General features: G+C 72.0%; 143 protein-coding genes and 2 pseudogenes. 87 read left to right on the forward strand and 58 right to left on the reverse strand.

Features of this window, described 5'->3' with window-relative positions:
- Window positions 1-145 precede the first annotated feature (145 nt).
- Genes IE318_RS17990 through IE318_RS18000 form a run of 3 tightly spaced genes read right to left on the reverse strand, consistent with a single transcriptional unit; the run spans window position 146 to window position 2,903 of the window.
- Complete coding sequence (locus IE318_RS17990) at window positions 146-700, reverse strand: GerMN domain-containing protein (RefSeq protein WP_189901550.1); 555 nt, start codon at window positions 698-700, stop codon at window positions 146-148.
- Window positions 697-2,217: a sensor histidine kinase gene (locus IE318_RS17995; protein ID WP_229903575.1), complete on the reverse strand. Its 1,521-nt coding sequence runs from the start codon at window positions 2,215-2,217 to the stop codon at window positions 697-699. The genes IE318_RS17990 and IE318_RS17995 overlap by 4 nt, the downstream gene beginning before the upstream one ends.
- Entirely contained in the window at window positions 2,214-2,903 is a 690-nt protein-coding gene (locus tag IE318_RS18000; RefSeq protein WP_189901552.1) for a response regulator transcription factor, read from the reverse strand. Before IE318_RS18000 ends, IE318_RS17995 begins: the two co-directional genes overlap by 4 nt.
- A 174-nt stretch (window positions 2,904-3,077) precedes the next feature.
- On the opposite strand from IE318_RS18000, the gene IE318_RS18005 reads away from it, so the two are divergent.
- The 12 genes from IE318_RS18005 (at window position 3,078) to IE318_RS18060 (ending at window position 17,608) form a co-directional block, all read left to right on the forward strand.
- The gene (locus tag IE318_RS18005; protein WP_189901554.1) at window positions 3,078-3,980 is read left to right on the forward strand and encodes a DUF3152 domain-containing protein; all 903 of its coding nucleotides are present in this window, start codon (window positions 3,078-3,080) and stop codon (window positions 3,978-3,980) included.
- Between the two features lie 277 nt (window positions 3,981-4,257).
- Window positions 4,258-4,647, forward strand: coding sequence for a cell division protein SepF (locus IE318_RS18010; RefSeq protein WP_030177795.1), 390 nt, complete (start codon window positions 4,258-4,260; stop codon window positions 4,645-4,647).
- A 96-nt stretch (window positions 4,648-4,743) separates the two neighbouring features.
- A complete protein-coding gene (locus IE318_RS18015) occupies window positions 4,744-6,033 on the forward strand; it encodes an AAA family ATPase (protein WP_189901556.1) in 1,290 nt (429 codons plus the stop codon).
- 50 nt (window positions 6,034-6,083) lie between these two features.
- Complete coding sequence (locus IE318_RS18020) at window positions 6,084-6,458, forward strand: nucleotide pyrophosphohydrolase (protein WP_229903587.1); 375 nt, start codon at window positions 6,084-6,086, stop codon at window positions 6,456-6,458.
- 244 nt (window positions 6,459-6,702) lie between these two features.
- The gene (locus IE318_RS18025) at window positions 6,703-7,176 is read left to right on the forward strand and encodes a DUF6099 family protein (RefSeq protein WP_189901560.1); all 474 of its coding nucleotides are present in this window, start codon (window positions 6,703-6,705) and stop codon (window positions 7,174-7,176) included.
- Between the two features lie 68 nt (window positions 7,177-7,244).
- The gene (locus IE318_RS18030; RefSeq protein WP_189901562.1) at window positions 7,245-8,168 is read left to right on the forward strand and encodes an LLM class F420-dependent oxidoreductase; all 924 of its coding nucleotides are present in this window, start codon (window positions 7,245-7,247) and stop codon (window positions 8,166-8,168) included.
- Between the two features lie 184 nt (window positions 8,169-8,352).
- On the forward strand, window positions 8,353-9,303 hold the full coding sequence (locus tag IE318_RS18035; RefSeq protein WP_189901564.1) for a DUF4232 domain-containing protein: 951 nt from the start codon (window positions 8,353-8,355) through the stop codon (window positions 9,301-9,303).
- A gap of 108 nt (window positions 9,304-9,411) precedes the next feature.
- Entirely contained in the window at window positions 9,412-11,010 is a 1,599-nt protein-coding gene (locus IE318_RS18040; protein ID WP_189901566.1) for a 3' terminal RNA ribose 2'-O-methyltransferase Hen1, read from the forward strand.
- Complete coding sequence (locus IE318_RS18045; protein WP_189901568.1) at window positions 11,007-13,574, forward strand: polynucleotide kinase-phosphatase; 2,568 nt, start codon at window positions 11,007-11,009, stop codon at window positions 13,572-13,574. The genes IE318_RS18040 and IE318_RS18045 overlap by 4 nt, the downstream gene beginning before the upstream one ends.
- A 142-nt stretch (window positions 13,575-13,716) precedes the next feature.
- Window positions 13,717-14,943 (forward strand): arginine deiminase, encoded by a 1,227-nt coding sequence (locus IE318_RS18050; RefSeq protein ID WP_189901570.1) that lies wholly within the window; start codon window positions 13,717-13,719, stop codon window positions 14,941-14,943.
- An 81-nt stretch (window positions 14,944-15,024) separates the two neighbouring features.
- Complete coding sequence (argF, locus tag IE318_RS18055; RefSeq protein WP_189901572.1) at window positions 15,025-16,032, forward strand: ornithine carbamoyltransferase; 1,008 nt, start codon at window positions 15,025-15,027, stop codon at window positions 16,030-16,032.
- Between the two features lie 127 nt (window positions 16,033-16,159).
- Window positions 16,160-17,608, forward strand: coding sequence for an amino acid permease (locus IE318_RS18060; protein ID WP_189901574.1), 1,449 nt, complete (start codon window positions 16,160-16,162; stop codon window positions 17,606-17,608).
- Here the strand turns inward: IE318_RS18060 and IE318_RS18065 are convergent.
- The gene (locus tag IE318_RS18065; RefSeq protein WP_189901576.1) at window positions 17,565-18,023 is read right to left on the reverse strand and encodes an ATP-binding protein; all 459 of its coding nucleotides are present in this window, start codon (window positions 18,021-18,023) and stop codon (window positions 17,565-17,567) included. The two genes, IE318_RS18060 and IE318_RS18065, sit on opposite strands and share 44 nt — an antisense overlap.
- 366 nt (window positions 18,024-18,389) lie before the next feature.
- Here IE318_RS18065 and IE318_RS18070 point away from each other — a divergent pair, with 366 nt between their 5' ends.
- Together IE318_RS18070 and IE318_RS18075 are read left to right on the forward strand one after the other, a co-directional pair.
- Window positions 18,390-19,217 (forward strand): enoyl-CoA hydratase family protein, encoded by an 828-nt coding sequence (locus IE318_RS18070; protein ID WP_189901578.1) that lies wholly within the window; start codon window positions 18,390-18,392, stop codon window positions 19,215-19,217.
- Between the two features lie 7 nt (window positions 19,218-19,224).
- Window positions 19,225-21,534: a bifunctional salicylyl-CoA 5-hydroxylase/oxidoreductase gene (locus IE318_RS18075; RefSeq protein ID WP_189901581.1), complete on the forward strand. Its 2,310-nt coding sequence runs from the start codon at window positions 19,225-19,227 to the stop codon at window positions 21,532-21,534.
- Window positions 21,535-21,610: 76 nt separating this feature from the next.
- Here the strand turns inward: IE318_RS18075 and IE318_RS18080 are convergent, their stop codons facing one another.
- Window positions 21,611-22,441, reverse strand: coding sequence for a PaaX family transcriptional regulator (locus tag IE318_RS18080; protein WP_189901584.1), 831 nt, complete (start codon window positions 22,439-22,441; stop codon window positions 21,611-21,613).
- Between the two features lie 43 nt (window positions 22,442-22,484).
- Complete coding sequence (locus tag IE318_RS18085; protein ID WP_373311219.1) at window positions 22,485-24,197, reverse strand: AMP-binding protein; 1,713 nt, start codon at window positions 24,195-24,197, stop codon at window positions 22,485-22,487.
- A 163-nt stretch (window positions 24,198-24,360) separates the two neighbouring features.
- Here IE318_RS18085 and IE318_RS46520 point away from each other — a divergent pair.
- The 4 genes and pseudogenes from IE318_RS46520 to IE318_RS18105 form a co-directional block, all read left to right on the forward strand.
- A pseudogene (locus IE318_RS46520) lies at window positions 24,361-24,627 on the forward strand (acyl-CoA dehydrogenase); the annotation flags it as partial.
- A 51-nt stretch (window positions 24,628-24,678) separates the two neighbouring features.
- Window positions 24,679-25,875: an acyl-CoA dehydrogenase family protein gene (locus IE318_RS44960; protein WP_373311220.1), complete on the forward strand. Its 1,197-nt coding sequence runs from the start codon at window positions 24,679-24,681 to the stop codon at window positions 25,873-25,875.
- Window positions 25,872-26,270 (forward strand): RidA family protein, encoded by a 399-nt coding sequence (locus IE318_RS18100; RefSeq protein ID WP_189901586.1) that lies wholly within the window; start codon window positions 25,872-25,874, stop codon window positions 26,268-26,270. The genes IE318_RS44960 and IE318_RS18100 overlap by 4 nt, the downstream gene beginning before the upstream one ends.
- Before the next feature lie 146 nt (window positions 26,271-26,416).
- Entirely contained in the window at window positions 26,417-26,884 is a 468-nt protein-coding gene (locus tag IE318_RS18105; RefSeq protein WP_373311216.1) for a DUF6299 family protein, read from the forward strand.
- Window positions 26,885-26,914: 30 nt separating this feature from the next.
- Here the strand turns inward: IE318_RS18105 and IE318_RS44965 are convergent, their stop codons facing one another.
- The 3 genes from IE318_RS44965 to IE318_RS18115 form a co-directional block, all read right to left on the reverse strand.
- A complete protein-coding gene (locus IE318_RS44965) occupies window positions 26,915-27,397 on the reverse strand; it encodes an MFS transporter (RefSeq protein ID WP_229903577.1) in 483 nt (160 codons plus the stop codon).
- A complete protein-coding gene (locus IE318_RS44970) occupies window positions 27,391-28,242 on the reverse strand; it encodes an MFS transporter (RefSeq protein WP_229903578.1) in 852 nt (283 codons plus the stop codon). The genes IE318_RS44965 and IE318_RS44970 overlap by 7 nt, the downstream gene beginning before the upstream one ends.
- A gap of 301 nt (window positions 28,243-28,543) precedes the next feature.
- The gene (locus IE318_RS18115; protein ID WP_189901588.1) at window positions 28,544-30,160 is read right to left on the reverse strand and encodes a right-handed parallel beta-helix repeat-containing protein; all 1,617 of its coding nucleotides are present in this window, start codon (window positions 30,158-30,160) and stop codon (window positions 28,544-28,546) included.
- Between the two features lie 424 nt (window positions 30,161-30,584).
- Between IE318_RS18115 and IE318_RS18120 the strand changes: the two genes are divergently transcribed.
- Window positions 30,585-31,892: a hypothetical protein gene (locus IE318_RS18120; protein WP_189901590.1), complete on the forward strand. Its 1,308-nt coding sequence runs from the start codon at window positions 30,585-30,587 to the stop codon at window positions 31,890-31,892.
- A 508-nt stretch (window positions 31,893-32,400) separates the two neighbouring features.
- Here IE318_RS18120 and IE318_RS18125 read toward each other — a convergent pair.
- Window positions 32,401-33,930 carry a helix-turn-helix domain-containing protein gene (locus IE318_RS18125; protein ID WP_030177825.1) on the reverse strand — a complete coding sequence of 510 codons (1,530 nt, stop codon included), beginning with the start codon at window positions 33,928-33,930 and terminating at the stop codon, window positions 32,401-32,403.
- Window positions 33,931-33,995: 65 nt separating this feature from the next.
- Window positions 33,996-34,193, reverse strand: a complete 198-nt coding sequence (locus IE318_RS18130) for a DUF4236 domain-containing protein (RefSeq protein ID WP_189901592.1) — start codon at window positions 34,191-34,193, stop codon at window positions 33,996-33,998.
- A 302-nt stretch (window positions 34,194-34,495) separates the two neighbouring features.
- Between IE318_RS18130 and IE318_RS18135 the strand changes: the two genes are divergently transcribed.
- Both IE318_RS18135 and acnA read left to right on the forward strand, forming a co-directional pair.
- Window positions 34,496-36,568, forward strand: a complete 2,073-nt coding sequence (locus IE318_RS18135; protein WP_189901594.1) for a PIG-L family deacetylase — start codon at window positions 34,496-34,498, stop codon at window positions 36,566-36,568.
- A gap of 388 nt (window positions 36,569-36,956) precedes the next feature.
- Window positions 36,957-39,674, forward strand: coding sequence for an aconitate hydratase AcnA (acnA, locus tag IE318_RS18140; protein ID WP_030177831.1), 2,718 nt, complete (start codon window positions 36,957-36,959; stop codon window positions 39,672-39,674).
- Between the two features lie 86 nt (window positions 39,675-39,760).
- Here acnA and IE318_RS18145 read toward each other — a convergent pair whose 3' ends face one another.
- The gene (locus tag IE318_RS18145) at window positions 39,761-40,363 is read right to left on the reverse strand and encodes a Uma2 family endonuclease (RefSeq protein WP_229903579.1); all 603 of its coding nucleotides are present in this window, start codon (window positions 40,361-40,363) and stop codon (window positions 39,761-39,763) included.
- Window positions 40,364-40,654: 291 nt separating this feature from the next.
- Entirely contained in the window at window positions 40,655-44,458 is a 3,804-nt protein-coding gene (locus tag IE318_RS18150; protein ID WP_189901601.1) for a GH92 family glycosyl hydrolase, read from the reverse strand.
- A gap of 461 nt (window positions 44,459-44,919) precedes the next feature.
- On the opposite strand from IE318_RS18150, the gene ngcE reads away from it, so the two are divergent.
- The 10 genes and pseudogenes from ngcE to dxs all read left to right on the forward strand — a co-directional run bounded on the left by ngcE (window position 44,920) and on the right by dxs (window position 57,272).
- Window positions 44,920-46,365: an N-acetylglucosamine/diacetylchitobiose ABC transporter substrate-binding protein gene (gene ngcE, locus IE318_RS18155; protein WP_030177835.1), complete on the forward strand. Its 1,446-nt coding sequence runs from the start codon at window positions 44,920-44,922 to the stop codon at window positions 46,363-46,365.
- 91 nt (window positions 46,366-46,456) lie between these two features.
- Complete coding sequence (locus IE318_RS18160; RefSeq protein WP_030177837.1) at window positions 46,457-47,383, forward strand: carbohydrate ABC transporter permease; 927 nt, start codon at window positions 46,457-46,459, stop codon at window positions 47,381-47,383.
- Window positions 47,384-47,385: 2 nt separating this feature from the next.
- Window positions 47,386-48,309, forward strand: a complete 924-nt coding sequence (locus IE318_RS18165; RefSeq protein WP_030177838.1) for a carbohydrate ABC transporter permease — start codon at window positions 47,386-47,388, stop codon at window positions 48,307-48,309.
- A gap of 292 nt (window positions 48,310-48,601) precedes the next feature.
- A complete protein-coding gene (locus IE318_RS18170) occupies window positions 48,602-49,813 on the forward strand; it encodes an ROK family transcriptional regulator (protein WP_189901603.1) in 1,212 nt (403 codons plus the stop codon).
- A 154-nt stretch (window positions 49,814-49,967) separates the two neighbouring features.
- On the forward strand, window positions 49,968-51,056 hold the full coding sequence (locus IE318_RS18175) for a sugar ABC transporter substrate-binding protein (protein ID WP_189901605.1): 1,089 nt from the start codon (window positions 49,968-49,970) through the stop codon (window positions 51,054-51,056).
- Window positions 51,057-51,305: 249 nt separating this feature from the next.
- Entirely contained in the window at window positions 51,306-52,097 is a 792-nt protein-coding gene (locus IE318_RS18180; RefSeq protein ID WP_030177843.1) for an ATP-binding cassette domain-containing protein, read from the forward strand.
- Window positions 52,094-53,443 carry a sugar ABC transporter permease gene (locus IE318_RS18185; RefSeq protein WP_078917337.1) on the forward strand — a complete coding sequence of 450 codons (1,350 nt, stop codon included), beginning with the start codon at window positions 52,094-52,096 and terminating at the stop codon, window positions 53,441-53,443. Before IE318_RS18180 ends, IE318_RS18185 begins: the two co-directional genes overlap by 4 nt.
- Before the next feature lie 183 nt (window positions 53,444-53,626).
- Window positions 53,627-53,941: pseudogene (locus IE318_RS18190) on the forward strand (selenide, water dikinase SelD); the annotation flags it as partial.
- 294 nt (window positions 53,942-54,235) lie between these two features.
- The gene (locus IE318_RS18195) at window positions 54,236-55,156 is read left to right on the forward strand and encodes a SelB domain-containing protein (RefSeq protein ID WP_189901607.1); all 921 of its coding nucleotides are present in this window, start codon (window positions 54,236-54,238) and stop codon (window positions 55,154-55,156) included.
- 184 nt (window positions 55,157-55,340) lie between these two features.
- Window positions 55,341-57,272 carry a 1-deoxy-D-xylulose-5-phosphate synthase gene (gene dxs, locus IE318_RS18200; protein ID WP_189901609.1) on the forward strand — a complete coding sequence of 644 codons (1,932 nt, stop codon included), beginning with the start codon at window positions 55,341-55,343 and terminating at the stop codon, window positions 57,270-57,272.
- 487 nt (window positions 57,273-57,759) lie between these two features.
- Here dxs and IE318_RS18205 read toward each other — a convergent pair whose 3' ends face one another.
- Window positions 57,760-58,497 carry a TetR/AcrR family transcriptional regulator gene (locus IE318_RS18205; RefSeq protein ID WP_189901611.1) on the reverse strand — a complete coding sequence of 246 codons (738 nt, stop codon included), beginning with the start codon at window positions 58,495-58,497 and terminating at the stop codon, window positions 57,760-57,762.
- A gap of 144 nt (window positions 58,498-58,641) precedes the next feature.
- Between IE318_RS18205 and IE318_RS18210 the strand changes: the two genes are divergently transcribed.
- The 3 genes from IE318_RS18210 (at window position 58,642) to IE318_RS18220 (ending at window position 63,567) form a co-directional block, all read left to right on the forward strand.
- On the forward strand, window positions 58,642-60,144 hold the full coding sequence (locus IE318_RS18210) for an APC family permease (RefSeq protein ID WP_189901614.1): 1,503 nt from the start codon (window positions 58,642-58,644) through the stop codon (window positions 60,142-60,144).
- A 29-nt stretch (window positions 60,145-60,173) separates the two neighbouring features.
- Window positions 60,174-61,802, forward strand: a complete 1,629-nt coding sequence (locus IE318_RS18215; protein WP_189901616.1) for an amidohydrolase — start codon at window positions 60,174-60,176, stop codon at window positions 61,800-61,802.
- A gap of 241 nt (window positions 61,803-62,043) precedes the next feature.
- Window positions 62,044-63,567, forward strand: a complete 1,524-nt coding sequence (locus IE318_RS18220; protein WP_189901618.1) for an amino acid permease — start codon at window positions 62,044-62,046, stop codon at window positions 63,565-63,567.
- 29 nt (window positions 63,568-63,596) lie between these two features.
- On the opposite strand, the gene IE318_RS18225 is transcribed toward IE318_RS18220, so the two are convergent.
- Both IE318_RS18225 and IE318_RS18230 read right to left on the reverse strand, forming a co-directional pair.
- Window positions 63,597-63,968, reverse strand: coding sequence for a PIN domain-containing protein (locus IE318_RS18225; RefSeq protein ID WP_030184160.1), 372 nt, complete (start codon window positions 63,966-63,968; stop codon window positions 63,597-63,599).
- A 91-nt stretch (window positions 63,969-64,059) separates the two neighbouring features.
- A complete protein-coding gene (locus IE318_RS18230; RefSeq protein ID WP_189901620.1) occupies window positions 64,060-65,148 on the reverse strand; it encodes an LCP family protein in 1,089 nt (362 codons plus the stop codon).
- A 286-nt stretch (window positions 65,149-65,434) separates the two neighbouring features.
- Here IE318_RS18230 and IE318_RS18235 point away from each other — a divergent pair, with 286 nt between their 5' ends.
- From IE318_RS18235 to IE318_RS18255, 5 genes are all read left to right on the forward strand, one after another.
- Entirely contained in the window at window positions 65,435-66,532 is a 1,098-nt protein-coding gene (locus IE318_RS18235; protein WP_189901622.1) for a PLL family lectin, read from the forward strand.
- Window positions 66,533-66,940: 408 nt separating this feature from the next.
- Window positions 66,941-68,734: a stealth family protein gene (locus IE318_RS18240; protein WP_189901624.1), complete on the forward strand. Its 1,794-nt coding sequence runs from the start codon at window positions 66,941-66,943 to the stop codon at window positions 68,732-68,734.
- Between the two features lie 53 nt (window positions 68,735-68,787).
- Window positions 68,788-69,675, forward strand: coding sequence for a hypothetical protein (locus IE318_RS18245; protein ID WP_229903580.1), 888 nt, complete (start codon window positions 68,788-68,790; stop codon window positions 69,673-69,675).
- A gap of 7 nt (window positions 69,676-69,682) precedes the next feature.
- Complete coding sequence (locus tag IE318_RS18250; protein ID WP_189901627.1) at window positions 69,683-72,544, forward strand: stealth family protein; 2,862 nt, start codon at window positions 69,683-69,685, stop codon at window positions 72,542-72,544.
- Window positions 72,545-72,561: 17 nt separating this feature from the next.
- Window positions 72,562-73,953: a hypothetical protein gene (locus IE318_RS18255; protein ID WP_189901628.1), complete on the forward strand. Its 1,392-nt coding sequence runs from the start codon at window positions 72,562-72,564 to the stop codon at window positions 73,951-73,953.
- On the opposite strand, the gene IE318_RS18260 is transcribed toward IE318_RS18255, so the two are convergent.
- The 6 genes from IE318_RS18260 to IE318_RS18285 all read right to left on the reverse strand — a co-directional run bounded on the left by IE318_RS18260 (window position 73,880) and on the right by IE318_RS18285 (window position 81,967).
- On the reverse strand, window positions 73,880-74,947 hold the full coding sequence (locus tag IE318_RS18260; RefSeq protein ID WP_189901629.1) for an endonuclease/exonuclease/phosphatase family protein: 1,068 nt from the start codon (window positions 74,945-74,947) through the stop codon (window positions 73,880-73,882). The two genes, IE318_RS18255 and IE318_RS18260, sit on opposite strands and share 74 nt — an antisense overlap.
- Before the next feature lie 132 nt (window positions 74,948-75,079).
- The gene (locus tag IE318_RS18265) at window positions 75,080-77,209 is read right to left on the reverse strand and encodes a 3-hydroxyacyl-CoA dehydrogenase NAD-binding domain-containing protein (RefSeq protein WP_030184140.1); all 2,130 of its coding nucleotides are present in this window, start codon (window positions 77,207-77,209) and stop codon (window positions 75,080-75,082) included.
- Entirely contained in the window at window positions 77,206-78,426 is a 1,221-nt protein-coding gene (locus tag IE318_RS18270) for a thiolase family protein (protein ID WP_189901630.1), read from the reverse strand. The genes IE318_RS18265 and IE318_RS18270 overlap by 4 nt, the downstream gene beginning before the upstream one ends.
- Before the next feature lie 188 nt (window positions 78,427-78,614).
- Window positions 78,615-79,910 carry a ribonuclease D gene (locus tag IE318_RS18275; RefSeq protein ID WP_078917560.1) on the reverse strand — a complete coding sequence of 432 codons (1,296 nt, stop codon included), beginning with the start codon at window positions 79,908-79,910 and terminating at the stop codon, window positions 78,615-78,617.
- Window positions 79,911-80,295: 385 nt separating this feature from the next.
- Window positions 80,296-80,952, reverse strand: a complete 657-nt coding sequence (locus tag IE318_RS18280; RefSeq protein ID WP_030179617.1) for a response regulator transcription factor — start codon at window positions 80,950-80,952, stop codon at window positions 80,296-80,298.
- A 340-nt stretch (window positions 80,953-81,292) separates the two neighbouring features.
- On the reverse strand, window positions 81,293-81,967 hold the full coding sequence (locus tag IE318_RS18285) for a DUF3000 domain-containing protein (RefSeq protein WP_063766912.1): 675 nt from the start codon (window positions 81,965-81,967) through the stop codon (window positions 81,293-81,295).
- Between the two features lie 118 nt (window positions 81,968-82,085).
- Between IE318_RS18285 and hemE the strand changes: the two genes are divergently transcribed.
- The 4 genes from hemE to IE318_RS18305 all read left to right on the forward strand — a co-directional run bounded on the left by hemE (window position 82,086) and on the right by IE318_RS18305 (window position 88,819).
- Window positions 82,086-83,156 (forward strand): uroporphyrinogen decarboxylase, encoded by a 1,071-nt coding sequence (hemE, locus tag IE318_RS18290; RefSeq protein WP_189901631.1) that lies wholly within the window; start codon window positions 82,086-82,088, stop codon window positions 83,154-83,156.
- 359 nt (window positions 83,157-83,515) lie between these two features.
- Complete coding sequence (gene asnB / locus IE318_RS18295; protein WP_189901632.1) at window positions 83,516-85,363, forward strand: asparagine synthase (glutamine-hydrolyzing); 1,848 nt, start codon at window positions 83,516-83,518, stop codon at window positions 85,361-85,363.
- Entirely contained in the window at window positions 85,363-86,883 is a 1,521-nt protein-coding gene (locus IE318_RS18300) for an AMP-binding protein (RefSeq protein ID WP_189901633.1), read from the forward strand. Before asnB ends, IE318_RS18300 begins: the two co-directional genes overlap by 1 nt.
- A complete protein-coding gene (locus IE318_RS18305; protein WP_189901634.1) occupies window positions 86,849-88,819 on the forward strand; it encodes a condensation domain-containing protein in 1,971 nt (656 codons plus the stop codon). Before IE318_RS18300 ends, IE318_RS18305 begins: the two co-directional genes overlap by 35 nt.
- Window positions 88,820-88,828: 9 nt before the next feature.
- On the opposite strand, the gene IE318_RS18310 is transcribed toward IE318_RS18305, so the two are convergent.
- The 11 genes from IE318_RS18310 to IE318_RS18360 form a co-directional block, all read right to left on the reverse strand.
- Window positions 88,829-89,752 (reverse strand): diiron oxygenase, encoded by a 924-nt coding sequence (locus IE318_RS18310; RefSeq protein ID WP_189901635.1) that lies wholly within the window; start codon window positions 89,750-89,752, stop codon window positions 88,829-88,831.
- Window positions 89,749-92,556: a condensation domain-containing protein gene (locus IE318_RS18315; protein WP_189901636.1), complete on the reverse strand. Its 2,808-nt coding sequence runs from the start codon at window positions 92,554-92,556 to the stop codon at window positions 89,749-89,751. The genes IE318_RS18310 and IE318_RS18315 overlap by 4 nt, the downstream gene beginning before the upstream one ends.
- Entirely contained in the window at window positions 92,553-93,809 is a 1,257-nt protein-coding gene (locus IE318_RS18320; RefSeq protein WP_189901637.1) for an MFS transporter, read from the reverse strand. The genes IE318_RS18315 and IE318_RS18320 overlap by 4 nt, the downstream gene beginning before the upstream one ends.
- Window positions 93,793-94,041, reverse strand: a complete 249-nt coding sequence (locus IE318_RS18325; RefSeq protein ID WP_189901638.1) for a phosphopantetheine-binding protein — start codon at window positions 94,039-94,041, stop codon at window positions 93,793-93,795. The genes IE318_RS18320 and IE318_RS18325 overlap by 17 nt, the downstream gene beginning before the upstream one ends.
- Complete coding sequence (locus IE318_RS18330) at window positions 94,034-95,554, reverse strand: amino acid adenylation domain-containing protein (RefSeq protein ID WP_189901639.1); 1,521 nt, start codon at window positions 95,552-95,554, stop codon at window positions 94,034-94,036. Before IE318_RS18330 ends, IE318_RS18325 begins: the two co-directional genes overlap by 8 nt.
- A complete protein-coding gene (gene ccrA / locus IE318_RS18335; RefSeq protein WP_030179639.1) occupies window positions 95,551-96,897 on the reverse strand; it encodes a crotonyl-CoA carboxylase/reductase in 1,347 nt (448 codons plus the stop codon). The genes IE318_RS18330 and ccrA overlap by 4 nt, the downstream gene beginning before the upstream one ends.
- Entirely contained in the window at window positions 96,897-98,339 is a 1,443-nt protein-coding gene (locus IE318_RS18340) for a methylmalonyl-CoA mutase family protein (protein WP_189901640.1), read from the reverse strand. The genes ccrA and IE318_RS18340 overlap by 1 nt, the downstream gene beginning before the upstream one ends.
- Before the next feature lie 4 nt (window positions 98,340-98,343).
- Window positions 98,344-98,625, reverse strand: a complete 282-nt coding sequence (locus IE318_RS18345) for a phosphopantetheine-binding protein (protein ID WP_189901642.1) — start codon at window positions 98,623-98,625, stop codon at window positions 98,344-98,346.
- 76 nt (window positions 98,626-98,701) lie between these two features.
- On the reverse strand, window positions 98,702-100,045 hold the full coding sequence (locus tag IE318_RS18350; protein WP_189901645.1) for an aldehyde dehydrogenase family protein: 1,344 nt from the start codon (window positions 100,043-100,045) through the stop codon (window positions 98,702-98,704).
- 1 nt (window position 100,046) lies between these two features.
- A complete protein-coding gene (locus tag IE318_RS18355) occupies window positions 100,047-101,270 on the reverse strand; it encodes a DUF362 domain-containing protein (protein ID WP_229903581.1) in 1,224 nt (407 codons plus the stop codon).
- 37 nt (window positions 101,271-101,307) lie between these two features.
- Window positions 101,308-101,979 (reverse strand): cyclase family protein, encoded by a 672-nt coding sequence (locus tag IE318_RS18360; RefSeq protein WP_030179649.1) that lies wholly within the window; start codon window positions 101,977-101,979, stop codon window positions 101,308-101,310.
- Between the two features lie 280 nt (window positions 101,980-102,259).
- On the opposite strand from IE318_RS18360, the gene aroF reads away from it, so the two are divergent.
- The 12 genes from aroF to hisC all read left to right on the forward strand — a co-directional run bounded on the left by aroF (window position 102,260) and on the right by hisC (window position 116,605).
- The gene (gene aroF, locus IE318_RS18365) at window positions 102,260-103,315 is read left to right on the forward strand and encodes a 3-deoxy-7-phosphoheptulonate synthase (protein ID WP_189901646.1); all 1,056 of its coding nucleotides are present in this window, start codon (window positions 102,260-102,262) and stop codon (window positions 103,313-103,315) included.
- Window positions 103,316-103,338: 23 nt separating this feature from the next.
- Window positions 103,339-104,436 (forward strand): acyl-CoA synthetase family protein, encoded by a 1,098-nt coding sequence (locus IE318_RS18370; protein ID WP_189901648.1) that lies wholly within the window; start codon window positions 103,339-103,341, stop codon window positions 104,434-104,436.
- A 2-nt stretch (window positions 104,437-104,438) separates the two neighbouring features.
- A complete protein-coding gene (locus tag IE318_RS18375) occupies window positions 104,439-105,938 on the forward strand; it encodes an isochorismate synthase (RefSeq protein WP_229903582.1) in 1,500 nt (499 codons plus the stop codon).
- A 5-nt stretch (window positions 105,939-105,943) separates the two neighbouring features.
- A complete protein-coding gene (larE, locus tag IE318_RS18380) occupies window positions 105,944-106,813 on the forward strand; it encodes an ATP-dependent sacrificial sulfur transferase LarE (protein ID WP_189901649.1) in 870 nt (289 codons plus the stop codon).
- A 3-nt stretch (window positions 106,814-106,816) separates the two neighbouring features.
- Window positions 106,817-107,671, forward strand: coding sequence for a nickel pincer cofactor biosynthesis protein LarB (gene larB / locus IE318_RS18385; protein WP_189901651.1), 855 nt, complete (start codon window positions 106,817-106,819; stop codon window positions 107,669-107,671).
- Window positions 107,668-108,888, forward strand: a complete 1,221-nt coding sequence (gene larC, locus IE318_RS18390; protein ID WP_189901658.1) for a nickel pincer cofactor biosynthesis protein LarC — start codon at window positions 107,668-107,670, stop codon at window positions 108,886-108,888. The genes larB and larC overlap by 4 nt, the downstream gene beginning before the upstream one ends.
- The gene (locus IE318_RS18395) at window positions 108,876-110,084 is read left to right on the forward strand and encodes an NAD(P)/FAD-dependent oxidoreductase (RefSeq protein ID WP_189901660.1); all 1,209 of its coding nucleotides are present in this window, start codon (window positions 108,876-108,878) and stop codon (window positions 110,082-110,084) included. Before larC ends, IE318_RS18395 begins: the two co-directional genes overlap by 13 nt.
- 87 nt (window positions 110,085-110,171) lie before the next feature.
- Window positions 110,172-111,272 carry a 3-methyl-L-tyrosine peroxygenase-related protein gene (locus tag IE318_RS18400; protein ID WP_189901662.1) on the forward strand — a complete coding sequence of 367 codons (1,101 nt, stop codon included), beginning with the start codon at window positions 110,172-110,174 and terminating at the stop codon, window positions 111,270-111,272.
- Window positions 111,273-111,333: 61 nt separating this feature from the next.
- A complete protein-coding gene (locus IE318_RS18405; RefSeq protein ID WP_189901664.1) occupies window positions 111,334-112,590 on the forward strand; it encodes an ATP-grasp domain-containing protein in 1,257 nt (418 codons plus the stop codon).
- A gap of 48 nt (window positions 112,591-112,638) precedes the next feature.
- Entirely contained in the window at window positions 112,639-113,910 is a 1,272-nt protein-coding gene (locus IE318_RS18410) for an MFS transporter (RefSeq protein WP_189901666.1), read from the forward strand.
- A gap of 79 nt (window positions 113,911-113,989) precedes the next feature.
- On the forward strand, window positions 113,990-115,393 hold the full coding sequence (locus tag IE318_RS18415) for a hypothetical protein (RefSeq protein WP_189901667.1): 1,404 nt from the start codon (window positions 113,990-113,992) through the stop codon (window positions 115,391-115,393).
- Between the two features lie 54 nt (window positions 115,394-115,447).
- Entirely contained in the window at window positions 115,448-116,605 is a 1,158-nt protein-coding gene (gene hisC / locus IE318_RS18420; protein ID WP_189901669.1) for a histidinol-phosphate transaminase, read from the forward strand.
- Window positions 116,606-116,736: 131 nt separating this feature from the next.
- Here hisC and IE318_RS18425 read toward each other — a convergent pair whose 3' ends face one another.
- Window positions 116,737-117,093 (reverse strand): helix-turn-helix domain-containing protein, encoded by a 357-nt coding sequence (locus tag IE318_RS18425; protein ID WP_308438579.1) that lies wholly within the window; start codon window positions 117,091-117,093, stop codon window positions 116,737-116,739.
- A gap of 243 nt (window positions 117,094-117,336) precedes the next feature.
- Between IE318_RS18425 and IE318_RS18430 the strand changes: the two genes are divergently transcribed.
- Window positions 117,337-120,363: an AfsR/SARP family transcriptional regulator gene (locus tag IE318_RS18430; RefSeq protein ID WP_189901674.1), complete on the forward strand. Its 3,027-nt coding sequence runs from the start codon at window positions 117,337-117,339 to the stop codon at window positions 120,361-120,363.
- Window positions 120,364-120,386: 23 nt separating this feature from the next.
- Here IE318_RS18430 and IE318_RS18435 read toward each other — a convergent pair whose 3' ends face one another.
- The gene (locus tag IE318_RS18435) at window positions 120,387-120,548 is read right to left on the reverse strand and encodes a hypothetical protein (protein WP_159007141.1); all 162 of its coding nucleotides are present in this window, start codon (window positions 120,546-120,548) and stop codon (window positions 120,387-120,389) included.
- A 331-nt stretch (window positions 120,549-120,879) separates the two neighbouring features.
- Window positions 120,880-121,698, reverse strand: coding sequence for a rhomboid family intramembrane serine protease (locus tag IE318_RS18440; RefSeq protein WP_030179687.1), 819 nt, complete (start codon window positions 121,696-121,698; stop codon window positions 120,880-120,882).
- A 136-nt stretch (window positions 121,699-121,834) separates the two neighbouring features.
- Between IE318_RS18440 and IE318_RS18445 the strand changes: the two genes are divergently transcribed.
- Window positions 121,835-122,125: a hypothetical protein gene (locus IE318_RS18445; RefSeq protein ID WP_189901675.1), complete on the forward strand. Its 291-nt coding sequence runs from the start codon at window positions 121,835-121,837 to the stop codon at window positions 122,123-122,125.
- Window positions 122,126-122,207: 82 nt separating this feature from the next.
- Here IE318_RS18445 and IE318_RS18450 read toward each other — a convergent pair whose 3' ends face one another.
- Window positions 122,208-123,635 (reverse strand): FAD-dependent oxidoreductase, encoded by a 1,428-nt coding sequence (locus IE318_RS18450; RefSeq protein WP_189901676.1) that lies wholly within the window; start codon window positions 123,633-123,635, stop codon window positions 122,208-122,210.
- A 27-nt stretch (window positions 123,636-123,662) separates the two neighbouring features.
- Entirely contained in the window at window positions 123,663-124,742 is a 1,080-nt protein-coding gene (locus tag IE318_RS18455) for a DUF4349 domain-containing protein (protein WP_189901677.1), read from the reverse strand.
- A gap of 237 nt (window positions 124,743-124,979) precedes the next feature.
- Here IE318_RS18455 and hemG point away from each other — a divergent pair, with 237 nt between their 5' ends.
- Together hemG and hemQ are read left to right on the forward strand one after the other, a co-directional pair.
- Complete coding sequence (gene hemG / locus IE318_RS18460) at window positions 124,980-126,455, forward strand: protoporphyrinogen oxidase (protein WP_189901678.1); 1,476 nt, start codon at window positions 124,980-124,982, stop codon at window positions 126,453-126,455.
- Between the two features lie 5 nt (window positions 126,456-126,460).
- The gene (hemQ, locus tag IE318_RS18465; protein ID WP_030184925.1) at window positions 126,461-127,192 is read left to right on the forward strand and encodes a hydrogen peroxide-dependent heme synthase; all 732 of its coding nucleotides are present in this window, start codon (window positions 126,461-126,463) and stop codon (window positions 127,190-127,192) included.
- A 99-nt stretch (window positions 127,193-127,291) separates the two neighbouring features.
- Here hemQ and IE318_RS18470 read toward each other — a convergent pair whose 3' ends face one another.
- The 5 genes from IE318_RS18470 to IE318_RS18490 all read right to left on the reverse strand — a co-directional run bounded on the left by IE318_RS18470 (window position 127,292) and on the right by IE318_RS18490 (window position 131,855).
- A complete protein-coding gene (locus IE318_RS18470; RefSeq protein WP_030184922.1) occupies window positions 127,292-128,077 on the reverse strand; it encodes a TIGR04222 domain-containing membrane protein in 786 nt (261 codons plus the stop codon).
- 97 nt (window positions 128,078-128,174) lie between these two features.
- Window positions 128,175-128,975 (reverse strand): DUF4142 domain-containing protein, encoded by an 801-nt coding sequence (locus IE318_RS18475; protein WP_189901680.1) that lies wholly within the window; start codon window positions 128,973-128,975, stop codon window positions 128,175-128,177.
- 302 nt (window positions 128,976-129,277) lie between these two features.
- Window positions 129,278-130,624 (reverse strand): MbnB/TglH/ChrH family RiPP precursor modification enzyme, encoded by a 1,347-nt coding sequence (locus IE318_RS18480; RefSeq protein ID WP_189901682.1) that lies wholly within the window; start codon window positions 130,622-130,624, stop codon window positions 129,278-129,280.
- A gap of 160 nt (window positions 130,625-130,784) precedes the next feature.
- The gene (locus IE318_RS18485) at window positions 130,785-131,081 is read right to left on the reverse strand and encodes a hypothetical protein (RefSeq protein ID WP_189901684.1); all 297 of its coding nucleotides are present in this window, start codon (window positions 131,079-131,081) and stop codon (window positions 130,785-130,787) included.
- 51 nt (window positions 131,082-131,132) lie between these two features.
- Entirely contained in the window at window positions 131,133-131,855 is a 723-nt protein-coding gene (locus IE318_RS18490; RefSeq protein WP_189901686.1) for a peptidyl-tRNA hydrolase, read from the reverse strand.
- 45 nt (window positions 131,856-131,900) lie between these two features.
- On the opposite strand from IE318_RS18490, the gene IE318_RS18495 reads away from it, so the two are divergent.
- The gene (locus tag IE318_RS18495) at window positions 131,901-132,824 is read left to right on the forward strand and encodes an ABC transporter ATP-binding protein (protein ID WP_189901689.1); all 924 of its coding nucleotides are present in this window, start codon (window positions 131,901-131,903) and stop codon (window positions 132,822-132,824) included.
- Window positions 132,821-133,492 carry an ABC transporter gene (locus tag IE318_RS18500; RefSeq protein ID WP_189901691.1) on the forward strand — a complete coding sequence of 224 codons (672 nt, stop codon included), beginning with the start codon at window positions 132,821-132,823 and terminating at the stop codon, window positions 133,490-133,492. Before IE318_RS18495 ends, IE318_RS18500 begins: the two co-directional genes overlap by 4 nt.
- On the opposite strand, the gene IE318_RS18505 is transcribed toward IE318_RS18500, so the two are convergent.
- The 5 genes from IE318_RS18505 to zapE all read right to left on the reverse strand — a co-directional run bounded on the left by IE318_RS18505 (window position 133,484) and on the right by zapE (window position 138,863).
- Window positions 133,484-133,702, reverse strand: coding sequence for a hypothetical protein (locus IE318_RS18505; protein ID WP_189901693.1), 219 nt, complete (start codon window positions 133,700-133,702; stop codon window positions 133,484-133,486). The two genes, IE318_RS18500 and IE318_RS18505, sit on opposite strands and share 9 nt — an antisense overlap.
- Window positions 133,703-133,769: 67 nt before the next feature.
- Window positions 133,770-134,675, reverse strand: a complete 906-nt coding sequence (locus tag IE318_RS18510) for a polysaccharide deacetylase family protein (protein ID WP_189901695.1) — start codon at window positions 134,673-134,675, stop codon at window positions 133,770-133,772.
- 93 nt (window positions 134,676-134,768) lie between these two features.
- Complete coding sequence (locus tag IE318_RS18515) at window positions 134,769-136,382, reverse strand: FAD-dependent oxidoreductase (RefSeq protein WP_189901697.1); 1,614 nt, start codon at window positions 136,380-136,382, stop codon at window positions 134,769-134,771.
- 173 nt (window positions 136,383-136,555) lie between these two features.
- Window positions 136,556-137,572, reverse strand: coding sequence for a slipin family protein (locus IE318_RS18520; protein WP_189901699.1), 1,017 nt, complete (start codon window positions 137,570-137,572; stop codon window positions 136,556-136,558).
- Between the two features lie 178 nt (window positions 137,573-137,750).
- Window positions 137,751-138,863 (reverse strand): cell division protein ZapE, encoded by a 1,113-nt coding sequence (gene zapE / locus IE318_RS18525; RefSeq protein ID WP_189901701.1) that lies wholly within the window; start codon window positions 138,861-138,863, stop codon window positions 137,751-137,753.
- A gap of 37 nt (window positions 138,864-138,900) precedes the next feature.
- On the opposite strand from zapE, the gene IE318_RS18530 reads away from it, so the two are divergent.
- From IE318_RS18530 to IE318_RS18570, 9 genes are all read left to right on the forward strand, one after another.
- The gene (locus IE318_RS18530) at window positions 138,901-139,728 is read left to right on the forward strand and encodes a pyrimidine reductase family protein (RefSeq protein ID WP_189901703.1); all 828 of its coding nucleotides are present in this window, start codon (window positions 138,901-138,903) and stop codon (window positions 139,726-139,728) included.
- A 257-nt stretch (window positions 139,729-139,985) separates the two neighbouring features.
- Window positions 139,986-140,441 carry a hypothetical protein gene (locus IE318_RS18535; protein WP_030184887.1) on the forward strand — a complete coding sequence of 152 codons (456 nt, stop codon included), beginning with the start codon at window positions 139,986-139,988 and terminating at the stop codon, window positions 140,439-140,441.
- Window positions 140,442-140,514: 73 nt separating this feature from the next.
- The gene (gene murC, locus IE318_RS18540; RefSeq protein WP_189901707.1) at window positions 140,515-141,909 is read left to right on the forward strand and encodes a UDP-N-acetylmuramate--L-alanine ligase; all 1,395 of its coding nucleotides are present in this window, start codon (window positions 140,515-140,517) and stop codon (window positions 141,907-141,909) included.
- Between the two features lie 18 nt (window positions 141,910-141,927).
- Window positions 141,928-142,335, forward strand: a complete 408-nt coding sequence (msrB, locus tag IE318_RS18545) for a peptide-methionine (R)-S-oxide reductase MsrB (protein ID WP_189901710.1) — start codon at window positions 141,928-141,930, stop codon at window positions 142,333-142,335.
- 128 nt (window positions 142,336-142,463) lie between these two features.
- Window positions 142,464-142,829, forward strand: a complete 366-nt coding sequence (locus IE318_RS18550) for a DUF6479 family protein (RefSeq protein ID WP_189901712.1) — start codon at window positions 142,464-142,466, stop codon at window positions 142,827-142,829.
- Between the two features lie 210 nt (window positions 142,830-143,039).
- Window positions 143,040-144,239, forward strand: coding sequence for an ABC transporter ATP-binding protein (locus tag IE318_RS18555; protein ID WP_189901714.1), 1,200 nt, complete (start codon window positions 143,040-143,042; stop codon window positions 144,237-144,239).
- A complete protein-coding gene (locus tag IE318_RS18560) occupies window positions 144,236-144,964 on the forward strand; it encodes an ABC transporter permease (protein WP_189901716.1) in 729 nt (242 codons plus the stop codon). Before IE318_RS18555 ends, IE318_RS18560 begins: the two co-directional genes overlap by 4 nt.
- On the forward strand, window positions 144,961-145,629 hold the full coding sequence (locus IE318_RS18565) for an ABC transporter permease (RefSeq protein ID WP_189901719.1): 669 nt from the start codon (window positions 144,961-144,963) through the stop codon (window positions 145,627-145,629). Before IE318_RS18560 ends, IE318_RS18565 begins: the two co-directional genes overlap by 4 nt.
- A 121-nt stretch (window positions 145,630-145,750) precedes the next feature.
- Window positions 145,751-146,713, forward strand: coding sequence for an ABC transporter substrate-binding protein (locus IE318_RS18570; RefSeq protein WP_189901721.1), 963 nt, complete (start codon window positions 145,751-145,753; stop codon window positions 146,711-146,713).
- A 6-nt stretch (window positions 146,714-146,719) separates the two neighbouring features.
- Here IE318_RS18570 and IE318_RS18575 read toward each other — a convergent pair whose 3' ends face one another.
- The gene (locus IE318_RS18575; RefSeq protein ID WP_189901723.1) at window positions 146,720-147,142 is read right to left on the reverse strand and encodes a DUF6114 domain-containing protein; all 423 of its coding nucleotides are present in this window, start codon (window positions 147,140-147,142) and stop codon (window positions 146,720-146,722) included.
- Window positions 147,143-147,185: 43 nt separating this feature from the next.
- Entirely contained in the window at window positions 147,186-147,848 is a 663-nt protein-coding gene (locus IE318_RS18580; RefSeq protein ID WP_189901725.1) for a DUF6230 family protein, read from the reverse strand.
- Window positions 147,849-148,368: 520 nt separating this feature from the next.
- On the opposite strand from IE318_RS18580, the gene IE318_RS18585 reads away from it, so the two are divergent.
- From IE318_RS18585 to IE318_RS18610, 6 genes are all read left to right on the forward strand, one after another.
- A complete protein-coding gene (locus IE318_RS18585) occupies window positions 148,369-149,022 on the forward strand; it encodes a Tat pathway signal sequence domain protein (RefSeq protein ID WP_189901727.1) in 654 nt (217 codons plus the stop codon).
- Window positions 149,023-149,101: 79 nt separating this feature from the next.
- Window positions 149,102-150,304, forward strand: a complete 1,203-nt coding sequence (locus tag IE318_RS18590; RefSeq protein WP_189901729.1) for a damage-control phosphatase ARMT1 family protein — start codon at window positions 149,102-149,104, stop codon at window positions 150,302-150,304.
- Window positions 150,305-150,437: 133 nt separating this feature from the next.
- A complete protein-coding gene (gene cyc2 / locus IE318_RS18595) occupies window positions 150,438-152,600 on the forward strand; it encodes a germacradienol/geosmin synthase Cyc2 (protein WP_189901731.1) in 2,163 nt (720 codons plus the stop codon).
- Between the two features lie 36 nt (window positions 152,601-152,636).
- Complete coding sequence (locus tag IE318_RS18600) at window positions 152,637-153,215, forward strand: PDZ domain-containing protein (protein ID WP_189901733.1); 579 nt, start codon at window positions 152,637-152,639, stop codon at window positions 153,213-153,215.
- 230 nt (window positions 153,216-153,445) lie between these two features.
- Entirely contained in the window at window positions 153,446-154,573 is a 1,128-nt protein-coding gene (locus IE318_RS18605) for an aminopeptidase P family protein (RefSeq protein WP_189901735.1), read from the forward strand.
- Between the two features lie 46 nt (window positions 154,574-154,619).
- On the forward strand, window positions 154,620-155,594 hold the full coding sequence (locus tag IE318_RS18610) for a phosphotransferase family protein (RefSeq protein WP_189901737.1): 975 nt from the start codon (window positions 154,620-154,622) through the stop codon (window positions 155,592-155,594).
- 68 nt (window positions 155,595-155,662) lie between these two features.
- On the opposite strand, the gene treZ is transcribed toward IE318_RS18610, so the two are convergent.
- Window positions 155,663-157,417, reverse strand: coding sequence for a malto-oligosyltrehalose trehalohydrolase (gene treZ / locus IE318_RS18615; RefSeq protein WP_189901739.1), 1,755 nt, complete (start codon window positions 157,415-157,417; stop codon window positions 155,663-155,665).
- Window positions 157,418-157,733: 316 nt separating this feature from the next.
- On the opposite strand from treZ, the gene IE318_RS18620 reads away from it, so the two are divergent.
- Both IE318_RS18620 and IE318_RS18625 read left to right on the forward strand, forming a co-directional pair.
- On the forward strand, window positions 157,734-159,059 hold the full coding sequence (locus tag IE318_RS18620; RefSeq protein ID WP_229903584.1) for a M14 family zinc carboxypeptidase: 1,326 nt from the start codon (window positions 157,734-157,736) through the stop codon (window positions 159,057-159,059).
- Entirely contained in the window at window positions 159,056-159,499 is a 444-nt protein-coding gene (locus tag IE318_RS18625; RefSeq protein WP_189901743.1) for an SSI family serine proteinase inhibitor, read from the forward strand. The genes IE318_RS18620 and IE318_RS18625 overlap by 4 nt, the downstream gene beginning before the upstream one ends.
- A gap of 49 nt (window positions 159,500-159,548) precedes the next feature.
- Here the strand turns inward: IE318_RS18625 and IE318_RS18630 are convergent, their stop codons facing one another.
- Window positions 159,549-160,799, reverse strand: a complete 1,251-nt coding sequence (locus IE318_RS18630) for a M14 family zinc carboxypeptidase (RefSeq protein ID WP_189901745.1) — start codon at window positions 160,797-160,799, stop codon at window positions 159,549-159,551.
- A 79-nt stretch (window positions 160,800-160,878) separates the two neighbouring features.
- Entirely contained in the window at window positions 160,879-163,245 is a 2,367-nt protein-coding gene (gene treY, locus IE318_RS18635; RefSeq protein ID WP_189901747.1) for a malto-oligosyltrehalose synthase, read from the reverse strand.
- 81 nt (window positions 163,246-163,326) lie between these two features.
- Here treY and IE318_RS18640 point away from each other — a divergent pair, with 81 nt between their 5' ends.
- From IE318_RS18640 to IE318_RS18650, 3 genes are read left to right on the forward strand one after another with little or no spacing between them, the layout of a single operon-like run.
- Window positions 163,327-164,208: a hypothetical protein gene (locus IE318_RS18640; protein ID WP_189901749.1), complete on the forward strand. Its 882-nt coding sequence runs from the start codon at window positions 163,327-163,329 to the stop codon at window positions 164,206-164,208.
- On the forward strand, window positions 164,208-164,411 hold the full coding sequence (locus IE318_RS18645) for a hypothetical protein (protein ID WP_189901752.1): 204 nt from the start codon (window positions 164,208-164,210) through the stop codon (window positions 164,409-164,411). The genes IE318_RS18640 and IE318_RS18645 overlap by 1 nt, the downstream gene beginning before the upstream one ends.
- Window positions 164,412-164,417: 6 nt before the next feature.
- A complete protein-coding gene (locus IE318_RS18650) occupies window positions 164,418-164,669 on the forward strand; it encodes a hypothetical protein (protein ID WP_189901754.1) in 252 nt (83 codons plus the stop codon).
- Here the strand turns inward: IE318_RS18650 and glgX are convergent.
- Window positions 164,629-166,746 carry a glycogen debranching protein GlgX gene (gene glgX, locus IE318_RS18655; protein ID WP_189901756.1) on the reverse strand — a complete coding sequence of 706 codons (2,118 nt, stop codon included), beginning with the start codon at window positions 166,744-166,746 and terminating at the stop codon, window positions 164,629-164,631. The two genes, IE318_RS18650 and glgX, sit on opposite strands and share 41 nt — an antisense overlap.
- 333 nt (window positions 166,747-167,079) lie before the next feature.
- Here glgX and IE318_RS18660 point away from each other — a divergent pair, with 333 nt between their 5' ends.
- Together IE318_RS18660 and IE318_RS18665 are read left to right on the forward strand one after the other, a co-directional pair.
- Complete coding sequence (locus tag IE318_RS18660) at window positions 167,080-168,318, forward strand: DUF5919 domain-containing protein (protein ID WP_229903585.1); 1,239 nt, start codon at window positions 167,080-167,082, stop codon at window positions 168,316-168,318.
- A 111-nt stretch (window positions 168,319-168,429) separates the two neighbouring features.
- The gene (locus IE318_RS18665) at window positions 168,430-169,152 is read left to right on the forward strand and encodes a 3'-5' exonuclease (RefSeq protein WP_189901758.1); all 723 of its coding nucleotides are present in this window, start codon (window positions 168,430-168,432) and stop codon (window positions 169,150-169,152) included.
- A 37-nt stretch (window positions 169,153-169,189) separates the two neighbouring features.
- Here IE318_RS18665 and IE318_RS18670 read toward each other — a convergent pair whose 3' ends face one another.
- A complete protein-coding gene (locus IE318_RS18670) occupies window positions 169,190-170,053 on the reverse strand; it encodes a phosphotransferase enzyme family protein (RefSeq protein ID WP_189901760.1) in 864 nt (287 codons plus the stop codon).
- A 254-nt stretch (window positions 170,054-170,307) separates the two neighbouring features.
- Here IE318_RS18670 and mgt point away from each other — a divergent pair, with 254 nt between their 5' ends.
- A complete protein-coding gene (gene mgt, locus IE318_RS18675; RefSeq protein ID WP_189901762.1) occupies window positions 170,308-171,510 on the forward strand; it encodes a macrolide-inactivating glycosyltransferase in 1,203 nt (400 codons plus the stop codon).
- A gap of 91 nt (window positions 171,511-171,601) precedes the next feature.
- Here the strand turns inward: mgt and IE318_RS18680 are convergent, their stop codons facing one another.
- The gene (locus tag IE318_RS18680) at window positions 171,602-173,848 is read right to left on the reverse strand and encodes an MMPL family transporter (protein ID WP_189901764.1); all 2,247 of its coding nucleotides are present in this window, start codon (window positions 173,846-173,848) and stop codon (window positions 171,602-171,604) included.
- 279 nt (window positions 173,849-174,127) lie between these two features.
- On the opposite strand from IE318_RS18680, the gene IE318_RS18685 reads away from it, so the two are divergent.
- Window positions 174,128-174,673, forward strand: coding sequence for a DUF1697 domain-containing protein (locus IE318_RS18685; protein ID WP_189901766.1), 546 nt, complete (start codon window positions 174,128-174,130; stop codon window positions 174,671-174,673).
- Window positions 174,674-174,716: 43 nt separating this feature from the next.
- Here the strand turns inward: IE318_RS18685 and IE318_RS18690 are convergent, their stop codons facing one another.
- The gene (locus IE318_RS18690) at window positions 174,717-175,574 is read right to left on the reverse strand and encodes an aldo/keto reductase (RefSeq protein WP_229903586.1); all 858 of its coding nucleotides are present in this window, start codon (window positions 175,572-175,574) and stop codon (window positions 174,717-174,719) included.
- A gap of 56 nt (window positions 175,575-175,630) precedes the next feature.
- Between IE318_RS18690 and IE318_RS18695 the strand changes: the two genes are divergently transcribed.
- Window positions 175,631-176,650, forward strand: a complete 1,020-nt coding sequence (locus IE318_RS18695; RefSeq protein WP_189901768.1) for a ketopantoate reductase family protein — start codon at window positions 175,631-175,633, stop codon at window positions 176,648-176,650.
- Between the two features lie 43 nt (window positions 176,651-176,693).
- Window positions 176,694-177,329, forward strand: a complete 636-nt coding sequence (locus IE318_RS18700; protein WP_189901770.1) for a mycothiol-dependent nitroreductase Rv2466c family protein — start codon at window positions 176,694-176,696, stop codon at window positions 177,327-177,329.
- 28 nt (window positions 177,330-177,357) lie between these two features.
- On the opposite strand, the gene IE318_RS18705 is transcribed toward IE318_RS18700, so the two are convergent.
- Complete coding sequence (locus tag IE318_RS18705) at window positions 177,358-178,098, reverse strand: sirohydrochlorin chelatase (protein ID WP_189901772.1); 741 nt, start codon at window positions 178,096-178,098, stop codon at window positions 177,358-177,360.
- Between the last annotated feature and the right edge of the window lie 98 nt (window positions 178,099-178,196).

Raw genomic sequence — 178,196 nt, forward strand, 5'->3', positions numbered from 1 at the left:
AGCCCAACGGCAGCGGCAACAACTGGGGCGTGACCATCCAGAAGAACGGCAGCACCACCTGGCCCACGGTCACCTGCACCGCGAGCTGACACCCTGGTAGGTCCGGCGCGGCGGCCCATGACCGCCGCGCCACGGCCGTCTCCGTTCAGCCGGCCGGGCAGGCGACGTCCGTCCCGAGCGTCTTCCAGGTGGTGCCCACGGCCCGGACCTCGACGTGCCCCGGCACCGCGCCCACGGTCCCCCGCGGGAACGGTGGCGTACCGGACCGTCGGGCCGCCGAGGGAAGGGCCGAGCTCCTGCCGAGGACTCCTGAGACGGTGCAGGTGAGCTGTGCCATCGCCCGTGCGTCCAGGCGACCGACCCCGGCGGGGAAGCGGACGGTGACGACGTCCCCGTCCGTGCTGACGTCGACGCGGCCCGGCACCGCGGGCAAAGCCGTGGCCAGGGTCCTGGCCTCGGCCGGGGTCGGCCCGGCGAGGAGCAGCCGCACGGCTGCCGCGACCGGGCTCTCGTCGCCGGGGGTCCGGCGCGGTACGGGGCGCAGGCCCGAGTCGGCCAGGAAGTAGACCGTGGTCCGCGCCGGGACACCGGTGGCCGGCGGTCCGGCGCCGATGACGCCGGACGTGGGCACCCCGCAGCCCGCCACCGAGACAAGGGCGACGGCGACTCCGGCCCGGGCGGCCCTGAGGACGGCTGTCACGCTCCGTTTCCCCCTTCTCGCCGGTCGTGGGTGGTGCCGGCAGTGGAGCCGCGGCGCCGCGGCAGTTCGACGGTGAAGACGGCGCCGCCGCCGGGACGGTCGGCCGCCCGGATGCGCCCGCCGTGCAGGCGTATGTTCTCGGCGGTGATGGCCAGCCCCAGGCCGCTGCTCTCACTGCGGGTCCGGGCCGCGCTCGCCTTGTAGAAGCGCTCGAAGATGTGCGGCAGGGCGGCCTGCGGGACACCGGGGCCCCGGTCGGTCACCGTGATGACGACCCACTCGTCCTCCGGCAGCTGCGCGCTGCCGGCCGTCAGGCGCAGTGTCACCGGCGGTGCGCCGTGCCGCAGCGCGTTGCCGACCAGATTCGCCACCACCACGTCCAGCCGGCGCGGGTCGACCCGGGCGCGCAGCGGGCCGTCCGGCAGCTCCGTCGTCACCTGGTCCGGCCAGCCGCGTGAGGCGAGGGTGCGTCGTACCGACTCGGCCACGTCGATGTCGTCGAGGGCCAGTTCGGCGGCGCCGGCGTCGAACCGGGAGATCTCCATGAGGTCGTCGACCAGCCGGGCCAGCCGTGACGTCTCCTCGCTGACGAGCCGTACCGCCTCGCCGGTGACGTCGTCCAGACGGGACGACCGCTCGTCGAGCACGTCGGTGACCGCCGTCATCGCGGCCAGGGGGGTGCGCAGTTCGTGGGAGACGTCCGCGGCGAAGCGGCGGGCCTGCGCCTCCATGCGGCGCAGCTCCGCCACCGACTGCTCCAGCGCGGCGGCGGTGTCGTTGAACGTTCTGGACAGCCCGGCCAGTTCGTCGGAGCCGCTGACCGCCAGCCGGGTGTCAAGGTGTCCCGCGGCCATCCTCCGGGCGGCCCGCCCCAGAGCGCGCACGGGGCGCAGCACGCCGCGTGCGACCAGGAGCGCGAGGAGCACGGCGAGGCCCAGCGCCGGCAGCATGGCCCGCTCGATCGCGGTGACCAGGGCGTTGACATAGAGCTGCTCGCTCTTCTGGGGGACCACGAGGTACAGCACGAGTCCCGACGGCGTGGGGGCCGTGGCGGCAGAGGTGCCGTAGCAGACGGGCAGCCCGACGACGAGGTACGCCCGCCCGTCCCGGCGCACCCGCTGGAAGACGGCGGCCGGCCGGGTGCGCACGGACCGCTGGAGTTCGGGGGACACCGCGTCGAAGCTGTCCTGCGGCCCGTAGACGGCGCGCAGATCGCCGTAGGTGGCCAGGAAACGCCACTGCTGTGAGCGGTGGGTCCAGGCCAGCTCTCTCACCATGGAGTCCAGCTCCGACTGGCCGGGCCGGTCGGCGTACCCGGGCGCACGGGCGTCGACGCTGTCCCGGAACTCCCTGACCACCGCGTCCTGGCTCTGCTGGAGCACCCCGGTGCGCGCCTCGCGGAACGTCAGTGCGCCGGTGGTCAGGGCGCTGACCACGGCGACGACCGCGAACCCCACCACGAGGCGCAGCCGCAGGCCGCCGCGGAGGCCGGCACGTGCCTTTCCGGGGAACGTCACGACGACCGGAAGCAGTAGCCGAAGCCGCGCACGGTGTGGATGTAGCGTGGGGCGCCGCCCAGCTCGCCGAGCTTGCCGCGCAGCCGTTTGACGCAGGCGTCCACCAGGCGTATGTCCCCGTGGTAGCTGTGCTCCCAGACCGCTTCGAGCAGCTGCTGACGGCTCAGCACCTGACCCGGTGCCGCGGACAGCGCGAGCAGCAGCCGCAGTTCGGACGGGGCCAGGCCGACCGGTCGCCCCCGGTGCGTCACCAGCATTCCGGCCCGGTCGATGGTCAGGTCCCCGTGCGACTCGGTCCTGGGCCGCGCGACGCCGGAGGCCGGTGCGTCCAGCCTGCGCAGCAGCGCGCGCACCCGGGCCTCCAGAACGCGGGACTGGACCGGCTTGACCACGTAGTCGTCCGCCCCCGCCTCCAGGCCGACGATCATGTCGATGCTGTCCCCCTTGGCGGTCATCATGATGACGCCGACCTGCTCGCGCTCCCTGATCCGCCGGCAGACGTCGAGGCCGGGCATGCCGGGCAGCATGAGATCCAGTACGACCACGTCCGGGCGGAAGGAAACGAGGTGCTGCAGGCCCTCCTCGCCCGTCGAGGCGGCGACGACGTCGTGCCCGTGGTGACGCAGGGCGAGCTGAACACCCCGTCGCACCGCGGCGTCGTCTTCGATGAGCAGGATCCGGGGCATGTCGATCAGTATGTGCGGGCCATGGACGGCCGTGGCTGCCAGGTGCCCCCAGGCGGGAGAACTGTTACGAAAGGATCATATGAGGTGCCGTGCCCCACGACCGGAGCACCCCCGTTATGATCTCGTGATCTTTCGGTCCAGGAGCCATCACATGCGGTCCTCAGCCTGGGCGCCATGCCAGGAACCACCCTTCCTTCGTCCGGCGTTCCCGGATCGACCGGCGCGCGCGGCCGCCGCACCGCCCGCCGTGCCGCACGCCGCCGCGCCCACCGCCGTCGCCGTGGCTACGTCCTGTTCGCACTGGCCACGGCCTGCACGCTGGGCGTGGCGGCACTGAACGCGGGCGGGCGGGGCGGAGACGGCCCGCAGGCGGGGGCGGCCGCGACGAAGGGGCAGGAGCCCACGCCGTCCCCCCGGCGAACGGAGGGCCGCTCCACACCGACGCAGGAGGAGTCGGGAAGTCCGGAGACGGGGAACGTCTCGCCGAAGCCCTCGGGGACGCCGAAGGTCCTCCAGCACGGGAACGGGCAGTTCGAGACCGCCCAGGCGTCCGGAAAGGTGTACGGCAAGGGCACCCGGGTCCGGCGGTACATGGTCAAGGTCGAGCAGGGAACGGGCATCGCGGCCGACGAGGCGGCCCGGGAGATCGAGCGGATCCTCGCCGACGAACGAGGCTGGACCGCCGACGGGCGCGACGCGTTCCAGCTCGTCTCCCGGCAGCCGTACGACTTCTTGATCGACATCGTCAGCCCCGACACCACGGACCGGATCTGCGCCGAGGGCGGACTGGACACCCACGGCGAGGTCAATTGCGACGTCGGCCCCAAGGTGGTCGTCAACCTCAAACGCTGGCTCACGGGTTCACCCGAGTTCACGGGACCCGTCTCCGAGTACCGCGCGCTGATCATCAACCACGAGGTCGGACACCGCATAGGCCACGGCCACGAGACATGCCCCGGACCGGGCAGGCCCGCGCCGGCGATGATGCAGCAGATATACGGCCTCAAGGGCTGCAAGCCGAACGCCTGGCCCTACGACTCCGAAGGGCACTACCTCGGAGGACCGCAGGTGCCGTGAGTTGAGCCAGTCGTGCGGCGGGCTCAGCGCGCCGGTCCCGTCGGCCACTCCGCGCGGTGTCTTCAGCGAGGTCAGGAAGACGACGACGAGCGGGGCGGCACCATGAGCCGATAAACCGGTTTGTACGACGTGGTCCCTGTTCGACCGAGCGTGGAGGCGACGGTGCCGAGGGGCGGGAATGTCGTCGCGCACCGTGTCGCTGTTGGGCCGAACAGGTGACATGGCGTAAGAATTGGCTGATGCAAGCGGTCAGTGCGAGTCAGGTCAGGGGGAGCCGGTGAACAGTCACGACGTCACCGATGAACAGTGGGAGGGGCTCGCCCAGGTCGTCCCGTTGCGGGGCCGCGACGCCTGGCCCTCCGCGGTGAGCCACCGGGCGCTCCCGGAGGCGGAGACGGAGACGCGGCGCCGGTTCGTCGTGCTCAGGGTGAACGTGTTCGCGGACGCCCGTGATGTCGCCGAGACGCTGATGGCGGGCGTCCCGGTGCTCCTGGACCTCACCGGTGCCGAGACCGAGGTCGCCAAGCGGGTGCTGGACTTCAGCACCGGTGTCGTCTTCGGCCTGGCGAGCGGAATGCACCGGGTCGACCGGAACGTGTTCCTGCTGACGCCGGCCGGCACCGAGGTGAGCGGGCTGATGGAGGGGGCGGCGGCTCCCGGGGCGTGAGCGGGGGCGGCGGGCTGCCGGGGGCCGTCCCCCGATCGTAGGAAGGAAGGCCGGGCGGAACGGTTCGCCCGTGCGGCCGGGTCCTACCGTCCGGGCATGTCCGTGTTCTCGGCGTCCGCCATGTCCTTGTCCGAGCCGTCCTTGTCCGAGCCCCTGTCCGAGCGGTCCTCGCCTTCCCCTTCGCCCTCGCCCTCTCCCACGCCTTCCGCCGCGCCCCCGTCCGCGTCCCCGTCCCCGTCGCCCTCCCGTACGTCCCCGAGCCGGCCGGAGCGGCCGTGTGTCACCGAGCTGCGGCTGTCCGCCTTCGCCGCGCACCGCGGCGCCCGCTTCCCGCTCGGGCCGCTCACGCTTCTGGCCGGGCCCAGTGGCTGCGGCAAGACCAGTGCGCTCAGGGCGTACGAGGCGCTCGCCCGGCTCGGCGGTGGTGCGGCCCTCGACGAGGTGTTCCCCGATCCGGGCGCCTGCGTTCCCGAACGCGCGCGGCCGGACGCCCAGCACCGCCGCGGATTCCGGATCGGCTGTACGGCGGACGGTCCCCACGGGCCGGTGCGGCTGGACCTGGCCGTGCAGGCGGAGCCCGGACTGCGCGTCGTGGGGGAGAGGCTGACGGTCGGCGGGCGCGTCCTGCTGGAGACGGCGCTGCGCGATCCGAGGCGCCGGGCGGTCCAGGCCACCTGGTACACGGCAGGCTCGACGGTCGTGACCAGGGAGGCGCTGCCCGACGACCGGCTCGGCACCGCGCTGTTGCCGTTGCGGGTCGCCGGGAAGACCGACGGGCAGCGGCAGGTGCTCGCCGCCGCCGAGCAGATGGTGGTCGCCCTGAGGTCGGTGTTCGTGTGCGAGCCGCGGCCCGCACGGATGCGGGGCCCGGCACCGGTCGGTACGGGACGTCTGATGCGCGGCTGCGACAACCTGGCCGCCGTGCTGCGGCGCACCCGGACCGAGTGCGGGCGGCGGCACGGACTGCTGGTGGAGGCGGTGCGCGCCGGATGCGCGGGGCCGGTGGTCGATGTGCTCGCCGAGCCGGTGGGCGACGGACGGGTGCGGGCGGTGCTGGACCGGGGGGACGGGGTGCGCACCGGGTTCGAGCGGCTGGGCGACGGCGAACTGCGGTACGCGGCACTGGCGTTGGTGCTGCTGACCGGCCCGGGGGTGCTGGACGTCGACCCGGTGGGCGAGGTGCCGGCGGCCCTGCAGACGCTGACGGTGCTCTGCGACGACTTCGGCACGGGGCTGGACCCCCGGCAGCGTGACGAGTTGCTGCGGCTGGCGGCGCGGATGTGCGAACGCGGGCACATCCGCCTCACCGGCGCGGTGAGCGACGGGGCGTGGGCCGGTGAGGTGGGGGAGGCGGGGCAGGGGCGAGTGGTAGACCTGGTGCGGTGACCGATCATCATGAGGAGCGTGGGGAGTCCGCGGGCCCCCGGAACACCGGCCTGGCCGGACTGCAGCGCCGGCTCGCGGAGTTCGCCGCCGCGCGCGACTGGCAGCCGTACCACACCCCGAAGAACCTGGTCGCCGCGCTCAGCGTGGAGGCGTCCGAACTGGTCGAGATCTTCCAGTGGCTGACTCCGGAGGAGTCGACGCGGGTCATGGCCGACCCGGAGACCGCCCACCGCGTGCGCGACGAGGTGGCGGACGTCCTCGCGTATCTGCTGCAACTGTGCGAGGTGCTCGACGTGGATCCCCTGGCGGCGCTCTCGGCGAAGATCGACCGCAACGAGAGCAGATTCCCGGCCCCCGGCCGCACGACGAGGACGGCGGAGGGCCGGGCGGACTCGGGAGGATCGGGAGACCCGAGCACCTCGTAGGCCGCTGAGGCGCACCACGCCCGTCAGGTCGTCCGATCGCATCGCCCGCACTCGCGATCTCGGTGGAATGGAACCCTCCGATATCACTCTCCGAAGTTGTCGCTCGGTCGAAATCGATTCGTTGTCCAGAGATTTCCGTCTTCCTCTGGCTTTTCATCACGTTCGGAGTCACTCTGGGTAGTGAACAACGGAGTTCGGGCAGGCGTGCGAGAAGCGCGCACGTGGGGAGAGACGGGGGCAGCGCATGGATGCGGTGCGGCTCATCCTGGCGAGCAGACGTGCCCTGGCGGGGAGTGGCGAGGCCCCCGTCATGCTGACCGAGGTGTGGCAGGCGCAGGCCCTGGCACAGGCGATAGGCAGCCGCCTCGCGGTCTCCGGACCGCCCGAGCTGCGGGGCGAGGCACTGGGACTGACCGAGTTGGCGGGCCGGGGCTGCGGGGTGCTGGACGCCCCCGAACTCGATCCCGGGGACCTACGGGCGGCCCAGCTCACCGAACTCGCCGACGCGCACGAGGTGTTGGTGGGCCTGGGCGGCCTGCTCGGCGAGGTCGGCATCGCCCTGGTCGGCATCGCCAGTTCCGCCGCCGACGAACGCACCTACTGGCAGTGCATGGAGGCGATCGACGCGGCCGACGAGTCCAGAGACCGGGTCCGCGAGATGCTGCGGAAGCTGGCCGCCCGGGAGGCGGCGGCGCTGCCGGAGCGGGAAGCGGGCTGACGAGGTTCACCCGGCGGGGCGGGCCGGGTGGCGCGGTGGGCGTGTCCGCCGGCGTGCAGGATGGAAGCATGGATCTTCGCATCTTCACCGAGCCCCAGCAGGGGGCCACCTACGACACTCTGCTCGCCGTGGCCAAGGCCACCGAGGACCTCGGGTTCGACGCCTTCTTCCGGTCGGACCACTACCTGCACATGGGCGACGTGGACGGACTGCCCGGCCCCACCGACGCCTGGATCACCCTCGCCGGGCTCGCCCGCGAGACCAGGCGCATCCGGCTCGGCACCCTGATGACCGCCGCCACCTTCCGGCTGCCCGGTGTGCTCGCCGTCCAGGTCGCGCAGGTCGACCGGATGTCCGGCGGCCGGGTCGAACTGGGCCTGGGCGCCGGCTGGTTCGAGGCGGAGCACAGGGCGTACGGCATTCCGTTCCCGCAGGACAAGTTCGACCGTCTCGAGGAGCAGTTGGCGATCGTCACCGGCCTGTGGGCGACGGAGGCCGGCAAGACCTTCGACTTCCACGGAAGGCACTACGAGCTCGTCGACTCGCCCGCGCTGCCCAAGCCCGCCCAGGCGAAGATCCCGGTGCTCGTCGGCGGGCACGGCCCCACCCGCACCCCGCGGCTCGCCGCCCAGTACGCCGACGAGTTCAACATCCCGTTCGCCTCCGTCGAGGACAGCGAGCGGCAGTTCGGCCGGGTGCGGGCCGCCGCCGAGGCCGCCGGCCGCGGCGCCGACGACCTCATCTGCTCCAACGCGCTCGTCGTCTGCGTCGGCCGGGACGACGCGGAGGTCGCGCGCCGGGCCGCCGCGATCGGCCGCGAGGTGGACGAGCTGAAGGCCAACGGCCTGGCCGGCTCCCCGGCCGAGGTCGTCGACAAGATCGGCCGCTACGCCGGGATCGGTTCCCGGCGGATCTACCTCCAGATCCTCGACCTGACCGACCTGGACCACCTGGAGCTGATCTCCTCCCAGGTGCAGTCGCAGCTGTCGTAGCGCGACACCGGTGGCACGGCGCCGGTTGTACGGCACCGGTTGCCCCTCTCGGCCCGGAACAACTGTGTCCGGGCCGAGAGGCACGCCCCCTGCAGTGGCCGACCCCCCGACCTGTGACAGGCCTGTGACCGGAACTATGGCTTCCGCCACAGTGGGGGACACGGCGCCCTGATGAGGTGACCGGATGCGCAGATCAGCCACCCTCCTCCCGGTCCTCGCCGCGATCCTGCTCCTCCCGGCGTGCGGAGCGGAGCACGCAGGCACCCGGAGCGCCGGCTCGGGCGCAGCCGCTTCGCCGCAGCGCACCCAGGTCGACGATCCGGGAACCGACGGCGTCCGGATCACCGCGGTGACCATCCCGTCCGCGGCGCCCTCCCCCTCCCGAGACCACTCGGTCCAGGCCGACAGGCTGCCCGCGGACCCGGGCCTCTTCGCCGAGTACGAGGTGACCAACGACGGCACGGAGGCGCTGACGTACACCGTCCTCTTCGACTTCACGACCAGCACCGGCGAGGTCATGAGCAACAAGCGGGAGACGGTGCGCGACGTCGGCCCCGGCAGGACGGTGCGCGGCACGGTCCGCATGGGGGTTCTGCCGCCCGGCGCGTCCCCGGTGGCGCGGGTCGAGGTCGCCGAGGTCACCAAGGTTGCCGCGGACGAGGCGCCGCCCGCCGCGGGTGTCTGCCCGTCCTCCGGGATCCGAGTCACGGCCGACCGGGGCGACGCCGCCATGGGGTTGCGCGTGGTGGGCCTGCACCTGGAGAACTGCGGAACGCGCGACTACACCGTGGACGGCTACCCGCAGTTGGAGCTGCTGGACGAGAGCCGTGAGCCGATCGAGGGGGTCGGGATCCTGCGGGGCAGCGGCGGCATCACCGCCCTGCCCGAATGGGACGAGCAGCCGCGGCCCGTCACACTGAAGCCCGGCGAGAGAGCCGTCTCCGGACTGGTGTGGCGCAACACCACGGAATCCGGCACACCCGTCGAGGTGCCGTACGTCCGGGTCCGCGCGAAGGCCGGTGCCGACCCGGTGACCGTGACGCCCCACCTCGACCTCGGAACCACCGGCAAGCTCGGCGTCCGGCCGTGGCAGCGCGAGCAGCGGGAACAGAGCGGGCGGCCGGAGCAGCCGTAGCCCGGAGAAAACCCCGGGTGCCCGGGCGCCGTTGTCTGTACGTTGGTGAGGCGCACAAGCGTACGACCAGCGCTTTCGCTTCTTCCCGACCCTTCGAGGCAGTCCACCGTGTTCCTGACGATCACCACCACCGGTACCCCCGAACGCCCCGCCACCGACATGGGCTTCCTGCTCCACAAGCACCCCGGCAGGGCGCAGGCGTTCTCCACCTCCCACGGCACGGCGCACGTCTTCTACCCCGAGGCGGACGACCGGCGCTGCACGGCGGCGCTGCTGCTGGAGGTCGATCCGGTGGCCCTGGTCCGGCGCGGCAGGGGCAAGGGGCGCGGCGGAGCGCCCGACGCGGCGCTCGCCCAGTACGTCAACGACCGCCCGTACGCTGCCTCCTCGCTGCTCGCGGTGGCCCTGAGCGGCGTCTTCTCCAGCGCGATGCGGGGTGTGTGCAACGCCAGGCCGGAGCGCGCCGGTCAGCCGCTGCCGCTGTGCATCGAGGTGCCCGTGCTCCCCGCCCGCGGCGGAGCCGAAGGGGCGCGCCGGTGTCGAGAGGACGAGCGCGCGGAGGCCCGAAGGGCTGAGCACGGTCGGCCTCTCGACACCGGCTGTAGCGCCCCGGAGGCGGAGCCGATCAAGCACAGCGGAGTCGAACTGGTACGGCGCCTCTTCGAGCCGCTCGGCTGGGCCGTGACCGCCGAGCCCGTGGCGCTGGACGCCGAGTTCCCGGAGTGGGGCGACTCGCGGTACGTACGCCTCGTCCTGGAATCCGACACGCTGACCCTCGCCGAGGCCCTGCGCCACCTGTACGTCCTGCTCCCCGTCCTCGACGACGCCAAGCACTACTGGGTCTCCTCCGACGAGGTCGACAAGCTGCTGCGGGCCGGCGAGGGCTGGCTGCCCGAGCACCCGGAGCAGAAGCTGATCACCAGCCGCTACCTGTCCCGCCGCTGGTCGCTGACCCGGCAGGCGATGGAGCGGCTGGAGCTGGTGCGGCTCGCGGAGGCCGACGACAGCGAGGTCGAGGACATCGACAACGCCGTGGAGGCGGAGACCGAGACCGAGGAGAAGCCGACCCCGCTCGCCGTTCAGCGCCGGGAGGCGATCCTCGACGCCCTGCGCGAGTCCGGTGCCGCCCGTGTCCTCGACCTCGGCTGCGGACAGGGCCAGTTGGTGCAGGCGCTGCTGAAGGACCCTCGGTTCACCGAGATCGTGGGCCTCGACGTGTCGATGCGGGCGCTGACCATCGCCGGCCGGCGGCTGAAGCTGGACCGCATGGGCGAGCGGCAGGCCTCGCGCGTCAGGCTTCTCCAGGGGTCGCTTGCCTACACCGACAACCGTCTCAAGGGCTACGACGCCGCCGTGCTCAGCGAGGTGATCGAGCACCTCGACCTGCCGCGGCTGCCCGCCCTGGAGTACGCGGTGTTCGGCTCGGCCCGCCCGCGCACGGTCCTCGTGACCACCCCGAACGTCGAGTACAACGTCCGCTGGGAGTCCCTCCCGGCCGGACACGCCCGCCACGGCGACCACCGCTTCGAGTGGACCCGTGACGAGTTCCGCGCGTGGGCGACCGCCGTCGCCGAACGGCACGGCTACGACGTCGCCTTCCGGCCCGTCGGGCCCGAGGACCCCGAGGTGGGCCCGCCCACCCAGCTGGCCATGTTTGTAATGAACACAGCCGTGATCAACGCAGTGAAGGAGGCGAAGGCGTCATGACCGAGACACAGACCAGGGGACGGGTCCTTCCCGTCACCGACCTCTCCCTCGTCGTCCTCGTCGGCGCCTCCGGTTCGGGCAAGTCCACCTTCGCCCGCCGGCACTTCAAGTCCACCGAGGTCATCTCCTCGGACTTCTGCCGGGGCCTGGTCAGCGACGACGAGAACGACCAGGGCGCCACCCGGGACGCCTTCGACGTGCTCCACTACATCGCGGGCAAGCGCCTGGCCGCCGGCCGCCGCACCGTCGTCGACGCCACCAGCGTGCAGCAGGACGCCCGCCGGCAGCTGGTCGACCTGGCCAAGCAGTACGACGTGCTGCCCATCGCCATCGTCCTGGACGTGCCCGAGGAGGTGTGTGCCGAGCGCAACGCGGCCCGCACCGACCGCGCCGACATGCCCCGCCGGGTCATCCAGCGGCACATCCGCGAACTGCGCCGTTCGCTGCGGCACCTGGAGCGCGAGGGCTTCCGCAAGGTGCACGTCCTGCGGGGTGTGGAGGACGTGGAGAACGCCACCGTCGTCACCGAGAAGCGCTTCAACGACCTGACCCACCTCACCGGCCCCTTCGACATCGTCGGCGACATCCACGGGTGCGCGTCCGAACTGGAGGCGCTGCTCGCCGAGTTGGGCTACGTCGACGGTGTGCACGCCGAGGGCCGTACGGCCGTCTTCGTCGGCGACCTCGTCGACCGCGGCCCGGACAGCCCCGGCGTACTGCGCCGCGTGATGTCGATGGTGAAGTCGGGCAACGCCCTGTGCGTCCCCGGCAACCACGAGAACAAGTACGGCCGCCACCTCAAGGGCCGCAAGGTCCAGCACACGCACGGACTCGCCGAGACCATCGAGCAGATGGAGGGCGAGAGCGAGGAGTTCCGGCAGGAGGTACGGGAGTTCATCGAGGGACTGGTCAGCCACTACGTCCTGGACGGCGGCAGGCTGGTCGTCTGCCACGCCGGTCTGCCCGAGAAGTACCACGGACGCACCTCGGGCCGGGTGCGCTCGCACGCGCTGTACGGCGAGACCACCGGGGAGACCGACGAGTTCGGGCTGCCGGTGCGCTACCCGTGGGCGGAGGACTACCGGGGCCGGGCGGCCGTGGTCTACGGTCACACGCCCGTCCCCGAGGCCACCTGGCTCAACAACACCATCTGCCTGGACACCGGCGCCGTCTTCGGCGGCAGGCTCACCGCGCTGCGCTGGCCGGAGCGGGAACTGGTCGACGTACCGGCCGAGCGGGTCTGGTACGAGCCGGTCAAGCCGCTGCGCTCCGAGGCGCCCGGCGGGCACGACGGCCGGCCGCTCGACCTGAAGGACGTGCACGGCCGCCGGGTCGTCGAGACCCGCCACGCGGGCCGGGTCTCCGTCCGCGAGGAGAACGCGGCGGCGGCCCTGGAGGTCATGAGCCGCTTCGCGATCGACCCCCGGCTGCTGCCGTACCTGCCGCCCACCATGGCGCCGACGGCGACCTCGAAGGTGGACGCCCGCGGCGGAGCCGCTGATGAGCACTTCCTGGAGCACCCGGAGGAGGCGTTCGCGCAGTACCGCCAGGACGGGGTCGAGCGGGTGGTGTGCGAGGAGAAGCACATGGGCTCGCGGGCGGTGGCCCTGGTCTGCCGCGACGCGGAGTCGGCGCGCAAGCGGTTCGGCGTGGAGGGCCCCACCGGGGCGCTGTACACCCGTACCGGCCGCCCCTTCTTCGACGACCCTTCGGTCACCGAGCAGATCCTCGACCGCCTGCGCACGGCGGCGGGCGAGGCGGGTCTGTGGTCCGAGCTGGACACGGACTGGCTGCTGCTGGACGCCGAGCTGATGCCGTGGTCGCTGAAGGCGTCGGGGCTGCTGCGGACGCAGTACGCGGCGGTGGGCGCGGCCTCCGGTGCCGCGTTCCCCGGCGTATTGGCCGCGCTGGAGGGCGCCGGGGCCCGCGGCGTCGACGTCACCGGCCTGCTGGACCGCCAGCGCGAGCGCGCGAGCGCCGCCGCCGCCTTCACCGCCGCCTACCGCCGCTACTGCTGGACCACCGACGGGCTGGACGGCGTCCGCCTGGCGCCGTTCCAGATCCTGGCGGTCCAGGGCCGCAGCCTGGCCGCGCTGCCCCACGACCGGCAGCTCGCGCTGATCGACCGTCTCGTGGAGCACGACGGCTCCGGCCTGCTCCGGACCACCCGGCGCCTGTACGTCGACACCGGCGACGCGGAGTCGGTGCGGGCCGGCGTCGACTGGTGGCTGGAGATGACCGGCCGTGGCGGCGAGGGGATGGTCGTCAAGCCGCTGGGCGCCCTGGTGCGCACCCCGGAGGGGCGCCTGGTCCAGCCCGGCATCAAGTGCCGTGGGCGGGAGTACCTGCGGATCATCTACGGCCCCGAGTACACCCGCCCGGACCACCTGGACCGGCTGCGGCAGCGCTTCCTGAACCACAAGCGGTCGCTGGCGATCCGCGAGTACGCCCTCGGCCTGGAGGCCCTGGACCGGCTGGCCGACGGCGAGCCGCTGTGGCGGGTGCACGAGGCGGTGTTCGGGGTGCTGGCCCTGGAGTCGGAGCCGGTGGACCCCCGGCTGTGACCCGGTGGCCCCCGCCGTGGCCACCCGTGGCCCTCGCCCGAACCGAGGGCCACGACGGGGGCCACGACCGGGGTCATAACAACAAGGCGCAGAAACGGACGAGGAGCGGGTGAATCCGGTCGCCGATGGTCAGGATGGAGTCATGGGATTCCATGTCGACTCCGAGGCCGGGCGGCTGCGCCGCGTCATCCTGCACCGGCCCGATCTCGAGCTCAAAAGGCTCACCCCCAGCAACAAGGACGCCCTGCTCTTCGACGACGTGCTGTGGGTGCGCCGGGCGCGCGCCGAGCACGACGGGTTCGCGGACGTGCTGCGCGACCGCGGGGTCGCCGTGCACCTCTTCGGGGACCTGCTGACCGAGACGATGGAGATCCCGTCGGCCCGGTCGCTGGTCCTCGACCGCGTCTTCGACGAGAAGGAGTACGGGCCGCTGGCCACCGACCACCTCCGGGACGCGTTCGAGTCGCTGCCCGCGCCGGAGCTGGCGGAGGCCCTGGTCGGCGGCATGACCAAGCGCGAGTTCCTCCAGGGATACGCGGAACCGACCTCCGTGCGCTTCCATGTGATGGACCTGGACGACTTCCTGCTCGGCCCGCTCCCCAACCACCTGTTCACCCGGGACACCTCCGCCTGGATCTACGACGGCGTCTCCATCAACGCGATGCGCTGGCCCGCCCGGCAGCGCGAGACCGTGCACTTCGAGGCGATCTACCGCTACCACCCGCTGTTCCGCGGCGAGACGTTCCATGTGTGGTCCGAGGGGCAGGCCGACTACCCGTCCACCATCGAGGGCGGGGACGTGCTGGTCATCGGCAACGGCGCGGTGCTGATCGGGATGAGCGAGCGGACCACCCCGCAGGCCGTGGAGATGCTCGCGCACAAGCTGTTCGCCGCCGGGTCGGCCCGTACGATCGTCGCCCTCGACATGCCCAAGCGGCGCGCCCTGATGCACCTCGACACGGTGATGACGATGGTCGACGCCGACGTCTTCACCCAGTACGCCGGGCTCGGGATGCTCCGCTCGTACACCATCGAGCCGGGCGCCGGGGACAAGGAGCTGAAGGTCACCGACCATCCGCCGGAGCACATGCACCGTGCGATCGCCGCCGCGCTGGGCCTGAGCGAGATCCGGGTGCTGACCGCCACCCAGGACGTGCACGCCGCCGAGCGCGAGCAGTGGGACGACGGCTGCAACGTCCTCGCCGTCGAGCCGGGCGTCGTCGTCGCCTACGAGCGCAACTCCACCACCAACACACATCTGCGCAAGCAGGGCGTCGAGGTGATCGAGATCCCCGGCAGCGAGCTGGGGCGGGGCAGGGGCGGTCCGCGCTGCATGAGCTGCCCCGTGCAGCGGGACGCGGCCGCATAGAAATCCGACGGGGGCGCATAGAAATTCTGAGAGTCGTATAGAATTCCAACAGTTCTGTCCCCCATCCGTTGGAGCGCCCCCATGGCGACAGTCCCGACCGCCCTCGCCGGCCGCCACTTCCTCAAGGAGCTGGACTTCACCGAGGAGGAGTTCCGCGGCCTGGTCGAGCTGGCCGCCGAGCTGAAGGCCGCCAAGAAGGCCGGGACCGAGACGCGGTACCTGAGCGGCAAAAACATCGCCCTGATCTTCGAGAAGACCTCGACGCGCACGCGCTGCGCGTTCGAGGTCGCCGCCGCCGACCAGGGCGCCTCCACGACCTATCTGGACCCCTCCGGCTCCCAGATCGGGCACAAGGAGTCCGTGCGGGACACCGCCCGCGTGCTCGGCCGGATGTTCGACGCCATCGAGTTCCGGGGCGACAGCCAGGCCGCCGTCGAGGAGCTCGCCGCCCATGCCGGCGTGCCCGTCTACAACGGCCTCACCGACGACTGGCACCCCACCCAGATGCTCGCCGACGTGCTCACCATGACCGAGCACAGCGACAAGCCCCTGAGGGAGATCGCCTTCGCCTACCTGGGCGACGCCCGCTTCAACATGGGCAACTCCTACCTGGTCACCGGCGCCCTGCTCGGCATGGACGTACGCCTGGTCGCGCCCAAGGCCTACTGGCCCGCCCAGGAGATCGTCGACCGGGCGCAGGAGCTCGCCCGGGTCAGTGGCGCGCGCGTCACCCTCACCGAGTCCGTTGCGGAGGGCGTGCTCGGCGCCGACTTCGTCGCCACCGACGTCTGGGTCTCCATGGGTGAGCCCAAGGAGGTCTGGGACGAGCGCATCGAGGCCCTCGCCCCGTACGCCGTGACCATGGACGTGCTGCGCGCCACCGGCAATCCGGACGTGAAGTTCCTGCACTGCCTGCCGGCGTTCCACGACCTGGGGACCAAGGTCGGCCGCGAGATCCACGAGCGGCACGGCCTGACCTCCCTGGAGGTGACCGACGAGGTGTTCGAGTCACCCCACTCCGTCGTCTTCGACGAGGCCGAGAACCGTCTGCACACCATCAAGGCGATCATGGTCGCCACCCTCGCCTGACGGCGCGGCCCGACCGAGCTCCCGACCACCCCGTATCCTGACCGACGGCCCGGAACCACCCATTCCACGGCGCCGCCGCGCGACCCACCAGGTCGCCCCGCACCACCAGAAACGAGCACCACCCCCCATGCCCGCTCCCCGCATCAAGTCCCCGGCCCTCCTCGTCGCCGAATCCGGCGCCGACCGCGAGGGCCACGGCCTGAAGCGCACGATGGGACTGTTCCAGCTCATCTGCTTCGGCGTCGGCGCCATCGTCGGCACCGGCATCTTCGTCGGTCTCTCCGACTCCGTCGCCCAGGCCGGCCCGGCCGTCGTCGTCTCGTTCATCCTCGCGGCGATCACCTGCGTCTTCACCGCCTTCTCCTTCGCGGAGCTGGGCGGCGCGATCCCGGTCTCCGGCTCCTCCTACTCCTTCGCCTACGCCGGCCTCGGCGAGTCCACCGCCTTCCTGGTCGGCTGGTGCCTGCTGCTGGAGTACGGCGTCTCCATCTCGGCCGTCGCCGTCGGCTGGAGCCAGTACGTCAACGAGCTGCTGCACAGCCTCACCGGCGTCCAGCTCCCGGCCGCCCTGTCCGCCGGCCCCGGCGACGGCGGGATCATCAACCTGCCGGCCGTGATCGTCATCGCCATGGCCTCCGTGCTGCTGGTGCGCGGGGTGCGCGAGAGCGCCCGGGCGACGGCCGCCATGGCCGCGGTGAAGCTCGTCATCCTGCTGGCCTTCTGCGCCATCGGCTACAGCGCCTTCAAGCACGGCAACCTCACCCCGTTCTCCCCGGCCGGCCTCGGCGGCATCGGCGCGGGCACGACGGCCGCGTTCTTCTCCTACATCGGCTTCGACGCGATCACGACCGCCGGCGAGGAGGCCAAGAACCCGCGCCGGGACATCCCGGTCGCGATCATGGTCTGCATGGGCATCGTGACCCTGCTGTACTGTGCGGTCGCGCTCGCCGCGATCGGCGCCATCGGCGGCGAGCAGGTCGCGGGCCGTCCCGCCGCCCTGTCCTACGTCGTCAACGAGGTCACCGGCTCGACCGTCGGCGGCGGAGTGATCGCCTTCGGCGCGGTCGTCGCCATCGCCTCGGTGGTCCTCGCGGTGATGTACGGCCAGACCCGCATCCTGATGTCGATGTCCCGCGACGGCCTGATCCCGCGCGTCTTCGAGAAGGTGAACCCGAAGACCTCCACCCCGGTCGCCGGCACCCTGATCGTCGCGGTCGTCTTCGCGCTCCCGGCGGCCTTCGCCTCCCTCGACGCCGTGATGAACCTGTGCACCATCGGCACGCTCGCCATCATGGCCGTCGTGAACATCGCGGTGATCACCCTGCGCCGCCGCGAGCCGGGTCTGACCCGCAGCTTCCGGGTGCCGCTGTACCCGGTGGGCCCGCTGCTCGGCGTCGGCTTCTGCCTGTACCTGATGTACGAGACCGGCTGGCAGACCTGGATCCAGTTCGCCGTGTTCCTCGCCGTGGGCCTGCTGATCTACGCCGTCTACGGCCGCCGGCACTCCACGCTCGCCGGGGCCGCCCCCGAGGTCACGCCGGGTGCCGCCGCTGAACGGGAACCGCAGACAGTCTGAACCAGACCGCCTTGCCCGACTCGGTCGGGCGGTGGCCGCAGGAGGAGCTGAGGGCGCGGATCAGCAGCAGGCCGCGCCCGTCCTCCTGCCAGGGGTCGGGCGGCGTCAGATCCGGCCGGGTCAGCCCGCCGGGCGGCGCCGGGTCCGGATCGTGCACCTCCACGTGACAGCCGGTCGGCAGCAGATGCACCACCAGCTCTATCGGGCCGGTGCCCGCGGTGTGCTCCACGGCGTTGGCGACCAGTTCCGCCGTGAGCAGCTCCGCCGTGTCGCTGTCGGCCGTGACCGGGTGCGCCGGCTCGGCCAGCGCCGTACGGACCAGGGCACGGGCCACCGGCACGGCGGCGGCAGTGTGCGGCAGCGCGACGCGCCAGGAGGCCGAGGCAGAGGGTTCGTGCACCGTGAGTCCGTTCATGGTGCGAGGCGCCGGCGTGGAGACCATCGGCGTTCCAGTGGTGACCATCGGGCTGCCCCGCTTTCGACGAGGGAATGGTACGGGGGCCGCCGCCGGCGGCTTCCGGCGGGCTCCGTCCGGGACCGTCGGCCCCGGCACGGACGGCCTACCCGGGGGGACGGCCCGCCTCCCACGACGTCTGCGCTCGTTACCGCGCCATGGACGAGCTGTGACGAAACGACGGGCACCGGTCGCGCGGCGGCCACAATGTCACGCGGCGCTATCGCGCCATCATGACGACAGTCACGGATAAGTGATAACTTCGAGGGGAAGAACTCAGCAGGCACAGGCAGTCGCGCTCGAGGAGCGCCGAGGAGGCCGTACGTCATGAGTCCTTTCACCGGCTCCGCCGCCCGCACCCCCGACTGGCGCCACCTGCGCGTCAAGCTCGACGACGGCGTCGCCACGGTCACCCTCGCCCGCCCCGAGAAACTCAACGCGCTCACCTTCGGCGCCTACGCAGACCTGCGCGACCTGCTCGCCGAGCTGTCCCGGGAGCGCGCCGTACGCGCCCTGGTGCTGGCCGGCGAGGGACGCGGCTTCTGCTCCGGCGGCGACGTCGACGAGATCATCGGCGCCACCCTGTCCATGGACACCGCCGAGCTGCTGGACTTCAACCGGATGACCGGGCAGGTCGTACGGGCCGTACGGGAGTGCCCGTTCCCGGTGATCGCGGCGGTGCACGGGGTGGCGGCCGGCGCCGGGGCCGTGCTGGCGCTGGCCGCCGACTTCCGGGTGGCCGACCCGAGCGCCCGCTTCGCCTTCCTCTTCACCCGGGTCGGCCTGTCCGGCGGCGACATGGGCGCCGCCTATCTGCTGCCGCGGGTGGTCGGGCTCGGCCACGCCACCCGGCTGCTGATGCTGGGCGAGCCGGTGCGCGCCTCCGAGGCCGAGCGGATCGGCCTGATCAGCCAGCTCACCGACGAGGGCCACGCCGACGAGGCCGCCCAGATCCTCGCCCGCCGCCTCGCCGACGGACCCGCCCTCGCCCACGCCCAGACCAAGGCCCTGCTCACCGCCGAGCTCGACATGCCCCTGGCCGCGTCGGTCGAAATGGACGCCGCCACCCAGGCCCTGCTGATGAACGGCGAGGACTACGCCGAGTTCCACGCGGCCTTCACCGAGAAGCGGCCGCCGAAGTGGCGGGGGAGGTGAGGGCCGGATGACCGGTGCGAGGAGGGTCGCCGTCATCGGCGGCGGCCCCGGGGGCCTGTACGCGGCGGCCCTGCTCAAGCGGCTCGACCCAACCCGCGAGATCACCGTCTGGGAGCGCAACGCGCCCGAGGACACCTTCGGCTTCGGGGTCGTGCTCTCCGACGAGACGCTCGGCGGGATCGAACACGCCGACCCGGTGGTGTACCAGGCCCTCCAGCGGGACTTCGTCCGCTGGGACGACATCGACATCGTGCACCGCGGCACCCGGCACACCTCCGGCGGCCACGGCTTCGCCGCCCTCGGCCGGCGAAGGCTCCTGCAGATCCTGCACGAGCGCTGCCGCTCGCTCGGCGTCGAGCTGCGCTTCCGCACCGAGGCACCGCACCCGGCCCGGCTGACGGAGACGTACGACCTGGTGATCGCCGCCGACGGCGTGCACAGCGCCACCCGCGAGGCCTACGCGCACATCTTCCGGCCCCGGGTGACGAGCCACCGCTGCCGTTACATCTGGCTCGCCGCCGACTTCCCCTTCGACGCCTTCCGCTTCGAGATCGCCGAGACCGAACACGGCGTGATGCAGCTGCACGGCTACCCGTATGCGGCCGACTCGTCCACGGTCATCGTCGAGATGCGCGAGGAGGTGTGGCGGGCCGCCGGGTTCGACGAGCTGGACGAGGCGGAGTCCGTCGAACGCTGCGCCAAGATCTTCGCCGACGCTCTCGGCGGCCGCCCGCTGCGCTCCAACAAGTCCGCGTGGACCACCTTCCGCACGGTCGTCAACGAGCGCTGGTCGCACGGCAACCTGGTGCTGCTCGGAGACGCCGCCCACACCGCCCACTTCTCCATCGGCTCCGGCACCAAACTCGCCGTCGAGGACGCCCTCGGGCTCGCGGCCTGCCTCCAGGAGCGGCCGTCGACGGCCGAGGCGCTCACCGCCTACGAGGAGGAGCGCAGGCCGGTGGTCGCCTCCACCCAGCGGGCGGCCCGGGCCAGCCTGGAGTGGTTCGAGAACCTCGGCCTCCACCTCGACCAGCCGCCCCGCCAGTTCGCCTTCAACCTGCTCACCCGCAGCCGCCGTGTCACCCACGCCAACCTTCGGCTGCGCGACGCGCGCTTCACCGAGGCCGTCGAGCGCGAGTTCGGCTGCCCGCCCGGCACGCCCCCTATGTTCACCCCGTTCCGGCTGCGCGGACTGACGCTGCGCAACCGGGTCGTCGTCTCACCCATGGACATGTACTCGGCGGTCGACGGCGTCCCCGGCGACTTCCACCTCGTCCACCTCGGCGCCCGGGCCCTCGGCGGCGCCGGCCTGGTGATGACCGAGATGGTCTGCGTCAGCCCCGAGGGCCGGATCACGCCGGGCTGCGCGGGGCTGTGGACCGGCCGGCAGGCCGACGCCTGGCGGCGGATCACCGAGTTCGTGCACCGTCAGGCGCCGGGCACCGCGATCGGCGTGCAGCTGGGGCACAGCGGCCGCAAGGGCTCGACGAAGCTGATGTGGGAGGGCATGGACGAACCGCTGCCCGAGGGCAACTGGCCGCTGGTGGCCGCCTCCCCGCTGCCGTACCGGCCGGACAGCCAGGTCCCGCGCGAGCTGTCCCGCGCCCAACTCACCGATATCCGCGAGCAGTTCGCCTCCGCCGCGGGGCGCGCCGCCCGGGCCGGCTTCGACCTCCTCGAACTGCACTGTGCCCACGGCTACCTCCTGTCCGGCTTCCTCTCCCCGCTGACGAACCACCGCACCGACGCCTACGGCGGCAGCCTGGAGGGACGGCTGCGCTTCCCGCTGGAGGTCTTCGACGCCGTCCGCGCGGTGTGGCCCGAGGAACGCCCGATGACCGTCCGTATCTCCGCGACCGACTGGGCGGAGGGCGGCACGACGGCCGAGGACGCCGTGGCGATCGCCCGCGCCTTCGCCGCGCACGGCGCCGACGCCGTCGACGTCTCGACCGGGCAGGTGGTGGCCGAGGAGCGGCCCGAGTACGGGCGGTCGTACCAGACGCCGTTCGCCGACCGGATCCGTCAGGAGGCCGGCGTCCCCGTGGTCGCGGTCGGCGCGATCTCCTCCTGGGACGACGTCAACTCCCTGATCCTGGCCGGACGCACCGACCTGTGCGCGCTCGCCCGCCCGCACCTCTACGACCCGCACTGGACCCTGCACGCCGCCGCCGAGCAGGACTACCAGGGCCCCGGCGTCGCCTGGCCGGCGCCCTACCGGGCGGGCAGCCGCCGCCCGCAGACCGGCCGCGCGGACGCCCCGAAACCCCGGCTCACGCTGGCTCACGCCGCGGAGCCGACGCCCTCCGGCGAGGTGTAGCCCCACGCCTGGCACAGCGGCGGCAGCGCGGCAGTTCGTGCGGGGCGTGCAGCCGCGAGTGGGCGCAGGACCGCTGTCATGGTCCGCCGACGCCCACGAACACCGCTCCCGCGTCCCGCAGCCGCTCGTGCAGCCCCCGGAAGACCGCGGCCGAGCGGGCGCCCGGCCAGTCGGCGGGCAGCAGCCGGGCGGGCAGCCCGGGGTCGACGTAGGGCAGATGGCGCCAGGAGTCCAGGGCGAGCAGGTAGTCGCGGTAGGCATCCTCGGGCGGGGTGTCGGCGCGCCGCTCCCAGGAGTGCAGCACATGCGCGTGGCGGCCCAGGAACGCCTCGTGCTGCTTGGCGATCGCCGCCAGGTCCCACCAGCGCCCCACCGCCGCGGCGGTCGGCGTGAAACCCAGGTGCTCGCCCCGGAAGAAGTCCACGTACGCGTCCAGCCGCAGCCGGCGCAACGTGTGGCGGGTCTCCTCGTACAGCCGGGCCGGGGCGATCCACACGCCGGGCGCCGCCGTGCCGAAGCCGAGCCCGGCCAGCCGGGAGCGCAGCACATGCCGCTTGTTCCGCTCCGACTCCGGCACGGAGAACACCGCCAGCACCCAGCCCTCGTCCGCGGGCGGAGCGGTCGCGTAGATGCGGCGGTCGCCGTCGTCCAGCAACTGCCGTGCCTCGGGCGACAGTTCGTAGCCCGCCGCGCCCTGCTCGGTGCGGGCCGGCACGAGCAGCCCGCGCCGTTTCAGCCGGGACACCGAGGAGCGTACGGAGGGCGCGTCCACGCCGACCGCGGCCAGCAGCCGGATCAGCTCGGCGACGGGTACCGGGCCCGGAGCGAAGCGGCCGTACGCGCCGTACAGCGTGACGATGAGGGACCTCGGGGCGGGTTGCGCGGGCTGCTCGGACACGTTGATCATTTTAGGTCGTCGGCGATGCCGCCGGTCACCGTCACCGCCTCCGTCACCGGCCCCCGTCGACCGCGCGATTCCCGGCCACGGCACGGCTGCCGGTCACGGCACGGCTGCCGTCCACGGCGCGGCTGCCGTCCGCCCCGCGCAGCCGGAACCGCTGCAGCTTGCCGGTCGCCGTGCGCGGCAGCGCGTCCAGGAACACGATCTCGCGCGGGCACTTGTACGGCGCCAGCTCGGACTTCACATGCGCGCGCAGCGCCTCCGCGTCGCGCGCCGCGCCCTCCTTCAGGACGGCATAGGCCACCACGACCTGGCCGCGCGCCTCGTCGGGCCGTCCGACGACCGCCGCCTCCACCACGTCCGGGTGACGCAGCAGCGCGTCCTCGACCTCCGGCCCGGCGATGTTGTACCCGGCCGAGATGATCATGTCGTCGGCGCGGGCCACATAGCGGAAGTAGCCGTCGGGCTCGCGGACATAGGTGTCACCGGTGACGTTCCAGCCGTCGCGCACGTACACGCGCTGCCGCTCGTCGGCGAGGTAGCGGCAGCCGACGGGCCCCTGTACGGCGAGCAGTCCCGGCTCGCCGTCGGGCACGGGCCGGCCCTGCTGGTCCTGGACCCGCGCGTGCCAGCCCGGCACGGGAACGCCGGTGGTGCCCGGCCGGATGTCGCCGTCGGCCGCCGAGATGAAGATGTGGAGCAGCTCGGTGGCGCCGATGCCGTTGACGATGCGCACACCGGTGCGCTCGTGCCAGGCGTGCCAGGTGGCCGAGGGCAGGTTCTCCCCGGCGGACACACAGCGCCGCAGTGACGAGATGTCGTACGCGTCGCCCGTGCCGAGCGCGTCGAGCATCGCCCGGTAGGCCGTCGGGGCGGTGAACAGCACGGACACCCGGTGCTCGGCGACGGCCGCCAGCAGCTGCCGCGGGTGGGCCTCTTCGAGCAGCAGGGCGCTCGCGCCGGCCCGCAGCGGAAAGACGACCAGCCCGCCGAGCCCGAAGGTGAACCCGAGCGGGGGGCTGCCCGCGAACACGTCGTCCGCGCGCGGCGCCAGGACATGCCGGGAGAAGGTGTCCGCGATCGCCAGGACGTCCCGGTGGAAGTGCACACAGCCCTTGGGCCGGCCGGTGGTGCCCGAGGTGAACGCGATCAGCGCCACGTCGTCGGCGGCGGTGTCCACGGCCGGGAACGCGGTGTCGGGCGCCGGGCGGTGCAGCAGGTCGTCGGGGGCGTCGCCGCCGTACGTCGTGAGGGTGAGCCCGGGCACCTCCGCCTTGACCAGGTCGTCGACGGACCGGATGTCGCACAGGGCGTGCCGGATCCGGGCGATCTCGCACACGGTGCTCAGTTCGTGCGGGCGCTGCTGGGCCAGCACGGTGACGGCGACCGCGCCCGCCTTGAGCACGGCCAGCCAGCAGGCCGCCAGCCACGGCGTGGTCGGGCCGCGCAGCAGCACCCGGTTGCCGGGAACCACGCCGAGGTCGCCGGTCAGCACGTGCGCGATGCGGTCGACGCGGGCGCGCAGCTCGCCGTAGGTCCAGGTCTCCCCGCCTCCCGTACGGAACGCGGGGCGCCCGGCGTCGACGCCGGCCGAGGGGTCCAGCAGCTCGGCGGCGCAGTTCAGCCGGTCGGGGTAGCGCAGCTCCGGCAGGTCGAAGCGTAGCTCGGGCCACTGGTCCGGGGGCGGGAGGTGGTCGCGCGCGAAGGTGTCGACGTGCGCCGAGGTCGTCGGCGGCCGAGCGTCGTCCCTGGTGGAAACCATCGGGTCCATGGCGGTTCGCCCCTCGTCGTCGTGGGCCAGGGCCTGTCCGGCAATGCCCGACAAGCCCCACCCTTGGAGCGTATCGTCTTGGTGACGGCAGTCAACGGTGCGCGATACGGTGGACGTGAACCCCGGTCGCCTCCGGGGGAGGGAGGACCGGCGAATGCCCGCATTCTCGCTCGAACCGGAACAACTCGCCTGGTGCGCAGAGCTGCGCACCCTCGCCGCCGACCGGCTGCGCCCGCTCGCCGAGAAGGGCGAGCCGGGCCGCGTCAACCACGCGCTCCTCGCCGAACTGGGCCGGCTCGGCCTGCTGGAGCGCCTGTTCACCTCCGGAGCCCTGGACCTGTGCCTCATGCGGGAGTCCCTGGCCTACTCCTGCACCGAGGCCGAGACCGCCCTCGCCCTCCAGGGCCTGGGCGCCCACCCGGTCCACGCCCACGGCACGCCCGCCCAGCGCGATCGCTGGCTTCCCGCGGTCATGGACGGCAGCGCGGTGGCGGCCTTCGCCCTGAGCGAGCCGGGCGCGGGCTCGGACGCGGCGGCGCTGGGGCTGCGCGCGGAACCGGAGGGTGCGGAGAGCGAGGGCGGTCGGCCCCCCGGCGCCGGGGGGCCGCCAGGCTCCGCCTCCGCGGAAGGCGCGGCCAGGGGAACCGGTGCCGGACGACGGGAGGGCGAGTCCGGCGCAGCACCACTGGTCGAACCGGGCGCCACACCCCTCGCCGGACCCGGAGACCTCCGGCTCACCGGCCCCGGCGGCTCACCACTGGCCGAGCCCGGCGGTGCGCCGCTGGTGGATCCCGGCGCCGGCCCCCTCGGCCGGCCCGGCGGCGCCAGGCCGCTCGCCGCGTCCGGCGCCTCACCCCTCGCCGAGCCGCACCGCTCACCGCTCGCGGGGACCGGCACCGCGCCCGCAGCCGCCGCCTCCCCTCCCACCGCCCGTCCCGAGGGCCCCGCCCGCTGGCGGCTCACCGGCCAGAAGTGCTGGATCTCCAACGCCCCGGAGGCCGACGTCTACACGGTCTTCGCCCGCACCACGCCCGGCGCCGGATCCCGTGGCATCACCGCCTTCCTGGTCCCCGCCGACCGCCCCGGCCTCACCGGCAGCGCACTGGAGATGCTCTCCCCGCACCCCATCGGCACCCTCGACTTCGACGGCGTCCCGGTCACGGCGGACGACGTGCTCGGCGAGGTCGACCGCGGCTTCCGGGTCGCGATGGGCACTCTCAACCTGTTCCGGCCCAGCGTCGGAGCCTTCGCCGTGGGCATGGCGCAGGCCGCACTGGACGCCACCCTCTCCCACACCGCCCGCCGGGAGGCGTTCGGCGGGACCCTCAACGAGTTGCAGACCGTCGCCCATCAGGTCGCCGAGATGGCCCTGCGCACGGAGGCCGCCCGGCTGATGGTGTACGCGGCGGCCACGGCGCACGACGACGGCGCCCCGGACGTCCCCCGGCGCGCCGCCATGGCGAAGCTGCTCGCCACCGAGACCGCCCAGTACGTCGTCGACACCGCCGTACAACTGCACGGCGCCCGCGCCCTGCGCCGGGGCCACCTCCTCGAACACCTCTACCGCGAGGTGCGCGCACCCCGGATCTACGAAGGGGCGAGCGAGGTGCAACGGTCCATCATCGCCAAGGAGTTGTACGCCATGCATGCGCGACGGGAGGCGGAATGACCGCCGAACGCGTCAACCCGCCGGAGCTGTCCCCGGCCACCGGCTTCTCCCACGCCGTCGTCGCCACCGGCTCCCGCGTGGTGTTCCTGGCGGGCCAGACGGCACTCGACTCCGGCGGCAAGGTGGCAGGCGACACCCTCCCCGGGCAGTTCGAGCGCGCCCTGACCAACCTGCTCACCGCCCTGCGAGCCGCCGGCGGCAGCCCCGCCGACCTGGCCCGCGTCACGGTCTACGCCACCGACATCGCCGCCTACCGCGCACACGCACCCGAACTCGGCGGCATCTGGCGGCGGTTGGCGGGCCGCGACTACCCCGCGATGGCGGTCGTGCAGGTGGTGCGCCTGTGGGACGAGGAGGCGATGGTGGAACTCGACGGCTTCGCCGTCCTGCCCTGACGACCCGTCATGGGGCCCGCCGGAGCGACTGACCGCCGTGCTCCGGGACTCGCCACCGAAGGAGTGAGGATCACGGCCGCGGGCGCCGCCGTTGGGTACCAGTGGAAGCCCCCACCCACGTCCGCGAACCCGGGAGGCTCCAGCCCATGACCGCAAGACCCGCACGGTCCGTACGTTGCGCGCGTCCCGTTCTCGGCGTCCTCGGCGTGGCCGCCGCGATGCTGCTCCTGGCCGCACCGGCCGCGCCCGCCCACGTGGCCGCGTCGGCCGCCGACGAGACGGTGACCGTCGATCCGGCGGCCGGGCTGGCGGCCGACGGCACCGTCACGATCTCCGGCACCTACCGCTGCACCGGCGCCGACGGACCGGTCTTCGTCAGCTCCGGCATCAGCCGGAAGGACTCCGCCACCCGCTACGGCATCGGCGGCACCCGAGCCGTGTGCGACGGCGCCGAGCACACCTGGACGAACACGGGCAAGCCCTCGGACACCCTGGACCCGGGCACCGCGCACGTCGAGGCGACCATCATGGAACTCACCCCCCAGGGGGGCCTGCCGCTGCTGCCCCGCTTCCACGCGGTCGGCGAGCAGGACGTGACCCTGACCCGCGCCTGACCGGCGGCCGGCGGCTCCCCGACGTCGCCGTCACATCCTCCTGATGGCGGCGAACGTGACCAGGACCAGCCCGGCAGCGACCCAGAAGGCGGCCTCGACGGCATGCAGGGCGGCCGAGGGACCACTAGAGGGTGCGGCGCCGGAGAGATAGACGCTGCCGAGGACCGCCACCCCGAGCGTGGCACCCAACTGCTGGACGGCGTTGAGAAGACCGGCGGCGGAACCGACCTCCTGCGGCCGCAGCGGCTCCAGCGCGATGGTGAAGAACGCGGGCGTGAAGAGCCCGACCCCGAGCCCGATGACGCCGAGCGCGTACAGCAGCGGCGTGGGGTAGCCCGTGGGGCTCGCGGAGCGGTAGACGGCGACGGCGGCGAGGGCGCCGGCCAGCAGCACGGCGAGTCCGAGGGGCATCATGCGGTGCCCGTAACGCTTGACGAGGTGGGCGCCGGCCACCCAGGAGGCGAGGGCCAGACCGACCGACCACGGGACGAGACTCAGCCCCGACTTCAGCACTCCGCTGGCAGCGCGAGTTGGAGATGGAGCACGACGACCGTCGTCAGACCGTTGGTGACGGCGAAGAACACCGTCGAGGTCACCAGGGCGGCGGGAAAACCACGGCGGGCGAAGAGACTCGGCTCCACCAGCGGGGTGCGGCCCGCGCCGGCGACCCTGCGCTGGTGCACCGCGAACACGGCCATGAGACACAGCCCGGCGGCGATGCCCGCCCAGCTCCACCCGGACAGCGCGGTGAGATCGGCTCCGATGAGCGGACGGACGAGGAGCCCGACACCGGCCATCGCCAGGAGCGTGCCCGTCACATCGAGGGTGGGCCGCTCGGGGGCGCGGTCCTCCATGAGCCGGGGGGAGAGCGCCAGAACGACCAGGCACAGGGGGATGTTCACGAGAAAGACGGCGCGCCACGACGAGCCGAAGAGATCGGCGTGCGTGATGAGACCACCGAGCACCGGCCCGCACACGGCGGACAGCCCCATGACAGGCCCGATGCTGCCGAGCGCCTTGGACATCTCGGCCCCGGAGAACATGGTCCGGATCAGACCGATGGTCTGAGGAATGATCAGGGCCGCGGCGGCCCCTTGCACCGCACGGAAGGCGATCAGAGCTCCCACTCCGGGCGCGAGGGCACACGCGGCGGACGCGGCCATGAACCCCGTGACCCCGATCACGAACAGCCGCCGCCGGCCGGCGATGTCCCCCAACCGGCCACCGCCGACCAGCAGCACGGCGAACGGCAGGGTGTACGCGGCCGTGAACCACTGGACATCGGACACCGCCCCGCCCAGATCGGCATGGATCGCCGGTGCGGCGACCTGCACGACGGTCGCGTCCAGCAGATTCATCGCCTCCCCGAGCAAGAGCGCGACGAGCCCCGCCCATCGCCATCGGTACGCCGCCGCACCCGGAGCAGGCGTCAACACACGCTCGGCAGTCATCGAATGTCCTCCCCACCGCCAACGACACGCCGATCCCGGTCCGCCTCGGCGACGAACCGGGATCGACCGTGACGAGCGTGCAGGCGGGAAGCGAACTACTCCACCCAGAGCATGAAACTCGAGGATCCTCTCCACCGAAGTGGCCTCGAGTGCCGATTCCCCACGCATCACCCCGGTGCGGAACGCCTCAGCGTGCCGCACATATCTGTCATGCGGTGACGTTGCCCGTGGTCGTGAGGGTGCCCGTGCCCTGGTCGAGCAAGGCTCCGGAGCCCCATCCCCGCAAGTCGTTGCCGGTCACCCAAGTGCCCTTCGAGCCGGGCAGGACAGCGATGGCCGCGGTGGCGGCGGTCTGTTCCGCCCCCTGGCGAACGACGTTGCCCTGGCAGGACATGTTCGGCGCGGCGCCTCCCAGCCGGATGCCGTAGGTGGCGGCGGAGCCCGCGGTGTTCGCTCCGGTGACGTGGTTGTCCCGCACGGCCGCGTCAGGGCACCCGACCGCGATTCCGTGGCCGGCGACGCCGTCGACCCGGTTACCGGTGACAAGGGGCGCGTCGCCGTTCATGGCGGCACCGGACAGACCTACATCGACACCGATGCCGTCCCCCGCGCAGTCGGCCACCGTGTTCTGGGCGATCACCACACCGGGCGAGTGCTGGACATGAATGCCCTGGCAGTTGTTCACGCCCGTGCCCTTCACGGTTTCCGACACGGTGTTTCCGGTGATCGCGGCGCGACGGGCGTACTTCACGTAGATTCCGGTCTCTCCCTGGACTCGGGTGACCACGTTGCCGCTGATGGACAGACCCGTGACGGCATCGGTGACGACGATGCCGCCGCCCGTCGAGGAGCCCGTGCCCGTGTCGGTGATGACGTTTCCTTCGACGGACAGAGCGGACAGGGAGTTTCCGCCCAGGGATTCGACCTTGATTCCGCTGATCTGCGCCCGTGTCACGGTGTTCGCGTGCACCATCGAACCGCTCCAGTCCACGACCCGCACCCCGTGGCCCGCCGCGGCCTCGACATGGTTGTCGAGCACCCTGACGCCGGTGTGCACCACGCCGGCCTTGCCCCCGTGGTCACCGCACAGTGCGCCGTACAGGCCGTGCGGCGAGTCCACGAGGGTGCAGCCGGTGACCAGGATGTCGGCGCAGGGCGTGTCGTCGTACGGCGGGCACGGCAGGGACGCCTCGCTGATGGCGCCGGTGATCTGTACGGCCTCCTTCTCGCTGCGGGTGGTGTACGTGGCATCCAGGCCGTCGAAGACACAACCCACGATCCGCGCCCGCCGCACGGCGTTGAGCTCCACCGCATGCGCCGAGGGCACGCGCAGGATCGTGCAGTCCTGGACGAGGACGTCCTCGCAGTGCCCGAAGCCCATGGCGTCGGAGGTTCTGGTGTACACATCGCCTGCCATGTCCCATATGCCGCCCAGCACGGTCAGGTTCCCGGCGCCCGAGTAACCGGGAGCGTTCGTGGCGGCGTCGAAGTTCTTCAGCAGCGCACCGCTGTCGGCCCGCCGGGTGATGCGCGCCCCGTGCGCGTTCACGGTCATCCCCGCGCCCATGATCAGGGAAGCGCCGACGAGATAGCTTCCCGGTGGAATCAGCACCGTGGCACTGCAGGAGGCGGAGCGAGCGGCGCCGAACGCCTGGACGAACGCCGAGGTGTCGTCCGTGTTTCCGTCCCCCACCGCCCCGTACGCGCGCACATCGAACACCGACGCCGTACCGGCAGCCGCCGCTCGCGGCGCGTCGGCCAGTCCGGCAACCCCCCGGACACCGATGGCTCCACCCGTGCCGAGCAGCATGGACCGACGCTTCATGTCCCACCTCACGAATACCGGAAGGGCCGGCGGCAGCCGGCCGAGAGGCAAGATCATAAGGAGTGGGACACAGGGCGGCCCCGGCCGCGGGGCAGGCGGTCGTGGATGCCCTCACCGAGCCGAACTTCCCCGGTCTGGAACGGGGTTGCGGTCCCCGAGGCGCCGCCGCACCCCCTCCAGAATCGCCTTCGCCGAACCGCCGTGGACAATGAGGGCTTCTGCAAGTGCCCCGAAGGCTCAGCGGGGGACCGCTGCACCAATCTCCATGTCGAACAGAGGCAGGGGCAGCGCGTCGGAGCCGCGGTTGGTGTTGGGTTGGCAGGGGAGTCGGCTGCCGCGGCACCTGGAGCAGCTGGACGGGTGGGTGGCATCGCGGTGATGGCACGACTGGGGCTACGAACATGTTGGAAGACAGGGAGGGACCATGACTGACGAGCGCAAGGGGACCGTGCCCGTGTGGACGCTGGCGACCGCTGATGTCAGGGTGCCGGGCTTGACCGCGGGTGAGTCGATGACGGCTGAGCGGCTGGCCGAATTGCGCGGAGTGCTGGCCGTCCTGGCCGACGAGCCGATCGTCACACTTGAGGTGCATCCGCTGCCCGACAAGATCGACCGTGGACGCGGCATCCCGCTCGACGCCGCGAGCCCCTTGGCGCAGCACCTGTCGCAGTTCATCACGCGATCGGCGCGCAGTTCCCTTACGACGGCCAGAGCGACCGCTTCCGGCGAGAACCTGTATCGCATGGTGGTCCCGGCAAAGGTCGCCGCCCAGTTCGGGCAGGGCCTCGTCCGCCCGATGGCATCGAAGGCGGCGGCCGGTGGCATCCACAGTGCACTCATGAACTCAACCGGCATCGCCGCCAACGCGACGTTCGTGCCGGTCGGAGGAGCGGCAGCGGCGGGCGCAGTCGGCGGGGCCGGTGCGACCGCCGGTGCCGTGGCCGCCGGCGGCACTGCGCTCACCGTGGCCGCTCCGCTCGTGCTCATGGCCGTGGCGGTGGGAGTGAGCGCGCACGCCGACCACAAGCGCCGCCAGGCCATCGAACACATCACAGAACTGTTGGAGCAGCTTCAGCAGGAGAAACTCGACGACGAGCACAGCGCACTCAACGGCTGCCGGGGCGCCATCGACAAGGCCACGGCCATCCTGCTCGACCAGGGCAAGCTCGGCGTCTCGCTGGGACTCGACTCGGCCGTGCACACCCTCGACACGGCGCTGAGCAAGGCCGACCTCCGCCTGGCCCGATGGCAGAGTGCGCTCGACAGACTGCCCGAGGGTAGGGCCGTCGAACTCAGCACGCTGACCAAGTCGTTCCCCGGCGTCGACGACGACGGCGGCATGTTCCGTACCCACCTCCAACTCGCCTCCCTGGCCATCGCGCTGATGCGGAGGGTCGTCGTCCTCCAGGCCGTCGAGCATGCCCAGAGCGAGCCCGGCAACCCGTTCGAGAACTTCACCCGAGCACTCAAGCGCGATCAACAGCGCCTCGACGAACTGGAGTCGGGCATCGCCGGTGTCCTGGTACGCCTGTCGGCACTGGAACTGGGCCGCCCGAGCGGCATGCGGCCCGTCTTCACGACCGGTGAAGTCGATCGCTTGATGAGTGCGGCCCACCGGATTCACCAGCTGGGCGACGGCATCGTGGCCGACAGTCGCACGACAGACGTGGCGATCGAGATCGCCCGCGACAAGGACGGCTCGGTGGTGGTGTTCCCTGCGCTGGCCGCGTAGCTGGACCAGGGTGACCTGATGTCACTCGCTCACCGGTCGGCACTGCCGGGTGGGACGACCCATTCGGTGGGCTGGCCGGTGAGGGGGGTGATCATGTCGAAGCCGGCGTCGAGGGCATGGCACTGGATCTCGAGAGCGGTGAAGGCGCCGTCGTCGGTTCCGTGGTGGTCGAAGCTCTGGTCGATCAGTTCCCCAGGTGGTCGACATCCGGCCGCACCTCGGCGTGCGCCGCCTCAAGGAATCGATGCCGGACGCCACCGAGGTGCTTCCAGGGCTTCCTGCCGTGGGGCGTCCCGTGGCAGTACGTGTCGCCAAGAGCGTCAGGCCGATGTCCTTCCGGTGACGCACACGTGGAGTGCCGGGCAATCCCTCCTCCAGCCCCCGAGGCCGGCAGTCTCTCGGCCTCGGCCCAAAAGTCCCTGAGAAGTCCCACAGGCGAAGCCGAACCCCTCCTGGCTTACATACAAGCAGGTCAGGAGGGGTGTGGCGGCGTTGTTTCCGAGAGCGGTCAGATGTCCCGGAAGATCTCGATCTGTGCCCCGATCGAGTTCAGGCGCTCGGCGAGGTCCTCGTAACCGCGGTTGATGACGTAGACGTTGCGCAGCACGGACGTGCCCTCCGCGGCCATCATGGCCAGCAGGACGACGACGGCGGGGCGCAGGGCGGGCGGGCACATCATCTCGGCGGCGCGCCAGCGGGTCGGGCCCTCGACGAGGACGCGGTGCGGGTCCAGCAACTGCAGTCGGCCGCCGAGGCGGTTGAGGTCCGTGAGGTAGATCGCACGGTTGTCGTAGACCCAGTCGTGGATCAGGGTCTTGCCCTGGGCCACCGCCGCGATGGCCGCGAAGAACGGCACGTTGTCGATGTTCAGGCCGGGGAACGGCATCGGGTGGATCTTGTCGATCGGCGCCTCCAGCTTGGAGGGGTGCACGGTCAGGTCCACCAGGCGCGTACGGCCGTTGTCGGCCACGTACTCCGGGGTGCGGTCGTGGTCGAGGCCCATCTCCTCCAGCACCGCGAGCTCGATCTCCAGGAACTCGATCGGTACCCGGCGCACCGTCAGCTCCGACTCCGTGACGACCGCGGCGGCGAGCAGGCTCATCGCCTCCACCGGGTCCTCGGAGGGGGAGTAGTCCACGTCCACGTCGATGTCCGGCACGCCGTGGACGGTGAGCGTGGTCGTGCCGATGCCCTCCACCCGGACGCCCAGCGCCTCAAGGAAGAAGCACAGGTCCTGGACCATGTAGTTGGAGGAGGCGTTGCGGATGACGGTCACGCCGTCGTGGCGGGCGGCCGCCAGCAGCGCGTTCTCGGTCACGGTGTCGCCGCGCTCGGTCAGCACGATCGGGCGGTCCGGGCGGACTGAGCGGTCCACGGTGGCGTGGTACTGCCCCTCGGTGGCCGCCACCTCCAGGCCGAACCGGCGCAGCGCGATCATGTGCGGCTCGATGGTGCGGGTGCCGAGGTCGCAGCCGCCCGCGTACGGCAGCTTGAAGCGGTCCATACGGTGCAGCAGCGGGCCGAGGAACATGATGATGGACCGGGTGCGGACGGCCGCCTCGGCGTCGATGGCGTCCAGGTCGAGGCCGGCCGGCGGCACGATCTCCAGGTCTACGCCTTCGTTGATCCAGCGGGTGCGCACGCCGATCGAGCCCAGCACCTCCAGCAGGCGGTAGACCTCCTCGATCCGCGCCACCCGGCGCAGCACCGTGCGCCCCCGGTTCAGCAGCGAGGCGCACAGCAGGGCGACGCAGGCGTTCTTGCTCGTCTTCACGTCGATGGCGCCGGACAGCCGGCGGCCGCCGACCACCCGCAGATGCATCGGGCCCGCGTAGCCGAGCGACACGATCTCGCTGTCCAGGGCTTCTCCTATGCGGGCGATCATCTCAAGGCTGATGTTCTGGTTGCCTCGTTCGATGCGGTTGACGGCGCTCTGACTGGTGCCGAGTGCCTCGGCGAGCTGCGCCTGCGTCCAGCCGCGGTGCTGCCGGGCGTCACGGATGAGCTTGCCGATGCGTACGAGGTAGTCGTCTGCCATGAGGTTGAGGTTATCTCAGATATGAGATGGTGCCCGTCAGGGGGGTCCATTCGGGTGATGGGCCGTCAGTGGTGCCTGCTCGTACGGGTTCGACGCCACCCGAAAGGTCCAGGCAAATCCACTGATGTCGTATGACGTCCGGTGCTGCTGTGGGTGTGTCGCGGTCCGTTCTTCCCGCCGACGGTGACGGACCAGGAGCGTTTGTTGATGCTGAGCCGCACCCCGGGAAGAATTCGAAAACTCTTGCGGAACGTCAGCGGCATGCGGTGTCTCCTTCCTGGCCGCCACGCCCTGGGGCCTTGCACGTTCACTGCCACGTTCTCTCCGGATACCCCGACTTGGACTACTGATGGCCGGACGCCGGGAGTTCGCCGCCGCCCGGGCGGTCCTGTCGGCGCATGTGACCTGGATCACCGTGGGCGGCGAAACCCGACATTCTTCCCGCCGCTCTTCTTCTGCGAATGGGGTGGTGGAACGACTGTCCCGCGCGTGAACGGAGCCGGAACGAGTGAGTCGTCCGAAGGATGTGCGGCCGTTGCCCGGCCGGCGTACGGTCATGGGCTCCATGGCAGGAGCCATGGCGGCCGCGCTGGCCGGCTGTTCCGGTGCGAAGAAGCCGAAGCCGGCTTCGAACAGCGCCGAGCCGCTGACGCTGCCCGTCGCCACCCGGGTCGGGTTCGGCACGGCCGGCCGCCCGTTGGTGATGCAGGTCGTCGCCCACCCGGACGACGACCTGTACTTCATGAACCCGGACACGCTCGGCGGACTCGACCAGACCGTCCCCCTGGTGTCGGTATACGTGACTGGCGGCGGTTCCTACGGCGTCAACGCCGTCCCCGGCCGCCACAAGCCCCTGCCCGATGTCCCCGCCTACGTCTCGGCCCGCCGACAGGGTCTGCGCCAGGCGTACGCGGCGATGCTCGGGCTCGGCCTCTTCGCGCCCTGGACCCGGTCCATCCTGACCGTGCCGGACGGCGGTGAGGTCGAGGTGCAGAGCCTCACCCACCGGGGCAGGCGCGTCGATCTCGTGTTCCTCAGCATCGACATGCACACCCGGGTGGGTATCGGCACCCCGGTCGGTATGACGCAACTCTGGGCGGACCCCGGCGTCCAGGTCGCCACCGTGGTCGTCCCGGGTTCTCCGGTCACCACGTCGCGCCACTACAGCCGGGACCAGTTGATCGAGACCCTCGCCCATCTCTTCGACCGGTTCCGGCCCACGGTCATACGCACGCTGGACCCGGACCCCGACGTGCAGGTGCACAACGCGCACAACCCCAGGGGCAGCGATCAGCGCGGTTACTCGGACCACCCGGACCACACCGCGGTCGCCCTGTTCACCTGGGCCGCCATGACCCAGTGGGTGGGACGCAGCACATCCTCCGGGGGCAAGGCCCCGGTGTTCCTGACCGAGACGTACCGCGGCTACTACAACCAGCGGTGGCCGATCAACCTGCCCGACACCGTCGTCCGGCAGAAGGCCCGCTACCTCGACGACTACGGCGGCAACCCCGACTGGCGCTGTGGCGATCCCAGCGGTTGCGGCGACTACAGCGTCGGTTCGGGCTCCTCGCTGCGCTCCAAGCGCAACTGGGTGCGCAGCACCCACTACCGGTATCCCACCTCCGGACCACAGGGCGTCGCCGGACCGGGAGGCGAGCTGACCGTCTACGGCGTACTCGGCATCCGGGCCGCCCGCTGGACGCGTGGCACGGCGGGCAAGACGGCATGGAGCGCCCCGGAAGACCTCGGGGGCGGCCCGCTGGCCCCGGCGCTGAGCGTCGTCACGACCCCCGACAGGCGGGACCTGTTGTTCGCGCTTCGCTTCTCCGGGCTGGGCGCCGCGCCGGCCGACAACACGAGGGACGTCGTCTTCCTCGAGCAGCAGTCCGCCGAGGGGCCGTTCCCCGACACGTGGAGCAGCCTCGGCAATCCCGAGCGCAACCCGGTGCGTGGCCGCCGGGTCGGGCCGCCGACGGCGGTCCTGGGCCGCGACGGCCGCGTCCACGTCTTCGCGCGGAATGCCTCCAAGGGCCTCAGTACACGGGTCCGGGACACGGCGGGGCACTGGTCGCCGTGGCAGAACCTGGCCGGCGGCCAGGTGCAGGAGGGGCTCACCGCCGCCGCCGACGGCACCGGTCGCATCCATGTCTTCGCCGCCGGGCGCGGCGCCGTCCACGAGTGGGCCCAGTCCGCCCCCGGAGCCGCGGTGCGCTACCGCGGTCCGCTGCGGCTGAGCGCACCACCCGCCGAGGCGCCGTCGGCCGCGACCGCGGCGGACGGCTCGCTGGTGCTCGCCTACCGGGTTCCCGAGACCGCGCGGATCGTCGTCGAGCGGCTGGCCGGGAGCGGCCGGAACTGGCAGCCCGCGTCGGCCGTACGGCAGACGGGCTTCGGGCCGCTTGCGCTGCTGCCCGGCGCGGGCCGCGGCGCCGGGCCGATCCTGGCGGTACGGACCGACACCGGCGGGGCCCTGCTCGCCGGGCCCGGGCCCGGCACCGTACCCGTGGACGCCCCGACGACCGCCTTCTGCGTCGGCCGGCCAGCGGTGGTGCCCGCGCCCTCCCATGGCGTGGGCAACGCGACCGGCCCGGTGCTGGTCGCGCTCGGCGCGCGGACGGCACCGGTCACGCTGTAGACGCCTCACAAGCGGGACGCGCGGTCACCGGAACGCATGGCGGAAGAGATGGCATGTCGCGTTCTCCCGACCGTGGACGGACCGGATGCCGTCGGTGACGGGGTTGTTGGACGAGCTGGAGCCGGCGTGGCAGAGGCGTGAGCCCCGACGGCCGTGGTGGCCTCCGCGGCATCGATCGCGGCGGCTGCGAGAGGTCAGTCACCGGCCGCGCATGACCATCCGGCCCCCATGTACTAGAGTTATCTCGACATCGAGATATCTGCCGAGGAGCACCGCAGCCGCCACCCAGGGTAAGGGTTACCTAACTTAGCCTTACCTCAGCGGAATGGCCGAGATGCCGTGGCGGCAGCATCGTGGTGGTACGCGCACATCAATGAAGGAGACTGTCGTGTCGGCGAACAGCTTCGACGCCCGCAGCACGCTGCAGGTGGGCGACGAGTCGTACGAGATCTTCCGGCTTGACAAGGTCGAGGGCTCGGCCCGACTGCCTTACAGCCTGAAGGTCCTGCTGGAGAACCTGCTCCGCACCGAGGACGGCGCGAACATCACCGCCGACCACATCCGCGCCCTCGGCACCTGGGACTCCCAGGCACAGCCGTCGCAGGAGATCCAGTTCACGCCGGCCCGCGTGATCATGCAGGACTTCACCGGCGTTCCGTGCGTCGTGGACCTCGCGACGATGCGCGAGGCCGTGAAGGAGCTCGGCGGCGACCCGGCGAAGATCAACCCGCTCGCCCCGGCCGAGCTGGTCATCGACCACTCCGTCATCGCCGACAAGTTCGGCACCAACGACGCCTTCCAGCAGAACGTCGAGCTGGAGTACGGCCGCAACCGCGAGCGCTACCAGTTCCTGCGCTGGGGCCAGACCGCCTTCGACGAGTTCAAGGTCGTCCCGCCCGGCACCGGCATCGTCCACCAGGTGAACATCGAGCACCTGGCCCGCGTGGTGATGGTCCGCGACGGCAAGGCCTACCCCGACACCCTGGTCGGCACCGACTCGCACACCACCATGGTCAACGGCCTCGGCGTCCTGGGCTGGGGCGTCGGCGGCATCGAGGCCGAGGCCGCCATGCTCGGCCAGCCGGTCTCCATGCTGATCCCGCGCGTCGTCGGCTTCAAGCTCACCGGCGAGCTGCCCACCGGCACCACCGCCACCGACCTGGTGCTCACCATCACCGAGATGCTGCGCAAGCACGGTGTGGTCGGCAAGTTCGTCGAGTTCTACGGCGAGGGCGTGGCGGCGACCAGCCTCGCCAACCGCGCCACCATCGGCAACATGTCGCCGGAGTTCGGCTCCACCGCCGCGATCTTCCCGATCGACGCCGAGACCATCAACTACATGCGCCTGACCGGCCGCCCCGAGCAGCAGCTCGCGCTCGTCGAGGCGTACGCCAAGGAGCAGGGCCTCTGGCTGGACCCGAACGCCGAGCCGGACTACTCCGAGAAGCTCGAGCTGGACCTGTCCACCGTCGTGCCCTCCATCGCCGGCCCGAAGCGCCCGCAGGACCGCATCGTCCTCGCGAACGCCGCCGAGCAGTTCAAGCTGGACGTCGTCAACTACGTCGACACCGTCGACGAGGCGGGCGTGGAGTCCTTCCCGGCGTCCGACGCCCCGGCCATCCACCCCAACGGCACCCCGTCCAACCCGGTCCCGGTGACCGCCCCCGACGGCACCACCTACGAGCTGGACCACGGCGCCGTGACCGTCGCGGCCATCACCTCCTGCACCAACACCTCCAACCCGTACGTCATGGTCGCCGCCGCGCTGGTGGCCAAGAAGGCGGTGGAGAAGGGCCTGACCCGCAAGCCGTGGGTCAAGACCACGCTGGCGCCGGGCTCCAAGGTCGTCATGGACTACTACGACAAGGCCGGCCTGACCCCGTACCTGGACAAGCTGGGCTTCAACCTGGTCGGCTACGGCTGCACCACCTGCATCGGCAACTCCGGCCCGCTGCCGGAGGAGGTCTCCAAGGCCGTCAACGAGCACGACCTCGCGGTCACCTCGGTCCTGTCCGGCAACCGCAACTTCGAGGGCCGGATCAACCCCGACGTCAAGATGAACTACCTGGCGTCCCCGCCGCTGGTCGTCGCCTACGCCATCGCCGGCTCCATGAAGGTGGACATCACGCGTGACGCCCTCGGCGTGGACCAGGACGGCAACCCGGTCCACCTGAAGGACATCTGGCCCTCGGAGTCCGAGGTCAACGACGTCGTCGCCAACGCGATCGGCGAGGACATGTTCTCCAAGTCCTACTCCGACGTGTTCGCCGGTGACGCCCAGTGGCAGTCGCTGCCGATCCCGACCGGCAACACCTTCGAGTGGGACGCCGAGTCCACCTACGTCCGCAAGCCCCCGTACTTCGAGGGCATGGGCATGGAGCCGGCCCCGGTCGAGGACATCACCGGCGCCCGGGTGCTCGCCAAGCTGGGCGACTCGGTCACCACCGACCACATCTCCCCGGCCGGCGCCATCAAGGCCGACACCCCGGCGGGCAAGTACCTCACGGAGCACGGCGTCGAGCGCCGCGACTTCAACAGCTACGGCTCCCGCCGCGGCAACCACGAGGTGATGATCCGCGGTACGTTCGCCAACATCCGCCTGCGCAACCAGATCGCGCCGGGCACCGAGGGCGGCTACACCCGCGACTTCACGCAGGAGGGCGGCCCGGTCGCCTTCATCTACGACGCCTCGCAGAACTACCAGGCCGCCGGCGTCCCGCTGGTCGTCCTGGCCGGCAAGGAGTACGGCTCCGGCTCGTCCCGCGACTGGGCCGCGAAGGGCACCGCGCTCCTCGGCGTCAAGGCCGTCGTCGCCGAGTCCTACGAGCGCATCCACCGCTCGAACCTCATCGGCATGGGCGTCCTGCCGCTCCAGTTCCCGGAGGGCACCTCGGCCGAGTCCCTCGGCCTGACCGGCGAGGAGACCTTCTCCATCTCCGGCGTCACCGAGCTCAACGAGGGCCGCACCCCGCGCACGGTCAAGGTCACCACCGACACCGGCGTCGAGTTCGACGCGGTCGTCCGCATCGACACCCCCGGCGAGGCGGACTACTACCGCAACGGCGGCATCATGCAGTACGTGCTGCGCAACCTGATCCGCAAGTAAGGGATCAGCAGAAGCAGTTGGGCCGCATCCCCGGCAACGGGGGTGCGGCCTCCCTCTTTGTCCGCCCGCTCCGGGAAGGCGCCGGCTCAGAAGCCGACGAGCGCCTCCAGATCGATCTCGACCGGGAACGGCACCTCGGTGACGAGCTTCTCGTGGTGCACGGGGTGCATCGGAGCGGGGATGTACGTACGCGTGTCCGCGTTGAGCCAGTACTCGTGCACGGCGAGCTTCTGGTCCCGGTCGAGTTCGACGCGCCAGTAGCAGGGGACCTTGCACGTCGCGAAGAGCGCGGGCTTGCGCACCCGGTCGTCCTGGCGGGAGCCGGGGGAGACGACCTCCACGACGAGGGCGAGTTCGGCCACCGGGATGCACTCGAGTTCGAAAAAGTCCAGCTTCCGGGGATCGAAGACGATCAGGTCCGGCTTCGGGGTGTTGCGGTCGTCGACCATGACGCACTGTTCGGCCACAACCTCGTACGGCTCGGTCGCCGCGGCTTCGAGAGCACGCAGCAACCGGTCCCGTACACGGTTGTGCCAGAACTTGGTCTGTCCACGAACCACGATCACTCCGTCCACGAGTTCCCAGTCGAAGGGCAGGTCCAGGTGCTTGACCTGGTCGAAGGTCCAGCCGTCGGCCGGCGGGAACATCCAGGTGTCCTCGGTGGCCCGTCCCTGCTGGGGTGTGGTCATCACTGCTCCCATAAGCGACAGTGTGGACGTTGTCACGCCTCGTGGTCTTACGTACGAAGGTAGCGCCACTCGAAGTGGCGAGGCGATGAAGCGCCCTTGACCCACCGATCGGTGCCCCGGCCGTTTACAGCGGGCCCGGTTCGCGCTAGGTTCCCCCGTGAAGTGGGAGCGCTCCCATGGTGACGGTGGACCGGAACCCGCCGTCCGGAAGCGCTCCCACCCGTAGCCGTGCGCACGCGATGAGGGGGCGGGCCCGTGCAGGCCCGCCCCCTCAGGTGCTCGGGATGTGCGTCAGGCCAGCAGCTCCACCTCCGCCAGCGTCGCGGTGCCGTCCAGGACCAGGCGGTACTTCTGATAGGTGCCCGGCGAGGCGATCGTGAAGGGGCGGGTCTGCTTGTCCCAGGTGAAGGACTCGCCGGAGCGCTTGTCCACCGTCGTCCAGTGCGTGCCGTCGGCGGACGCCTGGAGGGTCCACCCCGTCGGGGCCTTCGTGTGGTCGCCGGAGGAGGTCAGGGTGTACTGGACGGCCTTGGTGGCGTCGGCCACCGGCAGGTCCACGGTCGTCACCGTCGCGTCCGTCGACGAGGTGTCGTCGAACAGCGCGCCGTCACCTTTCAGCACGTCCGAGCGCGGGCTCGGCGCCTTGTCGCCGGTCGTGATCGACACGGGGGCGGCGTTCTTCCCCGTGCCCCACGCCGACGGCCGCGGGCCCATGTCGAACTCCAGGACCCCGCCCTTGGAGAGCAGCGAGTGCGGCAGGTTCGTCGAGTTCCACGCGTGGCCGTCGAACCGCACGCCCTGCACGTAGATGTTCTTCGCGCTGTTCTTCGGCGCCTTGATCACCAGATCGTGTCCGTTCTCCAGGTGGACGGTCGCCTTGGTGAACAGCGGGGAGCCGATGGCGTAGTCGCCGCTGCCCATGACCAGCGGGTAGAAGCCGAGCGAGGAGAAGAGGTACCAGGCCGACTGCTCGCCGTTGTCCTCGTCGCCGTGGTAGCCCTGGCCGATCTCGCTGCCGACGTAGAGCCGGGAGAGCACCTCGCGGACCTTCGCCTGCGCCTTCCAGGGCTCACCGGCCGCGTCGTACATGTACGTGACGTGGTGGGCGACCTGGTTGGAGTGCCCGTACTGGCCCATCCGCACGTCCCGGGCCTCGGTCATCTCGTGGATGATCCCGCCGTAGGAGCCGGCGAACTGGGAGGAGGCCGTCTCCGGGGTGGAGAAGTAGGTGTCGAGCTTGTCCCCGAGGGCCTTCTGGCCGCCGTAGAGGTTGGCCAGGCCCCGGCTGTCCTGCGGGGCGGTGAAGGCGTAGCCCCAGCCGTCGGTCTCCGTGTAGTCGTAGCCCCACACGCGCGGGTCGTACTTCGCGGAGTCGACACGCCAGTTGCCCTGGGCGTCCCGGCCCTGGAAGAAGCCCGCCTTCGGGTCGAACAGCTTCACGTAGTCCTGGGCCCGGTTGAGGAAGTACTGCGACTCCTCCTGGTAGCGCTTCTCGCCCGTCTTCCTGTAGAGGGCCTGCCCCATCTGCGCGATGCCGTAGTCGTTGACGTAGCCCTCCATCGCCCACGACAGGCCCTCGCCCGTCGCGGTGCTGGTGTAGCCGAGGAAGGGGGAGGTGCTCATGCCCTTGCGGCCCACGCCGGAGGACGGGGGCACGACCGTGGCGTTCTTCACGGCCGCGTCGTACGCCGCCTTCGCGTCCATGGGGACGCCCTTGACGTAGGCGTCGGCGAAGGCCACGTCCGAGGAGGTGCCGGTCATCAGGTCCGCGTAGCCGGGGGAGGACCAGCGGGAGGTCCAGCCGCCGTCCTTGTACTGCTGCACGAACCCGTCGACCATCTCACCGGCCTGAGAGGGCGTCAGCAGCGAGTACGCCGGCCAGGTGGTCCGGTAGGTGTCCCAGAAACCGTTGTTGACGTACACCTTGCCGTCGACGATCTTCGCGCCGGTGTGCGTCGGCGTGTCCTGGCCGGGCATCGGCGAGAACGGGGAGGCGTACTGGTCCTTCCCGCCGACCTTCTCGAAGCCCGAGTTCGGGTACAGGTACAGCCGGTACATGCTGGAGTACAGCGTGGTCAGCTGGTCCGGTGTGGCGCCCTGGACCTCGACCTTGCCGAGCAGCTTGTCCCAGGTGTGCCGGGCGTGCGCCTTGACGGTGTCGAAGGAGGTGCCGTCCGGGATCTCCTGGCGCAGGTTGTCCCTGGCCTGGTCGACGCTGATGAGCGAGGTGGCCAGGCGCAGGGTGACGGTGTGGTCGTCGCCCGCGTCGAAGCGCAGGTAGCCCTTGACCCCGTCGGCGGAGCCGTCCTTGACGGGCTTGTCGAAGACGCCGTAGACGAAGAGGCGGGTGGCGCCGGTCGACAGCCCGGACTTCACGTCCGAGTAGCCGGTGACGACCCCGTGCTCCTTGTCCAGGGTCAGGCCCGCCTGGTCGGTGACGTTGTCGAACAGCACGCTCGCGTCGTCGCCCGGGTAGGTGAAGCGCAGGGCGGCGGCGTGGTCGGTCGGCGTCATCTCGGCCTTGAGGCCGTTCTCGAACGTCACGCCGTAGTAGTAGGGGCGTGCGGTCTCGTTCTCGTGCCGGAAGGCGAGTGCGCGGGCGGTGGGGTCGGTGTCCGGGGTGCCGGAGGCGGCGGACGGCATCACCTGGAAGGTCTGCCGGTCACCCATCCACGGGCTCGGCTCGTGGCTGGCGCTGAACGCCTGGATCGTCGGCAGGTTGTCGGTGTTGTTCGCACGCGCGTACTCGTACAGCCAGCTCAGCGAGGACGCGTTGGTCACCGGCGTCCAGAAGTTGAAGCCGTGCGGCAGGGCGGTCGCGGGGAAGTTGTTGCCGCGCGAGAAGCTGCCGCTGGAGTTGGTGCCGCGGGTGGTCAGCGCGTAGTCCGCCAGGTGCGCCTTCGGCCGCTCGGGGGCCGCGCGCTTGATCGACACGTCGTCCAGCCAGCCGCGGAACTTCGCCGGTCCGGTGGGGGAGTCGTAGGCGAGCAGGATCCGGTCGATGGTCTTGCCGGCCGCGACCGAGCCGATGCGCGAGACGACGTTGTTCCACTGGTTGACGTAGAGCGACTTGGCCGCGCCCTGCCCCTGCGGGCTGAGCGTGAAGCCGTGCTGGTCCGTCGCGCCCAGTCCGCTCAGATACGTGCCGTCGGTGAAGGCCAGGTCGACGGCGACATTGGTGGCGTCGTAGTCGCGGTCGCCGTCCGCCATCGACGGGTAGATGCGGTACGACAACTGGGTGTCTCGGGAGACCTTGACGTCGACGTCGAAGACCTTGTTGTACGAGTACGCCCGCCCCTGGGCGGTGTGCCGGCCGGCGTAGCGCAGCGCCCGCTTGCCCGTGAAGCCGGCCCCGGACTTCGCGGTCGGCGAGCCGCTCGGGCCGCGGTCGACGAGGGTGAGCATGTCCTGCGGGACCGTGCCGCCGTCGTCGCCGGTGGAGAACTGCACGTCGGCGAGCTGGAGTATGTTCGAGGCGCCGTTGTTCTTCGTGACGTCGAGCCGGAAGTGCTGGTATTCGGCCGGTTCGGCGAGGTCGTACGTCTTCGTCTGGAACCGCTGGGCGAACGACTCGCCGGAGCGCGTGTCGACGGTCTTCCAGTCCTTGCCGTCGGTGGAGGCTTGAAGGGTCCAGTCCTTCGGGTCACGCTCGGCGTAGTCATTGGCGGATGTGAGGGCGTATCGGGTGATTTTTACGGGCTTGTCGAAATCGAACTCGACCCAGCCGGTGGGCTCGAACGTCAGCCACTTGGTACCTGACTCGCCGTCGACGAGGTTCTCCTTGACCTCGCCCGCGCCCGTGTTCTCACCGCTGGCCCGCAGATCGGTGACATGGTCGTCCACGTTGCCCGGAATACCGGTGCTGTAACCGCCGTCCACGCCCGAGGCGCGCTTGCCGCCGTCCGGTGCGGTGTCGACCGTGTTCAGCCAGTCCGGTGCCGGGTCGCCGGCCTCGAACGAGGACGTGAACTCCGCCGCCGCTGCCGGGGCCTTGCCGGGCAGGGCGATCGCCGCCCCCTGGGAACCTACGGCCATGACGAAGGCGGCCGCCAGAACGACCGCCGGAGTCCATCTGTGCCGTGCTCTGCGCTGCATACGAGGGCACCCTCCCTGGTTCTCCCACGCCGGACAACGTTGTCAAATTCGGCGCAAGCTCCAGTAGGGAGTCAAGTGACCAAAGATGTCAAGGGTGTTGTGCGTGGCATTCGGGCGTGAAGTCCGGGATATTTCCCTCAAGCACGCCACAGGCGGCTCATATTTCCGCGAGGTCTCAACTCGGATAAGACCGACAGCGAACCTTGTCTTCGATCTTGCTCCGTCCGCCCGAAGTGGACTATACCTGTCGGCGTCCGCGATGCCGTTCGACCGTGCGGGGGCGGGCCCGGGGGGAGCCGGAAAGGTGGTTTGACGTGCGAAACGCGTCCGCCTCCTTGTTTTCCCAGCGATCCCGGTAGAAGACGCACGAAGTACTTTCTGCACGACCCAGCTTGGCCTTACGCGGTGCCGGGGAGGATCCGGTTCACCGCCTGAGTCCTGGAGAAGGCGAGGACTTGCGCATGGGATCCACTTCCGCCGAGAACCACGGAGGCGTCGGCCGCCGCGACCTGATCAAGCGGTCCGCGGCTCTCGGCCTGATCTCCGTACCCGCGATGAGCTTCCTGTCCGCGTGCGCCAGTGGCGGTGGCGACGGACAGGACAAGGCCAAGTCGGGCAAGAAGACCGCGAAGAATCCGCTGGGGGTCAACGAGACCGCCAAGATGGAATTCGTCCTCTTCGACGGCGGCTTCGGCAAGGAGTACGCCGAGGACGCCACCAAGATCTACCAGAAGAACTTCCCCAAGGCGACGGTCAAGTTCAGCGCCACCCAGAAGATCCAGTCCACGCTCCAGCCTCGGTTCAACCAGGGCAACCCGCCGGACCTCATCGACAACTCCGGCGCCGAGCAGATGGACATGGGCGTCCTCGTCGGCAAGAACCAGCTCGCCGACCTCACCCCGCTGCTGGACGCGCCGTCGTACGACGACCCGAACAAGAAGGTCCGCGACACGCTGCGCCCGGGCATCGTGGAGATGGGCCAGTTCGACGGCCAGCCGGTCTGGATCATGTACTACGCCTACACGGTCTACGGCGTCTGGTACTCGCAGAAGGCCCTGGACTCGCTCGACGAGAAGTACCCCGAGACCTGGGACGAGATGCTCAAGGTCTGCGAGAAGGCCAAGAAGAAGGGCATGGCCGGCTGGACCTACGCCGGCAAGTACCCGTACTACATCCCCTTCTCGCTGTACCCGATGATCGCCAAGGTCGGCGGCCGGGAGGTCCTGGACGCCATCGACAACCTGGAGCCGAACGCCTGGAAGCACCCGGCGGTCAAGGCCTGTTTCGAGGCGTACTACGAGCTCTACAAGAAGGGCTACATCCTCAAGGGCACCCCCGGCCTGGACCACATCCAGTCGCAGACCGCCTGGGCCAAGGGCAAGGCGCTGTTCATCCCGAACGGCTCCTGGGTGGAGAACGAGTCCGCGAACGTGATTCCGCAGGACTTCAACCTCGCGGTCTCCGCCCCCAGCGGCATCGACAGCTCCGACAAGATGCCGTTCGGCACCATCTGGGCCTCCGGCGGCGAGCCCTTCATCGTCCCCGCCAAGGCCGCGAACCCCGCGGGCGGCATGGAGCAGCTGCGCATCATGCTCAGCGAGGCCTCCTCCAAGAACTTCACCTCGAAGGTGAAGTCGCTGACCGCCTACAACGGCGGCACCACGGGCATCGAGCTGACCCCGGGCCTGAAGTCCGGCGTGGCGGCGCTGGACAAGGCCGGCACCAACGTGGTGAACCCGCGGCTGCAGGACTGGTACGTGCAGCTGCAGAAGGAGAAGATCGGTGTGGCCGGTCTGGGCGAGATGATGGCCGGCCGCCTCACCCCGGCGGAGGCCATCAGCAAGATCCAGGGCTTCGCCGACGAGGCCGCCAAGGACACGTCGATCAAGCACTACAAGCACCAGTGAGGGTCCGTCGCCAGGGCCCGTGCGGCGACCGTGACGGCCGCCGGACGGGCCCTGGCGGCACCGTCCGCCCTTCAGATCGGGGACGCTAGCAATGCAGCACGGCAAGTACCGGTTCATCGTGGGGTTTCTGGTCCTACCCCTTGGGCTGTACGCGCTCTTCGTCGTCTGGCCGTTCATCCAGTCCATCTACTACTCGTTCACGGACTGGACGGGCCTGAGTCCCGACTTCAAGATGGTCGGGTTCGACAACTACAAGAGGATGTTCGACGACGAGATCTTCTGGAAGTCGTTGCAGCACAGTCTGCTGTTCGCGCTGGTGCTGCCGGTCGTGACGCTCGGTCTGGCACTGTTCTTCGCCTTCATGATCAATGTCGGCGGGCGGCGCAGGAGAGGCGGACCGGCCATCACCGGCGTCCGCGGCTCCTCGTTCTACAAGATCGTCTACTTCTTCCCGCAGGTGCTGTCGATCGCCATCGTCGCCATCCTGTTCGCGTTCGTGTACAACCCGGACAGCGGCGCGATCAACTCCCTGCTGAGCGCGGTCGGGCTCGACAGCCTTCAGCCGCTGTGGCTGGGCGACCCGGACCTGGCGCTGTGGTGCGTGATGGCCGTGCTGGTCTGGTCGACGACCGGCTTCTTCGTGGTCCTCTTCTCGGCCGGTATGGCCTCCATCCCGGCAGATCTGTACGAGGCCGCGCTGCTCGACGGCGCCAGCCGGTTCGCCACCTTCTTCCGGATCACCCTGCCGCTGCTGTGGGACACCGTGCAGTCCGGCTGGGTCTACATGGGCATCCTCGCCCTCGGCGCGGAGTCGTTCGCGGTCGTACAGATCATGACGACCGGGCCGGGCGGCCCCGACTACTCGACCACCGTCATGGTCCTGTACGTGTACCAGAAGGCGTTCCGTGACGGGCAGGCGGCCTACGCCACCACGATCGGCGTCGCCCTGCTGGTCGTCACGCTGGCCTTCGCGGCGATCGTGATGCGGCTGGGCCGGCGCGAGCGGCTGGAGTTCTGATCATGAAAACGACCGAGACCCCCGCCCCCGTACCGGCCGAGTCCGGCGCCACCGTCTCCAAGGTCGGCGTGCCGGCCGGGACGGACACCCGGCAGAAGAAGGAGGGCGGTGTCCTCAACGTCTTCTCCCACGGCATCCTGATCGTCTGGGCGATCATGGTCGTCATGCCGCTGGTGTGGGCGGTGATGACGTCCTTCAAGACCGACGGCGACATCTTCAGCTCGCCCTGGTCGCTGCCGGACAGGCTGCACTTCGAGAACTGGTCGCGCGCCTGGAGCGACGCCCACATGAGCGACTACTTCCTCAACACCGTTCTGGTGGTGGGGGGCTCGCTCATCGGCACGCTGGTGCTCGGCTCGATGGCGGCGTACGTGCTGGCCCGGTTCGACTTCCCGGGCAACCGGTTCATCTACTACCTCTTCATCGGCGGCATGAGCTTCCCGATCATGCTGGCGCTGGTGCCGTTGTTCTACGTCGTGAACAACATGGGGCTGCTGAACACCATCCACGGACTGATCCTGGTCTACATCGCCTACTCGCTGCCCTTCACGGTGTTCTTCCTGACGGCGTTCTTCCGGACCCTGCCGACCTCGGTGGCGGAGGCCGCCTTCGTGGACGGCGCCTCGCACACCCGGACGTTCTTCCAGATCATGCTGCCGATGGCCAAGCCCGGCCTGATCAGCGTGGGAATCTTCAACTTCCTCGGGCAGTGGAACCAGTACATGCTGCCGACGGTGCTCAACACCGACCCCGACAAGCACGTGCTCACCCAGGGATTGGTGCAGCTGGCCGTGAGCCAGGGCTACAAGGGCGACTGGTCCGGTCTCTTCGCGGGCCTGGTGATGGCGATGCTGCCGGTCCTGGCCGCGTACATCGTCTTCCAGCGCCAGGTGGTGCAGGGCCTGACGGCGGGCGCCCTGAAGTAGCTCCGAGGCCCTTCCCGGGCCCGCTCGCGCGCGTTCCACGCCGAAGCCGCCCCCGGCCGCCGGGGGCGGCTTCGGCGTGCCTTCGCAGCCCCTCCTGCGGCGATCGACGGCCCTCCTGCCGCGATCACCGGCGGAGTGCTTCGGCGTGCCCTACCACGGCTCCGCAGGTGTGTCCAAGGGCCCGGAAACGGTTCAACCTCTTGACGGGAGGCGACACGAACGGCTCATCTTAGAGTTCACTTGTTGGATAGACGGGGCCTCACCGGAGCGGCCCCGCGCTCAGGAGGTCGTCGTGGAGACTCCAGGGTCGCAGTCGTCGCTGCACCGAGCCAACCTGGAGCGGGTCGTACGTGCCGTGCGTCTTGCCGGTTCCCTCACGCAGGCGGAGATCGCGCGGACCACGGGTCTGTCCGCGGCAACGGTCTCCAACATCGTGCGCGAGCTGAAGGACGGCGGAACGGTCCAGGTCACACCCACGTCAGCGGGCGGCCGCCGGGCCCGCAGCGTGTCCCTGAGCGGCGACGCCGGGATCGTGATCGGCGTCGACTTCGGGCATGCGCATTTGCGGGTCGCGATCGGGAACCTCGCCCACCAGGTACTCGCCGAGGAGTCCGAGCCGCTGGACGTGGACGCCTCCTGGGTGCAGGGCTTCGACCGGGCGGAGGAGCTGGTCAACCGGCTGATCGCGGCCACGGGGGTGGACCGCTCCAAGATCGCCGGCGTGGGCCTCGGCGTGCCCGGCCCGATCGACGTGGAGTCCGGCACGCTCGGCTCCACGGCCATCCTGCCCGGCTGGGGCGGCATCAAGCCCGCCGAGGAGCTGCGGGGGCGGCTCGGCGTGCCGGTGCACGTGGACAACGACGCCAACCTCGGCGCCCTCGGCGAGCTGGTGTGGGGCAGCGGGCGCGGGGTCCGCGACCTGGCCTACATCAAGATCGCCAGTGGTGTGGGCGCCGGCCTGGTCATCAACGGGAAGATCTACCGCGGCCCCGGCGGCACAGCGGGTGAAATCGGGCATATTACACTGGATGAATCCGGCCCGGTCTGCCGCTGCGGAAACCGTGGCTGCCTGGAGACCTTCACCTCCGCGCGGTACGTCCTGCCGCTGCTCCAGCCCAGTCACGGCCTCGATCTGACCATGGAAGGCGTCGTACGGCTGGCGCGGGACGGTGACCCGGGCTGTCGTCGGGTGATCGCCGACGTCGGCCGTCACATCGGCAGTGGAGTCGCCAATCTCTGCAATCTGCTCAACCCGAGCCGGGTGGTCCTCGGCGGTGATCTCGCGGAGGCGGGCGAGCTGGTGCTCGGGCCGATCAGAGAGTCCGTCGGGCGCTATGCCATCCCCAGTGCCGCACGCCAACTGTCCGTTCTTCCCGGGGCACTTGGCGGCCGTGCAGAGGTGCTCGGGGCACTGGCCCTGGCGCTCAGCGAGATGGGTGATTCCACCCTCTTGGACGGAAGTGCGGCAGATGCTCGGCGTGTGGCCATGCCCGTCTTCACTTAGAGCAATCCTGTCTTCACTTAGAGAACGAAACATGTCGTTGCCAACCCGTTAAGGATTTACTTCTTGACGTCGCACGTGCGGCCGAGTTGACTTCCGACCACCTCGGCCGCAGCGCGGCCCTGTCAGGGAGGCACCCCCAACAATGAACGCAACGATGCGTAGAGTCGTCATTGGCACCGCCGCTGTTTCGATGGCCCTTTCGGTGGCCGCCTGTGGCAAAGCGGGCGACAAGAAGAGTGACGACTCGTCCAGCAGCGGCTCGGGCGACAAGACGATCGGCCTGCTGCTCCCCGACAGCGTCACCGCACGCTACGAGAAGTTCGACAAGCCCTACTTCGAGGCCAAGGTCAGCGCGCTGTGCTCGGACTGCAAGGTCGAGTACGCGAACGCCGCCGGTGACGCCGCCAAGCAGGCCCAGCAGGTCAGCAGCATGATCACCAAGGGCGTCAAGGTCATCGTGGTCAGCGCCCAGGACTCCGCCGCCATCAAGTCCTCCATCCAGACCGCGGTCAACAAGGGCATCAAGGTCATCGCCTACGACCGCCTCGCCCAGGGCCCGGTCTCCGCGTACGTCTCCTTCGACAACGTCAAGGTCGGCGAGCTGCAGGGCCAGGCGCTGGTCGACGCGCTCGGCTCCAAGGCCACCAAGTCGTCGAAGGTCGTCATGATCAACGGTGACGACGCCGACCCGAACGCCGCGGAGTTCAAGAAGGGCGCCCACAGCGTCCTCGACGGCAAGGTCGACATCGCCTACGAGCAGTCCGGTCTGTGGAAGGACACCGTCGCCGCCCAGAAGATGAAGGCGGCCATCACCCAGATCGGCGCCAAGAAGATCGCGGGCGTCTACGCCGCCAACGACGGCATGGCCGGCGGTATCGCCACCACGCTCAAGGGCGCCGGGATCAGCGGCATCCCGCTGACGGGACAGGACGCGGAGCTCGCGGGCATCCAGCGCATCGTCGCGGGCACCCAGTCCAGCACCGTCTACAAGGCCTTCAAGCCGGAGGCGGAAGCCGCCGCTCAGCTCGCGGTCAACCTGCTCCAGGGCAAGGACATCTCGTCCCTCGCGACGGTGACGAAGACCAGCGGTTCCGGCGACAAGGTGCCCTCGCAGCTGCTGCCCCCGGTGTCGGTCACCAAGGCCAACATCAAGGACACGGTGATCAAGGACAAGCTCTACACCGTCCAGGACATCTGCACCGCCGAGTACGCGAAGGCCTGCAAGGCCGCCGGCCTCGAGTAAGCACTCGAGCGACGCTCGGGTGGCGCTCGTACGAGCCGCACGAGCCCCGACCGCCTCAGCGGTCCCGCGAAACCTGTCCGACGCCCGTCCCGGCCTCCATACCCCGCCGCCGGGACGGGCGTTGGACGGACACCGTTGCCAACGGCAGCGGATTCGCTCATGTTCATCTTGTAAGCGCGTGCTGCATGCACGCTCCTCCGCGCCCGACCTCTCAGGCGCGGCATCCCCGCCGGTCAGGCGGCGAAGGAGATGGTTCACGTGTCCGCTACGCCCGTGCTGGCGTTGCGCGGAGTCTCCAAGCGATTCGGTGCGGTCCAGGCCCTCACCGATGTCGAACTGGAGGTCCACGCCGGAGAAGTGGTCGCCCTCGTGGGCGACAACGGCGCAGGAAAGTCGACCCTGGTCAAGACGATCGCGGGTGTCCACCCCATCGATGAGGGCGTCATCGAGTGGGAGGGCCGGCCGGTCAGCATCACCAAGCCGCACGACGCCCAGGGACTCGGCGTCGCGACCGTCTACCAGGACCTCGCTCTGTGCGACAACCTCGACGTGGTCGGCAACCTGTTCCTCGGGCGCGAGCTGCTGCACCGTGGCGCCATCGACGAGGTGACGATGGAGAAGCAGGCCCGCGAACTGCTGAGCACGCTCTCGATCCGGATCCCGAGCGTGCGTATCCCGATCGCGAGCCTCTCCGGCGGCCAGCGCCAGGTCGTCGCCATCGCCCGCGCCCTGATCGGCGACCCGAAGGTGGTGATCCTCGACGAGCCCACCGCAGCTCTCGGCGTCGAGCAGACCGCGCAGGTGCTCGACCTGGTCGAGCGGCTGCGTGAGCGTGACCTCGGGGTCATCCTCATCAGCCACAACATGGCGGACGTCAAGGCGGTCGCGGACACCGTCGCCGTCCTGCGCCTGGGCAAGAACAACGGCTTCTTCCCCGTGAAGAGCACCAGCCACGAAGACATCATCGCCGCGATCACGGGAGCCACGGACAACGCCGTGACTCGTCGTGCGGAGCGTCGCAGCACGGAGGCGGCAAAGTGAGTGACACGTCCAACACCGTGAAGGGCAAGGGTTCGCCCAAGGACGAGAAGGCCGACGCCGCTGTGGAGGCCCCGACGACCGTGGCCCCCGCGGACGACCCCACGGCTGCCCCGGTGCCTGTCGTCGACCCGCGCCTGCTGGTCCGCGAAGAGGGCCTCAAGGGCTACATCACCGAGTTCAAGCGCAAGGTGAAGGGCGGCGAACTCGGTTCGCTGCCGGTCTTCATCGGCCTGATCATCATCTGGACGATCTTCCAGCTGAAGAACGACCGGTTCCTCAGCGCGGACAACCTGTCCAACATCAGCTACTTCCTGTCGGCCACCGGCATGCTCGCCATCGGCCTGGTGTTCGTTCTGCTGCTCGGCGAGATCGACCTCTCCGTCGGCTCGGTCAGCGGCCTCGCGTCCACCGTGTTCGCCGTCTTCGTGGTCAACCACGGCATGAACGGCTGGCTGGCCCTGATCCTGACGATCATCACGGGCATCGGCATCGGCGCGCTGCACGGCTGGTTCTTCGCGAAGATCGGCGTACCGGCGTTCGTGGTGACCCTGGCCGGCTTCCTCGGCTGGAACGGCCTGATGCTGTGGCTGCTCGGCTCCAGTGGCACGATCAACATCCCTGCCGACTCCGGCCCGGTGCACCTGTTCGGACAGAACTCGTTCTTCATGGACCAGGCCATCGTCGGCGCCTACCTGCTGGCGGGCCTCGGTGTCGTGCTGATGCTCGTGGGCTCGTTCAACGATCAGCGCCGCCGCAAGGCGGCCGGGGTGCCCTTCCGGCCCACCAGTGAGATCCTGCTCCGGGCCGGCCTGCTCGCGGTGGCGTCCTTCGTCGCCGCGGCCACGCTGAACAACTCCGCCGGCGTCTCCAACGCTCTGGTGATCTTCCTCGCCGCGTTGGTCGTCGTCGACTTCGTACTCCGCCGTACGACGTACGGCCGTAAGGTCTTCGCGGTCGGCGGCGGCATCGAGGCGGCGCGCCGCGCCGGCATCAACGTGCCGATGGTGCGGATCACCGTGTTCGCCATCTCCGGTGGCTTCGCGGCTCTCGGTGGCATGTTCTTCGCCGGCCAGACGGCGAGCGCCACGCTGAACGCGGGCGGCGGCAACACGCTGATGCTCGCCATCGCGGCGGCCGTCATCGGTGGTACGAGCCTCTTCGGTGGCCGTGGTTCGGTGTGGTCGGCGCTGCTGGGCATGCTGGTCATCCAGTCGATCCAGACCGGTCTCGACCTGCTGAACATGAACACGTCGATCCAGTACATGATCACCGGTGCGGTGCTGCTGGGTGCGGTGGTCATCGACTCCGTCTCCCGCAAGAGCCAGAAGGCCGCGGGCCGCGCCTGACGGCCCCCTCACCGACCGATGGTGCCCGGCGTCAAGGACGAGGCCGGGCACCATCCGTGTGTCCGGGCACCCGCCCATCATGATTTCCCTTCGTGCCGCCACCTTTCACTCGAAGAAGCAGAAGCAATAAGCGGAAGGGAGAATTGGAAAGGTTGAGGCGGAAATAACAGGTTGACATCCCTGTTCGTCATCCTCGGCCACCTCTACAAGCCGGCCCGGGCCAGCGGCGTCACGGCCGTCCTCGACCCGGCAGCCATCCCCTACCTGGACGGCGCCCGCGAGGCCGTACGCGACGGTTACGTCAGCGGCGGCACCCGGCGCGACCTCGACTGGGTGGGCTCGCACACCCGCTTCGGGCCCGCCGTCGGCGAGGACGAGCGGCTGCTGCTCGCCGACGCCCAGACCTCCGGCGGTCTGCTCGTCGCCGGGGAGATACCCGGTGCGCCCGTCATCGGCCATCTCGCCCCGCGCGGCGACCACTTCGTGACGGTCGGCTGACCCCATGACGTCCCGCACCCGCGTGCCCGCCCACCGGCGCGTGCCCCTCACCGACACCGTGCTCGCGTCGCGCCAGTCGAGGCGCGCGTCGCACTCCCTGGTGCCCGCCCACCAGCCGGGTGTCACCAGCGCGTCGCCCCGGCGGACGGCGTCGCGGGGCAGCCCGCGCAGGTTGACGGCGACCCGGGCGACGGCGTCCGCCCGGTCCACGCTCCGGCCGAGGCTCCGCAACTGCCGGACGCGGACCGGCTCCGCGCGGGACCAGACGCGGACGGGGACGGCGGCGGATCCCACGTGCAGGATCACCTGGCTCGACCGGCAGTCGGCGCACGATGCCTGGGCGAGGGGACGGCGCAAATCAGGGCGGAGCGTGCGCTGCCGCTCGACGTGGGGGAGCGGGCGCTGCCGCGCGATCCGGGGCAGCAGCGGATCGTCGCCGGCCTTGTCGTCCTCGACCTGGAACCGCCGCCGCTGACCCGGCGGGGCGCCGCCGTCCGCCGTCACGCGGACCTCGCCGTACGCCCCGATCGGCCCGACGCCGCCGTCGGGATCGCCCGGCGCGGCGTGGTACGGCGGACCACCCTCACCGCGTCCGGACACCTGGAGCCGGACGCGCGCACACCGGAGGGGACGCGGGAGATCGCCGGGTGGTGCGTCGACGCGGGATGGTGGCGCGAGCGCGGGGAGTTGCCGGCCGCGGCGGTACGGGAGCGGGCCGCCGCGGCCCTGCCACGGGACACCGCGCTGCGGGCCACCGGCCTGCCCGACATCCCGCTGCTGAACGCGGCGGCCGACGAGCTCGGTCTGGTGCGGGACGCAATGGGTCTCCGGGAGGCGGGCGCCCGCCCCGCGCAGGACGATCGGGTCGAGTGCGCCGTCGACGCCGTGTGCGCGAGGCTGCAAGCCGATCCGTTCGACGCGCCCGGGCCGCCCGAGCTGGACGCGCTCGGTCTCACCCCGTTCCATCTGCGCGCCGCCGCCGACCGCGGCCGGGTGCGCCGACTGGCCCAGGGTGTGTACGTGCACCCCGACGCGGTGTCCCTCGCGCTCGCCCGACTGGCACGGCTGCCGCAGCCGTTCACCCTCAGTGCCGGGCGGCAGGCGCTCGGCACCTCACGACGGGTGGCGGTGCCCCTGTTCGAGCTCCTCGACCGGCCGGGGCACACCCGCGTCACCGAGCAGGGCCTCAGGCGGCTGGTGACCGTGGCGACGTAGGTGTTCCCTCAGCCACAGCGCGGCCCGGCGTCGTACGAGATTACGGGCGAAACTGCGACAAATGGGCGGCGCTCCCGGTGACTGGCGTCCGGGGACGGAACATTAGACTCGACCAGTCCAACCAGTTCGACGAAGCCTGATCCGCACAACCAGCTCTCACCAGCTCAAACGCAAGGAGGCACGGGTGCCGCTGCTGACCCGTATCAAGGGACCGCGCGATCTGGACCGGCTCAGCCTGGAGGAGCTGGACCAGCTGGCAGAGGAGATCCGGACCTTTCTCGTCGAAGCGGTCTCCAAGACCGGCGGTCACCTCGGCCCCAACCTCGGTGTGGTGGAGCTGACCATCGCCCTGCACCGCGTCTTCCACTCGCCGAAGGACAAGGTGCTGTGGGACACCGGCCACCAGTCCTACGTGCACAAGCTTCTCACCGGCCGGCAGGACTTCTCGAGGCTGAAGATGAAGGGCGGCCTGTCCGGCTACCCCTCCCAGGCCGAGTCCGAGCACGACGTGATCGAGAACAGCCACGCCTCCACCGTCCTCGGCTGGGCCGACGGCATCGCCAAGGCCAACCAGATCCTCCAGCGCGACAGCCATGTCGTCGCGGTCATCGGTGACGGCGCGTTGACCGGCGGCATGGCCTGGGAGGCGCTGAACAACATCGCCGACGCCAAGGACCGCCCGCTGGTCATCGTCGTCAACGACAACGAGCGCTCCTACGCGCCCACCATCGGCGGTCTGGCCAACCACCTCGCCACCCTGCGCACCACCGACGGCTACGAGCGCTTCCTCGCCCGGACGAAGGAGCTCCTGGAGCGCACCCCGGTCGTCGGCAAGCCGCTGTACGAAACGCTGCACGGCGCGAAGAAGGGGTTCAAGGACTTCATCGCCCCGCAGGGCATGTTCGAGGACCTGGGCCTGAAGTACGTCGGCCCGATCGACGGCCACGACATCGAGGCCCTGGAGTCCGCGCTGGCCCGCGCCAAGCGCTTCGGCGGCCCCGTGATCGTGCACTGCCTCACCGAGAAGGGCCGCGGCTACCAGCCCGCCCTCCAGGACGACGCCGACCGCTTCCACGCCGTCGGCAAGATCCACCCCGACACGGGTCTGCCGATCGCCACCTCCGGCGCCGACTGGACGAGCGTCTTCGGCGACGAGATGGTCAAGCTCGGCAAGGAACGCAGGGACATCGTGGCCATCACGGCCGCCATGCTCCAGCCGGTGGGCCTGGACAGGTTCGCCAAGGCCTTCCCCGACCGGGTCTACGACGTCGGCATCGCCGAGCAGCACGGCGCGGTCTCGGCGGCCGGCCTCGCCCACGGCGGCCTGCACCCGGTCTTCGCCGTCTACGCCACCTTCCTCAACCGCGCCTTCGACCAGGTCCTGATGGACGTGGCCCTGCACAAGTGCGGAGTCACCTTCGTCCTGGACCGGGCCGGCATCACCGGCACCGACGGCGCCTCCCACAACGGCATGTGGGACATGTCCATCCTCCAGGTCGTCCCGGGCCTGCGCCTGGCCGCACCCCGCGACGCCGACCAGGTCCGCGCCCAGCTGCGCGAGGCCGTCGAGGTGAAGGACGCCCCGACCGTCGTGCGCTTCTCCAAGGGCGCCGTCGGTCCCGCCGTACCCGCCGTGGGCCGCGTCGGCGGCATGGACGTACTGCGCGAGCCGGGCACCGACACCCCGGATGTCCTGCTGGTCTCCGTCGGGGCACTCGCCCCCATGTGTCTGGAGATCGCCGTACTCCTGGACAAGCAGGGCATCTCCACCACCGTCGTCGACCCGCGCTGGGTCAAGCCCGTCGACGAGGCCATGGCCCCGCTCGCCGAACGGCACCGTGTGGTCGTCACCGTCGAGGACAACTCCCGCGTCGGCGGGGTCGGCTCCACGATCGCCCAGGCGCTGCGTGACGCGGGCGTCGACGTGCCGCTGCGCGACTTCGGCATCCCGCCCCGCTTCCTCGACCACGCCTCGCGCGCCGAGGTCATGGCGGAGGTCGGCCTGACCGCGCCCGACATCGCCCGCCAGGTCACCGGCCTCGTCTCCCGGCTCGACGGGCGGTTCGAGCGGACGGCCGCCGAGGTCGACTCGGCGGTGCAGCCGGCACGCGACTAGTGCCCCGGCAGGCAACGTCTGCCCGTCAAGGAGCGGCGTCCGGTGCGTTCCCCCACTGCATTGACGGCGTGGGAGGTGCCCCCACTCGGCGTGCCGGCCGGAAGCCCTCGTACTGGACGTGCTTGGGCTTTCGGGCGGTGCAGCGAGAGGGCGTGCCGGGCGTCGCGACGGGGCGAACGTTGCCTGTTGGGGCACCAGGGTCCCTCCGGCGGCGCAACGTTGGCCGAACGGCGGCCGGCCCACCCAGGTGAGCGGGGCCGATGGGGGGCCGCCCTGGTCGTTCGGGGCTCGGTCGAGTCGGCAGCCGGCGGGCAACGCCGCCGGCGGTAATCCTGCTCGAAGAGCTTGGGTGCCAGGCCCTGCGTCTGCGGCACGGTCCGCCGGACAGGACCACCCCCGGGCCCGGCGCCGCACAGCCGTCTCCCTCCGGGGGGCGGATGTCCTCGCCAGACGGATTCAAGCCGGCCGTCGCCACTGGCGTCACGGGTCAGATCCTGTCCGGCACCGGCCGTTCCTGCCGCGCCCTGATCTCCTGCAGGCGGGCCGCGGCCGCGCTCAGCAGCAGGTCCAGGGCCGCGGGGTAGGAGCTTCGCCCCATGTCGGCCACCAGGTGGCGGGCCGTGCCGGCGATGTGCGGGTGGGTGTCGGCGGGCAGCCGGGCGTACGTGGCCCGCCACACGGACGCCTCCGCCTCGCGCGCGGCCCGCGGCAGGGCGATGGCCGCCGAGTCCAGGGCGCCGAAGGCGAGGGCCTGGTCGACGTAGGCGTGGTAGATGCGCACGGCCTCGCCGTCGGGGAAGCCGGCGTCGCGCAGCACGCCGAGGATGGTCTCCACGGCCTGGATCTCGTGGGCCCGTCCGGTGACCCGACAGGAGCTGAGCACGGCGGCCCGGGGGTGGGCGAGGGCGCCCGCGTGCATCTTCAGGCCGAGATCCCGCAGGTCCTCCTGCCAGTCGCCGGTGGGCCGCCAGAGGCGCAGTGTACGGCCGATGAGCTCGTCGGCGATGGCGAGCATCAGGTCGTCGGCGTGGCGGAAGTAGCGGTAGAGCGAGCTGGGATCGGCGCCGAGGGCGCGGCCCAGGCGGCGGACCGAGAGGGCGTCCGCGCCGTGCTCCTCGATCAGCCGCAGGGCGGTGGAGACGATCAGTTCCTCGGACAGGACGACGCCCTGTTTGGTCGGGCGCCTGCGGCGCCGGTCGGCGGGCGGGACGACACGTTCGCTCATCGGTGACCTCTCGGCGGGCGCGGACGCGGCGATCAGAAGTGGCCGTACCTTACGACAACACCGTTGACCTGTTAAAGGGGCGGGCAGTTTCATGTGCCTTCACCGGGGCCGGCAGGGCCCCCAGGTGCGAGCGGAGACGCGCCCATGACCGACACCCTCTCCCCGATCGACCCACCCGCGCGGCCCGCGCTGCGCAAGTCCCTCGGCGTCCTGGACGGCGTGGCCATCGCCGCCTCCAGCACGGCCGCCACCACCAGCATCGGCATCGGCCTCGGAGTCACGGCGGGTGTGGTGGGGCTCCATCTGCCGGCCATCATGCTGCTGGCGTTCCTGCCGGTCCTCGGCATCGCGGGCGCCTACTCCCGGCTCAACCGGGTGGAGCCCAACGCGGGCAACGGGTATGTGTGGGTCGGCCGTTCGCTCACTCCCTGGCTCGGGTTCCTGGTCGGCTGGGTGAACATCGTCGCGACGGTGGCGTTCCTCGCGTACACCACGGCGGTCACCGGTTCGGCGGTGCTACAGCTGGCCGGTGAGGCCGGGCTGCACCGGGTGGGCGGGCACACCCTCGACCCGGGCTCGACCGCGCAGACGACCGCCGTCGGCATCGTGGTCCTGGCCGCCGTCACCCTGACCGCCGTCACCGGCGTGCGGACTGCGGCGCGGCTGCAGGGCGGTCTGCTGGTCTTCGAGTACGTCGTCCTGCTCGGCTTCTGCGGGTACGGCATCGTCACCGGTCCGCACGCCTTCCGGCTGAGCTGGTTCGATCCCTTCGCCATTCCCTCGGCCTCGGCGATCGCCCAGGGGCTGCTGCTGTCGGTCTTCTGCTACTGGGGCTTCGAGAGCGCGTTCAGCGTGAACGAGGAGGTGCGCGACCCGCGGGACGCGTCCCGGGCGGGGATCACCACTCTGGTGACGATGCTGGCGCTGTTCCTGCTCGGGTCGGTGGCCTTCCAGCGCGTGCTGTCGGAGAAGGAACTGGTCGGGCACGGCCCCCAGGGGCTGGCCTACTTCGGCGACCGGCTCGCCTCCCAGCCGCTGGCCGCGCTGCCGCTGGTGGCGCTCATGTTCTCGGCGGTCGCCTCGCTGCAGGCCGGGGTGATCCCCACGGCCCGCGCGATGTTCGCGATGAGCCGGGACCGTACGCTCGGGCCGGTGTGGGCCAGAGTCAGTCGGCGCTACGGCACTCCGGCGGCCGGAACGGTGCTGATCGGCTTCCTGGCGGCCGCGGTGGCGGCCCTGTCCCTGGCCATCCCGCGGCTCGCCGACATGATCATGGCCACGGTGAACGCCGTCGGCATCGTGGTCGCCCTGTCGTACGCGCTCACGGCGCTCGCGGCCGCCGTACGGTTCCGCGCGCTGCTGCGCGAGGACTGGCGGCAAGGGGTGCGCGCGGTGATCCTGCCGGCGCTCAGCGCCCTTGCCCTGCTCGGCCTCGGCGGATACCTCGGCTGGACCTTCTACACCTCCACCGACCACCTGGAACTGAGCGCGAACAACGGCTGGTTCCTGCTGCTGATGCCCGTGGCGATGGTCGCCACCGGTTTCGTCGCCGCGACCTGGGCCCGCTGGGTCCGCCGCTCCCCCTACTTCCGCACCGGCGACGGCACGGACGCCGACGCGCCGCAGTTGCTCGCCACACCCCGATGACCGGCAAGGACCCCTCAAGGAAAGGCACCATGCCCGCAGACCTCCTCTTCACCGGCGGCCCCGTCCTCACCCCCCGGGGCCGCACGGCGACCGCCGTGGCCGTCACCGGCGACCGCATCACCGCCGTCGGGCACGACGAGGTCCTCGGCCTCGCGGGTCCGCGCACCGAGGTCGTCGACCTGGCCGGACGGCTGCTGCTGCCCGGCTTCCAGGACGCGCACGTCCACCCGGTCCCGGCGGGCCTGGAGCTCACACAGTGCGACCTGACCGGGGCGCGGACCGCCGAGGACACCGTGGCCCGCGTGCGCGCCTACGCGGCCGCCCACCCCGAGCGGGAGTGGATCCTCGGCGGCGGCTGGTCGATGGAGGCGTTCGAGGGCGGTACCCCGGCCAAGGAGCTGCTGGACGCCGTCGTTCCCGACCGTCCCGTCTACCTGCCCAACCGCGACCACCACGGCGCCTGGGTCAACAGCCGCGCCCTGGAACTCGCGGGCGTGACGCGCCACACGCCCGACCCGGCCGACGGGCGGATCGACCGGAACACCGCCGGCGAACCGAGCGGCACGCTCCAGGAGGGCGCCATGCAACTCGTCGGGCGCCTCACCCCGCCTGCCACCGCCGCCGACCGGCTGGCCGCGCTGCTGCACGCCCAGGGGCATCTGCACGCGCTCGGCATCACGGCCTGGCAGGACGCGCTCGTCGGGGACTTCCTGGGCATGGAGGACGCCTCGGAGGCGTACCTGACCGCCGCACGCGAGGGCTCGCTCACCGCGCGCGTGGTCGGCGCGCTGTGGTGGGACCGGGAGCGGGGCACCGAGCAGATCCCGGAACTCATGGAGAAGCGGGCCGCGGCCGACCACGGCAGGTTCCGCGCGACGAGCGTGAAACTGATGCTGGACGGCGTCGCCGAGACCGGCACGGCGGCGCTCCTGGAGCCATACCTGGACCCATGCGGCTGCGCGACGGGCAACCGGGGCACGAACTTCATCGATCCCGGTCAACTGCCGAAGTACGTCACCGCGTTGGACGCCGCGGGCTTCCAGTGCCACTTCCACGCACTGGGCGACCGGGCGGTACGCGACGCGCTGGACGCCGTGGAGGCCGCGCGCACCGCGAACGGACCCGGCGACACCCGGCCGCACCTGGCCCACCTCCAGGTCGTGCATCCCGACGACGTGCCGCGGTTCGCCCGGCTCGGGGCGACGGCGAACATCCAGCCGCTGTGGGCGGTGCACGAGCCGCAGATGGACGAACTGACGATCCCCTTCCTCGGACCTGAGCGCGCCGCGTGGCAGTACCCGTTCGGGGCCCTGCTGCGGTCCGGGGCCACGCTCGCCGCCGGCAGCGACTGGCCGGTCAGCAGCCCCGACCCGCTCCAGGGCATCCATGTCGCGGTCAACCGCGTGGCACCGGGCGCTGACGCGCCGGTCTTCCTGCCCGCCGAACGCATCGGCCTCACCGAGGCGCTCAGGGCGTACACGGCGGGCTCCGCCCATGTGAACCACCTGGACGACACCGGGGAGGTGCGCGTGGGGGCGCTCGCGGACCTGGTGGTGCTGGACCGCGACCCGTTCGCCGGACCGCCGGAGGCGATCGGGGAGACGAGCGTGGCGGCGACGTACGTCGGGGGTGTGCGGGTGTTCGCCGCGGCCCCGTGACTTCCTGGACGGTCCCCGACTGCAGGGGGCACCTGTCCAAGCGGGATGCCGGTCCTGACCGGGCACGGACCCCGGTCCGCACCGGCATCCCACTGATCCCGGAATGGGCCGGTTCCGTCACCTCCTACGGGTGGCGGAACCGGCCCTTCTGCGTGAACCTGCCAGTGCCGGGGCATACGCATCCCCAGCCCTCTCGATCATGTCGAGCCATGTCGAGGCGACAAGCGTGGGAGGTAGGCCCGTGAGCAACACGCTGTTCCGGACGAAGAACGTCGAACAGTCGATCAAGGACACCGAAGAACCCGAGCACGCGCTGCGAAAGTCCCTGTCCGCCCTCGACCTGACCGTCTTCGGCGTCGGTGTCATCATCGGCACCGGCATCTTCGTCCTCACCGGCACGGCCGCCAAGAACACCGCAGGCCCCGCCGTGTCCCTGTCCTTCGTCGTCGCCGGTGTGGTCTGCGCGCTCGCCGCCCTCTGCTACGCCGAGTTCGCCTCCACGGTTCCCGTCGCCGGATCGGCGTACACCTTCTCCTACGCCTCACTGGGGGAGTTCCCCGCCTGGATCATCGGCTGGGACCTGGTGCTGGAGCTCGCGCTCGGCACGGCGGTGGTCGCCGTCGGCTGGTCCGGCTACATCCACTCACTGCTCGACAACGCGGGCTGGCACCTGCCCGAGGCGCTCAGCGGCCGGGACGCCGCCACCGGCTTCGGCTTCGACATCCTCGCCGCCCTTCTCGTCCTGGTCCTCACCGCCATCCTCGTCGTCGGCATGAAACTCTCCGCGCGGGTCACCTCGGTGGTCGTCGCCGTCAAGGTGGCGGTCGTCCTCATCGTGATCGTCGCCGGCGCCTTCTTCATCAACAGCGACAACTATGAACCGTTCATCCCCAAGGAACAGCCGGTCGCGGCGGGCGGCAACCTCAAGGCACCGCTCATCCAGCTGATCTTCGGCTGGGCACCGTCCAACTTCGGCGTCATGGGCATCTTCACCGCCGCGTCCGTCGTCTTCTTCGCCTTCATCGGCTTCGACGTCGTGGCCACCGCCGCCGAGGAGACCCGCCATCCGCAGCGCGACGTGCCGCGCGGCATCCTCGGCTCGCTCGTCATCTGCACGACCCTGTACGTCGCCGTGTCGATCGTGGTGACCGGCATGCAGAAGTACAGCGCGCTGTCCGTGGACGCCCCGCTCGCGGACGCCTTCAAGTCCACCGGGCATCCCTGGTTCGCGGGCCTGATCAGCTTCGGCGCCGCCGTCGGCCTGACCACGGTCTGTATGATCCTGCTCCTGGGCCAGGCCCGCGTCTTCTTCGCGATGAGCCGCGACGGCCTGCTGCCCCGCTTCTTCTCCCACACCCACCCGCGCTTCCGCACCCCCTACCGCCCGACGATCCTCCTCGGCGTCGTCATCGCGATCGTCGCGGGCTTCACCAGCCTGAGCGAACTGGCCGAGCTGGTGAACATCGGCACGCTGTTCGCCTTCATCGTCGTCGCGATCAGTGTGATCATCCTCCGCAGGACCCGCCCCGACCTGCCCCGCGCCTTCCGGACCCCGCTGGTGCCGTTCGTCCCGGTCGTGTCGGTCCTGGCCTCCCTGTGGCTGATGCTGAACCTGCCCGCCGAGACCTGGCTGCGCTTCGCCATCTGGATGGCGATCGGCTTCGTCGTCTACTTCCTCTACGGCCGCACCCACAGCCGCCTCGCGCTCCGCGAGCAGGCCGCCGCCACCAAGACCCCGGGCACAGGCGCCACCGGCGCCCCCTGACAGCCGGACCGGACCCGCGGCAGCGCGCGCTATCCGCGCACCGCCCGTGGCCCGGTGACCTCGGCGCCCAACTCGCTCACGCGCCGCCGCAGTTCCCGGTCGGCCGTGACGACGAGGACGGGCCGCGGACCGGCCTGCTCGACCAGTTCGACGATGCGGTCGTCACCGCTGCCGGCGGCGGCCTCGACCCGTACGCCCGGCACCGCGCTCACCCCACGCGCCGCGCCCTCGACCACCAGGACGATCTCCGCCCGCTCGGCCAGGTGCGGCACGCCGTCCGCCGCCAGCCGGTCCCGCAGACGTTCCGCGGCCCCCCGGCGGTCCCGCCACCATCCGTCGGGTACCGACCCGACGACGTTCGCACCGTCGACGATCACAAGCAGGGGAGGCGTCTCGTCCATGGATTCAGGGTCGCACGGGGCGCATGGACCGCAGGACAGACGAGCCCGCAGCGGCGCTCCGGGCGCGGCGGGAGCGTGAGCGAAGGCCGGGTCAGGAACTGCCGCCCGTGGCCGGGGACTTCTTCGCGGACTCCGGGATCGGGGAGTCGCTGCGGATGGCCTTCCACAGCTCCGACGCCTGCGGCTCCGCGGCCACCACACGGTTGGGGTCGACCTTGTCGTACTGCACCGGCATCATGATCGTCTCCATCGTGGAGGGATCGACACCGTTGAGGCTGCGTCCGAACTCCGCCAGCTTGGTCAGCGAGGCGAGGTCGGAGTCGGTGGTCAGGGCCGAGGTGAGCTTGTCGGCGATCTTGTAGCTCTTGGTGGGGCTGCCCAGCAGGTCCTGCTTCTTGATCTCGCTCAGCAGGTCCAGCATGAACTGCTGCTGCAGGCTGATGCGTCCGAGGTCGCTGCCGTCACCGAAACCGTGCCGGGTGCGCACGAACTGCAGCGCCTGCGTGCCGTTCAGCCGGTGCGGGCCCTTGGTCATGTTCAGGCCGCTGGACGTGTCGTGGATGTCCTGCGGGACGTTGACGGTCACCCCGCCGATGGCGTCCACCAGCCCCTTGAAGCCGGCGAAGTCTATCTCCACGTAGTGGTCCATGCGGACCCCGGAGATCTTCTCCACGGTCTTGACCACACAGGCCGGACCGACCTGCGAGTAGATCGAGTTGAACATCACACGCTTCGCCGAGGGCACCGTGCTGCCGTCGGACTTGGTGCAGTCCGGCCGGGTGACCAGGGTGTCCCGGGGGATGCTGACGGCGACGGCCTTGGTGCGGCCCTCGGGGATGTGCATCACCAGCGCGGTGTCGGAGCGGGCACCGGAGACATGGCCGGCGTCCAGCGCGGCGTTCGCCCCGGCCCGCGAGTCGGAGCCCAGGATCAGGATGTTCTGTCCCGAAGTGGGTAGTTTCTCCGGCCGGTTGTCACCGATGGCCTTGTCGATGTCGACGCCCTTGATGTTGCCGTCCAGATCGCTGTAGAGCCAGTACGCGGTGCCGCCCGCCGCCAGCACCAGGACCAGCAGCGTCAGCAGGACGATGCGCCCCCAACGTCGTTTGCCTCGCTCGCGGCGCCGACGGGGCGGTGGCGTGCTCGAGTTGGGGCGCTGCGTCGTCGAGACGTGGCTCATCCTGCCTGAGTCCTCGCATGTCGTGCCCGTGACGGGCGGGTGGGAAGGGACTCGGGTGGGGGAGCCGGTCCACGCGGTGTTGGGCTGACGCAGCACTATAGACGCGTATGCGATTACATGTGTGCTCCAAGCGTCCAGATAGTGAAAGCCTACGAAAGAATTAGTATGCGCTCATGACATGGTGGGACGCGGATGGGGTGGAGTTCGTGGGAGCGGTCGCTGTCCGCGGGGACGTCCGAGCACGGAACCTCCCCTTGAGGCCTCCGGCCGTAGAGGTCGTGCTCTGATGGCCAGGTCCAGGGTGGCGGGGGCGGGCTCTCCGTCCGAGCTGCGCGCGGTGCCGACCGCTCACGCCGTGCTCGACGGTCGCTGGCTCGTGCGAGGCCGCGACGGGCGCCTGACGGCGTACGCCAGCGCCGCGGGCGGCCTGCTGCGGTGGACGGAGACACGCCCCGGCGGTCCGGAGTGGTCCGGGCCGGAGTTCTTCCCGGCCCCGGGCGTCGAGGACCTCTCCCTCGCCCAAGGCGCGGACGGCTATGTGCATTTCCTCGGGCGCCGCCTCAAGGGCCAGGGCAAGGGAGCCTTCCCCGAGGTCGTCCATGCGATCCAGTACCAGACCGGCCGTCCCTTGACCGAGTGGAGGAGCGTCGGCAACCCGCACGGGCGCGTGGAACGTGCGGTGCACATGGGCTCCCCGGTCGCCGCGGTGAGTGCCTCCGGCACGGTGCACGTCCTGGTCCGCAACGCGGGCGGTGGTGTCTGTCTGCGGCGCGAGGACAAGCGAGGTGCCTGGCTGCCGTGGGCGGACCTGCGCGGCGGTGGCGGCCAGGACGGTCTGGCGGTAGGAGCGCTCCAGTCCGGCAGGATCGAAGCGCTGGTGACCGGGACCGGCTGTGCCCTGCACTGGTCCCAGGCCAGCAACGACGGCGACATGGAACGAAGGCCGAACCTCCAGGTCTCGCCGGCGCCGGGAAGCGCCACGGTGCAGGAGACGGGGCCCGACCGGGTCACCTTCTACTGGACCGACCTGGCCACAGGAACTGTCCAGGCCTACCGGCCAGGGGGGTGGGTGATTCCCATGGGGTCGAGCCCGGCCGAGGGGCGCCACGCCGTGGCGCGCACCCTGATCGACGGCTACGACTGCACGGTGCTGGCACACCGGGCGGTCGACGGCAGTGTCGTGCTGGCCGCCTGTGGCACGGAGAACGAACACGCGGGCGTCTGGTGGTCGTTGACGGGGGAGTCGAGCGCCCATCAACCCGCCCTGGCCCTGGACGCGCGAGGACGTCTGGTGCTGGCGGTGATCGGTACGGCGGGTGAGCTGCGGATCGCCCGGCAGGGGCAAGGGCCCGGTCTGGTGCTGGACCAGGCCGTTGTCGTGTGAGGCGGCCACCGGCTGAACCTCGCCTTCGGTGAGCGCTGATCCGCCGCACTTCCGGCGGTCGGAGCAAGAGCTCAGGCCCGGGATGCGTGTCCTATGAAGCAGATCACAGGCATCGCCTCAATGTCCGGAATGGTGGGCATTTATGGGTTCGTTGAGGCCCTGCTGGATGCGCATTGATGTGGACAGGTTTACTCATTCGTGTGAATATTCTGTGCCAGCTTTTATCCCTTGTTGACGTCGGGTGGTCCAGCAGTTGAACGTCGGTGTGCTCCATCTGGCGAGCAGCCATCTACTGGGCCTACGGAGACCGCCACTCCTGGCGGCCGCGGGCGACAAGGCAGGACATGCCGGGACATCGGTGTTCCGCCGCGGTGGTGGTCTCTCTTCATTGGATGGTGTGGAACTTCGGTGGTGAGCGGTAACAATCCTGAGGCCAGTGCGCTCGTCTCCACATACAGATCGCTCGTGCCCGTCGGAGCCCGCCGGCGCATCGTGCGCCGGGTCCCGCGGCCTCTTCGCAACGCCGTCATGCATCTGCTGGCGGCGTTCGACTCGGTGCGCTCGGCGGTTATGACGCGCGCGCTCGGCGGCAGCCGGTCACCGGCCCGGCACGGGCCCGGCGCGTTTCTCAGGGTGGTCCACCACCAGGGCAAGCACGTTCGAGCCACCGTCGTGCGCGGGGCCACCGAATGGGCCGCCCGCTGCCGCAACCTGCACATCGTCGTCGCCGTGCTCGAAGAGGCGGAGATCGACTACTTCTGCATCAGGGGGACGGCCCAGAACACTCCGTGTGTCGCGGTGCCCGCGGCGCAGCGCGCGGACGTCGAGGAAGTCCTGCAGATCGCGTTCGGGCGCAACCCCGGATACGTCTCCGAAGGATCGGGCGAACAGAGAGACGGAGCCTCCGCCAAGACGTGGCGCAGGATGCGGTCCAGGCAGGTGCTCCGGCTGGCATGGAACGTCTGCGACCCCAGCGGAGTACTGATCTTCGGCCAGGACTCCGGCTGCGACCTCGAATTCTGGGCGCGTCAGGGGGACAGCCTGGTCGCGCCGCGACCCAACAGCGTGATGACCGAGGTGCCGGTGGACGCCCCGCGCCGGCGGGTCGAGCAGAAGCTGTTCAGTCCGGTGCCGGCCCCCTATCACACCGGCTATGCGCAGTCGGTGGCGGAGTTCACGGTTCCACTGCCCAGCGACCACCTGTTTCCGATCGACGTCGTCTACACCTGGGTGGACGACTCCGATCCGGTGTGGAGGAGGAGCAAGGAGGCGGCCCGCGGCGCCCTGACCGACGGCAGCACCCTGCACGAACAGGCGGCCAACGACGCGCGGTTCACGAGCCGTGACGAGTTGCGCTACTCCCTGCGCTCGATCCACCAGTACGCGCCGTGGGTGAACACCATCTTTCTAGTCACCGCCGGCCAGGTGCCGCGCTGGCTCGACACCGAGTACCCGGGGATCCGCGTCGTGGACCACCGTGAGATCTTCTCCGATCCGATGGCGCTGCCCACGTTCAACTCGCACGCCATCGAGAGCCAGCTCCACCACATCCAGGGCCTCTCGGAGCACTTCCTCTACCTCAACGACGACGTGTTCTTCGGCCGTCCCGCTGCGCCGGGCCAGTTCTTCCACCCCAATGGCCTGACCAAGTTCTTCATGTCCAAGGCCCTGGTTCCGGCCGGAGAGGTCAGCCCCGACGACCTCCCCGTCAACGCGGCGGGGAAGAACAGCCGTGGACTCATCGCGCAGCAGTTCGGCACGTTCATCGCGCAGAAGATGAAGCACACCCCGCATGCCCTCAGGCGTTCGGTCCTGCAGGAGATCGAGGAGACCTACGCCAACGAGCACTGGCGCACGCAGCATTCGCGCTTCCGCTCCCCGGACGACGTCCCCATAGCGTCGTCGCTGCACCACTACCACGCCTACCACACGGCGCGAGCCACCGTCTCGGACCTCAGATACGTGTACATCGACATCGGCGACCGCAAGGCCCAGCAGCGGCTCAACCGGCTGCTGGCGCGCCGTGACTTCGACACCTTCTGCATCAACGACACCGTCGTGCCGGAGGATCCGGACAGCCAGGAACGCATGGTCCGCCACTTCCTGGAGTCCTATTTCCCCGTTCCCAGCCCCTATGAGCTCCCCGGAAGCGACGAGGGAGCCGTGCGCCGCGCCGCGGAGTTGGAGACGGCACACGGATGATCCCTCGACGCAGACACCTGGGCCGGGTGCGTCGGCGGGTCGACGCACGGCTCATGACAGCGCGCACCCGGCTGATGAATCGATTCTTTCTGCCCCGGCGCGCGGGCAGGGCGGCACGCCTGGGGTATGCGGCCGTTCTCGACGGCCAGACCGTCAACCTCCACGCGGAGCTGCCGGATTCGGTGCGGGAGGCGGACCGGGCGGAGATCCTCCTCAGCAGGAGGCACCAGAGGTTTCGTGTGCCCGCTCGGGTCTACGCGGCCCGGGACGGACGCCTGCTCATGGACGCCGCGGTACTGCTCGGTGCCGCCGCGGGCGGTGTCTCGGTCACCCCCGGGCGCTGGAAGCTCAGGCTCCGGGTCAGTTCGGGACGCAGGAGCAGGACGCTGCCGCTGCTGCTCGTGGAACAGACCACTCCGCTGAGCGGCAGCACGGGCCCGATGAAGTACTCGCCCATCACCGCCGACCGCTACCGGCTCGGGCGCACCCTGCGTGGTGACGCGCGGGTGGTCTGCACGAAGGCCGCACCGGCGGCCGAGGTGATCAACGTGTACATCGAGCACGCGCGCATCGAAGTGGACCTGCGCATCCTGGGTGTCAGGGCCGACGCACCCTGGGCCGAACTGGTCGCCGCCGGCCGCAGCGTGGAGTGCCCTCTCGACGAGGTCGAACCCGACGTGTGGCGACTTGAGGTGCCGTTGGCCGAGATGCTCCCGTCCACCGGACAGCGCGAACACTGGAACGTCATGGTCCACACGGACGGTCGTGCTCCGCTGCGCCTCGCACGGAGGCTGCACGACGTGCAGACGCCGGAGCGGGTGTTCGCCATGAGGAAGATCCTGGTGTCCCCGCTGCGCGGCACGCTCATGACGATCGAACCCCGCTACACGCCGGCGGGAAATCTGCGGTTCACCTGCAGTGACGAGTCCGGGGCCGAGTGAGGAGCAGATGAAGATCGCTTTCCTGCTGACTCACGCCGATGTGATGGGCGACGCCGAGCGCGCGGTGTTCGGACACGCGGCGGAGCTCGCCTCGCGGTACGAGGTCCAGGTCATCAGTGTGTTCAAGGCACGCCGGCGCCGGTTCGGCGTGCCCGACCCGCGGGTCGCTGTCCGCTTTCTCATCGAATCCCAGCAGTCGAGGGTGGTGCGTCGTCCCGGCCCGGACGCCGCCGCAGGTGCGGCCCTCGCCGCACTGCCGAGCGAGGTGGTCGAGCGTCGCTGGGACGACCGCTTCCACCGCCTCGCCGACATCGAGGTGGAGTACGCGCTCCAGGGCCTGGACGCCGACATCCTGATCGTGACCTCGCCGGCCCTGCTCGCGTACGCCGCACGCTTTGCGCCCGCGCACATCATGACGGTGTACTACGGGCTGACCGCGCCGGAGGTGGGCGGCCCCCGTGTCGAGCCGCTGCTCCACAACATCCCGCGCTGCGATGCCGTCGTCCTGCCCCGCGCCCGTTCCCGGGAGTGGTTCACGGAGACCTTCGGTTCGGGAACCCCGCATCTGGCGCATGTCCCGCCGGTCCTGGCCGAGGGGTTCCGGCCCCGTTCGACGCTGGAGACCCGCATGGTGCTGCTGGTCGCACGACTGGAGAAGCAGTCCGGCGTCGCGGAGGCGCTGGCCGCGTGGTCCAGGGTCCTGGAGTATCGCCCGGGCTGGTCACTGCGCGTCATCGGGGACGGCCCGCTGGGCAGGAGCCTGGTGGGAAGACGCGACCAGATGGCTTTGCAGGGCAGTGTCCAGTTCACCGGGGAGGCGCCCGCCGTCATCGCGGAGGAGTGGGCGAAGGCCAGTATCGCCCTGAGCACCGCGGAGGAGGACGCCGTCGGGCTCACGCTGATGGAGGCCCAGGCAGCGGGCGTGCCGGTGGTTGCCTACGACAGCCCCAACGCCGCCCGCGAGGTGGTGTCCGAAGGACGCACCGGGCTCCTGACCACACCGGGCGACACCGAGGCGCTGGCCTCCGCGCTGCTCCACCTGATCGAGAACAACGAGATGCGGTGGTCGATGGGACACGCGGCCGCCGAAGCGGCACAGTGGTTCCATCCGGCAGGTCAGTGGGACGAGCTCTTCGCCACCCTCCAGGACGACCGGCAGTCGGGGCGGCGCGCCGAAGAGAAGGCGCGGCGCGTGGCCGGCTATTCGCTGGCGTCCGGGGCCTTCGGCAAGGCCACCGCCGCTGCCGCCGCGCCGCAGAGCACCCAGCACACGCGGAAGCTGGCCACGTCCGAGGAGCGCCTGCTGAAGCAGGACGCCTCCCTGGTGCGCGCCGGTGGTCAGGTGTGCCGCGTCATCCAGGCGGAGACACCCTTCGACATCGTCAACGCCAACCTGCGCATCGTCGCCGGAGCACTCGAGGCCGCGCGTATCCCGTACTTCGTCACCCGGACGAACAAGGTGCGCCACACCGTCGCCGTGCACGCCAGCCTCCGGGAGGCGGCTCTCAAGAGCCTGGCCGAGAGCTGTCAGGGGCAGGCCGTCTACATGGCGGTGCTGAACAGCTCGGACTCCGCCGTCGTCACGACGCTCGCCGGGTTCGCGACCGACCACATGCGGACCGCCTGCCCGGGTGTCCGCGTGTACCAGAGCGCGGTGACGCCGTCCCGCACCCTGAGGCTCGGCGCCGGCTACGGCTGCACCCTGGCCTTCTGGGACGACGATCCGGACGACGAAGAGTGCATCGTCTCCAGCTATCGCACTCTCATCGGCAGCCGTATACCGAAGTCGGCCCTGCACCGCGCGCCGATGGTGCTGGGCGGGCGTCAGTACCCCACCATCCAGGCGTTCAACCAGACCCTGCATCACGACGTCGGCTTCCCCATCGACGCCGTGTACACCTGGGTCGACGGTGCCGATGTCTCCTGGCTCGAACGCAAGAACGCGGTGCTCGCCGCCAAGGGGATCGAGACCGAGGACGCGGCGACGAGTGCCGCTCGCTTCCGTAACCGCGACGAGCTGCGCTACTCGTTCAGGTCGCTGGACATGTACGCTCCCTGGATCCGCAACATCTATGTGGTGACGGACCGCCAGGTGCCGCAGTGGCTGGACACGTCCCACCCCCGGGTCCGCGTGGTGGACCACACGGAGATATTCGGCAACGAAGGTGCGCTGCCGACCTACAACTCGCACGCCATCGAAAGCCGGCTGCACCATATCGACGGTCTGGCCGAGCACTTCCTCTATTTCAATGACGATGTCTTCGCCGCCCGCCCGATCCTGCCGAGTCTCTTCTTCCTGGGAAACGGGCAGGCCAGGCACTTCATGTCGTCCAACGCCATTCCGATGAGCCCCATATCCGCCCTGGACGAGTTCAGCCGGATGGCGGCCAAGAACAACCGCGAACTGGTCTCGGCGATGTTCGGGCGGACGCTGGTGAACTCCTTCATCCACGCGCCGCACCCCCTGAGGCGCAGCGTCATGTACGACCTGGAGAAGTACTTTCCGGACGCCCTGCGCAACACCGCTCACAACCAGCTCAGGGACAGCAGCGACGTGTCCGTCGCCTCGTCGCTCCACCACTACTTCGGTTACTACACGGGCCGTAGCGTCCCGGGCGGCATCTCCAGCGGTTTCGTCAACGTGGGCCTGAGCGAGCAGGTGCAGAAGCTCAATCACCTTCTCGCGGCCCGCTCGAACGACGTCTTCTGCCTCAACGACTTCCACGACGGGGACATCTCGGAGGACGAACAGGACGCCACACTCGCCGCGTTTCTGCCCAGTTACTTCCCGATCGCCAGCCAGTTCGAAGCCGGCTCGCCGCGCAACCAGTTGTTCCACGCGGGGCAACTGCCCGGCTGGCCGTTGTGAGCGGGGGCAAGGAGACCATGAACAAGCTCTGCATCATCGGCAATTCCGTGGCGACGTCGAGGACTCCGGCGGAGGCACCGCTGGCCGGCTGGGGGCAGTACCTCACGGACTTCCTGAACAGCCAGTACGAGGTGAAGAACTACGCCCGTGACGCCATGACGGCCCGCTCCTACTACACGGAGCGGTTCATCACGCTGCTGAACATGATCGGACCCGGAGACGTGGTGGCGATCGACTTCGGCGCGGTGGAGCAGCGCATCAATGTGCCTCTCAGGTACCACAGCCCACGGGAGTTCAAGGAGTTCCTGGGCCTCTATGTGGAGGCGATCAGCGGCGAGGGGGCCACGCCGGTTCTGGTGACACCCACCGCACGCTGCGTCTTCGATGTCCATGGCAACGTCGTGGACTCGCACGACGGGTATCCCGAACTGGTCCGGGAGTGCGCGGCCGTGACGGGCGCCCCGCTCGTCGATCTGAACCACTTCACGACGCAGTTGCTGCAGGACCTGGGTCCCACCAGAGCCCGCGGTTTCTACCGGTGGACGGACGCGGGCGAGCACCCGAACCATCCGGACGGCATCATCGACTCCACGCACTTCAACGAGGCGGGCGCCCGCGAGGTGGCACGGATCTTCGCCTCGGTGCTCCACCAGCTCCCGGGTCTGCCCCCCGGCCTCGTCGATCCTGGGGCGTTGCAGGGGCAGGGTGGCTATCCGCCCGTGCAGGCCGAGTTCACCGTCTCGAATCCCGAGTCGGCCCTTTACGGCGGCAATCCGGTCGTCGGCCCGCCGACCATCAAGTCCCCGTCCCCGTCGAGGACCGTCAGCCCGCTGCAGAAGTTCTCCGGCGAGGCTCCGCCGGGGACGTCGTACATACTGTTCTTCGAGGGAAACTCCTACGTGGGTGGTACCGGTGTGAACAGCGAGGGTCGCTGGATCTGGCGGCGTGCGGTGAGCTGGCCCGCGGGAGAGCATCTGGTGCAGGCCGTGGGCATCACCGACGCCGGTGTGACGGCAGTGGCGAGCGTGCCCTTCACCGTGCGCGATCACGTCGAGGCGCCGGTGGTGCTCGGTCCCCGCGAGGGTGCCTGGAGCGGTCCGAGGCCCCGGTTCTCCGGCACGGCCGCGGACGGCGTCTCCAAGGTCATGGTGCTGGAGGGCGGACGTCTGATAGCCGAGGCTCCGGTGCGCGAGGACGGCACGTGGAGCGTGCGTCACCCGCACGACTGGAGGCCGGGGCGCTATCTGGTGGAGTTCGTCTCGGTGTTCAGCGCACTGCACTCCCGGCCGACGCCGCTCAACGTGAGAATCCACGGTGTCCCGCAGGACAACTGGATCAGGACATCGGCGGCAGCGCGCGTGGGGTGCGGGGAGAAGTGCGAGCACCTTCCCTTCGCCGGGTCGTGGTGAGCGGCCGTCCGGCGCCTGACGGCACGGTCATGCGCACGGTGCCGAAAAGGGCGCGGTGATCGGAGCAGTACGCGATGCCGGAGCATGTGCGCGGAATCGGCAGAGAGGCGGCGCTGTAGGCGCCGGCCAGCCGGGACTCGCGCACGAAGATCTCGTCCACCTTGGGACCGTGCCCGCAGGGACTGGCGACGGCCTGCGAACCGACGGCCGTCCACTGGCCGTAGCCGGGGCAGTGGGCCCTGTCCGCGTCGTCGAGTTCCCGGTTCGCGCCCGTGTTCCCGTGATTGGCGGTCGTCGCCACCGACGGCGCGTAGAGCTGCTTGAGCCGGCCGTAGTCGGGCTGTGCGTTGAAGTCCCCGGCGACGAGGTAGGCCTCACCCTTCGCGTCGAACGCGTCCAGGGTCCGGCGCACGAAGCGGATCTGCCGGTAATTGGCGGGCATTCCGTCCCGCACGGTGCTGCGTGTGGTGACGTGCACCGTGCAGAACTTCATCCGGGGCGCGGTGCGCAGCGCGGCGCACAGCATCTTCCGCTGCTCCGCGGAGCCGTCGGACGGCAGCTCGAACTGCTGTGACAACCCCAGGGGCTGCCTGCTGAACAGTGCGATCCCGTATGGTCCGGTACCACCGCACAGCTCTGGGGAAGCGGCCCGGGTGCGGGCGAACCGGGAGAAGTCGCCGGTGTCCTGGGGCCAGCCCTCGCCAGCCAGACTCTGCCGCAGCGCGCGGTACTGGCCGTAGCAGATCTCGTTGAGCGACGCGAAGTCGGCGCCCCTGCCGCGAATGGAGTCCGACGTCGCCTCGATCAGCCCGTCGCTCACCGATCCGTGGTGCAGCGCGCTGCCGGCGATGTTCCAGTGCCAGACGCGATAGGTGCGGGTGGTGTCCCGGTCGCCCCGGCTCGGCCAGGAGGCGTATGCCAGGCAGGCTCCGACGACCGCGAGGACGGCCACCGCCGCCGTCGCCACCATCAGGCCCGTTCTTCGATACCGCATTTCCACCCGAAGCTCTTCTTCGTCCGGCCTGTCGGACCTGAACCGTAGGTGGCTGTCGACGAGAAGATCAAGCGAGGCGGTGTCCCGGCACCGCAGGGTGCCGGGACACCGCCTCGGGCAGCCGGACCGGCGCTACGCCGGAACCGAAGCCACCCCCGGCTCCAGGAACCGCTTGCCGGTCACCCGCTCCGAGACGCCCTCGCGGTCCAGGTACGGGGTGATGCCGCCCAGGTGGAAGGGCCAGCCGGCGCCGGTGATCAGGCACAGGTCGATGTCCTGGGCCTCGGCGACGACGCCCTCGTCGAGCATCAGGCCGATCTCCTGCGCCACCGCGTCCAGGACACGGGCGCGGACCTGGTCCTCCGTCAGGACGGTGTCGCCCTGCTTCAGCAGCGCGGCGACCTCCGGGTCCAGCTCGGGCTTGCCGCTGTCGTAGACGTAGAAGCCGCGCTTGCCGGCCTCGACGACCGCCTTGAGGTTCGGGGAGACCGTGAAGCGGTCCGGGAACGCCTTGTTGAGGGTCTCCGAGACGTGCAGGCCGATCGCCGGGCCGACCAGCTCCAGGAGGACGAGCGGGGACATCGGCAGACCCAGCGGCTCGACCGCCTTCTCGGCGACCTCGACCGGGGTGCCCTCGTCGATGACGTTCTGGATCTCGCCCATGAAGCGGGTCAGGATGCGGTTGACGACGAACGCCGGGGCGTCCTTGACCAGCACCGCGGTCTTCTTCAGCTTCTTGGCCACCGCGAAGGCGGTCGCGAGCGAGGCGTCGTCCGTCTTCTCGCCGCGGACGATCTCCAGCAGCGGAAGGATCGCGACCGGGTTGAAGAAGTGGAAGCCGACGACCCGTTCGGGGTGCTTCAGCTTCGACGCCATCTCCGTGACGGACAGGGAGGAGGTGTTGGTCGCCAGGATCGCGTGCTCGGGCGCGACCGCCTCGACCTCCGCGAACACCTGCTGCTTGACGCCCATCTCCTCGAAGACTGCCTCGATGACGAAGTCGGCGTCCGCGAAGCCCTCGGCCTTGTCCAGGACGCCGGTGACCAGCGCCTTGAGGCGGTTGGCCTTGTCCTGGTTGATACGGCCCTTGCCGAGCAGCTTGTCGATCTCGGCGTGGACGTAGCCCACACCCTTGTCGATGCGTTCCTGGTCGATGTCGGTCAGGACGACCGGCACCTCCAGGCGGCGGAGGAAGAGCAGGGCCAGCTGGGAGGCCATCAGGCCGGCGCCGACCACGCCCACCTTGGTGACCGGACGGGCCAGGTTCTTGTCCGGGGCGCCCGCGGGGCGCTTGCCGCGCTTCTGCACCAGGTTGAACGCGTAGATGCCGGCGCGCAGTTCGCCGCCCATGATCAGGTCCGCGAGGGCCTGGTCCTCGGCGTCGTAGCCCTGCTGGAGGTCGCCGTTCTTGGCGGCGGCGATGATGTCCAGCGCCCGGTAGGCGGCCGGGGCCGCGCCGTGCACCTTGCCGTCGGCGATGAACCGGCCGCGCGCGACGGCCTGGTCCCAGGCCTCGCCGCGGTCGATGACCGGGCGCTCGACCTCGATCTCGCCCTTGAGGACGGACGCCGTCCAGATCAGCGACTGCTCCAGGAAGTCGGCGCCCTCGAACAGCGCGTCGGCGATCCCGAGCTCGTAGACCTGCTTGCCCTTGAGCTGCTTGTTCTGGTTGAGGCTGTTCTCGATGACGACCGTCACGGCCTTGTCGGCGCCGATCAGGTTCGGCAGCAGGGTGCAGCCGCCCCAGCCGGGGACCAGGCCGAGGAAGACCTCGGGGAGCGAGAACGCCGGGAGGGCCGCGGACACCGTGCGGTAGGTGCAGTGCAGACCGACCTCGACGCCGCCGCCCATCGCCGCGCCGTTGTAGTAGGCGAAGGTGGGGACGGCCAGCTTCGACAGCCGCTTGAAGACCTCGTGGCCGCCCTTGCCGATGGCCAGCGCGTCCTCGTGCCTCTTCAGCAGCTCGACGCCCTTGAGGTCGGCGCCGACGGCGAAGATGAACGGCTTGCCGGTGATGCCGACACCGACGATCTCGCCGTCCGCGGCCTCCTTCTCGACCTGGTCGATGGCCGTGTCGAGGTTCGCCAGCGACTGCGGGCCGAAGGTGGTCGGCTTGGTGTGGTCGTGGCCGTTGTCCAGGGTGATGAGGGCGAAACGGCCCGCGCCGAACGGCAGGTCGAAGTGGCGTACGTGCGCCTGCGTGACGACCTCGTCCGGGAACAGCTCGGCCGCGCCCTTCAGGAGTTCAGCGGTGGTGCTCACTTGTCGCCTCCGTCGAAGTGCGGGTTCTCCCAGATGACCGTCGCGCCCATGCCGAAGCCGACGCACATGGTGGTCAGGCCGTAGCGGACCTCGGGCTGCTCCTCGAACTGGCGGGCCAGCTGCGTCATCAGCCGGACGCCGGAGGAGGCGAGCGGGTGGCCGAAGGCGATCGCGCCGCCGTACTGGTTGACGCGCTCGTCGTCGTCCGCGATGCCGTAGTGGTCGAGGAAGGCCAGCACCTGCACGGCGAAGGCCTCGTTGATCTCGAACAGGCCGATGTCGGAGATCGACAGGCCCGCCTTGGCCAGGGCCTTCTCCGTGGCCGGGATCGGGCCGTAGCCCATGACCTCCGGCTCCACGCCCGCGAAGGCGTAGGAGACCAGGCGCATCTTGACCGGCAGGCCGTTCTCGCGGGCGAACTCCTCGCTCGCGATGACCGAGGCGGTGGCGCCGTCGTTCAGACCGGCCGCGTTGCCCGCGGTGACCCGGCCGTGGACGCGGAACGGCGTCTTGAGGTTCGCCAGGTTCTCCAGGGTGGTGCCCGGGCGCATCGGCTCGTCGGCCGTGACCAGGCCCCAGCCGGTCTCGCCGGCCTCCGGGGTGGTGCGGCGCACGGAGATCGGCACCAGGTCCTGCTGGATCTTGCCGTTGGCGTACGCCTTGGCGGCCTTCTCCTGCGAGCGCACCGCGTACTCGTCGGCGCGCAGCTTGGTGATCTGCGGGTAGCGGTCGTGCAGGTTCTCCGCGGTCATGCCCATGAACAGGGCGGACTCGTCGACCAGCTTCTCGCTCACGAAGCGCGGGTTCGGGTCCACGCCCTCGCCCATCGGGTGGCGGCCCATGTGCTCGACACCGCCGGCGATGGCGACGTCGTACGCGCCGAAGGCGATGGAGCCGGAGACGGTGGTGACGGCGGTCAGCGCGCCCGCGCACATGCGGTCGATGGAGTAGCCGGGGACCGAGGTCGGCAGGCCCGCGAGGATGCCGGCCGTGCGGCCGATGGTCAGACCCTGGTCGCCGATCTGCGTGGTCGCCGCGACGGCGACCTCGTCGACCTTCTTGGGGTCGAGACCGGGGTTGCGGCGCAGCAGCTCCCGGATCGCCTTCACGACGAGGTCGTCGGCGCGGGTCTCGTGGTAGATGCCCTTCGGGCCCGCCTTGCCGAACGGGGTGCGGACGCCGTCGACGAAGACGACGTCCCTGACGGTACGAGGCACGATGGCTCTCCTCCAGGGTGCGGGATGGCACTGCTGCGATGCGCAAGCGCTGAGCGCGCGCTCAGGCTCATGCTACTCGCGGGTAATGTCACTGCACAGTCCCCCCGCCGGGAGCGGCGAACGTCACACCCCCGCGGCCCGGTCGGGCGCGGGGGTGCGAGGAGGGCGCGGCTCGGCGCGGGCGGGGGCTAGGCGCCCGTGCCCTTCGTCGACAGGGCCTCCACCAGGACGGGCGTGACCTGTTCGATCTGCCACGGGCGCGCGCCGTGGCCGGCCAGTGCGGCGGCCACCGAGTCGGCGTCGGCGTCCTTCGGCGGCTCCCAGCACAGCCGCCGTACCGTGTCCGGCGCGACAAGGTTCTCCTGCGGCATGTTCAGCCGCTCGGCCAGCGCGGAGACGGCCGCGCGGGCCGCCGAGAGGCGGGCCGCGGCGGCCGGGTCCTTGTCGGCCCACGCGCGCGGCGGCGGGGGACCGGTGACCGGCTGGCCGGGCTGGGGCAGCTGGGACTCGGAGAGGGACTTGGCCCGCTCCACCGCGGTCTGCCACTGCTCCAGCTGGCGGCGGCCCATCCGGTGCCCGAAGCCGTTCAGGGCGGCGAGGGCGTGCACATTGGACGGCACGGCGAGCGCGGCCTCCACGATGGCCGCGTCCGACAGCACCTTGCCCGGCGAGACGTCCCGTCGCCGGGCAACCCGGTCCCGGGTCTCCCACAGTTCCCGTACGACGGCCAGCTGCCGCCTGCGCCGGACCCGGTGCATCCCGGACGTGCGCCGCCAGGGGTCCTTGCGGGGCTCGGCGGGCGGCGCCGAGGCGATGGCGTCGAACTCCTGCAGGGCCCACTCCAGCTTGCCCTGCCGGTCCAGCTCCTTCTCCAGCGCGTCGCGCAGGTCGACGAGCAGTTCCACGTCCAGGGCCGCGTAGCGCAGCCACGGCTCGGGCAGCGGACGGGTGGACCAGTCGACGGCGGAGTGGCCCTTCTCCAGGACGAAGCCGAGCACGTTCTCCACCATGGCGCCGAGCCCGACCCGGGGGAACCCGGCGAGCCGGCCGGCCAGCTCCGTGTCGAACAGGTGGCTGGGAACCATGCCTATCTCGCGCAGGCACGGCAGGTCCTGGGTGGCGGCGTGCAGCACCCACTCGACGCCGGACAGCGCCTCGCCCAGGCCCGACAGGTCGGGGCAGGCGACGGGGTCGATGAGCGCGGTGCCGGCGCCCTCGCGGCGCAGCTGCACCAGATAGGCGCGCTGGCCGTAGCGGTAGCCGGACGCCCGCTCGGCGTCGACGGCGACGGGGCCGGAGCCGGCGGCGAACGCGCCGATCACCTCGGCCAGCGCCGCGGCGTCGGCGATCACGGGCGGAATGCCCTCGCGGGGCTCCAGCAATGGGATCGGCGCCCCCGTGTCAGAAGAGCCGCCGTCGTCCGGAGGGGCGCCTCCGGTGGTTCGCAGTGGGCTGTCTGCTGCGGTTTCTCGGGCGTCGGTCACCTGTCAAGGGTATCCGTGGATGGACGGCGCCCGCCGACGGAACGTTCCGTCGGCGGGCGCCGGGGGTCGTAAACCGGTCAGGTCGGTGACACGTCCGGTTCACGGCCGGTACGGGGGGAAGGGGCCAGCGCTTCACCGGGGCGGGGCGCGGCGGGGTGGAGGAACCGGAGTGAGAAAAGGGGTGAACAGGGCGGCGGACGGGTGACGGTGAGGGGCGGACGGGGGATGGGGGGCGGGTCGGGGTGGGGGGAGGGGCGGGGTGGGGGGAGGGGCGGCGAGCGGGGGCGGCTGTTGAAGAGGAGCCGGGCGGGGGGTCGGTCGAGGGCCGGTCCGAGGGCCGGTGGGCGCGGGGGCCCGGGCGAGCGGCCCGGGTGTCAGCCGGGGGTCAGTGGATGATTCCGGTCCGCAGGGCGACGGCGACCATGCCGGCGCGGTCGCCGGTGCCGAGCTTGCGGGCGATGCGGGCGAGGTGGCTCTTGACGGTCAGCGCGGACAGGCCCATCGAGACGCCGATCGCCTTGTTGGACTGACCCTCGGCGACCAGCCGCAGCACCTCGACCTCGCGCCCCGACAGCTCTCGGTAGCCACCCGGGTGGCTCGGGGCACCCGGGGGACGGCGGTGCAGTCGGGCGGCGCCGATGGGGGCAGCGCCCGGTCGGGTGGGGAGCCCGACGTTGGTGCGGGTGCCGGTGACGACGTAGCCCTTCACTCCGCCCGCGAGGGCGTTGCGGACGGCGCCGATGTCGTCGGCGGCGGACAGGGCCAGGCCGTTGGGCCAGCCGGCGGCACGGGTCTCGGACAGCAGGGTGAGTCCGGACCCGTCGGGCAGGTGGACGTCGGCGACGCAGATGTCACGCGGGTTGCCGATGCGGGGACGGGCCTCCGCGACGGACGACGCCTCGATGACGTCACGGACTCCGAGCGCCCACAGATGACGGGTGACGGTGGAACGGACGCGCGGGTCCGCCACGACGACCATGGCGGTCGGCTTGTTCGGGCGGTAGGCGACCAGGCTTGAGGGCTGCTCGAGGAGAACGGACACCAGGCCTCCTGGGGGGTGGGGGGGGACGGGGCCGGCTTGTGGGGAGGAAGCCGGGACAACCGTGCTTGCAAGGTCACAGTCGTCTTCGGCAGCAAACCTGTTGTCCTTTAGAGAATGATCACGATCTGGTGAGTACCAATGCGTGCAATTCGGACACGTTGTCGATCAACCGAAGGCCGAATCGGTTCACTCGGGGCCGTTCGGGGTCGTTCGGGTGCGATACGTGCCCGAAAGTGGTCGTATCGACAAAGACACGGCAAGGGGCCGGTAAGACGCGGCGACGGCGACGCGGAAGTGTGGCGGTGCGGGGGTGGGATGCGGGGTGCGGGGGCGTTCGGCTTCAGCGTGACTGCGGGTCGCGTCTCTGCGGCAGCGTCACCACGGACGCGTCACCCGGCCCGGCCGGCGGCAGGCCCGCGACCTGGGCCAGTAGATCGCACCAGGAGCCCAGGTGAGCCCCGGTGTCGGGAGCCCCGCCCAGGCCCTCGCGCGGCGTCCAGGAGGCGCGGATCTCGATCTGCGAGGCGGCCGGGCGCGTCGACAGTCCGCCGAAGTAGTGCGAGCTCGCCCGCGTCACGGTGCCGCTGGGCTCGCCGTACGACAGACCGCGCGCCTGCAGCGCCCCGGTCAGCCAGGACCAGCACACCTCCGGCAGGAGCGGATCGGCTGCCATCTCCGGCTCCAGTTCGGCGCGCACCAGGGTCACCAGCCGGAAGGTTCCGCGCCAGGCGTCGTGCCCGGCGGGGTCGTGCAGCAGCACCAGACGGCCGTCGGCGAGGTCCTGCTCGCCGTCGACGACCGTGGCCTCCAGCGCGTACGCGAAAGGTGCCAGGCGCTGGGGCGGCGGGACCTGCTCGATCTCCACCTGCGGCCGCACCCGCGCGGCCTTCAGCGCGTCGACGGCGGCCCGGAAGGGCAGCGGAGCCTGATCCCTCCTGCTCTCACGCCCGTCCCCTTCCTTCTCGTCGTCCATTCCGCCAGCGCCGTCCGACAGTCGTCCCTGAGCCGCAGCCATGCCGGGAAGATTAAGGGGAATCGGGCCTTCGTGCAGGGCAAGACACCCCGCCGCGGGACGCGGCACCGCCCCCGGGCCGCGGCGGTGGCGCTCCCGGGGCCGTGCGAGACTTGCCACCGTGAGTGCCAACGAGACGCCCGTCCGCCACCAGCCGCCGACCGCCACCTACGACTCCGCCTTCCTCAAGGCGTGCAGGCGTGAACCGGTGCCGCACACCCCCGTGTGGTTCATGCGGCAGGCCGGGCGCTCCCTGCCCGAGTACCGCAAGGTGCGCGAGGGCATCCCGATGCTCGAGTCCTGCACGCGCCCGGAGCTGGTCACCGAGATCACCCTCCAGCCGGTCCGCCGGCACGACGTGGACGCGGCGATCTACTACAGCGACATCGTCGTCCCGCTGAAGGCCATCGGCCTCGGCCTCGACATCAAGCCCGGCGTCGGCCCGGTCGTCGAGGAGCCCATCCGCACCCGCGCCGACCTGGCCCGGCTGCGCGACCTCACGCCCGAGGACGTCCCCTACGTCACCGAGGCGATCGGCCTGCTCACCAAGGAGCTGGGGCAGACCCCGCTGATCGGTTTCGCGGGCGCGCCTTTCACCCTGGCGAGCTACCTCGTGGAGGGCGGCCCGTCCCGCACGTACGAGAACGCCAAGGCGATGATGTACGGCGACCCCGAGCTGTGGGCCGACCTGCTCGACCGCCTCGCCGACATCACCGCCGCCTTCCTGAAGGTGCAGATCGAGGCGGGCGCGAGCGCCGTGCAGCTCTTCGACTCCTGGGCCGGAGCCCTCGCCCCCGCCGACTACCGCCGCTCGGTGCTGCCCGCCTCCGCGAAGGTCTTCCGGGCCGTCGCCGGATACGGCGTCCCGCGCATCCACTTCGGTGTCGGCACCGGAGAGCTGCTCGGTCTGATGGGTGAGGCCGGCGCGGACGTCGTCGGCGTCGACTGGCGCGTCCCGCTGGACGAGGCCGCCCGCCGCGTCGGCCCCGGCAAGGCGCTCCAGGGCAACCTCGACCCGACCGTGCTGTTCGCTCCGCGGGAGGCCGTCGAGGCCAAGACCCGTGAGGTGCTGGACGCGGCCGCCGGTCTGGAGGGCCACGTCTTCAACCTCGGCCACGGAGTGATGCCGTCCACCGACCCCGACGCGCTCACCCGGCTCGTGGAGTACGTCCACACGCGCACCGCGCGCTGAGCCCGACGCCGAGCCCGAGCGGTCACCGCGACCGCGATCCGGGCGGGCGGTCCGCCGTCCGTCCGCCCGGCGCGCCCACAACGTAGAAGGTCTGGACCAATGCGTCAACGGGTCCGGCCGAAGAACCCCTGCCCACCGTGCCGCACCCGGCCGGCTCGCGCCCGGCACCGGCCCGCTGACCGCCGCGCTCCTCCGGGCGCGGTGCCGGGTCCGGTCCGGGCTGTTGGCAAGGCGCGGCCCGGCACATGGCCGGAAGCTGTCACAGGACCCCGTGGGACGGCCCGCCGCGCCTACTGTCTGGGACGAATCGAGCGTTCGTCGCGGTCCCTGCCGCTACTAGCCCGGGGGGTTGGCAACTCATGTGCGGCATAGTCGGTCTGATCTCGTTCACCGACGACCTCACCCGGCGCCCGGAGCTGCTCACGGCGATGCGCGGCGCCCTGGCCCTGCGCGGACCGGACGCGGTCGGCGAGTGGGTGTCCGCCCGGGCGCTGCTGGTGCCCCGGCGGCTGGCGGTGGTCGACCTGGAAGGCGGCCGGCAGCCGATGGTCGCCACGGACGCCACGGGCGCGGACACGGTGGTGCTGAGCTACACGGGCGAGGTGTTCAACGCCGACGGGGTCCGCGCCGAACTGCGCCGCCGCGGCCACGAGTTCCGGGAGCGCAGCGACACCGAGGTGGTGCTGCGCGCCTACGAGGAGTGGGGCCCCTCCTGCGCCGAGCGGCTGCGCGGCATGTTCGCCTTCGCGGTGTGGGACGTTCGGCGCGAGGAACTGGTGCTGATCCGCGACCGGTTCGGGATCTACCCCCTGTACTACGCCGACACCGCGGCGGGTCTGGCCTTCGGCTCCGAGCCCAAGGCGCTGTTCACCACCGGTGCGATCGAACCGGTCGTCGACGGGGCCGGGCTGCTGGAGGCGCTGTCCTTCACCCCCACCCCGGGCCACGTCCCCTTCCGGGGGATGCGTGAGGTGATCCCGGGCGAGGTGGTCCGGTTCGGCCGGGACGGCCTTCGGCGCCACCGCTACTGGAACTTCACCCCCGCCCGGCACCGGGACGACCTGGCCGCCACCGAGCACCGGGTGCGCGAGCTGCTGGAGGACATCGTCCGGCAGCAGGTGGCCGCCGATGTGCCGATCTCCTCCATGCTCTCCGGCGGACTGGACTCCAGTGCCGTGTGCGCGCTGGCCGGGAGGGTCCTGGCCGGCAGCGGGCGGGCCGAGCCGCTGAAGACCTTCTCCATGGAGTTCTCGTACCACCTCGATCACTTCCGCCCGGACGAGGTGCACGACTCCCCGGACAGCCCCTACGTCGCCAAGATGGCCGCCCACCTGGGCACCGAGCACCGGGAGTTGCTCATCGACCGGGGGCACCTGTCCGACCGGGACGGGCAGGCGGAGGTGGTGCGGGCGATGGAACGGCCCGTCGCCGGCCTCGACATGTACGTGTCGCTGTACCGGCTCTCCCAGGAGGTGCGCCGGTTCTCCACCGTCACCCTGACCGGAGACGGCTCCGACGAGCTGTTCGGCGGCTACATGTGGTTCCACGACCCGTACTACGTGCGGGCGAAGACCTTCCCCTGGCTGGGTGCCTCGCACCAGATGGAGTTCCTGTCCGGCCTGCTGCGGCGCGACCTCCACCGGCGCCTGGACTTCCCCGGGCACGAACGCGAGAGCTACCGGGCGGCCCTCGCCGAGGTTCCCCTCACCGGGGACGAGACGCCGCACGAGCGCCGGATGCGAGAGATCACGTACCTCAACATGACCCGCTACCTGCGCGTCATCCTCGACCGCAAGGACCGGCTCGGCATGGCCGCCTCCGTCGAGGGCCGGGTGCCGTTCTGCGACCACGTGCTGGCCGAGTACGTCTACAACGTGCCCTGGGAGATGAAGGTCGCCGACGGCCGTGAGAAGAGCCTGCTGCGGGCCGCCGTACGGGACCTGCTGCCCGAGGACGTGCTCGCCCGCCGCAAGTCGCCCTTCCCCACCGCCCAGGACCCCGCCTACCGCACCGCGCTGCGCGAGCAGCTCCGGGCCGTCGTGGCCGACCCCGCGAACCCGGTGAACGAACTGCTGGAGCCCGAGCGGGTGAAGTCGGTGCTCGAGGACCCGTCCTACGGGCTGCGCGCGGGCGTCACCCGGATGAGCATCGAGGCGGCCGTCCAGCTCCACCACTGGCTGGCCTCCGGCGTCACGGTGAGCCTGTGATGCCCACGGATACCGGTCCGGACCTGGTGGAGACCCTGGTGCGCGCCTGCGCCCGCCACTCCCACCGGACCGCCGTCGTCCACGACGGCCTGCGGTACCGCTACGCGGACCTGGACCGGCTGTCGGGCCGCATCGCGGCGGGGCTCGTGGAACACGGGGCCGGGCCCGGTGAGACGGTGGGCCTGCTGGCCGGCCGTGGCTGGTGGCGCTGTGCCGCGGTGCTCGGCATCTGGCGGGCCGGCGCCGCGGTGAATCCACTGGACCCTGCACTGCCCGTGGAGCGGCTGAACCGGATCGTCCGGGCCTCCGCGACCCGGCTCGTCCTGCGGGACCCCGCCGTCCCCGAGCCGCCGGTCGAAGCGGAGCAGGTGCCGGTTCCCGAGGTCCTCGGCTCGGGACCCGCCGTCGCGCGCACCGGTCCGCTGGCCTATGTGGTCGCCACCTCGGGCTCGACCGGCACTCCCAAGTGCGTCGCGGTGCCGCCTGCGGTCCTCGCGGACCTGGCCGCCTGGCACCACGGCCGCTGGGCGTTTCCCGGACCTCCGACGACCACCCATGCCGCCTCGGTCGGCTTCGACGTGGGCTTCCAGGAACTGGTCACCACCTGGACGGCGGGCGCCGAGCTGGTGGTGCTGGACGACGAACAGCGGCGCGACCCCTTCCTGCTGGCGGGCTGCCTGGACGAGCACCGGATCGCGCGCACCTTCCTGCCCGTCACCGCGCTGCACGCGCTGGCGGTCGCGCTTCCGGTCACCGGCCGCCGGCCCGGAGCGCTGCGGGAGGTGGTGACGGCCGGTGAACGGCTGGTGGTGAACGAGGAGGTACGGGCGATGTTCGCGGGCCTGGACGCCACCCTGGTCAACCAGTACGGCCCCAGCGAGACCCACGTCGTGACGGAGTACCGGCTGCCCGCCGGGGACCCCGGCCGCTGGCCGGTGCACCCGGCCCTCGGCGGTGCGGTGGCCTCGGCGGAGCTGCTGCGGGTGGCGGACGACGGACGGCTGCGCCCCTTCGCGGAGGGCGAGGAGGCCGAACTGGTGGTCGCCGGACGCCCTCTGGCCCTCGGCTATCTCGGCGACGACGAGCTCACCCGTCACCGGTTCCGCGAACTGCCGCACCGGGACGGCGGTACACGTCGCTGCTACACCACCGGTGACCTCGTCCGCAGGCAGGACGGCCTCCTGCACTACGTCGGCAGGCTGGACGACCAGGTGAAGGTGCGGGGCTTCCGGGTGGAGCCGGGCGAGGTGGAGGCCGTCCTAGGCCGGGTGCCCGGGGTGCGCCGGGCCGCGGTCGTGGGCGCCGGACGGGCCGGATCGGTCACCCTGCACGGCTACGTCGTGCTGTCGCCGGGCGCCGGCGGGCAGATCGACGCGGCGAGGCTGCGGGACGCCTGCGCCGCCGAACTCCCCGACTACATGGTGCCCGTCCGGTTCTGGCACGTCCCGGAACTTCCCCTGACCGCGAGCGGAAAGGTCGCCCGACGTGAACTCGCCGGCAGCGGAACCCTCCTCGGCTGAGCCGTCGCTGGTGCCGCTGTCGCCGGCCCAGGAGGCGATGTGGCTGGAGCAGCTCCTGCACCCCGAGAGTGTCAACGGGGGGTTCTTCGCGGTGCTCCTCCGGGGCCCGGTGACGGCCGAGGAGGTGCGGACGGCCTGCGCCGCGGTGTGCGCGGGGCACCCGCAGCTGCGCAGCCTGGTGGTGGCCGACGGACCGGCGGTGCGGATGGCCGTCCATCCGGTCGAGGCGGTACTGCGCTTCGCGCGGGTCCCGCTCGCCGCCGGGCCCGGGCAGGAGCGGGCCGCCGCCCGCCGCTGGTACCGCGCCGAGCGGACCGGACCCTGGGACCTGACCGGCGCGGCGCCGATCGCGTTCTGGCTCCTGGAGCACGGGCCCGGGCGGTGCACCCTGGTGGTCGGGGTGCACCACATCGCCTTCGACGGCCGGTCCAAGTTCGTCTTCGCCCGGCAGTTCCTGGCGGCGCTGCGGCGGCTGCGGGAGGGCGCCGCCCCGGCGCCGGACGGTCCGCACCCGCTACCGGTGCATCCGCCCGTCGACGCCGAGCTGGCCCAGGTACTGGAGTACTGGCTGAACGCGGATCTGCCGGGCCTGCCCGGCCTGTCGCTGCCGCGTGACGACCTGCGTACGGCCCAGGGCGCGGCCCCGGTGCACCCCACCGCCCGCTTCGACCTCCCGGCCGAGACCGGCGCCCGGCTGCGCGCACTGACGAGGGAGTCGGGAGCGAGCCTGTTCACCGGTCTCCTCGCCGGTGTGGCCGCCCGGCTGCACGAGTACGGCAACGAGCGTTTCGTGCTGGGCATCCCCGTGGACACCAGCCTGCCCGGCACCCGGGAACACATCGGGCTCCAGGTCAACGTGGTCCCCTGCCTGGTCGAGGTACCTCCCGGAGTGACGTTCCGTCAGCTGATCAGCGTGTGCCGCGACGCGCTGGAGGTGGTGCGGCGGTTCAGGCGGGTGCCGTTCTCCTGGGTTCTGCGCGAGCTGCGGCAGCGGTACGGAGTCGACGTCACCCAGGGCGCCTTCGACCGCATCGGGGTGTCGTACCCGGCCGTGACCACCGACCTGGGGGACGTTCCCGGGGTGGAGACGGAGTGGGACTTCTTCGCCCCCAACTCCACCCGGTCCTTCGAGCTGATCCTGCAACTGCGCCGGGAGGGAGAGGCGGTGTACGGGCGGCTCGACTTCTCCACGGCCGTGTTGTCGCCCGCCGCGGCGGACTCGCTCGTCGCCGGCTACACGCGGCTGCTGACCGAGGCCACGGCCCGGCCGGACCTCCCGCTGACCGCGCTGATGGAAAGCCACCTGACGGCGCCCGCGGCGGGGGACCAGGCGTGCGGTGCGGTCGGAGGGCCGGTCGAGGACTTCCGGCCGACGCGGGAGATGGCGGCACTGTCCCGGACCGACGGCGCGCTGCGGCTGGAGCTGCGGGATCCCGTGCTGGGCCCGCTCGGCAGCTGCGCATGGCACGCGGACGACCCCCTCGGCCTGTGGCTCACGCACCCGGCACCCGGCCTGCGCTTCCGGGTCACCACGACCGAGGGCCGCGCCCTGCCGCGGGGCGTGCCCGGGGTACTGGGCCACTCCGGCGACCCGCGGCCCGGCCGGTTCCGCGCCTGGATCGACGACCGGGACCGGGTGCGGCTGCTGGGCACGGTGGAGCGGACGTACGACTGGGTGGGCCGGCGCGTGGAGTCCTTCGAGGCCGTGTCCGCCCTCGCCGCCCTGCCGGGCGTCCGCCACGTCGCCCTCGACCTGGGCCGCCCCACCCCGTCCGGCGGGCCTCCGCGCCCGCGCGTGGACCTCACCCTGGCGCCGGGCGCCCCCACCGACCCCCGTGCCTGGCGCCGCCTCCTGCGCCGCTCCTGGCCGGCGGGCTGGCCGGCCCCCACCGAGATCGTCCTGCACGGACCGGACCCGGCCGGCGACATGGCCTGACCACAGGGCCTACGGGAGCAGGCCCAGGAGGTGGGCCTGCTCGCGGGCCTCGGGGATGTCGAAGGCGCCCACCGACTCACAGAGCTTCAGGGTGTGGCGGCCGCTTTCCCGTACGCCGGCCGTCAGCACGTCCTCGCGGTAGCAGTCGGCGATGACGGCGTCCGCGGTGGCGGGAGCGACACCGGCCGACAGGAGCGCCGCGCGGACCGGGGCCAGGTCGGGGCGCAGGCAGTCGTCGACGAAGTGGGGCATGCTGCAGGCGACTTTGACGCGCAGCGCCGGGCTCAGGGAGGTCCACAGTTCCCTGAAGAGGCGGACGAAGTAGGCGTGATGGTGCACCTCGTCGCTGACGTGGTCGCCGACCACCTCGCGGACCACCCGGAACACCGTCTCGTCCCGGGGGATCTGCGCCAGATAGCGGGTCACCACGGTCTCGAAGGCGACCACCTGAAGCAGCCGGCCCAGGCTGTCCAGGCCGGGCAGGAACCGCTCCGCCGTGCGCTCCAGACGTGCCAGCCGGGGCGCGAAGTCGTACGGGAGCACGGGCACGGCCAGGGCCTTCTCGACCTGCTGGACCACGTCGAGGCTGAACAGGGCGTGGTAGCCCTCGTCGCAGTAGATCTTGAAGGCGTCCAGCCGGGCCTCGGGGGAGAGGTCGACATCGACCTCGCCGTGTGCCACGAGTGCGGCACCCCGGTTCACGACCTTGGTCTCCAGATGGGTGGTGAACAGCATGTACTGGTAGAAGTGCTGGGCCAGCAGCGCCTGCCGCGCGTCGGCGCCCACATCGGCCAGGCCCTCGTGGCGCAGGTGCGGCACCAGGTGCTCGGGGAAGACCCGCAGGCCGGCCTCCCTGTCCTCGTCCAGGGTGCGGCGCGGCCGGCCGCGTACGGTGGCGGACTGGTACCAGCCCGGGGCGAAGCGGCCGTTCACGAGGCGTCCCCCGGCTTCGTCAGGGCCGCGGCCAGGTCCGCCGCGATCGTGTCGACCGCCGGCGGCGTCAGTGCCTCCACGTGGGTGCCGGGCACCGGCACCGTCTCGAGGTCCCGGGCCAGGCCGGACCAGCTGGCGGCCAGCGCCTCCGGATAGCCGGCCGGGTTGCCCCGGCAGAGGTAGAGCCGGGTGGGTACCTCGGTCGCTACGGGACGGCACCCGGCCACCAGTGCCAGCAGCCGGCCCCAGCCGTGCAGCATCCCCGCGGCCTGGTCGGGCGGTGTCTGCCGCAGCGCGTCCACGTCGACGCCGAAGCGGCGCATCAGCAGCCGCTCCTCGTCGGTGGCGCCGATCACGCCGCTGCCCTCGGCCCGCACCCGCTCGGCCAGTTCGTCCAGCCGCGCCCGGGTGAGCGTCATCCGTTCGGCGTCGGCGGGCGTGCGCTGGGCCAGCGAATCCACCAGGGCCAGGACCGCCACCTCGTGGCCCGTCTCCACCAGCCTCCCGGCGACCGAGTGCGCCAGCACACCGCCCAGGGACCAGCCCACCAGCGCGATCCGCCGGCCGGGCACGGCCTCGGCCAGAGCGCGGGCGTAGCGGTCGACCAGGTCACCGTAGGACGTGTCCTGCGGCTGCGGGCCCGGAGGGCGTTCCAGGCCCACGACCGTCGCCTCCCGCGGCAGGCGGGACAGCAGACCGCCGTAGCACATCAGGGTGCCTCCCACCGGGTGCACCAGGGCCACCGCCACCGGTGACGAACCCTCGCGCAGACGGACCACCGGGCCGGATCCGCCGTCCGGCGTCCCGTCCGTGAGGGCCGCGGCGATGCCGCGGATCGTCGGGTCCTTCATGACCGCCCCGACCGGCAGCGTCCTGCCCAGTTCGTCGGCGACCCGGCCGGCCAGCCGCACCGCCAGCAGGGAATGACCGCCGAAGTCGAAGAAGTTGTCGTACCGGCCGAGGCCCGGAACGCCGAGCAGCTCCTCGAAGAGCTCCGCGACGCGCCGCTCCGTCTCACCGCGCGGCTCCTCGCCGTCCCGTGCCGCCTCCAGACCGGCCACTGCTTCCAGCCCCGCCACCGCGTCCGGATCGACCGGACCGTCCGCGACCGGAGGCAGCTGCGCGCACACCACGATCCGCTGCGGCAGCAGATGCGCCGGCACCCGCTGTTGCAGCCGGGCCAGCAACTCCCGTGCCGCGGGCAGGTCCGCGCCGGGCCTGGGCACCACATAGCCGACGCGCTCCGCCCCCTCGGCGGTCACCAGGGCCCGCTCCACCGCCGGGTGTGCGGTGAGCGCCGCCTCGGCCGGATCGCGCCACAGCTCGAACCGTCCGGCGGCGTCGAACCTGCCCCGCTCACCGGTCGGCGTCACCTCGCCCGTCAGCGGATCGCCGGTGTGGACCGCCCCGTAGCAGCCCAGGGGCAGCGGCCGCAGCCGCTCGTCCAGCACATGGCGTCCCGCCGCCCCGCCGAGGGCCAGGACGTGCTCGCGCTCCTGCGCTCCGTGCAACTCGACGTCGCCGGCCGGCAGTTCCGGGTCGGCCGACAGGGCGTCCAGCAACCGGAGGAACATGGCCACCAGGCGCTCCACCGTGGCCCGGGAGAACCGCTGCGCGCTGAACGCGAAGTCGCCCTTGACCACGTCGTACTCGTGCTGAAGCGTCAGGGTGAGGTCGAAGTGCGACGACTTCCACTCGAACGGCAGCGGCTCGACCGTCAGGCCGGGCAGGGTCCAGTCCTGCTCCACCTTGCGGCGGTTGAACACCAGGGCCACCTGGAACAGCGGATTGCGTGCCCCCTCCCGGGCGGGCCGCACCGCGTCGACCACCGACTCGAAGGGCGTCCGCTGGTGCTGGAGCCCCTCCAGCACGGTCCGCCGGGCGGACTTCAGCAGGGCGGCGAAGCTCAGCTCGGGGGTGACCTGGCTGCGCAGCACCACGGTGTTCTGGAAGAAGCCGACGCAGCGCAGGAAGCGTTCGTCGGTGCGGCCGCTCATCGGGGTGCCGACGGCCAGGTCGGTGGCGCCCGTCCAGCGGTGCAGCAACACCTGCAGGACCGCGTGGAAGACCATGAACTCCGACACCCGGTGCCTGCGGCACACCTCGCCGAGCAGGGCCGACACCGGCTCGGGGACGGTGAAAGGCACCCGGTCGCCCGTGAACAGGCCGTGTTCCTGCGGTATGTGCTCCTCCGGCAGCGGCAGCGGCCGAAGGTCCTTCAGCCGGGTGCGCCAGAAGTCCAGCCCCGCCGGGTCGTCCTCGGCGCGCAGCAGGCCGCAGAACTCGGCGTACGTGTGCTCGGGCCCGGCGGGGTCGAGCGCTTCGGGCGCCGCGTAGGCCTGGTGCAGCTCCTCGGCCACCGCGGTGGCCGAGACCTCGTCCATGACGATGTGGTGGAAGCAGAACACCAGCGCGTGCTCGTCCGGGGCCGTCTCCACCACGTCCACCCGCCACAGCGGCCCGCGGACCAGATCGAAGGGCTCGGCCGCGTGCCGCACCGCCTCCCGTGCCGCGGCGCGCGGACCGGCGCCCGGCAGGGCGATCCGGTTCACCCGTACCGGCGCGGCCCGGTGCGGGGGGTGGACGAACTGCAGCACCTCGCCGCCGCGTTCCTCGACGGTCAGCCGCAGCGCCTGGTGCCGGCGCTGGAGCAGGTCCACCGCCTTCTGCAGCCGGTCGCAGTCCAGGCCGCCGCGTACCCGCAGCACGACGGGGACGTTGTAGACCGCGCTGTCGGGTGCGAGGCAGTGCAGGAAGTACACGCCGCGCTGCTGCGGGGTGAGGGGGAGGGTCAGTACGGTCATGCGGTCGCCTCCGCTTCCTCTTCCTGCTCGGCCGGTGCCGTGGTGACGAAGCTCCGGGAACGCACGGCCAGGTATCCGGCGCTGCAACCGATCAGCACCGTCATCACCACAAGCAGCAGCCGGTAGTCCACGTGGGCGATCAGTGCGGCGCTGGTGAACACCGCCAGCACCTGCGGCGTGGTGGCCAGCATGCTCGCCGCGGCCGCGACGCGGCCCTGGAGGCGCGCGGGCGAGTAGCGCTGCACCGAGGTGTAGAGGCCGACGACCGCCCCGGGGATGCCCAGACCGATCACGAAGACACCGGCCAGAGCGGTGACCAGTCCCGGCAGGGCCAGGACGGCGACGCCGGCCGCCATCAGGCTCAGCCCGTACACGGTGAGCATCGCCTCGTTGCCCGGCCCCAGCCGCTTGAGCACCCGGGTCGCGCCCAGCCCGCCGATGACCGAGCCGATGCCCTTGGCCACGGTGAGCACGCCGACGAAGGCGGCACTGCGGTGCAGTCCCTGGTCCGCGACGGCGTAGATGACGGTCTCGATGAAGCCGAAGCCCAGCAGGCCGCCCGCCATGGTGATGCACACCGCCCGCAGCCGTGGTGTGACGGCCAGGTGGCGGATGCCGGCCACCAGGGCCTCGGTGCGTCTGCCCGCCGGCGGTTCGGGAGCGGGTTCGTCGACCCGCACCGCCAGCACGCACAGCGCGCACACCAGGAAGGTCGCCGACTCCAGCACGGCCACCGCACGCGCGCCGAAGGTGAGGTACAGGAACGAGCCCGCGGCGGGGGCGACCAGCATGCCCCCCTCCTGCATGGTGCGCAGCAGCGCGTTGGCGCGGCCCAGTGCGTCGGGGTGCACCAGGCTGGTGAGCAGCGCGCTGCCTGCCGCGTTGTGCATGCCGACGCCGAGGCCGACGCCGAACAGCACGAGATACACCAGCCAGACCTGGCTGCCGTCGTGCACCAGCAGGGCCAGCAGGACCCACCCGCAGAGCACCAGGTTGAGCAGGGCGATCAGCGGCCGGCGGCGGAAGCGGTCCACCACCAGACCGAGGAAGGGAGCACCCAGCCGGGGCATCACGTAGGCGGCGAAGGCCAGGCCCGCGGCGCCGTTGGAGCCGGTGAGGTCCTTGACCCAGACGCCGAGCGCGATCCACAGGGCCGCGTCGCCGAAGAGCGAGACGCTGGTCCCGCCGATCCACAGGCGTACGTCCCGGGTGCCGGTCGAGCCGGACGGTGCGATGTCAGTTGCCGTCGGCACGTCGGCGCTCCAGTTCCTTGGCGAGGGAGGACACCGTCGGCTGGTCGAGTACGTCGACCGCGTTCACCTCGGTGCCCAGTCGGGTGTGCAGCAGGGCCGCCAGCCGGGCGGCGGTCAGGGAGTCGCCGCCGAGATCGAAGAAGTCGTCGTCGGGGCAGATGCCGTCGATGCCCAGCACCTCCCGCCAGGCCTCGGCGACCAGGTGGGTCAGCTGCTCGTGGGGCTCAGACATAGTTCTCCTTACGGCGCCAGTCCGGGTCCGGCAGCGCGCGCCGGTCGACCTTGCCGTTCTTGGTGACCGGAAGCTCCTCCACGTGCAGGAACACGGCGGGGACCATGTAGCCGGGCAGCCGCTCGCGCAGGAAGGAGCGCAGGGCGCGGCGGTCCGGCGGGCCGTCGGCCGTCACCCAGGCCACCAGCCGGTCCTCGCCCAGGTGGTTGGTCCGCACCGCGACCGCCGCCTGCCGCAGCGACACGTGCCGTGCCAGCGCGTGCTCGATCTCCCCGGGCTCCACCCGGTGGCCGTGCAGCTTGATCTGGCCGTCGGCCCGGCCCAGGAACTCCACCACCCGGTCCTCGGGGCGTCGCCGGGCGAGGTCGCCGGTGCGGTACCACAGCCGCCCGGAGGCGTCGGGCACGAAGCGCTCCGCGGTGAGCTCGGGCCGTCGCCAGTAGCCGAGCGAGACCCCGGCCCCGGCCACCCACAGCTCACCCGTGTCGCCGTCCGGCACCACCGAGCCGGAGTCGTCGCGCAGTTCCACGGCGGCGTTCTGCACCGGCCGTCCGATCGGCACCGAACGGGGGAACTCCTCGTCCGGGGCGATCCGGTGGCACAGGCTGAAGGTGGTCGCCTCGGTGGGGCCGTAGCCGTTGACCAGTTCCAGACCGGGTGCCGCGGACCGCAGCCGGCGGACGTGACCGGGTGAGAGCACGTCCCCGCCGGCCAGCAGGGTGCGCAGCCCCGCGAGCGACTCGGGTGCCGTCTCGATCTGACGGTGGAACAGGGCAGCGGTCAGCCACAGCACCGTGATGCCGCGCTCGTCGAGCAGCCGGCCCAGTTCGGCGGGGCCGAGCGTGCGGGGCGGGGCCAGCTCCACCCGGGCGCCGTTGAGCAGCGCCCCCCAGATCTCGAAGGTCGCGGCGTCGAAGGCGACCGGAGCCAGTTGCAGCAGCCGGTCCGCGGGGCCCAGCCGGACGTAGTTGGGCTCGGTCACCAGGTTGACGACGGCGCGGTGCGGGACCATCACCCCTTTGGGGCGGCCCGTGGACCCGGAGGTGTACATCAGACAGGCCAGGGCCTCCGGCCCCGCGTCCGGCAGGGGAGCGGACCGGGCCGGGTGCGCGGGCGCGGCCGGGTCCATCGCCGCCGGGTCCAGTGTGCGCAGCGGCCGCCCGGCGAGCAGGGCACGGCCCGCCGCGTCGCACAGCGCCACGCGGGCCCCGGCGTCGTCGAGCATGTCCGCCAGCCGGCCCGGCGCCTCGCCCAGGTCGACCGGCACATAGGCCGCGCCGGCCTTCAGGACGGCGAGGAGGGCCACGACCAGCGCCACCGAGCGCTCGACGCAGACCACCACCCGGTCGCCCGGGCGTGTCCCCGCCGCGACCAGGGCGTGCGCGAGGCCGTCGGTGCGCCGTTCCAGCTCCGCGTAGTCCAGCCGTTCCGCGGCGTCGGCGACGGCCACCGCGGAGGGGCTGAGCCGTGCCCGGCGGCGGAACGCGTCCGGGACGGTGGCCGGGGCGGTCATCGGGACTCCTTCTGCGCCGCGTGCTCGCGGAAGAGGCGCAGCCGCTCCTCGCCCACCTTCTTGCGCAGCTCCCAGTCCTCCACGCCCTGGTCCTCGTCGGTGGCGAGGACCAGCAGCCCCACCTTGCCCTCGTGCTCGTTCAGCTGGACCGACCGGGTGGCCTCGGGCGCCTGTTCCAGCGGGTAGACCCTGGACAGGGCCGGGACCACGCTGCCCAGCCGGAGCAGCCGGTTGGCCTCCCAGGCCTCGTGGATGTTGGCGCCGTGACTGCCGATGACCCGCTTCAGGCGCATCCACAGATAGCGGTTGTCGTAGGAGTGCCGGTAGCCGCTGCTCGATCCGCAGGTGACCACCGTGCCGCCGCGCCGGACCACGTTCACCGAGGTCTCGAACGTGGCGCGGCCCACGTGTTCGAAGACCACGTGCGGGTCCTCGCCCACCTCGCGGCGAATGGCCGAGCCCAGTGCCTTCCACGCGGTCGCGGGCTCGGTGCCGTCCTCGCCGAGACCCACGTCGTTGCGGTTGATCACGGCATGGCAGCCGAGGTCCGTCAGCAGATCGGCCTTGGCGTCCGAGCCCACCACCCCGACGGCGATGCCGCCGGCCCGGCGCACCAGCTGCACGGCGTAGGAGCCGAGACCGCCGGCCGCGCCCCAGATCAGGACCACGTCCCCGATCTTGATCCGTGCGCCCCGTTCGCTGATCAGCATCCGGTAGGCGGTGCCCAGGCACAGCGTGTTGCAGGCCGCCTCCTCCCAGGACAGGTGGGGCGGCTTGGGCACCAGCTGGGTGGCCCGGACCACGGCGAAGTCGCCGAAGGCGCCGAAGTTGGTCTCGAAACCCCAGGCGAGCATCCCCTCGGTGAGCATGCCGTCCCGTTGCGCGTCCGGGTCCTGCTCGTCGATGTACGGCGGGTTGACCACCACCCGGTCGCCCGGGGACCAGTGCCGCACCGCGCTGCCGACCCGGACCACCACCCCGGCCGCGTCCGAACCCACCACCTGGTAGTCGCGGTCGTGCCGCCCGGCCCAGCCGCCCTGCCGGGCGAACTGCTCCAGGAACCGGAAGGTGGGTATCGGCTCGTACAGGGCGGACCAGACGGTGTTGTAGTTCACCGCCGCCGCCATCACCGCCACCAGCACCTCGTCCGGGGCGAGTTCCGGCATGGGGACCTCGCCGACGTGCAGGGTCCTGCGGACGTCCTTGTTCCTGCCGTGCAGGCCCTGGAACAGGTGGTCCTCACCGCGTCGCAGGTGGACCGCACGGTAGGACTCGGGCACCGGGCAGGCGAGCAGCTGCTCTCGGCCGGCCCCCTGGCGCACCGCCTCGATGAGACGTGTCATCAGTCACTCTCCGGGACGTGGTCGTCGGGACGCATGGCCGCGCACAGCTGCCCGATGGTGGCGCGGGCGCGCACCGCGCGGATCAGTGCGGGCATGACGTTGCGCCCGGCCGCGGCGTCCTCGCGCAGCCGGTCGAGTTCGTCGCCCCAGGGGCGTCTGGTGATCTCACGCCGGCCGCCCGTGGTGGTGTGGCGCTCCGCCTGGAGCAGCCTGGTCTCGGACTCCACGGGGGTGGGCGCGGTGACCCCGACGACGGGACCCGGGTCGTGGAAGGCGAGGTCCTCGATCTCGCCCTCGAGCCATCCGCTGCGGATGCACTCCGCGATTCCGCCGCGGGCGTCGATCCGCTCCAGCCAGTCGTCCACCTCGCGGCCCAGCGTCTCCACCAGTTGCTCGATCACCCGCGAGCCGCCCAGGGGATCCGGGTAGTGCGCCAGGTCGGTCTCCTCGGCGAGGATCTGCTGGGTGCGCAGGGCGATCCTCGCCCCGAGCGGCCCCGGCGTCTGTACGGCTTCGTCGAAGCTGCACACGTGCAGCGACTGGGTGCCGCCGAGCACCGCGGCGATCGCCTGCACGGTGGCCCGGACGATGTTGTTGAGGGGCTCCTGGTAGGCCAGCGCCGAGCCGAAGGTGTTGACCTGGGTGCGCAGCTTCATGGCCCTGGGATCGCGGACGCCCCAGAGCGACCTCATGCGCTCCGCGTAGCGCCGGCGGGCGACCCGCAGCTTCGCCGCCTCCTTCAGCAGTTCCATGTCGGTCCCGAAGATGAAGCTGAAGCGGGCCGCCACCGCTTCGGCCGAGTGGCCGCGCGCCACCATGCCGCGCAGGTACTCGTCCACGCTCGCCAGGGCGCAGGCCACCTCGAGAGCGGCGTCGGCCCCGGCCTCCCGCGCATGGCCGCCCGAGACGGAGACGGGATTGACGCCGGGGAGCTCCTGAAGGCAGTACTCGATCACGTCGAGCCCGTAGCGGACGCTGGTCGGCAGGTCGTAGACGTACGCCTTGCGGGCCAGGAACTCCTTCAGCATCTCGTTCTGCAGGGTGCCGCGCAGCGCGGCCGGTGCCACGCCGGTCTGCTCGGCCAGCACGATCCACATCGCGAGCAGCATGGGAGCGGTGGCGTTGATGGTGAACGACACCGACACCTTGTCGAGCGGGATGCCGTCGAAGACCTCGGCGAGGTCGTCCACCGTGGCGACCGACACCCCGGTGCGGCCCACCTCTCCGTGGGCCGCCGGGTCGTCGGGGTCGAGTCCGAGCTGGGTGGGCAGGTCGAAGGCGAGGGACAGGCCGGTCTCGCCCATCTCCAGCAGGTACCTGAAGCGGGCGTTGGTGGATTCGGCGCTGCTCAGCCCCGCCAGTTGACGCATGGTCCACAGCCGGGTGGTGTACCCGGCCGGGTGGATCCCGGCGTCGTAGGGGAACTCGCCCGGTACGCCCATGGGGTCAGTCCTCTGTGCCGCTCTGGACGAGGTCGAGTTCGAGGACGAGGTCGTGGACGGACTCGGCGAACTCGGCTATCTCCGGGTGCTCGAAGAGCAGGATCAGCGGGATCTCGACGCCGTACCGGGTGCGCAGCGCCGCCACGATCCGGGTGGCGACGAGAGAGTCGACGCCGAGCTCCAGCAGGTTGTCGTGGCGGCCGACGGCGGACAGGCCGAGCGCGCCGGCGGTGATGTCGTGCACCGCCGTCTCGACCTCGGCGAGGGTCGCGGTGTCTGTGGGCATGGGTGCGTCCCTGTCTGTGAGGGGTGTCCTACGAAGGGGGCCGGGCCGGGGAGGGGCGCCGGTGCGGGGTGCGGCTTCACGCGGCGGCGAAGCCGCGCGCCTCGTTGAGGAACTGGCCGAGGTATCCGTCGTGCGGCAGGTACGGGTCCTTCCACCAGTCGGCGACCCTGCCGTGGAGCACGGTGCGGATCCCGGGGGACTCCAGGGCCTCTTCGACGAGCGCGGCGCTGTCGGTCAGCAGGGTCAGGGCGAGCGAGTCGTCCAGCGGGCCCACGCCGTCCGACGGCCGCCAGGGCGCCACCCACACGCAGGGGAAGGGCAGTTCGGTCCGCAGCCCGGGGTGGTCGCCGCGGTCCACGCACAGGACGGCGGGACGCAGCGCCACGCCGTCGTCACCCACGGGTGCCAGCGGGCCGTCCTCGTAGTGACGGGCCGTCAGGTCGGGTGCCCCCTGGGCGGCCCGGTCGACGGACGCCCTGAGCGCTTCGGCCTCCTTGCGCGGGCGGACCGGCAGGACCGCCCGGTCGTCGGTGACCGGGTGGGCCGGCAGCCGGGCCAGCCGCTCGGCCAGCGCCTCGGCCAGCTCCCGGTGGTCGCCGGAGGTGAGGACGGCGCTGGTGTTGGTGCACCGCACGCCTCCGTCCGAGGCGATCTCCGTGACCAGGTGGTCCAGCGTGCGGTCGTCGTACGCGCCGTCCACCAGGATCTTCGTCCGCCCCGGCCCGCGCACCAGCACGCGGTCGTTGCCGCGCATCCGGGCGACCGTGGCCTCACTGCCGTACACCAGAGCCAGATCTGCCGCCTGGACGAGCGAGTCCGCGGCGGAATGGGATCCGGGGAGCAGGCTGATCCAGTGCGGGTCGAGGCCGGCCCGGAGCAGGGCCCGCACAAGACGCAGCGGGGTGAACGGGTCCCGGGTGCCCGGCCGTACGGCCACCCGGTATCCCATGGCGAGGGCCTGGAGCCAGGCCCCGTGGGTGGCCGGATGGTTGCTGGGGGCCACGACGCCGAGCACGGAGCCGCGGCGCACCCAGCGGGCCGTCCGGCCGGCCCCGACCGGGGACTGCCTGCCGACGACCGTGCCGAGCAGGGCGCAGTCGCCGCGCATCCGCTCGAGCGTCCCACGGGCGACCGCCACGGGCACGCCCGAGGCCAGCGCCTGGAGCCGGCAGTACTCCTCGGGGGTCTGCCCGCCCAGCGTCGCCCCCGCGAACAGGGCGCCCGCCTCGGCGAGCACCGCCAGCCGCTCGTCCGGGTCCAGGGCCGGTGCCTGGCGCATGGCCTTCGCGGTCAGCCTCGTCGTGAGGGCGGGCGCCTCGTGGACCTCGGCGAGCGGGTTGCCGTTCACGTCGTGCAGCGGGCGGGAGTCACGTGACCGGTGCTCCTGGCCGCCGCGCAGTACGGGGATGAACGTCTCCATGTCAGATCCACTCCTCGAGTGACAGTCCGGCGAACCCGTCGGCGTCCTGGGCGCTCGCCTCCTGGCGCGGCACGCGGAACTGGGTGGCTTCCTGCTCCGTGACGGACTGGCCCATCGCGTAGCGCAGCCCGGCGGTCTGGATCGCCCGCGGCGGGCACCCCTCCAGGTACACGCCGGCGTCGCGGTGCTCGTACATCGCGTTGCCCACCAGGACCACCGCGCCGCGCAGCGCCGGAAGCCGTTCCATCGGGCCGGACACGATCGTCATCTCCCCCGGGAACCGCAGGAGTTCGTCGCGCAGCAGGTGCAGCGCGGCGGCCAGCCAGCGGCGGCAGTCCTCGCACGCCGTCTCGGCGTGGACGTGGATGCCCTCCCGGGGCGGGGTGAGGTCCACCGGGGCGCGCCGGATCTTGAACGCCGCGTCCTCCACCGCCGTGCCCCGCACGTCGATGTCGGCGAGGTCGATCGGCCCGAGCCCCCGGGCGTGGGCGTCGCGCAGATAGGCGAGCTCCCAGGACCCCACGCCGGCGACCGCCGCCATCGTCACGTCCAGGGCCACCGCGTTGCGCGAGGCCGCGATCAGACCGGCCTCACGCGTCGTGCCCTCCATCGGGTAGTTCCCCTCGATGACGGTCGTCGCGTCGCAGACCACCAGATGCTGCGGGCGCAGTTGGTTGAGGTCGACGATCGCCTCCTCGACCCCGGCCATGTGGACGATGCGCGTGGTGAATCCCGGCAGCAGGCCCACCAGGTTCTTCATGGCGTTGGTCAGCACCACGCTGGAGTGGGTGCGCAGTTGGGGCGCTCCGATGAAGAAGTCGCAGTCCAGCACCAGGTCGGGAACGGCGATCGGCACCCTCAGCGACGTGGCGCCGGGCACCTGGACCACGCGCAGCGGCCGGTCGTCGAAGCTGACCACCTGGGCGTAGCGGTGGACGGGGGCCCGGTGGAGTATCTCCTTCAGCACGTGCGTGCGTTCGGCCACGTAGACCTCGGCCCCGCGCGCCGACGCCCGCGCCGCCACGGCCAGCAGCAGTTCGGGACTCGTCCTGAACCCCGGTTTGCGCTGGAACATGTTGGGCTTGATGACCACGCGGTCGCCCTTGCCGACGTCCTGCAAGGGCCGGCCCAGGAGATCCAGCGCCTCCTCGACCGCGGCGTCGACCGCCTCTTCGGTCGCCGTCGCCGCCCGGGTGAGCGAAACGGCCGTCAGGTCTCCCGTCACGACTGTCCCCTGTCCGACACCGTGCCCCCGGGGGCGCTCAGAAGGGCCATCCGTCGATGACCACGGCGCGGGCCGGCGCGGCCTCCACGTCGGCGATCTTGACGGGCAGCGCCATCAACTGGACGACGGGGCCGCCGACCTGGTCGAGGTTCTGGATGTTCTCCAGAATGGGGATGCCGGCGGACAGCAGGCGCCGGTGCACCTGTCCGCTGCGGTCGTCGGGCCGCTCCGTGATGCAGTCCATGCCGACCAGGACGGCCCCGTTGTCCGCCATCCAGTCGGCGGCGGAGACGGTCAGGTACGGCGGCTTGTCCCAGTAGTCATCCCGGCCCAGGTAGCGGTTCGGGTGGTCGGTGCGCACCAGCAGCCGGTCCCCGGGCTGCCACACGTCGCGCAGCGCCTTCTCCAGGTCCTCGCCGGTGACCGGGTCGAGGTCGCGCTTGTGGGAGAGGTCCGCGACGCAGGCACGGCCGACGAAGGTGTCCAGCGGGACCTCGTCAATCTTTTCCCGGTCCTCGAAGAAGTGGTAACCGGATTCCACATGCGTTCCGTTATGCGGGAACAGCTGGAGGTCGGAAAACGTCCGGCCGACGCCCGACGGATCGGTCTCGGGGGACATGGCCCTGCGTACCCCGAATTTCGGGTACCACGGCGCGTCATAAGAGGGCATGCCCTCGTACCAGCCCTGGCTGATGTCGATGATTTTCACGGCCCACTCCCTCGCTCGGCCTGTGTGACAGCCGTCCTCACTCGAGGACTGCCCGGCGATCACAGCACGTCAGACGGCGATCGTGGGCACTTCCACGGGAGATTGGCAGCATCCTGCCAGCGCACTGCCATGAGCGGCCGACCCCTGGTTAGCTTTCGGCACAGGTCGTTCTCCGACCGCAGCCACCGGGAGTGTCCGGTGTCGCTCACACTCAGGCCGAAATGGCTTGGAGTCGCAATCGGGAGAAGATCCCGCGTGCCAGCCCATTTGGAAGGCTCCCATGATCGTGGCAATGCGTCCGCGGGCCACCCGCGAACAGCTGGATTACGTCTCCGGAATTCTCCGGGACCAGGGCCTGATCGCGGTGTCCAGCACGATGGACGACATCGCGATGCTCATCACCGAGCAGTGCGGAACGCCGGAACTGGTGTCTGCCGTGGAGAAGGCCGCCGGGGTGGACCGCGTGATCGCGCTGTCGGGCCCGCAGCGCCTGACGAGCCGTGAGTTCCGCGCCGAGGACACCGTGGTGAAGGTCGGGCCCTCGGGTGAGGCCGCGTTCGGCGGCACCGAGTTCACGGTGATCGCCGGCCCCTGCGCGGTGGAGGGCCGGGACCAGATGTTCTCGGTGGTGGACGCCGTCGTCGCGGCCGGCGCGGTCATGGTGCGCGGCGGCGCGTTCAAGCCCCGCTCCTCTCCCTACAGCTTCCAGGGGATGGGACTGGCGGGTCTCGCCCTCCTGGCGGAACAGCGCAAGCGCACCGGCCTGCCGGTGGTCACCGAGGTCGTCACCCCCGGCGACGTGGAGTGCGTCGCGGAGGAGAGCGACATGCTCCAGATCGGCACGCGCAACATGCAGAACTTCGAGCTGCTGCGCGAGGCCGGGGCGTCGGGGCGGCCGGTCCTCCTCAAGCGGGGCATGTCGGCCACGATCGAGGAGTGGCTGATGGCCGCCGAGTACGTGATGCAGGCGGGCAACGGCGACGTCGTCCTGTGCGAGCGCGGCATCCGCAGCTACGACCGCAGCACCCGGTTCACGCTGGACCTCAGCGCCGTGGCCGAGGCCAAGCGGCTCACCCATCTGCCCGTGATCGTCGACCCCAGCCACAGCACCGGCCGGCCCCACCTGGTCGGGCCGATGTCCCTGGCCGCGGCCTCCTGCGGTGCCGACGGCCTGCTCATCGACGTGCACACCGACGCGCGCAACGCGCTGTGCGACGGCGCCCAGGCGCTCACCGCGCAGCAGTTCGGCGCGCTCATGGACCGGCTCAAGCCCGTGGTGGAGGCCGTGGGACGGACCCTGCCCGTCACCCCCGCCCGCTCGCTGGCCCAGGTCTGACCCGCTTCTGACGGAGGAGAAACATGTTGGAGACATCGGCCGATCCCCTCCGGGCCGACCTCGCCCCGGAAGAGTTCATCCGCGCCGCGATGCAGTGGCACTTCTCCCCGGAGACCGGTTCCCCGTACTGGGTGAAGAAGGCCGCGGAACTGGCCTTCGACCCCCTGACGGACATCCGTTCCTGGGAGGACCTCGACCTCTTCCCCGATGTCGGCGAGGAGTGGCGGGACATCCCCGTGGACGATCTGGTCCCGGCCGGCACCCTCCGGGACGCCTGGGAGTTCCAGGTGTTCGACAGCGGCGGCACCACGGGACGGCCCAAGCGCATCGTGGAGGCGCACTCCCGCCGCAACGGCGTCCTGTGGGTGAGCGAGGTCCTCGCCGAGCACGGCGTCCCCGGTGAGGGCGACGGCCACTGGCTCCACCTGGGCCCGACCGGACCGCACATCGTGGGCCGCTCCGTCGGGCTGCTGGCCCGGCTGCGCCGTACGTTCTGCCACTACATCGACTTCGACCCGCGCTGGGTGAAGGGCAGTGTCAAGGCGGGACGGACCGACGAGGCCGCCCGCTACGTCCGGCACATCCTGGCGCAGGCGGAGGACGTGCTGGCCACCCAGCCGGTCTCGGTGCTCTTCGCCACGCCGCCGGTGCTGGAGGCCCTGGCCGCCGACGAGAAGCTGCTGGACCTGGTCCAGCGGAAGGTGCGCGGGATCATCTGGGCCGGCACCAGCGTGAGCCCGGAGACGCTGCGCGTGCTGGAGGAGGAGGTCTTCCCGGACGCCGCGGTGGTGGGCCTGTACGGCAACACCATGATGGGCATAGCCCCGCAGCGCCCGAGGAGCGCCGCCGACGAGGGGGGCTGCGTCTTCGTGCCGTTCCACCCCTTCAGCCACGTCAGGGTCGTCGACCCCGAGGACACCACGACCGAGGTGGGCTACGGCGAGCGCGGACAGGCCAGGATCAGCCTGGTCTCCCGCGACCTGCTGCTGCCCTGGACGCTGGAGCGCGACGCGGTGCTGCGCATCGCGCCCACGAGCGCCTACCCGCAGGACGGTCTGGCCGACATCCGGCCGTTGACCGCGGAGGGCGGCGGCACCGCCGTCGTGGAAGGGGTGTACTGACCGTGCAGACCGCTACCGCGCCGACCGCCGCGCCCGTGCGGCACCCGTCCGTGCTCGACCAGGCGGACCTCGACAGCCTGCTCGCCACCTGCCGGCGCGCCCTGGACCGGGCGCGCGCCACCCAGCGGACCGTGCTCGCCAGCTGGGCCAGGCCCCTCACGGTCACCGACCCCCTGGCCATCTGGAGCCGCGCCCGGCGCAGTACGCCCCGCTCCTTCCTGTGGCAGTCGGCATGGGACCGCGGCAGCGTCGTCGCCATCGGGACGGCCCGCGATCTGCGGGGCCGCGGCGAGACGCGGATGGCGTCCGTCCGCGAGACGTGGGCGGAGCTGTCCCGGAACCCGGTGACGGGCGGCACGACCGCCACCACGCCGCTGCCGGGGGCCGACGGCCCCCTCGCCATCGGCGGGTTCGCGTTCAGCCCGGACAGCACGCCGGAGACCCGACGGCTCCCCGACGCGCTGTTGTGGGTGCCGTCCCTGCAACTGCGCAGCGCCCTGCCCGAGCCCGGCGTCGCGGACCGTGCCCACCCGGCCGAACTGCGGCTCAACGCCGTACTGATGCACGACAGCGACCCCGAGCAGCTGGCCGAGTCGCTCGCCCAGCTCGCCGACCGCTGTCTCCGTACCGCCGGTCCCCCGCGGCGGCAGCCGTCGGCCCCGGCGGCTCGTACGCACACCAGCGTCGAGCTGCCGGGCGCCGACGACTGGAAGGGACTGGTCCGCCGGGCGACCGGCCGGATACGCGACGGCGTCTTCGAGAAGCTGGTGCTGGCCCGCGAACTCCGTGTGACCGCGTCCACGCCGTTCGACGTCCCCGCCACCGTCGGGCGACTGCGCGAGGCCAACCCCGGCACCACCGTCTTCGCGGTCGACCACGAGGAGTACACCTTCCTCGGCGCCACCCCGGAGTACCTGGTGCGCGTCGACGACCGCACCGTGCACGCGCTGGGACTGGCCGGCACCGCCCCCCGCGGAGCCACGCCCGAGGAGGACGAGGCGCTGGAACGCGAACTGGTCGCCAGCCCCAAGATCCAGCACGAGCACGACGTCGTGGTCCAGATGCTCCGGAACGCCTTCCACGACTCCTGCGCCGACGTGGAGATCCAGACCCCGCCCCGCGTGGTCAAGCTCACCAACGTCCAGCACCTGTCCACCGACGTCCGGGGCCGCCTGGCGCCCGGCTCCGAGGCGGGCGTCCTGGACTTCGTCGAGCTGCTGCACCCCACGCCGGCGCTGGGCGGCCATCCCCGCCAGGAGTCGCTGAGCTGGCTCTCCGACAACGAGGGCTTCGACCGCGGCTGGTACGCGGGGGTGGTCGGCTGGGCGGCCCCCGCCGGTGAGGGCCAGTTCGCGGTCGCCATCCGCTCCGCCCTGCTCGACGGCTCCTCCGCCTCGCTGTTCGCCGGCTGCGGTCTGGTGGCCGACTCCGACCCCGAGGCCGAGTACGCGGAGACCTGCGCGAAGCTGCGCCCCATGATGTCCGCCCTGGGAATCGAGTGACCCGCATGCCCCTGCAGACATCGCCGGCGGGCACTCCGCCGCACTTCGGTGACGTACCCGCACGGCGGCTCGACGACCTCCACCGGCGGCTGCTCGAACTGGACTCCCTGGTGGTGGCGTTCTCCGGGGGCGCGGACTCCACGCTGCTGCTGGCGGCGGCGCTCCGCGCGCTCGGCCCTGACCGGGTGCTCGCCGCCACGGGGGACTCGGCGAGCCTGCCGGGCCGGGAGCGCGACGCGGTGCAAGAGATCGCCGGCGCGCTCGGCGCCCGGCACGCCTTCGTCGCCACCGGCGAGCTCCAGGTCGCGGGATACCGCGAGAACTCGCGCTCCCGCTGCTGGTACTGCAAGAACGAACTGACCGGGCGACTGCTGACGGTGGCGGCCGACGAGGGCCTCGCCCATGTCGCGACCGGCACCAACGCCGACGATCTGACCGACCCGTTCCGGCCCGGCATCCGCGCGGCCGCGCAGCGGGGTGTGGTCACCCCGCTGGCCGACGCGGGCCTGACCAAGGACCAGGTACGGGCGGCGAGCCACGCCTGGGGACTGCCGACCTGGGACAAGCCGGCATCGCCGTGCCTGTCCAGCCGCGTCGCCTACGGCCTGACCGTCACCCGGGAGCGGCTCGCCCGTGTCGAGGCCGCCGAGAACGCGCTGCGGGAGGTGCTCAGCCGGGCCGGGATCGGCACCTACGACCTGCGGGTCCGCGACCTCGGTGAGCGGGCCCTCGTCCAGGTCGACGCCCCGGCCGTGCCCGCCGTCACGTCCTGCGCCCAGGCGCTGAACGCCGTCCGGGCGGCCGGGTTCGCCTCCGTGGAGGTCGACCCGCGCGGGTTCCGCTCCGGTTCCCTCAACGACAGCGCCGAGGGGTGAGCCATGGACCGCGAGGAGGTACGGGACCTGCTGCACCGCGTGTCCGCGGGCACGAGCGGCGTCGAGGAGGCCCTGGGGGAGCTGGTGGCCGGCCCCCTGGCCGGCCGCGGCGACGGCGACGGGATCAAGGACCTCGGCTTCGCCCGCCTGGACACCCACCGGGCTCTGCGCACCGGTGATCCCGAGGTGGTCTACGGCGCCGGCAAGAAGACCGCCCACATCGTCACCCTGCTCCAGGAGCTCGTCCGCCAGCCCGGCCGGCGCACCGCCCTGGCGACGCGCCTGTCCGACGAGGCCCTGGACGCGGTGTCCCGGGTCTTCGCCGGCGACGCGGGCAGCGACGTGCCGACCGGCGTGCGGACCGAGGTGCGGATCGACCGGGAGGCACGCTGTGCCGCACTGGGCGAGCCCCCGTCCGCCCGGGGCAGGGTCCTGGTGGTGACGGCCGGGACGACGGACGAACCGGTGGCGCGAGAAGCAGCCTTCGTCGCACGGGAGTTCGGCTGCTCGGCGGAGCTGGTGCGGGATGTCGGAGTGGCCGGCATCCACCGGCTCCTCGCGGTGCGGGACCGGCTCGACGCCGCGGACTGCCTCGTCGTCGTCGCGGGCATGGACGGCGCACTGCCCAGCGTGGTGTCCGGGCTCGTCGCCGTGCCCGTCGTCGCGGTCCCGACCAGCGTCGGATACGGCGCCTGTTTCGGCGGCGTCGCCCCGCTGCTCACCATGCTCAACTCCTGTGGCCCGGGCGTGCTGGTCTGCAACATCGACAACGGGTTCGGAGCCGCCGTCGCGGCGGCCCGGATGACACGTCGGATGGTGCGCCGGGACACCGGCCGGCCGATCCCGGTGGGCTCATGAACACACCCGTCTCCGCCTGGTTCGACTGCTCCTCGGGGGTGGCCGGCGACATGCTGCTGGGCGCCCTGCTCGACGCGGGAGCCACCCTGGACACGGTCGGCCGGGCCGTCGACGCGGTCGCTCCCGGCAGCATCCGGGTCCGCGCCGAGCAGGTCCGGCGCTGCGGCCTGTCCGCGACACAGGTGCACGTCGACGCCGACCCCGGCCCGCCGCACCGCACCTGGCACGCGATCCGCACGATGCTGGCGCGGGCCGCACTCCCCGAGGCGGTACGGGAACGGGCCCACTCGGTGTTCCTGCGGCTGGCCCGCGCCGAGGCCGCCGCGCACGGCATCGCCGTCGACGACGTCCACTTCCACGAGGTCGGCGCCCTGGACGCGATCGCGGACGTGGTGGGCGTCTGCGCCGCCGTGCACGAACTGGGCATCACCGACGCCGCTGCCACACCGGTGACACTGGGCAGCGGGCGGGCGCGCAGCGACCATGGCCGGATCCCCGTCCCGGCGCCCGCCGTCCTCAGGCTCCTGACCGGCTCCGGCGCACCGGCCCGGTCCGGTGGGCTCCCGTACGAGATGGCCACCCCGACCGGTGTGGCACTCCTGCTGACGCTGTGCGGCGAGTGGGGCGGCATGCCCGAACTCCGGCTGGTCGCCACCGGGGCCGGCGCGGGCACACGCGACCTCGAGGACGTCCCGAACGTCGTCCGGGTCGTCCTCGGAACCACCCCGCGGGCCGATGCCCCGGCCGTGGCGCAGGCGGTGGTCGTCGACGCCAACGTCGACGACCTCGACCCGCGCATCTGGCCGCAGGTCCTGACCCGGCTGCTGGAGGCCGGCGCCTCCGACGCGTGGCTCACCCCCATCCTCATGAAGAAGGGGCGCCCCGCCCACATGCTCTCGGCGCTGTGCCCGCTCCCGGTCCTTCCCGCCGTACGGGAGACGATCACGGCCGAGACCTCCACCATCGGCACCCGCGAGCACCGGGTGGACAAGCACGAGCTGGAGCGGGAGTTCACCACCGTCGCCGTGGGCGAGGCCTCCGTCCGGGTCAAGGTCGCGCGGTACCGGCGGCGGATCGTCAACGTCCAGCCGGAGTACGAGGACGTGGTCGCGGCGGCCGAACGGCTCGGCATTCCCGTCAAGACGGCGCTGGCGAGGTCGATCGCCGCGGCCGAAGGCGCCGCGGAGAACCAGAGGTGCGACTCATGCGGAACGTGATCGTCGTCGGGGGCGGGCTCGCGGGCCTGAGCGCGCTCCAGCGCCTGCGCGCGCGGGGCTACGAGGGCGGCCTGACCCTCGTGGGTGCCGAGAGCCATCCGCCGTACGACAGGCCCCCGTTGTCGAAGGCCGTCCTCGCGGGCGACACGGAGGGCATCGCCCTGCCCGCCGACTGGGAGGCCCTGCGGTGCGAGCGGCGCCTCGGCACCCGAGCCGAGGCGCTGCGCCTGCACGACGACCGTCCCGGCGGGGTCCTGGTGACCCCGGACGGGCCGCTGCCCTTCGACGGGCTGGTGATCGCCACGGGTGCGATGCCCGTCCGGCTGCCCGGTGAGGGGCCGCAACACGTTCTGCGGACCCTGGACGACGCGGAGCGGCTGCGCGACTCGCTGCGGGCGGGCGCGCGGGTGGTGCTCGTCGGTGCCGGATGGATCGGCGCCGAAGTGGCGACCGCGGCGGCCGGGAAGGGCTGCCGGGTGACGGTCCTGGAGGCCGGTGACGCCCCGCTGGCCGGGGCGCTCGGGCCCGAACTCGGTGCGCTGACCGCCGGCTGGTACGCCGAGAGCGGCGTCGAGCTGCGCTGCGGGGTCCGGGTCGCCTCGGTGGATCCCGGCGGACTCACCCTGGCCGACGGGTCCTTCCTGCCCGCCGACGCGGTCGTGACCGGCGTCGGGGTCCGGCCGGAGGTCGGCTGGCTGGCCGGCTCCGGGCTCGAGGTCGCCGGGGGAGTCGTCGTGGACGGCTCGCTGCGCACGGCCCGGCCGGAGGTGGTGGCGGCCGGCGACTGCGCCTCCTGGTGGTCGGAGCGGTACGGCCGCCGGCTGACGGCAGAGCACTGGGACACGGCCCTGAACGCGCCCGACGTGGCCGCCGCAGCGCTGCTCGGGCAGGAAGCGCTCTACGACCCGGTCCCGTACGTCTGGTCGGAGCAGTTCGGGCGGATGGTGCAGTACGCCGGTCATCACGCCGCCGCGGACCGGGTGGTCTTCCGGGGCACGCCCGACGGACCCGGCTGGACGGCGCTGTGGCTGAGCGGCGACCGCCTGCACGCCCTCCTGACCGTCGACCGGCCCCGGGACATGGCGCAGGGCCGCCGCCTCCTCGCCCGGGGCACCCCCGTGGACGTCGACCTGATCACCGATCCCCGGACCGCGCTCAGCGGCGCGGTCCGGCGCGCGGCCGCACCCGCCGGGTGACGGGCCGTCCGGCCCGGCGGCGCCGCACGTCCCGCCCCGCCCCGCCCCGACACCGAACACGACCACCGAACAACCGAGGTGACCGACATGGCCCCTGCCTGCCCCGACATCCCCCTCGTCGTCCTCCCGGCGGACAACGCCGTGCACTGCCGCACCCGGCCCGCCGCCCCCGTCGAGGCCGCCCTCACGGCGGCCGTCGACGCGCTGAACCACCTGCACACCCGGCTGCTCGACCCGAACGGGGCGGACGACGACTCGATCCACGAGGCGCTGGACGCCGCGGTGGCCCGTGCCGGACACCTCGCCGACGAGGCCGCCACCGCCCCGATGGACACCGCGTCGCTGCGGCCGATCGTGCCCAACCACGAGTACTTCGGGGTGCGCACGGCGGACGTCGACGACACCTACCGCCGCCGGGAGATATCCACGATCATCGCCCGGACCCTCGCCGATCTGCGCGGCGCCCGACTCGACCTGAACGACCGGGCGGCCGAGGTCCGGGCGATGGTCCTGATCCTCAGGGGCCTGAGCCCGCAGGACGCTCCGCCGGCGGCCGGGCCCTCCGGTGAGGCGGTCCCGTCCGGGACGCCCTGTCATGTGGGCCGCGACGAGCTGACCCGGTGGGTCGTCACCCATCACTTCTACTTCGTGCTCAACCTCGCGGCGGCGCACGCCGTCTCCCGGGCCGTCGCCGCGCTGGCGGATGCCGACCGCGACACCGCGGTGACCGCCTTCCGCGAGGCCGCCGTGCTGGTCCGCGGGTTCACCGCGGCCATGATGCACTCCGGGGACATGTCGGCGGCCTGCTACGACGCCAAGGTCCGGCCGACGATGCAGCCCCCGGCCGTGCCCGTGGCGCTCACCGGCCGGACCCAGCCAGAGCACAAGGCGTTCCGCAAGGCGATGCGCAAGCTCGTCGCCGCCTCCGGCGAGCCGTTCGCCAAGGTGGCCGTCGCCGACCCCGAGCTGGCCCTCGCGCGCGACGCCCTGCTCGAGGCCGATCTGCACGACATCGAGCGCCACATCGCCATCACCGCCGCCCTCGTCGGCGACGACCAGTCGATCGTGCAGGTCGACGAGGCCGCCGAGAGCGCGATCGCGATGCTGCGCACGATGCGCCACACCAGGGCGATGGCCTACCGGGACCTGATGAGGTTCGGGGACCCCGTCGAGATCGCCGGCGCATGACGACCACGCCTGTCCACTCACGCGGCTTCGCCGCCCCTCAGCAACCGATGGTGGGATGACCATGAGTTCCAGCACAGACCGTCGCGCGGTGGTCGTCGTCGACGCGTTCGCGAGCGCACGCTGCCTCGCCCCGTTGTTCCGCGAGCGGGGCGTCGACTGCATCCATGTGCAGAGCACGCCGACGATTCCCGACGTCTACGCCGCGAGCTTCCGGCCCGATGACTTCACCGTCAACATCGTCCACGACCAGGACGTGACGGCGACGGCGGCGGCCCTCACGCCGTATGCGCCGATCGGGCTGCTGCCCGGGATCGAGCGCGCGGTCATGCTCGCCGACGAGCTGAGCGAGCGGCTCGGCCTGCCCACGAACGGGACCGCGCTGAGCCCCGCCCGGCGCGACAAGTTCGAGATGACCGAGACCGTCCGGAAGGCCGGGGTCCCGGCCACCGAGCAGCTCCTGGCCACCGACCTGGACACCCTGCTCGAGTGGTACGGCAGGAACCCGGGCCGTGTCGTGCTGAAGCCGGTGAGCAGCGCGGGCAACGACGGTGTCTTCTTCTGCGACAGCGCCGAGGACGTCCGCGCGGCGTTCGGCAAGCTGATCGGGGGCCGCAGCGTGCTCGGCCAGGAGAACCGGGCGGTGCTGGCCCAGGAGTACCTCGTCGGCAACGAGTACATCGTCAACACGGTGAGCCTGCACGGCAGGCACCGGGTGACCGACATCTGGAAGATGCACCACCTCAGCGCGAACGGCGTCCGCGACCTGCCGGCCGGCGCGGAGCTGCTGCCCCGCCGGGGCGCCGAACAGGACGTGCTGGTCGAGCACACCCTGCTGGTCCTGGACGCCCTGGGCATACGCAACGGACCCGCGCACTCCGAGCTCAAACTGACCCCGAAGGGGCCGCGTCTGGTCGAGACGGGCGCCCGGGTCTGCGGCGCCGACGTCCATGTGCCGACCGGGGCCGCCATCGGCGAGAGCCAGCTGGACTGGACCGTCGACGCGTACGCCGACCCCGAGCGCTTCCTCGGGCGATGGGACACCGACTACGAACTGGCCCGGCACGCCAGGATCGTCAACATGGTCTCGCCCGTCGAGGGCCGTCTCGCCCGCTACCCCAAGCTCGCGGAGCTCGAAGCGCTGGAGAGCTTCCACGACTCCGTGTTCCGGGTGACCCCCGGCGACCCGATCAGCCGTTCCGTCGACGACTGGACCTTCCCGCTGCGGGTGTTCCTGGCTCACGAGACCGAGAGCGCCGTCGCCCGGGACTGCGTGTCGGCGCGCTACCTGGACGGTCCCGGCTTCTACGAGATCGCGTAGATCCGCATCCGACGGGTCCGCCCCCACGGACCCCTTCCTGGAGAGTAAATGTCCTTTCTGCGCCCCCGCTTCAAGGGGGAACGTGCGCTGATCACCGGCATCGCCATCGACGCGACCGGGTCGGGCATGTACGTCCCCTTCAACCTGATCTTCTTCAAACACGTCACCCACCTGCCGCTGGCGCAGATCGGCGCGGTGCTCACCGTTACCAGCCTGATCGCCATGGCCGCGTTGCCCCTGGGCGGCAGCGCCGTGGACCGGTTCGGCGCCCTGAAGGTGCTCATCGTCCTGTACCTCCTTCGCGCGCTCGGCTTCGCCCTCTACCCGCTCGCCCACGACCTGCCCCTGTTCGCCGTGCTCGCGCTGATCACCGCGGCGGGCACCCGGGCCGCGCCGTCCACGCTCCAGGCCAGGTTCGCCGAACTCCTCGAAGGCACCGACCGCGACCGGATGCAGGCCCTGTCCCGGAGCCTGGGCAACGCCGGTCTCGGCGGCGGAACCCTGATCGCCTCCGTGATCCTCGCCACCCTGGGCAACTCCGGTTATGTCGTGGCCGCGTGGCTGAACACCGCCAGCTTCGTCATCGCCGCGGTGCTGGCCACCCGCACCCCGGCCAGCCCGGACGCCGACCGCAAACGGGCCGCCAGGAGCGGCGGTTACAAGCTGGTCGCCCGGGACCGCCCCTTCCTCGCCCTCGCGCTCGCCAACCTGTCGGTGGCCATCGGCTACACCTCGCTGACGATCCTGATCCCCGTCTACGCCACCGACTGGCTGCACATACCCCAGGGCCTCATCGGCAGCTCCTTCATCGTCAACACCCTGCTGTGCGCGACCCTCGGTGTCCCGGTCGCCGCGTTCGCCCGGCGTCGCTTCCGCACCCGCAACCGCATGGCGACCGCCGGGGTGGCGCTCTTCGTGACCGCCTTCGTCGGGCAGGCCGTCCTCGGCACCGTCCGCCCGCACAACACGACCGTGGCGATGGCCGTCGTACTGGCCTGCGTGGTGGTCGCCACCTTCGCCGAACTCGTGCACAGTCCGGCCGCGAGCACACTGGCCCAGTCCGCGGCGCCGGCCGAACTGCGCGGCAGGTACCTGGCCGCCTACCAGAGCTCCTGGGCCCTGGCCAACGCCCTGGCGCCCAGCGTGTTCACCGCTCTGGTCGCGGTGGACGGCCGGCTGCCCTGGCTGGTCATCACGGCCACGGCTCTGCTGGGCGGCACCGTGCTGCGGCTCACCGAGCGTTCGCTGCCGGCCGCGGCCGTCTACTTCGAGCCACCCGCCCCAGCCGCCACGGCCGGTGTGCCGGCGGCGGGCCGATGACCGCGGCTTCGGGGCTCGGGGCTTCATGGCTTCGGGACTTCGGGACTTCACGGACTTCAGGACTTCTAGGAGGACCCACATGGACCGCGTGTCGCTGACGGCGGAATATCTGAGCAGGGTGAAGGAGAGCGGCGCCAAGGCCGGCGACCTGGTGGGCAGGCTGCCGGAGTCGGAGATGCTCGCCGCGTTCTACAAGGGGACCTTCCTCTCCCGGCCCGTCTTCCTCGGGCACGCCGAGCGGGAGCGGACGTTCGGCGACGTGAGGAACGTCCTGGACGCCCTGAGCAGCCTGCCCGACACCCTCTTCGGCGGTGACTTCGCCGCCTTCGCGCGGGCGGCCGGCCTGACCGAGACGCAGGTCTCCGCCGTGCTCCGCGGCCGGGGAGCGGCGATGACCCGGCAGGTCCGGGCCGACCTGTACCTGCAGGACGGGCATCCGCAGGACGGGCATCCGCAGGGCGGGCATCCGCAGGGCGGGCAGTTCAAGCTCCTGGAGTTCAACATCGGCAGTTCGATCGGCGGCATGGACAACGCCGACCTCTGCCGGGGGCTGCTGGAGCACCCCCTGCTGGCCGGGTTCGCCGCCGAGTACCGCCTCGGCTTCGTGGACACGCTGCGCGAGCAGGTCAACAACGTCCTGGTGGAGTGCGGATTCGCACCGGAGGACCGCCCGGTGGTCGCGCTGACGGACTGGCCGAGCTACTTCGAGAACGAGGTCGCCTACATGCGGCAGCTCTGCCTGCGCTGGCGGGAGCTGGGCCTTGAGGCCTACCCCTGCCACGTCGGGCAGCTCGAGGTCCGCGGCGGCCGGGTCTGGCTGGAGGACAAGCCGGTCGACATCGTGTTCCGGACCTTCGCCATCTCCCAGATCGCCGACGCGCCGGAGATCCTGGATCCGGTCCTGGACGCGGCGGAACGCGGCGCGGTCAAGATCTTCACACCGCTGGACTCCGCCGCCTACGCCAGCAAGGGCGCGCTGGCGATGCTCTCCGACGAGGACAACCGCGCGCTGCTCAGCAGCGAGCAGCTCGCCAGTGTGGACCGTCTGCTGCCGTGGACGCGCACCGTGCGCCCCGGCACCGTGACCCTGGAGAGCGGGGAACGCGCCGACCTGCTCGAGTACGCCGTCGAGCACCGCCACGACCTCGTGCTCAAGCCCACGTCGCTGTACGGCAACCGCGGCGTGGTGCTCGGCTGGACGCCGGACCTCACGGCGCAGCAGTGGCGCCGGCACCTCGACGCGGCGCTCGACAGCCCCCACATCCTCCAGCGCCGGGTGCGGCCCACCGCCGAGCTGTTCCCGGACGAGAACGGTGAACTGCGGCCCTGGAACATCCTGTGGGGCATGTTCTCCGTGGCCAACGGCTACGGCGGTGCCAACGCCCGTGCCACGCGCGCGGAACTGGGCGACGTGGTCATGAACCGGGCGCACGGCATCCACTCGGGCCCGTCGCTGTACCAGCTGGCCGAGCCGACCGCCTGAGGCGATGCGGAGCCGCACCTTCCCCCCGGCCGGACCAGCAGAAAGCAGTCACAGATGTCCGAGGACACCGCCACCGTCACCACGGCCGCCGTCACCGAGGCCGAGGCCGAGGCAGGCCCCGCCGCCGCCACCGTCACGGACTCCGGGCGGAAACCTCGTTTCCGCTCGGTCCTCGACCGGATGGTGAGCTACCGGCCCAGCAGGTCCGCCGGCCCGGCGCGGACGGGCCCGGTCTTCCAGCTGGCGGCCAACGAGTCCCCGTACCCGCCGCCTTCCGCCGTGGTCGAGGCGATCAGCCGGGAGGCGCTGCGGACCAACCGGTATCCGGACAACGGATGCGCCGACCTGATCGCCGAGATCGCCGCGCGCCATGCCGTCCCGGAGGACGGCATCGCGGTCGGCTGCGGCTCGGTCGGTGTGGCCCAGATGCTCATGGAGGCCGTCGCCGAGCCGGGCGGCGAAGTCCTCTACGCCTGGCGTTCGTTCGAGGCCTACCCGATACTGACCCGGCTCTCCGGCGCCACCGCCGTGGAGGTGCCGCTCCGGGACGGGTTCCACGACCTCGCCGCGATGGCCGACGCCATCACGGACCGGACCCGCCTGATCTTCGTGTGCAATCCGAACAACCCCACCGGGACGGTCGTGGGGGAGGCGGATCTGCGCGCGTTTCTCGACCGGGTTCCCGTGGACTGCCTGGTGGTCGTCGACGAGGCCTATCGCGAGTACGTCCGGGACGCGAAGGCACCCGACGGCCTGGACATCGCCGCCGGGCGGCCGAACGTGGTGGTCCTGCGCACGTTCTCCAAGGCGTACGGCCTCGCCGCACTGCGGGTCGGCTTCCTGGTCGGACATCCGGTCGTGGCCGAGTCGATCCGCAAGGCCTACCTGCCGTTCAGCGTGAACGGCGTGGCCCAGGCCGCCGCGATCGCCGCCTTGCGCGCCGAGAGCGAGCTGATGGAGCGGGTGGAGACGACGGTCGGCGAACGCGAGCGGGTGCGCACCGCTCTGACGGACCAGGGCTGGACGGTCCCCCCGAGCGAGGCCAACTTCCTCTGGCTCCCGATGGGTGACGCGGCCGCGGCCTTCGGCGAGCACTGCGGGCGGGCAGGGGTCGTCGTGCGAGCGTTCGCCGGCGACGGGGTCCGGGTCTCCGTCGGCTCCCCGCCCGAGAACGACGCCTTCCTCTCGGCCGCGGCCCGGTTCCGGCGCTGAGGGCCGCCGGACCGTGCGGAGCACGACGTCCGGCAGCCCACCCGCGCCGCCCTTTCCAGGGTCGTGATCGCGATCTGTGAATTAGCCGGCGGTGGATCGGTCATCTCGACCGGCCAATGACGGATGATCCCTCAGGACCGGTTAACGATTGAACCAATTCCCGCGCCTGTCGTTAATCCCCTTCGCATTCGCGTCCGGGCCGAAGGTCTTACCGCCGGCCCGGACGGTGACGGCACTTCCATCCAGCCACGCGCCACGGCGATCACGCCGGCCTGGAATCGGCTTCGAGCCTCCAGTCGATCCATGAGGGAGGCGATGATGCGACGGCAGGTCCGGACCGAGATATTCAGCTTGCGTGCAATGCTCTCGTCCAGTTGACCGTCGGCCAGTAGCTCCAGGACCTGTCGTTCCCGGCCACTGAGTGAGCCGACAGGTGTCGCGCAGGTCACATCGTCCTGGTGCCCCGCCCGGTGACGCCGCCTTTCCACGAACGCGTCAGAAGTCGTCAATGAAACACCTCTCTGAGGCCATCCGTGCCCCCGTTATCACGCCAGGATGGGCCCCTCCTCCCCTGATCGGTAAAAGATCAGTTTTGGTTTGCCCTCTTGGCGTCGGTACTCCCGTGATTCCCCCGGTCTTGATTCCCCCGGTCTCTCCCTCAAGGCTGCCCTCCCCGTATCCCGATTGGTTACCGGTGAATTACTCTTCCTGGCGGGGAGCAGGACCGCGTAGTGACAGAGGGGGAGTCGGCCGTGGACCACGGCGGCAAAAGGGAGGGCATACGCTTCAACGTGCTCGGCGCGCTGGAGTGCTGGGCCGGGGGGAGGCGCCTTCCGCTCGGGGGGACCAAGGCCGAGCGAGTGATGGGGTTTCTGCTGCTGTCACACAACCGCTCGGTTCCGGTCGCGCGGCTCGTCGAAGCCGTGTGGGACAGCGAGCCGCCGTCCACGGCGGCCCATCAGATCCGCAAGACCGTCTCGGCACTGCGGCGATCGCTTCCGGGGGGCGCCGAGATCCTCCACACCGACGGTGCCGGTTACCGCGCCGTGGTCTCCACCGACCAACTCGATCTCAAGGAGTTCGAGGAACTGCTGCACACGGCCGCCGAGGCCAAGAGCGCGGGCCGTGCGACGGAGGCCGGGGCGGGACTGCGCGCCGCGCTGGACGTGTGGCGGGGCCCGGTGCTCGACGGTCTCGACGGAGAGGCGATCGGCACCGCCGCCAACGTGCTGGTGGAGATGCGGTTGGCGGCCGTCGAACAGTACGCCAGACTGCGGATGCGGACGGGCCGGCTCGACGACCTCGCCACCTATCTGCGGCAGTACGTCGACGCCCATCCCCTGCGGGAGTCGTTGCGTGAGCTCCTGATGACGGTGCTGTACCGCACCGGCCGGCACGCGGACGCCCTGGAGGAGTACGCCGCGGTGCGGCACCTGCTCGCCGAGGAACTGGGCGCCGACCCGAGCCCCCAGCTCGCCAAGCTGCACGAGGCCATCCTGCGTCAGAGCCCGGAACTGGCCGACGCACCGGCGGCCGCGCCGCCCGTCGAACCGGCGGCACCGAAGCCCGTCGCCGTGCGCTGCACCCTCCCCTACGACCTGCCCGACTTCACGGGGCGTCAGGACGCCGTGCGGCGCATCCTCACCGCCCTGGAGGACGACCGGCGGTTCATCATGATCGACGGGATGGGAGGCAGCGGCAAGACCGCCCTCGCCGTGCATGTGGCCAAGCTGCTGGCCGAGCGCTACCCGGACGGCCAGCTCTTCCTCGACCTCCACGGCTTCACGCCGGGCCATGCGCCGCTCCAGCCACTGGACGCACTGGACCTCCTGCTGCGCAGCCTGGGGATCGCGAGCGACCGGATTCCCGAAGGGCTCGGCGAGCGACGTGCCTTGTGGCGCTCGGTCACGGCGAACCAGCGCCTGCTGGTGGTGCTGGACAACGTCCGCGACTCCGCCCAGGTGCAGCCGCTCCTGCTGGGCGCGGAGCACTCCGCGACCATCGTCACGAGCCGGACCAGGCTCGTGGAGATCGACGGCGCGGAGTGGTGCTCCGTCGGCAGTCTGTCGATGGAGGACAGCATGGAGCTGCTGTCCAAGGTGCTCGGCGACGAACGGGACGACGTCGAGTCCCGCACGCTCCTGGCCGGCATGTGCGCAGGACTCCCGCTCGCCCTGCGCATCGCCTCGGCACGGTTGAGGAACCGGCCGCAGTGGACGGTCCGGTACCTCGTGGACAGGATGCGTTCGGAGGCCCGCACGCTGACCGAACTCCGTGTGGGGGAGCGCAGCGTAGCGGCCAGCCTCCAGCTCTCGTACCGGGCGATGAGTGAGACGCAGCGCGCGGCCTTCCGGATGCTGGGCTGGCATCCGGGCGCCGACTTCGACGTCTTCAGCGCGGCCGCACTGTTCGGGACGGACGCCGTGGAAGCGGAGACCATCCTGGAGGAGCTCCTGGACGTCAATCTGCTCGAGCAGCACACCATGGGCCGCTACACGCTGCACGACCTGGTCCGCTGGTTCTCTCGCGATCTGCGCGGCAACGGGCCGGCCGACTGTCACCGGGCCGGCGTCCGACGGCTGCTGGACCACTACCTGCTGACCCTGGAGCGGGCCTGTGACCTCATCTTCCCGGGCCGCGCCCGTCATCCCGTGCCGCTGCCCGAGGGCTCCGTGGTCCCCGGCCTCGACTCCGAGAGCGACGCCCTGAGCTGGCTCGACAAGGAGTACCCCGCGCTCCGCGACGCGGCTCAGCTCGCCTATGACGTCGGACTCGACCTGCACGCCGCGTACCTTCCCCGCGGCCTGGCGTTCTACCTCAACCTGCGCGGCTGGTGGTCGGAGTTCCGGGACGTGGAAGTGCTCGCCGTACGAGCCGCACGCCGCCTGGAAGATCCGCTGCTGCTCCGGATCAGCCTGACCAATCTGGCCCTGGCGCTGTGGAAGGCGGGCGACATCCGTGGCTCGCTCACCGAGCTCGACGAGGCACTGACGCTGGCCGAACAGGCGGCGGAGGTGCCCGGCGTCGCCGCCTGCCTGAGCAGAATCGGCATGTGCTACTCCAGCCTCGGGCAGTACACGCGAGCGCTGGACACGCTGCGACGCGCCCTCGACCTGCACCGCCGACTCGGCTGCCGGCGAGAGGAGGCCGAGGCGCTGGCCAACATCGCCTCGGCACTGAACTGTCTGGGCCGGTACACGGAGGCGGCGGACGCCGCCGCGCTGGCCGTCCGCCTCGATCGGTTGCTGGGCGAACGGGACCACGAGATCTACGCCCTGACCGAGCTGGCAGTGGCCCACCTCGGCACGGGGCGTCCGGATCTGGCCCTGTTCCGTCTGTCCGTCATCGAGGGCGAGCCGGACGGACTGTGCCAGCCCGGCACCGCCGGGCTGATGCTCGCGTACCGTGCCGAAACGCTTCAGCGGCTGGGCCGCTCCCCGGAGGCGGACGCGTGCACGGCCCGCGCGCTGGCGTTGATGGAGGTGAGCGGCGCCATTCGCCGGGCAGAGATCGGGAACGTCCTCGGCCGGGTGCACCGGCGCCGTCACGACTACGCGGCCGCCCTGGAGCTGCACCGCAGCGCGTACCGGCATTCCGCCGCCATGGATTTACGCGTGGAGATGGCCCGGGCGCAGGCCGGTGTCGCCGCCGCGGCGGACGCCATGGGCGACGCGGCGACGGCCAAGACGGCCCGGGAGGCAGCCGACGAACTGTTCGCCGGCCTCGGTGTGCCGGCCGAATGCAGGTGGCCGGACTGACGCTGCCCGGGGGCCGTCCACGGCTACTTCTGTGCGAAGTTGGGTCCGGCGTCGGAAGCGAGGAACACGTGGGACCCGGTGGCCGCCGGTGCTGCCGGTGCCGCGCTCGACTCAGTGACGACGAGCCCCGTCAGCGCGGTGACGCCCAGCATCAGCAGGGCGGTACGAACGGCCAGTTTTCCCATGGGATGTCCCCCTTAAGTCGCTGTGTCCACGGTTACGCCTGAGGCGCTTGCGCCGAATCCTGTAACCGTCCCCCGGCTGGAACGAGCGCCGACGGATGAGCCGCGTCTCGCGACGTCCCGCTGGTCAGTTCGGTCGGTCGCGGACCGGGACCCGTCAGAAGTGCCCTCGGCATGCATCACTGTGGCCGATCCGGTTCCCGATCGGTTCCCGGGCGGCTACCCGTACCGGTCGGGTGCTGTGGACAGGGTCTGCGCGGTCGGGACAGGGCCGTCACCGCGACTCCGGGCCCGCCCCGCCGTCCGCGTCCGGGCGGCGCCCCGGGCCCGCGTCTCACCAGCCCGGGCGGGCCCGCCTTCCGAAGATCGGGCCCTGTGGTTGCGGCGGCGGTGGCGTGCCGGGGCGCAGCGGCAGCGCGATCAGCATGCCCGCGACGAAACCGACCACATGGGCCGCGTACGCCACGGTGCCGGCGCTGGAGACGCCCTGGCCGGAGGAGTACAGCGCCTGGAGCACGAACCAGAAGCCCAGGACGATCCAGGCGGGCAGCCGCAGCGGCAGGAAGAGCAGGAAGGGGACCAGGATCCAGACCCGGACCCTCGGATACAGGACGAGATACGCGCCGAGGACTCCCGCGATCGCCCCCGACGCGCCGATCAGCGGCTGGCCGGAGTCGGAGTTGAGCAGCGCGAATCCGTACCCGGCCGCGTAGCCGCAGGCCACGTAGAACAGCAGGTACCGCACATGGCCCATGCGGTCCTCGATGTTGTTGCCGAAGATCAGCAGGAACAGCATGTTGCCCAGCAGATGCAGCCAGCTGCCGTGCAGGAACATCGCCGTGAACACCGACAGCTCGGCCGACTTGTCGTACGCCGGCGGTCCCAGCACGCAGCCCGGCCCGTGGATGCCCACCCCGATCCCACCGGTCGGCACCAGCGACGGCATCCGGTGCTGGATCAGCTCGCGCGGCACCAGGGCGTAGTGCTCCGTGAACGCCTCCAGATGGCACAGCTGCGCCAGCGTGCTGCCGCCCGTGACGGAACCGGAGATGCCCGGGGTGCTCAGGAACACGACGACGTTCGCGGCGATCAGGGCGTACGTCACCCAGGGGGTGCGCCGCACCGGGTTCAGATCATGGACGGGGATGACCACAGGGAAGTACTGCCCCCGATACGCCCGGCGAATCGGTGAACGCGGCCGTCGGCCGGTCCGTATGTCCCCCTGACACAAGGCGGCTGTCCCCGTGACACACGGCGACACGGCGACACGATGAGGCGAGGAGCAGGCGATGAGCGACCGAGGAACCCCCGCGATGCACGCCCTGCCCGACGGTGAGGCAGAGCTCTCCCTGGTGGTGCGGCTGCCGTGGGAGGACGTCGCCCGGCTCGGCCAGGAGGCCGGGCGGCTGGCGGCCCAGGCGCAGCGGCCGGTGACGCTGGACGAGGCCGTCAGCCACCGGCTGCGCTCGACCCGTCCCCCGGCCGCCCACGCGCGGCCGGGCGGGGAGCAGCAGGCCACGACGACGGCCACCAGCGCCTCCGTCTCCTCGCTGCCCAGACTCAACGGCAGCACGGCGTAGCCCCGGTGCGAGTGACGGCCGGGGGCGGGTGGCGAGCGGCGGCGGGCGACGACCGGGAGCGGGCGACGGTAGGGCGCGGTGCTCAGCGCGCGCCGTCGCGGACCTTCGCCGCGGCCTTCCTGGCGGCCACCAGTACCGGGTCCCAGACCGGTGAGAACGGCGGTGCGTACCCCAGGTCCAGAGCCGTCATCTGCTCCGCCGTCATGCCCGCCGTCAGCGCGACCGCCGCGATGTCGACCCGCTTCGCCGCGCCCTCCCGGCCCACGATCTGCACGCCCAACAGGCGTCCGGTGCGGCGTTCGGCGAGCATCTTCACCGTCATGGGGGAAGCGCCCGGGTAGTAGCCGGCGCGGCTCGTCGACTCGATCGTGACCGTCTCGAACTGCAGCCCGACCCGGCGGGCGTCCTTCTCGCGCAGCCCGGTGCGCGCGATCTCCAGGTCGCACACCTTGCTCACCGCGGTGCCGACCACGCCGGGGAACGTGGCGTAGCCGCCGCCGACGTTGGTGCCGATGACCTGGCCGTGCTTGTTGGCGTGGGTGCCCAGCGGGACGTAGCGCTCCTGTCCCAGGACCAGGTCGAGGACCTCCACGCAGTCGCCGCCCGCCCAGATGTTCTCGTGCCCGCGCACCCGCATCGCCAGGTCGGTGAGCAGCCCGCCGTGGGGGCCGAGCGGCAGCCCGGCCGCCCGCGCCGGCCCCGTCTCGGGGCGCACGCCGATGCCCAGCACCACGACGTCCGCCGGGTACTCGGCGTCCTGCGTGGCCACCGCCCGGACCCGGCCGTCCTCACCGGTGAGCACCTTGGTCACCTCGGCCTCGCCGACCATGGTGATGCCGAGGCCCGCCATGGCCTCGTGCACAAGGCGGCCCATGTCCGGGTCGAGGGTGGACATGGGCTCGGTGCCGCGGTTGACGACCGTCACCTCGTAGCCGCGGTTGATGAGGGCCTCGGCCATCTCCACGCCGATGTAGCCCGCGCCGACCACGACGGCCCTGCGGCCCCGCGCCCGTGCCAGGGTGTCGAGCAGCGCCTCTCCGTCGTCCAGGGTCTGCACGCCGTGCACCCCGGGCGCGTCGGCGCCGGGCATGGCCGGGCGGATCGGCCGCGCCCCGGTGGCGATCACGAGTTTGTCGTACGAGGTCCAGTACTCGGCGCCGGAATCGACCTGGCGCGCGCGGACCCGGCCCGCGGCCACGTCGATCTCCGTCACCTCGGTGCGCATCCGCAGATCGATGTCCCGGGCGCGGTGCTCCTCGGGGGTGCGGGCGATCAGCCGGTCCCGCTCGTCGACGTCGCCGCCCACCCAGTAGGGGATGCCGCAGGCCGAGAACGAGCTGAAGTGGCCGCGCTCGAACGCCACGATCTCCAGCTCCCCGGGCCCGCGCAGCCGGCGCGCCTGCGACGCCGCGGACATCCCCGCGGCGTCGCCACCGATCACGACCAGCCGCTCCCGCGCCGCCGGCGCCCCGCGCGCGGCCCTGTCATCCCTCGCACCGCTCATGTCCATGCGAACACGCTACGGCCATGGGGGATTTCATTCCCCTGCGCCGCCCTCTCCGCGCTGGGCCGGGCGCTCACCCCCCTGCGGGGGCACCGGCCGGGCGGCGGGGAGCGGACCGGGTGCGGTCATCGCGGGCGCCGCGCCGGCCGCACCCGCCGCATCCGCCGTACGGCGCGGCAGCCGGGGCCGTACGACCCGCAGCCACAGCAGGGCGAGCAGGGCCGCCGTGACGGCGAACGGGAGGACCGCGCCGAGGGCGAGGGCGATCCAGCGGACCGCGGTGACGAACACGTGCCAGCCGCCGCTCAGCGCGTCCCCGAAGCCCGGCTCGTCGTGCGTGGCGGCCTTCTTCCGCACCGGGGTCTCGGACAGCGACAGGGTGATGGTGGCCAGGCTCGTACGGTCCTTCAGGGACGCCTGCTGGGCGAGCAGCGACTCCAGGTCGGCCTCGCGGCGGCTCAACTCGCTCTCCAGGCTGACCACGTCGCTCAGGTCGCTCGCCTTGTCCATCAGGTCGCGGACCCGGGCCACGCTGGCGCGCTGCGACCGGATGCGGCTGTCGACGTCGACGACCTGGTCGGTGACGTCCTGGGCCTGGGCGGTGCGCGAGACGAGCTTGCCGGTGCCCTGCAGATCGGTGAGGACCTCGTCGTACCGGTCGGCCGGCACACGCAGCACGACGCGGGTCTGCTCGTGCCCCGCCTCGTCGCGGGTGGTGTTCTCGTCGCCGATGTAGCCGCCCGCGCCCTCGGTGGCCGCGCGGGCCGCGTCGAGGGCCTTGGGCACGTCCTTGACCTCCACGGTCAGCGAGGCGGTGCGGATGATGTGGCTGGTGAGCTTCGGCGGGGCGGTGGCCTTCGCGCCGGAGGCCGCGCCGCCGCCACGGCCCGAGGCGCCCCGCTGGGCCTCGCCCCCGGCGGCGCTGTCGGCCGCGGACTTGCCGGAGGAGTCCGCGCCGCCGCCTCCCGCGCTGCACCCGGTGACCGCCAGGGCCGCCGCGAGCAGCAGAGCGGCCAGGGCGGACACGGGCCGAGCAGAACGCCGGACAGGACGCCGACCGCGGTGTCGATCGCGGTGTCGATCGGAAGGACGTGGGAAACGTCGTGCGCGCATGCGGTGTACCCCCGAGGGTCGTCGTGACGGGTGGCGTTGACACGGACGTTCCTTCGACGCCCGGGCCCTGCGGGACGTTGGCCGAAAACGGTTCCGATGCGGTCACGGTCGGGACTCGTGACGGACACCGCTAGGGCCTGCCCGGCGGATCAAGGTGCAGGCAAGTATCGGCGCCGATCAACTCAGGTGAGCGGGGGCGACGCGGGAGTGCCAGAGGGGTCTGAGAAGGTGGAGGGCATGAGCGCAAGGGGCAGGGACCTGGGGCATGTCGTCGTCATCGGGGCCGGGATCGCGGGGCTGGCCGCCGCGCACCGGCTGCTGGAGCGCGGGGCGCGGGTGACCGTGCTGGAGGCGGCGCGGCGGGTCGGCGGCAAGCTGCTGCCCGGCGAGATCGCGGGTGTGCGCGTCGACCTGGGTGCCGAGTCGATGCTGGCCCGCCGGCCCGAGGCCGTGACCCTCGCGCGCGAGGCGGGCCTGGCGGACCGGCTGCAGCCGCCCGCCACCGCGACCGCCTCGATCTGGACCCGCGGCGCCCTGCGCCCCATGCCCAAGGGGCATGTGATGGGCGTCCCCGGCACCGCCGCCGCGCTCGCCGGACTGCTCTCCGACGAGGGCCTGAAGCGCATCGAACGCGACGCCGACCTGCCCCGCACGGAGGTCGGCGACGACGTGGCCGTCGGTGAGTACGTGGCGACGCGCGTGGGCCGCGAGGTCGTCGACCGCCTGGTCGAACCGCTGCTCGGCGGGGTCTACGCGGGCGACGCCTACCGCATCTCGATGCGTTCGGCCGTGCCCCAGCTCTTCCAGGCCGCGCGGACGCACGACTCGCTGACCGAGGCCGTCCGCGAGATCCAGGCCCGGACGGCCGGGGCGCAGCAGACGGGCCCGGTCTTCATGGGCATCGAGGGCGGAGTGGGCGGGCTCCCGCTCGCCGTGGCCGAATCGGTGCGGGCACGCGGCGGCGAGATCCTGACCGGGACGCCCGTGACGGAGCTGCGCCGGGAGGCGCCGGCCGCGCCCGGGGCACCGGCGGCCTGGCGGGTGGTCGCCGGGGACCGCGTGCTGCACGCCGACGCCGTGGTGGTCGCCACGCCCGCGCCGGCCGCCGCCGAGCTGCTGCGCGCCGAGTCCCCCGAGGCCGCGGCGGAGCTGCGGGCAGTCGAGTACGCCTCGATGGCCCTGATCACCCTCGCCTACCGCCGTGCCGACGCCGCGCGCCTCCCCGAGGGCAGCGGTTTCCTGGTGCCCCCTGTCGACGGGCGCACCATCAAGGCGTCGACCTTCGCCTCCCGCAAGTGGGGCTGGATCGCCGACGACGACCCGGACGTGATGGTGCTGCGCACCTCGGTGGGCCGCCACGGCGAGACGGAGATCCTGGAGCGGGAGGACGCCGAGCTCGTGGACGTCTCCCGGCGCGACCTGCGGGAGGCCACCGGCCTGGAGGCCGCACCGCTTCAGACCCGCGTCACCCGCTGGACGGACGGCCTGCCCCAGTACCCCGTCGGCCACCACGCGCGCGTGGCCCGCATCCGCGAGCACCTCGCCGAGCTCCCGGGCCTCACGGTGTGCGGCGCCGCCTACGACGGCGTGGGCATCCCGGCCTGCATCGCGAGCGCCGACGCGGCCGTGGACCAGTTGGGGGGCGACCTGCGGGCCGTGCAGGAGCTCACCGCCCACCCGGTGCAGAGTCTGCACGGCGGAGCGGGAGAATAGGGACCATGAGTGACGACGCCCCCACCACCGAGTCCGGCAGGATCCCGAACAAGGGCAAGCTGGCCAAGGACCTCAACGAGGTCATCCGCTACACGCTGTGGTCCGTCTTCAAGCTGAAGGACGTCCTCCCCGAGGACCGTGCGGGCTACGCCGACGAGGTCCAGGAGCTGTTCGGCCAGCTCGCCGCCAAGGACGTGACCATCCGTGGCACGTACGACGTCTCGGGTCTGCGCGCCGACGCCGACCTCATGATCTGGTGGCACGCGGAGACCGCCGACCAGCTGCAGGAGGCGTACAACCTCTTCCGCCGTACGAAGCTGGGCCGCGCGCTGGAGCCGGTGTGGTCGAACATGGCGCTGCACCGCCCGGCCGAGTTCAACCGCTCGCACATCCCGGCGTTCCTCGCCGACGAGACGCCGCGCAACTACGTCAGCGTCTATCCGTTCGTGCGCTCCTACGAGTGGTACCTGCTGCCCGACGAGGACCGCCGCCGCATGCTCGCCGACCACGGCAAGATGGCCCGTGGCTACCCGGACGTGCGCGCGAACACGGTCGCGTCCTTCTCCCTCGGCGACTACGAGTGGCTCCTCGCCTTCGAGGCCGACGAGCTGCACCGCATCGTCGACCTCATGCGGCACCTGCGGGGCGCGGAGGCCCGGATGCACGTGCGCGAGGAGGTCCCGTTCTTCACGGGCCGCCGCAAGGACATCGCGGACCTGGTCGCGGGCCTCGCCTGACCGTGGCTCATCACCGCTGATCACTTCGGTCCGGTCGCCGGCCGTCCCTCGCTCGCAGGGCGGCCGGCGGTGTGCGCGGAGGGCGGCCGCCCCGGGCGGTCACTCCCGCCAGGGCTGGTCGCGGTGGGCGAAGGCCGCGCGCAGTTCGGGTTCGCCGATCGCGCGGATCCCGCGCACGGCCACGGAGGCCAGATACGTGCGCTCGTCACCGTCCCCCTTCGCGCGCCGGGCCAGCGTGCCGAGCAGCCGCTGCCCGGCCGGAGACGCCCAGCGCGAGTAGGGATGGGCCTCGACCCGGGCTATGCCCAGACAGCTCAGGGTGAGCGCGAGGGGCAGCGCGAACCAGAGGGCGACCAGATCGCGCGGCATCCCGGTCGGACCGGGCAGCAGCAGCGCGGCCGCGCCCAGCGCGAGGACGGCCAGCGCGGCGCCCCGCACCTGGCGGATCCCGGCCGCGACCGTCGACGCCGTGCCCTCCGGCACGGCCAGCCCCGCGCTGACCAGCCGGTCGGCCAGGCTGCGCACCGAGTCCGCGGCGGCCGCGGCGGCCCGTACGGGAGCGATCCGGGACTGTCCCTCCGGGCCGATGGCCCCTATGACGGACCGCTCGATCTCGTCCCGGCCGTGCGGATCGACGACCGTGGCCCAGCCGGTGTGCGCGAGCCACAGCCGGCGCTGACGCGCCATGGACACGAGCGTGACGTCGGCGACGCGCGCGGGACCGCCCGACAGGAATGCCGCCTCGTACAGCGTCAGCTCGTGTCCCCGGCCCACGGTCGCGACGTGTGTGTCGACGGCCGCCGCGCGTACGGCGGCCAGGCACAGCCGTGTGCACGCCGCGCCGGCGACGGCCCAGGCCAGCAGCAGGAGAAGGACCCAGAACATGACGCGTTTCTATGTCAGAGGCCTGGGAAACTCCATGCCCTGTTCACATTCCGGACGGAGTGTGGCCGGTATGTGACGTTCCGTTTGTTTCGCGAGGTCAGGGCGCCCGCGTCTGCGCAGCCGGGGGCGGGCTGGAGGCGGCGGGCGGCAGTGCGTAGGTCGGCGATCCCGGTGCTCCGGACGGGGTGACCGGGACCACCTCGCCGGGGCCGACCCCCGGGACGGCGGTGTCGGAGGGGTCGTCGCCGGCGGGGTCGCCGCTCGTGGCCAGGTCGCGGGCCAGGGCGGCGAAATCGACGAACCCCGTGGCCTCCAGGACCTTGATGTGGTCCAGCACCGTCGTGTTGGCGTCGTCGGCGAGATCGCGCACGAGGGAGTTCTGTGTGCTCGCCCGCACCTCGGCGACGAGCGAGAAGACCTTGCCGTGCGCGAGCCGCAGGATGTTGGCGAACCTGCGGTCGTAGTCCTCGCCGTGCGCCGCGTTCAGGGTGTCCAGCCACTGCTTCTGCTGCGCCGTGGGCTCGTTGGGCAGCGTCAGACCGAGCCGGGCGGCCACGTCGCGCACCCGGCGGTCGAGGAAGGTGTGCCCCTCCACGAGATGCCGGCCCGCCGTCCGTACGGCGTCGGTGGTGCCCTTCTCCTCCGCCTGCTCCCCGGCGGGCAGCTCCCACAGCCCGGCGAGCCGCACCTTCGTGACGAAGTCCCGGTCGAGCTCGGACAGCGGCCCGTACTGCGTGGCCACGGTCCGGGCGCTCAGCAGGTCCGCGGGCGTGGCGGGCCGGTGGGCGTACGACCAGAGCGGGACGAGCAGGGCCACCACGGTCCCGGCCAGGACCGAGACGATGACGCCGGTCCCGCTGAAGATGCCTCGGCCCTTCACGGGGGGTCGCGGTCGCATGGGTGCCTCCTGTCGCGGCACCGCACGTCAGTGCGCTTCGGGGTGGGTGTGAAGGCTTGGCATATTACTGCGACGGGCGCGACGGCCGACGGGCGAGAGAAAGCGGCCGTAACAAGCGAACCGGAACAAAAGGCAGCGAAACGCGGCGGCGCACAGGTCGACAAACCGCACGAAACCCGGCACGAAGTGCCCGGTGTCTCTGCACTGTTAAACCGGGCACACCGCTGAACCGGGCACACCCATGAACCGGGCACACCGCTGAACCGGGCACACCGCTGAACCGGGCGGGCCCGCCGCCCCCGTCACCGCCGCAGCAGTACCCGCCGTGCCGCCCGGGCCGCGCGTATCGCCGGCCTGGTGGACCTCGGGGCCGGGCCGGACCGGTCCAGCCACCACTCCCGCAGCTCGCGTCGGACGCCGGCGTCCGACGGGCGGCCGTCCAGGAGCAGGGACTCCGCGAAGTCCATGGCGTCCCGCCGATAGCCACCGCGCATGGGATGCCGCTGCGCGTACGCGAGGAACGCGGCCCGGTACCCGTCGCCGAGGATCACCGGCAGCTCGGGTGCGATCTTGGCGACGACACCGGCCCGCTTGGACGCCAGCGCCCGCGCCTGGACGCCGAGCCGTACGCGGTCGAACCCCTCCGGGGCGGGCGTCCCGGCGACCAGGGCGGACAGCAGTGCGGTCTGCGCGAGCGCGAGCCGCTGGCGCGCGGGACCGGTGTCGGTCGCCGCCGTCACCGGCAGGTCGGCGGCGGCGGACGCGCGCCCGGACCTCTGGGGCGGGGAGGGGCAGGCGCCGACGGAGGACCGTGCGGCGGACGTACGGCCCAGCTCCACGGCCTCGCGGATCGCGCTCAGCTCCCGCTCCAGCTCGCCCGGTTCGGGGAAGTTCTCGTCCCGCTCCAGCAGCACGCCGGGCGGCGACACCCGGGAGGCGAGGTCGGTCAGGACGTCCAGGACCGGCCGGGGAACGGGGTGGGCGTGACTGTCGTGCCAGACCCCGTCCCGCTCGTATCCGCCCGCCACATGGACGTACGCGATCGCTTCGAGCGGAAGTTCGGCCAGTGCCTTGGCCGGGTCCTCACCCTGGTTGACGTGGTTCGTATGGAGGTTGGCGACGTCGATCAGCAGCCGCACGCCGGTGCGGTCGGCCAGCTCGTACAGGAACTGCCCCTCGGTCATCTCCTCGCCCGGCCACGACAGCAGCGCGGCGATGTTCTCCACGGCGAGCGGCACGGGCAGCGCCTCCTGCGCGATCCGGACGTTCTCGCACAGCACGTCGAGGGTGTCGCGGGTGCGCGGCACCGGCAGCAGATGCCCCGCTTCCAGCGGGTCCGAGGCGGTCAGCGGGCCGCCCGCCCGGACGTACGCGATGTGCTCCGTCACCAGCGGCGCGCCGAGCGCCTCCGCCCGCTCGGCGAGGGCGTTCAGCCGGCCCTCGTCGGGCCGCTCGGCCCCGCCGAGGCCGAGGGAGACCCCGTGCGGCACGACGGTCACCCCGCGGGCCCGCAGGCGCAGCAGCGACTCCGGCGGATGCCCGGGGCACACGTTCTCGGCCACCACCTCGACCCATTCGACGCCCGGCATGCGCTCCACGGCGTCCGCGATCTTCGGCCGCCACCCGATCCCCGTCCCCAGCCGCTCCATCGTCGCTCGTCCCCCTCACTTCTTCGGTGACGGGGGTATGGCCCGGGCACCCGGCCGCGAACCGCGCCGCCCGCACCTTCAGAGGAACATTTGAGCTTCACAGCTTCACCCACCGCCCGGAGGACGGGAGGCGGGCGACGACGGTGCCGGACGCCGACGGTCAGGCCGCGTCGAAGTCCGACCGGGGCCGGACCTCCACGATGAAGTCCGCGTCCTCCATGTCGCCCTCCTCGACGTGCCAGACGAAGACCCGCACGTGCATCGCGTGGTGGAGGCCGATCCTCTCCCACTCGCTCATCAGGTCGGCGACGATCCGGCCGATGGCGAACCTGGCGCCCTCGGGCGAGTCGGAGGCGGTGATCGCACCGTGCCACCGCTCGGCGTCGCCGTAGGGCCGCCAGCCCTCGGAGCCGTGCGGCTCGAACACCCGGTACACCCAGTCCGTATTGGTGTTCATAACACCGATCCTGTCACCGAGGGGCCCGTGCGTCGCATCGGATCGGCACGCTCAGCGAAGTGACCGCAGCGCCGGGTGGTCCGCGATCACCGTGCAGGAGCCGGGGGCGATCTCCGTGAAGCCCGCGTCGCGGACCAGGGGGAGGCCGCTGGTGGTGAGTTCGTGCCAGTGGGCGGGGTCGGTGGTGCGGACGGCGAGGGGGAAACCGGCGTCCTGCCAGGCGGTGCGCTGTTCGTCCGTCAGTTCCCACCAGGCGAGCTGGGCGCCGTGGCCGGCCTGCGCCATCGCCTTGCCTGCGGACATCTCCAGGTCGGGGTTGAGCCACAGCACCGGGGTGCCGGGGTCGGGGCGGGCCGGCGGTTCCGGGTCGTCGAGGTCGGTGCCCGAGACCTGGAGTTTCGCCAGTTCCTTGGGCCAGCCGTCCAGCGGGACGGGCGGGAAGACCCGCACCTCCGCCGTCTTTCCCGTGACCGTGATGCCGGGCAGGGCCTCGGCCCGCCGCCACTCCGCGCCGCGCGCCCGCCGCACCACCTTGCGGATCCGGGCGTCCTGCCAGTCCCGCACGGCCCGTGCCCACTCGCCCTCGCCGACGGAGCGCTCGTCGCCGAGCAGCACCAGCACCGCCCGGGCCGCCGTCTCCAGCGCGTCGGTACGCGCCGGGGGAGCGGCCCGCTCGATCCGGACGACCAGCGGCAGCACGAACTGCGGGGCCAGGTCGCGCGGCGCGGGCTCGGTGCGGAAGGGGCTGTCGGAAGCGGGAGTCTCGTACGTCACGTGCTCAAGTGTGCCAACCGCGGTGCGCGCGAGAGGATGACCCCCATGCGAGACGATCTCCGGCTGGACGGCGTCGGCCGCCGCTACGGCCTGCGCGGCCCCTGGATCCTGCGGGGTGTCGACCTGGCGATCCGGCCCGGCACCCTGACCCGGGTCGAGGGCGCCAACGGCACCGGCAAGTCCACCCTCCTGCGCCTGCTCGCACGCGTCGACGCCCCCACCGAGGGCAGGGTCACGGGTCGGCCGCGCACGGCCTACGTCCCCGAACGCTTCCCGGCCGCGCTGCCGTTCACCGCGGTCGGCTACCTCACCCACCTCGGCGCGGTACACGGTCTGTCCCGGCCGGCCGCCGCACGCGCCGCGGGGGAGTGGCTGGAACGCTTCGGGGCCGCCGCCTACGCCGCCACGCCGATGACGGCGCTGTCCAAGGGCAGCAGCCAGAAGGTCGCCGTCGCCCAGGCGCTGCTCGCCGCGCCGGAGCTGCTCGTGCTGGACGAGGCGTGGACCGGACTGGACGCCGGCACCCGGGCCGAGCTGGAGCGTGCCGTCGCCGAGCGGATCGCGGGCGGCGGGGCCGTGGTGTTCGTCGACCACGACCCGCACCGCCTCGCCGGGGCGCCCGACACGACGTACACGGTGCGCGACGGCGCCCTCGAACGCCGTACGGCGCAGGACTCCCCGACCCCCTCCGGTCCGCATGTCCTCGTCGAGGCGCAGGGGCCGCCGGACGGGCGCCTACCGGTCGCCGGGCACCCGGGCGTGACCTCGGCCGAGGAGATCGTGCCGGGCACCCACCGGCTCGCGGTCCGCGCCTCCCACTCGGACGTCGTGCTGCGCGTGCTGCTGACCGCCCGCCCGCCGTGGCACGTGGCCCGCGTGTCCGCCGACCCCGTGGACGCCGATGCCCGCCGTGCCGCCCACGGCTCCGGCCCCGACCGCCCCGGCCACGACCAGGAAAGCCCCCGATGACCGCCCTGATCCGCTACCAGGCCGCCCTTCTCGTGCGCTCGCAGCGGTGGCTGCCGCCGTTCATTCTCTACGCGGCGTTCCTCGCCGTGGGCGTGCAGAGCGGCCAGCCGGTGCTCGACTCGGTCGGTTACGCGGCCGCCGCCCTGCTGCCCGTCGCCGCCTGGCTGGTGCGGATCTGTGTCGGCGGCGAGCCGCCCGCGGCCCGTACGTGCGTCGCGGCGGCGGCCGGGCCCGCGCGGGCCCATCTGGCCTGCCTGTTCGTGGCACTGGCCGCGGCCGTGGTCCTGGGCACGGCCGCAACCGTCGTCGTCACGCTGATCAGCGATCCGGCCGGCACCGACCATCGCACCCGGGTGCCGATGCTCCAGGCGGGCGGGGCCGGGCTGCTCGCCGCGCTGGTCTGCGCCCTGCTCGGGACGGCCGTCGGCGCGGTCACGAACCGGCCCGTGCTGCGCTCGACCGGCCGCGCGGTGCCCGTGATGCTGCTCGCGGCGCTGCTGTCGATGGTGACGACGGGCTCCCCGGCGCAGGCCGCCGTCAGCGGCCTGGTCACCGGTTCGCGGACGGGCCGCGTCCCGCTGCCGCTGCTGCCGCTGGCCGGTGCGGCGGTCCTCGCGGCGGTGGCGATCGCCGCGAGCTGTGCGCTCACCGCGCGCAGATCACCCTGAGCAGGCCGTGCGCTGCGCCTCCTGCCATTCGCAGACCGCGCAGAGAGTGATCCCCTTGTACGACTCCGGGTACTCGGTCGGCTCGCGGCACAGCACGCACTCCGCGTACGGCGGCCCGTCGGCCTTCGGCGGCCTGGCCGCGTCGATCAGGCAGTAACCGGCGCTGTCGTCGCCGGTGCCGTCGGTGCGGTCCTCGTCGTCCTCGCTCATGCACCCAGCCTAGGACGGCGGCGATCAACCCGATCCGTCACGCACGTTCGCAAGGGATCAGGAATGCTCAGGAACGGCTGGTCGTCGCCCGGATCATGTCGGACACCTTCACAAAGCGGTACCCCTCCCTGCGCAGCTTGGGCACGACCGCCTGTACGACGCGTTCGGTGGTCGGGGCCGCGCTGCGCGTGCAGTGCATGATCACCACCGAGCCCGGCCTCACGCCGTTCAGCACCTGCCGGGTCACGGCGTCCGCGTCCGTCGCGAACGCGTCCCCGCTCACCACGTCCCACTGCACGGCGGTGACGCCGAGGCCGCCGAGCGTCCGCAGCGCCTTGTCGTCGTAGCAGCCGCCGGGGAAGCGGAAGTACGGCATCACGTGCCGCACGCCCGCCTTGCGGAACGCGGCGTCGGCGTTCTCCACGTCGGAGCGCATCCGGTCGGGGGCGACGGTGGGCAGGCCGTAGCAGTCGCCGGTGAAGGAGTAGTGGCTGTAGGAGTGGTTGGCGAGTTCGAACAGCGGGTCGTTGCCGATGGAGCGGGCCTCGTCCGGGTACTGCACGGCCCACCGGCCGGTCATGAACACGGTGGCCGGGACCTTCAGGGCGCGGAGCGTGGCGATGAGCGCGGGGTTGTCGAAGTGCTCGCCCGCCGCCGCGCGCGGTCCCTCGTCGGCGGTCATGTCGGCGTCGAAGGTGAGTGCGACGATCTTGCCCTTGGTCCGTGGGCCGTTGGCGAAGACCGGGGTCAGCCCGCCGGGCCCGGGGGCGAGCGTCGGCGGCGCGGAGGGGGCGGCGGCCGAGGGCTCGGCGCCGGCCGACGGCTTGGCGGCGGACCTGGCGGGGGCCGGGTGCCCGGCGGCGGGGGACGGGTGCCGGGCACCGGAAGCCTGCGTGGTGCCGCAGGCGGCAACAGCGGTGAGGGCGGCACTCAGGGCACAGGCCGCGGTGATTCGTCGTACAAGTGAGATCACCGGATGAACGTAGGACGACCTCCGGTCATATGAACGGCAGCACGGCCGTGCGGTCACCCGCCCGGGGGTTCCGTGCCGGAAACGGCCCGCCGGTCACCACGTCCTGGGCTCCAGCGGCTTGGTCGCCGGACCCTGGATCACCTGGCCGTCGGTGTCGAAACGGGACCCGTGGCACGGACACTCCCACGCCCGCTCGGCGGAGTTGAAGGAGACCAGACAGCCCAGATGCGTACAGCGGGCGGACAGCGCGTGCAGGTTGCCCTCGTCGTCGCGGTGCACGGCGTAGCGGTCGGCGCCGTCACGGACCACGGCGCCTCCGCCCGGCGGTATCGCCTCCACGGGCGGCGCGGGCCGCAGCCGGTCGCCCACGAAGTGGCGTGCGACCTCCGCCTGTGTCCTGAGGAACGTCGGCGCCTCGCGCACCGCCGTCCGCACCCGGCGCGGGTCGTACAACTCCCGCCAGGCGCAGTCCCGCCCGGTGATCAGCGCCGTGAGCAGCCGCCCCGCCATCATCCCGCCGCTCAGCCCCCAGCCCCCGAAGCCGGTCGCCACATACGTGTGGCGGGCGCCCGCGTGCAGCGGGCCGACCATCGGCACCGTGTCGGTGGGGTCGATGTCCTGAGTGGCCCAGGAGTGGACCAGGTCCACGCCGGGGAAGTGCTCCCGCGCCCAGGCGGCCAGACGGTCGAAGCGGGCCGGGGTGTCGGCGCTGCCCGGCGTGAAATGCTCACCGGTGACCACGAGCAGCCGCAGCCCGTCCGCGCCGTCCGGCCCGTCCCCGCTGTTCGGCCCGTCCCCCGCGTACGGCCTGTACGGCGCGGTACGCACCGAGCGGGTGCCCTCCTCGGGGGTGATGTACATGCCCCCGGGGTCCCGGCCGGCTTCGATCGGTCCCGCGACGACCAGTTCCCGGCGCGGAGAGAGCCGGGCGAACAGCAGCGCCCGGTCGAAGATCGGATAGTGGGTGGCGACCACCACGCTCCGGGCCCGCACCGTCGCGCCCGTCGCGGTCGTCACCCGGCACGGCTCGCCCTCGGTCAGACCGCGCACGACGGTGCCCTCGTACACCCGCCCACCGCGCTCCAGCAGGTCCGCCGTCAGGGCCAGCAGGTACTTGCGCGGATGGAACTGAGCCTGCCCGGCCACCCGGACCGCGCCCGCCACCGGGAACGGCAGCCCGGTCTCCGTCACGAACGACGCGGGCAGCCCCGCCTCCCGCGCGGCCTCCGCCTCGGCCCGCAGCTCCGCGACCCGGCCCGGGTCACGGACGTAGGTGTACGCGCTGCGCGACTCCCACTCGCACTCGATGTCCAGCTCGTCCACCAGCGCCTCGGCGTGTTCGATCGCCTCGGACTGCGACCGGGCGTACAGCCGGGCCGCCTCCACGTCACGGGTGCGCCGCAGCTTGTCGTAGATCAGCGTGTGCAGCGCGGTCAGCTTGGCGGTGGTGTGCCCGGTGACGCCCGCCGCCACCCGCCGCGCCTCCAGCACCGCCACGCCCAGGCCGGCCCGCGTCAGCTCGTAGGCCGTGCTCAGCCCGGCCACGCCCGCGCCGATCACCACCACGTCGACGTCCAGGTCCTCCGCCAGCGGGGGACGGGCCGGCGGCCCCGGAGCCGTCTCCACCCAGTACGAACCACTGACGCGCCGCTGCTCGTGTCGCCCGCCGGGCTGCTCCTGCGCCCCTTCGTGTCTGTGTTCGCTCATGGCCGCCGGGTACCCCGGCCGTACCCGCCTGATCGCGGGCGTACGAGGGCAGCCACGGGTGAGGGCGGGCCGAGCGGTGTGGCCGCCTCAACCGCCCGATGGCTCGATGGCCGGTTGGCCGGTTGGCCGAATGGCCGGATGGCCGGATGGCCGGATGGCGCGATGGTGCGTCCTCACTGATCGGGCGGTCCCGCCGAGGCGGCGTCGGCGGCGGCCCGGACGGGCGCGATCGAGGCGGGGTCCAAGGGGGCCTCGGGCGCCCCGTCCAGGGCGGCGGGCTCGGGCTCGGCGTCCAGGCGGGCTTCGCCGGCTCCTTCGACCTCGGCTTCTGTGGAGCCCGCCGGCGCGGAGGCGTCCTCGGCCGCCGTCTCCGGGGGCGTGGTGAGGCCGAGCGGCCTCGGCTTCTCCGGTGCCGACGGCACCGGGGGCTGGCCCTGGGCCTTCTCCAGGAAGCGCAGCAGCTCGACCGGGAAGGGCAGGACCAGTGTGGAGTTCTTCTCGGCGGCGACCGCCGTCACCGTCTGCAGCAGCCGCAGTTGCAGCGCCGCCGGCGTGTCCGCCATCTGCTGCGCCGCCTCGGCCAGCTTCTTGGACGCCTGGAACTCGGCGTCGGCGTTGATGATCCGGGCCCGCCGGTCCCGGTCCGCCTCCGCCTGCCGGGCCATGGACCGCTTCATCGACTCCGGCAGGGAGACGTCCTTGATCTCCACGCGGTCGATCTGCACACCCCATCCGATGGCCGGGCTGTCGATCATCAGCTCGAGTCCCTGGTTGAGCTTCTCGCGGTTGGACAGCAGGTCGTCCAGGTCGCTCTTGCCGATGATCGAGCGCAGGGACGTCTGGGCCATCTGGGACACGGCGAACCGGTAGTCCTCGACCTGGATGACCGCGTTGGCCGGGTCGACGACCTTGAAGTAGACGACCGCGTCCACCCGTACGGTCACGTTGTCCCGGGTGATGCCCTCCTGGGCGGGGATCGGCAGCGTGACGATCTGCATGTTGACCTTGTAGAGCCGGTCCGCGAACGGGATGATCATCGTGAAACCGGGCGGGCGTACACCACCGACGAACCGCCCCAGCCGCAGCACCACACCACGCTCGTACTGTTTGACGACCCGCGCCGCCGCCGAGAGGTACACCAGACCCGTGCAGCCCGCGGCGATCACGGCGGTCAGTAGGTCCTGAAGCATGATGACGACTCCTCGCCCAGTCGTCCGTGCGCCCGTTCGGGGCCTTCTTCAACCATATGCCCCGTCACAGAGCCGTGAGACCGTCCCAGGGCCGTGAACGTGGGACCGTCACACGGCCGTAAGGTGTCGCCGGGGTGTCGCTTGCCGCGCGGTGGGCGAGGACCGCGCCTCGAGCCGGTCAGGGGGTTTCGACGAGCCCCTTGGCGTCCCGGGCGAGTGCCGTGAGCCGGGATATCGCGCGGAAGTACTTCTTGCGGTAGCCGCCCTTCAGCATCTCCTCGCTGAACAGCTGGTCGAAGGGCAGCCCGGAGGCCAGCACCGGCACCTCACGGTCGTAGAGCCGGTCCGCGAGGACGACCAGCCGCAGTGCCGTCGACTGGTCCGGCACCGGCCGCACGCCGGTGAGGCACACGGCCCCGATGCCGTCGGTCAGCGCGCCGTAGCGGCTGGGGTGCACCCTGGCCAGGTGCTCCAGCAGCTCGGGGAAGTCGTCGAGCGAGGCGTTCTCCGCGGTGTGCGCCGCCTTCTTCACCTGCTCGTCGGAGAACGGCGCCGGGGCCTCGGGCAGCCCGCGGTGGCGGTAGTCCTCGCCGTCGATGCGCAGCGCGCGGAAGTGCGCCGACAGGCCCTGGATCTCGCGCAGGAAGTCGGCGGCCGCGAACCGGCCCTCGCCGAGCTTGCCGGGCAGCGTATTGGAGGTGGCGGCCAGCGCGACACCCGCGTCGACCAGCCGGCCGAGCAGGGTGGACACGAGCACGGTGTCGCCGGGATCGTCCAGCTCGAACTCGTCGATGCACAGCAGACGGTGCCCGGACAGGGTCTCGACCGTCTTCTGGAAGCCCAGCGCGCCGACCAGGTTGGTCAGCTCCACGAACGTGCCGAACGCCTTGCGGGCGGGCTCGGCCGGGGTGGCGTGCCACAGGGAGGCCAGCAGGTGGGTCTTGCCGACGCCGTAGCCGCCGTCGAGGTAGACCCCGCGGGGCCCGGCGGGCGTCCTGGCGGTCTTGCTCCTGCCCTTGCCGAAGCCGAAGAGGCCGCGCCGGGCGGTCCCGCCCGCGGGGGCTCCGTCGAGCCCGGCGGCGAAGTCCTCCAGGACCCGGACGGCCTCGGTCTGACTGGGCTGGTTCGGATCCGGGATGTACGTCGCGAAGCGCACCGCGTCGAAGCGCGGCGGCGGCACCATCTCGGCGACCAGCCGGTCCGCGGGGACGTGCGGCTCACGGGCGCACAGGGACACGGGGGCGGCGCCGGTGACGGGACTCGGGCCGGAGGCGGCAGTGGAGGACGACACGGTTCCCCATGGTATGCCGCGTGGAACACTGCACCGCATGCGACGCCTGTTCCCTGTGACCGAAGAAACAGCAGCCCAGGCCCCCGGTGAGGGCCGGAAGACCGGTGACGCGAGTGCGCCGGGCGGCCTCGCGGGCCGGGAGTGGACCCTCGCCGAGCTGGCCGCCGCCTACGCCTATCCGGAGCCCGGAGCCGCGGGGCGCGCGCCGTGGCTGCGGGCCAACATGGTGTCCACCCTGGACGGGGCGGCCCAGCACGAGGGCCGCTCGCAGCCCATCTCCAGCGCCGCCGACATGCGGATCTTCGGCACGCTGCGGGCGCTGGCCGACGTGGTGGTGGTCGGCGCCGAGACGGTACGGCAGGAGGGGTACCGCCCGGCCCGTGCGCGCACGGAGTTCGAGGCCCTGCGGGAGGCGGCCGGGCAGGGGCCGGCCCCGGCGATCGCGGTGGTCACCGCGAGCCTGGAGCTGGACTTCACGCTCCCGCTGTTCACCTCGCCCCTGGTGCCCACGCTGATCCTCACCGGCGCCGCCGCGGCCCCGGACCGGATCGCGGCCGCGGAGAAGGCGGGCGCCCGCGTGGTGATCGCCGGGGACGGCATGGGCATCGACCCGGCCCGCGCGGTGCGGGCGCTGGCCGAGCTGGGCCACACCCGCCTGCTCACCGAGGGCGGTCCGCGCCTGCTCGGCCAGTTCGTGGCCTCGGGCGTGCTCGACGAGCTGTGCCTGACCGTCTCCCCGATGCTCACCGCGGGGGACGCCCAGCGCATCGCGGGCGGCCCCTCCGTCCCCGTCCCGCACCGCTTCACCCTGGCCTCGCTGCTGGAGGAGGACGGCTTCCTGTTCAGCCGATACCGCCGGACGTGACGAACCGGGGCGCCCCCGGCACCCCGACGGGCACCCGGAACCGCCGCGCCCCCGGCAAGCGGAACCGGACACTTCCCCAACCGGAATCGATAATTCCGTTTTGTTGATGGTGTGTGCACTCAATTCCGGCGAAACCGACGCCGACGCAAGGCAGGATGGTTTCTGCTGGGGACTGGTTCGGCCCCCGGCCGTAGGCAGAGGGCGGCGCGGCGCGGCCCTCGGAGCAGAAAGGGCGCCTGGTGTTCACAAGCGTATTGATGATCGAGAAGGCCCTGACGTCCGCCGACGTGGAGTTCGTCACCACCCTGCACGGCGAGGAGCCGGTCTCCTTCCACGTGCTGCTCCAGCCGCGCGGCGAGCAGGCCGACCGGCTGCTGCGGGCCATCGACGACATCGCGCTCGGCGAGATCGACGAGGCGGCGCGGGAGGGCGAGACGCCCGAGGGCGAGGCCGCGACGAGCGAGGGCGAGCGGGCCCTGGAGGTCTCCCTCAAGGCGCTGCGCGCCGCGGGTGGCGAGGCCGAGGGGCGCCTGGTGGAGAACCATCCGCTGGACGCCCTGAAGTCCCTGGTCGCGGACGTCGGCGCGGACGAGGTGATCGTCCTGACCGACCCGCACTACGTGGAGGAGTTCTTCCACCGGGACTGGGCCTCACGGGCCCGTCACAAGGTCGGCGTACCGGTCCTGAAGCTGTTCTCGCACAGCAAGGCATAGGCTTGGGCGGCGCCCCCGCGCTCGGGTGCGCGCACCGTCGTACCGCAGCCGTACCACCTGGGGAGAAAAGCGCATGGCACCCGGCCTTCCTACCGCCATGGACCGACCGCACTTCATCGGCATCGGCGGCGCCGGGATGTCGGGCATCGCCAAGATCCTCGCCCAGCGCGGCGCGCGGGTCGCGGGCAGTGACGCCAAGGACTCCGCGACCGCCGAGGCGCTGCGCGCGCTGGGTGCCACCGTGCACGTCGGGCACGCGGCCGAGCACCTCGCCGACGACGCCAGCTGCGTCGTCGTCTCCTCCGCCATCCGCCAGGACAACCCCGAGCTGGCCCGCGCCGCCGAGCTGGGCATCCCGGTCGTCCACCGCTCCGACGCCCTGGCCGCCCTGATGACGGGCCTGCGCCCGATCGCGGTCGCCGGCACCCACGGCAAGACGACCACGACCTCCATGCTCGCGGTCTCCCTCTCCGAGCTGGGCCTGAAGCCCTCCTACGCCATCGGCGGCGACCTGGACGCCCCCGGCTCCAACGCGCTGCACGGCGAGGGCGACATCTTCGTCGCCGAGGCGGACGAATCGGACCGCAGCTTCCACAAGTACGCCCCCGAGGTCGCCATCGTCCTCAACGTGGAACTGGACCACCACGCCAATTACGCCTCGATGGACGAGATCTACGAGTCCTTCGAGACCTTCGTGGACCGCATCACCGAGGGCGGCACGCTGGTGATCGCGGCCGACCACGAGGGCGCGCGCGAGCTGACGCGCCGCATCGCGGCCCGCGACGTGCGGGTGGTGACGTACGGCGAGTCCGAGGACGCCGACGTGCGCATCCTCTCGGTCGTGCCGCAGGGCCTGATGAGCGAGGTCACCGTCCTGCTGGACGGCACCGAGCTCACCTTCTCGGTCTCCGTCCCCGGCCGCCACTACGCGCACAACGCCGTCGCCGCACTGGCCGCCGGTCTGGCCCTCGGCATCCCGGCCGCCGAGCTCGCCCCCGCCCTGGCCGCCTACACCGGCGTCAAGCGGCGGCTCCAGCTCAAGGGCGAGGCCGCGGGCGTCCAGGTGATCGACTCCTACGCCCACCACCCGACCGAGATGACCGCCGACCTGGAGGCGATGCGCGGCGCCGCGGGCGACGCCCGGATCCTGGTCGTCTTCCAGCCGCACCTGTTCTCCCGCACCCAGGAGCTGGGCAAGGAGATGGGCCAGGCGCTCGCCCTCGCCGACGCCTCCGTGGTCCTGGACATCTACCCCGCCCGTGAGGACCCGATCCCCGGCGTCACCAGCGAGCTGATCATCGAGGCGTCCCGGGCCGCAGGCGCCGACGTCACGGCCGTCCACGACAAGGCGGAGGTGCCGGACGTGATCGCGGGAATGGCAAAGGCCGGCGATCTCGTTCTCACCATGGGAGCGGGCGACGTCACCGACCTCGGCCCGCGCATCCTGGACCGACTGGACGAGAACTGAAGCGAGGGGCTGAGGCTCATGCCGTACGACGTCGAGAAGCCGGACGAGCAGTGGCGCGCGGAGCTGACCCCGGCCGAATACGCGGTGCTGCGCCAGGCCGGCACGGAGCCCGCCTTCACCGGTGAGTACACGGACACCAAGGCCAAGGGCGTCTACTCCTGCCGGGCCTGCGGCGCCGAGCTGTTCACCTCCGACACCAAGTTCGAGTCCCACTGCGGCTGGCCGTCCTTCTTCGACCCGAAGGACACCGACGCCGTGGAACTCCTGGAGGACCGTTCCCACGGGATGGTGCGCACCGAGGTGCGGTGTGCCCGCTGCGGGTCGCACCTCGGGCATGTCTTCGAGGGAGAGGGGTACCCCACACCCACCGATCAGCGGTACTGCATCAACAGCATCTCGCTGCGGCTTACGTCGGCCGAGGACTGAGCCGGGAGTCGGGAGTCGCGGCAGGAGGCTTTGCAGCACCCTGACGCGGTGGGACAATATGGGACACAGGTGGCGTCGCCGACGCCACCGGCAGTTTCTCCGCATCTCCGCAGAGGCGGGTGAAAGAGATGGTCACAGCCTCCTACGTCGAACTGGCCGCGGCGCCGCACGTGTGGGCCACTCTGGGAGCCTTCATCGGTGGTCTGGTGGTCGTGTGCGCGCTCGTATGGGCCGTAGGCATGGGCATCGGCGTGATGCGCCGCGAGCCCGACCGCCCCAAGGACCACGAGCAGCCGCACCTCCCGGTCACCGGAGCCGTCGAGGAGATCAGCGAGATCCGCGAGCCGGACGAGGTGGAGCCCGAGGACGGGCAGCGGCTCATGCCGTACGAGATCCATCGCGCCGGCACCCGCCGCAGCGAGGACCAGCACCGGCACCGCTGGGCCCCGGGCACCAGCGGATCCTTCGGCAGTGGAGGCCCGGGCGCCCACTGACCCGAGGAAACGGGGCAGGTTCCTTCACGGGGCCTGCCCCGTTTTCACAGGCCCTGTTCACAGGTCCTGCCACACCTTCACGCGACGCGCCTCCGCCCGGGGCGCTCCCGGTCCGCCGCAACCCGAGGCGTCTAGACTCACTCCGCAACGGCCCGTGCGACCGTGGCCGAGAGCGGGCAGCTTCTGCCAGACCCGAAGGGCGTTCGGCGTTTGATACGCATAGACACAGTCACCAAGCGGTACCCGGACGGCACGGTCGCGGTCGACCGGCTCTCGCTGGAGATACCGGACCGCTCGATCACCGTCCTCGTCGGACCCTCCGGCTGCGGCAAGACCACCACCCTGCGCATGATCAACCGGATGGTGGAGCCCAGCGAGGGCAGCATCCTCCTGGACGGCGTGGACATCCGGGAACAGCCCGTCAACTCCCTGCGCCGGTCGATGGGTTACGTCATCCAGAACGCCGGTCTCTTCCAGCACCGCACCATCGTCGACAACATCGCCACCGTGCCCCGGCTGCTCGGCTGGAGCAGGAGCAAGTCCCGGGCGCGGGCCATGGAGTTGATGGAGCGCGTCGGCCTGGACTCCGCACTGGCCAAGCGCTACCCCTACCAGCTGTCGGGCGGTCAGCAGCAGCGGGTCGGCGTGGCCCGGGCGCTCGCCGCCGACCCGCCCGTGCTGCTGATGGACGAGCCGTTCTCCGCCGTCGACCCGGTGGTGCGCAAGGGACTGCAGGACGAACTCCTGCGCATCCAGGACGAGCTGGGCAAGACGATCGTCTTCGTCACCCACGACATCGACGAGGCCATCAAGCTCGGCACGACGGTCGCGGTGCTGCGCACCGGCGGCCGGCTCGCCCAGTACGCGCCGCCCGCCGAACTGCTCACCGCCCCCGCCGACGCCTTCGTGGAGGACTTCCTCGGCACCGACCGCGGCATCCGCCGGCTCTCCTTCTTCGGCACCGAGGGGCTGGAGCTGAAGCGCGCCCCGATCGTCACGGTCGACACCACCGCCGAGGAGGTCGCCGCGCGCACCGACGTCGACGACGACGTGCCCTACCTCCTCGTCACCGACCGCGACGGCAGGCCCCTCGGCTGGAGCGAGCCGGCCGCGCTCGCAGCCGGGCCGGTGGACGTGGCCCGGCTGCTGCCCCACGGACGGCCCTTCCGGCACGGCGGCGAGTCCCTGCGCGCCGCCCTGGACTGCGCCGTGCTCTCCCCGACCGGCTGGGCCGTCGCCGTGGACGGCACCGGCCGAGCCGTCGGCGTCGTCTCGCAGCAGGCCATCGGCGAGGCGATCCGCACGGCCCACGCCGAGCGCACCACCGGCGCCGCCGGCGACGACGGCAGTACCGGTGGTGGTGCACTCGGTGACGCGGATGCCGCGACCGGCGCCGAGGTCGCCGGATGAGCGGCTTCTTCGACCTCCCGAGCGATCTCCAGCACAGCTGGCTCGGCCTGATCGGCCTGCATCTGCGCGAGGCCCTGCTGCCGGTCCTGGCCGGCCTCCTCGTCTCGCTGCCGATCGCGCAACTGTGTGTGCGCTTCCGCTGGTTGTACGCGCCGGTGCTGGGCCTGACCACCGTCCTCTACGCCATTCCCTCGCTGGCCTTCTTCGTCGTCCTGATCGACTACACCGGCCAGACCGAGCTGACCGTGATGATCCCGCTCGCCGTCTACAGCCTGGTCGTGCTCGTCCCGGCCATCGTCGACGGTGTCCGCTCGGTGCCGCAGGAGACGCTCGCCGCCGCCACCGCCATGGGTTTCGGCCCCGTACGGCGCTATGTCCAGGTGCAGTTGCCGATCGCGGTACCCGCCATCATCGCGGGACTGCGGGTGGCGACCGTGTCCAGCATCTCCCTGGTCAGCGTGGGCATGCTGATCGGCAACCAGGGCGCGCTCGGCAATCTGCTCAACGACGCCAACATCTACCACCGGCCCGAACTCGCGGTGAACTCCGTGGTCACCACGGCGGCCCTGGCCATCCTCGCCGACGCCGCCCTGGTCCTCGTACGCCGCCTGCTCACCCCCTGGATGCCGCACGGCACCCGCCGCCGCGCCCCGGCCGAGGCCGCCGACGCCGCCGAGGCAGGGCCCGAGCCGGCCGTGCCCGCCCTGGAGGACACCGTCCGGTGAACGTACTGCACTTCGTCAACGCCTTCTTCAGCGACAGCGCCCACTGGCACGGCTACGACGGCATCCCCACGCGGCTGATCCAGCACATCCGGTACTGCCTGATCGCGCTCGTCCTCGCTGCCGCCATCGGGCTGCCCGTCGGCCTGGTCACCGGGCACTACGGGCGCGGCGGCAACGCCCTCGCCTTCATCGCCACCGCCGGGCGGGCCCTGCCCAGCTTCGGTCTGCTGGTGCTGATGACCATCATGGTCGGCTTCGGCCTGGTGCCCGTCATGGTCCCGCTGGTGGTGCTCGCCGTCCCGCCGATCCTGGTGACCAGCTACGAGTCGGTGCGTTCCGTCGACCCCTCGCCGGTCGACGCCGCGCGGGGCATGGGCATGCAGGAGTCGCGGATCCTGTTCCAGGTCGAACTGCCCGTCGCGCTCCCGCTGATCCTCAGCGGCCTGCGCTCGGGCGCCATCCAGATCGTCTCCACGGCCACCATCGCCGCGTACGTCGGCATCGGCGGCCTCGGCCGCTACGTCATCGACGGGCTCTACCAGCGCGACTACGAGAAGGTGGTGGGCGGCGCCACACTGGTCGCAGCCCTGGCGCTGGCGACCCTCGCCGTGTTCTGGGCGGTGGCGCGGTGCACGGTCTCGCCCGGGGTGCGCAGAAGCGGCTGATCCGCGACGTGCGGCGGCGCCGCCCCAGGCGGGCGTCTCGCACAACTCGGCGAAGATCGAAGCCAATCGGTGACCCGGTGACTCTTGACTGACCGAGAACCGGCTGGATTGGATCGGACAGGTGACTTCTCACCCGAAGAACTCCAGGTCCAGCACGAGGCTCACCGGCGCGGCCGCCGTCGCGCTCGCCACCGTCGCGGCGCTCGTCACCGGGTGTTCGTCGTCCTCAGACAACACGTCCGACAACCCGCTCACGGGCGGCGGGGCGAGCGGCGACGGCGTCGTCGTCGGCTCCAACAACTTCGCCGAGAGCATCCTGCTCGCCGACATCTACGGCGAGGCCCTGAAGGCCAAGGGCATCAAGGTCACCTACAAGCCCAACATCGGCAGCCGCGAGACCACGTACGGCCTGCTCAAGAACGGCTCGATCACCGTACTGCCCGAGTACAACGGCGCGCTGCTGGCCTACCTCGACAAGAAGGCCGCCCCGAAGACGGTGGAGGCCACGACGGCCGCGATCAACAGCAAGCTCGACCCGAACCTGACGCTGCTTCAGCCCGCGCCCGCGCAGGACAAGGACTCGGTCACCGTCAACGCCGAGACGGCGAAGAAGTACCACCTCACCGGGCAGTCCTCCATCGCGGACCTCAAGGACGCGGCCAAGGACCTCGTCTTCGGCGGCTCGCCCGAGTTCCAGGCCCGGCAGCAGGGCCTCCTCGGCCTGAAGTCGGTCTACGGACTCCAGTTCAAGTCCTTCAAGGCCCTGGACGCGGGCGGCCCGCTGACCCAGGAGGCCCTGAAGAAGAACACCGTGCAGGTCGCGGACGTCTTCACCACCGACCCGACCATCGCCAAGGAGAAGTTCGTGGTCCTCCAGGACCCGAAGAACCTCTTCGGCTTCGAGAACGTCCAGCCGCTCGTCCGCAAGGGCAAGCTCTCCCAGAAGGGTGTCGACGCGCTCAACGCGGTCTCCGCCAAGCTGGACACGGCCACTCTGCTGGACCTGGACACCCAGGTGCAGGCCCAGAAGAAGGACCCGCTCGACGTCGCCAAGGCCTGGCTGAAGTCGGCCGGTCTCGGCTGACGCACCTCAGGTGCCGGCCGCCCGCGCCCGCCCCCGGGCCTGCCTGCGCCGCTGCCTGCGTGCCCGGCGGGACTCCTGGTCCGGGAGCCAGCCGAAGACCAGGCAGCTGCCGGTCGCCCCGAGGAGGAGGCCGAGGAAGAAACCGCCCATGTTGGAGGTGACCCAGGTGCCCAGGGACAGCAGGATGCCGGTGAGGGAGTAGAAGAGGCGCTGGGCGGGGTTGAAGAGGGTCAGCAGCCCGCACAGCACCATCAGCGTGGGCAGCAGATAGCCGGCCAGGCCCTGCATCCCAATGTGCAGCACGACCTTCAGTGATGCCTTCTCGGTGAGCAGGATCTCCGCCCCGCCCAGCGTGAGCAGCAGCCCGCCCCAGAAGGGGCGGCGGAACCGCCAGTCGCGGAACGCGGCCCGCGGGCCCGGTCGCGGCATACCCGGGCCCGCCTGCCCTGCGCGTACGTCGGCCGTCATCGGTTCAGCAACCCGAGTCGCTGAACCGGAGCTTGAGGCCCGGCAGCTTGAACACGCCCGCCGTCGTGGCGTAGTTGGTCTGCCGCAGGTTGGCGATGCGAACCGTGTCCGACTGCTGGCTGAACACGCCCTTGGGGCCCTGTACACCCGCCTTGGTGAGCGTGCTGGCGTCGTTGCCGATCTCGATGTTGTCGAAGGCGGCGTCGCCCGAGAGCTCGGTGGAGTCCGTGGTCAGATCGGTCGCCTGCACCTTCTCGGCGCCGCTGCCCGCGGTGATCAGCAGGTTGGTGCCGCCGAGGTCGACGCTCTGGCACAGCCGGGTCAGCGTCGCGTTCTTGATCGCCGAGGTCACCACCAGCACCTGGCCGCCGGTGTCGCCCGCGTTGGGGCTGTCCTCGGCCATGTCGTCCAGGGCGCCGAACTGCTCGAAGCCGGTGCCGTTCAGCTCGGTCGCCGTGACCGTGAAGGGCATCCCGGAGATCGCGAACTGGACACCCAGGGCGCCCTGCGCGGTGAGCACCGCAAGGCCGGCGGCGACCAGGGTGGCGGGCACCGCCATGACGGCGGCACGGCGCAGCCGCACCCGGCCGCGTCTGTCCGTGCCGGGGTGCTCGGGGGTCTCGGGGGTGGGGTCGGCGGACGGTGTGAGGTCCGAGGACGAGGCCATGTCTGCTCCCGTGTGCATGGTCAATGCCGGTTCGGAGTTCAGCGGCCCGTTGCCCTGGCGCGGACAGCGGCTGCCGCGCCACCCGGAGCATCTCCAGGTGGATGCAAGGGCTTTCTGGTTACGCGGCAGTAGGTGCGGAGGAAGTTACCGGGGGTTACAGGCAGGGTCAAGGTGCTTGTGAAAGAAAGGTGAACCTTCGGCGCCTCGGTCGTGCGCAGGGCGTACTGCCGCAGCGGACTCGGCCAACTCCCTTGCAGTGCCTTGACGTTGACGAGGCAGCGGGTCTACAACTCTGCGTGGCCTCCCCGGATCCGTGGCGCCGGATCCGTGACGCCGGTTTCACCGCGCGGCCCGCCGTACGGCCCGCCGCGCTCCTTCCCGGAGCCGTTCGCCTGCCGGCCCTTCATGCACACCGTTCACCTGTGCAAGGGCTTTCACGTGCCCTCCACGGCTCCCTGCGCACGCACCTCAGGGCGTCCCCGCACCTCGCCCGACCCCCACACAGAATCGAGGTACCCGCATGCGTACGCGATCCGTCCTCACCCTCGCCGCCGCCGTCGCCGCGCTTTCGCTCCCGGCGATCGTCCCCGCCTCCGCCGCGGGCGGCGCGGTGCTCACCACGGGCGGCCCCGGCGGCACGCCCGTCGCGGTCGGTGACGTCCTCACCGCCTCGCTGGCGAGCGGCACCCGCGCCACCTTCTCCTCCAGCGCTTCCGGCAGCAGCGGCGTCTCGTGCACCTCCTCGACGTTCACCGCCACCGTCACCGGCAACCCCAACGCACCCGGCACCGCGACCGAGTCGGTGACCGGGCACACCTTCGACAGCGCCAGTTGCACCAGCAACGTCACCGGTGTGCTCGGCGTCAGCGGCATCACGATCGACAACCTGCCGTACGTGGCCACCGTCGCCTCCGACGGCACCCTCACCGTGACACCGCCCAGCGGCTCCGCCATCCAGGCCACGGTCAAGCTGCGCACCCTGCTGGGCAGCGTCACCTGCGTCTACAAGGCGGCCGCCCTGACCGGCAAGGCCGACAACGCAGCCAACAGCATCACCTTCACCGACCAGCAGTTCGGCAAGGCATCCGGCTCGTCGCTGTGCTTCGCCAACGGCTACTTCACCGCCCAGTACGCCCCGGTGACCGACGCGGGCGCCACCGTGTACGTCAACTGACCCCGCCCGCGTCGCCGGCGCGCCGGGCACGACACGAGCAGCACGTGTCCGGCGCGCCGCTGGCGGCTAGCGTGAGCGCATGCCCGAGATCCCGACCGCGCCGGTGCTCCTCGGCGGCGAACCCGGTTCCTTCCCGCACAGTGTGCTGGCCGAGCGGCACCCCGCCATCATCCGGCAGGTGCGGGAGGCCTTTCCCTACGGCCCCGAGCAGCACCGCGCCCTCGACGCGCTGCTGGAGAGCTGCACCGAGGGAGTGATCGAACCGCTCCCCGTGGACGCCCACGACCGGGACCGCTGGACGGCCTGGGGGCTGGCCGGGTACGCGGGCCGGTGCTGGTTCGACGTGCCGTGGCTGTGGTCCGAGAGCTACTTCTACCGCCTGCTCCTCGAGGCCGTCGGCTACTTCGGGCCCGGCCCGTGGCAGGGCATCGACCCGTTCCGGCCGGCCAAGCTCGCCGAACTCGACGCCCAGGACACCGACGAGGAACTGGCCGCGCTCGACGCCCTGGAGGGCGTACCGGACGCGGAGCGCTCGGCCGCCCTGCTGCACGGCTCGCTCTGGGGCAACCGCGCCGACCTCGGCTTCCGCCTGTCGGCGGCCTCCACCGACGCCCGGGCGACGGCCGCCGACGCCACCCAGGACACCCCCGGCCTCGTCGCCGACGACAGCGAGGCCCTGTGGTCCCTGCTGCCGCCCTCCGGCACCGGCACGCTCTGCCTGGTCGCCGACAACGCGGGCCGTGAACTCGTCCCCGACCTGCTCCTCGTCGCCGACCTTCTCGACCACGGCCGCGCGGCGCAGGTAGTGCTGCACGTCAAGCCGTACCCGTACTACGTCTCCGACGCCACCACCGCCGACGTCGTCGACGCCGTGCGCCGGCTGACGGCGGCGCCGGGCGCCGCTCACGGCTACGGGCGCCGCCTGTGGTCGGCGATGGCCGACGGGCGGCTGACGGTCCGCGCGCACCCGTTCTCCTGCGCCCCGCTGCCGTACGCCGAGATGCCGGGCGACCTGCGCGAGGAGTTCGCCACGGGCACGCTGACCGTCTTCAAGGGCGACCTGAACTACCGGCGCCTGGTCGGCGACCGGCTGTGGCCCCCGACCACATCGTTCGCGGACGTGACCGCGTACTTCCCCGGACCGGTCGCGGCCCTGCGCACCCTGAAGTCCGAGGTGGTCACCGGCCTGGACGCCCGCACCGAGGCCGCGCTCGACACCGCCGAGGACCGGCGCTGGCGCACCGGCGGCACGCACGCGCTGATCCAGGTCGCCGGGGCCTGACGGGGCCCGCCCCTTCGGGCCGCCTTGACGAACCCTCGCTGCTCACGGGCCGGTTCGGACGGCGATTCACGCGATGGTGTGATCGGATGCGCGCCGGAGGATGCCGTCGGAGTGTCACGGGTAGTGCCGGGCCATGACGCAGCAGCCCTTCGAACTCCCGCACTTCTACATGCCGTATTCCGCGCGGCTCAATCCGCACGTCGACGAGGCCCGCGCCCACTCGACGCAGTGGGCGCGCGACATGGGCATGCTGGAGGGCTCCGGGATCTGGGAGCAGTCCGACCTCGACGCGCACGACTACGGACTGCTCTGCGCCTACACCCACCCCGACTGCGACGGACCCGCCCTGTCCCTGATCACCGACTGGTACGTGTGGGTCTTCTTCTTCGACGACCACTTCCTGGAGACGTTCAAACGCAGCCAGGACCGTGCCGGCGGCAAGGCCTACCTGGACCGGCTGCCCCTGTTCATGCCGCTCGACCTCGAGACCCCCGTCCCCGAACCGGAGAACCCGGTGGAGGCCGGCCTCGCCGACCTGTGGGCGCGTACCGTGCCGTCGATGTCGGCGGACTGGCGGCAGCGGTTCGCGGTGGCCACCGAACATCTGCTGAACGAGTCCCTGTGGGAGCTGTCCAACATCAACGAAGGACGCGTCGCCAACCCCGTCGAGTACATCGAGATGCGCCGCAAGGTCGGCGGCGCCCCCTGGTCGGCCGGGCTCGTGGAGTACGCCACCGCCGAAGTGCCCGCGTGCGTCGCCGGATCCAGGCCGCTGCGGGTGCTCATGGAGACCTTCTCCGACGGTGTGCACCTGCGCAACGACCTGTTCTCCTACCAGCGCGAGGTGGAGGAGGAGGGCGAGCTGAGCAACGGCGTGCTGGTCCTGGAGACCTTCTTCGGCTGCACCACCCAGGAGGCCGCCGAGACCGTCAACGACGTTCTCACCTCCCGGCTGCACCAGTTCGAGCACACCGCGCTCACCGAGGTGCCCGCGCTCGCCGTGGAGCACGGTCTCACCCCCGGCCAGATCGCCGCGGTGGCGGCGTACACCAAGGGCCTTCAGGACTGGCAGTCCGGCGGCCACGAATGGCACATGCGCTCCAGCCGGTACATGAACAAGGGGGCGCGCCCGGACAGCCCCTGGCAGAGGCTGACCGGTCTCGGCACCTCCGGCGCGGACGTCCGCGGCCTGCTCGCGGACGCGGGCGCGGAGCGCCTGCGCGCCTACACCCATGTGCCGTTCCAGAAGGTCGGGCCCGCCCGCATCCCCGACCTGTACATGCCGTACGAGCTCCAGCTCAGCCCGCACCTGGACACCGCCCGCTCCCGCCTGACCGCGTGGTGCCACCGCATGGGCATCCTCCAGGAGGGCGTCTGGGACGAGGACAAGCTCGCCGCCTACGACCTCGCGCTGTGCTCCGCGGGACTCGACCCGGACGCCACGCCCGAGGCGCTCGACCTGAGCGCGCGCTGGCTCGCCTGGGGCACCTACGGGGACGACTACTACCCTCTGGTCTACGGCCACCGCCGCGACCTGGCCGCCGCGAAGCTGACCACCGCCCGGCTGTCGGGCTGCATGCCGGTCGAGGGCGAGGAGCCGGTCGTCCCCCTCAACGCCATGGAGCGCGGGCTGACCGACCTGTGGGCGCGCACCACCGCGGAGATGACACCGGACCAGCGGCGCACCCTCAAGCAGTCGATCGACGCGATGACGGAGAGCTGGGTGTGGGAGCTGTCCAACCAGCTGCAGAACCGGATCCCGGACCCCGTCGACTATCTGGAGATGCGGCGCGCCACCTTCGGCTCCGACCTCACCCTGAGCCTGTGCCGGATGGGGCACGGCCCGGCCGTCCCGCCCGAGGTCTACCGCAGCGGCCCGGTCCGCTCCCTGGAGAACGCCGCCATCGACTACGCCTGCCTGCTCAACGACGTCTTCTCGTACCAGAAGGAGATCGAGTACGAGGGCGAGATCCACAACTCCGTCCTGGTCGTGCAGCACTTCTTCGGCATCGGCTACCCGGCCGCGCTCGCCGTCGTCCAGGACCTGATGACCCAGCGCATGCGCCAGTTCGAACATGTCGTCGCGCACGAACTGCCCATCGTGTACGACGACTTCGAGCTGTCCGACGAGGCACGCGCCACCATGGGGGGCTACGTCACGGACCTGCAGAACTGGATGGCCGGCATCCTGAACTGGCACCGGAACGTCGACCGCTACAAGGACGAGTGGCTGGCCCGCCGCGCCCACGGCTTCCTCCCGGACCGCCCGCCGGCCCCCGCCCTGCCCGTCGGCTGACCCAGGACCTGGGGCAGCACCAGCCGGAGGCGATCGATGGAACAGACCGCGTTGCGTCCCAAGCCGATGCCCGGCCGGGAACCCCCGGGCGGCGCCTCGCGAGGCGCGGGCCGGCGCCCGCACACCGCCCGCCGCGGGGGCCGCCGGCTGCTGACCGTCGCGTTCGGTCTGCTCGTCGGCCTGGGCCTGCTGCTGTCCGGGATCGGCATCGGCACGGTGAGCGCCACGGTGATCGGCATGAGCAGAATGGCCGAGCTGCAACGCCAGGCGGCGGCCGGACCGGGGGCGGCGGCGCCCCGGTCCGCCCCGGCGGACCGGACGGCGCCCGCGAGCCCCGCGCCGACGCCGGTGCGCCCGTCCCTCGGCATCGAGGCGGTCGACGACACCGGGCCGGGAGCCCGCGTCGTCGGCGTCCACGTCCCCGGCCCCGGCTACTCGGCGGGCCTCGTCCGCGGAGACGTGCTCCTCGTGTTCGGCAGCACCCGCATCGACTCGGCCGCGGACCTGGCCCAGGCCGTCGCCCGAGCGCGTCCCGGCCGCGAGGTCGTGCTGACGGTACGGCACCGCAGCGGCGGCTACGAGCAGCTGACCGTGGTGCCCGGAGTCGTCACATGAGATGAACGGTGTGTCGTGGCGCCGGTACGGGGCGTGCGGGGCGGGTGGGTGCCGAGTCTTAACATGGGGGCGGAACCACTGGTCACACGGTCGGCCGACCGGACGGGGCGGGGCGACGGGCCCGCGCCGCCCGGCCGATGCGGCCGACCGGCTCGCGCGGCCCCGCGTGGGCGGGCAGGATGCTGCCCGTGGGTCCACCACCACCCGTTCAGCCGAATACGGAGGCCCGGATGACCGGCACCGCGCCCGCGCCCTTCACCGCCGACGACTACCGGGCCCGGATGGCACGTGCCGCACAGGCGGCCGCCGACGCCGGGCTGGCCGGACTGCTGGTGGCGCCGGGCCCAGACATGGTCTGGCTCACCGGCTACACGCCCACCGCCGTCACCGAACGGCTCACCCTGCTCGTCCTGGCCCCCGGCCGGGACCCCGTGCTCGTCGTCCCCACCCTGGAGGCCCCGGACGCCGCCGGGGCCGTGGGCGCGCCCGCCCTGACCCTGCGGGACTGGACCGACGGCAAGAACCCCTACGCCGTCACCGCCGACCTGCTCGACACCTCCGGCCGGTTCGGCATCAGCGACAACGCCTGGGCCATGCACCTGCTGGGCCTCCAGCGGACCCTGCCCGGCACCTCCTACGCCTCCCTCACCGAGGCCCTGCCGATGCTGCGCGCCGTGAAGGACCCGGCGGAACTGCGGCTCCTGGCCGCCGCGGGCGCGGCCGCCGACCAGGCGTTCGAGGAGATCCGCAAGGTCGCCTTCGCCGGGCGCCGCGAGTCCGAGGTCGGCGCCGACCTCGCCGAGCTGCTGCGGCGCTTCGGGCACTCCCAGGTCGACTTCACCATCGTCGGCTCCGGCCCCAACGGCGCCAACCCGCATCACGAGATGGGCGACCGCGTCATCGAACGCGGCGACATGGTCGTCCTCGACTTCGGCGGCCTCAAGGACGGCTACGGCTCCGACACCACCCGCACCGTGCACGTCGGCGAGCCCACCGACGAGGAGCGCCGGGTGCACGACATCGTGCGCGAGGCCCAGGAGGCCGGCTTCCGGGCGGTGCGCCCCGGGGTGGCCTGCCAGGAGGTCGACCGGGCCGCCCGCGCGGTGATCGCCGAGGCCGGCTACGGCGAGTACTTCATCCACCGCACCGGCCACGGCATCGGCGTCACCACGCACGAACCGCCCTACATGATCGAGGGCGAGGAACAGCCCCTCGTGCCCGGCATGTGCTTCTCCGTGGAGCCCGGCATCTACCTGCCCGGCCGCTTCGGCGTCCGCATCGAGGACATCGTCACGGTGACCGGGGACGGAGGCCGCCGCCTCAACGACACGACCCGCGAGATGGTCCTAGTGGACTGACCGACCGGCAGCCACCACCCGCAACCCGAATCGACACGGCCCGACGATGACCCAGGCACCGACACCCACGGCGGACACCCTCCGCAGGCTGGTCCGCACCCTGCTCAAGGAGAGCTCCAAGGACCGGGCCGGCACCGCCGCCGGACCCGACGTCCGGCCCGTCGCCGAGGGCGGCGAGCACTCCACGTGGTGGGTCGGCACCCGCCATGTGCTGCGCCTCGCCCCCGACCGCGAGGCCACCGCACGCCAGCGCCGCGAGGTGCGACTGCGCGACCTCGTCCGGCCGCACGTGCCGCTCGCCGTGCCGGCCAGCGTCGCCCACGGCGAGTGGGCGCCCGGACTGACGTACACGCTGGACACGCGGATCACCGGCGGCACCACGGGCGGGCACGACGTCTCCGCCGTCGGAGAGGACGACCTGGCCGGACTGCTCACGGGACTGCGCGAGGTGCCCGCCCGCCAGGCCGAGGCACTCGGCGTGCCCCGCACCGCGCCCCGCTCCCTGGAGGCGCTGCGCCGCATGGCCGTGCACGCCGCCGAACGCCTCGGGAAGGCCGACGAGTTCGACCCCGCGCGGATGAACCAGCTCACCCCGCCCGCCGCGGCCCAGCTCGCCGCCCAGCCCGGCACCGCCGTGCTCGTCCACCACGACCTCAGGACCGAGCACCTGGTGGTGAGCGCGGACGGCAGGGTGCGGGGCGTCCTCGACTGGACCGGCGCGGCGGTCGGGGATCCCGCCGAGGACATCGCCGGTCTGGCCCTCGCCGTGGGTTCCCCGGCCGCCGTGCGCGCCGCCACCCTCGCCGGCTACGGCGCCCGCCCCTGCCTGCGCGGCCTGTGGCTGGCCCGCTGCGACAGCGTGATGCGGCTCGCCGGCCGCATCGAGGGCCGCGACGACACCCCGCTGCCGCTGCTCAGGTCCCAGCTGCGCCACGCCTGGGAGGCCATCCTCCTGGAACGGGTCACGGAACTCCGCGAGGACTGCCAGGACACCGGCGACGACGACGTCACGGCACCGTAGCGCCACGCCCGCCGACACCCGCGAGGTCGCGGTCGGTGGCGCCACCTCGGCCGTGCGGCGGCCGCCGGTCAGTTCTGTGCCAGTACCACGCACGACTCCCCGGGCAGGTGCAGAACCCCGTCGCCGTCGGGTACGTCGACCGGGTCCCATGCGGCGAGGAGCTCGGCGGGGCGGGTGCCGAGGGGGATGGCCGCGGGCTCCTTGCCGAGGTTGACGGCCACGCGGATGTCGCCCCGCCGGAAGGCGAACCAACGGGCCTCCTCGTCGTAGGCCACCTTGGTGTCGGCGAGGTCGGGGTCGGTGAGGTCCGGCTGTTCCTGCCGCAGCGCGATGAGCCGCCGGTACCAGGCCAGCAGGCGCGCGTGCGGCTCGCGCTCCGGCTCGGACCAGTCCAGGCAGGAGCGGTCGCGGGTCGCCGGGTCCTGCGGATCGGGCACCTCGTCCTCCGCCCAGCCGTGCGCGGTGAACTCCCGCCGCCGGCCCCGCCGCACCGCCTCCGCCAGCTGCGGGTCGGTGTGGTCGGTGAAGAACTGCCACGGGGTGCTCGCACCCCACTCCTCGCCCATGAACAGCATCGGTGTGAACGGCGCGGTCAGCGTGAGCGTGGCCGCGCACGCCAGCAGCCCGGGGGAGTCCGCCAGCAGCATGGACAGGCGGTCCCCCTGGGCCCGGTTGCCGACCTGGTCGTGGGTCTGGCTGTAGCCGAGCAGCCGGTGGCCGGCCACCCGGGTGCGGTCCAGCGGACGGCCGTGACGGCGGCCCCGGAAGCTGGAGTACGTCCCGTCGTGGAAGAAGCCGCCGGTGAGTGTCTTGTCGACCGCCGCGAGCGGCGCCCGCCCGAAGTCGGCGTAGTAGCCCTGGGCCTCACCGGTCAGCGCGCAATGCAGGGCGTGGTGGTAGTCGTCGTTCCACTGGGCGTGCAGGCCGAGGCCGCCCTCCGCGCGCGGGGTGATCAGCCGCGGGTCGTTCAGGTCCGACTCCGCGATCAGGAACAGCGGGCGGCCGAGGTCGGCGGAGAGCGCGTCCACGGCCGTGGACAGCTCCTCCAGGAAGTGGCACGCGCGCGTGTCGGCCAGCGCGTGCACCGCGTCCAGACGCAGCCCGTCGATCCGGTACTCCCGCAGCCACGCCAGCGCGCTGCCGATCAGGAAGTCCCGCACCTCGTCCGAGCCGGGCGCGTCCAGATTGACGGCGGCGCCCCAGGGCGTGTGGTGGGCGTCGGTGAAGTACGGCCCGAACCGCGGCAGATAGTTGCCCGAGGGGCCCAGATGGTTGTGCACGACATCCAGGACCACGCCGAGACCCAGTCCGTGCGCCCGGTCGACGAAACGCTTCAGCCCCTCCGGGCCGCCGTACGGCTCGTGCACCGCCCACAGCGAGACGCCCTCGTACCCCCAGCCGTGCCGACCGGGGAACGGGCACACCGGCATCAACTCCACGTGCGTGACACCCAGTTCCACCAGGTGCTCCAGCCGCTCGGCGGCCGCGTCGAAGGTGCCCTCGCGCGTGTACGTGCCGACATGCAGCTCGTACAGGACCCCGCCGGGCAGCGGCCGCCCCGCCCAGGCCGCGGTACGCCACACATGGCGGGCGTGGTCGACGACCGCGCTCAGCCCGTCCGGGCCGTCCGGCTGCCGCCGCGAGCGCGGGTCGGGCAGCACGGGCCCGTCGTCCACCGCGAAGCCGTACCGCGAGCCGTCCCGCGCCTCGGCCTCACCGATCCACCAACCCGACCGCTCCGGATCGCGCTCCAACGCGCGCGTGGCTCCGTCGATCCGGAGCGTCACACGGCCGGCCTGCGGTGCCCACACCTCGAACTGCACGGACGGTTCCCCTTCGTCTGCTCACCGTGATGTAGTGCGTCGTCCGTCCATGGTCCTCCAAAAGAGATCAATCCGCTTTCGGATGCTTCCTTTTGCGGTGGGTGTCGTCGGATCCGCCCGGTCGGGTACCGTCTGCGCCCCACTTCGCCCATGGTCTGCGGGATGCCCGTCGCGACCGGTCAAGTCCGTTTTCGCACGGTGGTGTTGACGGATCGGAAACATCGTGACTGACTGTGGTTACACCATGCACATGTGGTGAACCGACGGCACCGCATTGTGGAGGTGTGCCCTGCCCCCACTCCACCGCTACCCGACCGTGGACGAGCTGGGCGCGCAGGCCGCCGCACTCGTCGCCCGCCACCCCCGAGGCGCCCGGCTGCGCCGCGTCGGCACCTCGCGCGCGGGCACGCCCCTGTGGCTGCTCTCGGTGGGCCACGGCAGCCGCCAGGCCCTCGTCGTCGCCGGCCCCCACGCAAACGAGCCGGTGGGCGGCGCCACCGTCCTGCGGCTGGCCGAGCGGGTCCTGGCCGCACCCGTCACCGGCGAGGCCGCCGACATCACCTGGAACCTGCTGCTCTGCCTCGACCCCGACGGCTCGCGCCGCAACGAGGGCTGGCTCACCGGTCCCTACACCCTCGGCGCCTACTTCCGGAACTTCTTCCGGCCCGGCTTCCTGGAGCAGCCCGAGTGGCTGCCCGACGGCGCCGAGGCCGCCGCGCTGCCCGAGACCCGCGCCCTGCTCGACCTCCAGGACGAGCTGCGGCCCTTCGTCCAGTGCTCGCTGCACGGCGTGGACGTCGGCGGCGGCTTCGTCGAGCTGACCCGGGAACTGCCCGGCCTCGCCCAGCGCCTGGCGCACACCGCGGCCCGGCTCGGCATCCCGCGCGAACTGGGCGCCTACGACTCCCTGTACTGGCCCCGCCTCGGTCCCGCCGTGTACCGCATCCCGCCCCCGCGCCGGCGTGACCTGGCCGCCGCCATCACCGAGGCGGCCGTGGAGTCCACCTGGTTCCACCCGGACCGGCACGGCACCGTGACCGCCGTCGTCGAGGCGCCCATGTGGGGCGTGGCCGCGGTGGGCGACGGCTCGGCGCCCACCGACCCGGACGCGGTGCTGCGCGCCGTGAGCCATGCCCTGCGCGACGACACACGGCACCTGGCGTGGCTCCTGGCCCGCGCCCGGCCCCACGTCGCCGGCGTGCCGGGCGCGGACCGCCTGCTCGCCCCGGTGGACGACTACTTACTGGTCTGCCCCGGCCTCGCCGACGCATGGGACCCCGACACCGACGACGGCACGGCACGCGCGCTGCCGCCGCTGACCAACGCCCACCTGGCCGCCCTGCGCATCGCCGGCCGGCGCCTCGTCCTGCGCACCGCCGGGCTGATCCACCGCCTCGTGCGTGGCGCCGGGGACGACCCGGCCGGTGTCCTGCCGGATCTGGACCGGCTGATCGACGAGTGGTGCGCGGACTACCGCGACGGCCTCGGGGCGCGCTGGATACCGGTCGCCCGGCAGTCCGAGTACCAGACCCGGATGGTGCTCGCCGCCTGCCGGCTCGCCGGGCGGCACGCGCGCGCGTGCTCCCGTTCGGGTGAGGCCACGTGGGGACCGGGGGCCGCCGTGCCGATACATGGGGAATGACCCACTTCAGCAAGACGACGGCCCGGCTGCGGCGCGGCACGATGGCGGCGGCGGCGCTCCTCCTCGCGGCCGCGCTCCCGGCCCAGGCCGCCCAGGGAGCCCGGACCTCCCATCGTCACGGCGACGAGAACGACTGGCTCTACGTCACGGTCACCCATGGCGACACCCGTTCCGGTGACACCCGGGGCACCCTCCTGCGGTGCGACCCGCCCCAGGGGCACTCCCACGCCACCCTGGCCTGCGACCAGCTCCGGTCCGCGCGGGGCGACATCCGCTTCATCCCCCACAAGGACGACGTCCTCTGCTCGATGATCTACGCCCCCGTCACCGTCCAGGCCCGCGGCCAGTGGCAGGGCCGCGCGATCGACTACACGGAGACCTTCGCCAACCAGTGCGTGATGGAGGCCCGCACGGGAGACGTCTTCGCCCTGGACGCCTGAGCCTTCCCGCGTGCTTGCCGCCGTCGCCGCCGCCGCGGGCCGATGGCTGTCAGACCATCAGTTCGCGGGCGTGGTGGGCCGTGGCGAGGACTGTGCGGGACTGGTGTTCGACCTGGTGGGGGAGGGGGACCCAGCGGGCGCGGAAGCGGGTGGCGAAGGACTCGCTCCAGGTCGTCACGAGGTGTTCCAGGCCGGGGGCGGCGGGGTCGTCGGTCCCGCGCAGGACCCGCAGCAGCATGGCCGCGGCCCGTAGCGGCACTCTGCGGCCGAACGCGTCGACGCTGCCGACGTAGGCCATCGTGGTGTCGGCGGGCGGGGTGTCGACCCAGTCAGCGGCCAGCCCCGGTGCCAGGCCGAGCCCCCACTTCGCCGCCCGCAGCAGCGGCCCGTCGGCGCCGTCCAGCCGGGGCAGCGCGTCGGCGAGCACCAGCTCGACCTGGCGGGTGTCCCGCAGCAGCCGCGTCGCCAGCCGCCGGATCGCCGCCGCCGGGGCCGGATGCGGGGCGGGGTCGTCGACGAGGTCGCTCGCCCACATCGGCACCTCCACGACCGCCGTCATGCCGCCGTACCGGTGCGCGTGGTACCAGGTGCTGTGCCGTGCGTCGTCCGGCAGGCTCGGATACGCCACACCGGAGCCGGGCTCCGGCATCACCCGCACCCCGGGCCCGGAGACGGGCCACCCCGCGGCGTCGCAGGCGCCCGTCTCCACCGGTATGTGCAGCTCGGCCGCCGACTTGCCGAACGGTTCGGCGAGCCCGGGCACGTTCCTGGTCAGCTGTACCCAGCTGCCGCCCAGATCCGTGCCGTGCAGTGTCACCTGCACGTACGGGCGCAGCGCGTCGATGACCCCGAGCAGGGTCCGCGTCTCGGGCGGCAGCCGGTCGGGCGGCAGCACCGACGGCGACCACTCCGGCTGCTCGGCCCCGGCGGGCCGGAAGAACCCGAGGTGGTACTCGAGGAGGCTGTGCGGGGCCGGCGTCACATGCAGGCTCGCCCCGTCCGGGTCGGCGCACAGCAGGAAGTGCCAGGAGGTGTCCGCCCGCAGCCGCCGCTCGTCCAGCACGCGCCGGGCGAGCGCGAGGAGGGTGGAGCCGCCGGTGGGCTCGTTGGCGTGGGCGCCCGCGACCACCAGGACGGCCCGGCGGGCGCGACCGACCGACAGCAGGTGCAGCGGCCTGCCCGCGCGGGATACGCCGACCTGGTCCAGCACGCACAGGCCCGGCCGGCGCGCGGCCAGCGACCGGGCGGAGGCGACCATTTCGGGAACACTGGGATAGCGCAGCTCCGGCAGTGGACTCACCCCCGACTTGTCCGCCCGGACTCGCATTCCGCAGTACCCCACGGACTCCGGCAACTGTCAAGAACGCCGGACCCCGCGATCACTCCCGCCCCGACGGCCCCGCCGCCCGCTCCAGCAGCGCCACCGGCAGCCGCTCGAAGAGCTCCGCCACGGGCACCTGTCCCTCGAACTCCCGCCCGGGCGTGAGCGCATCGGCCCACCGCCCCGCCGGCAGCGGCAGCAGCGTGTCGCGCCAGCCGCCCGACTCCGCCAGCCGCAGCGACAGCCGGGTCACGGCCGTGACCACCTCACCGGAGCGCACGAACGCCGCACAGTGCTCCGCCGCCGGGCCCTGCGCGCCCAGCGGCGCGTACGTCGCCGCGGCGCCGAAGAGCTCCGGCCGGCGGGCCCGCAGCCGCAGCGCCGCCGCCGTCACCTCCCCCTTCTCGCCGGAGCCGGCGGGCGGGAGGTCCACGAGCCGCCGGTTGTCCGGGTCCACCAGGGTCCGGCACTCGGCCTCCGTGCCCTGGTACAGATCGGGCACGCCCGGCATCGTCAGGTGCACCAGGGCCGTCCCCAGCACGTTCGCCCGGATGTACGGCTCCAGCGCGGCACGCAGCGCGGCCACCCGCTCGCCCGCCGCCCCGCACGGGCCCTCGGCGACGAACCGGTCCACCGCCTCCTCGTACGGCGGCTCCTGCTCCGTCCAGCTCGTGTACAGGCCGGCCTCGCGCACATGCTTCAGCAACGCCTGCCGCACCCGCCGCCCGTCCGCCGGGCCCAGCCCGAACACGGTCTGCCAGGCCGCCCACGCCAGTTGGCCGTCGGGCGCGCCCTCCTCGTCGGCCGTCACCTCGTCCAGCACCTCGGCCCAGCGCCCCGGGCACTCGGTCAGCACGGCCAGCGCCGCCCGGACGTCCGCGCTGCGCTTGGTGTCGTGCGTGGAGACCACCGTCCCGGTGGCCGGCCAGTCGCGCTGGACGCGCGCGCAGTACGCGTGGAAGTCCTCCGGGGACACGGCCGGATGCCCCGGGTCGCCGCCCACCTCGTTGGCCGACAGCAGCGGAACGTAGCGGTAGTAGGCGGTGTCCTCCACGGACTTGGCGCGCAGCGCGGAGGCGGCCTGCGCGAACCGGGTGCGGAACTCCACGTGGTCCGGTCCGTCACCGGCCCGCCCCAGCACCAGGTCGCGCACGACGTCCACGGCCTCGCCCTCCTCCGGCACCACGAAGGCGAGCCGGGCCTCGGCGGCGGCCTCCTCCGTGACCACCGTGGCCGGGTCCACGGAGGCGTACGGCCGGTACACCTCCAGACGGACCAGCAGCTCCTGCAGCGCGGTGCGCAGCGCCCAGGGGGCGCGGTCACGCAGCGCCACCTCCGGTGAGGCGGTGCACACCCGGCTCGCCACCCGGGTCAGCCGTTCGGTCTCGGCGGCCAGCTCGTGCGTGATCACGTTGTACGCCGAACGCCGCACGGTGGCCGCCCAGTCCCCGCCGCGGTCGGTCTGCGGGGCGGCGAACCGCCGGTACTGCCCGAGCAGTTCGCCCGCCCCGGCCGGGTCGGTGAACAGGCCGTCGACGTGACGCAGGGCGTCGTAGCCGGTGGTGCCCGCGACCGGCCAGGACGGCGGCAGGTGCTCGCCGTCGGAGAGGATCTTCTCCACGACCGTCCAGCGGCCGCCGGTCGCCGTGTGCAGCCGGTCGAGATAGCCGTCCGGGTCGGCGAGACCGTCGGGGTGGTCGACGCGCAGGCCGTCGATCACGCCCTCGCGCAGCAGCTGGAGGATCTTGGCGTGGGTCGCCTCGAACACCTCCGGGTCCTCCACCCGCACCCCGATCAGTTCCGAGATGCTGAAGAACCGCCGGTAGTTGAGGTCCGTACGGGCCAGCCGCCACCACACCGGGCGGTACCACTGCGCGTCCAGCAGCCGCGGCAGCGGCAGCTTCCCGGTGCCCTCGCGCAGCGGGAACGCGTGGTCGTAGTAGCGCAGGACGTCGCCGTCCACCTTCAGCCGGTCCAGCTCCCTGCCGACGGGGTGACCGAGCACCGGCAGCAGCACCTTGCCGTCCTGGGCCTCCCAGTCGATGTCGAACCAGCGCGCGTACGGCGACTCCGGCCCCTCCCGCAGGACCTCCCACAGGGCGTGGTTGTGGCGCGGCGCCATGGCCATGTGGTTCGGCACGATGTCCACGACCAGCCCCAGCCCGTGCTCACCGGCGGTGCGCGCCAGCGCGCGCAGGCCCTCCTCGCCGCCGAGTTCGCCGCGCACGCGCGCGTGGTCCACGACGTCGTAGCCGTGCAGGGAGCCCGGAACCGCCTCCAGGATCGGGGACAGGTGCAGGTGGGAGACGCCGAGCGAGGCCAGGTACGGTACGGCCGCCGATGCGGCGGCGAACGGGAAGTCGGGCTGGAGCTGGAGCCGGTAGGTGGCCGTGGGCACAGCGGGTTCGTGGCGCTCGGGTGTCATGGAAACCTACGTACCCGCCCGGCCGGCTTTCGTGTCATCGGCCCGTCCAGGTGCGCACGCGCGCGTGGCCGGCGTCGGACGATGACCGCACCAGGGCGGCGTCGAGGGACGGTCGCACCGGGGCGGCGCGGGACGCTGAGGACCTACCGCGACGTCATCGGCCTGACCAAGCCGTGGCTTCCGGTCCTGTCCTTCCTGGGACGGCTGCCCACGGCCACCGTCCAGTTCGGCAGCGTGCTGCTCGTCGCCCGGACGAGTGGATCCCTGGCCGCCGCGGGGCTGACCGGTGGCGCGCTCGCCCTCGGGCAGGCGGCCTGCGGGCCGCTCGTGGGGCGGCTCGCCGACCGGCACGGCCAGCGAACCGTCGTCCACGTCCTCTCGCTCGCCGACGCGGCCGCGATCGCCGCACTGGTCGCCGGGGCGCTCGCCGGTGCGGGCGGGCCGCTGCTCGCCGCCATGGGGGCGGGTGCGGGCGCGACGGTGCCGCTGGTAGGACCGCCGGCCCGCGCCCGCCTCGTCGCCCTCGCCCGCCGGTCCGGGTCACCCGACGCCACCATGGGCACGGGACTGTCCTTCGAAAGCACGCTCGACGAGATCTCCTTCGTCCTCGGGCCCGCCCTGGTGGGTCTCGCCTCGGTGCTCGCCCATCCGGCGTGCGCCCTGGGTGCGGCGGCCCTGCTGGTGGGCGTGTGCGGCACGGGCTTCGCCCTGCACCCGACGGCCGCGGCGACCCGCCGCGCGGCCGGGCCACGGCCGGGACGGGCGGCGACCGGCCCGCACCCGGCCGGCGGCCCCCTGCCCGCGCGCACCGACCGCGCATGCCCCGGTGCGTGCACGCGCTGCGCGCCGCGTCGGCCCATCAGGGGGCGATGTTCGGGGCCTGCCAGGCCGACATCACGGCGTTCACCCGGCGGCTGGGGGAGGAGGACCAGGCGGGGCTCGTGTACGCCGCGGTGGGGGTGATGAGCGCCGTCGCCGGGCTCTCGACGGCGGCCCTCCCGGCCCGATTCGGACTGCGGGCACGCCGGCGGGCGGCCACCGCGGCGGCGTTCCTACTGTCCCTGCCGCTGCTGCGGACGCACACCCTGACCGGCCTGTACCTGGTCGTCACCGTCCTCGGAGCGGCGTACGCCCCGCACCTGGTCACCGTCTTCGGGCTGACCTAGCGGGCGGTGCCGCCGGCCCGGCTCGCCGAGGCGATGGCGTACGCGACGAGCTCGATCGTGGCCGGTCAGGCGCTCGCGATCGCCGTCTGCGGCCGCCTCGCCGAGGCCCGCGGCCCCGGCGCTGCCTTCGCGGCGGCCAGTGCCGCGGCCGCGCTCGCCGCCGCGATCGCGCTGGCGGCGCGGCCGACGGCGTACGCGGCCCATGGCATCCGGGCCGCTACGCGGGCCGCTGGAGCACCGTCAGACTGCGGTCGGTGAGCGTGAGCCGGTCCCCGGCGCGGACCTTGCGGCCGGTGCCCGGGGGCACCGGGTCGGTGCGGGCCGTGTCGACGACCACCTGCCACTGTCGTCCGTGGTCGACCGGGACGACGAAGTCCAGCGGCTTCGGCGCGGCGTTGAACATCAGCAGGAAGGAGTCGTCGGTGATGCGCTCCCCGCGCTGGCCGGGCTCCGAGATGGCGTGGCCGTTGAGGAACACGGTCAGCGCGGAGGCCCGCGCCGAGTCCCAGTCCTGCTGGGTCATCTCCGCGCCCTCCGGGGTGAACCAGGCGATGTCGGACAGCTCGTCGTGGGTGCCCTCCACGGGCCGCCCGTGGAAGAAGCGGCGGCGGCGGAAGACCGGGTGCCGCCTGCGCAGCCGGGCCATCGCCCGCAGGAATTCCAGCAGTTCGCCGGCCTGCTCACCGGGCTCCGGCCAGCGCACCCAGGACAGCTCGTTGTCCTGGCAGTAGGCGTTGTTGTTGCCCCGCTGGGTGCGGGCGAACTCGTCGCCGTGGCTGATCATGGGCACGCCCTGGGACAGCATCAGCGTCGCGACGAAGTTGCGCATCTGCCGCGCCCGCAGCCCGAGCACCTCGGGGTCGTCGGTGTCGCCCTCCACACCGCAGTTCCAGGACCGGTTGTGGCTCTCGCCGTCCCGGTTGTCCTCGCCGTTGGCCTGGTTGTGTTTGTCGTTGTATGACACCAGGTCGTGCAGGGTGAAGCCGTCGTGGCAGGTCACGAAGTTGATGGAGGCCAGCGGGCGGCGGCCGTCGTCCTGGTAGAGGTCGGAGGAGCCGGTCAGCCGGGAGGCGAACTCCGCCAGCGCCCGCGGCTCGCCCCGCCACAGATCGCGGACGGTGTCGCGGTACTTGCCGTTCCACTCCGTCCACAGCGGCGGGAAGTTCCCCACCTGGTAGCCGCCCTCGCCCACGTCCCACGGCTCGGCGATCAGTTTGACCTGCGAGACGACCGGGTCCTGCTGCACCAGGTCGAAGAACGACGACAGCCGGTCCACCTCGTGGAACTGCCGCGCCAGGGTCGCCGCGAGGTCGAAGCGGAAGCCGTCGACGTGCATCTCCGTGACCCAGTAGCGCAGCGAGTCCATGATCAGCTGGAGCACGTGCGGGGACCGCATGAGCAGCGAGTTCCCGGTGCCCGTGGTGTCCATGTAGTAGCGCTTGTCGTCGGTGAGCCGGTAGTAGCGCGGATTGTCGATGCCCTTGAAGGACAGCGTCGGTCCCAGGTGGTTGCCCTCGGCGGTGTGGTTGTAGACCACGTCGAGGATGACCTCGATCCCCGCCTCGTGCAGCGCCCGCACCGCCGACTTGAACTCCAGCACCTGCTGGCCGCGGTCGCCCCAGGAGGCGTAGGCGTTGTGCGGGGCGAAGAAGCCGATCGTGTTGTAGCCCCAGTAGTTGCTCAGGCCCATGTCCACCAGACGGTGGTCGTTGACGAACTGGTGTACGGGCATCAGCTCCAGCGCCGTCACCCCGAGCTCGGTCAGGTGCTCGATGAACGCCGGGTGGGCGAGCGCCGCGTAGGTGCCGCGCAGCTCCTCCGGCAGCCCCGGGTGCCGCATCGTCAGGCCCTTGACGTGCGCCTCGTAGATCACCGTCTCGTGGTAGCCGCGCCGCGGCAGCCGGTCGTCGCCCCAGTCGAAGTACGGGTTGACCACGACCGACGTCATGGTGTGCGGCGCCGAGTCCAGGTCGTTGCGCCGACCGGGGTCGTCGAAGTGATAGCCGTAGACCTCCTCGCCCCACCGGACCGAGCCGCTGATCGCACGCGCGTACGGGTCGAGCAGCAGCTTCGCGGAGTTGCACAGAAGCCCGCGCTCCGGGGCGTAGGGGCCGTGCACCCGGAACCCGTACCGCTGCCCCGGCATCACGCCCGGCACGTACGCGTGCCGAACGAACGCGTCGCTCTCGCGCAGTTCCACCGCCGTCTCCGAGCCGTCGTCGTGCAGCAGACACAGCTCTACTCGGTCCGCGGCCTCGGTGAACACCGCGAAGTTCGTTCCGGCGCCGTCGTACGTGGCGCCGAGTGGATACGCCTCTCCAGGCCAGACCTGCATGGACACGACTCTTTCAGGTGTGCGGCGCCGCCGGTGGCGCCTCGGCCTCCGAGTTTCCCCGAAAGTGAGAAAACCACGGGTTTCCCCGGGTCGGGTGCGTCGCCGGGGCTCGCCGGGGACGCCGGGAGGCACCGGGGCCGCCGGGACGCCTGGGGCTGCCGGTGCTATGAATCCGCTCACTCCGGCCGCCCCCGTGACCCTTGGAACACAGAGGCGAGTGGGGGAAGTTGGGAAAGGAGCCGCCCATCCGGCTGCACCGCGCACCGCTCCCGGAGTACCCTTCCTTGATCGTTGGGACGGGGAGTGCTCGGGGGAGCGGAAGGCGGTGCACGGGTGGGCTCGGGAGGCCTGGAGCTGCCCCCTGGTGACGAGGGTCACGAGGGGCGCTCCACAGACGTCCCGCCCGGCGCGGTGTCCCTGGCCCGGCCCATGGACGCCGGCGCCATCGGGCCGGAGCTGGACTGGGACGCCGACGCCTGGCGCGAGGTGCGCACCCGCGCCCAGCGCGCCGGCCGGGCCTACATCTGGCTGAACCTCGTCGAACAGCGGCTGCGCGCCGTCGTCTCCGCCGTGCTGCGGCCCGTCTACGAGCCCGTCCACGGCGACGACTGGGTGGTCGCCGCCGCCGGACCGGCCGGACAGGAGTGGGTGCAGCGCGCGGTCGCCGTCCGCGAGGTCAGCCGCCGCAAGGGCTATCTGCTCGACCCGGCCGACGACAACGTGATCAGCTTTCTCACCCTGCCCCAGCTGCGCGAGCTGATGGTGCAGCACTGGCCCTGCTTCGAGCCCTATCTCGACGAGCGCCGGGACGTCGAACTCGCCCTGGACGAGCTGGAGGTGACCCGGAACGTCGTCTCCCGCAACCGGGCGCTGTCCGAGGCGGTGCTGGGCCAGGCCGAACGCGCCTCCGCCCGGCTGCTGGAGATCCTCGGCACCGGCGGCGACGTGCCCTCCGCCCGGCGGCTGCCGGTGGACGCGGTGGAGGACCTGGTCGGCGACCGGTACGCGGACGTGGTCGCCGTGCACCCGGACCGGGTGCGGCTGCTGCGCCAGTTCCCGGCCGAGGACATCTTCGGCGGCGCCCGCCGCCTGGACGCCATCGGCATCGGCCTCACCCTGCTCGTGCAGAACTTCTCCGGCCGCCGTCTGGTCCGCCTGGCCGAGTCCGGCTGCCGGGTACGGCTGCTGTTCCTCAACCCGGCCTCCAGCGCGGTCAAGCGCCGCGAGCGCGAACTCGGGCTCAAGCGGGGCGAGCTGAGCCGCTCGGTGGAGATGAACATCCTGCACATGCGCCGGGTGCGCTCCCGGCTGCGCGACCCGGGCGCCTTCGAGATCCAGGTCTACGACGAGACACCGCGGGTCACGGCCTACTTGGTGGACGGCGACGGCTCCGACGGCGTCGGGGTCGTCCAGTCCTATCTGCGGCGCAGCCGGGGCATGGAGGCGCCGGTGTTCGTGCTGCGCAACGGCACCAAGGTGGTCAGGTCGGACCAGGTCGACGAGGGCGGGCTGTTCGCCGCCTATCGGGAGGAGTTCGAGACGATGTGGGTGGATTCACGACCGGTGTCTTGAATTGCCCTCAGGGGGTGTGCGGCGGAAAGCGGAACGCGGTCCTCTGATTGTCAGTGGCGCATGCGAAGGTGAAGACCACTGGGGGAGAGCACCACGAGAAGGGGGGCCGCCATGGGCTGGCACCGGGAGCTGCTGATCGGCTTCGACCTGGAGACGACCGGGACGGATCCGCGGGAGGCGCGCATCGTCACGGCGGCCGTGATCGAGGTCAGGGAGGGAGAGCCGGTCGGGCACCGGGAATGGCTGGCCGACCCGGGCGTCGAGATCCCTCCGGACGCGGTCGCGGTGCACGGGATCAGCAACGAGCGGGCCGCCGCCGAGGGCAGCCCGGCCGACCGGGTGGCCGACGCCGTCGCGGACGTCCTGGCCGGCTACTGGAAGGCGGGCGTACCGGTCGTGGCGTACAACGCGGCCTTCGACCTGACGCTGCTCTCCGCTGAGCTGCGGCGCCACGGCCTGCCCTCGCTCAGCGACCGCCTGGGCGGCGCGGCACCGGGCCCGGTCATCGACCCGTACACCATCGACCGCCAGGTCGACCGCTACCGCCGGGGCAAGCGCACCCTGGAGGCGGTCTGCTCCGAGTACGGCATCGTGCTCGACGCCGCCCACGACGCCTCGGCCGACGCGCTCGCCGCGGCCCGGCTGGCCGGGGCGATAGCCGGGCGGCACGCCAAGGTCGCGGCCCTCGGCCCGGCGGAACTGCACCGCCGTCAGATCGAGTGGTACGCCGCCTGGGCGGCCGACTTCCAGGCCTTCCTGCGCCGCAAGGGCGACACGGCGGCGGTGGTCGACGGGACCTGGCCCCTGCGGCAGCCGGCGGGCGAACCGGTCTGACCCGGGGGGCGAGACACCCGCCTAGGGCGGGCGACGATCAGAAGGGGTACCAGCGGACGGTCTCGTCGCCGTCCCTGAGGGATGCCACCCGGCGTTCGAACTCGGCCAGGGCCTTGGGGTTGCCCGGGGCGTGCTGCGCGACCCACGCGCAGCTCGCCGTCTCCCGGGCGCCGCGCAGCACCGAGCAGCCCTCCCACTCGCGCACGTCCCAGCCGTAGGCCGCGGTGAAGGAGTCGTACGCCTCGGCGGGCAGGCCGTAGCGGTCCCGGGACAGGGCCATGACCACCAGGTCGTGCTCGCGCAGATCGGCGGAGAAGGTCTCCAGGTCGACCAGGACCGGTCCGTCGGGGCCGATGTGCACATTGCGCGGCAGCGCGTCGCCGTGGATCGCGCCCGGCGGCAGATGCGGGGTGAGCGCGGCGGCGGCCGAGGCGAAACCGTCCCGGCGCCGGCGCAGATACGCCGCGTCCGCCGGGTCGATCGCGTCGCCCGCGAGCCGCAGCCAGCGCTCCACCCCGCCCAGCAGCTCCCGGGGCGGCAGCCCGAAGTCCGGGGAGGGCAGAGCGTGGACGGTGCGCAGGAGTTCCGCCAGGTCCCGGGGCTCGGCGGGCCGCACGGGGTCGGGGAGCCGGTGCCACACGGTCACCGGGTGCCCGTCCACCAGCAGTGCCTCCGGCTCGGCGGCGCGCACCGCGGGGACGCCGGCCTCGGCGAGCCACACCGCGATCCGCAGCTCGCGCCGCGCCCGGTCCAGCAGCTCGGCGTCGCGACCCACCTTGACGACGAGATCGCCGGCGGCGAACACCGCGTTCTCACCGAGCGCGAGCAGTCGCGCCTCGCCGACCGACCCCGGCAGGACCCCAGCCCCGGCCAGTACGTCCCGCGCCCGCGCCTCGTCCATGTCGTCCGCCTCCGTTGTCGGTATCCGTGATTCGTGGTGTGGCCCGCGCGCGGGCTCCACGCCTGGGGTGCGTGCGCGTGGGCCACGTCCGGGGTCCGGGCCGGTGGGCCGCGCCCGTGCCGGTGCTCCGTTCCCGGCGTTCCGCGTCGGTGTGCCGTTCGCCGGTGGAGGGCCAGTGTCGCATCCGTCCAGGTGGGGGCCGTGGGCGGATATTCTTTTGCACGAGACGTATCGTCTCGTTTAAGGTCGCCGACATGACCGGTCGCGCGCACATCGCCATGTTCTCCATCGCCGCCCACGGGCATGTGAACCCCAGCCTCGAGGTGATCCGCGAGCTCGTCGCGCGCGGACACCGGGTCACGTACGCCATCCCGCCCGTGTTCGCGGACAAGGTCGCCGAGACCGGGGCGGAGGTGAAGCTCTGGAACTCCACGCTGCCCACGCCCGACGACGACCCGTCGGCCTGGGGCACCACGCTGCTGGACCACGTCGAGCCGTTCCTGAACGACGCCATCCAGGCCCTGCCCCAGCTCATCGAGGCCTACGCCGGGGACGAGCCGGACCTCGTCCTGCACGACATCACCTCCTACCCGGCCCGCGTGCTCGCCCACCGCTGGGGCGTGCCCGCCGTCTCCCTCTCGCCGAACCTGGTCGCCTGGGAGGGTTACGAGGAGGAGGTCGCCGAACCGATGTGGGCGGAGCCCCGCCGGACCGAGCGGGGCCGGGCCTACTACGCCCGCTTCGAGGCGTGGCTCGCTCAGAACGGGATCACCCAGCATCCGGATCCCTTCGCGGGCCGCCCCGCCCGCTCGCTCGTCCTGATCCCGAGGGCGCTGCAGCCCCACGCCGACCGGGTCGACGAGACCGTGTACACCTTCGTGGGTGCCTGCCAGGGCGATCGCGCGACACAGGGCGACTGGCAGCGGCCCGCCGACGCCGAGAAGGTGGCGCTCGTCTCGCTCGGCTCGACCTTCACCAAGCAACCGGCCTTCTACCGGGAGTGCGTCAGGGCCTTCGGCGAGCTGCCCGGCTGGCACCTGGTGCTCCAGGTCGGCAAGCAGGTCGACCCGGCGGAGCTCGGTGCCGTACCGGCGAACGTGGAAGTGCGGTCCTGGGTGCCGCAGTTGGCGATCCTGCGCAAGGCCGACCTGTTCGTCACGCACGCCGGGGCCGGCGGCAGCCAGGAGGGGCTGGCGACGTCCACCCCGATGATCGCCGTGCCGCAGGCCGTCGACCAGTTCGGCAACGCGGACATCCTTCAGGGCCTCGGTGTCGCCCGCCACCTGCCCATGGCGGAGGCGACCGCCGAGACCCTGCGTGCCAGTGCGCTCGGCCTCGTCGACGACCCGGAGGTGGCCCGTCGGCTGAAGGACATCCAGGCCCAGATGGCCGAGGAGGGCGGAACCCGCCGGGCCGCCGACCTGATCGAGGCCGAACTCCGGGCCGCGCGGGCATGAATGGGGCATGAGCGGAGCAGTAGCGGAGCATGACTGAGGGCCCGTTGGTTCCCCCATGGAGACCAACGGGCCCTCCGGCCTGAGGGACGGATCAGACCTTCAGCCGCTCACCCTGCTCCGGCACCGAGGAGGCGACCACGACCTCCGGCGTCTCGTCGTGGGTGAGGTCCGGCAGCCGGTGCAGCCACTTCGGCAGGTACCAGTTGCGCTCGCCCAGCAGCGCCATCACGGCCGGCAGCAGCACACCGCGGATGACCGTCGCGTCGATGAGCACCGCGGCCGCCAGGCCCACGCCCATCTGCTTCATGGACTGCATGGACAGCGTCCCGAAGATCGCGAACACGGCGACCATGATGACGGCGGCGCTGGTGACCACGCCCGCCGTGGTGACCACACCGTGCTGGATGGCGTCCCTCGTGGTCCGGCCGCGCAGCCGTGCCTCGCGGATCCGGGAGACCACGAACACGTGGTAGTCCATCGACAGCCCGAACAGGATCACGAAGAGGAACAGCGGCAGCCAGGTCACGATCGCGCCGACGCCCTCCGCGCCCACCAGCGACGCACCCCAGCCGTGCTGGAAGACGGCGACGAGGATGCCGTAGGCCGCGCCCACCGACAGCAGGTTCAGCAGGATCGACGTGATCGCGACGGTCAGCGAGCGGAACGACAGCAGCATCAGCAGGAAGGCGAAGACCACCACGAAGGCGAAGACCGGGACGACCGACCCGATGAGCTGGTCGTTGAAGTCGTGCGAGCCGGCGACCTGACCGGTGATCGGCGCCTGCACGCCCTCGACCTTGCCGAGCGTCGCGGGCCGCACCTGGTCGCGCAGCTTCTCCAGGCTCTTGCCGGCCGTGTCGAAGTCGGAGCCGCCGACCAGCGGCACGGAGACGAAGGCGACGTTCCTGTCCTCGTACAACTTGACCTCCACCGGGCCGCGCGAGGCGCCCGAGCTGACGGCCTGCTCCTTGAAACTCGCCAGCGCGGACCTGACCTCCGGGGCCTTGATGTCCTTCGCCCTGACGACCACCTGGGCCGGCTCGGAGCCGCCCGGGAAGGCGTCGTTGACACGGTTGTACGTCTGCACGATGGGCAGCGAGTTCCCGAACTCCTGGTCCAGCGTGAGCTGCGAGGTCTTCATGCCGAGCGCCGGAGCCGCCACGGCGAGCAGCGCGCCCACCGCCACGACCACCGAGACCACCGGCTTGGCCAGCACGCCCCGCAGCACGGCCGTCCAGAACCGGCTCTCCCCGCCACCACCGCGGCGACGCCGCTTCAGGAACGGGAGACGCCCCTTCTCCACCCGCTCGCCCAGCAGCGACAGCAGCGCAGGCAGCACCGTGACGGACCCGACCATGGCGACCGCCACCACCATCAGCGAGGCCAGGCCCATCGCCTCGAACTCGGCGAGCCCGGTGAACAGCATGCCCGCCATCGCCACGCACACCGTGACACCGGAGACGACGATCGCCCGGCCGCTGGTCGCCGCGGCGATGCGCAGCGCCGTACCGGCGTCACGCCCGGCGGCGCGCTCCTCGCGCTCCCGGCGCAGGTAGAACAGGCAGTAGTCGACGCCGACCGCCATGCCGACCAGCAGCATCACGGAGTTGGCGGTGTCGCTCATCGGCTGCAGATGGCTGACGATGCCCATCAGGCCCATGGTCGCCATGATCGCCGTGATGGCCAGCGCCACCGGCAGCAGCGCGGCCACCAGCGCGCCGAAGGCGATCAGCAGAATGCCCAGGGCCACCGGCACCGCCGAGTACTCGGCCTGCTGGAAGTCGTTCCCGAAGGCGTCCGAGTACTGCTTGTTCATGCTGGCGCCGCCGATCTCCTCGATCCGCAGCGACGAGTGGTCCTTCTGGACGCCCTCGACGGCCTTCAGCACCGGCTCGACCCTGTCGCCCGCGGTCTCCGCTTCGCCGCGCATGTCGAACTGCACCAGCGCGCTGCGGCCGTCCCGGGAGATGGTCTTCGTGTCGTACGGCGAGGTCACGTCGGTGACCCGGCCGGTGGCGCCGACGGCCTTCACCACGTCGGCGACGGCGGCCCGGAAGGCGGCGTCGGTGGCCTTGGTCGTGCCGTCCTTCGTCTGGACCAGGACGCTCTCGCTCGCCGGTTCCTTGATCCCCGCGTCCTCGATGATCTTCGCGGCGGTGTGCGTCTCGCCCTTGAGCTGGTCGCTGTCCTTGACGTCCACCCGGCCCGCCGCCGACCCCAGCCCCATCGCCAGCACGACGAACAGCACCCATATGCCGACCGCCGCCCATCGGTGCCGGGCGGACCAGCCGCCGGCCCGCGCGGCGAAGCCCCGCACCCGTGTCTCTCCGTTCCCCATGACGGGCTTGCCCCCTCCAGGCCCTCTCGTGAGGCCCTCGTGCGCGGCGGCGACCCTTGCCGCCACCTTCCGCCAACGACGGTATGGGCTGCATAAGCGCAGCTCGTCGTACTGACCGGTGAAGTGGGACGGCCGCCGCTCCTCCCCTCGTATCCCGGCGTCTCCGCACTGGGGAGGACGGCGGCCCCCTACAACTATCCGCCCTACTCGGGGGCGGTGATCAGGGTGACCGCTCTAGGTCTGCACCTATATCCGCCGGACAGACCCTAAGGTGGGCGGATGACGATGTACGCAGCGCTGTTGCGTGGGATCAACGTGGGCGGCAACCGGAAGCTGCCGATGGCCGAGCTGCGCACCCTCATACAGGAACTCGGCCACGGCGAGGTCCGCACCTACCTCCAGAGCGGCCAGGCCGTCTTCTCCTCCGGCCACGGCGACGAGGAGTCCCTGGCGGCGGAGCTCGTCACCGCGATCGAGAAGCGGTTCGGCCTCACGGTGGACGTGATCGTGCGCGACCACGCCTATCTGCGGGCCGTCGCCGACGCCTGCCCGTTCCCGGCCGCCGAACTCCAGGCCAAGCAGCTGCACGTGACCTACTTCTCCGCCCCTGTGGACGCCGCCCGCTACGCCGAGCTCGACCAGGCGGCCTACCTGCCGGAGGAGTTCAGGCTCGGCGACCGCGCCCTGTACCTGTACGCACCGGACGGCCTCGGCCGCTCCAAGCTCGCCGAGCACCTGTCCAGACGCTCGCTGACCAAGGACCTGATCGCCACGACCCGGAACTGGAACACGGTCGTCAAGCTCGTGGAGATGACCGCGGAGTGACGCGGATGACCGCGGAGTGACGCAGATGACCGCGTGGTCCGGGTCAGGCCAGGGCATCCAGCCGGGACAGCTCGGACACCGAGAGCCGCACGTCCACCGCGTCCAGGTTCTCCTCCAGATGGGCGAGGGTGCCCGTGCCGGGGGTCGGGCAGAGCACGGGGGAGTGGTGCAGCAGCCAGGCGAGGGCGATCTGCCCCGGCTTCGCCCCGTGCGCGGCGGCGATCTCCGCGCACACCGGGTGCCCGGTCAACTCGCCGTTGCCCAGCGGAAACCAGGGCAGGAACGCGATCCCGTGCTCCTCGCACAGCTTCAGCAGCGGCTCGGACGCGCGGTCGAGGAGGTTGTAGCGGTTCTGGACGGAGACCACCTCCGTCAACTCCAGGGCGGCGGCGAGCTGTTCGGCGGTGACCGTGTCCAGGCCGATGTGCCCTACCTTGCCCTCCGTCCGCAACTCGTCCAGTGTGCCCAGCTGTTCGGCCATCGGTACGGCGGGGTCCAGCCGGTGCAGCTGGTACAGGTCGATCCGCTCCAGCCGCAGCCGGCGCAGGCTCGCCTCGCACATTGCCCGCAGCGACTCCGGCCGCCCGTCCACGTGCCAGGCGTTGTCGGCGGTACGCACCACCCCGCCCTTGGTGGCGATCAACAGACCCTCCGGGTACGGATGCAGGGCCTCGGCCACCAACTCCTCCGCGATCGACGGACCGTAGTTGTCCGCCGTGTCGACCAGGGTCACCCCGCGCTCCACCGCACGCCGCAGCACGGCCACCGCATCGCCCGCGGCACCGCGCGGCCCCCAGTAACCGGGCCCGGTGAGCTGGGCGGTGCCGTAACCGAGGCGTCGTACGGGCAGCTCCCCGCCGAGCGTGACCGTCTCCTGGACCACGCGGCTCTCCTGGATCACACGATCCTCCCGGATCTGTCGATGGCATGTACAGCCGTCTGTGGGAGGCTCCTCCCATGCGCTACATCATCATCGGGGCAGGGGCGGTCGGCGGAGCGATCGGGGGACGGCTGGCGCAGAGCGGGCGCGAGGTCGTGCTTGTCGCGCGCGGGGCGCACCTCGCGGCACTGCGCGCGGGCGGGTTGCGGCTCACGGTGCCCGAGGGCGAGCTGACGCACCGGCTGCCCGCCGTGGACGGGCCGGACACGGTCGGTGAACTGCGCGCCGACGACGTGCTGATCCTGGCAGTCAAGACCCAGGACACCGAGGCGGCCCTGGCGGCCTGGGGCCCGGCGCCGGTGGCCGGCGGCGGCACCGCCGCCGAGCGGCTGCCGCTGTTGTGCGCGCAGAACGGCGTAGAGGGGCAGCGGCTCGCGCTGCGCCGCTTCCGGCATGTGTACGGCGTCTGCGTCTGGCTGCCCGCCACCCACGTCGAACCCGGCGTCGTGTCCGCCGCCGGAACCCCGCTCACCGGCATGCTGCACCTCGGCCGGTGCCCGTACGGAACCGACGACACGCTCCGGCGGATCGCCGCCGACCTCGAGCGGGCGCATTTCGAGGCGCCCGTCGTGCCGGACGTGGCCCGCTGGCAGTACGCCAAGCTGCTCGGCAACCTCGCCAACGCGATCGAGGCCGTCAGCGGCCCCCTGGAGAGCGAGCAGGCCCGGGCACTGTACGAGCGTGTGCGCGCCGAGGGCGAGGCCGTGCTCGCCGCCGCGGGCATCGCGTACGCGAGCCCGGAGGAGCAGAAGGAGGCTCGCGGCGACAAGATCACCCTCGTGCCGCTGCCCGGCGCCCAGCGGGGCGGCGGCTCCTCGTGGCAGTCCCTCGCACGCGGCACCGGCACCATCGAGGCCGACCACCTCAACGGCGAGATCGTCCTCCTGGGCCGGCTGCACGGCGTGCCCACCCCGCTCAACGAACTCCTGCAGCGCCTGGCCGACACCGCCGCCCGCGAGCGCCGGGCCGCGGGCTCGCTGCCGGTGACCGAGCTGGTCCGGCTGGCGGACGAAGTGGACCAGGGAAGCAGTCGCTGATTGGACCGTGATGATGCGCCAATGGGGTCCTAGGGTCGGCGGCATGACCGACTCCCGTCAGGACACCACTCCGCCCACCAGGGTCGACTGCTACTTCGACCCCGCCTGCCCCTTCGCCTGGATCACCTCACGGTGGCTGCTGGAGGTCGAGCGCGAGCGCCCGCTCGACCTCCGGTTCCACGTCATGAGCCTGTACCTGCACAACATCGGCAACGAACTGCCCGACTGGTACCGGGAGCTGGTCGACAAGTCGATCGGCCCGGTGCGCGTCGCCGTGGCCGCCGCCGAGCGGCTCGGCGACGAGAAGGTGCTGCGCGACCTCTACACCGCCTTCGGCACCCGGATCCACGAGCGCGAGGAGACCGACTTCGACGTGGTGGTCACCGAGTCCCTCGCGGAACTCGGGCTCCCCGCAGAGCTGGCCGAGGCCGCGCACGATCCGTCCTACGACGCCGCCGTGCGCCGCAGCCACGAGGCGGGCGCCGAATCCGACTCGGGCCGCTACGTGGGGACGCCCACCCTTCACGTCGACGGGACGGTGTGGTTCGGCCCCGTCCTGCGGGCGATCCCGCGCGGCGCCGAGGCAGCCCGGCTCTTCGACGCCTTCCGAGTGCTGGCCGGCCACCCCGACCTCTTCGAGCTCAAGCGCACCCGCACGGGAGCGCTCCGCTTCGACTAGGGGGTGTCCGACACCACCCAGGACCGGCTCAGGCGCCGACGGCCGTGATCAGCGGCTGCCGGGCGGCGTCGTACCGCTCCAGCAGCACGCGCGCCACCTCCGGCGCCGGGCCGAGCACCTCGGCGAGGACGTCCGCGCCGGCCGCGCCGCGCGCGATGCGGTCCGGCAGGAAGCCGGGAGCCAGGACGTACGGCGCGACCGCGACCTTCGCGCAGCCCAGTTCCCGCAGTTCGCGCACCGCGTCCTCGGTGCGCGGAAGAGATGCGGAGGCGAACGCAGGCCGCACGGCGCACCAACCGGTGTGCCGCCACTCCCGCGCGATTTCTGCGATCACTGCGGTCGCCTCCGGGTCCGAGGACCCCGCCGAGGCCAGCACGACCCCGGTCGAGGACTTGTCGGCGGGGGACAGCCCCGCCTCGTACAGCCGGCGCTCCAGGGCCGCCGTCAGCAGCGGCGAGGGGCCGAGGACGTCGGCCTGCCGGATCCGCAGCCTGGCCGGAGCCTGGCGCAGCACCGACGGGATGTCCGCCTTGGCGTGGAAGGCACGGGTCAGCAGCAGTGGCAGCGCCACCACGTCCCGCACTCCCTCGGCGGCCAGGGACTCCAGCACGCCGTGCACGGACGGCACGTTGAAGTCCAGGAAGCCGGTCTCCACCCGCAGACCCGGGCGCATCGCCCGCACCCGGCGCACCAGGGCGTGCACGGTCGCGGCATGCCGCGGATCGCGGCTGCCGTGGGCGATGACCAGGAGAACGGGTCGGGAGGCCATGGGCGTTCAGCTCTTCACGTACAGGCCGCGGCTGCGCAGGACCCAGCGTTCGAGGGGGCTGAAGATGAGCAGGTCGATGGCGATGCCGACGAAGAGGA

The sequence above is a fragment of the Streptomyces spiralis genome (genome assembly GCF_014654675.1).
Classification (GTDB): Bacteria; Actinomycetota; Actinomycetes; order Streptomycetales; family Streptomycetaceae; genus Streptomyces; species Streptomyces spiralis.

Bases quoted from the DNA above. Each gene is read 5' to 3' on its own strand.
- IE318_RS18680 (WP_189901764.1), bottom strand. From the start codon at position 173,848: ATGGGGAACGGAGAGACACGGGTGCGGGGCTTCGCCGCGCGGGCCGGC.
- IE318_RS18415 (WP_189901667.1), top strand. From the start codon at position 113,990: ATGGACCGCGTGTCGCTGACGGCGGAATATCTGAGCAGGGTGAAGGAG.
- IE318_RS18160 (WP_030177837.1), top strand. From the start codon at position 46,457: ATGCAGCACGGCAAGTACCGGTTCATCGTGGGGTTTCTGGTCCTACCC.
- IE318_RS18585 (WP_189901727.1), top strand. From the start codon at position 148,369: ATGCGTACGCGATCCGTCCTCACCCTCGCCGCCGCCGTCGCCGCGCTT.
- IE318_RS18150 (WP_189901601.1), bottom strand. From the start codon at position 44,458: ATGCAGCGCAGAGCACGGCACAGATGGACTCCGGCGGTCGTTCTGGCG.
- IE318_RS18685 (WP_189901766.1), top strand. From the start codon at position 174,128: ATGACGATGTACGCAGCGCTGTTGCGTGGGATCAACGTGGGCGGCAAC.
- IE318_RS18175 (WP_189901605.1), top strand. From the start codon at position 49,968: ATGCGTAGAGTCGTCATTGGCACCGCCGCTGTTTCGATGGCCCTTTCG.
- IE318_RS18005 (WP_189901554.1), top strand. From the start codon at position 3,078: ATGCCAGGAACCACCCTTCCTTCGTCCGGCGTTCCCGGATCGACCGGC.
- IE318_RS18610 (WP_189901737.1), top strand. From the start codon at position 154,620: ATGACCCAGGCACCGACACCCACGGCGGACACCCTCCGCAGGCTGGTC.
- IE318_RS18560 (WP_189901716.1), top strand. From the start codon at position 144,236: ATGAGCGGCTTCTTCGACCTCCCGAGCGATCTCCAGCACAGCTGGCTC.
- argF (WP_189901572.1), top strand. From the start codon at position 15,025: ATGGCGACAGTCCCGACCGCCCTCGCCGGCCGCCACTTCCTCAAGGAG.
- IE318_RS18085 (WP_373311219.1), bottom strand. From the start codon at position 24,197: ATGGTTTCCACCAGGGACGACGCTCGGCCGCCGACGACCTCGGCGCAC.
- IE318_RS18215 (WP_189901616.1), top strand. From the start codon at position 60,174: ATGCCCGCAGACCTCCTCTTCACCGGCGGCCCCGTCCTCACCCCCCGG.
- IE318_RS18580 (WP_189901725.1), bottom strand. From the start codon at position 147,848: ATGGCCTCGTCCTCGGACCTCACACCGTCCGCCGACCCCACCCCCGAG.
- IE318_RS18435 (WP_159007141.1), bottom strand. From the start codon at position 120,548: ATGGGAAAACTGGCCGTTCGTACCGCCCTGCTGATGCTGGGCGTCACC.
- IE318_RS18035 (WP_189901564.1), top strand. From the start codon at position 8,353: ATGCGCAGATCAGCCACCCTCCTCCCGGTCCTCGCCGCGATCCTGCTC.
- ngcE (WP_030177835.1), top strand. From the start codon at position 44,920: ATGGGATCCACTTCCGCCGAGAACCACGGAGGCGTCGGCCGCCGCGAC.
- IE318_RS18130 (WP_189901592.1), bottom strand. From the start codon at position 34,193: ATGCCGCTGACGTTCCGCAAGAGTTTTCGAATTCTTCCCGGGGTGCGG.
- IE318_RS18060 (WP_189901574.1), top strand. From the start codon at position 16,160: ATGCCCGCTCCCCGCATCAAGTCCCCGGCCCTCCTCGTCGCCGAATCC.
- IE318_RS18535 (WP_030184887.1), top strand. From the start codon at position 139,986: ATGATCGAGAAGGCCCTGACGTCCGCCGACGTGGAGTTCGTCACCACC.
- IE318_RS18315 (WP_189901636.1), bottom strand. From the start codon at position 92,556: ATGACCGTACTGACCCTCCCCCTCACCCCGCAGCAGCGCGGCGTGTAC.
- IE318_RS18180 (WP_030177843.1), top strand. From the start codon at position 51,306: ATGGTTCACGTGTCCGCTACGCCCGTGCTGGCGTTGCGCGGAGTCTCC.
- IE318_RS18225 (WP_030184160.1), bottom strand. From the start codon at position 63,968: ATGGACGAGACGCCTCCCCTGCTTGTGATCGTCGACGGTGCGAACGTC.
- IE318_RS18670 (WP_189901760.1), bottom strand. From the start codon at position 170,053: ATGGACGAGGCGCGGGCGCGGGACGTACTGGCCGGGGCTGGGGTCCTG.
- IE318_RS18165 (WP_030177838.1), top strand. From the start codon at position 47,386: ATGAAAACGACCGAGACCCCCGCCCCCGTACCGGCCGAGTCCGGCGCC.
- IE318_RS18015 (WP_189901556.1), top strand. From the start codon at position 4,744: ATGTCCGTGTTCTCGGCGTCCGCCATGTCCTTGTCCGAGCCGTCCTTG.
- IE318_RS18300 (WP_189901633.1), top strand. From the start codon at position 85,363: ATGCCCACGGATACCGGTCCGGACCTGGTGGAGACCCTGGTGCGCGCC.
- IE318_RS18075 (WP_189901581.1), top strand. From the start codon at position 19,225: ATGACCGGTGCGAGGAGGGTCGCCGTCATCGGCGGCGGCCCCGGGGGC.
- IE318_RS18070 (WP_189901578.1), top strand. From the start codon at position 18,390: ATGAGTCCTTTCACCGGCTCCGCCGCCCGCACCCCCGACTGGCGCCAC.
- IE318_RS18230 (WP_189901620.1), bottom strand. From the start codon at position 65,148: ATGAGCCACGTCTCGACGACGCAGCGCCCCAACTCGAGCACGCCACCG.
- IE318_RS18405 (WP_189901664.1), top strand. From the start codon at position 111,334: ATGAGTTCCAGCACAGACCGTCGCGCGGTGGTCGTCGTCGACGCGTTC.
- IE318_RS18235 (WP_189901622.1), top strand. From the start codon at position 65,435: ATGGCCAGGTCCAGGGTGGCGGGGGCGGGCTCTCCGTCCGAGCTGCGC.
- IE318_RS18550 (WP_189901712.1), top strand. From the start codon at position 142,464: ATGGTCACAGCCTCCTACGTCGAACTGGCCGCGGCGCCGCACGTGTGG.
- IE318_RS18500 (WP_189901691.1), top strand. From the start codon at position 132,821: ATGACCGCCCTGATCCGCTACCAGGCCGCCCTTCTCGTGCGCTCGCAG.
- IE318_RS18600 (WP_189901733.1), top strand. From the start codon at position 152,637: ATGGAACAGACCGCGTTGCGTCCCAAGCCGATGCCCGGCCGGGAACCC.
- IE318_RS18080 (WP_189901584.1), bottom strand. From the start codon at position 22,441: ATGATCAACGTGTCCGAGCAGCCCGCGCAACCCGCCCCGAGGTCCCTC.
- IE318_RS44960 (WP_373311220.1), top strand. From the start codon at position 24,679: ATGGACGGCAGCGCGGTGGCGGCCTTCGCCCTGAGCGAGCCGGGCGCG.
- IE318_RS18470 (WP_030184922.1), bottom strand. From the start codon at position 128,077: ATGTTCTGGGTCCTTCTCCTGCTGCTGGCCTGGGCCGTCGCCGGCGCG.
- msrB (WP_189901710.1), top strand. From the start codon at position 141,928: ATGCCGTACGACGTCGAGAAGCCGGACGAGCAGTGGCGCGCGGAGCTG.
- IE318_RS18065 (WP_189901576.1), bottom strand. From the start codon at position 18,023: ATGAACGGACTCACGGTGCACGAACCCTCTGCCTCGGCCTCCTGGCGC.
- IE318_RS18025 (WP_189901560.1), top strand. From the start codon at position 6,703: ATGGATGCGGTGCGGCTCATCCTGGCGAGCAGACGTGCCCTGGCGGGG.
- IE318_RS18100 (WP_189901586.1), top strand. From the start codon at position 25,872: ATGACCGCCGAACGCGTCAACCCGCCGGAGCTGTCCCCGGCCACCGGC.
- larC (WP_189901658.1), top strand. From the start codon at position 107,668: ATGAACACACCCGTCTCCGCCTGGTTCGACTGCTCCTCGGGGGTGGCC.
- asnB (WP_189901632.1), top strand. From the start codon at position 83,516: ATGTGCGGCATAGTCGGTCTGATCTCGTTCACCGACGACCTCACCCGG.
- IE318_RS18400 (WP_189901662.1), top strand. From the start codon at position 110,172: ATGGCCCCTGCCTGCCCCGACATCCCCCTCGTCGTCCTCCCGGCGGAC.
- IE318_RS18210 (WP_189901614.1), top strand. From the start codon at position 58,642: ATGACCGACACCCTCTCCCCGATCGACCCACCCGCGCGGCCCGCGCTG.
- IE318_RS18115 (WP_189901588.1), bottom strand. From the start codon at position 30,160: ATGAAGCGTCGGTCCATGCTGCTCGGCACGGGTGGAGCCATCGGTGTC.
- IE318_RS18700 (WP_189901770.1), top strand. From the start codon at position 176,694: ATGACCGACTCCCGTCAGGACACCACTCCGCCCACCAGGGTCGACTGC.
- IE318_RS18045 (WP_189901568.1), top strand. From the start codon at position 11,007: ATGACCGAGACACAGACCAGGGGACGGGTCCTTCCCGTCACCGACCTC.
- IE318_RS18125 (WP_030177825.1), bottom strand. From the start codon at position 33,930: ATGGCAGACGACTACCTCGTACGCATCGGCAAGCTCATCCGTGACGCC.
- IE318_RS18330 (WP_189901639.1), bottom strand. From the start codon at position 95,554: ATGACCGCCCCGGCCACCGTCCCGGACGCGTTCCGCCGCCGGGCACGG.
- IE318_RS44970 (WP_229903578.1), bottom strand. From the start codon at position 28,242: ATGAATCTGCTGGACGCGACCGTCGTGCAGGTCGCCGCACCGGCGATC.
- IE318_RS18575 (WP_189901723.1), bottom strand. From the start codon at position 147,142: ATGCCGCGACCGGGCCCGCGGGCCGCGTTCCGCGACTGGCGGTTCCGC.
- IE318_RS18505 (WP_189901693.1), bottom strand. From the start codon at position 133,702: ATGAGCGAGGACGACGAGGACCGCACCGACGGCACCGGCGACGACAGC.
- IE318_RS18135 (WP_189901594.1), top strand. From the start codon at position 34,496: ATGGCAGGAGCCATGGCGGCCGCGCTGGCCGGCTGTTCCGGTGCGAAG.
- IE318_RS18450 (WP_189901676.1), bottom strand. From the start codon at position 123,635: ATGGACATGAGCGGTGCGAGGGATGACAGGGCCGCGCGCGGGGCGCCG.
- IE318_RS18105 (WP_373311216.1), top strand. From the start codon at position 26,417: ATGACCGCAAGACCCGCACGGTCCGTACGTTGCGCGCGTCCCGTTCTC.
- mgt (WP_189901762.1), top strand. From the start codon at position 170,308: ATGACCGGTCGCGCGCACATCGCCATGTTCTCCATCGCCGCCCACGGG.
- larB (WP_189901651.1), top strand. From the start codon at position 106,817: ATGGACCGCGAGGAGGTACGGGACCTGCTGCACCGCGTGTCCGCGGGC.
- IE318_RS18625 (WP_189901743.1), top strand. From the start codon at position 159,056: ATGACCCACTTCAGCAAGACGACGGCCCGGCTGCGGCGCGGCACGATG.
- IE318_RS18145 (WP_229903579.1), bottom strand. From the start codon at position 40,363: ATGACCACACCCCAGCAGGGACGGGCCACCGAGGACACCTGGATGTTC.
- IE318_RS18640 (WP_189901749.1), top strand. From the start codon at position 163,327: ATGACCGCACCAGGGCGGCGTCGAGGGACGGTCGCACCGGGGCGGCGC.
- murC (WP_189901707.1), top strand. From the start codon at position 140,515: ATGGCACCCGGCCTTCCTACCGCCATGGACCGACCGCACTTCATCGGC.
- IE318_RS18410 (WP_189901666.1), top strand. From the start codon at position 112,639: ATGTCCTTTCTGCGCCCCCGCTTCAAGGGGGAACGTGCGCTGATCACC.
- ccrA (WP_030179639.1), bottom strand. From the start codon at position 96,897: ATGACACGTCTCATCGAGGCGGTGCGCCAGGGGGCCGGCCGAGAGCAG.
- IE318_RS18395 (WP_189901660.1), top strand. From the start codon at position 108,876: ATGCGGAACGTGATCGTCGTCGGGGGCGGGCTCGCGGGCCTGAGCGCG.
- IE318_RS18520 (WP_189901699.1), bottom strand. From the start codon at position 137,572: ATGCTTCAGGACCTACTGACCGCCGTGATCGCCGCGGGCTGCACGGGT.
- IE318_RS18285 (WP_063766912.1), bottom strand. From the start codon at position 81,967: ATGGCTGCGGCTCAGGGACGACTGTCGGACGGCGCTGGCGGAATGGAC.
- IE318_RS18340 (WP_189901640.1), bottom strand. From the start codon at position 98,339: ATGGGCGTACCGGGCGAGTTCCCCTACGACGCCGGGATCCACCCGGCC.
- IE318_RS18605 (WP_189901735.1), top strand. From the start codon at position 153,446: ATGACCGGCACCGCGCCCGCGCCCTTCACCGCCGACGACTACCGGGCC.
- larE (WP_189901649.1), top strand. From the start codon at position 105,944: ATGCCCCTGCAGACATCGCCGGCGGGCACTCCGCCGCACTTCGGTGAC.
- IE318_RS18120 (WP_189901590.1), top strand. From the start codon at position 30,585: ATGACTGACGAGCGCAAGGGGACCGTGCCCGTGTGGACGCTGGCGACC.
- IE318_RS18250 (WP_189901627.1), top strand. From the start codon at position 69,683: ATGAAGATCGCTTTCCTGCTGACTCACGCCGATGTGATGGGCGACGCC.
- glgX (WP_189901756.1), bottom strand. From the start codon at position 166,746: ATGCAGGTCTGGCCTGGAGAGGCGTATCCACTCGGCGCCACGTACGAC.
- IE318_RS18245 (WP_229903580.1), top strand. From the start codon at position 68,788: ATGACAGCGCGCACCCGGCTGATGAATCGATTCTTTCTGCCCCGGCGC.
- IE318_RS18515 (WP_189901697.1), bottom strand. From the start codon at position 136,382: ATGAGCGAACACAGACACGAAGGGGCGCAGGAGCAGCCCGGCGGGCGA.
- treY (WP_189901747.1), bottom strand. From the start codon at position 163,245: ATGACACCCGAGCGCCACGAACCCGCTGTGCCCACGGCCACCTACCGG.
- IE318_RS18205 (WP_189901611.1), bottom strand. From the start codon at position 58,497: ATGAGCGAACGTGTCGTCCCGCCCGCCGACCGGCGCCGCAGGCGCCCG.
- hemG (WP_189901678.1), top strand. From the start codon at position 124,980: ATGAGCGCAAGGGGCAGGGACCTGGGGCATGTCGTCGTCATCGGGGCC.
- IE318_RS18260 (WP_189901629.1), bottom strand. From the start codon at position 74,947: ATGCGGTATCGAAGAACGGGCCTGATGGTGGCGACGGCGGCGGTGGCC.
- IE318_RS18370 (WP_189901648.1), top strand. From the start codon at position 103,339: ATGTTGGAGACATCGGCCGATCCCCTCCGGGCCGACCTCGCCCCGGAA.
- IE318_RS18455 (WP_189901677.1), bottom strand. From the start codon at position 124,742: ATGCGCGCACGACGTTTCCCACGTCCTTCCGATCGACACCGCGATCGA.
- hisC (WP_189901669.1), top strand. From the start codon at position 115,448: ATGTCCGAGGACACCGCCACCGTCACCACGGCCGCCGTCACCGAGGCC.
- IE318_RS18645 (WP_189901752.1), top strand. From the start codon at position 164,208: ATGAGCGCCGTCGCCGGGCTCTCGACGGCGGCCCTCCCGGCCCGATTC.
- IE318_RS18485 (WP_189901684.1), bottom strand. From the start codon at position 131,081: ATGAACACCAATACGGACTGGGTGTACCGGGTGTTCGAGCCGCACGGC.
- IE318_RS18050 (WP_189901570.1), top strand. From the start codon at position 13,717: ATGGGATTCCATGTCGACTCCGAGGCCGGGCGGCTGCGCCGCGTCATC.
- IE318_RS18030 (WP_189901562.1), top strand. From the start codon at position 7,245: ATGGATCTTCGCATCTTCACCGAGCCCCAGCAGGGGGCCACCTACGAC.
- IE318_RS18325 (WP_189901638.1), bottom strand. From the start codon at position 94,041: ATGTCTGAGCCCCACGAGCAGCTGACCCACCTGGTCGCCGAGGCCTGG.
- aroF (WP_189901646.1), top strand. From the start codon at position 102,260: ATGATCGTGGCAATGCGTCCGCGGGCCACCCGCGAACAGCTGGATTAC.
- hemQ (WP_030184925.1), top strand. From the start codon at position 126,461: ATGAGTGACGACGCCCCCACCACCGAGTCCGGCAGGATCCCGAACAAG.
- IE318_RS18530 (WP_189901703.1), top strand. From the start codon at position 138,901: ATGCGACGCCTGTTCCCTGTGACCGAAGAAACAGCAGCCCAGGCCCCC.
- IE318_RS18705 (WP_189901772.1), bottom strand. From the start codon at position 178,098: ATGGCCTCCCGACCCGTTCTCCTGGTCATCGCCCACGGCAGCCGCGAT.
- IE318_RS18495 (WP_189901689.1), top strand. From the start codon at position 131,901: ATGCGAGACGATCTCCGGCTGGACGGCGTCGGCCGCCGCTACGGCCTG.
- IE318_RS18665 (WP_189901758.1), top strand. From the start codon at position 168,430: ATGGGCTGGCACCGGGAGCTGCTGATCGGCTTCGACCTGGAGACGACC.
- IE318_RS18480 (WP_189901682.1), bottom strand. From the start codon at position 130,624: ATGGAGCGGCTGGGGACGGGGATCGGGTGGCGGCCGAAGATCGCGGAC.
- IE318_RS18000 (WP_189901552.1), bottom strand. From the start codon at position 2,903: ATGCCCCGGATCCTGCTCATCGAAGACGACGCCGCGGTGCGACGGGGT.
- IE318_RS18590 (WP_189901729.1), top strand. From the start codon at position 149,102: ATGCCCGAGATCCCGACCGCGCCGGTGCTCCTCGGCGGCGAACCCGGT.
- cyc2 (WP_189901731.1), top strand. From the start codon at position 150,438: ATGACGCAGCAGCCCTTCGAACTCCCGCACTTCTACATGCCGTATTCC.
- IE318_RS18345 (WP_189901642.1), bottom strand. From the start codon at position 98,625: ATGCCCACAGACACCGCGACCCTCGCCGAGGTCGAGACGGCGGTGCAC.
- IE318_RS18445 (WP_189901675.1), top strand. From the start codon at position 121,835: ATGAGCGACCGAGGAACCCCCGCGATGCACGCCCTGCCCGACGGTGAG.
- IE318_RS18255 (WP_189901628.1), top strand. From the start codon at position 72,562: ATGAACAAGCTCTGCATCATCGGCAATTCCGTGGCGACGTCGAGGACT.
- IE318_RS18695 (WP_189901768.1), top strand. From the start codon at position 175,631: ATGCGCTACATCATCATCGGGGCAGGGGCGGTCGGCGGAGCGATCGGG.
- IE318_RS18350 (WP_189901645.1), bottom strand. From the start codon at position 100,045: ATGGAGACGTTCATCCCCGTACTGCGCGGCGGCCAGGAGCACCGGTCA.
- IE318_RS18475 (WP_189901680.1), bottom strand. From the start codon at position 128,975: ATGCGACCGCGACCCCCCGTGAAGGGCCGAGGCATCTTCAGCGGGACC.